This window comes from Agromyces sp. Leaf222, assembly GCF_001421565.1.
Classification (GTDB): Bacteria; Actinomycetota; Actinomycetes; order Actinomycetales; family Microbacteriaceae; genus Agromyces.
In genome coordinates this window covers 1,938,907-2,167,080 of the sequence record NZ_LMKQ01000001.1, presented here as the reverse complement: position 1 = coordinate 2,167,080, position 228,174 = coordinate 1,938,907, and the positions used below count along the sequence as shown (strand labels likewise).

210 protein-coding genes, 10 tRNA genes, 2 pseudogenes and 1 riboswitch (2 of these 223 cut by a window edge) are annotated in these 228,174 nt (G+C 69.9%); of the genes and pseudogenes, 76 read left to right on the top strand and 146 right to left on the bottom strand.

Annotated elements, in window-relative coordinates; genetic code table 11:
• Positions 1 to 487 carry the final stretch of a glucose-1-phosphate adenylyltransferase gene (gene glgC / locus ASE68_RS09585; RefSeq protein ID WP_055857773.1) on the top strand. It extends 764 nt beyond the left edge of the window, so 487 of the gene's 1,251 nt are visible here — the last part of the coding sequence; the start codon falls outside the window, past its left edge; the stop codon is at positions 485 to 487.
• Positions 484 to 1,149 (top strand): phosphoserine phosphatase SerB, encoded by a 666-nt coding sequence (gene serB / locus ASE68_RS09580; protein WP_055857772.1) that lies wholly within the window; start codon positions 484 to 486, stop codon positions 1,147 to 1,149. Before glgC ends, serB begins: the two co-directional genes overlap by 4 nt.
• A gap of 82 nt (positions 1,150 to 1,231) precedes the next feature.
• On the opposite strand, the gene ASE68_RS09575 is transcribed toward serB, so the two are convergent.
• The gene (locus ASE68_RS09575) at positions 1,232 to 1,942 is read right to left on the bottom strand and encodes a beta-ketoacyl-ACP reductase (protein ID WP_055857770.1); all 711 of its coding nucleotides are present in this window, start codon (positions 1,940 to 1,942) and stop codon (positions 1,232 to 1,234) included.
• Between the two features lie 212 nt (positions 1,943 to 2,154).
• Between ASE68_RS09575 and ASE68_RS19855 the strand changes: the two genes are divergently transcribed.
• The 3 genes from ASE68_RS19855 to ASE68_RS09560 are packed head-to-tail and all read left to right on the top strand — an operon-like array spanning position 2,155 to position 3,625.
• Positions 2,155 to 2,550 (top strand): DUF3099 domain-containing protein, encoded by a 396-nt coding sequence (locus tag ASE68_RS19855; RefSeq protein WP_082462147.1) that lies wholly within the window; start codon positions 2,155 to 2,157, stop codon positions 2,548 to 2,550.
• Entirely contained in the window at positions 2,547 to 2,786 is a 240-nt protein-coding gene (locus ASE68_RS09565) for a hypothetical protein (RefSeq protein WP_055857768.1), read from the top strand. Before ASE68_RS19855 ends, ASE68_RS09565 begins: the two co-directional genes overlap by 4 nt.
• Positions 2,783 to 3,625 carry an SURF1 family protein gene (locus tag ASE68_RS09560; protein ID WP_055857766.1) on the top strand — a complete coding sequence of 281 codons (843 nt, stop codon included), beginning with the start codon at positions 2,783 to 2,785 and terminating at the stop codon, positions 3,623 to 3,625. Before ASE68_RS09565 ends, ASE68_RS09560 begins: the two co-directional genes overlap by 4 nt.
• A gap of 10 nt (positions 3,626 to 3,635) precedes the next feature.
• On the opposite strand, the gene ASE68_RS09555 is transcribed toward ASE68_RS09560, so the two are convergent.
• Positions 3,636 to 5,234: an ABC-F family ATP-binding cassette domain-containing protein gene (locus ASE68_RS09555; RefSeq protein ID WP_055857763.1), complete on the bottom strand. Its 1,599-nt coding sequence runs from the start codon at positions 5,232 to 5,234 to the stop codon at positions 3,636 to 3,638.
• A gap of 116 nt (positions 5,235 to 5,350) precedes the next feature.
• On the opposite strand from ASE68_RS09555, the gene ASE68_RS09550 reads away from it, so the two are divergent.
• Positions 5,351 to 6,487: a winged helix DNA-binding domain-containing protein gene (locus tag ASE68_RS09550; RefSeq protein WP_055857762.1), complete on the top strand. Its 1,137-nt coding sequence runs from the start codon at positions 5,351 to 5,353 to the stop codon at positions 6,485 to 6,487.
• A gap of 84 nt (positions 6,488 to 6,571) precedes the next feature.
• Here the strand turns inward: ASE68_RS09550 and ASE68_RS09545 are convergent, their stop codons facing one another.
• Positions 6,572 to 7,135 (bottom strand): YceI family protein, encoded by a 564-nt coding sequence (locus tag ASE68_RS09545; RefSeq protein ID WP_055857760.1) that lies wholly within the window; start codon positions 7,133 to 7,135, stop codon positions 6,572 to 6,574.
• 83 nt (positions 7,136 to 7,218) lie between these two features.
• A complete protein-coding gene (locus tag ASE68_RS09540; protein WP_055857758.1) occupies positions 7,219 to 8,388 on the bottom strand; it encodes a glycoside hydrolase family 3 N-terminal domain-containing protein in 1,170 nt (389 codons plus the stop codon).
• Between the two features lie 79 nt (positions 8,389 to 8,467).
• Between ASE68_RS09540 and ASE68_RS20530 the strand changes: the two genes are divergently transcribed.
• The 3 genes from ASE68_RS20530 to ASE68_RS09525 are packed head-to-tail and all read left to right on the top strand — an operon-like array spanning position 8,468 to position 10,956.
• On the top strand, positions 8,468 to 9,616 hold the full coding sequence (locus ASE68_RS20530) for a hypothetical protein (RefSeq protein WP_200921689.1): 1,149 nt from the start codon (positions 8,468 to 8,470) through the stop codon (positions 9,614 to 9,616).
• 6 nt (positions 9,617 to 9,622) lie between these two features.
• On the top strand, positions 9,623 to 10,459 hold the full coding sequence (locus tag ASE68_RS09530) for an oxygenase MpaB family protein (protein ID WP_055857752.1): 837 nt from the start codon (positions 9,623 to 9,625) through the stop codon (positions 10,457 to 10,459).
• Positions 10,459 to 10,956 (top strand): Lrp/AsnC family transcriptional regulator, encoded by a 498-nt coding sequence (locus ASE68_RS09525; protein ID WP_055857749.1) that lies wholly within the window; start codon positions 10,459 to 10,461, stop codon positions 10,954 to 10,956. The genes ASE68_RS09530 and ASE68_RS09525 overlap by 1 nt, the downstream gene beginning before the upstream one ends.
• 60 nt (positions 10,957 to 11,016) lie before the next feature.
• Here the strand turns inward: ASE68_RS09525 and ASE68_RS09520 are convergent, their stop codons facing one another.
• The 3 genes from ASE68_RS09520 to ASE68_RS09510 all read right to left on the bottom strand — a co-directional run bounded on the left by ASE68_RS09520 (position 11,017) and on the right by ASE68_RS09510 (position 12,934).
• Positions 11,017 to 11,532, bottom strand: coding sequence for a hypothetical protein (locus ASE68_RS09520; protein WP_055857747.1), 516 nt, complete (start codon positions 11,530 to 11,532; stop codon positions 11,017 to 11,019).
• A 91-nt stretch (positions 11,533 to 11,623) separates the two neighbouring features.
• Complete coding sequence (locus ASE68_RS09515) at positions 11,624 to 12,262, bottom strand: TMEM175 family protein (protein ID WP_055857745.1); 639 nt, start codon at positions 12,260 to 12,262, stop codon at positions 11,624 to 11,626.
• Positions 12,263 to 12,520: 258 nt separating this feature from the next.
• Positions 12,521 to 12,934 (bottom strand): hypothetical protein, encoded by a 414-nt coding sequence (locus ASE68_RS09510; RefSeq protein ID WP_055857743.1) that lies wholly within the window; start codon positions 12,932 to 12,934, stop codon positions 12,521 to 12,523.
• A gap of 142 nt (positions 12,935 to 13,076) precedes the next feature.
• Between ASE68_RS09510 and ASE68_RS09505 the strand changes: the two genes are divergently transcribed.
• A complete protein-coding gene (locus ASE68_RS09505; protein ID WP_055857741.1) occupies positions 13,077 to 13,778 on the top strand; it encodes a hypothetical protein in 702 nt (233 codons plus the stop codon).
• Positions 13,779 to 14,242: 464 nt separating this feature from the next.
• Here ASE68_RS09505 and ASE68_RS20200 read toward each other — a convergent pair whose 3' ends face one another.
• From ASE68_RS20200 to ASE68_RS09495, 3 genes are read right to left on the bottom strand one after another with little or no spacing between them, the layout of a single operon-like run.
• Entirely contained in the window at positions 14,243 to 14,881 is a 639-nt protein-coding gene (locus ASE68_RS20200) for a hypothetical protein (RefSeq protein WP_157421596.1), read from the bottom strand.
• On the bottom strand, positions 14,878 to 16,179 hold the full coding sequence (locus tag ASE68_RS19850) for an ATP-binding protein (RefSeq protein ID WP_162238262.1): 1,302 nt from the start codon (positions 16,177 to 16,179) through the stop codon (positions 14,878 to 14,880). The genes ASE68_RS20200 and ASE68_RS19850 overlap by 4 nt, the downstream gene beginning before the upstream one ends.
• Complete coding sequence (locus ASE68_RS09495; protein ID WP_055857738.1) at positions 16,172 to 16,405, bottom strand: type I restriction-modification system subunit M N-terminal domain-containing protein; 234 nt, start codon at positions 16,403 to 16,405, stop codon at positions 16,172 to 16,174. The genes ASE68_RS19850 and ASE68_RS09495 overlap by 8 nt, the downstream gene beginning before the upstream one ends.
• A gap of 297 nt (positions 16,406 to 16,702) precedes the next feature.
• Here ASE68_RS09495 and ASE68_RS09490 point away from each other — a divergent pair, with 297 nt between their 5' ends.
• From ASE68_RS09490 to ASE68_RS09480, 3 genes are all read left to right on the top strand, one after another.
• Positions 16,703 to 17,263, top strand: coding sequence for a hypothetical protein (locus ASE68_RS09490; protein WP_157421595.1), 561 nt, complete (start codon positions 16,703 to 16,705; stop codon positions 17,261 to 17,263).
• Positions 17,264 to 17,298: 35 nt separating this feature from the next.
• The gene (locus ASE68_RS09485) at positions 17,299 to 17,697 is read left to right on the top strand and encodes a hypothetical protein (protein WP_055857734.1); all 399 of its coding nucleotides are present in this window, start codon (positions 17,299 to 17,301) and stop codon (positions 17,695 to 17,697) included.
• 115 nt (positions 17,698 to 17,812) lie between these two features.
• Positions 17,813 to 18,457 carry an SHOCT domain-containing protein gene (locus tag ASE68_RS09480; RefSeq protein WP_055857732.1) on the top strand — a complete coding sequence of 215 codons (645 nt, stop codon included), beginning with the start codon at positions 17,813 to 17,815 and terminating at the stop codon, positions 18,455 to 18,457.
• Between the two features lie 269 nt (positions 18,458 to 18,726).
• Here the strand turns inward: ASE68_RS09480 and ASE68_RS09475 are convergent, their stop codons facing one another.
• The 11 genes from ASE68_RS09475 to rplU form a co-directional block, all read right to left on the bottom strand.
• Positions 18,727 to 18,954: an AlpA family transcriptional regulator gene (locus ASE68_RS09475; RefSeq protein WP_082462145.1), complete on the bottom strand. Its 228-nt coding sequence runs from the start codon at positions 18,952 to 18,954 to the stop codon at positions 18,727 to 18,729.
• A 176-nt stretch (positions 18,955 to 19,130) separates the two neighbouring features.
• Positions 19,131 to 19,206 (bottom strand) — tRNA-Ala (locus ASE68_RS09470).
• Between the two features lie 123 nt (positions 19,207 to 19,329).
• A complete protein-coding gene (rsfS, locus tag ASE68_RS09465) occupies positions 19,330 to 19,698 on the bottom strand; it encodes a ribosome silencing factor (RefSeq protein WP_055857730.1) in 369 nt (122 codons plus the stop codon).
• A gap of 65 nt (positions 19,699 to 19,763) precedes the next feature.
• Positions 19,764 to 20,969, bottom strand: a complete 1,206-nt coding sequence (locus ASE68_RS20195) for a hypothetical protein (protein ID WP_157421594.1) — start codon at positions 20,967 to 20,969, stop codon at positions 19,764 to 19,766.
• Positions 20,966 to 21,568: a nicotinate-nucleotide adenylyltransferase gene (gene nadD / locus ASE68_RS09455; protein ID WP_157421593.1), complete on the bottom strand. Its 603-nt coding sequence runs from the start codon at positions 21,566 to 21,568 to the stop codon at positions 20,966 to 20,968. The genes ASE68_RS20195 and nadD overlap by 4 nt, the downstream gene beginning before the upstream one ends.
• A gap of 16 nt (positions 21,569 to 21,584) precedes the next feature.
• The gene (locus ASE68_RS09450; protein ID WP_055857724.1) at positions 21,585 to 21,806 is read right to left on the bottom strand and encodes a hypothetical protein; all 222 of its coding nucleotides are present in this window, start codon (positions 21,804 to 21,806) and stop codon (positions 21,585 to 21,587) included.
• Positions 21,807 to 21,869: 63 nt separating this feature from the next.
• Positions 21,870 to 23,138 carry a glutamate-5-semialdehyde dehydrogenase gene (locus tag ASE68_RS09445; protein ID WP_055857722.1) on the bottom strand — a complete coding sequence of 423 codons (1,269 nt, stop codon included), beginning with the start codon at positions 23,136 to 23,138 and terminating at the stop codon, positions 21,870 to 21,872.
• 9 nt (positions 23,139 to 23,147) lie between these two features.
• On the bottom strand, positions 23,148 to 23,966 hold the full coding sequence (gene proB / locus ASE68_RS09440) for a glutamate 5-kinase (protein ID WP_055857719.1): 819 nt from the start codon (positions 23,964 to 23,966) through the stop codon (positions 23,148 to 23,150).
• The gene (gene obgE / locus ASE68_RS09435) at positions 23,963 to 25,525 is read right to left on the bottom strand and encodes a GTPase ObgE (RefSeq protein ID WP_055857718.1); all 1,563 of its coding nucleotides are present in this window, start codon (positions 25,523 to 25,525) and stop codon (positions 23,963 to 23,965) included. The genes proB and obgE overlap by 4 nt, the downstream gene beginning before the upstream one ends.
• A gap of 70 nt (positions 25,526 to 25,595) precedes the next feature.
• Positions 25,596 to 25,853 (bottom strand): 50S ribosomal protein L27, encoded by a 258-nt coding sequence (gene rpmA / locus ASE68_RS09430; protein ID WP_055857715.1) that lies wholly within the window; start codon positions 25,851 to 25,853, stop codon positions 25,596 to 25,598.
• 28 nt (positions 25,854 to 25,881) lie between these two features.
• Positions 25,882 to 26,190, bottom strand: coding sequence for a 50S ribosomal protein L21 (rplU, locus tag ASE68_RS09425; protein WP_074401007.1), 309 nt, complete (start codon positions 26,188 to 26,190; stop codon positions 25,882 to 25,884).
• A 231-nt stretch (positions 26,191 to 26,421) separates the two neighbouring features.
• Here rplU and ASE68_RS09420 point away from each other — a divergent pair, with 231 nt between their 5' ends.
• The gene (locus tag ASE68_RS09420; RefSeq protein ID WP_055857711.1) at positions 26,422 to 26,712 is read left to right on the top strand and encodes a DUF4031 domain-containing protein; all 291 of its coding nucleotides are present in this window, start codon (positions 26,422 to 26,424) and stop codon (positions 26,710 to 26,712) included.
• Between the two features lie 32 nt (positions 26,713 to 26,744).
• Here the strand turns inward: ASE68_RS09420 and ASE68_RS09415 are convergent, their stop codons facing one another.
• Complete coding sequence (locus tag ASE68_RS09415; protein ID WP_055857709.1) at positions 26,745 to 29,549, bottom strand: ribonuclease E/G; 2,805 nt, start codon at positions 29,547 to 29,549, stop codon at positions 26,745 to 26,747.
• A gap of 275 nt (positions 29,550 to 29,824) precedes the next feature.
• Between ASE68_RS09415 and ASE68_RS09410 the strand changes: the two genes are divergently transcribed.
• Complete coding sequence (locus ASE68_RS09410) at positions 29,825 to 30,451, top strand: vitamin K epoxide reductase family protein (RefSeq protein WP_055857707.1); 627 nt, start codon at positions 29,825 to 29,827, stop codon at positions 30,449 to 30,451.
• A 159-nt stretch (positions 30,452 to 30,610) separates the two neighbouring features.
• Here the strand turns inward: ASE68_RS09410 and ndk are convergent, their stop codons facing one another.
• The 5 genes from ndk to ASE68_RS09385 form a co-directional block, all read right to left on the bottom strand.
• On the bottom strand, positions 30,611 to 31,033 hold the full coding sequence (gene ndk / locus ASE68_RS09405) for a nucleoside-diphosphate kinase (protein ID WP_055857705.1): 423 nt from the start codon (positions 31,031 to 31,033) through the stop codon (positions 30,611 to 30,613).
• Entirely contained in the window at positions 31,030 to 31,497 is a 468-nt protein-coding gene (locus ASE68_RS09400; RefSeq protein WP_055857703.1) for a DUF4233 domain-containing protein, read from the bottom strand. Before ASE68_RS09400 ends, ndk begins: the two co-directional genes overlap by 4 nt.
• The gene (locus tag ASE68_RS09395) at positions 31,494 to 32,960 is read right to left on the bottom strand and encodes a folylpolyglutamate synthase/dihydrofolate synthase family protein (protein ID WP_082462143.1); all 1,467 of its coding nucleotides are present in this window, start codon (positions 32,958 to 32,960) and stop codon (positions 31,494 to 31,496) included. Before ASE68_RS09395 ends, ASE68_RS09400 begins: the two co-directional genes overlap by 4 nt.
• Entirely contained in the window at positions 32,957 to 36,265 is a 3,309-nt protein-coding gene (ileS, locus tag ASE68_RS09390; protein WP_055857701.1) for an isoleucine--tRNA ligase, read from the bottom strand. The genes ASE68_RS09395 and ileS overlap by 4 nt, the downstream gene beginning before the upstream one ends.
• Positions 36,266 to 36,541: 276 nt before the next feature.
• Positions 36,542 to 37,201: a TetR/AcrR family transcriptional regulator gene (locus ASE68_RS09385; RefSeq protein ID WP_055857699.1), complete on the bottom strand. Its 660-nt coding sequence runs from the start codon at positions 37,199 to 37,201 to the stop codon at positions 36,542 to 36,544.
• A gap of 90 nt (positions 37,202 to 37,291) precedes the next feature.
• Here ASE68_RS09385 and ASE68_RS09380 point away from each other — a divergent pair, with 90 nt between their 5' ends.
• From ASE68_RS09380 to ASE68_RS09350, 7 genes are all read left to right on the top strand, one after another.
• Positions 37,292 to 38,944, top strand: a complete 1,653-nt coding sequence (locus tag ASE68_RS09380; RefSeq protein ID WP_055857697.1) for an ABC transporter substrate-binding protein — start codon at positions 37,292 to 37,294, stop codon at positions 38,942 to 38,944.
• A 4-nt stretch (positions 38,945 to 38,948) separates the two neighbouring features.
• Positions 38,949 to 39,902: an ABC transporter permease gene (locus ASE68_RS09375; protein WP_055857695.1), complete on the top strand. Its 954-nt coding sequence runs from the start codon at positions 38,949 to 38,951 to the stop codon at positions 39,900 to 39,902.
• Positions 39,899 to 40,753 (top strand): ABC transporter permease, encoded by an 855-nt coding sequence (locus ASE68_RS09370; protein WP_055857693.1) that lies wholly within the window; start codon positions 39,899 to 39,901, stop codon positions 40,751 to 40,753. Before ASE68_RS09375 ends, ASE68_RS09370 begins: the two co-directional genes overlap by 4 nt.
• The gene (locus ASE68_RS09365; RefSeq protein ID WP_055857691.1) at positions 40,750 to 42,468 is read left to right on the top strand and encodes an ABC transporter ATP-binding protein; all 1,719 of its coding nucleotides are present in this window, start codon (positions 40,750 to 40,752) and stop codon (positions 42,466 to 42,468) included. Before ASE68_RS09370 ends, ASE68_RS09365 begins: the two co-directional genes overlap by 4 nt.
• A gap of 67 nt (positions 42,469 to 42,535) precedes the next feature.
• Complete coding sequence (gene valS / locus ASE68_RS09360; RefSeq protein ID WP_055857690.1) at positions 42,536 to 45,118, top strand: valine--tRNA ligase; 2,583 nt, start codon at positions 42,536 to 42,538, stop codon at positions 45,116 to 45,118.
• 8 nt (positions 45,119 to 45,126) lie between these two features.
• Complete coding sequence (locus ASE68_RS09355; RefSeq protein WP_055857689.1) at positions 45,127 to 45,573, top strand: GNAT family N-acetyltransferase; 447 nt, start codon at positions 45,127 to 45,129, stop codon at positions 45,571 to 45,573.
• On the top strand, positions 45,573 to 45,803 hold the full coding sequence (locus tag ASE68_RS09350; protein ID WP_055857688.1) for a hypothetical protein: 231 nt from the start codon (positions 45,573 to 45,575) through the stop codon (positions 45,801 to 45,803). Before ASE68_RS09355 ends, ASE68_RS09350 begins: the two co-directional genes overlap by 1 nt.
• A 72-nt stretch (positions 45,804 to 45,875) precedes the next feature.
• Here the strand turns inward: ASE68_RS09350 and ASE68_RS09345 are convergent, their stop codons facing one another.
• On the bottom strand, positions 45,876 to 46,706 hold the full coding sequence (locus tag ASE68_RS09345; protein ID WP_055857687.1) for a methyltransferase domain-containing protein: 831 nt from the start codon (positions 46,704 to 46,706) through the stop codon (positions 45,876 to 45,878).
• 30 nt (positions 46,707 to 46,736) lie between these two features.
• Here ASE68_RS09345 and ASE68_RS09340 point away from each other — a divergent pair, with 30 nt between their 5' ends.
• On the top strand, positions 46,737 to 48,791 hold the full coding sequence (locus ASE68_RS09340; protein ID WP_055857686.1) for a M3 family metallopeptidase: 2,055 nt from the start codon (positions 46,737 to 46,739) through the stop codon (positions 48,789 to 48,791).
• Positions 48,792 to 48,926: 135 nt separating this feature from the next.
• On the opposite strand, the gene ASE68_RS09335 is transcribed toward ASE68_RS09340, so the two are convergent.
• Genes ASE68_RS09335 through sufB form a run of 5 tightly spaced genes read right to left on the bottom strand, consistent with a single transcriptional unit; the run spans position 48,927 to position 53,024 of the window.
• Positions 48,927 to 49,256 (bottom strand): metal-sulfur cluster assembly factor, encoded by a 330-nt coding sequence (locus ASE68_RS09335; RefSeq protein ID WP_055857683.1) that lies wholly within the window; start codon positions 49,254 to 49,256, stop codon positions 48,927 to 48,929.
• A 19-nt stretch (positions 49,257 to 49,275) separates the two neighbouring features.
• Complete coding sequence (gene sufC / locus ASE68_RS09330) at positions 49,276 to 50,043, bottom strand: Fe-S cluster assembly ATPase SufC (protein ID WP_055857681.1); 768 nt, start codon at positions 50,041 to 50,043, stop codon at positions 49,276 to 49,278.
• Between the two features lie 50 nt (positions 50,044 to 50,093).
• Entirely contained in the window at positions 50,094 to 50,420 is a 327-nt protein-coding gene (locus tag ASE68_RS09325) for a non-heme iron oxygenase ferredoxin subunit (protein WP_055857679.1), read from the bottom strand.
• A gap of 1 nt (position 50,421) precedes the next feature.
• Positions 50,422 to 51,591, bottom strand: coding sequence for a Fe-S cluster assembly protein SufD (gene sufD / locus ASE68_RS09320; RefSeq protein WP_235480810.1), 1,170 nt, complete (start codon positions 51,589 to 51,591; stop codon positions 50,422 to 50,424).
• A 14-nt stretch (positions 51,592 to 51,605) separates the two neighbouring features.
• Positions 51,606 to 53,024 (bottom strand): Fe-S cluster assembly protein SufB, encoded by a 1,419-nt coding sequence (gene sufB, locus ASE68_RS09315; RefSeq protein ID WP_055857678.1) that lies wholly within the window; start codon positions 53,022 to 53,024, stop codon positions 51,606 to 51,608.
• A gap of 252 nt (positions 53,025 to 53,276) precedes the next feature.
• Here sufB and ASE68_RS09310 point away from each other — a divergent pair, with 252 nt between their 5' ends.
• Both ASE68_RS09310 and ASE68_RS09305 read left to right on the top strand, forming a co-directional pair.
• The gene (locus tag ASE68_RS09310; RefSeq protein WP_055857676.1) at positions 53,277 to 54,215 is read left to right on the top strand and encodes a heme A synthase; all 939 of its coding nucleotides are present in this window, start codon (positions 53,277 to 53,279) and stop codon (positions 54,213 to 54,215) included.
• Positions 54,215 to 54,820, top strand: a complete 606-nt coding sequence (locus tag ASE68_RS09305) for a gamma carbonic anhydrase family protein (RefSeq protein WP_055857674.1) — start codon at positions 54,215 to 54,217, stop codon at positions 54,818 to 54,820. Before ASE68_RS09310 ends, ASE68_RS09305 begins: the two co-directional genes overlap by 1 nt.
• A 96-nt stretch (positions 54,821 to 54,916) precedes the next feature.
• Here the strand turns inward: ASE68_RS09305 and ASE68_RS09300 are convergent, their stop codons facing one another.
• A complete protein-coding gene (locus ASE68_RS09300) occupies positions 54,917 to 55,837 on the bottom strand; it encodes a heme o synthase (protein ID WP_055857672.1) in 921 nt (306 codons plus the stop codon).
• A 329-nt stretch (positions 55,838 to 56,166) separates the two neighbouring features.
• On the opposite strand from ASE68_RS09300, the gene tkt reads away from it, so the two are divergent.
• The 6 genes from tkt to pgl are packed head-to-tail and all read left to right on the top strand — an operon-like array spanning position 56,167 to position 64,282.
• Positions 56,167 to 58,260 (top strand): transketolase, encoded by a 2,094-nt coding sequence (tkt, locus tag ASE68_RS09295; protein ID WP_055857670.1) that lies wholly within the window; start codon positions 56,167 to 56,169, stop codon positions 58,258 to 58,260.
• Between the two features lie 27 nt (positions 58,261 to 58,287).
• A complete protein-coding gene (gene tal, locus ASE68_RS09290) occupies positions 58,288 to 59,400 on the top strand; it encodes a transaldolase (RefSeq protein ID WP_055857668.1) in 1,113 nt (370 codons plus the stop codon).
• Complete coding sequence (locus ASE68_RS09285) at positions 59,397 to 61,001, top strand: glucose-6-phosphate isomerase (RefSeq protein ID WP_055857666.1); 1,605 nt, start codon at positions 59,397 to 59,399, stop codon at positions 60,999 to 61,001. Before tal ends, ASE68_RS09285 begins: the two co-directional genes overlap by 4 nt.
• Before the next feature lie 16 nt (positions 61,002 to 61,017).
• Positions 61,018 to 62,559, top strand: a complete 1,542-nt coding sequence (gene zwf, locus ASE68_RS09280) for a glucose-6-phosphate dehydrogenase (RefSeq protein WP_055857665.1) — start codon at positions 61,018 to 61,020, stop codon at positions 62,557 to 62,559.
• Positions 62,556 to 63,515, top strand: coding sequence for a glucose-6-phosphate dehydrogenase assembly protein OpcA (locus ASE68_RS09275; RefSeq protein ID WP_055857662.1), 960 nt, complete (start codon positions 62,556 to 62,558; stop codon positions 63,513 to 63,515). The genes zwf and ASE68_RS09275 overlap by 4 nt, the downstream gene beginning before the upstream one ends.
• Positions 63,512 to 64,282, top strand: a complete 771-nt coding sequence (gene pgl, locus ASE68_RS09270) for a 6-phosphogluconolactonase (RefSeq protein WP_055857660.1) — start codon at positions 63,512 to 63,514, stop codon at positions 64,280 to 64,282. The genes ASE68_RS09275 and pgl overlap by 4 nt, the downstream gene beginning before the upstream one ends.
• 92 nt (positions 64,283 to 64,374) lie before the next feature.
• Here pgl and ASE68_RS09265 read toward each other — a convergent pair whose 3' ends face one another.
• The 15 genes from ASE68_RS09265 to ASE68_RS20525 all read right to left on the bottom strand — a co-directional run bounded on the left by ASE68_RS09265 (position 64,375) and on the right by ASE68_RS20525 (position 82,903).
• Positions 64,375 to 64,740, bottom strand: coding sequence for an RNA polymerase-binding protein RbpA (locus tag ASE68_RS09265; RefSeq protein WP_055857659.1), 366 nt, complete (start codon positions 64,738 to 64,740; stop codon positions 64,375 to 64,377).
• A 4-nt stretch (positions 64,741 to 64,744) separates the two neighbouring features.
• The gene (secG, locus tag ASE68_RS09260; RefSeq protein WP_055857657.1) at positions 64,745 to 64,996 is read right to left on the bottom strand and encodes a preprotein translocase subunit SecG; all 252 of its coding nucleotides are present in this window, start codon (positions 64,994 to 64,996) and stop codon (positions 64,745 to 64,747) included.
• A gap of 107 nt (positions 64,997 to 65,103) precedes the next feature.
• Positions 65,104 to 65,892 (bottom strand): triose-phosphate isomerase, encoded by a 789-nt coding sequence (tpiA, locus tag ASE68_RS09255; protein ID WP_055857655.1) that lies wholly within the window; start codon positions 65,890 to 65,892, stop codon positions 65,104 to 65,106.
• Positions 65,886 to 67,097: a phosphoglycerate kinase gene (gene pgk, locus ASE68_RS09250; protein WP_055857653.1), complete on the bottom strand. Its 1,212-nt coding sequence runs from the start codon at positions 67,095 to 67,097 to the stop codon at positions 65,886 to 65,888. The genes tpiA and pgk overlap by 7 nt, the downstream gene beginning before the upstream one ends.
• 11 nt (positions 67,098 to 67,108) lie before the next feature.
• Positions 67,109 to 68,113 carry a type I glyceraldehyde-3-phosphate dehydrogenase gene (gap, locus tag ASE68_RS09245; RefSeq protein ID WP_055857651.1) on the bottom strand — a complete coding sequence of 335 codons (1,005 nt, stop codon included), beginning with the start codon at positions 68,111 to 68,113 and terminating at the stop codon, positions 67,109 to 67,111.
• 94 nt (positions 68,114 to 68,207) lie between these two features.
• Positions 68,208 to 68,834: a superoxide dismutase gene (locus ASE68_RS09240; protein WP_055857648.1), complete on the bottom strand. Its 627-nt coding sequence runs from the start codon at positions 68,832 to 68,834 to the stop codon at positions 68,208 to 68,210.
• A gap of 179 nt (positions 68,835 to 69,013) precedes the next feature.
• Positions 69,014 to 69,994 (bottom strand): DNA-binding protein WhiA, encoded by a 981-nt coding sequence (gene whiA / locus ASE68_RS09235; RefSeq protein ID WP_055857646.1) that lies wholly within the window; start codon positions 69,992 to 69,994, stop codon positions 69,014 to 69,016.
• Positions 69,995 to 70,061: 67 nt separating this feature from the next.
• The gene (rapZ, locus tag ASE68_RS09230) at positions 70,062 to 70,934 is read right to left on the bottom strand and encodes an RNase adapter RapZ (protein WP_055857644.1); all 873 of its coding nucleotides are present in this window, start codon (positions 70,932 to 70,934) and stop codon (positions 70,062 to 70,064) included.
• A 36-nt stretch (positions 70,935 to 70,970) separates the two neighbouring features.
• The gene (uvrC, locus tag ASE68_RS09225) at positions 70,971 to 72,875 is read right to left on the bottom strand and encodes an excinuclease ABC subunit UvrC (protein WP_055857642.1); all 1,905 of its coding nucleotides are present in this window, start codon (positions 72,873 to 72,875) and stop codon (positions 70,971 to 70,973) included.
• Positions 72,876 to 72,877: 2 nt separating this feature from the next.
• Positions 72,878 to 75,832 carry an excinuclease ABC subunit UvrA gene (gene uvrA / locus ASE68_RS09220; RefSeq protein ID WP_157421591.1) on the bottom strand — a complete coding sequence of 985 codons (2,955 nt, stop codon included), beginning with the start codon at positions 75,830 to 75,832 and terminating at the stop codon, positions 72,878 to 72,880.
• 9 nt (positions 75,833 to 75,841) lie between these two features.
• Entirely contained in the window at positions 75,842 to 77,908 is a 2,067-nt protein-coding gene (gene uvrB, locus ASE68_RS09215) for an excinuclease ABC subunit UvrB (protein WP_055857637.1), read from the bottom strand.
• Positions 77,909 to 77,987: 79 nt separating this feature from the next.
• Positions 77,988 to 78,605, bottom strand: coding sequence for a dephospho-CoA kinase (gene coaE, locus ASE68_RS09210; protein WP_055857635.1), 618 nt, complete (start codon positions 78,603 to 78,605; stop codon positions 77,988 to 77,990).
• 121 nt (positions 78,606 to 78,726) lie between these two features.
• Positions 78,727 to 80,175, bottom strand: a complete 1,449-nt coding sequence (gene rpsA / locus ASE68_RS09205; protein WP_055857633.1) for a 30S ribosomal protein S1 — start codon at positions 80,173 to 80,175, stop codon at positions 78,727 to 78,729.
• A gap of 162 nt (positions 80,176 to 80,337) precedes the next feature.
• Positions 80,338 to 82,005, bottom strand: a complete 1,668-nt coding sequence (locus ASE68_RS09200; protein ID WP_055857632.1) for a DUF885 domain-containing protein — start codon at positions 82,003 to 82,005, stop codon at positions 80,338 to 80,340.
• A gap of 109 nt (positions 82,006 to 82,114) precedes the next feature.
• A complete protein-coding gene (locus ASE68_RS20525; RefSeq protein ID WP_200921762.1) occupies positions 82,115 to 82,903 on the bottom strand; it encodes a DNA polymerase in 789 nt (262 codons plus the stop codon).
• An 80-nt stretch (positions 82,904 to 82,983) separates the two neighbouring features.
• Between ASE68_RS20525 and ASE68_RS20185 the strand changes: the two are divergent.
• Positions 82,984 to 83,067: pseudogene (locus tag ASE68_RS20185) on the top strand.
• 988 nt (positions 83,068 to 84,055) lie between these two features.
• Here ASE68_RS20185 and ASE68_RS20885 read toward each other — a convergent pair.
• Positions 84,056 to 84,772, bottom strand: a pseudogene (locus tag ASE68_RS20885) (5'-3' exonuclease H3TH domain-containing protein); the annotation flags it as partial.
• 130 nt (positions 84,773 to 84,902) lie between these two features.
• Complete coding sequence (locus ASE68_RS09190) at positions 84,903 to 85,508, bottom strand: ANTAR domain-containing response regulator (protein ID WP_055857627.1); 606 nt, start codon at positions 85,506 to 85,508, stop codon at positions 84,903 to 84,905.
• 36 nt (positions 85,509 to 85,544) lie between these two features.
• Here ASE68_RS09190 and ASE68_RS09185 point away from each other — a divergent pair.
• A tRNA-Leu gene (locus ASE68_RS09185) sits at positions 85,545 to 85,630 on the top strand.
• 26 nt (positions 85,631 to 85,656) lie between these two features.
• Here the strand turns inward: ASE68_RS09185 and ASE68_RS09180 are convergent.
• The 44 genes from ASE68_RS09180 to ASE68_RS08965 all read right to left on the bottom strand — a co-directional run bounded on the left by ASE68_RS09180 (position 85,657) and on the right by ASE68_RS08965 (position 134,382).
• Positions 85,657 to 86,574 (bottom strand): alpha/beta fold hydrolase, encoded by a 918-nt coding sequence (locus ASE68_RS09180; RefSeq protein WP_200921740.1) that lies wholly within the window; start codon positions 86,572 to 86,574, stop codon positions 85,657 to 85,659.
• Positions 86,575 to 86,752: 178 nt separating this feature from the next.
• On the bottom strand, positions 86,753 to 88,168 hold the full coding sequence (pyk, locus tag ASE68_RS09175) for a pyruvate kinase (RefSeq protein WP_055857625.1): 1,416 nt from the start codon (positions 88,166 to 88,168) through the stop codon (positions 86,753 to 86,755).
• A 76-nt stretch (positions 88,169 to 88,244) separates the two neighbouring features.
• Positions 88,245 to 89,702, bottom strand: a complete 1,458-nt coding sequence (locus ASE68_RS09170; RefSeq protein ID WP_055857623.1) for a glutamate synthase subunit beta — start codon at positions 89,700 to 89,702, stop codon at positions 88,245 to 88,247.
• Positions 89,695 to 94,221: a glutamate synthase large subunit gene (gene gltB, locus ASE68_RS09165; RefSeq protein WP_082462141.1), complete on the bottom strand. Its 4,527-nt coding sequence runs from the start codon at positions 94,219 to 94,221 to the stop codon at positions 89,695 to 89,697. Before gltB ends, ASE68_RS09170 begins: the two co-directional genes overlap by 8 nt.
• Positions 94,222 to 94,382: 161 nt before the next feature.
• Positions 94,383 to 95,381 (bottom strand): prolipoprotein diacylglyceryl transferase, encoded by a 999-nt coding sequence (gene lgt, locus ASE68_RS09160; RefSeq protein WP_055857619.1) that lies wholly within the window; start codon positions 95,379 to 95,381, stop codon positions 94,383 to 94,385.
• 56 nt (positions 95,382 to 95,437) lie between these two features.
• On the bottom strand, positions 95,438 to 96,223 hold the full coding sequence (gene trpA, locus ASE68_RS09155; RefSeq protein WP_055857616.1) for a tryptophan synthase subunit alpha: 786 nt from the start codon (positions 96,221 to 96,223) through the stop codon (positions 95,438 to 95,440).
• On the bottom strand, positions 96,220 to 97,428 hold the full coding sequence (trpB, locus tag ASE68_RS09150) for a tryptophan synthase subunit beta (RefSeq protein ID WP_055857614.1): 1,209 nt from the start codon (positions 97,426 to 97,428) through the stop codon (positions 96,220 to 96,222). The genes trpA and trpB overlap by 4 nt, the downstream gene beginning before the upstream one ends.
• 1 nt (position 97,429) lies before the next feature.
• Positions 97,430 to 98,200 (bottom strand): indole-3-glycerol phosphate synthase TrpC, encoded by a 771-nt coding sequence (gene trpC / locus ASE68_RS09145; RefSeq protein WP_055857612.1) that lies wholly within the window; start codon positions 98,198 to 98,200, stop codon positions 97,430 to 97,432.
• Between the two features lie 3 nt (positions 98,201 to 98,203).
• Complete coding sequence (locus ASE68_RS09140; RefSeq protein WP_055857610.1) at positions 98,204 to 98,434, bottom strand: DUF6704 family protein; 231 nt, start codon at positions 98,432 to 98,434, stop codon at positions 98,204 to 98,206.
• Between the two features lie 34 nt (positions 98,435 to 98,468).
• Complete coding sequence (locus ASE68_RS09135; protein ID WP_055857608.1) at positions 98,469 to 99,323, bottom strand: Trp biosynthesis-associated membrane protein; 855 nt, start codon at positions 99,321 to 99,323, stop codon at positions 98,469 to 98,471.
• Complete coding sequence (locus ASE68_RS09130; RefSeq protein ID WP_055857606.1) at positions 99,320 to 100,846, bottom strand: anthranilate synthase component I; 1,527 nt, start codon at positions 100,844 to 100,846, stop codon at positions 99,320 to 99,322. The genes ASE68_RS09135 and ASE68_RS09130 overlap by 4 nt, the downstream gene beginning before the upstream one ends.
• A 14-nt stretch (positions 100,847 to 100,860) precedes the next feature.
• A complete protein-coding gene (gene hisI, locus ASE68_RS09125; protein ID WP_055857604.1) occupies positions 100,861 to 101,226 on the bottom strand; it encodes a phosphoribosyl-AMP cyclohydrolase in 366 nt (121 codons plus the stop codon).
• Positions 101,223 to 101,984 (bottom strand): imidazole glycerol phosphate synthase subunit HisF, encoded by a 762-nt coding sequence (gene hisF / locus ASE68_RS09120; protein WP_055857602.1) that lies wholly within the window; start codon positions 101,982 to 101,984, stop codon positions 101,223 to 101,225. The genes hisI and hisF overlap by 4 nt, the downstream gene beginning before the upstream one ends.
• A 7-nt stretch (positions 101,985 to 101,991) precedes the next feature.
• Positions 101,992 to 102,831: an ATP phosphoribosyltransferase gene (hisG, locus tag ASE68_RS09115; RefSeq protein ID WP_055857600.1), complete on the bottom strand. Its 840-nt coding sequence runs from the start codon at positions 102,829 to 102,831 to the stop codon at positions 101,992 to 101,994.
• 62 nt (positions 102,832 to 102,893) lie between these two features.
• Positions 102,894 to 103,157, bottom strand: a complete 264-nt coding sequence (locus tag ASE68_RS09110; RefSeq protein ID WP_055857598.1) for a phosphoribosyl-ATP diphosphatase — start codon at positions 103,155 to 103,157, stop codon at positions 102,894 to 102,896.
• A complete protein-coding gene (gene rpe, locus ASE68_RS09105) occupies positions 103,154 to 103,849 on the bottom strand; it encodes a ribulose-phosphate 3-epimerase (RefSeq protein WP_055857596.1) in 696 nt (231 codons plus the stop codon). Before rpe ends, ASE68_RS09110 begins: the two co-directional genes overlap by 4 nt.
• Positions 103,850 to 103,916: 67 nt before the next feature.
• Positions 103,917 to 105,371: a transcription antitermination factor NusB gene (locus ASE68_RS09100; RefSeq protein ID WP_082462140.1), complete on the bottom strand. Its 1,455-nt coding sequence runs from the start codon at positions 105,369 to 105,371 to the stop codon at positions 103,917 to 103,919.
• Positions 105,368 to 106,303, bottom strand: coding sequence for a methionyl-tRNA formyltransferase (gene fmt, locus ASE68_RS09095; protein ID WP_055857594.1), 936 nt, complete (start codon positions 106,301 to 106,303; stop codon positions 105,368 to 105,370). Before fmt ends, ASE68_RS09100 begins: the two co-directional genes overlap by 4 nt.
• A 71-nt stretch (positions 106,304 to 106,374) precedes the next feature.
• Positions 106,375 to 108,330, bottom strand: coding sequence for a hypothetical protein (locus ASE68_RS09090; RefSeq protein ID WP_055857592.1), 1,956 nt, complete (start codon positions 108,328 to 108,330; stop codon positions 106,375 to 106,377).
• 1 nt (position 108,331) lies between these two features.
• Complete coding sequence (metK, locus tag ASE68_RS09085) at positions 108,332 to 109,525, bottom strand: methionine adenosyltransferase (protein ID WP_055857590.1); 1,194 nt, start codon at positions 109,523 to 109,525, stop codon at positions 108,332 to 108,334.
• Positions 109,526 to 109,587: 62 nt separating this feature from the next.
• Positions 109,588 to 110,853: a bifunctional phosphopantothenoylcysteine decarboxylase/phosphopantothenate--cysteine ligase CoaBC gene (gene coaBC / locus ASE68_RS09080; RefSeq protein ID WP_055857588.1), complete on the bottom strand. Its 1,266-nt coding sequence runs from the start codon at positions 110,851 to 110,853 to the stop codon at positions 109,588 to 109,590.
• Between the two features lie 10 nt (positions 110,854 to 110,863).
• The gene (gene rpoZ, locus ASE68_RS09075) at positions 110,864 to 111,121 is read right to left on the bottom strand and encodes a DNA-directed RNA polymerase subunit omega (RefSeq protein WP_055857586.1); all 258 of its coding nucleotides are present in this window, start codon (positions 111,119 to 111,121) and stop codon (positions 110,864 to 110,866) included.
• A gap of 65 nt (positions 111,122 to 111,186) precedes the next feature.
• Positions 111,187 to 112,104: a guanylate kinase gene (gene gmk, locus ASE68_RS09070; protein ID WP_235480807.1), complete on the bottom strand. Its 918-nt coding sequence runs from the start codon at positions 112,102 to 112,104 to the stop codon at positions 111,187 to 111,189.
• Positions 112,097 to 112,975 carry an orotidine-5'-phosphate decarboxylase gene (gene pyrF, locus ASE68_RS09065; RefSeq protein WP_055857582.1) on the bottom strand — a complete coding sequence of 293 codons (879 nt, stop codon included), beginning with the start codon at positions 112,973 to 112,975 and terminating at the stop codon, positions 112,097 to 112,099. Before pyrF ends, gmk begins: the two co-directional genes overlap by 8 nt.
• Positions 112,972 to 116,259 carry a carbamoyl-phosphate synthase large subunit gene (carB, locus tag ASE68_RS09060; protein ID WP_055857580.1) on the bottom strand — a complete coding sequence of 1,096 codons (3,288 nt, stop codon included), beginning with the start codon at positions 116,257 to 116,259 and terminating at the stop codon, positions 112,972 to 112,974. Before carB ends, pyrF begins: the two co-directional genes overlap by 4 nt.
• Entirely contained in the window at positions 116,259 to 117,416 is a 1,158-nt protein-coding gene (carA, locus tag ASE68_RS09055) for a glutamine-hydrolyzing carbamoyl-phosphate synthase small subunit (RefSeq protein WP_200921688.1), read from the bottom strand. Before carA ends, carB begins: the two co-directional genes overlap by 1 nt.
• Complete coding sequence (locus ASE68_RS09050) at positions 117,409 to 117,966, bottom strand: hypothetical protein (RefSeq protein ID WP_055857577.1); 558 nt, start codon at positions 117,964 to 117,966, stop codon at positions 117,409 to 117,411. The genes carA and ASE68_RS09050 overlap by 8 nt, the downstream gene beginning before the upstream one ends.
• Positions 117,959 to 119,299 carry a dihydroorotase gene (locus ASE68_RS09045; protein WP_055857575.1) on the bottom strand — a complete coding sequence of 447 codons (1,341 nt, stop codon included), beginning with the start codon at positions 119,297 to 119,299 and terminating at the stop codon, positions 117,959 to 117,961. The genes ASE68_RS09050 and ASE68_RS09045 overlap by 8 nt, the downstream gene beginning before the upstream one ends.
• Positions 119,296 to 120,249 carry an aspartate carbamoyltransferase catalytic subunit gene (locus tag ASE68_RS09040; RefSeq protein ID WP_055857573.1) on the bottom strand — a complete coding sequence of 318 codons (954 nt, stop codon included), beginning with the start codon at positions 120,247 to 120,249 and terminating at the stop codon, positions 119,296 to 119,298. The genes ASE68_RS09045 and ASE68_RS09040 overlap by 4 nt, the downstream gene beginning before the upstream one ends.
• Entirely contained in the window at positions 120,246 to 120,794 is a 549-nt protein-coding gene (gene pyrR / locus ASE68_RS09035; RefSeq protein WP_055857571.1) for a bifunctional pyr operon transcriptional regulator/uracil phosphoribosyltransferase PyrR, read from the bottom strand. Before pyrR ends, ASE68_RS09040 begins: the two co-directional genes overlap by 4 nt.
• Before the next feature lie 142 nt (positions 120,795 to 120,936).
• Positions 120,937 to 121,449: a DoxX family membrane protein gene (locus ASE68_RS09030; protein WP_055857569.1), complete on the bottom strand. Its 513-nt coding sequence runs from the start codon at positions 121,447 to 121,449 to the stop codon at positions 120,937 to 120,939.
• 272 nt (positions 121,450 to 121,721) lie between these two features.
• Positions 121,722 to 122,135 carry a transcription antitermination factor NusB gene (gene nusB, locus ASE68_RS09025; protein ID WP_055857567.1) on the bottom strand — a complete coding sequence of 138 codons (414 nt, stop codon included), beginning with the start codon at positions 122,133 to 122,135 and terminating at the stop codon, positions 121,722 to 121,724.
• A complete protein-coding gene (efp, locus tag ASE68_RS09020) occupies positions 122,135 to 122,698 on the bottom strand; it encodes an elongation factor P (RefSeq protein ID WP_055857565.1) in 564 nt (187 codons plus the stop codon). Before efp ends, nusB begins: the two co-directional genes overlap by 1 nt.
• Before the next feature lie 75 nt (positions 122,699 to 122,773).
• Positions 122,774 to 123,214, bottom strand: a complete 441-nt coding sequence (aroQ, locus tag ASE68_RS09015) for a type II 3-dehydroquinate dehydratase (RefSeq protein WP_055857563.1) — start codon at positions 123,212 to 123,214, stop codon at positions 122,774 to 122,776.
• Positions 123,215 to 123,287: 73 nt separating this feature from the next.
• The gene (gene aroB, locus ASE68_RS09010; protein ID WP_055857561.1) at positions 123,288 to 124,373 is read right to left on the bottom strand and encodes a 3-dehydroquinate synthase; all 1,086 of its coding nucleotides are present in this window, start codon (positions 124,371 to 124,373) and stop codon (positions 123,288 to 123,290) included.
• Positions 124,370 to 124,909: a shikimate kinase gene (locus ASE68_RS09005; RefSeq protein WP_055857559.1), complete on the bottom strand. Its 540-nt coding sequence runs from the start codon at positions 124,907 to 124,909 to the stop codon at positions 124,370 to 124,372. Before ASE68_RS09005 ends, aroB begins: the two co-directional genes overlap by 4 nt.
• The gene (gene aroC / locus ASE68_RS09000) at positions 124,887 to 126,107 is read right to left on the bottom strand and encodes a chorismate synthase (RefSeq protein WP_055857558.1); all 1,221 of its coding nucleotides are present in this window, start codon (positions 126,105 to 126,107) and stop codon (positions 124,887 to 124,889) included. Before aroC ends, ASE68_RS09005 begins: the two co-directional genes overlap by 23 nt.
• A 24-nt stretch (positions 126,108 to 126,131) precedes the next feature.
• The gene (locus tag ASE68_RS08995) at positions 126,132 to 126,971 is read right to left on the bottom strand and encodes a shikimate dehydrogenase (protein WP_055857556.1); all 840 of its coding nucleotides are present in this window, start codon (positions 126,969 to 126,971) and stop codon (positions 126,132 to 126,134) included.
• Entirely contained in the window at positions 126,964 to 128,490 is a 1,527-nt protein-coding gene (mltG, locus tag ASE68_RS08990) for an endolytic transglycosylase MltG (RefSeq protein ID WP_235480806.1), read from the bottom strand. The genes ASE68_RS08995 and mltG overlap by 8 nt, the downstream gene beginning before the upstream one ends.
• Positions 128,487 to 128,963, bottom strand: coding sequence for a Holliday junction resolvase RuvX (ruvX, locus tag ASE68_RS08985; RefSeq protein WP_055857554.1), 477 nt, complete (start codon positions 128,961 to 128,963; stop codon positions 128,487 to 128,489). The genes mltG and ruvX overlap by 4 nt, the downstream gene beginning before the upstream one ends.
• A 4-nt stretch (positions 128,964 to 128,967) precedes the next feature.
• Positions 128,968 to 131,625: an alanine--tRNA ligase gene (gene alaS, locus ASE68_RS08980; RefSeq protein ID WP_055857552.1), complete on the bottom strand. Its 2,658-nt coding sequence runs from the start codon at positions 131,623 to 131,625 to the stop codon at positions 128,968 to 128,970.
• A gap of 62 nt (positions 131,626 to 131,687) precedes the next feature.
• Complete coding sequence (locus tag ASE68_RS08975) at positions 131,688 to 131,885, bottom strand: hypothetical protein (RefSeq protein ID WP_055857550.1); 198 nt, start codon at positions 131,883 to 131,885, stop codon at positions 131,688 to 131,690.
• 180 nt (positions 131,886 to 132,065) lie between these two features.
• Complete coding sequence (rpsD, locus tag ASE68_RS08970) at positions 132,066 to 132,689, bottom strand: 30S ribosomal protein S4 (RefSeq protein WP_055857549.1); 624 nt, start codon at positions 132,687 to 132,689, stop codon at positions 132,066 to 132,068.
• A 199-nt stretch (positions 132,690 to 132,888) separates the two neighbouring features.
• On the bottom strand, positions 132,889 to 134,382 hold the full coding sequence (locus ASE68_RS08965) for a replication-associated recombination protein A (RefSeq protein WP_082462139.1): 1,494 nt from the start codon (positions 134,380 to 134,382) through the stop codon (positions 132,889 to 132,891).
• A gap of 133 nt (positions 134,383 to 134,515) precedes the next feature.
• On the opposite strand from ASE68_RS08965, the gene ASE68_RS08960 reads away from it, so the two are divergent.
• From ASE68_RS08960 to ASE68_RS08950, 3 genes are all read left to right on the top strand, one after another.
• Complete coding sequence (locus tag ASE68_RS08960) at positions 134,516 to 135,307, top strand: peptidylprolyl isomerase (protein ID WP_055857547.1); 792 nt, start codon at positions 134,516 to 134,518, stop codon at positions 135,305 to 135,307.
• 91 nt (positions 135,308 to 135,398) lie between these two features.
• A complete protein-coding gene (locus ASE68_RS08955; RefSeq protein ID WP_055861051.1) occupies positions 135,399 to 136,631 on the top strand; it encodes a DUF349 domain-containing protein in 1,233 nt (410 codons plus the stop codon).
• A 222-nt stretch (positions 136,632 to 136,853) separates the two neighbouring features.
• Positions 136,854 to 137,456, top strand: a complete 603-nt coding sequence (locus ASE68_RS08950; protein ID WP_055857545.1) for a hypothetical protein — start codon at positions 136,854 to 136,856, stop codon at positions 137,454 to 137,456.
• Positions 137,457 to 137,496: 40 nt separating this feature from the next.
• On the opposite strand, the gene ASE68_RS08945 is transcribed toward ASE68_RS08950, so the two are convergent.
• From ASE68_RS08945 to pdxS, 11 genes are all read right to left on the bottom strand, one after another.
• Positions 137,497 to 139,755 carry a bifunctional (p)ppGpp synthetase/guanosine-3',5'-bis(diphosphate) 3'-pyrophosphohydrolase gene (locus tag ASE68_RS08945; RefSeq protein WP_055857544.1) on the bottom strand — a complete coding sequence of 753 codons (2,259 nt, stop codon included), beginning with the start codon at positions 139,753 to 139,755 and terminating at the stop codon, positions 137,497 to 137,499.
• A gap of 71 nt (positions 139,756 to 139,826) precedes the next feature.
• Positions 139,827 to 140,846 carry a protein translocase subunit SecF gene (gene secF / locus ASE68_RS08940; RefSeq protein ID WP_055857542.1) on the bottom strand — a complete coding sequence of 340 codons (1,020 nt, stop codon included), beginning with the start codon at positions 140,844 to 140,846 and terminating at the stop codon, positions 139,827 to 139,829.
• Positions 140,846 to 142,579, bottom strand: coding sequence for a protein translocase subunit SecD (gene secD, locus ASE68_RS08935; RefSeq protein ID WP_055857540.1), 1,734 nt, complete (start codon positions 142,577 to 142,579; stop codon positions 140,846 to 140,848). The genes secF and secD overlap by 1 nt, the downstream gene beginning before the upstream one ends.
• Positions 142,580 to 142,644: 65 nt before the next feature.
• Positions 142,645 to 143,013, bottom strand: coding sequence for a preprotein translocase subunit YajC (gene yajC, locus ASE68_RS08930; RefSeq protein WP_235480805.1), 369 nt, complete (start codon positions 143,011 to 143,013; stop codon positions 142,645 to 142,647).
• A gap of 99 nt (positions 143,014 to 143,112) precedes the next feature.
• A complete protein-coding gene (ruvB, locus tag ASE68_RS08925) occupies positions 143,113 to 144,153 on the bottom strand; it encodes a Holliday junction branch migration DNA helicase RuvB (protein ID WP_055857534.1) in 1,041 nt (346 codons plus the stop codon).
• The gene (gene ruvA / locus ASE68_RS08920; RefSeq protein WP_055857533.1) at positions 144,150 to 144,773 is read right to left on the bottom strand and encodes a Holliday junction branch migration protein RuvA; all 624 of its coding nucleotides are present in this window, start codon (positions 144,771 to 144,773) and stop codon (positions 144,150 to 144,152) included. Before ruvA ends, ruvB begins: the two co-directional genes overlap by 4 nt.
• Positions 144,770 to 145,381: a crossover junction endodeoxyribonuclease RuvC gene (gene ruvC, locus ASE68_RS08915; RefSeq protein WP_200921686.1), complete on the bottom strand. Its 612-nt coding sequence runs from the start codon at positions 145,379 to 145,381 to the stop codon at positions 144,770 to 144,772. Before ruvC ends, ruvA begins: the two co-directional genes overlap by 4 nt.
• A gap of 10 nt (positions 145,382 to 145,391) precedes the next feature.
• Positions 145,392 to 146,153 carry a YebC/PmpR family DNA-binding transcriptional regulator gene (locus ASE68_RS08910; RefSeq protein ID WP_055857529.1) on the bottom strand — a complete coding sequence of 254 codons (762 nt, stop codon included), beginning with the start codon at positions 146,151 to 146,153 and terminating at the stop codon, positions 145,392 to 145,394.
• 129 nt (positions 146,154 to 146,282) lie between these two features.
• The gene (locus ASE68_RS08905) at positions 146,283 to 146,831 is read right to left on the bottom strand and encodes a DUF1697 domain-containing protein (protein WP_055857526.1); all 549 of its coding nucleotides are present in this window, start codon (positions 146,829 to 146,831) and stop codon (positions 146,283 to 146,285) included.
• Between the two features lie 94 nt (positions 146,832 to 146,925).
• Positions 146,926 to 147,576, bottom strand: a complete 651-nt coding sequence (gene pdxT, locus ASE68_RS08900; RefSeq protein WP_055857524.1) for a pyridoxal 5'-phosphate synthase glutaminase subunit PdxT — start codon at positions 147,574 to 147,576, stop codon at positions 146,926 to 146,928.
• Entirely contained in the window at positions 147,573 to 148,463 is an 891-nt protein-coding gene (pdxS, locus tag ASE68_RS08895; RefSeq protein WP_055857522.1) for a pyridoxal 5'-phosphate synthase lyase subunit PdxS, read from the bottom strand. Before pdxS ends, pdxT begins: the two co-directional genes overlap by 4 nt.
• Before the next feature lie 122 nt (positions 148,464 to 148,585).
• On the opposite strand from pdxS, the gene ASE68_RS08890 reads away from it, so the two are divergent.
• Positions 148,586 to 149,956 (top strand): aminotransferase class I/II-fold pyridoxal phosphate-dependent enzyme, encoded by a 1,371-nt coding sequence (locus tag ASE68_RS08890; protein ID WP_055857520.1) that lies wholly within the window; start codon positions 148,586 to 148,588, stop codon positions 149,954 to 149,956.
• 7 nt (positions 149,957 to 149,963) lie between these two features.
• A complete protein-coding gene (gene pdxY, locus ASE68_RS08885) occupies positions 149,964 to 150,815 on the top strand; it encodes a pyridoxal kinase PdxY (RefSeq protein WP_055857519.1) in 852 nt (283 codons plus the stop codon).
• Between the two features lie 77 nt (positions 150,816 to 150,892).
• On the opposite strand, the gene ASE68_RS08880 is transcribed toward pdxY, so the two are convergent.
• Entirely contained in the window at positions 150,893 to 151,477 is a 585-nt protein-coding gene (locus ASE68_RS08880; protein ID WP_055857517.1) for an HIT domain-containing protein, read from the bottom strand.
• Positions 151,474 to 153,417 (bottom strand): threonine--tRNA ligase, encoded by a 1,944-nt coding sequence (gene thrS / locus ASE68_RS08875; protein ID WP_235480804.1) that lies wholly within the window; start codon positions 153,415 to 153,417, stop codon positions 151,474 to 151,476. Before thrS ends, ASE68_RS08880 begins: the two co-directional genes overlap by 4 nt.
• Before the next feature lie 344 nt (positions 153,418 to 153,761).
• Between thrS and ASE68_RS08870 the strand changes: the two genes are divergently transcribed.
• A complete protein-coding gene (locus tag ASE68_RS08870; RefSeq protein WP_055857514.1) occupies positions 153,762 to 155,840 on the top strand; it encodes a glycosyl hydrolase family 28-related protein in 2,079 nt (692 codons plus the stop codon).
• A gap of 54 nt (positions 155,841 to 155,894) precedes the next feature.
• On the opposite strand, the gene ASE68_RS08865 is transcribed toward ASE68_RS08870, so the two are convergent.
• The 3 genes from ASE68_RS08865 to ASE68_RS08855 all read right to left on the bottom strand — a co-directional run bounded on the left by ASE68_RS08865 (position 155,895) and on the right by ASE68_RS08855 (position 156,197).
• Positions 155,895 to 155,969: transfer RNA gene (locus tag ASE68_RS08865), tRNA-Val, on the bottom strand.
• Positions 155,970 to 155,993: 24 nt separating this feature from the next.
• Positions 155,994 to 156,067, bottom strand: a tRNA-Cys gene (locus ASE68_RS08860).
• A 58-nt stretch (positions 156,068 to 156,125) separates the two neighbouring features.
• Positions 156,126 to 156,197, bottom strand: a tRNA-Gly gene (locus ASE68_RS08855).
• Between the two features lie 272 nt (positions 156,198 to 156,469).
• Between ASE68_RS08855 and ASE68_RS08850 the strand changes: the two genes are divergently transcribed.
• Positions 156,470 to 156,542 (top strand) — tRNA-Val (locus ASE68_RS08850).
• Positions 156,543 to 156,714: 172 nt separating this feature from the next.
• On the opposite strand, the gene ASE68_RS08845 is transcribed toward ASE68_RS08850, so the two are convergent.
• The 3 genes from ASE68_RS08845 to zapE form a co-directional block, all read right to left on the bottom strand.
• Positions 156,715 to 157,275: a type II toxin-antitoxin system PemK/MazF family toxin gene (locus tag ASE68_RS08845; protein ID WP_235480803.1), complete on the bottom strand. Its 561-nt coding sequence runs from the start codon at positions 157,273 to 157,275 to the stop codon at positions 156,715 to 156,717.
• Between the two features lie 43 nt (positions 157,276 to 157,318).
• Positions 157,319 to 158,581: an ammonium transporter gene (locus ASE68_RS08840; protein WP_055857511.1), complete on the bottom strand. Its 1,263-nt coding sequence runs from the start codon at positions 158,579 to 158,581 to the stop codon at positions 157,319 to 157,321.
• A gap of 176 nt (positions 158,582 to 158,757) precedes the next feature.
• On the bottom strand, positions 158,758 to 159,813 hold the full coding sequence (gene zapE, locus ASE68_RS08835) for a cell division protein ZapE (RefSeq protein ID WP_055857509.1): 1,056 nt from the start codon (positions 159,811 to 159,813) through the stop codon (positions 158,758 to 158,760).
• A 144-nt stretch (positions 159,814 to 159,957) separates the two neighbouring features.
• Between zapE and ASE68_RS08830 the strand changes: the two genes are divergently transcribed.
• Together ASE68_RS08830 and ASE68_RS08825 are read left to right on the top strand one after the other, a co-directional pair.
• The gene (locus ASE68_RS08830; RefSeq protein WP_055857507.1) at positions 159,958 to 160,857 is read left to right on the top strand and encodes a sulfurtransferase; all 900 of its coding nucleotides are present in this window, start codon (positions 159,958 to 159,960) and stop codon (positions 160,855 to 160,857) included.
• Between the two features lie 139 nt (positions 160,858 to 160,996).
• Complete coding sequence (locus tag ASE68_RS08825; RefSeq protein WP_055861045.1) at positions 160,997 to 161,434, top strand: SufE family protein; 438 nt, start codon at positions 160,997 to 160,999, stop codon at positions 161,432 to 161,434.
• Here the strand turns inward: ASE68_RS08825 and ASE68_RS08820 are convergent.
• Positions 161,400 to 162,608 (bottom strand): S9 family peptidase, encoded by a 1,209-nt coding sequence (locus ASE68_RS08820; protein ID WP_162238261.1) that lies wholly within the window; start codon positions 162,606 to 162,608, stop codon positions 161,400 to 161,402. The two genes, ASE68_RS08825 and ASE68_RS08820, sit on opposite strands and share 35 nt — an antisense overlap.
• A 93-nt stretch (positions 162,609 to 162,701) precedes the next feature.
• On the opposite strand from ASE68_RS08820, the gene ASE68_RS08815 reads away from it, so the two are divergent.
• From ASE68_RS08815 to ASE68_RS08800, 4 genes are all read left to right on the top strand, one after another.
• Entirely contained in the window at positions 162,702 to 163,298 is a 597-nt protein-coding gene (locus ASE68_RS08815; RefSeq protein WP_055857502.1) for a DUF3000 domain-containing protein, read from the top strand.
• A 7-nt stretch (positions 163,299 to 163,305) separates the two neighbouring features.
• Positions 163,306 to 164,487: a ribonuclease D gene (locus ASE68_RS08810; protein ID WP_369800071.1), complete on the top strand. Its 1,182-nt coding sequence runs from the start codon at positions 163,306 to 163,308 to the stop codon at positions 164,485 to 164,487.
• A gap of 76 nt (positions 164,488 to 164,563) precedes the next feature.
• Complete coding sequence (locus ASE68_RS08805) at positions 164,564 to 165,772, top strand: acetyl-CoA C-acyltransferase (protein WP_055857499.1); 1,209 nt, start codon at positions 164,564 to 164,566, stop codon at positions 165,770 to 165,772.
• Positions 165,769 to 167,910, top strand: coding sequence for a 3-hydroxyacyl-CoA dehydrogenase NAD-binding domain-containing protein (locus ASE68_RS08800; protein WP_055857497.1), 2,142 nt, complete (start codon positions 165,769 to 165,771; stop codon positions 167,908 to 167,910). The genes ASE68_RS08805 and ASE68_RS08800 overlap by 4 nt, the downstream gene beginning before the upstream one ends.
• 91 nt (positions 167,911 to 168,001) lie before the next feature.
• Here the strand turns inward: ASE68_RS08800 and dxs are convergent, their stop codons facing one another.
• Positions 168,002 to 169,945 carry a 1-deoxy-D-xylulose-5-phosphate synthase gene (dxs, locus tag ASE68_RS08795; protein WP_055861041.1) on the bottom strand — a complete coding sequence of 648 codons (1,944 nt, stop codon included), beginning with the start codon at positions 169,943 to 169,945 and terminating at the stop codon, positions 168,002 to 168,004.
• Positions 169,946 to 170,179: 234 nt separating this feature from the next.
• Between dxs and ASE68_RS08790 the strand changes: the two genes are divergently transcribed.
• Positions 170,180 to 170,527 (top strand): LysR family transcriptional regulator, encoded by a 348-nt coding sequence (locus ASE68_RS08790; protein ID WP_055857495.1) that lies wholly within the window; start codon positions 170,180 to 170,182, stop codon positions 170,525 to 170,527.
• Positions 170,528 to 170,688: 161 nt separating this feature from the next.
• On the opposite strand, the gene acnA is transcribed toward ASE68_RS08790, so the two are convergent.
• The 4 genes from acnA to dut all read right to left on the bottom strand — a co-directional run bounded on the left by acnA (position 170,689) and on the right by dut (position 175,513).
• Complete coding sequence (gene acnA, locus ASE68_RS08785) at positions 170,689 to 173,499, bottom strand: aconitate hydratase AcnA (protein ID WP_055857493.1); 2,811 nt, start codon at positions 173,497 to 173,499, stop codon at positions 170,689 to 170,691.
• Between the two features lie 156 nt (positions 173,500 to 173,655).
• On the bottom strand, positions 173,656 to 174,435 hold the full coding sequence (locus ASE68_RS08780) for a DUF3159 domain-containing protein (RefSeq protein ID WP_055857491.1): 780 nt from the start codon (positions 174,433 to 174,435) through the stop codon (positions 173,656 to 173,658).
• Positions 174,436 to 174,437: 2 nt separating this feature from the next.
• On the bottom strand, positions 174,438 to 175,058 hold the full coding sequence (locus ASE68_RS08775) for a DUF3710 domain-containing protein (protein ID WP_055857489.1): 621 nt from the start codon (positions 175,056 to 175,058) through the stop codon (positions 174,438 to 174,440).
• Positions 175,055 to 175,513, bottom strand: a complete 459-nt coding sequence (gene dut, locus ASE68_RS08770; protein ID WP_055857487.1) for a dUTP diphosphatase — start codon at positions 175,511 to 175,513, stop codon at positions 175,055 to 175,057. Before dut ends, ASE68_RS08775 begins: the two co-directional genes overlap by 4 nt.
• Positions 175,514 to 175,551: 38 nt before the next feature.
• On the opposite strand from dut, the gene ASE68_RS08765 reads away from it, so the two are divergent.
• Complete coding sequence (locus ASE68_RS08765) at positions 175,552 to 176,016, top strand: DUF3093 domain-containing protein (RefSeq protein ID WP_055857484.1); 465 nt, start codon at positions 175,552 to 175,554, stop codon at positions 176,014 to 176,016.
• On the opposite strand, the gene ASE68_RS08760 is transcribed toward ASE68_RS08765, so the two are convergent.
• A complete protein-coding gene (locus tag ASE68_RS08760) occupies positions 176,013 to 176,306 on the bottom strand; it encodes a DUF4193 domain-containing protein (protein ID WP_055857482.1) in 294 nt (97 codons plus the stop codon). The two genes, ASE68_RS08765 and ASE68_RS08760, sit on opposite strands and share 4 nt — an antisense overlap.
• A 193-nt stretch (positions 176,307 to 176,499) precedes the next feature.
• Between ASE68_RS08760 and sepH the strand changes: the two genes are divergently transcribed.
• Complete coding sequence (sepH, locus tag ASE68_RS08755) at positions 176,500 to 177,576, top strand: septation protein SepH (protein WP_055857480.1); 1,077 nt, start codon at positions 176,500 to 176,502, stop codon at positions 177,574 to 177,576.
• A gap of 53 nt (positions 177,577 to 177,629) precedes the next feature.
• Here sepH and ASE68_RS08750 read toward each other — a convergent pair whose 3' ends face one another.
• The 7 genes from ASE68_RS08750 to ASE68_RS08720 form a co-directional block, all read right to left on the bottom strand.
• Positions 177,630 to 178,784 carry a benzoate/H(+) symporter BenE family transporter gene (locus ASE68_RS08750; RefSeq protein WP_055857478.1) on the bottom strand — a complete coding sequence of 385 codons (1,155 nt, stop codon included), beginning with the start codon at positions 178,782 to 178,784 and terminating at the stop codon, positions 177,630 to 177,632.
• 12 nt (positions 178,785 to 178,796) lie between these two features.
• Positions 178,797 to 180,074 carry an ATP-dependent Clp protease ATP-binding subunit ClpX gene (gene clpX, locus ASE68_RS08745; protein ID WP_055857476.1) on the bottom strand — a complete coding sequence of 426 codons (1,278 nt, stop codon included), beginning with the start codon at positions 180,072 to 180,074 and terminating at the stop codon, positions 178,797 to 178,799.
• Positions 180,075 to 180,279: 205 nt separating this feature from the next.
• Positions 180,280 to 180,948 carry an ATP-dependent Clp protease proteolytic subunit gene (locus tag ASE68_RS08740; protein WP_055857474.1) on the bottom strand — a complete coding sequence of 223 codons (669 nt, stop codon included), beginning with the start codon at positions 180,946 to 180,948 and terminating at the stop codon, positions 180,280 to 180,282.
• Positions 180,949 to 180,974: 26 nt separating this feature from the next.
• Positions 180,975 to 181,595, bottom strand: coding sequence for an ATP-dependent Clp protease proteolytic subunit (locus ASE68_RS08735; protein WP_255353515.1), 621 nt, complete (start codon positions 181,593 to 181,595; stop codon positions 180,975 to 180,977).
• A gap of 141 nt (positions 181,596 to 181,736) precedes the next feature.
• On the bottom strand, positions 181,737 to 182,222 hold the full coding sequence (locus ASE68_RS08730) for a tetratricopeptide repeat protein (RefSeq protein WP_055857470.1): 486 nt from the start codon (positions 182,220 to 182,222) through the stop codon (positions 181,737 to 181,739).
• A gap of 71 nt (positions 182,223 to 182,293) precedes the next feature.
• Positions 182,294 to 183,772 (bottom strand): trigger factor, encoded by a 1,479-nt coding sequence (gene tig / locus ASE68_RS08725; protein ID WP_055857468.1) that lies wholly within the window; start codon positions 183,770 to 183,772, stop codon positions 182,294 to 182,296.
• 50 nt (positions 183,773 to 183,822) lie between these two features.
• Positions 183,823 to 183,897 (bottom strand) — tRNA-Pro (locus ASE68_RS08720).
• Positions 183,898 to 184,076: 179 nt separating this feature from the next.
• On the opposite strand from ASE68_RS08720, the gene ASE68_RS08715 reads away from it, so the two are divergent.
• The 4 genes from ASE68_RS08715 (at position 184,077) to ASE68_RS08700 (ending at position 186,750) form a co-directional block, all read left to right on the top strand.
• Positions 184,077 to 184,150, top strand: a tRNA-Gly gene (locus ASE68_RS08715).
• Positions 184,151 to 184,343: 193 nt separating this feature from the next.
• Positions 184,344 to 185,345: a hypothetical protein gene (locus ASE68_RS08710; protein WP_200921685.1), complete on the top strand. Its 1,002-nt coding sequence runs from the start codon at positions 184,344 to 184,346 to the stop codon at positions 185,343 to 185,345.
• Positions 185,346 to 185,486: 141 nt separating this feature from the next.
• Entirely contained in the window at positions 185,487 to 185,975 is a 489-nt protein-coding gene (locus tag ASE68_RS08705) for a Dps family protein (RefSeq protein ID WP_055857466.1), read from the top strand.
• 70 nt (positions 185,976 to 186,045) lie between these two features.
• Positions 186,046 to 186,750, top strand: coding sequence for a hypothetical protein (locus ASE68_RS08700; RefSeq protein WP_082462135.1), 705 nt, complete (start codon positions 186,046 to 186,048; stop codon positions 186,748 to 186,750).
• Between the two features lie 38 nt (positions 186,751 to 186,788).
• Here the strand turns inward: ASE68_RS08700 and ASE68_RS08695 are convergent, their stop codons facing one another.
• The 7 genes from ASE68_RS08695 to ASE68_RS08665 all read right to left on the bottom strand — a co-directional run bounded on the left by ASE68_RS08695 (position 186,789) and on the right by ASE68_RS08665 (position 194,672).
• The gene (locus tag ASE68_RS08695) at positions 186,789 to 187,451 is read right to left on the bottom strand and encodes a response regulator transcription factor (protein ID WP_055857464.1); all 663 of its coding nucleotides are present in this window, start codon (positions 187,449 to 187,451) and stop codon (positions 186,789 to 186,791) included.
• Between the two features lie 59 nt (positions 187,452 to 187,510).
• Positions 187,511 to 188,920, bottom strand: coding sequence for a sensor histidine kinase (locus ASE68_RS08690; RefSeq protein ID WP_082462134.1), 1,410 nt, complete (start codon positions 188,918 to 188,920; stop codon positions 187,511 to 187,513).
• On the bottom strand, positions 188,910 to 190,442 hold the full coding sequence (locus ASE68_RS08685; RefSeq protein WP_055857462.1) for a multicopper oxidase family protein: 1,533 nt from the start codon (positions 190,440 to 190,442) through the stop codon (positions 188,910 to 188,912). The genes ASE68_RS08690 and ASE68_RS08685 overlap by 11 nt, the downstream gene beginning before the upstream one ends.
• Positions 190,443 to 190,597: 155 nt before the next feature.
• Positions 190,598 to 192,157 (bottom strand): amidohydrolase, encoded by a 1,560-nt coding sequence (locus ASE68_RS08680; protein ID WP_235480802.1) that lies wholly within the window; start codon positions 192,155 to 192,157, stop codon positions 190,598 to 190,600.
• Positions 192,136 to 193,140: an Fpg/Nei family DNA glycosylase gene (locus ASE68_RS08675; RefSeq protein ID WP_055857460.1), complete on the bottom strand. Its 1,005-nt coding sequence runs from the start codon at positions 193,138 to 193,140 to the stop codon at positions 192,136 to 192,138. Before ASE68_RS08675 ends, ASE68_RS08680 begins: the two co-directional genes overlap by 22 nt.
• A gap of 8 nt (positions 193,141 to 193,148) precedes the next feature.
• The gene (locus tag ASE68_RS08670) at positions 193,149 to 193,655 is read right to left on the bottom strand and encodes a ribose-5-phosphate isomerase (protein WP_055857459.1); all 507 of its coding nucleotides are present in this window, start codon (positions 193,653 to 193,655) and stop codon (positions 193,149 to 193,151) included.
• Between the two features lie 9 nt (positions 193,656 to 193,664).
• A complete protein-coding gene (locus ASE68_RS08665) occupies positions 193,665 to 194,672 on the bottom strand; it encodes a DUF2332 domain-containing protein (protein WP_055857457.1) in 1,008 nt (335 codons plus the stop codon).
• A gap of 108 nt (positions 194,673 to 194,780) precedes the next feature.
• On the opposite strand from ASE68_RS08665, the gene ASE68_RS08660 reads away from it, so the two are divergent.
• From ASE68_RS08660 to ASE68_RS08610, 11 genes are all read left to right on the top strand, one after another.
• Complete coding sequence (locus tag ASE68_RS08660) at positions 194,781 to 196,265, top strand: SDR family NAD(P)-dependent oxidoreductase (protein WP_055857455.1); 1,485 nt, start codon at positions 194,781 to 194,783, stop codon at positions 196,263 to 196,265.
• An 81-nt stretch (positions 196,266 to 196,346) separates the two neighbouring features.
• Positions 196,347 to 197,222, top strand: coding sequence for a hypothetical protein (locus tag ASE68_RS08655; RefSeq protein ID WP_055857452.1), 876 nt, complete (start codon positions 196,347 to 196,349; stop codon positions 197,220 to 197,222).
• A 156-nt stretch (positions 197,223 to 197,378) separates the two neighbouring features.
• Positions 197,379 to 199,928, top strand: coding sequence for an aminopeptidase N (gene pepN, locus ASE68_RS08650; protein ID WP_055857450.1), 2,550 nt, complete (start codon positions 197,379 to 197,381; stop codon positions 199,926 to 199,928).
• A 108-nt stretch (positions 199,929 to 200,036) separates the two neighbouring features.
• On the top strand, positions 200,037 to 200,948 hold the full coding sequence (locus ASE68_RS08645) for an ABC transporter ATP-binding protein (RefSeq protein ID WP_055857446.1): 912 nt from the start codon (positions 200,037 to 200,039) through the stop codon (positions 200,946 to 200,948).
• Positions 200,945 to 201,799, top strand: a complete 855-nt coding sequence (locus ASE68_RS08640) for an ABC transporter permease subunit (RefSeq protein WP_055857444.1) — start codon at positions 200,945 to 200,947, stop codon at positions 201,797 to 201,799. Before ASE68_RS08645 ends, ASE68_RS08640 begins: the two co-directional genes overlap by 4 nt.
• Before the next feature lie 10 nt (positions 201,800 to 201,809).
• Positions 201,810 to 203,108, top strand: a complete 1,299-nt coding sequence (locus tag ASE68_RS08635) for a sensor histidine kinase (protein ID WP_082462133.1) — start codon at positions 201,810 to 201,812, stop codon at positions 203,106 to 203,108.
• Entirely contained in the window at positions 203,105 to 203,788 is a 684-nt protein-coding gene (locus ASE68_RS08630) for a response regulator transcription factor (protein WP_055857442.1), read from the top strand. The genes ASE68_RS08635 and ASE68_RS08630 overlap by 4 nt, the downstream gene beginning before the upstream one ends.
• A 48-nt stretch (positions 203,789 to 203,836) precedes the next feature.
• Positions 203,837 to 206,407 carry an aminopeptidase N gene (gene pepN, locus ASE68_RS08625; RefSeq protein ID WP_055857440.1) on the top strand — a complete coding sequence of 857 codons (2,571 nt, stop codon included), beginning with the start codon at positions 203,837 to 203,839 and terminating at the stop codon, positions 206,405 to 206,407.
• Positions 206,408 to 206,494: 87 nt separating this feature from the next.
• A complete protein-coding gene (locus tag ASE68_RS08620; protein WP_082462132.1) occupies positions 206,495 to 207,577 on the top strand; it encodes a mechanosensitive ion channel family protein in 1,083 nt (360 codons plus the stop codon).
• A gap of 65 nt (positions 207,578 to 207,642) precedes the next feature.
• Entirely contained in the window at positions 207,643 to 208,050 is a 408-nt protein-coding gene (locus tag ASE68_RS08615; RefSeq protein WP_055861026.1) for a globin, read from the top strand.
• A 51-nt stretch (positions 208,051 to 208,101) separates the two neighbouring features.
• Positions 208,102 to 209,769: an FAD-binding dehydrogenase gene (locus ASE68_RS08610; RefSeq protein ID WP_055857437.1), complete on the top strand. Its 1,668-nt coding sequence runs from the start codon at positions 208,102 to 208,104 to the stop codon at positions 209,767 to 209,769.
• A gap of 112 nt (positions 209,770 to 209,881) precedes the next feature.
• Here the strand turns inward: ASE68_RS08610 and ASE68_RS08605 are convergent, their stop codons facing one another.
• The gene (locus tag ASE68_RS08605; RefSeq protein WP_055857434.1) at positions 209,882 to 210,562 is read right to left on the bottom strand and encodes a hypothetical protein; all 681 of its coding nucleotides are present in this window, start codon (positions 210,560 to 210,562) and stop codon (positions 209,882 to 209,884) included.
• A 92-nt stretch (positions 210,563 to 210,654) separates the two neighbouring features.
• Between ASE68_RS08605 and ASE68_RS08600 the strand changes: the two genes are divergently transcribed.
• The 3 genes from ASE68_RS08600 (at position 210,655) to ASE68_RS08590 (ending at position 212,742) form a co-directional block, all read left to right on the top strand.
• Complete coding sequence (locus tag ASE68_RS08600; RefSeq protein WP_055857431.1) at positions 210,655 to 211,527, top strand: acyl-CoA thioesterase II; 873 nt, start codon at positions 210,655 to 210,657, stop codon at positions 211,525 to 211,527.
• 143 nt (positions 211,528 to 211,670) lie between these two features.
• A complete protein-coding gene (locus tag ASE68_RS08595; protein ID WP_055857427.1) occupies positions 211,671 to 212,168 on the top strand; it encodes a Rieske (2Fe-2S) protein in 498 nt (165 codons plus the stop codon).
• 1 nt (position 212,169) lies between these two features.
• Positions 212,170 to 212,742: a hypothetical protein gene (locus tag ASE68_RS08590; RefSeq protein WP_055857425.1), complete on the top strand. Its 573-nt coding sequence runs from the start codon at positions 212,170 to 212,172 to the stop codon at positions 212,740 to 212,742.
• An 81-nt stretch (positions 212,743 to 212,823) separates the two neighbouring features.
• Here the strand turns inward: ASE68_RS08590 and ASE68_RS08585 are convergent, their stop codons facing one another.
• The 4 genes from ASE68_RS08585 to ssb all read right to left on the bottom strand — a co-directional run bounded on the left by ASE68_RS08585 (position 212,824) and on the right by ssb (position 216,128).
• Positions 212,824 to 213,300 (bottom strand): thioesterase family protein, encoded by a 477-nt coding sequence (locus ASE68_RS08585; RefSeq protein ID WP_055857422.1) that lies wholly within the window; start codon positions 213,298 to 213,300, stop codon positions 212,824 to 212,826.
• Between the two features lies 1 nt (position 213,301).
• Entirely contained in the window at positions 213,302 to 214,984 is a 1,683-nt protein-coding gene (gene ettA, locus ASE68_RS08580) for an energy-dependent translational throttle protein EttA (RefSeq protein ID WP_055857418.1), read from the bottom strand.
• Positions 214,985 to 214,989: 5 nt separating this feature from the next.
• Positions 214,990 to 215,472, bottom strand: a complete 483-nt coding sequence (locus tag ASE68_RS08575; RefSeq protein WP_055857416.1) for a hypothetical protein — start codon at positions 215,470 to 215,472, stop codon at positions 214,990 to 214,992.
• A gap of 71 nt (positions 215,473 to 215,543) precedes the next feature.
• On the bottom strand, positions 215,544 to 216,128 hold the full coding sequence (gene ssb, locus ASE68_RS08570) for a single-stranded DNA-binding protein (RefSeq protein WP_055857413.1): 585 nt from the start codon (positions 216,126 to 216,128) through the stop codon (positions 215,544 to 215,546).
• A gap of 261 nt (positions 216,129 to 216,389) precedes the next feature.
• Between ssb and ASE68_RS08565 the strand changes: the two genes are divergently transcribed.
• Both ASE68_RS08565 and ASE68_RS08560 read left to right on the top strand, forming a co-directional pair.
• Complete coding sequence (locus tag ASE68_RS08565; RefSeq protein ID WP_055857410.1) at positions 216,390 to 217,397, top strand: aldo/keto reductase; 1,008 nt, start codon at positions 216,390 to 216,392, stop codon at positions 217,395 to 217,397.
• Positions 217,398 to 217,512: 115 nt separating this feature from the next.
• A complete protein-coding gene (locus ASE68_RS08560) occupies positions 217,513 to 218,187 on the top strand; it encodes a hypothetical protein (RefSeq protein ID WP_055857407.1) in 675 nt (224 codons plus the stop codon).
• A 121-nt stretch (positions 218,188 to 218,308) separates the two neighbouring features.
• Here ASE68_RS08560 and nadE read toward each other — a convergent pair whose 3' ends face one another.
• Positions 218,309 to 219,130 carry an ammonia-dependent NAD(+) synthetase gene (gene nadE, locus ASE68_RS08555; protein ID WP_055857404.1) on the bottom strand — a complete coding sequence of 274 codons (822 nt, stop codon included), beginning with the start codon at positions 219,128 to 219,130 and terminating at the stop codon, positions 218,309 to 218,311.
• A 181-nt stretch (positions 219,131 to 219,311) separates the two neighbouring features.
• Here nadE and ASE68_RS08550 point away from each other — a divergent pair, with 181 nt between their 5' ends.
• The 7 genes from ASE68_RS08550 to ASE68_RS08520 all read left to right on the top strand — a co-directional run bounded on the left by ASE68_RS08550 (position 219,312) and on the right by ASE68_RS08520 (position 224,075).
• Positions 219,312 to 220,529: a cation:proton antiporter gene (locus tag ASE68_RS08550; protein WP_055857402.1), complete on the top strand. Its 1,218-nt coding sequence runs from the start codon at positions 219,312 to 219,314 to the stop codon at positions 220,527 to 220,529.
• Positions 220,530 to 220,560: 31 nt separating this feature from the next.
• Positions 220,561 to 220,633 (top strand) — tRNA-Arg (locus ASE68_RS08545).
• A gap of 77 nt (positions 220,634 to 220,710) precedes the next feature.
• Entirely contained in the window at positions 220,711 to 221,331 is a 621-nt protein-coding gene (gene orn / locus ASE68_RS08540; protein WP_055857399.1) for an oligoribonuclease, read from the top strand.
• A 42-nt stretch (positions 221,332 to 221,373) separates the two neighbouring features.
• Positions 221,374 to 221,449: transfer RNA gene (locus tag ASE68_RS08535), tRNA-His, on the top strand.
• Positions 221,450 to 221,605: 156 nt separating this feature from the next.
• On the top strand, positions 221,606 to 222,379 hold the full coding sequence (locus tag ASE68_RS08530; protein WP_055861023.1) for an acyltransferase: 774 nt from the start codon (positions 221,606 to 221,608) through the stop codon (positions 222,377 to 222,379).
• 67 nt (positions 222,380 to 222,446) lie between these two features.
• Complete coding sequence (locus tag ASE68_RS08525) at positions 222,447 to 222,794, top strand: metallopeptidase family protein (RefSeq protein WP_055857397.1); 348 nt, start codon at positions 222,447 to 222,449, stop codon at positions 222,792 to 222,794.
• A gap of 24 nt (positions 222,795 to 222,818) precedes the next feature.
• Complete coding sequence (locus tag ASE68_RS08520) at positions 222,819 to 224,075, top strand: hypothetical protein (RefSeq protein WP_082462130.1); 1,257 nt, start codon at positions 222,819 to 222,821, stop codon at positions 224,073 to 224,075.
• A gap of 46 nt (positions 224,076 to 224,121) precedes the next feature.
• Here the strand turns inward: ASE68_RS08520 and ASE68_RS08515 are convergent, their stop codons facing one another.
• The 5 genes from ASE68_RS08515 to ASE68_RS08495 form a co-directional block, all read right to left on the bottom strand.
• A complete protein-coding gene (locus tag ASE68_RS08515) occupies positions 224,122 to 224,700 on the bottom strand; it encodes a hypothetical protein (RefSeq protein WP_055857390.1) in 579 nt (192 codons plus the stop codon).
• Entirely contained in the window at positions 224,684 to 225,463 is a 780-nt protein-coding gene (locus tag ASE68_RS08510; protein ID WP_055857386.1) for an energy-coupling factor transporter transmembrane protein EcfT, read from the bottom strand. Before ASE68_RS08510 ends, ASE68_RS08515 begins: the two co-directional genes overlap by 17 nt.
• Positions 225,460 to 226,908 carry an ABC transporter ATP-binding protein gene (locus ASE68_RS08505; protein WP_082462129.1) on the bottom strand — a complete coding sequence of 483 codons (1,449 nt, stop codon included), beginning with the start codon at positions 226,906 to 226,908 and terminating at the stop codon, positions 225,460 to 225,462. Before ASE68_RS08505 ends, ASE68_RS08510 begins: the two co-directional genes overlap by 4 nt.
• An 89-nt stretch (positions 226,909 to 226,997) precedes the next feature.
• The gene (locus ASE68_RS08500) at positions 226,998 to 227,642 is read right to left on the bottom strand and encodes an ECF transporter S component (RefSeq protein WP_055857385.1); all 645 of its coding nucleotides are present in this window, start codon (positions 227,640 to 227,642) and stop codon (positions 226,998 to 227,000) included.
• A 37-nt stretch (positions 227,643 to 227,679) separates the two neighbouring features.
• A riboswitch (TPP riboswitch) is annotated at positions 227,680 to 227,791 on the bottom strand.
• Between the two features lie 81 nt (positions 227,792 to 227,872).
• Positions 227,873 to 228,174, bottom strand: the 3' portion of a protein-coding gene (locus ASE68_RS08495; protein WP_055861019.1) for a hypothetical protein. Its footprint extends 43 nt past the window's final position; 302 of the gene's 345 nt are visible here — the last part of the coding sequence; its start codon lies beyond the right edge, outside the window — the gene reads right to left on this strand; the stop codon is at positions 227,873 to 227,875.

Below are 228,174 nucleotides of genomic sequence, written 5' to 3'. Positions count from 1 at the left end.
CCGCGACCGCTACTACTGGCGCGATGTGGGAACCATCGATTCGTTCTTCGAGGCCCACCAGGACCTCATCTCGGTGATGCCGATCTTCAACCTGTACAACCGGGAGTGGCCGATCTTCAGCCAGCAGCTGAACTCCCCGCCCGCCAAGTTCACCCGCGACGCGCGCGGAACCCTCGGCACGGTGATCGACTCGATCGTGTCGCTCGGCTCCGTGATCTCCGGCGCGCACGTCGAGCGCAGCGTGCTCGGGCCGTGGGCGGTGGTGGGCTCCGGCGCGCACGTCGCCGACTCGATCCTGTTCGACCGGGCGCGCATCGACGCCGGTGCGACCGTGCAGCGGGCGATCCTCGACAAGGAGGTCGTCGTCGAGGCGGGCGCGCGCATCGGCGTCGACCGCGCCGAAGACCTCGCGCGCGGGTTCATCGTCACCGACAGCGGCATCACGGTCGTCGGCAAGGGTTCACGGGTGCGGGCGGGCGGCGCGTGAGCGCAGGCGCACCGGGCCGCCTCGGCGGCCCGCTCGTCGTGCTCGACGCCGACTCCACCCTCATCCGCGAGGAGGCCATCGAACTGCTCGCCGAGGCGGCGGGCAGCCTCACCCTCGTCGCCGAGGTCACCGAACGCGCGATGCGGGGCGAGCTCGACTTCGCCGCGAGCCTGCGCGAACGCGTCGCCACCCTCGCGGGGCTCGGCGAAGACGACCTCGCGCTGGCACGCACGCGCATGACCCCGACGCCGGGCGTGCAGGAGCTCATCGACGGCGTGCACGCCGCCGGCGGCGTCGTCGGCGTCGTCTCCGGCGGGTTCCACGAGTTGCTCGATCCCCTCGCCGAGCGTCTCGGCCTCGACTTCTGCCGCGCCAACCGGCTCGAGGTCGACGGCGACGGTCGGCTCACCGGTCGGGTCGACGGAGCGATCATCGACGCCGAGGCCAAGGCCGTCGCACTCGAGGAGTGGGCGGCCGCGGCATCCGTGCCCCTGAGGTACACCGTCGCGGTGGGTGACGGCGCGAACGATCTGCGCATGCTCGCGAAGGCGGGGCTGGGTGTGGCGTTCTGCGCCAAGCCGGTGGTGCGCGCTCAGGCCGATGTGGCGATCACGACGCCCGATCTCGGGCAGGTGCTCGCCCTGCTCGGCCTGCGCGGCTGACGGCCCGCACGGCTGAACCTGAAGGCCGCGGTCACCCGTTCGGGTGCGCCGCGGCCTTCATCGTGCTGGAGGTCGAAGGCGGTCAGTGCCCCATGCCGAGGCCGCCGTCGACGGGGATCACCGCACCCGAGATGTAGCCCGCGTCGTCGCCCGCGAGCCAGGCGACGACCCGTGCGACCTCGTCGGGCGAGGCGAACCGGCCGAGCGGGATGTTCTTCTTGTACTCGGCCTGCTGCGCCTCGGGCAGTTCATCGGTCATGTCGGTCTCGATGAACCCGGGAGCGACCACGTTCGCCGTGATGTTGCGGGCGCCGAGCTCGCGCGTGAGCGAACGGGCCATGCCGACGAGCGCCGCCTTCGACGCCGAGTAGTTGATCTGGCCGGGCGAGCCGTAGAGGCCGACCACGCTCGAGATGAAGACGACCCGGCCGAAGCGGCCCTTGAGCATGCCCTTCGACGCGCGCTTGACCACGCGGAACGCGCCGGTCAGGTTCGTGTCGATGACGCTCGTGAAGTCCTCTTCGCTCATGCGCAGCAACAGCGTGTCGCGGGTGATGCCGGCATTGGCGACGACGACCTCGACCGGGCCGAGTGCGGCCTCGACCTCGTCGAAGGCGCGGTCGACGGATGCCGCGTCGGTGACGTCGGCACGCACCGTCAGCGTTCCTTCGGGGCCATCGCCCGAGCGGGCCGTGACGGCGACGCGGTGTCCTTGTGCGACGAACTCGCGCGCGATGGCGAACCCGATGCCGCGGTTTCCGCCGGTGACGAGGACGGTGCGGGGCGTGGTCATGCGGTGACTCCATTCACGGGGGATCTGCGGTCTCGAGGCGAGCCCGTCTCAGCATAGTGAGCACCGCATGCCGCGCCCGGATCGAGCGCATGCCGGCCCGCGACATCCGCTCGTCCGGTACCCGGGTCATGCGGCATCCGAGGGCCGCCGCCGGGCGCCGGGAGACGTAGGCTTGAGGCAGAGGAGCGCCGCACCGAACTGCGACGACGTTGATGAAGCAGCAATCGATCACGAGCCTGCCGCTCTCCCCCGAGGCGGAGCGGCGCTCGCGCATGATCAAGTACTCGATCGCCATGGCGATCAGGCTGCTCTGCATCTTCGCGATGCTGTTCGTGCAGGGTTGGTGGCTGGTCGTCTGCGCCGTCGGCGCGATCGTGCTGCCGTACATCGCGGTCGTCCTCGCGAACGTCAGCGGGCCCGGTCTCGGTGGAGCCGTCGAGCGACCAGGCACGATCGTGCCCGTGTCCGGCGCAGGTTCCGCGACCGGTTCTCCCACCCCAGACCCTGCTGCTCCGGCGGGTTCGGCGGGCGACGCGCCGCGCGCTGAGACGAACGCCGACGGTTCCGAGCGGATGCCGCGCGGCGACGACGATCGGAACGCCGCATGATCGGCGGCATGCAGCCCGACGGCGCGGTCTGCTCGCGCGCGTCGTGCCACGAGGCCGCGGCCTGGCGCATCGACTGGCAGAACCCCCGCATCCACACGGGTGACCGGTGGAAGACCTGGCTCGCGTGCGAGGAGCACGTCGGCTACCTGCGCGGGTTCCTCGAGACACGGTCGTTCCCGGTTCGCGTCGAGGCCTTCGCGGGCGAGCTCGACGAGGCGGCCGAGGTCGATTCGTGAGCGACTGGTCTTTCCTGAGATCACGACGCTGGGCCGGCTACCTCGCCCTCGTCGTCGTGTTCGCGATCGTCTGCTGCGCGCTCGGCATGTGGCAGTTCGCCCGCCGCGCCGAGGCGCGCGCCGAGATCGCCCGCATCGACGCGAACTACGATGCCCAGGCGATCCCGGTGGCCGACGCACTCCCCGAGCTCGACGGGTTCGATGTCGACCAGCGCTGGCAGGTCGTCGCCCTGTCGGGCGAGTACCTCGCCGACGAGGAGGTCGTCGTGCGCAACCGCCCGGGTCAGGGCGGCAGCGGATTCGAGGTGCTGACGCCCATGCTCCTCGTCGACGGCACCGTGTTCGTTGTCGATCGCGGATGGGTCGCCCAGGACTCAGACGGACGCCCGAGCGAGTACGCGGCTCCCCCGTCGGGTCGGGTCGACGTCGAGGCGCGCCTGAAGGCGGGCGAGGGCCAGATCAACGGCCGCACCTCGGCCGGCGACGAGTTCGCCACCATCGACCTCGACGAACTCGCCGGCCGCCTCGACGAGCCGACCTATACCGGTGCGTACGGGCTGCTCGTGGAGTCCGGGGCGGATGCCGCCGAGCCGCCGATCGCGGCGACCCGACCCCTGCGCGACGAGGGCCCGCACCTGTCGTACGCGCTCCAGTGGTTCGTGTTCGCCATCATGGGGTTCATCGGGCTCGCCTGGGCGGCGAACCGGGAGCGCAAGGCCCTCGCCGAGGCATCCGGAGTGCCCATGGACCACAAGCGGCCGGTGCAGCGCCAGGTGAACCGCACGCAGCGCCGGGACTCTGACGCCGATCTCGAGGACGGCGTGCTCGACCGGCGGTAGCGCCGGACGGTCAAGCCAGCTCGATGAGCTCCTGGTAGTCGGCGCTCCAGTGGTCTTCGGTGCCGTCGGGCATGATGAGCACCCGCTCGGGGTTCAGAGCCTCGACGGCTCCGGGGTCGTGCGAGACGAGCACGACGGAGCCCTCGTAGTGCGCGAGCGCGTCGAGGATCTCGGCGCGGCTCGCGGGGTCGAGGTTGTTCGTCGGCTCGTCGAGGAGCAACACGTTCGCGCCTGACACGACGATCATCGCGAGTGCCAGTCGCGTCTTCTCGCCACCGGAGAGCACGCCGGCTGCCTTGTGCACGTCGTCGCCCGTGAACAGGAACGAGCCGAGCACCTTTCGCGCCTCGGTCTCGGTGAGGTTCGGCGACGAGCTCACCATGTTCTCGAGCACGCTGCGCTTGACGTCGATGGTCTCGTGCTCCTGGGCGTAGTAGCCCACTCGCAGGCCGTGCCCCGGTTCGACCGTGCCGGTGTCGGGCTTGTCGACACCCGCGAGGATGCGGAGCAGGGTGGTCTTGCCCGCACCGTTGAACCCGATGATGACGACCTTCGAGCCGCGGTCGATCGCGAGGTCGACGGCGGTGAAGATCTCGAGCGAGCCGTAGCTCTTCGACAGGTCGCTCGCGGTGATGGGCGTGCGGCCGCAGGGCGCGGGCGTCGGGAACCGGAGCTTGGCCACCCGGTCGACGGCGCGCACCTCGTCGAGGCCGGCGAGGAGCTTCTCTGCACGCGCGACCATCTGGTGCGCGGCCGCGGCCTTGGACGCCTTCGCGCCGAAGCGTGCGGCCTGCATCTGCAGGACGCCGGCCTTCTTCTCGGCGTTGGCGCGCTCCTTCTTGCGGCGCTCCTCGTCGGCGGCGCGCTGGCGCTGGTAGTGCTTCCAGCCCATGTTGTAGATGTCGATGATCGAGCGGTTCGCGTCGAGGTAGAACACGCGGTTCACGACCTCGTCGACGAGCACGACATCGTGCGAGATCACGATGACGCCGCCCTTGTAGCCCTTCAGGAACTCGCGGAGCCAGACGACCGAGTCGGCGTCGAGGTGGTTCGTGGGCTCGTCGAGGATCATCGTGCCGGCGTCGGAGAACAGGATGCGCGCGAGCTCGATGCGACGGCGCTGGCCGCCCGAGAGCGTCTTCAGCGGCTGGTCGAGGATGCGATCGGGGAGGTTGAGGTTCGAGGCGATCGACGCCGCCTCGGCCTCGGCCGCGTACCCGCCGAGCGCGTTGAAGCGGTCGGTGAGGTTGCCGTACTTCTTCATCGCCTTCTCGGCGACGATGGGGTCGGCGCTGCCCATGTCGATCGACGCCTGATGCATGTCGAGCACGATCGAGCCCAGGCCGCGCGCGTCGAGGATGCGCGTGCGGGCGAGCATCTCGGGGTCGCCGGAGCGAGGGTCCTGCGGGAGGTAGCCGATCTCGCCGGAGCGGTCGATGCGGCCGTCGGTGGGGAGCGTCTCGCCCGCGAGGGTCTTGGTGAGCGTCGTCTTGCCGGCGCCGTTGCGGCCGACGAGGCCGATCTTGTCGCCGTCGGAAACGCGGAAGTTCACGTGCTCCATCAGGACGCGTGCGCCGACGCGGATCTCGAGATCGTGAACGGCGAGCACAGGAAGCCTCCGGCAGGTGTGGGGGTGGGATCGTGCCGACGTGGCACAGCCGCCCAGTCTATCGTCCGTCGGGCGCGCTCGGCGCCGATGTCGGCGGGGCGCGGCAGACTCGCAGCATGACGACGGATGTCTCGAGCGACCCCGCGACCCTCGCATTGCGGTCCGCACGACTGGCCGCCCAGGGGCTCGGCCGCGGCCTCGCGACGCCCCGCGACGTGGTCGAGCGGCTCGTGTGCGTGCAGGCGCAGGACCTCGCGGCGGCGAAGTGGGTGCTCGGCGCGCGGGTGCCGGGTTCGCATGAGACCACGATCGACGCCGCCATCGACGACCGGTCGCTGCTGCGATCGTGGCCGATGCGCGGCACGCTGCATTTCGTCGCACCCGAGATGCTCAGGCCGATCCTCGGCCTGACGTCCGGGCGGCTCATGCAGCGCGCGGCGAAGAACCATCGCGACGAGGGCATCGACGACGCGGTGCACGGCGCGGCACGAGCGATCGCGGTCCGCGAACTCGAGGGCGGCCGGTCGGCGTCGCGCGACGAGCTGCAGGCCGCATGGGAGGCCGCCGGCATCCCCATCACGGGCCAGCGCGGCTATCACCTCATCTGGCGCCTGGCGATCGAGGGCGTGCTGTGCTGCGGACCGATCGACACGCGTGCGCGGCAGCGGTTCGTGCTGCTCGACGAGTGGTCCCCTGCGCGTTCGAGCGATCCCGATGACCCCGACGAGACGCTCGCCAGACTCTTCGTCGGGTACGCGAGGGGGCACGGCCCGGTCACCGTGCACGACTTCGCCTGGTGGACGGGACTGACGGTGACGCAGGCGCGCACGGCGGTCGCCGCCGCGGGCGATGCCGTCGTCGCCTTCTCCGGCGATCGCCACGTCGTCGCCGAGTCCGCGCCGGAGTCCGAACCCCAGCCCGCGACCGGCGGGCCGAGCCGGCACGTGCTCGCGCCGTTCGACGAGTACTTCCTCGGGTACCCCGACCGCACCGCGTTCTGCTCCGCCGAAGACGGCCTGCGTGTGGTGCCCGGCAAGAACGGCCTGTTCCTGCCGATCCTCGTGGCCGACGGCGAGGTCGTCGGCACCTGGCGCCGCTCCCCCGAGCGGCGCGGCGCCACGGCCGTCGAGGTCTCGCCGTTCGGCGCTGGGTTCGAGCTCGCCGAGTTCATGCCGGCGTTCGGCCGCTGGGCCGACTTCTGGTCGACCTCGCTCGGCGAGGTGACCGTGCCTGGAGCCTTCGAGAAGGGGTGATGCGCTTCTGGAGGCGACGCAGCGGCCGCGGAGACGACGCAGGGCGGCCGCCGAAGCGACCGCCCTCCATCGAAGTGGAACGACTTACTGCTGCAGTGCCGCCTGCAGCTCGAGCGTGATGGTGACCTTGTCGCCGAGCAGCACGCCGCCGGTCTCGAGGGCCGCGTTGTAGAGCAGGCCGAAGTCCTCGCGGTTGATCACGGTCTTCGCGGTGGCGCCGGCCTTGTAGTTGCCGTAGGGGTCGCCGCCGAAGCCGCCGAACTCGAAGTCGAAGGTGACGGGCTTGGTGATGCCGCGGATGGTCAGGTCCCCGTCCACCTTGAAGTCGCCGCCATCGAGGCGAACGCCGGTCGAGACGAAGTCGATCGTGGGGTGGGTCTCGGCCTCGAAGAAGTCGCCGGTGCGGAGGTGCGCGTCGCGGTTCGGCTCGTTGGTGTTGACGGAGGCGACCTCGGCCGATGCCGTGACGCTGGAGTCGAGCGGGTTCTCGGTCGTCACGAAGGTGGCGTCGAAACGCTCGAACTTGCCCTTGACCTTGCTGATCATGATGTGGCGGATGCTGAACGCGACCTCACTGTGGGTCGGGTCGATGACCCAGGTTCCTGCGCGGTAGCCGGGGATCTCGGTGCCGATGGCGGTGTTCGTCATGTGGTTCTCCGTATTCGATGTCGACGTGGCATGCGCGCCACATATCAATGCGAACGCATGTAATTGGTGGGGTATTCCGTGTTTCAGGAAACTTTCTCGACGAGGTCGCGTCGGAGCGTGAGCACTCGCTCGACCGCATCGTCGAGCCTCGCCTGAGGAATGCGCCCCGACGACACCGCTGCGGCGATCGCACCCACGAGGCCGTCGACCGAGATTCCCGCGTCGGCCGGATCGGCCGGCAGCACGTAGAGCAGCAGATCCGCGCCGGAGGCGACAGCGCGGACCGCATTCTCGTTCGGGTCCGCGTACTCGGGCAGCCCGTTGTCGCCGAGCATGAGCATGTCGTCGGTCACGACGACGCCGTCGAATCCGAGTTCGTCGCGCAGGATCCGGTGCCATTCGGGCGAGAGCGAGGCCGGCAGCGCATCGACGGCCGGGTACGCGAGATGCCCGGTCATCACGAGTTCCGCGCCGGCATCGATGCCGTCCTGGAACGGGATCGCCGGACCGGCGCGCCACTCGTCGATCGTGAGCGGGGCGCTCGGTACGCTCGAGTGGGAGTCGCCCGGCGCCGCCCCGTGCCCTGGGAAGTGCTTCAGGGTGCTGAACACGGTGCCCTGCTCGCCGGTGACGGCCGCCGCGACCCGCTCGCCGGCGGCGATCGGGTCGGTGCCGAGCACGCGCGACGCGATGAACGAGTCGGGGTCGGCCGTGACATCCGCCACGATGCCGAAGTTCACGTTCAGTCCCGACGCCGCGAGCGTGGCCGCGCGTGCCGAGAAGGCGTCGGTCGTCGCGGCCGGCGGCTCGGCGCGCAGCGTCTCCGCCCCCGGCGCCGCATCCCAGGGCAACCGTTGCACGTCACCGCCCTCCTCGTCGATCGCGACGAGCGCCGGGAGCTCGGCGTCGACCTGCGCGCCGCCGACGAGCGCACGCAGCTCCTCGGGGTTGGCGGGAACGTTGTCGCCCATGAGGATGAGCCCGGAGGCGCCCTGCTCGAGGTAGGCGCGGAGGGGCGCGGGGTCGACGCCCGGCGCGTGCAGCATGAGCAGTGAGGCGGCCTTCTGCTCGACGCTCATCTGCGCCATCCGCGATTCGACGAAGGCCGCGACCGGGTCGACGGGCGTCGGAGTCGGGGTCGCCGAGGGGCTCGCGCTCGGCTTCGGCGCCGCCACCGGCGCCGCCCCGGAGCACCCGGAGAGGAGCGAGATCGCGAGCACGGCCGCGGTGCCGAGGAGGAGCCGAGTGCGCATCCGACCGAGTCTACGCTGCGTGTCCACCCGCAGCCCGCGCGGTCGCTGGGTAGACTCGCCGGGCTCGAAGGGGGTGTTCGTGCGCAGGTTCAGGGGCTTCATCGTGGCGGTGCTCGTCATCGCCGCCGTCCTCGCGCCCGCCGGTGTCGCGAACGCCGAGGACTACCCGACGTGGGACGAGGTCGAGGCCGCGAAGGCGAAGGTCGGGGCGAGCGAGGCAGAGGCCACCCGCATCACGGCCTTCGTCGACGAGCTCGAGGCCGAGGCGGGCCGGCTCGGCGATGCCGCCGTGACCGCCGCCGCCGAATCGGCGCTCGCCGAGCAGGCGCGGGCGGATGCCGCGGCGCGGGCGTCGACCCTCGCCGAACAGGCCGCGGCCGCCGAAGCCGAGGCCGAGGCCGCGACCGCCGCCCTCGGCCGAGCGGGCGCCGTGCTGGCGCGCACCGGCGGAGCGGACATCGGACTGCGATTGCTGCTGAACGGCGACGCCTCCGCGCGCCTGCTGATGGGCCTCTCACGTGCGGCGCAGCTGACCAACGTGATCGGCGGAGTGGCCGCGCGAGCGGAGACCGCAGAGGCCGATGCCGCCTCCGTTCGCGACCAGGCCGATCGCGCAGAGGCCGAGCGCACGAGACTCGCGGCCGAGGCCGTCGAGGCTGCAGCCGCGGCCGAAGCGGCTCACGAGGCGGCCCAGGCCCGCGTGGCCGAGCAGCAATCGGCGCTCGACACGCTCTACGCCCAGCTCGCCAGCCTCCGCGACCGATCCGTCGAGGTCGAACGCCGCTTCCGCATCGGCGAACAGGAGGCTCGTGAGCGCGCAGCTCGCGAGGCTGCGGCCGCTGCAGCCGCAGAGGCCGCCGCAGCGGAAGCAGGCTCCGAGGGCGACGGATTCACCGCCGCTCCCCCGCCGGGCGTCGTCGTCGACACCGGGGGCGCTCAGGCGTACGCCGCCGCCGCGGTGGCGAGGTACGGCTGGGGCGACGGGCAGTACCAATGCCTGTACTCGCTCTGGATGCGCGAATCCAGCTGGCGGGCCGATGCCTACAATGCGTCGAGCGGCGCCTACGGGATCCCCCAGTCGCTTCCCGGCAGCAAGATGGCCGCCGCCGGTGCCGACTGGCGCACGAACGCCGCCACCCAGATCGAGTGGGGCCTGTCGTACATCTCGTCGCGCTACGGCAGTCCGTGCGCCGCATGGGCCCACTCAGAGGCCGTGAACTGGTACTGATGGGACATGGACGCCCACGATGAACACGCGGTGTTCCGCGCCCACGGTGCGGAGGCCGTCCTGCTGCTCGGCGGCGGCGCGGCGATCCTCCTGCAGCTGGCCGATCCCCGGGTCGCCCGTGGCGTCGCCAGGCACAGCGACTTCGCCTCGCGTCCGCTCGATCGGCTGATCGGCACGCTCGACTACGTCTACGCCGTCGGGTTCGGCGACGACGAGATCGCCGCAGCCGCGGTGCGCCGGGTCAACGCGCGCCACGCGCCGGTTCGGGGTGGCGCCGCCCGAACCGAGGGGGCGACCGACGATACGGATGCCGCGTACAGCGCGTTCGACGCCGACGCGCAGCGGTGGGTGGCCTCGACGCTCCTCGCGGTGGCCCTCGACATCCACGAGCGCGTGTACGGCCGGCTTCGCACGACGGATGCCGATGCCATCGTCCGCGGGTACGCGCCGCTCGGGTTCCGGCTGCAGGGCACCCGCGAAGGATGGCCCGAGACTCGGGCGGAGTTCGACACGTGGTGGAACGCCCGCCTCGAGACGCTGCGCGTCACCGATGAGGCCCGTCACGTCGCACGCACGCTGCTCTCGACATCCGATGCCCTGCGCGGCCTCTCGATGCTGCTGCCCCCGGTACGGCTCGTGACCGCCGAGTTGCTGACGCCCGCGCTCCGGGAGGCCTACGGGTTCCGATGGACCCCGCGCGCCCGTCGGGTCGCCCGCGCCTGGCTCGCCGGGGTCGCCGCCGTCTGGCCATGGCTGCCGCGCCTCGTGCGGCATGCCCCCATGCGGGTCTCGCTGCATCGGGCCCGTCGCCGGTACGCTGAGCGTGAGCACCGAGGACGATGATGACCGAGCATGCGGCACACCATGGCGAGGCGATCGACAGCATCGATCGCCGAATCGTCGCGGAGCTGAGCCGCGACGGCCGGCTGTCGGTGCGAACCCTGGCCGAACGGGTGCACATCTCGCGAACGGCAGCGCACAACCGGGTGCAGCACCTCGTCGAACGCGGCGTCATCACGGGCTTCGGCGCGCAGATCGACCGCACGTCGATCGGCCTTCGCATCTCGGCCCTCGTCGTCGTGCGCATCGCGCCCGGAACCGATTGGGAGTCCGTCGCCGCGCGCCTCGCCGAACTGCCCTTCGTCGAGAAGGTGCAGGCGGTCTCGGGCGACATCGACCTGATGCTGACGGTCAGCGCGCCCGATCACGAGCAGCTGAGCCAGGCGATCCTGCGTGACATCCACGTGATGCCCGGCGTGCTCTCGACGAGGTCGCACCTGATCCTCGCCGAGTTCGACGGGCGGCCTCCGGCGCAGTCGCTCGACATCTGGCGCTCGTAGGTCGCCTGCCGCCCTCCGCGTTCGCTCTTCGTGTCGCCGTCGGTCAGCGACCGCAGCCGATCAGAAGAACTCGTCGGGCGTGCCGGCGGCTCGTTCGACGTCGCTCGTGCTGACTCCGGCGCCCTTCAGCTTCGAGACGGCGACGCGGAGGCCGGACTCCATCTGGGCGGCCCAGGCGTCGGATTCGTGTGCGCTCGCCTCGGCGGCGCGGGCACGCGCCTCGGCGGTGACCGCGGCGTTGCGTGCATCGGCGACCTGCCTGAGTGCGAGTGAGATGCCGTAGTAGGCGGCGACCATCGTCGCGATCGGCGCGGCGATGACGGCCAGCGCACTGATCGCCGCACCGGTCGGGCTGAAGGCGATGAGCAGCGCGAACGCGAGGAACAGCGCCGCGATCGCGGCCAGCACGACGAGCATGAAGCGCAGGTCGCGACTCCAGGAGCGACGCTCGGGATCGGCGGGAACGGCGTCGGGCTCGACGACCTCGTCGGGCTCCGCCGACTCGACCGCTTCGGGGGCGTGACCTCCGAGCGGGTCCTCCTGGCCGTAGATCGGACGAGTGTTCGCGTCGCTCATGCTCTCCCCTGCTCCCCTGCGTAGTCCAACACCCAATTGTGTGCCCCGCCCCTAGGGGGGTCAAGGAACCGCGCCGTGCAGCGGCATCCGCTCACGGGGCTGATTTCCCGGCTCCACGAAGCGCAGGGAACAGGCGCACGGCCAGACCGGACACGATCGGCGCGGCGAAGAGCAGCAGCACCCACAACATGCCGACCACGGGCACGAGGTACGCGAGCACGCCCGCGACGACGAGCACGACGAGGACGCCGACCGAGCGGCTGAGGTCGATCTCGTCGAGCGCGCCCTCGACGAGCAACTCCGGATGCCGACGCAGCTCCAGGTCCATGAGGAGCATCGCCCCCGTGGTGACGAACATCGTGCCGATGTAGAGCGCATCGAAACTGCCGTTCGCGACGGTTGGCGACGAGACCGCGTTCGCCGCGAACGGGAGGAAGACGATGCTCGCCAGCCAGAGCATGTTGCACCAGATGAGCTCGATCGAGTAGTCCCGCACGTACTCGAACACCCGGTGGTGGATCAGCCAGAACCGCCCGATCACCGCGAAGGTGACGATGAACGCCACGAACGCACCGAGGTTCTCGCCGGCGAAGGTGGCGAAGGACTCGTCGTCGAGCTCACCCGCGAGGTCGACCAGCGGCAGGATCAGCAGCGTGATCGCGATCGCGACCGTCGCATCCGAGAAGTTCACGAGGCGGTCGAGGCCACGCTCCGTCCGTGCGCGTTCCATGCACCCCCGCCTTCCCGGCGGCGCCGCCGCCTGCCGTCGGTGCCGATTCTGCCGTGCTCGGGCGTCCGCGGGAAGCGGCACGCCCGGCTCGGCGGCGCGCGTGCCGAGTGAGCTGGCTGAATCGAGCGGTGCTGTGCTGTTCTGAGCCGAGTGCAGGTACGGCGAACGGCTAGGTTTGCCGGATGAACGACCGACGAACGCCGAATCTGCCCGCCGCCATCGCGCTGTGCGCCCTGCTGGTCGTGGGCCTGGTCGTGCTCATCGTCTTCTTCGGCTGGATCGCGCCGACCCTGGGGCCGTGACGCGATCGGGATGGGCGCCAGCGGGCGGTGCGATGTCGGCCTGTGCACGGTCCGCCGCTGCGGCTGCTCGCCATCCGACGACCGCTGTGAAGATCGCGAGTGCGGTCGCGATCACCGCGAGCACGCTGAGCAGGGCGATGCCGAACCATGCGGGAGCCCTACCGCCACTGCGGCCGGACCCGGTGCCGACGAGGGCGTTCGGGTCGCCGCCGGTACGGACGTGGATCCAGATCGCACCCGCCATGAGGAGGAGGCCGACGACGAGGACGATCGCCGCGCCGAGGATGGACTGGGCTCGCGTCGGCGCGCGCGGCCGTCGCGGCGCCTCGGGGTTCGCGTCTGTCGTCATCTCGCCGTCTGCCTCCTGCACGACGACTCCATGAGCGATTCCGCGCGTGTGACGTCGATCCAGTCTCACACGGCTCGGGCGTCGGCCGTGCGCGGGCATCCGCCGCGGCGTGCAAGACGCTGCAGCTCTGCCAAGCTGGCCTGATCGGATGTCTGGGGGAAACGTGAATCTCGAGCAGGTGCGCGCAGCCATCGCCGAGGAGCAGCTCGTCGGCCACAACCTGCACGACGCGCATGATCCCCGCGAGGACGAGGTGGGTGTTCGGCTGGTCCCCGAGGGGCTGGTCGTCTTCTCGAACGACGAACGTGCAGTGCCGATGTCCGAGCGACTCTTCGTCGACGACGACGAGGCCGCCTACGACGAGTTCATGACCCGACTGCGCGCGCTGAACCGATTGCGACGACGCCAGGCCGAGCGACGCCGGGCTGCGCGGTCGGCAGCGGAGGCCGACCCCCGCCGGATGGGCAGACCCGGCCGCTTCGTGCACGTCCAAGGCCCGCTCGCAGCAGCGCAGGAGGTCATCGCCTCGACCTTCTCGGCCGCCGGCTTCCGACGTGTGAGTTCCGGCACGGAACGGGTCGAGCTGGTCTACGGCAGCGGCGTACGCGAATGGGCGGCCACGGTGCTCCCGACCGAAGCCTTCGCCGCGACCAGGCGGTGGGGATGGGCCGCACGCGTCACCATCGTCGTGGTGCAGCAGGACGCGCGACGCGCGATCCGGGTCGAAGGCAGTGCCTTCTCGGATGCGCGTCACACGGTCGGGCTCTTCGTGGAGACCCTCGACCAGGCCGTGGATGCGCTGGCGAACGCCGGGTTCGATCCCTCGGCCTCGGTGCTGACGGATGGAGCCGCCGCGAGCCGTTGAGCGCCCGCTCCGCTGCTCCGGGCTTGGCGTATTGCGCCGAACCGCGCAGCGGTGGCTTCGTGTCGGCGGCCGGAACTCCGTGAAACACGAATGGCGGGCACTCGAAAGTGCCGGCCATTCGTGACGAGATGGTGGATCTGAGGGGACTCGAACCCCTGACCCCCTGCCAGTGTCGCTACTCGGCTTGAGCGCACCTGTTTGGTTGTGGATGCCAGTAATTATAGGGGCAGGACGGGAATCAAGCCGCGCGGTAGGGGCCGATGATTGCCGTCAGTTGGAGGTGTCTGCGGATGAAAACAGACCCAAAAGAGCCCCGGATTCTGAAATCGTGCGATGGTTGGCCGGGCACCTCCCACCGTGTTGTTACCGGTGGCCCATCGGCCGCCAATCTCTGGCCTTCCGAGGGGGTTCGTGTTCGTGGTCACGCCCGAGCAACTTACACACTTTGCTCAGAGGCAAGTGATTCAGTGCTCGGGGCCCAGCCCTTCGGCTTCTCTTACCGCCCTCAGCAGCAGCGCGAGATCCGCCGGACTCAACGCTTCTGAGATCCGCTGCATCGTCCAGGCATCATGCTCTTTTCGCCAGGATGTGAGGAGACCCGGATCATCAAGCTCAAAGAGTTCAATGGTGCTCTTGCCCTTGGTGCTGAGTCCCTCAGGCGGCTCCGGGACAGTTTCCTCGCTCATGAAGCCGCCTTGAATATGCGTCAACACGGCGTCCAGATATGGGTGAACGATACGAAACGTCGATCCTTCGTATGTCGCGCCTTCCGCCAATACCGTATCCGCCGCCTTTTTAAGCGATGTGTTACATGCATTGCACGCCCCCAGGAGGTTCAGGGCTTCAAACGTCCACTGGGAGTACTTGGCTTTGTGAGCGAAGTGATCCAAAGAAAGTGTGCGCCGAGCACCCAAAGTCCCCAGTGGCAACCGGCAATAGGCGCACCTCTCCCCTTGATTGCTCAGCACCCAATCGCGCAGTGCCGCCTTGAACGTCTTGATCGCATTCGCTTGAGAGTCCCATGTCCTCAAGGTGCCGGCGGCATCTTGAAGTTCTGAAGCCGCCAGACGAAGCGCGGCAGGCGGCCTCTGGAGCCCGATCACCGGTCTGCCGCCAGTCGACTTGAGACTCTCGACAGGACCAAGTTGATGTTTTCGGTGTTGGGGTCTGCCAGCGCGCGCAGTCGGTTGTATGCGCCTTCGATCCTTCGTGGCTCTCCAACTGATCTGGATAGAAAGTGCATCAATATTGCAAGATCGTTGTGGACCTCTTGGTTCCCGCTCACGCGAGCCCCAAACACTCGGTAGAGGATAGTTTCCACGGAACGCCCGTAATACGGCTCGTCGAACTCGTCAAAAAGTCCCCAATGCTCACTGGGCACCAGGACGTCGGTGCCGTCCGCAACCACATGCGGTGAGTGAGTTGCAATGAAGAAATGACTACCGAAGTCGGACGGAATCGTCTCTTCCAGAAGTGGCACGAACGCTGACTGCCACGTCGGGTGGAGGCCTGACTCGGGTTCGTCGATCAAGACCAGACTGTCGGGCTCAATGTGCGCGGCGAGACGAGCAATCAGCGAAAGCAGGAGAAGCTGTCCAGCGCTCATCTCATCGAGTGTTCGGAATCGGTTTGGAGTGCGGAACATGACCTCGACATTGAGAAGGCTAGCCCGCTGGGCAAGCTGGACTAGATCGCTCACAGCCAGATCGAAATCGCGTGCGATGCCAGCAATTTCGCCCAATGAATCTCCGACATCGAGAAATGAATCGAGACGAGATACTTCGCTCTGGGGCGGAAGGGAGTTCGCGTAGTCCAGTAGGCGTAGAAACAAGAAGTCCGCGTCTGAACCTGACGCTAGGTATCGCTCATGTCGCGAACCGAGAGCCCTCGGGAGGGAACGATTGAACTTCTCTCTTGCAGACAATGTGTCGCGGACACGACCACGAAAGAAGACCACCGTTGCTTGGTGGACGTTTAGCAGCGCGAGTACGGGTTCTAGCATCGGCCCACGACGGCGGTCCGCGAGACACTGAGCCATCGAGATTGTGGTCGCTCTCGTCAATGAACCCGTCGACGAAAAGTTTGTACTCTGCCGCAGCCCGAGATATCGATAGGTCGGGCTCTTTGATGAGAACGGGAACGTGTCCACGGCCATGTTCGTTAGTGCCAGGATCCTGGACGGTACGTTCCTGTCTAACCAATCGGCTGGTCCGAACATGCTGGCTTCCGGCGCCTTCGTATGATCCTCCATGATGCTGCGAAGTAGCTTGCTCTTGCCACTACCGTTTGCACCGATGATGACCGTGTAGCGATTGGTTGCCTTGCGATCGCGCGGGTCTTTCGCTTGAGACGAAAGTTCGAAACCAAGTTCACCCGCCTGATGGCGAGTGAGTCTAAACAACAGACCTCCCCGTGATCTCGGAATGAACGTGTACTGCGGCGACTCTATTAAGCGTCTCTGGCTGACCCGAGGCCGCCTCAAGCACCTGCGCCTTCGTGCTCGCGAGCACCGCATCAAGCCGGCGTAGCACGGTGAACGGCAGCACTACCGACCCGTACTCGGAGGGCTTGAACAGGCCGCGAAGGGATTCGGCGATGTTCCAGATGAAGGAGACGTGGTTCACCACAGGTAGGGCACTCCTGGTCGGGTCGATGCTGACGCGCGACGAAGAATGCGCCGCTGCTGTTCATCATTCCGCACCGATGGACGTTAGGCGGGGAGGCAATGACACCAGAACTGGGGTCAGGCGAGAACAGTCAGGCGACTTCCTTCCGCCGGCCGGGCCGGGAAGATGAGACCCGTGCCGCGCCCGACTCCCCTTCTCGCACTCCTCACCGTCGTTGTTCTGCTCCTCCTCGCGGGATGCAGCAGTTATGACTCGAGCTCGCACCCATCAACCCAATCCGAGGTGAGCTGCGACGAGATGCTCGACGCACTCGTTGCCCATGAGCGCACGGGATCGTCGACCGATGTGAACGACGAGTACGCGTGGATGAGCGAGAACTGCGGTGAGACGTTCGAGATTCTCACTGAGTACGTCTCGATGAAGAGCTCGGCCGAGAGCTTCGGAGTAGATTCGTGCGCCAGCCACGAGGAGTACATCTCCATGGATGCCATCAGGCTCCTGTACGAAGACGGGCTGTGCTCAGGCACCGCCGATGCTGCGGCTCGCGCTCCCGACGCTCCGGCTGTTCAGCAGCCAGGCGGCGGCATCGCCTGGAATGAAGCCGGCGACTACGCCGGAACAACCCAGCGCGTCTGCGGGCCGCTTGCTGGCGGCGGCAACGACTACGACGACGTCTTCCTCAACCTCGGGCGCGACTATCCCGACCCCGAACGATTCCAGATCGTCATCTGGGACATCGGCGGTCTCGAGCCCATCGACGGCGGGAGGACGCTCTGCACTAAGGGCCTCATCACTCTCTACAACGGGGTCGCACAGATCGAGCTCTACGACCCGAGCGTGATCGAGATCTACGGGTAGTGTCGACAATTCTCGATGGGCGGTAATCTCAACGGATGTTCTACGGCCCGAACCACGCCCACGTCCAGGCGTTCATTGACTCCGTTCCAACGCTGATTCAGGCCGACTGGGAGGCCGCCGTCAGATTCATGACCTTCAACATTGTCAATCTCGAGAACGCGCTCGATGAGGCAACGATGGTGGTCGTCTTGGCGCTCCGTGCCCCTGCTTTCGATCAGGCTTTGACCTCTGCGAAGGCGTCGGCGATTCCTGCCATCGATGGGCTCTCGTGGTACAGCCCGGACGAGAGCTCGACAAAGTTCCTTAAGCAGAACGTGCTGGAAGCACTCGGGGCTCTCGTGGTCCTGCAGCCCGACAACTTCGAAAAGTTGCTCCCTCGGTTCATGCCATTCCGACACACGACGGCCGTCCTGCCGGTCAATTGGGGCGGGTAATCGACCTACGCCGACGCCGGCCATCGCGAACATCTGTCGCCTTCAGTGATGGCTGCTTCAGTTCCGGAACCCCCAATCGGCAGGCCACGTCCGCAGGCAACGCTAGAGTCTGCGCATGGGCTCTTTCGGTAGCGTCATGGGCGGCGCGTATCTCAACTCATCAGTCGCTACCGCGACGTTCGGAAGCGATCTCGTCGTCCAGACGGGATTCAAGGGCCGAAAGCTCACCGCCGAGACCATTCAGGCGTGGGCCGAGATTCCGATCGAAGCAAAAGACGGAGCCTTCAGCGCGATCGGCAAGGCCGCCGCTGGAGTGGCCCTACCGGGCAGGTTCGGAAAGGCTGCATCGGCGGCCGTTGGCGCCGCGTTCGATTCGAGAAAGCCTGACCACCACGTTCGCATTGACTGGCTCGACGGCAAGCAGTCCTTGATCAAGCTTCCCGACGCACTCTTCACGCACTTCGCGCTCGTTCTTGCAGCCCATAAGGTCGCTGTTCCCGAAGCGTCGGTCTCGGTTGAGGCTGTTCCCATGGAAGCAACGCCGTCGCTCGCCGACAAAGCCTTCGACCTCGTGTCAGGGATCGTGCAGGATCGCTTCCCGTCCAGGACACAGATCGAGTCCAGCTCGGCGGCGAACGTCGCTGTCCCGCAGGGAGACGTGACTGATCAACTGCACAAGCTCGCTTCCCTGCGTGATGCAGGAATCCTCTCTGATGAAGAATTCGCCGCGAAGAAGGCTGAATTGCTCGCACGGCTTTGAACGCGCGTGACAGCACACTGCCTGAGGAGTTCTGAACGTGCCTCTGACCTTGGGACCGCTTCTCGTCGACGCAGGAATTGACCCCACGCAGGCGCTCGTGATCAGGCACGCATCGTGCGGGAGCACGAGGACAGCGGACTGGCTGGTATCCACGCTGACTCCACAGACGCAGAGATCCTCGAGTACACCCGCAACCAGTCCGCGGAGACGTCGCGATTCCCTGCTTCACCTCCGAGCGTCTGGGTTGTCTTCATTCGCGAAGGTGGCGATCAGGCACGGCCCGTCCTGGCCTGTAGCCAGGCCTCAACGTTCTCGCGTCGGAACCGCAGGTGCTTACCGAGCTTGGTGGCCCTCGGGCCGGTGCCGTCGAGACGCCAGTGGTAGATCGTCTCTTTGGATAGCTGCAGGTACTGCGCCAGCTCGTCGACGCTCAGGTAGTCCCCGAGCTCGTCGACGAACCGGGATGCCGGAATGATGGGATGCGTTGATGTGCTCATACTGGCTAGGAGTGCGCATCAGGCCGGAGTGCTTGCTGCCTGGGGAATTCGCATGTGGATGTTCTGTGGATGCCTGCCTCCGAAAATGAAGACAGCCCCAAAACAGCCCCATCGGCCAATTCAGGCCGTTCAAACGAAAAAACCCCTGACAAATCTTGCGATTCATCAGGGGTTCTTGGTGGATCTGAGGGGACTCGAACCCCTGACCCCCTGCATGCCATGCAGGTGCGCTACCAGCTGCGCCACAGACCCGTTTCAGTTCTCGCTATTCAGCTTCACTGACTCGTTCTCACCGTGTTTCAGGCGATGGTTTGAGCTTACACCAGCCCCCGGCCCCAAATGAAATTGAGGGATGCTCGGCCGGGGACGGCTGCCTCAGCCGGCGAGCAGGGGCGCCACCGGCACCGCCGGGCAGTCGAGCCAGAGGCGCTCGAGACCGTAGTAGAGGCGGTCTTCGGGGTGGAAAACGTGCACGACGAGGTCGCCGAAGTCGAGCAGGATCCAACGACCCGTGCTGTGTCCCTCTCGGCGGAGCGTCGAGACGCCGGCCTCGCGCAGGGTGTCCTCGATCTCGTCGGCGATCGCGATGACGTTGCGCTCGGAGTTTCCGTTCACGAGGAGGAACACGTCGGTGAACGGCAGCGGCCCGGAGACGTCGAGCGCGACGAGGTCGTCACCGCCCTTGGAATCCGCCGCGCGCGCTGCGCGGGCGAGGGCGTCGAGTGCCTGGTCGGATGCGGTCATTCGCTCATTTCCGGTCGGTGTTGCGGGTATCGAAGTCTGCGGGTGTGGATCTGCGGCTGCCGAGATCAGAAGAGCCCGGTCAGGGCGCCGATGACGAGGGTGCCCACGACGCCGAGTGCCAGAACGCCGGCCGTCACTGCGAGCACCAGCGGCACGTTCATGCCCTCCTTCGAGGGCGGGGCGACGACGGCCTTGCTCGCGCTCTGCGTGCTGATGGCCCGGGTCGCGGCGACCGGGGCGCCGACGCCGGCGCCGTCTTCGACCTGGTCGAAGAGTCGGTCGACCTCGGACGAGTCGATCTGGCTCGGGTGAACGCCGGTCGCGCCGTAGCTGCGCGGGAGGTCGATCGATCCGGTGACGATGACCTCGCCGTTGCCGTTGTTCGCGAGCGGTGCCGGGATGCCGGCGTGATCGGGAAGCGACGGAAGGATGAGCGCGTTCGTCGTCGTCGGCACGCCGCGGCCGACGCCGCCGCGCGAGAGCATCTGGTCGAACGGCTGCGCCTGGTCGACCGGCGCATCGAGCTGCGCGGTCCAGTGACCGACCGGCTTGGGTGCGATGGCCGGCTGCTCGGCGAGTGCGGCAGCCTCGGCCTGATGCGGAAGGGGCTGGCGCGTGGGCGGCTCGGACGTCGGCGCCTGCGGCGATGCGGGTGCCGGCGCCAGCGGGAAGCTCTGCGGTGCAGGGGTCGGAGCGAACGCGGCGGGCGCACGCGGTGCGTCCATCGCCGAAGCACCCGCGATCTCCTGGTCGAGGTCGTCGAACTCCTCGCCGTCGGCGGGAGCGTCGGAGTCGAGCATCGCGCGCAGTTCGCGTCGCGTGAGCGTGCGCTCGGGAGTCGCGCTCTGACGCGCGGCCGGGGCCGGGGCCTGCGGCTGTATGGGCTGCGCGGCGGGAGCGCCACCAGGGTACGGCGTGGGCGCGGCAGCCGGCGACACGGGCGGAACGGCCGGAGCCGGGGCGAATGCCGCCGGCGGGGAGGCGGGCTGAGGCGCAGAGGTCGGGAACACCGGTGCCGGCTGCGGTGCCGCACCGTACGGTGCGCCTTGCACAGGACCCGCGGCGCCTGCGGCCGAAGCGGGAGCGCTGTAGACGGGAACCGGTGCCGGAGCGGGAGCCGGGGTCACGGGAATCGCAGGAGCCTGCGGGACGGGTGAAGCCTGGGGCTGAGGCGCGGCATTCGGGGTCGACGAAGGGGCGACCTGCTCCTGCAGGCGTTCGCGCTCGCGCATCTCGCGGCGCGTCAGCTGTGGTTCCTGCGACGACGTCATGCGACACTCCGATAGAGATGGTGCTTGGAGATGTACTGGACGACCCCATCGGGCACCAAGTACCACACCGGGAAACCCCGGCGCACCCTTTCCCGGCAGTCGGTCGACGATATCGCCAGAGCCGGGACTTCGAGCAAGCTTACGTCTTGCTCTGGCAATCCGCTAACGGAGAGCACATGTCCCGGCCGACTCACAGCCACGAAATGTGCGAGATCCCACAACTCCGCGACATCCTTCCAGGAGAGGATCTGCGCGATCGCGTCGGCACCGGTGATGAAGTAGAGATCGGCATCGGCGCGCTCACGACGGAGGTCGCGCAGGGTGTCGATCGTGAACGTCGGCTTCGCGCGATCGATGTCGACTCGACTCACCGTGAACCGCGGATTCGAGGCCGTCGCGATGACGGTCATGAGGTAACGGTGCTCGGCCTGCGTGACGTTCGACTTGTAGCTCGGCTGGCCGGTCGGCACGAAGACGACCTCGTCGAGGTCGAGCGACTGCGCGACCTCGCTCGCTGCGACGAGGTGACCATGGTGGATGGGATCGAACGTTCCGCCCATCACGCCGACTCGCGGTCGGCGCTGCTCACCTCCGGTCACGGTGCGCAGACCTCGCTCAGTGTCCGCCGTGCTCTTCGGCGCCGTGACGTGCGGCGTACGCCTCGGCCTTCGCGCGGTGGCGGTTGGCGACGTCGCGATACGACGCGGTCACGAATGCGAGCGCCGCGAAGATGATCAGCGCGATGAGGCCGTAGGCCCAGCTCTCGATCGGCAGCTCGCGTGCGTGGACTGACTCGGACGTGAGGATGCCGGTCAGCACCGTGCTCGTGACGCTCATTCGTGTTCCTTTCGAAGCCTGCTGTGTTGCTCGTGCCAGTCTAGCGAGGTCGCGTCGGCGAGGTCACGCTCGCACGTGGCCCGCGCCGCGCACGATCCACTTGGTGCTCGTGAGCTCCGGCAGGCCCATCGGTCCGCGCGCGTGCAGCTTCTGCGTGGAGATGCCGACCTCCGCGCCGAAGCCGAACTCGGCACCGTCGGTGAAGCGGGTCGACGCGTTGACCATGACGGCCGCGGAGTCGACCTCGTTGAGGAACCGCTCGGCGTTCGAGAGGTCGTTCGTGACGATCGACTCGGTGTGCTTCGTCGAGAAGCGTCGGATGTGCTCGAGGGCCTCGTCGAGCGAGTCGACGACGGCCACGGAGATGTCGAGGCTCATGTGCTCGGTCGCGAAGTCCTCATCGGTGACGGGCAGCGCATCGGGTCGGATCGCGCGGGTGCGCTCGTCGGCGTGGATCGTGACGCCCGCGTCGGTCAACCGGGCGAGCACAGCCGGCAGCAGCCGCTCCGCGGCATCCTGATGCACCAGCAGGGTCTCGAGGGCGTTGCAGACGCTCGGACGCTGCACCTTCGCGTTGTGCACGAGCTCGATCGCCCACTGCTCGGGTGCCGACGCGTCGAGGAACATGTGCACGACGCCCGCGCCGGTCTCGATGACGGGCACGCGCGCCTCGTCGACGACGGCGCGGATGAGTCCCGCACTCCCCCGCGGGATGAGCACGTCGACGTACTCGCGCGCCTGCATGAGGTGCCGCGCGCCCGCACGACCGAAGTCGTCGACGGTCTGCACGGCTTCGGCCGGCAGCCCGACGGCGTCGAGGGCGCCGCGCAGCACGTCGACCAGCACCCGGTTGGTCTGCTCGGCGGCCGTGCCCCCGCGAAGCACGACGGCGTTGCCGCTCTTCAGCGCGAGCACGGCGATGTCGATCGTGACGTTCGGCCGCGCCTCGTAGATCGCACCGACCACGCCCAGCGGCACGCGCACCTGATCGATGCGGACGCCGCTCGGAAGGGTGCGCCCGGTGAGCGTCTCGCCGACGGGATCGGTGAGGCCGATGACGTCGAGCACGGCATCGGCGAGGGCGTCGATGCGAGCGACGTCGAGCTCGAGGCGGTCGAGGAGGCCCGTGCTCAGCCCGGCGACACGGCCGGCCTCGAGGTCGAGCGCATTCGCCGCGATCACGTCGCCCGCCCGGTCGCGAAGGTCGGATGCGATGCGCTCGAGCGCGGCATCCTTCTCGGCGGTCGTCGCGCGCGCGAGGCGGTACGACGCCTCTTTCGCGGCGGCGAGCCGGGCGTCGATCACGGACGTGTCGAGGTCGGGCTGCTCCATGGCCTCAGCCTAGGCGAGCGGTGCCGGCGTGTCGGCCGTGTGACGTTCGGGGGCGGCGTCGAACCAGGTGCCGATCTGGGCTCCGCTGAGCGCCTCGGCGACGAGGGGCGTCGCGGTGATCAGCACGGCAGCTCCGGCCGCTGCGGCGATGCGCGCTGCCGAGACCTTCGTCTCGGCTCCCCCGGTGCCGACGCCCGCGCGTCCGGCCGAGCCGATCTCGACTCCGGCGAGCTCATCGCCGAACGGCACATGGGCGATGCGCTCGGCACCATCGAGGTGCGGCGGCTTCGTGTACAACGCGTCGACGTCGGAGAGCAGCACCAGGAGATCTGCACCGATCAACTCGGCGACGAGTGCCGCGAGGCGGTCGTTGTCGCCGAAACGGATCTCGTGCGTGGCGACGGTGTCGTTCTCGTTGACGATCGGGAGGACGCGCAGCGTCAGCAGTCGATCCATCGCACGCTGCGCGTTCGAGCGCGGCGTGGGGTTCTCGAGGTCGCCGGCGGTCAGCAGAACCTGGCCGGCGAGGATCCCGAAGCGGTCGAGGCTCGTCTGGTACCGCCACATCAGCACGTTCTGTCCGACTGCGGCCGCCGCCTGTTGGGTCGCGAGATCGTCGGGCCGCCCGTCGAGGGCGAGGAACGGGAGCGCGGTCGCGATCGCTCCGGAGGAGACCAGGATGATCTCGGTGCCCCGGCCGTGGACGGCCGCGAGTGCGTCGACGAGCGGGCCGATCTGTGCGGAGTTCTCGCCGCTGATCGAGGAGGACCCGACCTTGACGACGATGCGCTTCGCGCCGACGATGTCGTCGCGGCCACGCACGGTCATCGCTCGCCCTCGGCCTCCGACGGTGCGGTCGCCGGGGCGTCCTCCGTGTCGGGTTCGTCGCCGGCCCAGAGGCCGGCCTCGCGCTCGCGGTCGAGCTCGGCGCGAGCCTCGGCCTTGGCGTCCATGCGCTCGTGGTAGTCGCTCCGACGCTCGGCGCGCGTCGCACGACGGTTCTCGTCGAGGCGCACATCCGTGCCTCGCGGTGCGGTGATGAGCTCGGCGGTCGAGGTCAGCGTGGGCTCCCAGTCGAAGACGACGCCGGTGCCGGGGCCGATCACGACCGTCGAGCCGGCGACCGCACCCGCACGCACGAGGGCGTCTTCGACGCCGAGGCGCGCGAGGCGGTCGGCGAGGAAGCCGACGGCCTCGTCGTTCGTGAAGTCGGTCTGCTGCACCCAGCGCTCGGGCTTGCCGCCCAGCACCCGGTAGATGGTGCCGTAGCTGCCGCCTTCGGGCTTGACGACGTAGTCGACCTCGTTGACGGGCTTCGGTCGCATGACGATGCGCGGGCCGTCGACGACGGCTGCCGCCGCGGCGGCCTTGCGCTCTTCATCGACGAGCGAGCCGAGGGCGAAGCCGAGCTGGCGGAGGCCCTCGTGGCTGACCGTCGAGATCTCGAACACCGTGAATCCACGGGCCTCGAAGTCTGGCTTGACGAGCTCGGCCAAGTCGCGTGCCTCGGGCACGTCGATCTTGTTGAGGGCGACGAGCTGCGGACGCTCGAGGAGCGGAGTCTGGCCCTCGGGCACCGGGTAGGCGGCGAGCTCCGCCAGGATGACGTCGAGGTCGCTGAGCGGGTCGCGGCCGGGCTCGAGCGTCGCACAGTCGATGACGTGCAGCAGCGCCGAGCAGCGCTCGACGTGGCGCAGGAACTCGAGCCCCAGGCCCTTGCCCTCGCTCGCGCCCTCGATGAGTCCGGGTACGTCGGCCACGGTGAAGCGGTGGTCGCCCGCCTCGACGACGCCGAGGTTCGGGTGCAGCGTCGTGAAGGGGTAGTCGGCGATCTTCGGCCGCGCCGCCGACATCGCGGCGATGAGGCTGGACTTGCCGGCCGACGGGAACCCGACGAGCGCGACATCCGCGATGGACTTCAGCTCGAGCTTGACCTCGCCCTCGTAGCCGAGGGTGCCGAGCAGCGCGAAGCCGGGGGCCTTGCGCTTGTTCGTCGCCAGCGATGCGTTGCCGAGGCCGCCCTGCCCGCCGGGCGCCACGACGAAGCGCATGCCCGGCTCGGTGAGGTCGATCAGCTCGGAGCCGTCGGCGTCCTTGACGACCGTGCCGACCGGCACCGGGAGCTCGAGCGGCTCGCCCGCCGCACCCGCGCGGTGGTCGCCCATTCCGGGCTGGCCGTTGCCGCTGGAGCGGTGCGGACGGCCGTGGTAGGCGAGCAGGGTGGTGACCTGCGGGTCGGCGACGAGGGTGATGTCGCCACCGCCACCGCCGTTGCCGCCGTCGGGCCCTGCGAGCGGCTTGAACTTCTCCCGGCGAACCGAGACGCATCCGTTGCCGCCATGTCCGGCGCGCACGAACAGCGTCACCTCATCGACGAAGCTGACCATGCGACGTGCCTTTCTCTAGAAACACGTGAGGGCGAGCCGAAGCCCGCCCTCACGAAAACCTGTCGGTCGACTATTCGCCGGCCGCCACGATGTTGACCACCTTGCGGCCGCCCTTGGTGCCGAACTGCACCGAGCCTGCCTCGAGTGCGAACAGCGTGTCGTCGCCACCGCGACCGACACCCGCACCCGGGTGGAAGTGGGTGCCGCGCTGACGAACGAGGATCTCGCCCGCGCTGACGACCTGACCGCCGAAGCGCTTCACGCCGAGGCGCTGCGCGTTCGAGTCACGACCGTTGCGAGTGGAGCTCGCTCCCTTTTTGTGTGCCATGTCTGATTCTCCTTGCGAGCCGCTGCTGCTACTTGATGCCGGTGACCTTGACGCGCGTGAGCTCCTGACGGTGGCCCTGGCGCTTCTTGTAGCCGGTCTTGTTCTTGAACTTCTGGATCACGATCTTCGGGCCGCGGAGGTCGTTGAGAACCTCGGCCGTGACCGTGACCTTTGCAAGCGACTTGGCGTCGGAGGTGATGTTCTCGCCGTCGACGAGGAGCACCGCGGCGAGCTGGACGTTGCCGTCCTTGTCTGCCTTGATGCGGTCCATCGTCACGATGGTGCCAACTTCGACCTTCTCCTGCCGACCGCCGGCGCGCACTACTGCGTAAACCACTACTCGTACCTATCTCTGGGGAACCACGGGGGTTCCGGCTGTCTGATGGGGTGTCACTGCGCGGGACCCCAGCGGGAAGGAGGGTCATGCCAGAAAACGTTGCAGTCGAACTGCATGGGGGCGCACCGTGATAAGCGGCGGCACCAACGGTCGAGTTTACCGGATGGATGCGACTCGGTCAAACGAGCGGCCACCGGCGCGTCGCGCGTGGGCCCGCCTAGGATCTTCTGCATGACCGTGCTCATCGACACGCCGCTCTGGCCGAAGCACGGAACGGTGTGGGCGCACCTGGTGAGCGACGAGTCGATCGCCGAGCTCAGGGCGTTCGCCGATTCGGCCGGACTGCCGACCCGCGCCTTCGACCTCGATCACTACGACGTTCCCGTCGAGCGGTTCGACGAGCTCGTCGCCGCGGGAGCGCAGCCCGTGGAGCCCCGCGAACTCGTGCGGCGACTGGCCGCGAGCGGGCTGCGCGTGACGCCCCGTGAACGACGTGAACGACGACGGGCCCAGGCCGACTGAGGTCGACCCGGACCCGTTCGTTCGCATCGGACTCAGCCGGCTGCGGGCTCGTCGCCCTCGTGGACGCTGGCACCGGAGCCGTCGCCGCGCGTGATGACCGGCGCGCCGCCCGTAGGCGAGAGCGCCGCGGTCGAGACGCGACGACTGCGCGAGCGGCCCTCACCGGCCTTCTTGGGGGCCGGCAGTGCGTCGAGCACCGAGTCGAGCAGGTCGGCGGTGTCGGCGGCCGGCTCGGGGCGCGTGCGCGGAGCGGCGACCACCGGCAGGTCGAGGATCGCGGCGACGGCGGCTGCGGGCGCCGACTCGGCGGCCGGGTGGCCGGCGTCGGGCGTCGTGGTCTCGGGCGCGGAAGGTGCGACCTCGTGGGCCGCGGCATCCGGTGCCGACTCGTCGTTCGTGGCCTGCGGGGCGGATGCCTCGGATGCCGCAACGGCGGTCTGCTCGCGCGATGCGCGTCGACCACGTCCACGACGTCGGCCCTGACGGCCGCCGCTCGCGGACTCCTCGCCCGACTTCGACTCGCCCGACGTGGAATCGGACGTCGTCGATGCGGCGGACTCGCCGGCGGATGCCGGCGCGTCGCCCTCGTGGTGCTCGGCGTGCGGAATCGTCGAGGCCGCGATCTGCGCGAGGGCGTGCTTGACGTCTTCGGTGATGGCGTGCGTGCCGGTGTGCGCCTTGGGCTCGGACGGCGTCGACGGCTGGCCGCCGCCGTTGCCGGCGCTGCTGCCGCCGCCCGAGTTCGGCGTGTTGCCGCGACCGCCGCGGCGCCGTTCGGGCTGCTGCTGCTGCGGGGCGCCGGTGCCGCGGTGCTTGAAGACCGGTTCGTGGTGCACGACGATGCCGCGTCCCGCGCAGACCTCGCAGGGCTCGCTGAACGTCTCGAGCAGGCCGAGCCCCAGCTTCTTGCGGGTCATCTGCACGAGTCCGAGCGAGGTGACCTCGGCGACCTGGTGCTTCGTGCGGTCGCGCGACAGGCACTCGATGAGTCGACGCAGCACGAGGTCGCGGTTGGACTCGAGCACCATGTCGATGAAGTCGACGACGATGATGCCGCCGATGTCGCGCAGGCGCAGCTGGCGCACGATCTCCTCGGCAGCCTCGAGGTTGTTCTTCGTGACCGTCTCTTCGAGGTTTCCGCCCGAGCCGACGAACTTGCCCGTGTTGACGTCGACGACGGTCATCGCCTCGGTGCGGTCGATGACGAGGGACCCGCCTGAGGGCAGCCAGACCTTGCGGTCGAGCGCCTTCTCGATCTGCTCGCTGATGCGGAACGAGTCGAACGAATCGCGGTCGCCCTCGTAGGCCTCGACGCGCTCGAGGAGGTCGGGTGCGACCGCGCGAAGGTAGCGCTCGATCGTGCCGCGCGCCTCATCGCCCTCGATGATCATCTTCTGGAAGTCCTCGTTGAAGACGTCGCGGACGATCTTGATGAGCAGGTCGGGCTCGGAGTGCAGCAGCGAGGGCGCCTGGGCCTTCTCGAGCTGGGCCGAGATGTCGGCCCACTGCGCGAGCAGGCGGTTGACGTCGAGGGTCAGCTGCTCCTCGGTGGCGCCCTCGGCGGCGGTGCGCACGATCACGCCCTGGTTCTCGGGCAGCACCTCCTTGAGGATCTTCTTCAGGCGGGCACGCTCGGTGTCGGGGAGCTTGCGGCTGATGCCGTTCATCGATCCGTTCGGCACGTACACGAGGTAGCGGCCGGGCAGCGAGATCTGGCTCGTCAGCCGGGCGCCCTTGTGGCCGACCGGGTCCTTGGTGACCTGCACGAGCACGCGGTCGCCGGGCTTGAGCGCCAGCTCGATGCGGCGGGGCTGGTTCTTCTCGCCGTTCTCGGCAGCGGCGTCCCAGTCGACCTCGCCCGAGTACAGCACGGCGTTGCGGCCGCGGCCGATGTCGACGAACGCGGCCTCCATGCTCGGCAGCACGTTCTGCACGCGGCCGAGGTAGACGTTGCCGATGAGCGACGCGTCCTGGTTGCGGGCGACGTAGTGCTCGACCAGCACGCCGTCTTCGAGCACGCCGATCTGGATGCGGCCGCTCTTCTCGCGAACGATCATCGAACGGTCGACGGACTCGCGGCGGGCGAGGAACTCGGACTCGGTGATGATCGTGCGGCGGCGGCCGGCGTCACGGCCGTCGCGCCGGCGCTGCTTCTTCGCCTCGAGCCGGGTCGAGCCCTTGACGCGCTGCGGCTCGGTGATGAGCTCGGGCTCGCGCGGCGTGCGCACCTTGACGACCGTGTTGGCCGGCTGGTCGCCGGAGGAACGAGGCTCCTCGCCGGTGCGCCGACGGGTGCGGCGGCGCACGCTCGAACCCTCGTCGTCGTGGTCGGCCCCGGAGAGGTCGCTGCGGTCGCCGCGGTCGCCGCGCTCCGCCCGGTCGGGGCGATCGCCGCGCTCGGGCCGCTCCGGACGATCGCTCGTCACGAGCACCGGCGGCGCGTGGAAGATCAGCGACGTCGTCGTGAGGTTCGCCGGGATCGGCGAGGCCGCCGGAGCCGGCGTTTCGACCGCGTCGTCGGCCGCGGAATCGGCCTGGGATGCGTCGGCCGTGCCGCTCTCGTCGCCCGTGTCGGTCGCGACGGCCGAGTCGGCGTCGACGCCGGATGCGACGTGCCGGCCCGCGTGGTGCTCGGAGGCGGCGCCAGGCGAGGGAGCCTCTGGGGCCTCCTCGACCGTCACGCTCGCCTCGTCGACCTCGGGGGCCGCGACCTGCGTCTCGGCCGCCGGCTGGGCGCCGCGACCACGGCCGCGTCGACCGCCGAACAGGCCACCGCGCCGTTTGGGCGCGCCCTTCGGATCGGGTCGGTTCGTCTGGTGCTCGTTGCCTTCCACCATCTCTGGTGCACTCCTACACCGGTCGGGACGGCCGCGCCATCCCTTCCGTACTCTCTCGTGCGGCCCCGCGTCGTACGCGGAACCGTCAATTCTCGTCACCGGCGACCGGCAGGTTTGCCTTGTCGCCACGTCTTGCGGTGCGTCTCACCGCTCAATCGGATGCGCGGCATCCGGGAAGTTCGTCTGTCGCCGTTTCCGGGCCGGGCCCGGTCGACTTCCTCGATTATCGCACGACCGGCGACGAACCGTCCGATTCGCCGTGTCAGAATCGAGACATGTCGGATGCCCCCGCTCCCCCGAAGCCCATCGGGCTGGCCATCAGCCTCATCGTGCTCGGAGCTTTCGGGCTCCTCGCGGCATGGGAACTGTCGCTCGAGAAGGTGCTGACCCTCGCGGATCCGGGGCACATCCCGAACTGCAACGTCGGCGTGCTGGTCGGCTGCAGCACGAACCTCGCATCGTGGCAGGGCTCGGTGTTCGGGTTCCCGAATCCCTTCGTGGGCATGATGGCCTGGCCCGTGGTGATCACGATCGGCGTGGCGCTGCTGGCGGGCGCGACGTTCTCGCGCTGGTTCTGGATCGGCTTCAACATCGGCGTCGCCGGCGCCCTGGTCTTCGTGGGCTGGCTGATCTTCCAGAGCGTCTACGTGCTCGACGTGCTCTGCCCCTGGTGCATGCTCACCTGGGTCGTGACGATTCCGACGTTCTGGCTTGTGACGCTGCACAACCTTCGTTCGGGGCATATTCCCGCATCGGCACGTGTGCAGCGGCTCGCCGCGGGCTGGTACGGCTGGATCCCCGTGATCACGGTCGTCTGCTACGCCGTCGTCATCCTCCTGGCCCAGGCCCAGATGAACGCCATCCCGCGCGTCATCATCGACCTGCAGAACTTCTGGCGCTGAGCCGACCGACGGAGTCCGACCGACTGGGCGCGACTCACGGGCCTCCGCTGATGCTGCGCTGGGCCCGCCTGAACGACGGATGCCGCGTCGACGCGAACTGCGTCGGCGCGGCATCCGTCGTTCACCGCCCGTCGACCGGGCGTGCGGAACCGGCTCGGGTCAGGCGAACCAGAGCGCCAGCTCGCGCTCGGCGGACTCGACCGAGTCGGAGCCGTGCACGAGGTTCTGCTGCACCTTGAGGCCCCAGTCGCGGCCGAAGTCGCCGCGGATCGTGCCGGGCGCGGCCGTGGTCGGGTCGGTCGTGCCGGCGAGCGAACGGAATCCCTCGATCACGCGGTTGCCTGCGACGCGGATCGCGACGACCGGGCCGGACTCCATGAACTCGACGAGCGGCTCGTAGAACGGCTTGCCCTCGTGCTCGGCGTAGTGCTTCGCGAGGAGCTCGCGGTCGGCCTGCACGAGGCGGATGTCGACGAGCGAGTACCCCTTGGCCTCGATGCGCCGCAGGATCTCGCCGGTCAGGTTGCGGGCGACGCCGTCGGGCTTGACGAGGACGAGGGTCTCTTCGATTGCGCTGGTCATTCGTGTTCCTGTTCTGTTCGGGAGGCGACCACTGCGGCCGCCTTCTCTCGGTCGATGCGTTCGCCGACGATCATGCAGTAGGTCCAGATGCCGCCGAAGAGTGCTCCGATGAAGAACATCCCGGGGTTCAGGAAGCCGGCGAGGAGGATGAGCGCCTGCACGACCCAGCCGAGCAGGTACGCCCAGCGGTGCCGCAGCAGGCCGATCGTGGCGATCATGAGCACGATGACCACGCCGCCGGCGACGAGCGGGGCCCAGCGCGGCAGTCCGAACGCGCCGCCGTCGTCTGGCGTGAGGCCCCAGATCACGAGGGCCGCGAGGAACACCACGAGCAGCTCGAACCCGAGCACGATCGAGGCGAGGCTGGCGCGCACCGACCGGGGGGCGGATGCCGCGGCGGCCGCCCGCGGTTCTGCTGCAGGATCGTCATCGGGGGCAGCGGGGCCGAGGGGCAGGTCGCTCATCGCGCGTTCCATCCGCGGTCGGCGGCGATGGCGATCGCGTCGCCGACGAGCACGACGGATCCGGTGACGACGACGGCGCGCTTCTCGCCCTCGGTCGCCCAGTCGCGGGCCTCGTCGAGGGCGTCGTCGAGCCGTTCGATGACGGTGACCCGATCGGCTCCGACCCTCGTCGCGACGATGCCGGCGACGCGGTCGGTGTCGGCGGCGCGGTCGGAACCGGGGTTCGTGACGATGAACCGGGCATCGAGCCCGGCGAGCACGTCGACGATGCCGGTCGCGTCCTTGTCGGCGAGGACGCCGAGCACGATCACGACCTCGTCGAAGTCGAAGGCCTCGCCGAGCGAGGCCACGAGCGACCCGGCGCCGTGGGGGTTGTGCGCGGCGTCGACGATCACGGTCGGTCCCGACCCCACGATCTGCAGCCGGCCGGGCGAGGTGACGGCTCCGAGCCCCGTCTCGACGACCTCGTCGGCGAGCCGCACGCTGCCGCTGCCGATGAAGGCCTCGACGGCGGCGACCGCGACGGCGGCGTTCTGGGCCTGGTGGCTGCCGAAGAGCGGGAGGGCGATGTCGTGGTACGAACCCGCGAGCCCGCGGATCGAGACGAGCTGCCCGCCGACGGCGACGGTCGTGGAGATGACCGCGAACGCGTCGTCTTCGACGGCGAGCGTCGACTCGGTGAGGTCGGCGGCGTTCTCGAGCACCTTCAGCACGTCGTCCTGCTGGCGCGCGGACACGACGGACGCCGACGGCTTGATGATGCCCGACTTCGTGCGCGCGATCTCGACGACGTCGTTGCCGAGCCGGCTCTGGTGGTCGAGGTCGATGGGCGTGATGACGGCGACCTGGCCGTCGGCGACGTTCGTGGAGTCCCACTCGCCGCCCATGCCGACCTCGAGCACCATGACGTCGACGGGCGCGTCGGCGAAGCACGCGAAGGCGAGCACCGTGAAGGTCTCGAAGAAGGTCAGCGGCGATTCGCCCGCGCCCTCGAGCTCGGCGTCGACGATCGCGATGAACGGCTCGATCTCCTCCCAGTTGCGCGCGAGCACCTCATCGCGCACCGACTCGCCGTCGATGCGGATGCGCTCGGTGAACCGTTCGAGGTGCGGGCTCGTGAGGAGACCGGTGCGGAGCCCTGAGGCGCGCAGCAGGCTCTCGATCATGCGGCTCGTCGAGGTCTTGCCGTTCGTGCCGGTGAGATGGATCACGGGCGCCGAGCGGTGCGGATCGCCGAGCAGCTCGACGGCGCGTCTCGTGGGCTCGAGGCGCGGACGCGGCGCGCCCTCGCCGACGCGCTCGAGGAGTGCCGCGTAGACGGCGTCGGCCGCGTCGCGCGCGTCGGCGTCGAATTCCTCGACGCCGCCGAACTCGCCGTCGTCGCCGAGCGACTCCGGGTGCTCGGCCGAATCCGCGGCGGCGCCCTCCTCGGGCTCGGGGATCTGGTCGGGTGCGTCGGTCATGCCTGCTCCAATCCGATGGCCGCCTTCGTGCCGCCGGCCAGGGGCGTGAGCCCACCGGCCGCGGTGTCGTCGAGTTCGACGAGCGCGAGCGACACGGCGAGGGTCTCGCCCGTGATGAGGTCGCGGTGGGTCTCCGCGGCCGTGAGCGAGGCGGCGTCGAGCGTCAGCGTCAGCGCGATGCGATCGCCGACCTCGAGCCCGGCGCCCTTTCGGGCCTCCTGCACGGCCCGCACGAGGTCGCGCGCGATGCCTTCGGCCTCGAGCTCGGGCGTGGTCGCGGTGTCGAGGATCGCGAAGCCGCCGTCGACGAGCAGCGCGAGGGCGCGCGAACCCTCGCCGGCTCCCCCGGCCTCGAGCACGAGGTCGTACTCGCCGGGCTCGAGCGCGATGCCGCCCGCGACGACCGCCTCGCCGTCGAGGCTCCAGTCGCCCGAGCGGGCCGCCTGGATCGCCTGCTGCACGGTCTTGCCGAGGCGCGGACCCGCGGCACGGGCGTTGACGCTGAGCCGCTTGGTCACGCCGTAGGCCTCGGCGCTCGAGGCGTCGAGCTCGACGAGCGAGACCGCCTTGACGTTGAGCTCGTCGCGCAGGATCGCCTCGAAGGGCGCCAGCGCCGCGGCATCCGTCGTCACGACCGTGAGTGCCGCGAGCGGAAGCCGCACGCGGCGACCGGCCTGCTTGCGGAGCGCGAGCACCGAGCCGCTGATCTCGCGCACCGCGTCCATGGCGGCCACGAGGGCGTCGTCGGCCGGGAACTGCGAGGCCTCCGGCCAGTCGGTCAGGTGCACGCTGCGACCGCCCGTGAGCCCGCGCCACACCTGCTCGCTCGTGAGCGGCAGCAGGGGCGCGGCGAGGCGCGTGAACGTCTCGAGCACCGTGTACAGCGTGTCGAACGCCTCGCTCGAGGCGGCGCCGTCGGCCGCGCCGGCCCAGAAGCGGTCGCGCGATCGGCGCACGTACCAGTTCGTGAGCACGTCGGCGAAGTCGCGGAGCTTCGCGGAGGCGAGCGTCGAGTCGAGGCGGTCGAGGTCGGCGGTCACGTCGGCGACGAGGTCGCGCAGCTTCGCGAAGAGGTACCGGTCGAGCACGTCGGTCGAATCGGTGCGGGCGGATGCCTCGTAGCCGCCGTCGCGCGCCGTGTTGGCGTAGAGCGAGAAGAAGTACCAGGTGCTCCAGAGCGGCAGCATGACCTGGCGGACGCCCTCGCGGATGCCCTCCTCGGTGACGATGAGGTTGCCGCCGCGCAGCACCGGGCTCGACATCAGGAACCAGCGCATCGCGTCGGAGCCGTCGCGGTCGAAGACCTCGGAGACGTCGGGGTAGTTGCGCAGCGACTTGGACATCTTCTGCCCGTCGCTGCCGAGCACGATGCCGTGGCTGATGACGTTCTTGTACGCGGGGCGGTCGAACAGCGCGGTGGAGAGCACGTGCATCACGTAGAACCATCCGCGGGTCTGCCCGATGTACTCGACGATGAAGTCGGCGGGGTGGTGCGTGTCGAACCAGTCGCGGTTCTCGAACGGGTAGTGCACCTGCGCGAACGGCATCGAGCCGGAGTCGAACCAGACGTCGAGCACGTCGGGGATGCGGCGCATCGTCGAACGGCCCGTTGGGTCGTCGGGGTTCGGCCGCGTGAGGTCGTCGATGTACGGCCGGTGCAGGTCGGGCTCCCCCGCCGCGTTCAGCGGCAGGCGCCCGAAGTCGCGCTCGATCTCCTCGAGCGAGCCGTAGACGTCGACGCGCGGGTACTCGGGGTCGTCGCTCTTCCAGACGGGGATCGGCGAGCCGAAGTAGCGGTTGCGGCTGACCGACCAGTCGCGCGCGCCGGCGACCCACTTGCCGAACTGGCCGTCCTTCACGTTCTCGGGCACCCAGGTGATCTCCTGGTTGAGCTCGCCCATGCGGTCGCGGAACTCCGGCACCCGGATGAACCAGCTCGAGACGGCCTTGTAGATCAGCGGGTTGCGGCAGCGCCAGCAGTGCGGGTACGAGTGCTCGTAGCTCGCCTGGCGCAGCAGCCGGCCCTCGGCCTTCAGCAGCTGCGTGAGGGGCTTGTTCGCGTCGCTCCACAGCTCGCCCGCGACATCCGTCACCTCGGCCTTGAAGCGGCCGCCCTCGTCGAGCGAGAGGATGACCGGGATGCCGGCGGCTTCGCCGATCTTCTGGTCCTCTTCACCGTAGGCGGGCGCCTGGTGCACGATGCCGGTGCCGTCTTCGGTGGTGACGTAGTCGGCGACGAGGATCTGCCAGGCGTTCTGCAGGCCGTACTCGGCGACGTCGGCGTAGTAGTCGAAGAGGCGGTCGTAGGTGACGCCCTCGAGTTCGGCGCCGCGAACGGTGCGCGAGACCGCCGCACGTGCGTCGTCGGCCGACTCGTAGCCGAGGTCCTTCGCGTAGCCTCCGAGCAGGTCGGCGGCGATCAGGTACTCGGCTCCGAGGACCTCGGTGTCGGATGCCGCGTCACCCGACTTCTCTCGCAGCACCGTCGCGTCGGGCGTGCCGTTCGGGCCGGCGGGGACGACGGCGTACTCGATGTCGGGTCCGACCGCGAGGGCGAAGTTCGTCGGGAGGGTCCACGGCGTGGTCGTCCAGGCGAGGGCGCGCACGGCGGTGAGGCCGAGCGACTCGGCCTTGGCGCCGGTGAGCGGGAAGGTCACCGTGACCGTCTGGTCCTGGCGCATCTTGTAGACGTCGTCGTCCATGCGGAGCTCGTGGTTGGACAGCGGGGTCTGGTCGCGCCAGCAGTAGGGCAGCACGCGGTGGCCCTCGTAGGCGAGGCCCTTCTCGTGCAGCTGCTTGAACGCCCAGATCACGGATTCCATGTAGGTCGTGTCGAGCGTCTTGTAGTCGTTCTCGAAGTCGACCCAGCGCGCGGAGCGCGTGACGTACTCCTGCCACTCCTTGGTGTAGCGCAGCACCGCCGAGCGCGCGGCCTCGTTGAAGGCCGCGATGCCCATCTCCTCGATCTGCACCTTGTCGGTGATGCCGAGCTGGCGCTCGGCCTCGAGCTCGGCCGGCAGGCCGTGGGTGTCCCAGCCGAAGCGGCGGTGCACCTGCTTGCCGCGCATGGTCTGGAAGCGCGGGAAGACGTCTTTCGCATAGCCGGTGAGGAGGTGGCCGTAGTGCGGCAGGCCGTTGGCGAAGGGCGGGCCGTCGTAGAAGACCCACTCGGGCGAGCCCTCGCGCTGGTCGATGGAGGCCTGGAAGGTGCCGTCGGCGTTCCAGTACGCGAGCACGTCGCGCTCGCCTGCGGGGAAGTCGGGCGACGAGGCGACGCCGTTCTCGTCGGGGGTACGCGGGTACACGCGGGCTCCTTGGGTGACGGATGCTTCCACGAGGACGCCGTCTGCTCGTCGAGCCTCCGCCGCGGTACCACCTCGCTTGTCGCGCGACCGGAGTCGCACGACCTCTCTGAACGGCTGTGACGGGCCGACCCGTTCGGCTCTAGTGACGATCGGCGGCCGTGGCATCCGTTCGCGTTCTTCCGAAGACTCCCCGGTGATGGCCGGATCGATGTCGTTGCCTCGATTGTACGCGTCATCCTGGCGAACACGGTGTCGCCGGCGCGAGGCGTTGCGAGCTCAGGCCGCCGGCTCGGCGTCGAGCGTCGGCGCGAAGCCGCGGCACACAGGTGCGATCGCACGGCCGACGTCGGCGGCGAGGTCGCCCCGCTCGACGCCGGCGAGCGCCCAGGCGCCGGCTGCCGTCGCGGCGGCGGCGGTCACGGCGTTCGCGGCGACCCCGATGATCGTCGGGTCCACCCGAGCGCCGACGCGCGCGACCAGGAACCCGGCGAGCGCGTGGGCGACCGCGAGGAACCGGCTGAGTCCGGCGGCGAGGAACTCGTCGTACGTCGCCATCGGCTCGCGCTGGCTGAGGGCGATGGGCACGGCTCCGTGCGGATGCCGCGTGGCGAGCGCGGTGACGGCGTGCTCCAGCGCGGCCGTCGGGCCGAGCCCTTCGGGCGTCGCCTCGAGGATGCCGGGCAGCGCCGCGATCGTGTCGTCGACGTCGAGCCAGAGCAGGTCGGACTTCGCGGCGAAGTAGTTGAAGAACGTGTTGCGGCCGACACCGGCCCGCTGCGCGATCTGGTCGATCGTCGTGCCTGCGTAGCCCTGCTCGAGGAACAGCTCGCTCGCGGCGTCTTCGAGGGTGCGGCGCGACGAGGCGCGCGGACGGCCGCCCCGCGATCGCGGCGCCTCGGTTCGGGCGCTCGTGCCGCGGTCGTCGGAATCCGTCATAGACTCATTATGGACTCAGTACCGAAACCGGTCGTCCGCTCCCCCGAAGCATCCATCCCCCGCCGCATCACCCAGAGGAGTCACGTCCGCATGACGTCGCGTCGCATCATCCGCACCCTGCCCATCGCCGCGCTCGCGGCGGCGGGCGCGCTCGTGCTCGCCGGCTGCACGCCGTCGGGTGCGCCGCCGGAGGCATCCGGCGATCCCGTCGCCGGCGGCACCCTGGTCTACGCCTCGGGCGACGGCGAGCCCAGCTGCCTCGACCCGCACGTCGGGGGCAACTACCCGCAGGCACTCATCGCCGGGCAGTTCCTCGAGTCGCTGGTGTCGCTCGACGAGTCCGGCGAGGCCATCCCGTGGCTCGCGACCGAGTGGACGACGAGCGACGACGGCCTGACCTGGGAGTTCACGCTGCGCGACGACGTCGAGTTCACCGACGGCACGCCCTTCGACGCCGAGGCCGTGAAGGTGAACGTCGAGCACCTGAAGGACCCCGACACCCAGTCCTCGACCGGCTACCTCGCCCTCGGCAAGGTCGACTCGGTCGAGGTCGTGAGCGACACGGTCGCGCGGTTCCACCTGAGCACCCCCGACAGCGCCCTGCTCGAGTCGCTCACCCAGCCGTGGAACGCCATCGAGTCGCCCGCCGGCATCGCCCGCGGCATGGAGGAGAACTGCCTCGCCCCGATCGGCACCGGGCCGTTCATCGTCGACGAGTGGGTTCCGCAGGACCACGTCTCGCTCGTGCGCAACGACGACTACACCACGGGCCCGGCCGATCGGGCCCACGACGGCGCCGCCTACCTCGACGGCATCGAGTGGCGGTTCATCCCCGACTCGGCATCGCGGTACGCGGCGTTGCAGGCCGGCGAGGTCGACATCATCGACAACGCCCAGCCCGACACCCTCGACCAGGCCGAGAAGTCCGGAACGCTCGTCGAGATCGACGCGCCCCGCCCCGGCGCCTCGAACCGCATCGAGCTGAACTCCGGGCAGGCGCCGTTCGACGACGTGCGCGTTCGCGAGGCGTTCATCCGCGCCGCCGACGTGAACGACGGCATCGACGCACTGTTCTTCGGCACCGCCGAGCGTTCGTACTCGGTGCTCTCCAGCGTCGAGCCGCTCGCGTACTCCGACGACTCGCTCTTCGGCACCGACCTCGACGAGGCGAACGCACTGCTCGACGAGGCCGGCTGGACCGACCGCGACGACCGAGGCATCCGCGTGAAGGACGGGGTTCCCCTGACCGTGCGCTTCCCCGTCTCGACGAACCAGTCGATCCCCGCCGAGCAGTCGCTCTTCGAGCAGATCCAGGCGAACACGAAGGAGGCCGGCTTCGACGTGCAACTCGAGCCGCTCGATCTCTCGGGCTGGTACGGCGCCCTGTTCACCCACGAGTACGAGGCCGTGAGCGCTCCGTACACGAAGGTCGGCCCCGACGTGCTGCGGATCCTCTACCACTCCGACTCCATCACGCCGGCGCCGAGCGGGTACTTCGCCAACCTCGCCCAGCTCGACGACCCCGAGCTCGACGCACTGCTCACCGAGGCGGCATCCGAGTCCGACCCCGACGCGCGCGCGGCGCTCTACGAGCAGGCGCAGCAGATCATCCTCGGCGGGTTCTACGCCCTGCCGCTCTACGACCAGCAGAACCACTTCCTGCACTCGCCGAAGCTGCAGGGCGTGCGCGCGATGCCGACCGTGTCGACGCCGACCTTCGCCGACGCCTGGCTGGCAGACTGAGCGGATGCCACGAACCCGAACGCTCCGGCGGGTCGCACTGCGACTCGCCGGAGCGGTGTTCGTGCTCTGGGCGGTCGCGACCCTCACCTTCTTCGCGGTGCACCTCGTGCCGGGCGACCCGGCCCAGGCGATCCTCGGCGGCCCCGGATCGCAGGCCTCCCAAGAGGCGCTCGACCGCGTGCGCGCCGACTACGGGCTCGATCAGCCGCTCGCGGCGCAGTACCTCGCGATGCTCACCCGACTCGCCTCGGGCGACCTCGGCGACTCGTACGCGCTGAAGACGCCGGTCGCCGACCTCATCGCCGGCCAGTTGCTCGGCACGCTGACCCTCGCGCTGCTGGCGCTCGTCGTCGCGTGGGTGCTCGCGATCGGCCTCGCCCTGTGGTCGACCTCGGCCGGGCGCATCGGGCGGGCGATCGCCGCCGGCATCGAGTTGACCGCGGCCGCACTCCCCCACTTCTGGCTCGCGACCGTGCTCATCGCCGTGTTCTCGACATCGCTCGGCTGGCTGCCGCCGGTCGCGAACGACTCCGCCTCCGGTCTCGTGCTCCCGGTGCTCACCCTCGCGGTACCGCTCGCCGGGTTCCTCGCCCAGCTCATGCGCGAGCAGATGCTCGAGGCGCTCGAGCAGCCGTTCACGACCTCGGCGCTCGCGCGCGGGGAGACCACGGCCGGCATCCGCCTGCGCCACGCCCTCCGTCACGCCGCCCTGCCCGCCGTCAACCTCTCGGGCTGGGCGATCGGCTACCTCATCTCGGGGGCGGTGGTCGTCGAGACGATCTTCGCCAGGCCCGGTCTCGGCCGCACCCTGCTGCGCGCGACCGAACTGCGCGACGTGCCCGTGGTCATCGGCGTCGTGCTCGTGGTCGCACTCGTCTACGTCGCCATGACCGTGCTGACCGATCTCGTCTCGCGGGCCGTCGACCCGCGCATCGCCCTCGAGGAGCGTGGCGCATGAGCGACCTCGAACTCTCCAACCGCGCCGTTCAGGGCCGTGCCCTCCCCCGGCCGCCGCGCGTCGGCACGATCGCCGCCCTCGCCTTCGTCGCGTTCCTCGCGGTCGCCACCGTCGCGCCCTGGCTCCTGCAGACCGCCGACCCGCTCGCGATCGCACCGCGCGACGCGTTCGAACCCCCGTCGGCCGCGCACTGGTTCGGCACCGACGAGTCGGGCCGCGACGTCTACAGCCGCGTGATCGAGGGCACGGCGACGTCACTGCTCATCGGCGTCAGCGCCACTGCCATCGGACTGGCGCTCGGCCTGCTGCTCGGCGCCCTCGCCGGCCTCGGCGGGAGGGTGCTCGACTTCGTCGTGGGCCGCGTGAACGAGGTGCTGTTCGCCTTTCCCGGCATCCTGCTGGCCCTGCTCATCATCGTGCTGTGGGGTCCGGGGCCGGTCACCGCGACCATCGCCGTCGGACTCTCGACGGCACCCGGGTACGCGCGCATCATCCGCGGCGAACTCGTGACCGTGCGGTCGTCGGGCTACGTCGAGGCGGCGCGCGTGCTCGGGCACGGCCGGTCGCGCATCCTGGCCCAGCACATCCTGCCGAACGCGCTCGCGCCCATCGTCGTGCTCGCCACGCTCGGCATCGGACAGGCGGTCGTCTGGGCCTCGGCACTCAGCTACCTGGGCCTCGGGGCCCAGCCGCCCGCGCCCGAATGGGGCGCCATGCTGGCCGCCGGACGCACCTACATCACGACCGCCTGGTGGCTCACGGTGTTCCCCGGCCTGATGATCGTGCTCACGACGATCACGACGACCGTGCTCGGCCGCGCCCTCGCGGCCAGGGACGGAGCCCGCCGATGACCGCCTCCGTGCTCGAGGTGCGCAACCTCTCGGTGGCGTTCGGCGCAGGCCGCGATGCCCGCGAGGTCGTTCGCGGCGTCGACCTCGCCGTCGAGGCCGGAACCTGCGTCGCCATCGTCGGCGAGTCCGGATCGGGCAAGAGCGTCACGGCGAGGGCGCTGCTGGGGCTGGCCGGTTCCGGTGCGCTCGTCAGGGCCGACCGTCTCGTCGTCGCCGGAGCCGATCGCCGCGGCGCGAGCGAGCGGGAGTGGCGCCGCACGCGAGGGGTCGGTGCCGGGCTCGTGCTGCAGGACGCCCTCGTCTCCCTCGATCCGCTCCGCACCATCGGCCGCGAGATCGGCGACCCGCTCCGCATCCATCGGCGGATGTCGCACGCGGCCGCCCGGGCCAGGGCGATCGAGCTGCTCGAACTCGTCGGCATGCCGCATCCGACGCTCACCGTCGACCGGCGCTCGGGCGAGCTCTCCGGCGGCATGCGCCAGCGGGCGCTGATCGCCTCCGCTCTCGCGCTCGACCCGCCGCTGCTCATCGCCGACGAGCCGACGACCGCGCTCGACGTCGGCGTGCAGGCCCGCGTGCTCGACCTGCTCGACGCGGCTCGCGCCCGCGGCACGGGCATCCTGCTCATCAGCCACGACCTGGCCGTCGTCTCCCGCATCGCCGACACGGTGGTCGTGCTCGACGGCGGCGCGGTCGTCGAGCACGGGCCGACGGCCGAGATCCTCGGTTCGCCGCAGCATCCGATCACCCGCGCCCTCATCGAGGCCGTGCCGACCGAGGTGCCGAGAGGGGTGCGGCTCGTCGCCCGAGACTCGTCGGTCGAGCCGCCGACGATCGCGCCGGAACGCGGTCCCGCCTCGGCCGATGCGCACGCGACCGTCTCCACGCCCACGGCGGCGACCGTATCCGCGTCAGCCACTCTGCCGACGCCGGTGGCGGCGCTCGAGGGCCTCGGCCTCTCGAAGTCGTTCCGAGCCGGTGCGGGCATCACCCAGGCGGTGCAGGATGTCTCGTTCCGCGTGGAGCGGGGCCGCACGCTCGGCCTCGTCGGCGAGTCGGGGTCGGGCAAGACCACCCTCGCCCGCCTCGCGCTCGGACTCACCGCTCCCGATGCGGGAGAGGTCCTCCTCGCCGGGCAGCCGTGGTCGCCGCTCCCCGAGCGCGAGCGCGAGTCGCGCCGCGCACGCATCGGCGCCGTCTACCAGGACGCGTTCGGCTCGTTCGATCCCCGCTGGAGCGTGGGGCGCATCCTCCGAGACGCCCTCGCCGCCGGCCGGCAGGAGGCGTCGGATGCCGCGGTCGCAGCCCTGCTCGACCAGGTGCACGTTCCGGCGGACGTCGCGACGCGGCATCCGCTCGCCCTCTCGGGCGGCCAACGCCAGCGCGTGGCGATCGCCCGCGCCCTCGCCGGATCCCCCGACGTGCTCGTCTGCGACGAGCCCGTCTCGGCGCTCGATGCGACCGTGCAGGCGCGCGTGCTCGATCTCTTCGACGAGCTCCAGCGCGAGCACGGCCTCGCGATGCTCTTCATCTCGCACGATCTCGGCGTGATCCGCCACATGAGCGACACGGTCGCGGTCATGCGCAACGGGCGCATCGTCGAGCACGGCGACGCCGAACGGGTGTTCTCCGCGCCCGAGCACGAGATCACCGCGGCGCTCATCAGGGATTCGCCCCGCATCGTGCGACGCGGCGGCCCGGCCGCGTTCCGCTAGGCTTGAGAGTCGCACATTCAGGCACCTCACCATTGACTCGGTGCCGCCGATATCGAACCGGAGCATCATGACCGACACGTCGCGCATTCCCGACAAGCCCGCCCTCGAAGGGCTCGAGACGAACTGGGCGGATGCGTGGGAGCGCGACGGGGTCTACGACTTCCCCCGCGCAGAGGCGACCCGCGAGACGATCTACTCGATCGACACGCCCCCGCCGACGGCCTCCGGCTCGCTGCACATCGGCCACGTGTTCTCGTACACGCACACCGACGTCATGGCGCGCTTCCAGCGCATGCGCGGCCGCAAGGTGTTCTACCCGATGGGCTGGGACGACAACGGCCTGCCCACCGAGCGCCGCGTGCAGAACTACTACGGCGTGCGCTGCGACCCGACGCTGCCCTACGAGGCCGACTTCGTGCCGCCCTTCGAGGGCGGCGACGGCAAGTCGACCAAGGCGGCAGATCAGAAGCCCATCAGCCGTCGCAACTTCATCGAGCTGTGCGAGCGCCTCACCGTCGAAGACGAGAAGCAGTTCGAGGCGCTCTGGCGCACGCTCGGCCTCTCGGTCGACTGGAAGCAGAGCTACCGCACCATCGCCGACGAGGCGATCTTCACCTCGCAGCTCGCCTTCGTGCGCAACGTCGAGCGAGGCGAGGCCTACCAGGCGCTCGCGCCCACCCTGTGGGACGTCACGTTCCGCACGGCCGTCGCCCAGGCCGAGCTCGAGGACCGCGAGCAGCCCGGCCACTACCACCGCGTCTCGTTCCACCGCCCCGATGGCGGCACGATCGAGATCGAGACGAGCCGCCCCGAGCTCATCGCCGCCTGCGTCGCATTGGTCGCGCACCCCGACGACGAGCGCTACCAGCCGCTGTTCGGCACCACGGTCACGAGCCCCGTCTTCGGCGTCGAGGTGCCCGTGCTCGCGCACCACCTCGCCCAGAAGGACAAGGGCACGGGCATCGCCATGATCTGCACCTTCGGCGACGTCACCGACGTCGTCTGGTGGCGCGAGCTCGACCTGCCGAACCGCGCGATCGTCGGCTTCGACGGCCGCATCATCGCCGACGCGCCCGAGGCCATCACGAGCGAGGCCGGCCGTGCTGCGTTCGCCGAGATCGCCGGCAAGACGGCCTTCTCGGCCAAGGCGGCCGTCGTCGACCTGCTGCGCGCCTCCGGCGACCTGCTGGGCGAGCCGAAGGCGATCACCCACCCGGTGAAGTTCTTCGAGAAGGGCGACCGCCCGCTCGAGATCGTCTCGACGCGCCAGTGGTACATCAGCAACGGCGCCCGCGACGCCGGACTCAAGGAGCGCCTGCTCGAGCACGGCCGCGGCATCGACTGGCACCCCGACTTCATGCGCGTGCGCTACGAGAACTGGGTCGGCGGGCTCTCGGGCGACTGGCTCGTGTCCCGCCAGCGCTTCTTCGGCGTGCCGATCCCCGTCTGGTACCCCCTCGACGAGGCCGGCGACCCGAAGTTCGACGAGCCCATCGTCGCCACGCGCGACATCCTCCCCGTCGACCCGTCGTCGGCGCCCGCCCCCGGCTTCGACGAGGCCCAGCGCGGCGTGCCCGGCGGATTCATCGGCGAGCACGACGTCATGGACACGTGGGCGACCTCGTCGCTCACTCCGCAGCTCGCGGGCGGCTGGGAGCGCGACCCCGAGCTCTTCGACCTCGTCTACCCGTACTCGCTCCGCCCGCAGGGCCAGGACATCATCCGCACCTGGTTGTTCAGCTCCACGCTGCGGGCCGAACTCGAGCACGGCACGGCGCCCTGGACGAATGCGGCGATCTCCGGCTTCATCGTCGATCCCGACCGCAAGAAGATGTCGAAGTCCAAGGGCAACGTCGTGACCCCTGCCGGCCTGCTCGAGCAGCACGGCTCCGACGCCGTGCGGTACTGGGCCGCCTCGTCGCGCCTCGGCACCGACGCGTCGTTCGACCCGCAGAACCCGACGCAGGTCAAGATCGGCCGCCGCCTCGCCATCAAGGTGCTGAACGCGGCGAAGTTCATCCTCGGCTTCGAGGGCGCCGCTGATGCCGCGGTCACCGAGCCCGTCGACCGCAGCATGCTCGCCGAGCTCGCCGAGGTCGTGGCGAAGGCGACGAAGTCGCTCGAGGCCTACGACCACGCCCGAGCCCTCGAACTGTCCGAGACGTTCTTCTGGACGTTCTGCGACGACTACCTCGAGCTCGTCAAGGAGCGCGCCTACGGTGAGCCGAGCGCCGAGCAGGCCTCGGCCGTCGCGGCCCTCAAGACCGCACTCGCGGTGCTGCTCCGGCTGTTCGCGCCGGTGATCCCGTTCGCGACCGAAGAGGTCTGGAGCTGGTCCAACTCCGGCTCGGTGCACCACGCAGCCTGGCCGACGGTCGACGAGCTCGCTGCACGCGGCGAGGCCGGCACCGAGCTGCTCGTCATCTCGAGCCTCGCGCTCACCGGCATCCGTCGTGCGAAGACCTCTGCGAAGGCATCGCAGAAGACACCCGTGACCCGTGCGGTGATCGCCGCACCCGCAGCGACCGTGGCACTGCTCACGGCCGTCGCATCGGACCTGCGTGCGGTGGGGCGCATCGCAGAACTCGAGTTCGTCGAAGCCGACGAGTTCGAGGTCCGGGACATCGAACTCGAAACGCCGGAGGCATAGGGGGCCACATGACACACGAGATCCGACTCGCAGCCGAAGACGACTTCTTCGGCTGGCTGCCGCTGTTCGAGGCGTACTGCCGGTTCTACGAGACCGAGCTCGACGACGCCAAGGCGCTCATCGTCTGGAACTGGATCAGCGACGAGCACGACCCGTTGCAGGCCGCGCTCGCGGTCGACGACGAGGGCAAGCCGGTCGGGCTCGCGCACTTCAGGGTCGTGCCCGACAGCCTCGCGGCGACCAAGGCCATGCACCTCGACGATCTCTACGTCGACGAGGAGGCCCGCGGTGCCGGCCTCGGCCGTGCGCTCATCGAGTTCGTGCACGCGCGCGCGGCCGAGGTCGGCGCGGGCGGGGTCTCGTGGATCACCGCGGCCGACAACGCCGTCGCGCAGCGCGTCTACGACGAGCTCGCGACCCGCACCACCTGGGTCACCTACGAGATGTCCGCCTGATGCAGCTCGGCACGCGTTGGGCGCTCGGCGCGCAGCCTCCGGCCTCGGTGCCGGCCGAACTGCGCGAACAGATCGTCGCAGTCGAGACCCTGCGAGCGAACGCAGCGGGCCACTGGACCCTCACCTGGCTCGAGGGTCGGCCGATCGCCGAGCTCGACGACGGCACCAGGGTCACGCTCGCCGGCGTGATCGAGCCGACGGCCGAGAGCGACGTCGAAGACGAGTGGTGACGGCGCGCGCCGCCGAGCTCGAGCAGAGGAACGCTCGGCCCGGCGACGCGCTCGGCCCGCTCGCGCGTGCATTCAGCCGCGCGCGATGATCTCCGCGTGCGGCATGAGCATCCACCCGTCGGCATCGGCCGCCCACGCGAGCCAGCCGTCGGCGATGCGCCGCAGCTCCGCCGCGTTCGAGTGACCGGACTCGATCGCGTGCACCGCGAACTGCGACTCGGTCGCCCGCGACGCCCATGACTGCCCCCACCATTCGCGTTCGGCATCCGAGGCGAACACCCAGACGGAGCCCGACGCGGTCACGTCGGTGAATCCGGCGTCGCGCACCCATGCCTTGAGACGCCGCCCGGCGTCGGGTTCGCCCCCGTTCCATGCGTGCACCGCATGGTAGAGCTCCAACCATCTCGTGAGCGCATCGCTGGCGGGCGCGGTGAGCACGCCACCGTAGTCGACGTCGCGCACCGCGAGCACGCCGCCCGGCCGCAGTACCCGACGCAGTTCGCGCAGCGCGTCGACGGGGTGCTGCAGGTGCTGCAGGGTCTGATGGGCGTGCACGACGTCGAACGTGTCGTCGTCGAAGTCGAGCGCATACGCGTCACCGACGCGGAACTCGACATTGCCGACGGCCGAGCTCGCCGCGAGTCCATTCGCCTGGGCGACGATCTCGCTGGAGGCGTCGACGCCGATCACGCGACCGGGGCTCACCCGGCGGGCGAGATCGACGGTGATCGTGCCCGGCCCGCTGCCGAGGTCGAGGATATCGAGCCCCTCTCGCAGGTGCGGCACGAGGTACGCCGCGGAGTTCTCGACCGTGCGCCAGGTGTGCGAGCGCAGGACGCTCTCGTGATGGCCGTGCGTGTAGACGTCTCTGTGGCCCGCGTGGTGCGGTGTGGTGGCGGTCATCCTTCGACTCTAGGCCGATAGGGTCGGCGGATGGATGTCGTGACGAACCCGCTCCTCGAGCCGAGCCCGCTCCCCTACGGCCTGCCCTTGTTCGCCCTCATCCGCCACGATCACTACCCCGAGGCGCTCGAGGCGACGATGGCCGAGCAGCGTGCCGCGGTCGAGGCGATCGCGGGCGACCTCGACGAGCCGACGTTCGCCAACACGATGCTGGCGCTCGAACGATCCGGCCTCGCACTCGACCACGTGCTCGCGGTGTTCGAGAACGCGAGTTCCGCTGACACCGACGCCGAGATCGAGGCGATCGACGCGCGCTTCGCCCCGCTGCTCGCAGCCCACCGCGACGCGATCCTGCTCGACCAGCGCCTCTTCGCCCGGGTGCGATCGCTCTACGATCGGCTCGACGAACTCGACCTCGCGTCCGATGAGCAGTACCTCGTCGAGCGGGCGCACCACGACGCGGTGCTCGCCGGCGCCGCACTCGACGAACCCGGTCGGGTCCGTCTGGGCGAGCTCAACCAACGGCTGTCGGTGCTCACGACCTCGTTCCAACAGCACCTGCTCGCCGACACGAACGACCTCGCCCTGCACCTCGCCGACCGCGAGGACATCGCCGGACTCGATGAGGGTGGTGCATCGGCCGCTCGAGAGGCCGCGGCATCCCGAGGCCTCGACGGATGGCTGCTGACGCTCGTACTGCCGACCGGGCAGCCGGCGCTCGCGACGTTGTCGAACCCCGCGACCCGCGAAGCGCTGCTCGCCGCCTCGCGCGCTCGGGGATGCCGCGGGGGCGAGCACGACACCCGATCGACCCTGCTCGAGATCGTCGGGCTACGCGCCGAACGCGCAGCGCTGCTCGGGTTCGCGTCGCACGCCGCGGCCGTCACGGCCGGACAGACGGCCGGCTCCCCCGAAGCGGTCGCCGACCTGCTCGCCGAGCTCACGGCGCCGGCGATGCGCAACGTCGAGCGGGAACGCGAACAGCTCGCCGCTGCGGCGGCGTCGACCGGATCGCGCGAGATCGCGGCATCCGACTGGGCGTTCCTCGCCGACCGCAGCGCCGCGGAACCCGACGCCCTCGACCCCGCGGAGGTGCGGCAATACCTCGAGTTCGAGCGTGTGCTCGTCGACGGCGTCTTCCACGCGGCGACCCTGCTGTACGGACTCAGGTTCCATGCGCGGCCCGACCTCATCGGGTACCACCCCGACACCCGCGTCTACGAGGTGTTCGAGCACGACGGCGAACCCGTCGGCCTGTACCTCCTCGATGCGTACACACGCGACTCCAAGCGGGGCGGAGCGTGGATGAGTTCGCTCCTCGAACAGTCCGGCCTGACGGGCCGACTGCCGGTCGTCGTCAACAACCTGAACATCCCGAAGCCCGCACCGGGCGAGCCGACGCTGCTCACCTTCGACGAAGCCGGCACGCTCTTCCACGAGTTCGGTCACGCGCTGCACGGCCTGCTCGCCCGCGTCCGGTTTCCCTCGCAGGCGGGCACCCGCGTGTTCCGCGACTTCGTCGAGCTGCCGAGCCAGGTGAACGAGCTCTGGCTGCTGCGCCCCGAGGTCATGGCGAGCTTCGCCGTGCACCACGGGACGGGCGAACGGATGCCGCAGCACTTCCAGGATCGCCTTCGCGAGACCGCCGGCATCGAGTCGGGCTTCTCGACCGCCGAGTACCTCGCCGCCGCCGCGCTCGACCAGGCCTGGCACCGCGTCCCAGCGGGATCGAGTGCCGACCCGTCCGACCTCGACGCCGTCGCGGCATTCGAGCATGAGGCGCTCGAGGTCGTCGGGCTCTCGCATCCGCTCGTGCCGCCCCGCTACGCGAGCACCTACTTCGCCCACGTCTTCGCCGGCGGGTACGACGCGGGCTACTACTCGTACATCTGGAGCGAGGTGCCCGGCGCCGACATCATGGCGTGGTTCGAAGCCAACGGCGGCGCCACTCGCGCGAACGGCGACCGCTTCCGTCGCGAGATCCTGGGCCCCGGCGGTTCGCGGGACCCGCGCGATTCGATCCGGGCGCTGCTCGGCCGCGAGGCGTCGATCGAGCCGCTCCTCGCACGCCGTGGCCTCGGCTGACCGAGCCTCGGCCGACTCGTCCATCGAGGCCGACACGAGCGCGTCGGCCGAGACGAGCGCTTCGCGAAGGCCGGAAACGGCGGATGCCCCGTGCAGACGTGCTGCACGGGGCATCCCTCGTTCGTGGTGGAGCGCTCAGATCGCGAACCCGAGGGCGCGCATCATGTCGCGCCCGTCGTCGGTGATGCGCTCGGGGCCCCACGGCGGCATCCACACCCAGTTGATGCGGAATGCCTCGACGACCCCGTCGAGCGCCTCTGCGGTCTGCTCCTCGAGCACGTCGGTGAGCGGGCAGCCGGCGCTCGTGAGCGTCATGTGGATGATGAGCGCGTTGTTCTCGTCGTCCCATCCGAGGTCGTAGATGAGGCCGAGATCGACGACGTTGACGCCCAACTCGGGGTCGACGACGTCCTTCAACGCCTCTTCGACCTCGTCGTAGCGCTCAGGTGCGAGTGAGGTGGCCATGATCGGATTCTACTCGTGCCTACTCGGCTGCCGACTCGGCGACCTGGTAGCGGTCGTAGCCCTCTGCTTCGAGTCGGTCGGCGAGCTCGGGTCCGCCCTGCTCGGCGATGCGGCCGGCGACGAACACGTGCACGAAGTCGGGCTTGATGTACCGGAGGATGCGCGTGTAGTGCGTGATGAGCAGCACACCGAGGCCCGTGTTCGCCTTGGCACGATTGACGCCCTCGGACACGATCTTCAGTGCATCGACGTCGAGGCCGGAGTCGGTCTCGTCGAGCACCGCGAACTTCGGCTTGAGCAGCTCGAGCTGGAGGATCTCGTTGCGCTTCTTCTCGCCGCCCGAGAAGCCCTCGTTGACGTTGCGCTCGGCGAAGGCCGAGTCCATCTTGAGGTTCTTCATCGACTCGCGCACGTCCTTGACCCACGTGCGCACCGAGGGTGCCTCGCCGTCGATCGCGGTCTTTGCGGTACGGAGGAAGTTGGTGACGGTGACGCCGGGAATCTCGACGGGATACTGCATGGCCAGGAAGATGCCCACGCGCGCACGCTCGTCGACGGACATCTCGAGCACGTTCTCGCCGTCGAGGAGGATCTCGCCCTCGACGACGGAGTACTTCGGGTGGCCGGCGATCGTGTAGGCGAGCGTCGACTTGCCGGAGCCGTTCGGGCCCATGATGGCGTGGATCTCGCCCTCGTTGATGACCAGGTCGACGCCGCGGAGGATCTCGCGGGTTCCCTGATCGGTCTCGACGTTGACGTGCAGGTTCTTGATCTCGAGCACGGACATGGTGATGGGGGTTCTCTTTCGATTGTCGGCCGCGCGGGCCGGAAACTGATTCAGACGGCCAGGGTGACCGCGGGGTCGATGTGCACGTCGCCGTCGGTGATCTGCACCTGGTAGACGGGCACGGGTTCGTAGGCGGGCAGCGTGAGCGGCTTGCCGGTCTTCAGCGAGAACTTCGAACCGTGGGCCCAGCACTCCAAGGTGTCGTCCTCGACGAAGCCCTCGGAGAGGGAGATGTCGCCGTGGGTGCACACGTCGCCGATGGCGAACACGTCACCCGCGGAGTCCTTGACGACCGCGATCGGCAGGCCTTCGAGCACGAAGCGCGAGGCCTCGTTCTCGACGAGGTCGGCGATCGAGCAGACACGAACGGATGCCACGTCAGCGACCTTCCAGTTCGGCCTCGATCGCCGCCGTGAGGCGGGCTTCGAGGTCGGCGGAGCCGATCTTCTGCACGATGTCGGTCAGGAACCCGCGCACGACGAGGCGACGCGCCTCGTCTTCGCGGATGCCGCGCGCCATGAGGTAGAAGAGCTGCTCGTCGTCGAAGCGGCCGGTGGCACTCGCGTGCCCCGCGCCCTCGATGTCGCCGGTCTCGATCTCGAGGTTCGGCACGGAATCGGCGCGGGTGCCCTCGGTGAGCACCAGGTTGCGATTCTGCTCGTAGCTGTCGGTGCCGACCGCGGCGTTGCCGATGAGCACGTCGCCGATCCAGACGGTGCGTGCGCCGGCGCCCTGCAGCGCGCCCTTGTAGGTCACGCGGCTCTTCGTGTGCGGCGCATCGTGGTGCACGAAGACCTGCTGCTCGAGGTGCTGGCCGGCGTCGGCGAAGTACAGGCCGAGCGACTCGATGTCGGCGCCCTGCTCGGCGAGGTGGGTCGACGGGTTCACCCGCACGACCTTGCCGCCGAGGGAGACGACGATGTGCTTCAGGAACGAGTCGCGGCCGAGGCGGGCGAACTGGCTCGAGAGGTGAACGGCCTCGTCGCTCCACTCCTGCAGCGAGACGACGGTGAGGGAGGCTCCGTCGCCGACGATGATCTCGACGTTCTCGCTCAGACGAGCATCGCCCGTGCCGGCGAGCACGATGAAGCCGCGGCTGTTCGGTGCGGCCTCGATGACGGTGTGCGCGGCGCGCGGCGTATCGCCGAGTCCGGTGCGGGTCACGAAGGCGACCTTCTCGTCTTCGCCGGTGACCGAGACGAGGAGCGCCTCGCCGAAGTTCGTCCAGGCGTTCGCGCTCGCGCGATCCTCGGGCGTGCCCGCCGCGCCGATGCGTGCATCGTCGCGCGGGATGGACGAGACGGCGACGCCCGCGACATCCGTCGTCTCGATCGGCAGGGGCGATCCGTCGAGCTCACCGCTGGTGAGGTCGGCGAAGGCGGCGACCGGGGAGAGCTTCCACTCGTGCTCCCGGCCGTTCACGGGCGCGAAGTCGTCGACGTTCACCGAGCGGAACCGCTCGGAGCGCGTCTGCACGGGCACGAACGCGCCGTCGGAGTGGGCGACGAGGCCGTGCTGCCCTGCCGTGGGCATGGCTGTGCTGGTCATCTGGGCGGTCACTGCTAGCCCACCGATCCTTCCATGCCCATCTCGATGAGCTTGTTGAGTTCCATCGCGTATTCCATGGGGAGCTCGCGGGCGATCGGCTCGATGAAGCCGCGCACGATCATCGACATGGCCTCGGTCTCGTCGATGCCACGGCTCATCAGGTAGAAGAGCTGCTCCTCGCTGACCTTCGAGACGGTCGCCTCGTGCCCGAGCTTCACGTCGTCGACGCGGATGTCGATGGCCGGATACGTGTCGGACCGCGAGATCGTGTCGACCAGGAGCGCGTCGCACACGACGCTGTTCGCCGAGTGGTGCGCGTTCGCGTCGATGCGGACCTCGCCGCGGTAGCCGGCTCGGCCTCCGCCGCGCGCGATCGACTTCGAGACGATCGACGACTGCGTGTACGGCGCCATGTGGATCATCTTCGCGCCGGCGTCCTGGTGCTGGCCGGGGCCCGCGAACGCGACCGAGAGCGTCTCGCCCTTGGCGTGCTCGCCCATGAGGAAGATCGACGGGTACTTCATGGTGACCTTGGAGCCGATGTTGCCGTCGACCCACTCCATGGTGGCGCCCTCGGCGGCGGTGGCCCGCTTGGTGACGAGGTTGTAGACGTTGTTCGACCAGTTCTGGATCGTCGTGTAGCGAACGCGGGCGTTCTTCTTGACGATGATCTCCACGACGGCCGAGTGCAGCGAGTCGGACTTGTAGATCGGCGCCGTGCAGCCCTCGATGTAGTGCACGTAGCTGCCCTCGTCGGCGATGATCAGCGTGCGCTCGAACTGGCCCATGTTCTCGGTGTTGATGCGGAAGTAGGCCTGCAGCGGGATCTCGACGTGGACGCCCGGCGGCACGTAGACGAACGAGCCGCCCGACCACACGGCCGTGTTCAGCGCAGCGAACTTGTTGTCGCCGGCCGGGATCACGGTGCCGAAGTACTCCTCGAAGAACTCGGGGTGCTCCTTCAGCGCGGTGTCGGTGTCCATGAAGATGACACCCTGGCGCTCGAGCTCCTCGTTGATCTGGTGGTAGACCACCTCGGACTCGTACTGCGCGGCGACGCCGGCGACGAGGCGCTGGCGCTCGGCCTCGGGGATGCCGAGCTTCTCGTAGGTGTTCTTGATGTCGTCGGGCAGGTCTTCCCAGGTCTGGGCCTGCTTCTCGGTCGAGCGCACGAAGTACTTGATGTTGTCGAAGTCGATCTCGGAGAGATCGGCGCCCCACGTGGGCATCGGCTTGCGCTCGAAGAGCTGCAGGGCGCGCTGGCGTCGCTGCAGCATCCATTCGGGCTCCGCCTTCAACGCGGAGATGTCGGCGACGACCTCCGGCGAGATGCCGCGTCGGGCGGAAGCCCCCGCGGCGTCGGAGTCGGCCCAGCCGAACTCGTACGTGCCGAGTCCTTCCAGTTCCGGGCGATCGATCAGTACGTCCGTCATGCTCTCCCTCTTCTCCTCCCGTGCAACCGGCTATCAGGCCGGCCCATCGCCTCTCGTGAGTCGAGGCGCTCGTGGAGATGGTGATGATGTGCGGGTGGCGTCAATGCAAACCTAAGATGGTCGGGTACCGCATCGCGCGTTCTCTCGCGCGCCTCGCGGCATTCCCCAACCACCCAAGTCTATAGGGTCGCGCCGCGCACTGGTCCGTACTCCCAGTGGCGTCACAGGCCGGCCCGGAGCAGGACTCCCAGCGTGAACCGCTTCACCGCGTGGCTCCCCCAGCACGTCGACCGCCGCATCCGCTTCTTCGCGTGGCTCTCGTTCATCGCGCAGACCACGATCATCGCGACGGGCGGTGCGGTGCGGCTCACGGGTTCCGGCCTCGGATGCCCCACCTGGCCGACGTGCACGCCCGGGTCGCTCGTGCCGACCGAAGAGCTGAGCTACCACTCGCTGATCGAGTTCGGCAACCGCCTCATGACGGGCGTCGTCGGCATCGTCGCGCTGATCCTCTTCATCCTCGTGTGGCGCATCCGCGCCGAACGACGCGACCTGTTCACGCTGTCCTTCATCGTTGGCGTCGGCATCGTCGCCCAGGCGCTCGTCGGCGGCATCACCGTCTGGACCGGCCTCAACCCGTTCATCGTCGGGTTCCACTACGTCTCGTCGCTGCTGCTCGTCTGCGTCATGGCGGCGTTCCTCGTGCGCATGAACGGCGAGCCCGGGCCCCGCGAGCGGGCGGTCCCCGCGTGGTACGCCGGCCTCACCCATGCCACGAGCGCGGTCCTCGCGATCTCGATCGTGTTCGGCATCCTGACCACCGGCGCGGGCCCACACTCCGGAGATGCCGCCGCAGGCCGCAACGGCTTCGATGCCGAGGTCCTCGAGCACATCCACGCCTGGCCGGGCTACGCGGTGTTCGCGCTCACGCTCGCGCTCGTGATCGGCGCCTGGTCGCTGAAACTGCCCACGCTCCGCTGGTCGCTCGTGCTGCTCGGCGTCGAGCTCGTGCAGATCGCCGTCGGCCTGTACCAGGCGCGCAACGGCCTGCCGCCGCTCGCCGTCGGCATCCACATGGTGCTCGCCGCCCTGACCGCGGCGGCCATGACCGTCGTGATCCTGCACCTCAAGCGCCCGAGTGCGACGGATGCCGCGGCGGCCGTCGCGCCCGTCGAGGCGGCCGCGCGCTGATGCTCGTCCGTCATCGCGGCCGCGACCCGTTCATCTCACCCGCGGCCACGGTGGCGCCGGGGGCGATCATCTCTGGCGACGTCGTCGTCGACGCGGGTGCGCGCATCATGCACGGCGCCGTGCTCACCGCCGAGGACGGCCGGGTGCGCGTCGGTGCCGAGAGCGTCGTGCTCGAGCACGCGGTGGTTCGCGGGCGGGCCGGACACCCCGCGATCATCGGCTCGCACGTCATGATCGGTCCGCACGCCCACGTCAACGGGGCCGAGATCGGCGACGGCGCCTTCATCGCGACCGGTGCGGCCGTGTTCCCCGGTGCGGTCGTCGGCGCCGGCGCCGAGGTGCGCGTGAACGGCGTCGTCCAGGTGAACACGACGCTCGAGCCGGGCGCGGTGGTGCCCATCGGCTGGATCGCGGTCGGCACGCCCGCGCAGCTGTTCGCCCCCGAACGCCACGACGAGATCTGGGCCGTGCAGCGGCCCCTCGACTTCCCTGGCACGGTCTACGGCGTCGACCGCACCGCGGGCATGGACGAGATCCTCCGACGGCAGTCGGCGTTCTACGCGGCCCATGACGACGACGTGGTCATCGTCGACGACGACGCCTGACGCGGCATCCGATCGGCGAGATCAGGTCGACGCGACATCCGCTCGAAGATCGAGGTCGAGATGGAGGTCGACCAGATCAGATCAGACCGGGCCGGATCAGAACGGCAGCAGCGGATCGATGCCGACGGCGAGGAACACCAGCGTCAGGTAGGCGATCGAGCCATGGAAGACGCGCATCGGCGAGACCTGCACGTGGCGGATCGCGAGGTTGTACAGGCGGTGCGTCTCGTAGATGAACCACACGCCCGTGACGAGCGCGACGCTCGAGTAGAGCAGGCCCATGCCGGCCACGGGGATGAGCAGCAGCGAGCACGCCACGGTCGCCCAGGCGTAGAGGATGACCTGCAGGCCGACCTGGGCGCGACCGCGCACGACCGCGAGCATCGGCACGCCGGCGGCCGCGTAGTCGTCCTTGTACTTCATCGAGAGCGGCCAGTAGTGCGGCGGCGTCCAGAGGAAGATGATGAGGAACAGGATGAACGGCGGCCAGCTCAGGTCGCCCGTGACCGCGGCCCAGCCGATGAGCACCGGCATGCAGCCGGCGATGCCGCCCCACACGATGTTCTGCGCCGTGCGGCGCTTGAGGATCAGGCTGTAGAAGACGACGTACAGCAGGATCGCGGCGAGCGAGAGCGCCGCGGCGACCCAGTTCGTGAAGATGCCGAGCCACACGATCGACGCGATGCCCAGTCCGTAGGCGAAGACGAGCGCCTCGCGGTCGGACAGCTCGCCCGTGACGAGCGGGCGACCCTGGGTGCGCTTCATGACGCGGTCGATGTCGCGGTCGATGTAGCAGTTGAACGCGCCGGCCGATCCGGCGCTCATCGCGCCGCCGATCAGGGTCGCGACCATGAGCCAGAGGCTCGGCAGGCCGTTCTGGGCCAGGATCATCGTCGGCGCGGTGACCACGAGCAGCAGCTCGATCACGCGCGGCTTCGTGAGTGCCAGGTACGCCGAGAGCTTGCGCTTCAGGGTCGACTCGGTCGTCGCTTGCCGCGTCTCAACTGCTGCCTGCATCGCTCCTCTTCCGCGCGGGCGCGACGAACACGACGCGGCCCACACGGCATTCTATGTCATCCGGCGTCATCGGTATCCGCGACCGCGCCCCGGCGGTTTCCCCGGATGAGGCGACCTCACACGATGATCTCGGGTCCGTGAACCCACTGTCACGTCCGCGAAACTGAGCCTTTCCATATACTTTGAGCATGCGGGCCTCCCCGCGTTGTTCACGACCCACACACTCCGAGAGTGTGCTCGTGCGCGCGGGCTGGCAACGTCGCCGCAGCGATTTCCCTGGCTGACCGAGAAACTCGGGGCCGCTCACCATCGGAAGGAACACTCCACTCGTGACTCACCTGAACTGGGAGACCATCGACGATCGCGCTGTCGACACCGCACGGATCCTGGCGGCCGACGCCGTCGAGAAGGTCGGCAACGGCCACCCCGGCACGGCCATGAGCCTCGCTCCGGCCGCGTACCTGCTGTTCCAGAAGGTCATGCGCCGCGACCCCGCCGACCACCAGTGGCTCGGCCGCGACCGCTTCATCCTCTCGGCGGGCCACAGCTCGCTCACCCAGTACGTGCAGCTCTACCTGGCCGGCGACGGCCTCGAGCTCGACGACCTCAAGTCGCTGCGCACCTGGGGCTCGAAGACCCCCGGACACCCCGAGTACGGCCACACCGACGGCGTCGAGATCACCACGGGCCCGCTCGGGCAGGGTCTCGCCTCTGCCGTCGGCTTCGCCTACGCCTCACGCTTCGAGCGCGGCCTGTTCGACCCGGATGCCGCGGCGGGCACGAGCCCGTTCGACCACCACGTGTACGTGATCGCTGGCGACGGCGACCTGCAGGAGGGCATCACGAGCGAGGCGTCCTCGCTCGCCGGGCACCAGCAGCTCGGCAACCTCGTCGTGATCTACGACTCCAACCAGATCTCGATCGAGGACGACACGAACATCGCCTTCACCGAGAATGTGGCCGAGCGCTACGCGGCCTACGGATGGCACGTGCAGACCGTCGACTGGAAGAAGACCGGCCAGTACGTCGAAGACGTCGCCGAGCTGCACGCCGCGATCGAGGCCGCGAAGGGCGAGACCTCGAAGCCGTCGATCATCATCCTGAAGACGATCATCGGCTGGCCGTCGCCCGGCAAGCAGAACTCGGGCAAGATCCACGGCTCGGCGCTCGGCGCCTCCGAGCTCGCCGCGACGAAGGAGGTGCTCGGCTTCGACCCCGAGGCGACCTTCGTCGTCGCCGAAGACGTCATCGAGCACACCCGCGGTGCGCACGAGCGCGGCGCCGCGGCCAAGGCCGAGTGGCAGGTGTCGTTCGACGCATGGGCCGCCGCGAACCCCGAGCGCAAGCAGCTCCTCGACCGGCTCGAGGCCGGCGAACTGCCAGAGGGCATCGCCGACGCGCTGCCCGCGTTCGAGGGCGGCACCGAGGTGTCCACCCGTGCCGCGAGCGGCAAGGTCATCAACGCCCTGGCCGCGCAGCTCCCCGAGTTCTGGGGCGGCTCCGCCGACCTCGCCGAGTCGAACCTCACGACGATCAACGGCGCCGCCTCGTTCATCCCGGCCGAGTGGTCGACGCACGAGTTCTCGGGCAACCCGTACGGCCGCGTGCTGCACTTCGGCATCCGCGAGCACGCCATGGGCGCCATCGTCAACGGCATCGTCCTGCACGGCAAGACGCGTCCGTTCGGCGGCACGTTCCTGATCTTCAGCGACTACATGCGCCCCGCAGTGCGCCTCGCGGCGCTCATGAAGGTGCCCTCGATCTTCGTCTGGACCCACGACTCGGTCGCGCTCGGCGAAGACGGCCCGACGCACCAGCCGATCGAGCAGCTCGCGACGCTCCGCGCGATCCCCGGGTTCACGGTCGTGCGCCCGGCCGACGCGAACGAGACGGCCGCCGCCTGGCTCGAGATCCTCACGCGCCGCGACGCCCCCGTCGGCATCGCGCTGACCCGCCAGAACATCCCCGTGTTCGCACGCGGCGAGGGCGAGGCATCCGGCGACGCGCTCGCCTCCACCGACGGCGTCGCGAAGGGCGCGTACGTGCTCGCCGATGCCGCCTCGGGCACGCCCGACGTGATCCTCATCGCGACCGGCTCCGAGGTGCAGCTCGCCGTCGCGGCGCGCGAGCAGCTCGCCGCCGACGGCATCCAGGCGCGCGTCGTCTCGGCGCCGAGCCTCGAGTGGTTCGAGGAGCAGGATGCCGCGTACCGCGAGTCCGTGCTTCCGGCCGCCGTCACCGCGCGTGTCTCGGTCGAGGCCGGCATCGCGCTCAGCTGGGGCCGCTACGTCGGCGACCGCGGTCGCAGCGTGTCCATCGAGCACTTCGGCGCATCCGCCGACTACAAGACGCTCTTCCGGGAGTTCGGCATCACGACCGAAGCCGTCGTCGCCGCCGCCAAGGAATCGCTCGCGTCGGCCTGACGCGAACACGAAGGAGATCCGAGAACCATGAGCACCACCACCCCCACCGCCGAACTCTCCGCAGCCGGCGTCAGCATCTGGCTCGACGACCTGTCGCGCGAGCGCATCGCCTCCGGAGGCCTCGAGAAGCTGATCGCCGAGCGCGACGTCGTCGGCGTCACCACGAACCCGACGATCTTCGCCGGGGCGCTCACGAACGGCGCCGCGTACGCGGACCAGGTCGCAGCCCTGGCCGCCGCCGGAGCCGACGTCGACACCGCCGTGTTCGAGATCACGACCGACGACGTGCGGGCGGCATCCGACATCTTCCGCCCGGTCTACGACGCGAGCAAGGGCTATGACGGCCGTGTGTCGATCGAGGTCGCCCCCGACCTCGCGCACGACACCGACGGCACCATCGCCTCGGCGAAGGCGCTCTGGGCCAAGGTCGACCGCCCCAACGCCATGATCAAGATCCCGGCGACCGTCGAGGGCCTCGCCGCCATCACGGCCGCGATCGGCGCGGGCATCAGCGTGAACGTGACGCTGATCTTCAGCCTCGACCGCTACCGCGCCGTCATCGCGGCCTACCTCGCGGGCCTCGAGATCGCGAAGGAGGCCGGCATCGACCTCTCGACCATCCACTCGGTGGCATCGTTCTTCGTGTCGCGCGTCGACACCGAGATCGACAAGCGCCTCGAGGCGATCGGCACCGACGAGGCGCTCGCCCTCAAGTCCAAGGCCGGCGTGGCCAACGCCCAGCTCGCCTACGAGCTGTTCGAGCAGGAGTTCGGCGGCGAGCGTGCCACCGCGCTCCTCGAGGCCGGCGCGAACCGCCAGCGCCCGCTGTGGGCGTCGACGGGCGTCAAGGACCCGGCGCTGCCCGACACGCTCTACGTGACCGGACTCGTCGCGCAGGGCGTCGTGAACACCATGCCCGAGAAGACCCTCGAGGCCACCTTCGACCACGGCGTGATCGAGGGCGACAGCATCACCGGCGCCTACGCATCCGCCGCCGAGGTGCTCGACGCCCTCGCCGCGGTCGGCGTCTCCTACGACGACGTGACGGCACTCCTCGAGCGCGAGGGCGTCGAGAAGTTCATCGTCTCGTGGCACGAGCTGCTCGACACGGTCCGGGGCGCGCTGGAGTCGGCGCGATGAGCTTCCGCATCGCCGTCAGCGGCGCCGCCGCCGAGGCCGTCCGGTCGACCGTCCCCGGCCTCGTGACCGAGCTGCTCGCGAGCGGCATCACCGCCCAGGACGGCTCGCTCTGGGGCCCCGCCGCCGAAGAGGAGTCGTCGAAGCGTCTCGGGTGGACCGAGGCCGTCGCCATCTCCCGTCCGCTGGTGCCCGAGATCGAGGCACTGCGCGCGCAGCTCCACGCCGAGGGCGTCCGTCACATCGTGCTCGCGGGCATGGGCGGCTCCTCGCTCGCGCCCGAGGTCATCACGCGCACCGCCGGCGTCGAGCTGACCGTGCTCGACTCCACCGAGCCCGGCCAGGTTCGCGCGGCACTCGCCGACCGCCTCGCGGAGTCGGCGCTCGTCGTCTCGTCGAAGTCCGGATCGACCGTCGAGACCGACAGCCAGCGTCGCGTGTACGAGCAGGCCTTCACCGAGGCCGGCATCGACCCCGTCAGCCGCATCGTGATCGTGACCGACCCCGGTTCGCCCCTCGACGAGTCGGCGCGTGCCGCGGGCTACCGCGTGTTCAACGCCGACCCGAACGTCGGCGGGCGCTACTCCGCGCTCACCGCGTTCGGCCTCGTGCCGTCCGGACTCGCGGGCGTCGACATCGCCGAGATCCTCGACGAGGCCGAGAGCATCGAGCTCGCACTCGCCGTCGACTCCCCCGAGAACCCCGGACTCGTGCTCGGTGCGGCCATCGCCGCCACGACGCCGCGCCGCGACAAGCTCGCGATCGTCGCCGACGGCACGCACATCGTCGGGTTCGCCGACTGGGCCGAGCAGCTGATCGCCGAGTCGACGGGCAAGGAGGGCACCGGCATCCTGCCCGTCGTCCTCGAGACGGGCGCTCCCGAGCTCTCCGGCGATCTCGCCGACCTCCAGGTCGTGCGCGTCGTCGGCGACGCCGGCCTCGAGCAGCTCGTCGACGACGGCACCGACGAGATCCGCGTCTCCGGCACGCTCGGCGCGCAGCTCCTCGTCTGGGAGTACGCCACCGCCGTCGCCGGTCGCCTCCTCGGCATCAACCCCTTCGACCAGCCCGACGTCGAGTCCGCGAAGATCGCCGCTCGCGGCCTGCTCGACGCACGCCCCGAGCCCACGCCCGCGGCGTTCGTCGCCGCCGGCATCGAGGTGCGCGGCACGCCCGAGGTCATCGGCGCGTCGAGCGACCTCGAGTCCGCGATCGAGGTGCTGCTCGAGGAGCTGCCCGAGAACGGCTACCTCTCGGTGCAGGCCTACGTCGACCGCGTCGCGCACCCCGAGCTCGAAGAGCTCCGGGCACGCCTCGCCGCACGCGCCGGCCGTCCGGTCACCTTCGGATGGGGCCCCCGCTTCCTGCACTCGACCGGCCAGTTCCACAAGGGCGGCCCCGCCGTCGGCGTGTTCCTCCAGGTCACCCAGGCGGTCGCAGAGGACCTCTCGATCCCCGAGCGCCCGTTCACCTTCGGCCAGCTCATCGCCGCACAGGCGTCGGGTGACTCGAGCGTGCTGGCCGACCACGGTCGCCCGGTGCTCACGCTCACCCTCACCGATCCTGCGACGAACGTCGCGGCGCTCTTCGACGCCATCGGCTGATCCAGGAAGGGTCCACATGCCTCCGGCAACCATCTCCGCCGCGCACAACCCGCTGCGGTCCCCGAAGGACTACCGGCTCAATCGCATCGCCGGTCCTTCGAGCCTCATCATCTTCGGCGTGACGGGCGACCTGTCGCGCAAGAAGCTGATGCCGGCCGTGTACGACCTCGCCAACCGAGGCCTGCTCCCTCCCGGATTCGCGCTCGTGGGCTTCGCCCGCCGCGACTGGCAGGACCAGGACTTCGAGAAGGTCGTGCACGACTCGGTGCGGCAGTACGCCCGCACCGAGTTCCGTGAAGACGTCTGGAAGCAGCTCGCCCGAGGCATCCGCTTCGTCCAGGGCGACTTCGACGACGACGCCGCGTTCGACCGCCTCCGCGGCGTCGTCGCCGACCTCGACGCCGAGCGCGGAACGATGGGCAACCACGCGTTCTACCTCTCGATCCCGCCGAAGTCGTTCCCGCTCGTGACGGAGCAGCTCAAGCGCTCCGGCCTCACCGAGCAGAAGGACGGCCAGTGGCGCCGCGTCGTCATCGAGAAGCCGTTCGGCTCCGACCTGAAGACGGCGCGCGAGCTGAACGACGTCGTGGCCTCGGTCTTCCCGCCCGACTCGGTGTTCCGCATCGACCACTACCTGGGCAAGGAGACCGTTCAGAACATCCTCGCCCTGCGCTTCGCGAACCAGCTCTACGAGCCCATCTGGAATGCGAACTACGTCGACCACGTGCAGATCACCATGGCCGAGGACATCGGCGTCGGTGGTCGTGCGGGGTACTACGACGGCATCGGCGCGGCGCGCGACGTCATCCAGAACCACCTGTTGCAGCTCCTCGCGCTCACCGCGATGGAGGAGCCGATCTCCTTCGAGGCCGCCGACCTGCGCGCCGAGAAGGAGAAGATCCTCGCGGCAGTACGGCTGCCAGAGGATCTCGCGACCGGCACCGCCCGCGGCCAGTACGCGGGCGGTTGGCAGGGCGGCGAGGAGGTCATCGGCTTCCTCGACGAAGACGGCATGAACCCCGAGTCGCTCACCGAGACGTACGCGGCCATGAAGCTGACCATCGGCACCCGCCGTTGGGCCGGCGTGCCGTTCTACCTGCGCGCAGGCAAGCGCCTGGGGCGCCGTGTGACCGAGATCGCGGTCGTCTTCAAGCGCGCGCCGCAGCAGCTGTTCGCCGACAGCCAGACCTCGCAGCTCGGCGAGAACGCCCTCGTGATCCGCGTTCAGCCCGACGAGGGCGTGACGATCCGATTCGGCTCGAAGGTCCCTGGCGCCGGCATGCAGGTGCGCGACGTGACCATGGACTTCGGCTACGGCCACGCCTTCACCGAGGCGAGCCCCGAGGCGTACGAGCGGCTCATCCTCGACGTGCTGCTCGGCGACCCGCCGCTGTTCCCCCGTCAGGAGGAGGTCGAGCTCTCCTGGAAGATCCTCGACCCGATCGAGGAGTTCTGGTCCACGCAGGGCCAACCCGAGCAGTACCGCCCCGGCACGTGGGGTCCGGCATCCGCCGACGCCCTGCTCGCCCGCGACGGACGAACCTGGAGGCGCCCGTGATCGTCGACCTGCCCGACACCACCACCAGCAAGGTCTCGAAGTCGCTCGTCAAGATCCGCGAGGAGAACGGCGTCGTCGCGCTCGGACGCGTGCTGACCCTCGTCATCGCCACGACGCCCGGCGTCGAAGAGGAGGCGATCGAGGCGGCGAACGACGCCTCGCGCGAGCACCCGATGCGCGTCATCGTGGTCTCGGTCGACCCCGATGAGGCCGACGGCGTCGAGCCGCGCCTCGACGCGGAGATCCGAGTCGGCGGCGATGCCGGTGCGAGCGAGGTCATCGTGCTGCGCGCGCACGGCCCCGTCGCCCACGACGAGGAGAGCCTCGTCATGGCGCTGCTGCTGCCCGACGCCCCCGTCGTGACCTGGTGGCCGGGTGCGGCCCCCGCGGTGCCGGGCACGTCGCCGCTCGGTCGCATCGCCCAGCGTCGCATCACGGATGCCTCGAGCCAGCCCGACCCGCAGGCGGCGCTCCGCGCCCTCGTCGACAGCTACACGCCGGGCGACGCCGACTTCGCGTGGACGCGTCTCACGCTGTGGCGTGCGCAGCTCGCGGCGGTGCTCGACCAGCCGCCGCACGCACCGGTGACCAAGGTGCACGTGACGGGCGCGGTCGACTCTCCGTCGACGACGCTCCTGGCCGCCTGGCTGCACCTGCAGCTCGACGCGCCGACGAGCTACGTGCTGACGGATGTCTCGGAGGGGTCGCACGGCATCCACGGCGTCACGCTCGAGCGCGAGACCGGGGCCATCGAGCTCATCCGCGACGTGCCCGGCGTGGCGACGCTCCGTCAGCCCGGCCAGCCGCTGCACGACGTGGCGCTGCCGCGTCGCACGCTCCGCGACTGCCTCGCCGACGAGCTTCGCCGACTCGACCCCGATGAGCTGTACGGTGAGGTCATCAGGAGCGGCCTCGCGCTGCTCAGCGAACCGTCGGCCGAGGGAGCCACCGCATGACGAATGAACGCCGAGTCCTGGTGCACCCCGACAAGGGTTCGCTGGCCAGTTCGGTGGCGGCGCGGTTCATCACGAAGATGCTCGACATCCTCGACGACCAGCCGATCGCGCACGTCGTGCTGACCGGTGGGTCGATGGCCGGTGCGGTGCTCGAATCGATCGCCTCCTCCCCCGCCCGCACGAGCATCGACTGGGCGCGCGTGCACTTCTGGTGGGGCGACGAGCGGTGGGTTCCCGCAGGGAGTGAGGAACGCAACGACTGGATCGCCGATCGGGCCCTGCTCGACGACCTCGACCTGCCCGAAGAGAACGTGCACCGCTTCCCGGCATCCGACGCGGGCCTGACGCTCGACGAGGCGGCGGTCTCGTTCGCGGGCGAGCTCGCCGAGCACGGCGTCGACGGAGCAGAGGCGCCGGCGTTCGACATCACGTTCCTCGGCGTGGGGCCCGACGGCCACATCGCGTCGTTGTTCCCGCACCGGTCGGGCATCCAGGTCACCGATCGATCGGTCATCGCCGTTCGCAACTCCCCCAAGCCGCCGCCCGAGCGCCTCAGTCTCACGAGACCGGTGATCAACGCGTCGCAGCGCATCTGGTTCGTGCTGTCCGGGGCCGACAAGGCCTCGGCGCTCGGCTTGGCGCTCGCGGGTGCCAGCCGCGACGAGGTGCCCGTGGCGGGCATCAAGGGCCGTCGCCGCACCGTGTTCTTCGTGGACTCGGATGCCGCCGCCGAGGTTCCCGAGGGCCTCATCGCGCGCGACTACTGACGCCGAGAGCGTACGAAGAAGGGGCGAGCCGTTCGGCTCGCCCCTTCTTCATGTCTGCTCGGCGATCGCGATCGCAACCCTCGCGGCGTCGGCTACGCCTTGGGCGTCTGCCCGCGACGCGCGCGGAGCTGCGTCAATGCCTCTTCGAGGAGCGCGGCGGCTTCTTCGTCGCTGCGACGCTCCTTCACGTAGGCGAGGTGCGTCTTGTACGGCTCGAGCTTGGAGACCGAAGGCGGGTTCTCCTTGTCACGGCCTGCCGGCAGCCCGGTGGACGGGCTGTCGATGGTCTCGGGGATCTCCTCTTCGGGCAGGCTCGCCGCGAAGTAGCGGACGGTCTCGTTGCCCTGGGCGTCCCAGTAGCTCACGGCGACGCGGTCGGCGTGGAAGCCGCGGTCCTGTTCGCCCATGGGGCCTGCACCGACCCGCGATCCGCGGATGGCGCTGTTTCCGGAAGCCATGCGCTCAGATTCCCGAGTCGAACTTCGTGATCAGGCCGAGGATGACGATGCACGTCACCCAGACGAGGCCCAGGATCACGGTGATGCGATTGAGGTTGCGCTCGGCAACACCCGATGCACCGAGGCTTGAGGTGACGCCGCCGCCGAACATGTCGGACAGACCGCCACCGCGGCCCTTGTGCAGCAGGATGAGCAGCGTCAGCAGGAGGCTCGTGATACCGAGCAGGACCTGCAGGACGACCTGGAGAATCTCCACGGTGAACCTTTCCGGGCACGACAAGGGGGTCTGTGCCGATATACGAGTATAGCGGGACGGAAAGCGCGGGGCCGGAGACACGCGTCTCCGGCCCCGCGCCGCCTGAATCAGGCTCCGACGTGCTTCTTGAAGCGGACGATGCTCGAGAACTCGTCGATGTCGAGGCTCGCGCCGCCGACGAGCGCGCCGTCGACGTTCGGCTCCCGGAGGAACGAGGCGATGTTCGCCGCCTTGACCGAGCCGCCGTAGAGCACGCGCGTGGCGCCGGCGACGTCGTCGCCGAAGAGTTCGCGCAGCACTCCGCGGAGCGCCTCGCAGACCTGCTCGGCCTGCTGCGGCGTCGCCGCCTGGCCGGATCCGATGGCCCAGACGGGCTCGTACGCGATGACGAGGCCCTTCGCGCCCTCGACGTTCTCGAGGGCGGCGCGGAGTTGCGCCACCGGCACGGCGCTCGGGCCGTGCTCCTCGAGGTCTTCGGCGGTCTCGCCGACGCAGAGCACCGGCACGATGCCGTGGCGGTGAGCCGCGAGCACCTTCGCGTTGACGTCCGCATCGGTCTCGCCGTGCAGTGTGCGACGCTCGGAGTGGCCGATGATCACGTACGCGCACTCGAGCTTCGCGAGGAACGCGCCGGAGACCTCACCCGTGTAGGCGCCCGAGTCGTGGGCCGAGACATCCTGAGCGCCATAGGCGATCGGCAGGTTGTCGGCCGCGATGAGCGTCTGCACCGAGCGGATGTCGGTGAACGGCGGGAAGACCGCGACCTCGGCATCGGCCGGGTCGTGCTTCGCGTCCTTCAGCGACCACGCGAGCTTCTGCGTGAACGCGACCGCCTGCAGGTGATCGAGGTTCATCTTCCAGTTGCCTGCGATGAACGGGGTGCGCTTGCCTACCATCCGAGGACCTCCAGTCCGGGGAGCTTCTTGCCCTCGAGGAACTCGAGGCTCGCGCCGCCGCCCGTCGAGATGTGACCGAACTGGTCGTCCGAGAATCCGAGCTGGCGGACCGCGGCTGCCGAGTCGCCGCCGCCGACGACGCTGAGACCGTCGACCTCGGTGAGCGCCTGCGCGACGGCACGAGTGCCGCCCGCGAAGGGTGCGAGCTCGAACACGCCCATCGGGCCGTTCCAGAACACCGTCTTCGACGAGCGGATGTGCTCGGCGAAGGCGGCGGCCGTCTCGGGTCCGATGTCGAGGCCGAGGCCGGATGCGCCGAACGGCGTCTCCTCGATGGCATCGGCGGGAGCGACCACGTGCTCCGCCTCGCCCGAGAACGACGCGGCGACGACGACATCCGTCGGCAGCACGATGTCGACGCCGCGCTCGGCGGCCTCGGCGAGGTAGCCCTTCACGGTCTCGATCTGGTCGGCCTCCAGCAGGCTGGAGCCGACCTTGTGGCCCTGGGCCGCGAGGAAGGTGAAGAGCATGCCGCCGCCGATGAGCAGCGTGTCGACCCGCGGCAGCAGGTGCGCGATCACGCCGAGCTTGTCGGACACCTTCGAGCCGCCGAGCACGACCGCGTACGGACGCTCGGGGTTCTCGGTGAGGCGGTCGAGCACGTCGAGCTCGGCGGCGATGAGCAGGCCGGCCGCACTCGGGCGGAGCTCTTCGAGTTCGAAGACGCTCGCCTGCTTGCGGTGCACCACGCCGAATCCGTCGGAGACGACGGAATCGGCGAACGCCGCCAGCTCGCCGGCGAATGCGGTGCGCTCGGCTTCGTTCTTCGAGGTCTCCCCCGGGTTGAACCGCAGGTTCTCGAGCACGAGGATCTCGCCGTCGGCGAGGGCCTCCACCTTGGCCGTGGCGTCGTCGCCGACCGTGTCGGTCGCGAACGCGACGGGCACGTCGACGAGTTCGCCGAGGCGGGCGGCGACCGGCGCGAGGCTGTACTTCGCGTCGGGGGCGCCCTCAGGGCGGCCGAGGTGGGAGACGACGATCACGCGCGCCCCTTGGTCGGTCAGCGCGGTGAGTGTCGGCAGCGACGCCCGAACGCGACCGTCGTCCGTGATGACCCCGTCCTTGAGAGGAACGTTGAGGTCACAACGGACGACGATGCGCGAACCGGCGAGCGAACCGAGGCTATCGATCGTTCGCAGTGTCACGATGACGCGATTCAGAGACGTTCGGCGACGTACTCGGTCAGGTCGACGAGACGGTTGGAGTAGCCCCACTCGTTGTCGTACCAGCTCGAGAGCTTCACCTGGTTGCCGATGACGCGCACGAGCCCGGCGTCGAAGATCGACGAGTGCGGGTCGGTCACGATGTCGCTCGACACGATGTCGTCTTCGGTGTACTTGAGGATGCCCTTCAGGGGGCCCTCGGCCGCAGCCTTGTAGGCGGCCTTGACCTCATCGACCGTGACCGGGGTCTTGGTGGTGACCGTGAGGTCGGTGATCGAGCCGGTGGGCACCGGCACGCGCAGCGCGAAGCCGTCGAGCTTGCCGACGAGCTCGGGCAGCACGAGGCCGATGGCCTTGGCCGCACCGGTCGACGTGGGGACGATGTTGATCGCCGCTGCGCGAGCACGACGGAGGTCGCTGTGCGGGCCGTCCTGCAGGTTCTGGTCGGCCGTGTAGGCGTGCACCGTGGTCATGAGGCCGTGCTCGATGCCGAAGGTGTCGTTGAACACCTTGGCGAGCGGCGCGAGGCAGTTCGTGGTGCACGACGCGTTCGAGATGATGTGGTGCTTCTCGGGGTCGTACTCGTGCTCGTTGACGCCGATGACGAACGTGGCGTCCTCGTCGGTCGCGGGGGCCGAGATGAGCACCTTCTTGGCGCCGGCCTCGATGTGCTTGCGGGCGGCGGCGGCCTTGGTGAAGAAGCCGGTCGACTCGATGACGATGTCGACGCCGAGCTCGCCCCAGGGCAGGTTGGCGGGGTCGCGCTCCGCGAAGGCCTTGATCGCGGTGCCGTTGACGATGATGTTGTTCTCGTCGTAGTCGACCGTCGCGTCCAGGCGACCCGTGATCGAGTCGTACTTCAGCAGGTGTGCGAGCGTCTTGTTGTCGGTGAGGTCGTTGACCGCGACGATCTCGAGATCTGCTCCCTGGGCGAGGGCAGCACGGAAATAGTTGCGGCCGATGCGGCCGAAGCCGTTGATGCCGATCTTTACAGACACGGATCTCTCCTGAATTGACGGTGCGCGAGCGCGCGGGTTTTTGGAATGATCGGACGGCGGTGTCCCCGGACGATGCCCGAGGACACCGTCACGATTACGACAGTAGCAGCAGCCCTGAGGTCTTCTCGTTTGCTGCCGCGAAGCGCTTCTGCACGTTGTCCCAGTCGGCGATCGTCCAGAACGCCTTGACGTAGTCGGCGCGCACATTGCGGTAGTCGAGGTAGTAGGCGTGCTCCCACACGTCCAGCATGAGCAGCGGCACGATACCGGCGGGCAGGTTGCCCTGCTGGTCGAAGAACTGCACGATGATCAGGCGCTGGCCGAGCGAGTCCCAGGCGAGCACCGCCCATCCGGAGCCCTGCACGCCGAGCGCGGTCGCGGTGAAGTGCGCCTGGAAGGCGTCGAACGAACCGAACTGGTCGTCGATGGCCGCCGCGAGCTCACCGGTGGGCTTGTCGCCGCCGTTCGGCGAGAGATTGGTCCAGAAGATCGAGTGGTTGATGTGACCGCCGAGGTTGAACGAGAGGTCCTTCTCGAGCTTGTTCACGTTGGCGAGGTTGCCCGTCTCGCGCGCCTCGGCGAGCTGCGCGAGGGCGGTGTTCGCACCCGTCACGTACGCCTGGTGATGCTTCGAGTGGTGCAGCTCCATGATGGTGCCACTGATCGCCGGCTCGAGCGCCGAGTAGTCGTAGGCGAGATCGGGGAGGGTGTAGTCAGCCATTGCTTCTCCTTGTCAGATGCCGGGCGTTCCGGGCCTCTGCCCGGTGTTCCGCGGCTGCGCATTCGAGTCTATGCCCGCTGCCGGGCACGCCGGGCCGGGGTTGACGTTCGATGACACGAGGCGCAGGGGTCGACGAAGCGACGGATGCCGCGGCATCCGTCGCTTCGATCAAGGTCGGTCTAGACGTCGTCGAGGTCGGCCGGCAGGCTCGCCTCGGTGCCCGGCACCCCGAGCGCGGCGGCACGGTTGTCGGCCATGGCCAGCAGGCGGCGGATGCGGCCCGCGACGGCGTCCTTCGTCATGGGCGGGTCGGCGTGGTGACCGAGCTCGTCGAGGCTCGACTCGCGGTGCGCGAGTCGCAGTTCGCCGGCGTACTTCAGGTGCTGCGGGATGTCGTCGCCGAGCAGCTCCATCGCCCGCTCGACGCGCGCGCACGCCGCGACGGCGGCCTGAGCCGACCGGCGGAGGTTCGCGTCGTCGAAGTTCACGAGCCGGTTCGCGGTCGCACGCACCTCGCGACGCTGCCGCAGTTCCTCCCAGTTGCGCACGGTGCCGCTCGCGCCCATGAGCGAGAGCATGGCGCTGATGGCCTCGCCGTCGCGGATGACGACGCGGTGCACGCCGCGCACCTCGCGCGCCTTCGCCGAGATGCCGAGTCGCCCGGCGGCGCCGACGAGGGCCATCGCCGTCTCGTTGCCGGGGCAGGTGATCTCGAGCGCGGCCGACCGGCCCGGATCGGTGAGGCTGCCGTGCGCGAGGAACGCCCCGCGCCACACGGCCGCGACCTCGTCGCGCGACCCGGTCGTGAGCTTGTTCGGCAGTCCGCGAACCGGCCGGCGACGCGCGTCGAGCAGGCCGGTCTGGCGTGCGAGCGTCTCACCGCCATCGAGCACCCGGAGCAGGAACTGGTTCGAACGGCGGATGCCGGAGGGCGCGATCACCGAGACATCCGGTCGCACACCATAGAGCTCCCCCAGGTCGCGCGTGACGCGCTTCGCGGTCGTCGGGGAATCGAGCTCGGCCTCGATCGCGATACGACCCGAGATGATGTGCAGGCCGCCGGCGAACCGCAGCACCGAGGCCAGCTCGGCCGCCCGGACGCTCGTCTTCGAGACGTCGACGCGGGCCAGTTCTTCTTTCACATCCGCGGTCAATGCCACCTCGTGATCCTTCCTTTGGGTGGATGCGCGGGAATGGCACCCCGCGCGTCATGGACAGTTCGAACGCTCACTCGCGCCCGAGGTCGCGGTGCCGCACGCTGACCGCGAGGTCGGGGAACTCGGCGAGGCGCGACGCGAGCTCGCGGACCATCGCCACCGAGCGGTGCTTGCCGCCGGTGCAGCCGACCGCGATCGTCGCGTGGCCCTTGTTCTCGCGCTGATAGCCGCTCAGCACGGGCTCGAGCGCCTTGACGTAGGCGTCGACGAACTCCTGCGCCCCCGGTTGCCTCAGGACGTAGTCGGACACGGCCGGATCTTCGCCCGTGAGATTGCGGAGCTCGCCGATCCAGAACGGGTTCGGCAGGAACCGCGCGTCGGCGACGAGGTCGGCGTCGGTCGGCAGCCCGTACTTGAAGCCGAAGCTGAGCAGTGTCACGCGGACGCCGGCTCTGCCGGCCTCGGCGAAGGTGTCGGTGATCAAGTTCGCGAGCTGATGGATGTTGAGCTCGGACGTGTCGACCACGAGGTCGGCCGCCTCGCGGAGCTCGGCGAGGCGCGAGCGCTCGGCTCCGATTCCGTCGAGCAGCGTGCCGTTGCCCTGCAGCGGGTGCGGGCGCCGGACGGCCTCGAAACGACGCACGAGCACCGTATCGGTCGCGTCGAGGAACACCACGCGCACGTTCACCCCGGTGCGGAGCGCCTGGATGATCTCGCGGAGCTCGGCGAAGAAGTCACGGCCGCGGATGTCGACCACCGCGGCGATGCGCGGCAGCGACGCGCCGGCCCGCTCGACGAGTTCGACCAACGGCCGGAGCATCTGCGGTGGCAGGTTGTCGACCACGTACCAGCCGAGATCCTCGAGGGCGTTGCCGACGGTCGAACGACCGGCCCCCGACATCCCGGTGACGATGAGCATCTCCTGCTCGACCTCGGTTGCCATCGCCTCGGTTCCCCTTCCCGCACGTCGAGAACCAGCCTAGCGGGGTTGGGCTGCGGCACCGGTTCGAAGCTCCTCGTGCACGACGGCCGCGAGCGTCGGCCCGAACCCGTCGACGCTGCCGATCTCGTCGACGGATGCCGCGCGCAGGCGCTTCACCGATCCGAAGTGCCGCAGCAGCGTCTTGATGCGGGTGGGGCCGAGGCCCGGGATCTCGGCGAGCACCGATGAGATGTCGCGCTTGCGGCGCTGCCGCTGGTGCGTGATCGCGAACCGGTGCGCCTCGTCGCGGACGCGCTGGAACAGGAACAGCGCATCGCTGTTGCGCGGCAGGATCACCGGGTAGTCGGCGTCGGGGGTCCAGATCTCCTCGAGGCGCTTCGCGATGCCGCAGAGGTAGATGCCCTCGACGCCGGACTCCGCGAGCGCCCGTGCGGCGGCCTCGACCTGCGGCTCCCCGCCGTCGACCACGAGGAGGTTGGGCCGGTACGAGAACTTCGAGCGACGCGTGCCGTCGACGACCTCCGCTGCTGCGGGGTCGTCGGCCGCAGGCTCCCCGGCCGGCGCCGCAAGATACGCGAGCCTCCGGGTCAGCACCTGGTGGATCGAATCGGTGTCGTCGGTCGACTCGGGGATCGTGAACCGCCGGTACTCGTCTTTTCGGGGCAGGCCGTCTTCGAAGACGACCATGGAGGCGACGATGTTCGTGCCGCTCAGGTGCGACACGTCGAAGCACTCGATGCGCAGCGGGGCATCCGCCATGCCGAGCGCCTCCTGGATGTCTTCGAGCGCCCGGGAACGCGTCGTGAAATCGGCGCTCCGTCGGGTCTTGTAGAGCATGAGCGACTGCTTCGCGTTCTGCGTCGCGGTCGCGAGCAGCGCTGCCTTGTCGCCGCGCTGCGCGGCGCGCAGCCGCACCTTTCGGCCGGCCCGCTCGGTGAGCCAGGTCTCGAGCGCCGGGGCGTCGTCGGGCAGCTCTGGCACGACGACCTCGCGCGGCGGAGCGAGCTGGCCGCCGTAGGCGTTCTGCACGACGGAGTCGACGAGGTCGCCGATGGGCACGTCGAGCTCCTTGTCGACGGTCCACGAGTGCACACCGCGCACCCGACCCCCGCGCACGACGAAGATCTGCACCGCTGCAGCGAGTTCGTCGTGGTCGATTCCGAACACGTCGACATCGACGTCGTCGCGGAGCACGACCGCACTCTTCTCGAAGAACTCGGTGGCCGCCTGAAGCTGGTCGCGCCTGCGAGCCGCGGTCTCGTACTCGAACGATGCGGATGCCTCGAGCATCTGCTGCGAGAGTTCGTCGACGATGCGGCGATCCTGGTTCGTCATGAACGAGACGAACCGTTCGACGTTCGCCCGGTGCTCCTCGATGCCGACCTGCCCCGAACACGGCCCGAAGCACCGACCGATCTGCCCGGCGAAGCACGGTCGGCCGGTGGCCATCGCCCGGCGATAGTCGGAGTCCTTGCAGGTGCGGATCGGGAACAGCTTCAGCAGGAGCTCGAGCGTCTCGTTGACCGCCCAGACCTTCGGGTACGGACCGAAGTACCGGGCTCCGGGGATGCCGCTGCGGCGCGTGACGATCGCGCGAGGCGCCTCATCGGCGAGCGTCACCGCGAGGTAGGGGTACGACTTGTCGTCTCGGTACTTGACGTTGAACGGCGGATCGAACTCCTTGATCCACGTGTACTCGAGCTGCAGCGCCTCGACGTCGTTGCCGACGACGGTCCATTCGACCGAGGTCGCCGTGGTCACCATGCGCCGCGTGCGCTCGTGAAGCGTTCGGAGCGGCGCGAAGTAGTTCGAGAGCCGGGCGCGCAGGTTCTTGGCCTTGCCGACGTAGAGCACCCGACGGTCGTCGTCGCGGAACCGGTAGACGCCGGGCGCCGTCGGGATCTCCCCCGCCTTCGGGCGGTAGGCGAGCTCGTCGCTCATGGTCAGCTGGCGACTTCGACGCCCGCTCGCGCGACGTCGAAGATCTCGCGCAGGAAGTACCCCGTGTGGCTCTCGGACACGGCGGCGACCTGCTCGGGCGTGCCGGTGGCGACGATCTGACCGCCGCCCGAGCCGCCCTCAGGGCCGAGGTCGATGATCCAGTCGGCCGACTTGATCACGTCGAGGCTGTGCTCGATGACGATCACCGTGTTGCCCTTGTCGACGAGCTTGCCGAGCACCTTCAGGAGCTTGCGCACGTCTTCGAAGTGCAGGCCGGTGGTCGGCTCGTCGAGCACGTAGACGCTGCGCCCGTTGGAGCGGCGCTGCAGTTCGGTCGCGAGCTTGACGCGCTGGGCCTCGCCGCCCGAGAGCGTCGTGGCGCTCTGACCGAGCTGCACGTAGCCGAGGCCGACGTCGACGAGGGTCTTGAGGTAGCGGTGGATCGCCGAGATCGGCTCGAAGAACTCGGCCGCCTCGCTGATCGGCATCTGGAGCACTTCGGCGATGTTCTTGCCCTTGTAGTGCACCTGCAGGGTCTCGCGGTTGTAGCGCTGGCCGCCGCAGACCTCGCACGCCACGTACACGTCCGGCAGGAAGTTCATCTCGATCTTGATCGTGCCGTCGCCGGAGCACGCCTCGCATCGGCCGCCCTTGACGTTGAAGCTGAACCGACCCGGCAGGTAGCCGCGCGCCTTCGCCTCGTTGGTCTCGGAGAACAGGGTGCGGACGCGATCGAAGACGCCCGTGTAGGTCGCGGGGTTCGAACGCGGGGTGCGACCGATCGGCGCCTGATCGACGTGCACGACCTTGTCGAGCTGGTCGAGACCCGTGACGCGACGGTGCCTGCCCGGCAGCTTGCGCGCACCGTTCAGGCGGTTGGCGAGCACGCGGTACAGGATGTCGTTGACGAGCGAGGACTTGCCCGACCCGCTCACGCCGGTCACCGCGGTGAACACGCCGAGCGGGAAGTCCACGTCGACGCCGCGGAGGTTGTTCGCCTCGGCGCCCTGCACCGAGATCATGCGCTCGGCATCGATCGGCCTGCGCCGTTCGGGGATCGGGATCTCCTTGCGGCCGGAGAGGTAGTCGCCGGTCAGCGAGCGGGTGTTCTTCAGCAGGTCGCCGTAGCTGCCCGAGTGCACGACGGTGCCGCCGTTGACGCCTGCTCCCGGGCCGATGTCGACGATCCAGTCGGCGGTGCGGATCGTGTCTTCGTCGTGCTCGACCACGATGAGCGTGTTGCCCAGGTCGCGCAATGCCACGAGCGTGTCGATGAGGCGCCGGTTGTCGCGCTGATGCAGGCCGATGCTCGGCTCGTCGAGCACGTAGAGCACGCCCGTGAGGCCTGAGCCGATCTGCGTCGCGAGCCGGATGCGCTGCGCCTCGCCGCCCGAGAGCGTCGCCGCCGCCCTCGAGAGGTCGAGGTAGCTGAGCCCGACGCGGATCAGGAAGTCGAGCCGCAGCTTGATCTCGCGCAGCACCTGCGCGGCGATGGCCTGCTCGCGATCGGTGAGCTCGAGGCGGTCCATGAACGAGCGGGCATCGGTGAGGCTCAGGAGCCCGACATCTGCGATGCTCGCGTCGTGGATGAGCACGGAGAGCACCTCTGGCTTGAGTCGCTTGCCCTTGCAGACCGGACACGGCACCTCGCGCAGGTACTCGGACCAGCGGACGCGTTGCGCGTCGGTCTCGGCCTGCAGGTACTGGCGTTCGATGTACGGCACGACGCCCTCGAAGCCGGAGGTGTAGCTCATCTCGCGGCCGTATCGGTTGCGCCACTTCACCTTGACCTCGAAGTTGTCGCCCCGCAGCACGGCATCGCGGGCGGCCTCGTCGAGGTTCTCCCACGGGGTGTCGAGCGAGAACCCGAGGTCGCGCGAGAGGCCGACGAGGAGCTTCTCGTAGTAGTTGTAGAGGCTCTTGCCCTGTGAGGTCCAGGGGATGATCACGCCTTCGGCGATGCTGAGCGACGGATCGCCGAGCAGCAGCTGCTCGTCGACCGCCATGCGCGTACCGAGGCCGGAGCACTCGGGGCAGGCCCCGAACGGCGCGTTGAACGAGAAGGTCCGCGGCTCGATCTCGGTCAGCTGGATCGGGTGCTGGTTCGGGCACGAGAGCTTCTCGGAGAACATGTCCCAGGCTTCTGGCCCGGTCTTGTCGACGTAGTTGATCTGCACCAGGCCATCGGTCAGGCGCAACGCGGTCTCGAGGGAGTCCGTCAGGCGCCCGAGCACGTCGGGCCCGGCGACGAGCCGGTCGACGACCACCGAGATGTCGTGCTTGACCTGCTTCTTCAGCTTCGGCGGCTCGTCGAGGCGGATGAGCTCGCCATCGACCACGGCACGCGAGTAACCGCCGGCGGCCAGTTCGCGGAAGAGGTCGACGAACTCGCCCTTCTTCTGGGATACGACCGGGCTGAGCACCTGGAAGCGAACGCCGTGGTCGAGCTGCATGAGTTGATCGGCGATCTGCTGCACCGTCTGGCGCTGGATGGGCTCACCGCACACCGGGCAGTGCGGCACGCCGATGCGCGCCCACAGCAGTCGCATGTAGTCGTAGATCTCGGTGATCGTGCCGACCGTCGAGCGCGGGTTGCGGTTCGTCGACTTCTGATCGATCGAGACGGCCGGGCTGAGGCCCTCGATGAAATCGACGTCTGGGCGATCGACCTGGCCGAGGAACTGCCTCGCGTAGGCCGAGAGCGACTCGACGTAGCGGCGCTGGCCCTCGGCGAAGATCGTGTCGAACGCGAGCGACGACTTGCCGGAACCCGAGAGGCCGGTGAAGACCACCATCGCATCGCGTGGGATCTCGACGTCGACGTCTCGGAGGTTGTGTACGCGGGCACCGCGGACACTCAGGTGCGAATGGGCATCGAGACGTGAAACAGGCACTCTACGAGTGTAGGCAGACCCACCGACACGAACGCCGTGAGCGCACGCGCTCTGAGCGAACATATGTTCGATTCAGTCGAGATGTCCGGCCTTCTCCATCTGCCGGAGCTCTCGCTTCAGCTCGGAGACCTCATCGCGGAGGCGCGCGGCGAGCTCGAACTTGAGCTCGCCGGCCGCGACGAGCATCTGGTCGTTCAGGTCGCGGATGAGCTCTTCGAGATCGTTCGCGCCCTCGGCGGCGATGCCCTGACGGCGGAGGTTCGGCACTGGGGCCTTCTTGCGCGAGTCGCGACCCGCGAGCAACGCCGCGGTGTCGGCCTCCTCACGCGCGAGCAGTTGCGTGATGTCGGCGATGCGCTTGCGCAGGGGCTGCGGGTCGATGCCGTTGACCCGGTTGTACTCGATCTGGCGCTCGCGGCGCCGATCGGTCTCGTCGATCGCGGCGTTCATCGAGTCGGTGAGGACGTCGGCGTACATGTGCACTTCGCCCGAGACGTTTCGCGCGGCGCGGCCGATCGTCTGGATCAACGACGTGGAGGATCTCAGGAAGCCCTCCTTGTCGGCGTCGAGGATCGCCACGAGCGACACCTCGGGAAGGTCGAGTCCCTCTCGCAGCAGGTTGATGCCGACGAGCACGTCGTAGACGCCGGCGCGCAGCTCGGTCAGCAGTTCGACGCGGCGGAGCGTGTCGACATCCGAGTGCAGGTAGCGCACGCGAACCCCGGCTTCGGTGAGGTAGTCGGTGAGCTCCTCGGCCATGCGCTTCGTCAGCGTCGTGACGAGCACGCGCTCGTCGCGGTCGGCGCGGACCTTGATCTCCTCGAGGAGGTCGTCGATCTGTCCCTTCGAGGGCTTCACGACGATCTGCGGGTCGACGAGGCCGGTCGGACGGATGATCTGCTCGACCACGCCGTCGGCGATGCCCATCTCGTACCGGCCGGGGGTCGCCGAGAGGTACACGGCCTGGCCGACGCGGTTCTTGAACTCGTTCCACTTGAGCGGTCGGTTGTCGAGGGCGCTGGGAAGCCGGAATCCGTGCTCGACGAGGGTTCGCTTGCGCGACGAGTCGCCCTCGTACATCGCACCGATCTGCGGAACCGTCACGTGCGACTCGTCGATCACGACGAGGAAGTCGTCGGCGAAGTAGTCGAGGAGGCAATGGGGGGCCTCCCCCGGTGCGCGCCCGTCGATGTGCCGCGAGTAGTTCTCGATGCCGGAGCAGAAGCCGATCTGCTCCATCATCTCGAGGTCGAAGGTCGTGCGCATGCGCAGTCGCTGCGCCTCGAGGAGCTTGCCCTCGCGCTCGAGCTCGGCCAGCCGCTCTTCGAGCTCGATGCGGATCGTGCCGATGGCCCGCTGCATGACGTCGGTGCTCGCGACGTAGTGCGACCCGGGGAACACGGGCACCACGTCGAGCTTCGCGACCACCTGGCCGGTCAACGGATGCAGGCTGTACAGCGCCTCGATCTCATCGCCGAACATCTCGATGCGGATGGCGAGCTCCTCGTACACCGGGATGATCTCGATCGTGTCGCCGCGCACCCGGAACGTGCCGCGCGAGAACTCGACGTCGTTGCGCTGGTACTGCATCGAGACGAACTTGCGGATGAGCCAGTCGCGGTCGACCTGCTGGCCGACCTGCAGCGGCATCATCGCCTTCAGGTACTCCTCGGGGGTGCCGAGGCCGTAGATGCAGGAGACGGTCGACACGACGACCACGTCGCGCCGGCTCAGCAGCGAGTTCGTGGTCGAGTGCCGCAGCCGCTCGACCTCGGCGTTGACCGAGGAGTCCTTCTCGATGAAGGTATCGGTCTGGGGCACGTAGGCCTCGGGCTGGTAGTAGTCGTAGTACGAGACGAAGTACTCGATCGCGTTGTTCGGCATGAGCTCGCGGAACTCGTTCGCCAACTGCGCGGCGAGGGTCTTGTTGTGTGCGAGGACGAGCGTCGGCCGCTGCACCTGCTCGATGAGCCAGGCCGTGGTGGCGGACTTGCCGGTGCCGGTGGCGCCGAGCAGCACGACATCGGTCTCACCTGCGTTGATGCGCCCTGCGAGTTCGGCGATCGCGGCCGGCTGATCGCCGCTCGGCACGTACTCGCTGACGACCTCGAACGGACGGACTGATCGGGTGGCCTGCATGCCTTCAAGTCTAGGTTCGACCTCCGACACGACGGCCGGTTCAGCGGAGATCAGCAGCGCACCGGCAGCGCCGCTCAGATCACTTGGAGCGGGCGGCGCGCTCGTCGAGGATGCGGAACCAGAGCTCGTCGGTCTGGCTCATCGTGTGCGCGAGCGTGCCGTCGGTGTCGATCACGACATCGGCGACGGCGAGGCGCTCGGTGTTGGCGACCTGCGCGTCGACCCTGGCCTCCGCCTGCATGGGATCGAGGCCGCGATCCTCGACCAGCCGCTTCAACTGCGTCCGGCGGGGCGCGCTCGTCACGACGATCAGGTCGAAGGGATGGTCGACGGATGCCTCGACGAGCAGTGGGACGTCGTAGACCACGACGGCATCGGGGTCGGCGGCCTCGGCCTTCGCGAAGACCTTCGCGGAGAGCTCGCGCACCGCGGGATGCACGATCGCGTTGAGCGCTGCCCTGGCCTCGTCGTCGTTGAACACCAGCTCTCCGAGCTTCGCACGGTCGAGCGTGCCGTCGGGTCGCAGCACTCCGCTGCCGAACCGATCGACGATCGCCGCGATGCCGGGAGTGCCGGGCTCGACGACGCGTCTTGCCAGCTGGTCGGCGTCGACGTGCACGGCACCGTGCTCGTAGAGTCGCCTGGCGACCGTGGACTTTCCTGAGGCGATGCCGCCGGTGAGACCGATCAGATACACGGCTCCACTCTAGCGAGGCGGAGCAGGGTGCGGTGCGCGGGCGCCGGCGGTGCGGGGGGGGGAAAACGCCGGAAGGCCGGCCCCCGAGGGGACCGGCCTTCCGAGTGCGGAACGATCCGAACTAGTTGCTGGACAGCTTCTCGCGCAGCGCAGCGAGCGAAGCGTCGTCGGCGAGGGTACCCGCGCCGGCCGTCTCGCTCGAGTACGAAGCGGTGCCCGCACCGAACGAGTCGTCGGAAGCAGCAGCAACGGCCGCCGAGGCGACCTGCTTCTTGTGCGCTTCCCAACGCTCCTGAGCGGCAGCGTAGTCCTGCTCCCACTTCTCGCGCTGGGCCTCGAAGCCTTCGCGCCACTCGTTGGTCTCGGGGTCGAAGCCCTCCGGGTACTTGTAGTTGCCCTGCTCGTCGTACTCCGTGAGCATGCCGTAGAGCGCCGGGTCGAACTCGGTGCCCTCGGGGTCGACGCCCTCGTTCGCCTGCTTCAGCGAGAGCGAGATGCGGCGACGCTCGAGGTCGATGTCGATGACCTTGACGAAGACCTCTTCGCCGACCGACACGACCTGCTCTGCGAGCTCGACGTGCTTGCCGGACAGCTCCGAGATGTGCACGAGGCCCTCGATGCCGTCTGCGACGCGAACGAACGCACCGAACGGAACGAGCTTGGTGACCTTACCCGGTGCGACCTGGCCGATCGCGTGGGTACGGGCGAACACCTGCCACGGGTCCTCCTGCGTCGCCTTGAGCGACAGCGAGACGCGCTCGCGGTCGAGCTCGACGGAGAGCACCTCGACGGTGACCTCCTGGCCGACCTCGACGACCTCGCTGGCGTGCTCGATGTGCTTCCACGAGAGCTCGGAGACGTGCACGAGACCGTCGACGCCACCGAGGTCGACGAACGCACCGAAGTTGACGATCGACGAGATGACACCCTTGCGGATCTGGCCCGGGTGCAGGTTGGCGAGGAAGGTCGAACGCGACTCGGACTGCGTCTGCTCGAGAAGCGCGCGGCGCGAGAGCACGACGTTGTTGCGGTTCTTGTCGAGCTCGAGGATCTTCGCCTCGATCTCCTGGCCGAGGTACGGCGTGAGGTCGCGCACGCGGCGGAGCTCGATGAGCGACGCCGGGAGGAAGCCACGGAGACCGATGTCGACGATCAGGCCGCCCTTGACGACCTCGATGACCGTACCGGTCACGACGCCATCGGCTTCCTTGATCTTCTCCACGTCGCCCCATGCGCGCTCGTACTGCGCACGCTTCTTCGACAGGATGAGGCGGCCTTCCTTGTCCTCCTTCTGGAGAACGAGCGCCTCGACGGTGTCGCCGACGCCGACGACCTCGCTGGGGTCGACATCATGCTTGATGGAAAGCTCACGCGAGGGGATGACACCCTCGGTCTTGTAGCCGACGTCGAGGAGGACCTCGTCGCGGTCGATCTTCACGACGGTACCCTCGATGAGGTCGCCGTCGTTGAAGAACTTCAAAGTCTTCTCGACCGCGGCGAGGAAATCGTCAGCAGATCCGATGTCGTTGATAGCGACCTGCTTGGGTGCCTTGGTCGTTGCGGTTGTCATGTAGTGAATGCTCCGTAAAGGACAGAATCGAGCCCATCGCGCGGGAGAGCGTTGTGTTGGTTCCGCGATGGGCATGCGGACAGGATCGTCACAGAAGTGACAATCCATCCTAGCGGACTCGGAGCGGGCACGGCAAGCCGGGCGCCTCGCACCGCTGCACGTTCAGCCGAGCAGGCTCCTGCGCAGCGTGTCGAGCCCGACTCCCCCGAGGTCGAGCGCACGGCGGTGGAACTCCTTGATGTCGAACTCCGCGCCCTCGCGTCGCTTCGCGTCGTCGCGCAGCTGCTCCCAGATGCGCTGGCCGACCTTGTACGACGGAGCCTGACCCGGCCACCCCAGGTAGCGGTTGACCTCGAAGTCCACGAAGCCCTGGTTCATGTTCACGTTCGCCCCGAGGAACTCGAACGCGTAGTCGCCGGTCCAGACGCCCTCGCCGTCGGGGCGCTGCTTGCCGAGGTGCACGCCGATGTCGAGCACCACGCGGGCCGCACGCATGCGCTGCCCGTCGAGCATGCCGAGCCGGTCGGCCGGGTCGTCGAGGTAGCCGAGGTCCTGCATGAGTCGCTCGGCGTAGAGCGCCCACCCTTCGGCATGACCCGAGGAACCGGCGAGTTGGCGACGCCAGGTGTTCAGCTTCGCGCGGTTCACGACCGCCTGGCCGATCTGCAGGTGATGCCCCGGAACGCCCTCGTGGTACACGGTCGTGAGCTCGCGCCACGTGTCGAACTCGGTCACGCCCTCTGGCACCGACCACCACATGCGCCCGGGACGGCTGAAGTCGTCGCTCGGACCGGTGTAGTAGATGCCGCCGGACTGGGTCGGCGCGATCATGCACTCGAGCGTGCGGATCTGTTGCGGGATGTCGAACTGGGTCGCGCCGAGCTCGGCCACCGCCCGATCGCTGACCTCCTGCATCCATCGCTGCAGCGCCTCGGTGCCCTGGAGCTTCCGGCTCACGTCGCCGTCGAGGAACGCGATCGCCTCGGCGACGGATGCCCCGGGCACGATCTCCCCGGCGACCGCCTCCTGCTCGGCGACCATGCGTGCGAGTTCCTCGATGCCCCACTCGTAGGTCTCGTCGAGATCGATGACGGCACCGAGGAAGTGCCGCGACTGCAGCTCGTAGATCTCCCGGCCGACCGCGTCGGCCTCGCCTGCTGCGGGCAGGAGGTCGTGCTCGAGAAATGTCGCGAGCCGCCCGTACGCCGCACCCGCGCCGCCTGCTCGAACGTCGAGATCGGCTCGAAGCGTGGCCGGCAGGCTCTCGGGCGCCGACCGCACGAACTCGGCGAAGAAGCCGTCGGCGGCTTCGAGCTTCCGTGCCTGCACGGCCACCTCGCGCACCTGGCGCTTCGCGGGAACGGTGCCGCGCTCGATGCCGAGCCGAAGGGTCCGGATGTAGCCGTCGACCGCCGCCGGGAGGGCGTCGAGACGCGTGGAGACCGTGGCCCAGTCGTCGGTGTCGTCGGTCGACATCAGGTCGAAGACCTCGCGCAGGTCCTGCGCCGGGCTCGCGATGACGTTGAGGTCGCGCAACGGCAGGCCGGCCTCGTGCGCCTCGACGTCGAGCGCGAGCTCGGATCGGAGATCGGTGAGCGTGACGGTGTCGACATCGTCGACGGGTGTCGCGGCATCGAGCTGCGCGATCGTGCGGCGCTTGGCCTCGAGCACGCGGTCGAGACCCTCGGGCGAGTAGTCGCCGAACCGGGCGTCGGCCTCCCTGCGCCCGATGTAGGTGCCGAGTGTCGGGCTCAGTTCGACGATGGTGTCGACCCAGTCCTCGGCGATCCGATCGATCTCGGTGGGGGTGCGCTGCTCGCTCGATGCCATGACTCCGAGCCTATGACACGGCGCGCGAGCGCACCGGATCACCGACGAACGCCGCGCCCACCGCCTTGGGGTGCGGCGCGCCGACGAGGCGTCCGCACGTCGCACCCGATCAGTGCGCCGCGTGCTCCCAGTCGCGCCCGCGTCCGACCGAGACGTCGAGCGGCACGAGCAGGTCGGCCGCCGTGGCCATGCGGTCGCGCACGACCGTCTCGAGCGTCTCGGACTCGCCGTCGGCGACCTCGAAGATGAGCTCGTCGTGCACCGTGAGCAGCATGCGGCTCGACATGCCGCGCGCGGCGAGCTCGGCCTCGACCGTGGTCATGGCGATCTTCATGATGTCGGCCGCCGAACCCTGGATCGGCGAGTTGAGCGCCGCGCGCTCCGCATTCTCGCGGTGCACGCGGTTCGGGCTCGTCAGGTCGGGGAACGGACGGCGACGACCGAAGATCGTCTCGGTGTACCCGTCGATGCGCGCCTGCTCGACGACGCCGCGCAGGTAGTCGCGCACCGCGCCGAACCGCTCGAAGTACTCCTTCATGAGCTGGGTCGCCTCGGCACGATCGATGCGGAGCTGCTTCGAGAGCCCGAACGCACTGAGCCCGTAGGCCAGGCCGTACGACATCGCCTTCACCTTCGTGCGCATCAGCGGCGTGACGTCGGTCGGGTCGACCGAGAAGACGCGCGCGCCGACGAACCGGTGCAGGTCTTCACCGGCGTTGAACGCCTCGATGAGGCCGGGGTCGCCGGAGAGGTGCGCCATGATGCGCATCTCGATCTGCGAGTAGTCGGCCGTCATCAGCTCGACGTAGTCGTCGCCGTGCCGGAACGCCTTGCGGATGCGCCTGCCGTCTTCGGTGCGCGTCGGGATGTTCTGCAGGTTCGGGTCGTTCGAGGACATGCGGCCCGTCGCTGCGCCGATCTGGCCGTACGAGGTGTGGATGCGGCCGTCGGCGGCGATCGACTTGTCGAGCGATTCGACGATCTGGCGGAGCTTGGTCGCATCGCGGTGCTCGAGCAGGAACCCGAGGAACGGGTGCGGGTTCGACTCCTGCAGGTCGGCCAAGGCGCTCGCATCGGTCGTGTAGCCGGTCTTCGTTGCGCGCGTCTTCGGCATGGCGAGCTGGTCGAAGAGCACCTCCTGGAGCTGCTTCGGCGAGCCGAGGTTCACCTCGCGGCCGATCTCGGCGTACGCGGCGGCGGCGAGGGCGGCCGCACGGTCGCCGAGCTCCGACGAGAGCGCCGACAGCTCGCCGTGATCGACGGTGACGCCGCGCAGTTCCATGGCCGCGAGCACCGGCACGAGCGGCATCTCGACCTCGGCGAGCAGCACGCGGGTGTTCTCGGGCAGCGCCCGCAGGATCACGGGTGCCAGGCGCAGGGTGTACCAGGCGAACTCGGGTGCTCCGGCGTCGGATCCCTCTTCTGGCACCAGGAGCGAGGGGTCGGCCTGCGGAAGGGTCTCGCCGAGGTGCACGTCGACGAGGTCGGCGAGGGAGCGCTCGGTGAGGTTCGGGCGGAGCAGCCAGCCGGCCACGAGCGTGTCGAGCACGAGCCCGTCGACCTCGAGGCCCGACCGGGAAGCGGCCTTCACCTGACCCTTCGCGTCGGTCATGACCTTGGGCGACGCACTCGCCAGCCATCGGTCGAAGGGTGCCACGGCCTCGTCGCCGGCGCGCCACGACAGGCGCACGCTCTCGGTCGAGGTCGCGATGCCCGCACCGATGACCACGCCGTCGAGCACGTCGAGGCTGAGGCCGAGGCCCGCAGGTTCGGCCGCGGCCGCACGTTCGAGCCAGTCGGCCAGCGCGTCGCCCGTGAGCGCCTGCGAAGCGGGAGCCTGCGGTGCGGCGACGCCGGGCGTCTCCGACTCGGCGGGGCCCGCGCCCGCCCCGGCGACGGCGGCGGGCGCATCGACGAGCTTCGCGAGGCGTTCGAGCAGCGTGCGGAACTCGAGTCGCTCGAACAGCGGTCGCACCTCGTCGAGCACGATCGGCTTCGCCTCGAGGGAATCGAGCTCGACGTCGAGCTCGACATCGGTCACCAGCCGGTTCAGACGGCGGTTGCGCACCGCGTTCTCGCGCTGGTCGCGCAGGTTCTGGCCGACGACGCCCTTGATCTCGTCGGCGTGCTCGAGGATGCCGTCGAGATCGCCGTACAGGCCGAGCCACTTCACGGCGGTCTTCTCGCCGACCTTCGAGATGCCGATCAGGTTGTCGCTGGATTCGCCGACGAGGGCCGCGACATCGGGGTACTGCTCGGGCCGGATGCCGTAGCGCTCGGTGACCGCCGCGGGGTCGTAGCGCTTGAGCTGCGAGACGCCCTGGGTGTTCGGGTAGAGCAGGGTGACGTCGTCGTTCACGAGCTGGATCGTGTCGCGGTCGCCCGAGACGAGGAGCACCCGATAGCCGTCGGCGCGACCGCGCGCCGCGAGCGTCGCGAGGATGTCGTCGGCCTCGAAGTCCTCCTTCTCGAGGGTCGTGATGCCCATGGCCTGCAGCGCCTCTTGGAGCAGCGGCACCTGGCCCTTGAACTCGACCGGCGTCTCACCGCGGGTGCCCTTGTACTCGGGGTACTCGCGGGTGCGGAAGGAGGCTCGCGACATGTCGAACGCGACCGCGAGGTGCGTCGGGTTCTCGTTCGCGAGCAGCAGGAGCAGCATCGAGAGGAACCCGTGGATGGCGTTCGTGTGCTGCCCGTCGCGCGTGGTGAAGCTGTCGACCGGCAGTGCGTAGAACGCCCGGAATGCCAACGAGTGGCCGTCGATCACGAGAAGGGTGGGCTTGTCTGCGTCTGGCACCCGCCAAGCCTACAAGCGGCCACCGACAGCGAATCACCCCGAGACGACGGATGCCGCGACGAGGCGTCTCGTCGCGGCATCCGTCGTGCGTGCGGGTGGTCTACTTCTTCGCGGCCAACTGTTCGATGATGGCCTGCGAGACGTCCTTCATGGTGAGGCGGCGGTCCATCGAGGCCTTCTGGATCCACCGGAATGCCTCGGGCTCGGTGAGGCCCATCTTCTCGTTGAGCAAGCCCTTGGCCCGGTCGACGAGCTTGCGCGTCTCGAAGCGCTCGACGAGGTCGCCGACCTCGGCCTCGAGTGCGATGATCTGGGCGTACCGGGCGAGGGCGATCTCGATGGCCGGCAGCAGGTCGTTCGGGGTGAACGGCTTGACGACGTAGGCGAGGGCTCCCGCCTCACTCGCCCGCTCGACGAGCTCCTTCTGGCTGAACGCCGTGAGCAGCACCACCGGGGCGATGTGGCCCTTCGAGAGGCGCTCGGCCGCCGAGATGCCGTCGAGCTGGGGCATCTTCACGTCCATGATGACGAGGTCGGGGCGGAGCTCGGTGGCGAGCTGGACCGCAGTCTCGCCGTCACCGGCCTCACCGACGACCTCGAAGCCGTTGTCGCGGAGGATCTCGACGATGTCGAGTCGGATCAGCGACTCGTCCTCTGCCACGACGACGCGGCGAGGGGCCGACTGGGTCTGTTCCGTGTCTGTCACGGAGGAAAGCCTACGGTATTCTGAGCGAGGCCTCTGGCCGGTGTGGCGGAATGGCAGACGCGGAGCACTCAAAATGCTTTGCCCGAAAGGGCGTGTGGGTTCGACCCCCACCACCGGCACCATCGCATCGCGTTCTCGCGATGCGCGATCAATCGGAACGCGCGGGCGGATGCTGCGATCCGCGGTGGATCTCGTACAGGCGGGCATGGCCGGGCGAGTCGGGGTCGTCGACGATCGGTCGATCGGCCATGAACAGCCTGATCATGTGGGCGAGCTCGCCCGAGTGGCTGAAGTTGATCGCGTGCGCGGCGCCCTCGATCTTGGCGATGAGCACTCGGTTGTCGGTCTGGCTTGCGACCTCCTGCACGCGATCGGCGCCGGGCATCAGTGGATCCCGGTCGCCGAGCACCGCCAGGGTGGGGATGTGCAGCGCGAGCATGCGCTCCAGCGATGGGTACCGCGTGAGCGCCTTGAACATGCGCACGGTGCTCGGAACGCCGAAGCGGAGGTAGTCCGGTGTCACGACGCGCATCAGCCCCGGCGGCTCGCGGGTGCCGTCACGGCTGATCTGCCCCATCGCGCGCCGGAGCGGCTGGTTGAAGACACCGCCCGCCGGCGAGACGAGCACCGCCCGTTCGATGCGATCGGGGTGGAGATGCGCGAACTCGCAGATCACCGGGCATCCCATGGAATTGCCGACCAGCGTCACGCGCTCGATGCCGCGATCGTCGAGGAACCTCGCGGCCGCATGCGCGAGGTCGGGCACGTCGAGGGATGACGCGGCCTTGCCGCTCCGCCCGAATCCCGGCAGGTCGGGCACGAGCGTGTGGAAGTCGTCGGCGAGCCGTTCGGCGGTCGGCAGGAGGTAGCGCCCCGAGAGCCCGAACCCGTGTACGTGCATCATCGCCGGCACGCCCGACGGCGGCTCGGGCGATTCGCGGTAGAAGACGTCGACGCCGTCGACGACCGTCCAACGCTCAGCGAGCGTGGTCGTCGAGCGCTTCGGCCCGCGCCGCGCGCTCCGCTGGTTCAGGGCTCCCCCGGCCTCATCGGCCCCCGCCGGCATCCGGTCCCGCATGAGGAGAGTTTCGCACGTCGGCACCGTGCTGCGCACCCTTCGGGCTTCGCAGCGCGCGTCGCCGGCACGGTGCCTCCGACATCGGATGCCGCGGAGGGGCGATGACCGCGGGAACGACGACGGCCCGGTCGCTCCGTGAGGAGCGCCGGGCCGACGATGGGACGTGCTAGAGCACCTCGCCGACGACGTGCACGCGCACGTCGTTCGTGGTGCCGGGGATTCCGGGAGGGGAGCCGGAGATGATGACGACCTTCTCGCCCTTGGCCGCTCGGCCGGTGCGTCCGAGCGCCTCGTCGACCTGGCCGACCATCTGGTCGGTGTGGGTGACGCGCTCGACGACGAAGGACTCGACGCCCCAGTTCAGCGCCATGCGGCGACGGATCGCGGGGTCGGGCGTGAACGCGAGGATCGGGATGTCGGAGCGCAGGCGCGACATGCGACGAACCGTCTCGCCCGATTCGGTGAACACGCAGAGGTACTTCGCCTCGACGAAGTCGGCGACCTCGACGGCGGCGAGCGTGATCGCACCGGCCTGGGTGCGCGGCTTCGTGCCGAGCGGCGCGATGCGCTCGAGGCCGTGCTTCTCGGTCGACTCGACGATGCGGGCCATCGTCTGCACCGTGATGACGGGGTACTCCCCCACGCTCGTCTCGCCCGAGAGCATGACCGCGTCGGCACCGTCGAGGATCGCGTTCGCGACGTCGGAGGTCTCGGCGCGCGTGGGCACGGGGCTGTGGATCATCGACTCGAGCATCTGCGTCGCGACGATGACCGGCTTCGCCAGACGACGCGCGATCTCGACGGCACGCTTCTGCACGATCGGCACGGCCTCGAGCGGCAGCTCGACGCCCAGGTCGCCACGGGCGACCATGATCGCGTCGAACGCCTCGGTGATCTCCTCGAGGGCGTCGACGGCCTGCGGCTTCTCGATCTTCGCGACGACCGGAACACGGCGTCCGACCTCGTCCATGATCTCGTGCACGCGCTCGATGTCGGCCGCGTTGCGCACGAACGAGAGCGCGATGAGGTCGGCGCCGAGCTCGAGGCCCCACCGCAGGTCGGCCTCGTCCTTGTCGGAGAGCGCGGGCACGTTCACCGCGACGCCCGGCAGGTTGATGCCCTTGTTGTTCGAGACGGGGCCCGCGACGATGACCTTCGTGGTGACCACGACGCCATCGGTCTCGACGACCTCGACGCGCACCTTGCCGTCGTCGATGAGGAGGAAGTCACCGGCCTTCACGTCTTGGGGCAGGCCCTTGAACGTGGTGCCAACGAGCTCCTTCGTGCCGACCACGTCTTCGGTCGTGATCTTGAAGATGTCGCCCTCGGCGAGGTCGTGCGGGCCGTCGGCGAACTTGCCGAGGCGGATCTTGGGACCCTGCAGGTCGACCAGCACCGCGACGGCCTTGCCGCTGTCGTTCGCGGCCTTCCGCACGTTCTGGTAGACGCCCTCGTGCACGTCGTAGCTGCCGTGGCTGAGGTTCATCCGCGCGACGTCGACGCCCGCATCGATGATCGCCCGGATCTGCTCGTAGCTCGATGTCGCCGGCCCGAGGGTGGCGACGATCTTCGCTCGTCTCATGTGGTTGTGCTCCAAGCTGTCTCCGCGCCTGCGCGCGGGGTTGTTTTTCGGGTGACGCGCCGTCGACGCGTCGTGGTCAGATGGCGAACGCGCGAGCGGTCGCCGGCACAGGACTCGGCAGGTCGGTCTTGCCTTCAAGGTACCGGTCGACGGCGGATGCCGCAGCCCGCCCCTCGGCGATCGCCCACACGATGAGCGACTGCCCGCGCCCGGCGTCGCCGGCCACGTACACGCCGGGAAGCGAGGTCGCGTAGTCGGCTCCGCGGGCGAAGTTGCCGCGCGCGTCGGCGGGCAGTTCGAGCTGATCGTCGGTCATCTCGGTCTCGGGCCCGGTGAATCCGAGGGCGAGCAGCACGAGGTCGGCGGGGAGCTCGCGCTCGGTGCCGGCCTTGGGCACGCGGCGCCCGTCGACGAACTCGGTCTCGGCGATGCGGATCGCCCGCAGCTCGCCGTTCTCGTTCGAGACGAACTCGACGGTCGAGGCGAGGTACTGTCGCTCGCCGCCCTCTTCGTGCGCACTCTGCATCTCGAACACGGTCGGATGCATCGGCCACGGCTGGTGGTCGGGCCGGGACTCGCCCGGCTGCTTGCCGATGGCGAGGTTCGTCACCGAGAGCGCGCCCTGGCGGTGCGCGGTGCCGATGCAGTCGGCACCGGTGTCGCCGCCGCCGAGCACGATGACGTGCTTTCCCTCTGCGGTGATCTGGTCGTAGACCTGGTCGCCGGCGACTGCACGGTTCGACTGCGTGAGGTACTCCATGGCGAAGTGCACGCCCGGGAGGTCTCGGCCGGGGATGGGGAGGTCGCGCGGCACCATCGCACCCGTGGCGACCACGACGGCGTCGTAGCGCTCGCGGAGCTGCGTCCACGTGATGTCCACGCCGATGTCGACGCCCGCACGGAAGCGGGTGCCCTCGGCGGTCATCTGCGCGATGCGCAGGTCGATGTGCTTCTTCTCCATCTTGAAGTCGGGGATGCCGTAGCGCAGCAGGCCGCCGATGCGGTCGTCGCGCTCGTACACCGCGACCGTGTGCCCTGCGCGAGTCAGCTGCTGCGCGGCGGCGAGTCCGGCCGGGCCGGAGCCGACGACCGCGACGGTCTTGCCCGTGAGGCGCCCCGGGGGCTGGGGCTGCACCCAGCCGCTGCCGAACGCCTGATCGATGATCGAGACCTCGACCTGCTTGATGGTGACGGCGGGCTGGTTGATGCCCAGCACGCAGGAAGACTCGCAGGGAGCCGGGCACAGCCGCCCCGTGAACTCCGGGAAGTTGTTCGTTGCGTGCAGGCGCTCGACGGCCGCGCGGCCCTCGCCGCGGTACATCAGGTCGTTCCACTCGGGGATCAGGTTGCCGAGGGGGCAGCCCTGATGGCAGAACGGGATGCCGCAGTCCATGCAACGGCCGGCCTGACGACGCAACTGGGCGGGGTCGCCCTGCTCGTAGACCTCCTTGAAGTCCATGATGCGCACCGGCACGGGACGCCGCTTGGGCAGCTCGCGCTCGGTGACCTTCAGAAAGCCCTTCGGGTCAGCCACCCGTCACCTCCAGGATACGAGTCCAGACCACGTCGCCGTCGGGGTCGAGCCCCTCGTCGACCGCGCTCTGGCGGGTGCGGAGCACTGCGGCGTAGTCTCGCGGCAGCACCTTGGTGAAGCGCTCGAACGCAGCATCGCCTGCTTCGAGCAGGTCGGCGGCCACGGTCGAGTCGGTGTTGGCGACATGCTGCTCGAGCAGGTCGCGGACGATCTCGCGATCGGCGCTGCCGAGCGGATGCAGCTCGAGCTCGCCGGTCTTCAGCGACTCGATGTTGACGCGCTCGGAGCGGAGGTCGAGCACGTACGCCGTGCCGCCGGACATGCCGGCGCCGAGGTTGCGCCCCGTGTCGCCCAGGATCAGGGCGAGGCCGCCGGTCATGTACTCGAGCGCGTGGTCGCCCACGCCCTCGACCACCGCGGTCGCGCCGGAGTTGCGCACGAGGAACCGCTCGCCGACGATGCCGCGAATGAACATGCTGCCGCGGGTGGCGCCGTAGCCGATCACGTTGCCGGCGATCACGTTGCGCTCGGCGGCGAAGCTGCTGTCGCGGGCCGGACGCACGATGATCTGCCCGCCGGAGAGACCCTTGCCGACGTAGTCGTTCGAGTCGCCCTCGAGGCGGAGCGTGATGCCGCTCGGCAGGAACGCGCCGAGGCTCTGCCCGGCGGAGCCGGTGAGCGTGACGTCGATCGATCCGGTCGGCAGGCCGTGCTCGCCGTGGCGGACCGTGACCTCGTGGCCGAGCATCGTTCCCACCGCGCGCTCGGTGTTCTTCACGGGCAGTGCGATCTCGACGGTCGCGCCGGCTTCGAGCGCGTCGGCACTGCGGCGGATCAGCTCGTTGTCGAAGTGCTTCTCGAGCTCGTGGTCCTGCGACCGGAGGTTGCGACGGGGGTCGGAGTCCGAGAAGTCCGGTCCGACGAGCACGGGCGTCAGGTCGAGGCCGGACGCCTTCCAGTGATCGACCGCACGGTCGATGTCGAGCAGCTCACGACGACCGACGATCTCGTCGATCGAGCGGTACCCGAGTTCGGCGAGGTACTCGCGCACCTCCTGGGCGATGAACTCGAAGAAGTTCACGACGAACTCCGGCTTGCCCGTGAACCGCTTGCGCAGCTCGGGGTTCTGGGTGGCGACGCCGACCGGGCAGGTGTCGAGGTGGCAGACGCGCATCATGACGCAGCCCTGCACGACCAGCGGAGCCGTGGCGAAGCCGAACTCCTCTGCGCCGAGCAGTGCGCCGATGATCACGTCGCGCCCGGTCTTCAGCTGGCCGTCGACCTGCACGACCACGCGATCGCGCATGGCGTTCAGCATCAGCGTCTGCTGGGTCTCGGCCAGGCCGAGCTCCCACGGCGTGCCGGCATGCTTCAGCGAGTTGAGCGGGCTCGCGCCCGTTCCGCCGTCGTGGCCGGACACGAGGATGACGTCGGCCAGCGCCTTGGCGGTGCCGGCGGCGACCGCGCCGATGCCCGACTGGCTCACGAGCTTGACGTGCACTCGCGCCTCGGGGTTCGCACGCTTCAGGTCGAAGATGAGCTGCTTGAGGTCTTCGATCGAGTAGATGTCGTGGTGCGGGGGCGGCGAGATGAGGCCGACTCCCGCGGTTGCGTGACGCGTTCGGGCCACCCAGGGGTAGACCTTGGTCGGGGGCAGCTGGCCGCCCTCGCCGGGCTTCGCACCCTGTGCGAGCTTGATCTGGATGTCGTCGGCGTGCGTCAGGTACATGCTCGTGACGCCGAACCGACCGGAGGCGACCTGCTTGATCGCACTGCGGCGCTCGGGGTCGAGGAGGCGGTCGACGTCTTCCCCGCCCTCGCCGGTGTTCGACTTCGCGCCGATGCGGTTCATCGCGATCGCGAGCGACTCGTGCGCCTCCTTGGAGATCGAGCCGTAGCTCATCGCTCCCGTCGAGAAGCGCTTCACGATGGACTCGACCGATTCGACCTCGTCGATCGGCACCGCAGGACGCGTTCCGTTGCGGAGCGCGAACAGGCCACGGAGGGTCATCAGCTCTTCGGCCTGCGAGTCGACGAGCGACGTGTACTCGCGGAAGACGTCGTAGCGACGGTTGCGGGTCGAGTGCTGCAGCCGGAAGACCGTCTCGGGGTTGAAGAGGTGCGGCGATCCGTCGCGGCGCCACTGGTACTCGCCGCCGGTCGACAGCCGCTCGTGCGCGCGCACCGCGGCGTCTTCGGGGTAGGCCGCCCGATGGCGTGCGAGGTTCTCGGCCGCCACGACGTCGATGCCGACGCCGCCCAGCTTCGAGACCGTGCCCGTGAAGTACTCGGCGATGAAGTCCTGTGCGAGGCCGACAGCCTCGAAGGCCTGCGCACCGGCGTACGACGAGATGGTCGAGATGCCCATCTTGGACATGATCTTCAGCACGCCCTTGCCGAGCGCGTAGATGACGTTGCGAACGGCCTTCTCGGGCGTGACGCCCGTGATGACGCCGGCACGCACGAGGTCCTCGCAGGTCTCCATGGCGAGGTACGGGTTGACGGCGGATGCGCCGAACCCGACGAGCAGCGCCACGTGGTGCACCTCGCGAACGTCGCCGGCCTCGACCACGAGGCCGACCTCCATGCGCGTCTCGGAGCGGATCAGGTGGTGGTGCACGGCCGAGAGCATGAGCAGCGACGGGATCGGCGCGAGTTCGGCCGTCGAGTCGCGGTCGCTCAGCACGACGAAGCGCGCGCCGTCGGCGATCGCCTGGTCGGCCTCGACGCACAGCTCGTCGAGGCGCGCACGCATCGCCTCGGGGCCGTCGTCGACTCGGTAGAGGCCCTTGAGCGTCTTCGTGGTGCGCGATCCGCCGTCGCGGGGATCGATGTGCACGATCTTCGCGAGCTCGTCGTTGTCGATCACCGGGAAGTCGAGCGAGACCTGGCGGGCGTGGTCTGGCCCCTGCGCGAGCAGGTTGTGCTCGGGGCCGAGCGACGTGCCGAGCGAGGTGACGACCGCCTCGCGGATCGAGTCGAGCGGCGGGTTCGTGACCTGCGCGAACTGCTGCGTGAAGTAGTCGAAGAGCAGCCGCGGGCGCTGCGACAGCACCGCGACCGGCGTGTCCGAGCCCATGGCGCCGAGCGGTTCGGCACCTGTGCGCGCCATCGGCGCGAGCAGGATCTTCACCTCTTCCTCGGTGTAGCCGAATGTTCGCTGCCGGCGGTTGACGGATGCCGGCGGGTGCACGATGTGCTCGCGCTCGGGCAACTCCGCCAGGCGGATGCGGCCGGTGTCGAGCCAGTCGCCCCATGGTGCGGATGCCGCGAGGTCGGCCTTGATCTCGTCGTCCTCGATGAGGCGACCGGCTTCGGTGTCGACGAGGAACATGCGGCCGGGCTGCAGGCGACCCTTGCGCACGACCTTCGAGGACGCCACCTCGAGCACGCCGATCTCGCTGGCGAGCACGACGAGGCCGTCATCGGTGACGACGTAACGGCCGGGGCGGAGCCCGTTTCGGTCGAGCGTGGCACCGACGAGCGAGCCGTCGGTGAAGACGATCGCGGCGGGGCCGTCCCACGGCTCCATGAGCATGGAGTGGTATTCGTAGAACGCGCGGCGCTCGGGCGAGATCTCGGTCTGGTTCTCCCAGGCCTCGGGAACCATCATCATGATGGCGTGCGGGAGGCTGCGGCCGGCGAGCGTGAGCAGCTCCACGACCTCGTCGAACGAGGCGGAGTCGCTCGCACCCGGCGTCACGATCGGCAGGATCGGGTCGAGGTCGCCGAGCAGCTCGGACTCGAGCTGCGACTGGCGCGCCCGCATCCAGTTGCGGTTGCCCTGGATCGTGTTGATCTCGCCGTTGTGCGCGATCATGCGGAACGGCTGCGCGAGCGGCCACGACGGGAAGGTGTTCGTCGAGTACCGCGAGTGCACGAGCGCGAGCTTCGAGGCGAACCGCTCGTCGGAGAGGTCGGGGTAGAACGGCTCGAGCTGCAGCGTCGTGACCATGCCCTTGTAGACCATGGTGCGGCTCGACAGCGACATGAAGTAGAGCTCGAGTTCGCGCTCGGCGCGCTTGCGAAGGCGGAAGGCGAGACGGTCGAGCGCGATGCCCGAGAGTCGACGGCCCTGCTCGTCGGCCGAGGCCGACTGCACGAAGAGCTGGTGCACGGCTGGCATCGCCGCGCGGGCGAGCGTGCCGAGTTCTTCGGGGCGCACGGGCACCTCGCGCCAGGCGATGATGTCGAGGCCCTCGGACACGGCGATGGCGCGCAGGCCCTGCTTGATCTTCGAGCGCAGGCTCGGGTCGATCGGCAGGAAGGCGTTGCCGACGGCGTACGAGCCCTCAGCCGGCAGCTCGACGTCGACGACGGCGCGCAGGAACGCGTCGGGGATCTGCGTGATGATGCCGGCGCCGTCGCCGGTGCCGGCGTCGGAGCCGATGGCGCCGCGGTGCTCGAGGTGGCGCAGCGCCTCGAGCGCGGTCGCGATGATGTCATGCCCGGCGGTGCCGCGGAGCGTCGCGACCATCGCGAGCCCGCAGGCGTCTTTCTCGGCGGCGGGGTCGTACATGCCCTGGGCTGCGGGGATCGAACCGAACCTCGCGAAGGGTGGAGTGAGCGACACGTGTGACCGTCCTCATCTACTAGGTGGCAGCGGGGGACGACGTCGGCCCAGCGGAGAGAGTGGCGACGCTAGGTGCGGCGTCGCTTCGGAGAACGAGGCTGAAGGGCCTAGGGGGTGGTGGACCTGTGCGTGCTTGTGGCCGCGGTCTCGCCCTCGATGTTCTCACTCTCGACCTCGTTGTCGAGAGAGTCGGAGTCGGACTCAGTTTCGTCCGAGTCTAGCGCAGCGTCGGGCCCCTTCCATTCACGGCCGGGAACGTAGGGGGTGACCTCCGAACCGGTGTGACGGCGGTGCTGCACGATGAGCAGGATCACGCCGACGAGGATCGCGGCGAACGACGCCCAGACGTTGACCCGGATACCGAGGAACATCTCGCTCGGGTCGAGGCGGATCGACTCGAGGAACGATCGGCCGAGCCCGTACCAGATGAGGTACACGGCGAAGGCGCGGCCCCAGCGCATGTTGAACGCGCGCTCGAGCAGCAGGATCGCGACCACGCCGGCGATGTTCCAGATGATCTCGTACAGGAACGTCGGGTGGAACAGCGTGCCCTCGGCGAGGCCGGCGGGGAACGCCGCGTTGTCGGAGGAGATCTCGAGGCCCCAGGGCAGGTCGGTGGGTGCGCCGAAGAGCTCGTGGTTGAACCAGTTGCCGAGTCGGCCGGCGGCCTGCGCGAGCAGGAGTCCGGGGGCGAGGGCGTCGGCGAACGAGAGGAAGCGGATGCCGGTGAAGCGGCAGCCGATGAGCACACCGACCGCGCCGCCGATGAGGGCGCCGTAGATGGCGTTGCCGCCCTCCCAGATGTTCCAGATGGCGCCGGGTTCGAAGGGGTTCCAGACGTTCGCGCCCTCGAAGAAGTAGTCGCTGGGGTGCGTGAGGACATGGTAGAACCGGGCGCCGATGATGCCCAGCGGCACGGCCCAGAGGGCGATGTCGAGCACGACGCCGGGCTCGGCCCCGCGCTTGGTCAGCCGGCGCGAGGTGACGATCACGGCCAGGATGATGCCCACGAGAATGCAGATCGCGTACATGTGGATCGTGAACGGACCGACCTGGAACGACTGCCATTCGGGGGACGGGCTCGGGATGCTCAGCGGTGCGATCACGCGGACTGCTGCCTTTCGTCTGGGGCTTCGGCCACTCGGGCCTCAGTCAGCGTACTTCACTCGGAACGCGTGCCGCGCGCGAGGTCGGCGGCCAGCGCCCCTGCGGCAGCGACACCGCCGTCTGCCAGCGCCTTGACCAGCGCGGAGCCGACGATCGCGCCCTGCGCGTACGCGAGCACCTCGGCGACCTGGGCGGCCGTCGAGATGCCGACGCCGACGCAGCTGGCCTCGGCCCCGGCGTCGTCGAGACGGCCGACGAGGGTTCGCGCCGCCGCGTCGACGTCGGCGCGGGCACCCGTGATGCCCATGGTCGAGACGGCGTAGACGAATCCGCGGCTCGCCTCGACGGTGGCGGCGAGCCGGACGTCGGTGGAGGTCGGCGCCGCGAGGAACACCCGGTCGAGCCCGGTGCGCTCGGATGCGGCGATCCAGTCGGCACCCTCGTCGGGGATGAGGTCGGGCGTGATGAGCCCGGCTCCCCCGGCCGCCGCGAGGTCGTCGGCGAACCGGTCGACGCCGTACTGCACGACGGGGTTCCAGTAGGTCATCAGCAGCACCGGGGCATCCACCCGTTCGGTGACGCGTCGTACGGCCTCGAAGCCGTGCGAGAGCTTGAAGCCGTTGGCCAACGCCTGCTGCGTCGCCGCCTGGATGACGGGCCCGTCCATGACGGGATCCGAGTAGGGCAGGCCCAGCTCGAGCACGTCGACGCCGTTCTCGACGAGCGCCACCGCCGCCTCGACGCTCTCGTCGAGCGTGGGGAACCCGACCGGCAGGTAGCCGATGAGGGCACCGTTCGCCTCGTCGTTGCGGCGCCGGATGACGGGGGCGACCGTTCTCACTTGGCGTCCTCCTGGTCGTAGAGCTCGAAGTACTTCGCCGCGGTGTCCATGTCCTTGTCGCCGCGCCCCGAGAGGTTGACGAGGATCGTGGCCTCCGGTCCGAGCTCGAGGCCGAGCTGGAGCGCGCCGGCGAGGGCGTGCGCGGACTCGATCGCGGGGATGATGCCCTCGGTGCGCGTGAGCAGGCGCAGCGCCTGCATGGCCGCGTCGTCGGTCACCGGTCGGTACTCGGCACGGCCGATCGCCGAGAGCCACGAGTGCTCGGGGCCGACGCCCGGGTAGTCGAGGCCGGCGGAGATCGAGTGCGACTCGATCGTCTGGCCGTCTTCGTCTTGCAGCATGTAGCTGCGGGCGCCGTGGAGGACGCCGGGGCGGCCCTTGCTGATCGTCGCGGCGTGGCGTGGCGTCTCGACGCCTTCTCCGCCGGCCTCGAACCCGTAGATCTTCACCTCGGCGTCGTCGAGGAACGCGTGGAACAGGCCGATGGCGTTCGAGCCGCCGCCGACGCACGCGACGACCGCCGTGGGCAGCGCGCCCGTGAGATCGAGCACCTGCTGACGCGCCTCCTCGCCGATGATCTTCTGGAAGTCGCGCACCATCTCGGGGAACGGGTGCGGCCCCGCGACGGTGCCGAAGATGTAGTTGGTGGTCTCGACGTTCGTGACCCAGTCGCGCATGGCGTCGTTGATCGCGTCTTTCAGGGTGCGCGAGCCGGTCTTCACGGCGATGACCTCGGCGCCGAGCAGGCGCATGCGGGCGACGTTGAGCGCCTGGCGCTCGGTGTCCACCTCGCCCATGTAGATGGTGCACTCGAGGTCGAAGAGCGCCGCCGCCGTCGCCGTGGCGACGCCGTGCTGGCCTGCGCCGGTCTCGGCGATGACGCGTGACTTGCCGATGCGCTTCGTGAGCAGCGCCTGGCCGAGCACGTTGTTGATCTTGTGCGAGCCCGTGTGGTTGAGGTCTTCACGCTTCAGGATGATGCGCGCACCACCGGCGTGCTTCGCGAAGCGCGGCACCTCGGTGATGATCGACGGGCGCCCCGTGTAGCTGCGCCCGAGCTCCGCGAGTTCCTCGGCGAACGTCGGATCGAGCTTCGCGAGGTCGTATGCCTCGCCGAGCTGGTCGAGGGCGGCGATCAGGGACTCGGGCACGAAGCGCCCACCGAACTCGCCGAAGTACGGACCGGTCTGCGCTCTGAGCGCCATGTCACACCGCCAGGAATGCTGAGAGGTTGGCCATCGGGTCGCCCGTGACGAGCGCCTCGCCCACGAGGACGGCGTCGGCGCCGGACGCGCGGTAGTGCGCGACATCCGCCGCGGAGAGCACCGCGGACTCGGCGACGCGGATGGCATCTGAGGGGAATCGGTCAGCGAGCCGGCCGAAGAGGTCGCGATCGAGCTCGAACGTCGAGAGATCGCGGGCGTTGACGCCGATCAGGCGCGCACCGAGGGCCTTCGCCCGCTCGAGCTCGTCGGCGGAATGCGTCTCGACGAGCGCCGTCATGCCGAGCGAGCCGATGAGCTCGTGGAGCTCGTGGAGCGTGGCGTCGTCGAGGGCCGCTACGATCAGCAGCACCAGGTCCGCACCGGCCGCGCGCGCCTCGAAAACCTGGTAGGGCGTGGCGATGAAGTCCTTGCGCAGCACGGGGATCGCCACCGCCGCGCGGACGTTCTCGAGGTCTTCGAGCGACCCCTTGAACTTGCGCCCCTCGGTGAGCACGCTGATGGCGCTCGCGCCGCCGAGTTCGTAGGTGCGGGCGAGTTCGGCGGGATCGTCGATGCTCGCGAGCGCGCCGCGCGACGGGCTCGCCCGCTTGATCTCGGCGATGACCTTCACGTGCTCGGCGGGCCGGAGAGCCAGCAGGGCGTCGAGCGCCGGGGCGCGATCGAGTGCGGCGCGCTCGACGACGTCGAGCGGCCTGGATTCACGGCGTGCGAGTGCGTCGGCGACCGAGTTCGCCGTCAGGTCGGCGAGCACGCGTCAGTGGGCCTTCGCGGCGACCTTGTCGCCCCCGACGCCGTAGCCGGCGCGGGCGAGCAGCCAGCCGACGAGCAGGCCGATGAGCACGATGCCCGCCGAGGCCCAGACGAGCCACACGATCTCGAACCAGAAGGCGAACGTGCCGACGGTGAAGCCGACGAGCATGATGATGACGGCGATCCACGCCGCGGGCGAGTGTCCGTGGCCGGGGTCTGCGGTCTCAGTGCTCATGTTGCTCCTTCGTGCTGGGGGTTTCGCCGCAAGTCTAGCGGCTGGGTTCGGTGGGGCTCTCACGCCCGTCGCGGGCCGCGTCATCTTCGCGGGCCGGCCCGCCTGCGCCTGCCGGGGTGCCTGCGGCGGCGTCGTCGACGGCGTCGGCGCCGGAGTCGGCGGAGGTCTCGCCGGGCGCGCCGGCATCGTCGTCGGTGGGGTCGTCGCCTCGGCTCAGCTCGTCCCACGCGTCGACGGCGCGGTCGGAGGCACGTCGACGGGCGTCGGTCTCGGGCAGCGCGCGCTCGTCGCCCCCAGCCGCGACGACGGTGGCGGCAGCGGCGTCGGAAACGCCATCCGCATCGCCGACGTCCACGGCGCCGGCGTCAGCCAGACGTGTCGTCGAGTAGCGCCGCGACGAGCCGGGCCAGCGCCCTCCGGTCACGAGCGCCGCGATGCCGGCGAGCACGACGAGCACGCCGCCCACGACTGCGACCCACGGCCACGCGGTCGCGTCGACGGAGGCCACGAGCGAGGCCGTCGGTCCGGAACCCGCGACGCCCGTGGCATCCGTCACCGCCGGCGCCACCGCCCGCACCGGGTCTCCGATGGCGATCGAGCTCGCCAGCACGATCGAGCCCCCGAGCAGCACCTGGATCACGGCGAGCACCACGCGGATGAACGGGCCCGCGATCGCGAGCGCCGCGACGAGCGCGAGCCCGGCGAGTCCGAGCGCCGCGAGGGCCGGCGAGGCGATGCCGCCGCCGACCTCGATCGGGTCGCCTCCGCCCTGGGTCACCGGATCGACGATGCGGAGCTCGAACCAGGTCTGGCTCCAGGAGAGCAGCGCCAGCCCGGCACCGACGAGGGCGAGGAGGAGGGTGAGCGACTTCAGCCGCGAGCCGCTCACGGAATGCTCCGCAGGGCGTTCGCGATCGCGACCGCCCGCAACGGCGCCGCCGCCTTGTTGCGCGACTCCTCGAACTCCGATTCGGCGACCGAGTCGGCGACGAGTCCGGCACCGGCCTGAACCCGCGCGACTCCCCCGCTGATGGTGGCCGTGCGGATCGCGATCGCCAGGTCGGCGTCGCCGCCGAAGCCGAAGTAGCCGACGACGCCGCCGTAGAGGCCGCGCTGGGCCGGCTCGAGCTCGTCGATGATCTCGAGCGCTCGGGGCTTCGGGGCGCCCGACAGCGTGCCGGCGGGGAACGCCGCGCGGAACACGTCGACGGCGTTCGCGTTCGGCGCGAGATCGCCCTCGACCGAGGAGACGAGGTGCATGATGTGGCTGAAGCGCTCGACGCGCATGAACTCGGTGACCTCGACGGAGCCGGCGCGGCAGACCTTCGCGAGGTCGTTGCGCGCGAGGTCGACGAGCATCAGGTGCTCGGCCTGCTCCTTCGGATCGGCGATGAGCTCGGCCTCGAACTCGGCATCGGCCTCTGGCGTCGCGCCGCGCGGCTTGGATCCGGCGATCGGGTGCGTGAACACGCGCCCCTGCTGCACCTTCACGAGCGCCTCGGGCGACGAGCCCACGATGTGGATCGGCTCGCCCGCGGCATCCGACACGTGCACGAAGTACATGTACGGGCTCGGGTTCAGCGTGCGGAGCACCCGGTAGACGTCGAGCGGGTCGGCCGTGACCTCCTGCTCGAAGCGCTGCGAGATGACCACCTGGAAGACGTCGCCCTCGCGGATGTACTCGCGCGAGCGCTCGACCGCGTCGAGGAAGTCGGCCTGCTCGGTGCGATGCGTGGGGGTCGCCGCGACGTCGAGGTCGATGGTCGCGAGGTGGGCCTCTGACGGTCGCGAGAGGTCGCGCTGCATGCGGTCGAGTCGCTCCTGCGCCCCGACCCACATCTCGTCGGGCTCGTCGACCCCGTCGTTCAGCACGGATGCCACGAGCTGCACGGTGCCGGTGCGGTGGTCGATGACCGCGAGCTCGGCGACGAAGCAGAACGCCTGGCCGGGCATGTCGAAATCGGCCGGCGGGCGGTTCGGCAGGTGCTCGATCTGGCGGATCGCCTCCCACCCGATGAATCCGACGAGGCCGCCCGTGAGCGGCGCCGCGCCCGGCACGTCGTCGGAGCGCCAGCGCTCGTAGAGCGACTCGAGGGCGGCGAGCGGTTCGAGGCTCGCGGCGTCGCCGAGCGCGCGGCCGGCGTCGAGCCCGAGGCCGTGGTCGTTCCACCGCACACCGCCTTCGTGCTCGGTGAGCACGCCGTACGACGAGACCCCGACGAACGAGTAGCGCGACCAGATGCCGCCCTGCTCGGCCGACTCGAGCAGGAAGGTGCCCGGCCGGTCGCGTGCGAGCTTGCGATAGATGCCGACCGGCGTCTCGCCGTCGGCGAAGAGCTCCCGCACGACGGGCACGACGCGGCGACCGGGCAGGAGCGCAGTGAACTCGTCGAACGTGGTGGTGGCTGGCACGCGGGGACTCCTCGTCAGTCGGCGGGCGGGAAGCCCTGGACGACCTCGAGCGGGTCGCCGATGAAACAGGTCCGGGTTCCGGTGTGGCAGGCGACGCCGACCTGCTCGACGGTCACGAGGAGCGTGTCCGCGTCGCAGTCGAGCGCGGCGGCGCGCACGTACTGGGCGTGGCCCGACGTGTCGCCCTTGCGCCAGTACTCCTGCCGCGACCGCGACCAGAACGTGACGCGCCCCTCGGTGAGGGTTCGCCGCATGGCCTCGCGGTCCATCCAGCCGAGCATGAGCACCTCGCCGGTGCCCTCCTGCTGGATCACGGCAGGCAGCAGGCCGTCGCCGTTGAACGTCGCGCGGTCGAGGGCGCTCTGCACCAGGTCGGTCATCGCACGACCCTCCCGTCTGCCGCGAGAGCGGCCTTCACCTCGCCGATGGTCAGCTCGGCATTGTGGAACACGGATGCCGCGAGCACCGCATCGGCGCCCACCGCGACGGCCGGTGCGAAGTGCTCGACCGCGCCGGCACCGCCGGAGGCGATCACGGGCACGCTCGACAGCTCGTGCATGAGGGCGACGAGCTCGAGGTCGAAGCCCGCCTTCGTGCCGTCGGCGTCGATCGAGTTCACGAGCAGCTCGCCCGCGCCGAGTTCGATGGCCGTTCGCGCCCACTCGAGCGCGTCGAGGTCGGTCTCGGTGCGCCCGCCGTGGGTCGTGACCACGAACCCCGACGCGGTGCGCTCCGAGCGCTTCACGTCGAGCGAGAGCACGAGCACCTGCGCGCCGAAGCGGTCGGCGATCTCGCCGATGAGGGCGGGGCGTGCGATCGCGGCGCTGTTGACCCCCACCTTGTCGGCGCCGTGGCCGAGCAGGCGGGCGACGTCGTCGTTCGAGCGGATGCCGCCGCCGACCGTGAGCGGGATGAACACCTGTTCGGCGACCCGTTGCACCATGTCGTAGGTGGTCGAGCGGTCGTCGACGGTCGCCGTGACATCGAGGAACGTCAGTTCGTCGGCCCCTTGCTCGCCGTAGCGGGCCGCGAGCTCGACGGGGTCTCCGGCGTCGCGGAGGTTCTCGAAGTTGACGCCCTTGACGACGCGGCCGGCGGCCACGTCGAGGCACGGGATCACGCGGATCGCGAGCGTCATGCCCGGCTCACAACCGCGCGGCGTGGATCGCGCTCACGAGGATCGCGCGTGCGCCGATCGCATAGAGCTCGTCCATGACCTGGTTCATGTCGGTGCGCGGGATCATGACCCGCACGGCGACCCACTCGGGGTCGTGCAGCGGCGAGACGGTCGGCGACTCGAAGCCGGGCGCCGCGGCGGTCGCGCGCTCGAGGTGCGCCACGGGCACGTCGTAGTCGAGCAGCACGTACTGACGCGCGACCAGCACGCCCTGCAGGCGTCGGAGGAGGGTGTCGGCACCGGCCTTGTCGACGCCCGAGCCGATGAGCACGGCCTCGGAGTCGAGGATCACGGGACCGAAGATCTCGAGGCCGGCCTGTCGGAGGGTGGACCCGGTCGACACGACGTCGGCGACCGCGTCGGCGACGCCGAGGCGCACGGCCGACTCGACCGCGCCGTCGAGCTTCACGAGCTTCGACGTGACGCCGTGGCCGGCGAGGAAGCCGCCGACGAGCCCGGGGTAGCTCGTCGCGACCCTGACGCCCTGCAGGTCGGAGAGCTCGGTGAAGGCGCCCGCCGGTCCGGCGAACCGGAACGTGGAGTCGCCGAACCCGAGCGGGGCGATCTCGGAGGCGTCGGAGCCGGAGTCGAGCAGGAGGTCTCGACCCGTGATGCCGACGTCGAGCGCGCCCGAGCCGACGTAGGTCGCGATGTCACGCGGACGCAGGTAGAAGAACTCGACCCCGTTGCGGGGGTCGGCGGTGTGCAGGTCGCGCGGGTCGCGGCGACCGGTGTACCCGGCCTCCCACAGCATCTGCGCGGCGGTCTCTGACAGCGAGCCCTTGTTGGGCACGGCGATTCGAAGCATGTTCTGGCCTTCTTGTGCGGGATGCACGATCGTGTCGACGGGTCTGACGGGTCGGAGCGCGATCAGAGATGTCGGTACACGTCGGCGGGCGAGAGCCCCTTCGCGAGCATCAGCACCTGCAGGTGGTAGAGCAGCTGCGAGATCTCCTCGGCAGCCTCGTCGTCGGTCTGGTACTCGGCGGCCATCCACACCTCGGCCGCTTCCTCGACGATCTTCTTTCCGATGGCGTGCACGCCTGCATCGAGCTCGCGCACGGTGCCGGAACCCTCAGGACGGGTGCGGGCCTTCTCGCTGAGCTCGACGAAGAGTTCGTCGAATGTCTTCACGCCTTCAGACTACCGGTGCCCGGCAATGCCCCATGCCGATGTGTCGCCGCGAGGTCGCGGAGCGCCGCGATGCGCTCGGCGGGGACCTCGGCCCCGAACACCGCCGAGCCGGCGACGAACGTGTCGGCTCCTGCCTCGGCGGCGATGCCGATCGTGTCGAGCGAGATGCCGCCGTCGACCTGGAGCCACACGTCGAGTCCGGCTGCGCGCACGGCGTCGGCCACCCGACTCAGCTTCGGCATCGTCTCATGCATGAAGGACTGGCCGCCGAATCCGGGCTCGACGGTCATGATGAGCACCTGGTCGAATTCGGGCAGCAGGTCGAGGAAGGGTTCGGCATCCGTTCCGGGCTTCAGGGCGATGCCCGCGCGCGCGCCGATCTCGCGCAGCCGACGCGCGAGCCGCACCGGCTCATCGGTCGCCTCGGCGTGGAAGGTGACCGAGTAGGCGCCGAGTTCGGCGTAGCCCGGAGCCCATCGGTCGACATCCGAGATCATGAGGTGCACGTCGAGCGGGATCGGACTGACGTCCTGCAGGCGACCGACCATCTGCGGGCCGAACGTGAGGTTCGGCACGAAGTGGTTGTCCATGACGTCGACGTGCACGAGGTCGGCGCTCGCGATGCGCGCGAGCTCGGACTCGAGGTTCACGAAGTCGGCAGCGAGGATGCTCGGGTTGATCCGCGTCGTCATGCTGCCAGCCTATCGATGCCCCGCCCGAGGGTTCGGTCGGCTCGATGGCGCCGGCCGGCGACCGGGCTCACGATGCGATGCGGCGCACGAGGGCGATGAACATCGCGTCGGTGCCGTGCCGGTGCGGCCAGAGCTGCACCGTCGCGGCATCCGATGCCAGGTCGAGCGGATGTCGCGACACGGCCTGCACGACCGCGGCCGTGTCGAGCTGCTCGGCCGCGCCGCCCCAGCGACTGAGCGCCGCGCCCAGCGAACCGTGGGTCTCGGCGGTGTGCGGCGAGCACGTGACGTAGGCCAGGATGCCGCCGGGGGCGAGCGCCGCGAACGCCGCGTCGAGCAGCTCGCCCTGCAGCAGCGTGAGCTCGGCGACGTCTTGGGGGCGCTTGCGCCACCGCGCCTCAGGCCGGCGCCGGAGCGCGCCGAGGCCGGTGCACGGCGCGTCGAGCAGGATCCGGTCGAAGCCGCCGTCGGCACCGAACGCCGCAGGGTCGAGCTCACGGCCGTCGCCGACGCGCACCTCGACCTCGAGCGGCACGCCGGCGATCGCCGAGCGCACGAGGTCGGCCCTCACCGGCACCACCTCGTTGGCGGAGAGCACGGCGCCGCCGGTGAGCGCCTCGGCGGCGAGCACGGCGGTCTTGCCGCCGGGGCCCGAGCAGAGGTCGAGCCACCGCTCCCCCGCACGCACCGGCACGGCCCGGCTGAGCGCGAGGGCCGCGAGCTGCGAGCCCTCGTCCTGCACGCGGATGCGCCCGCCCGCGGCCTCGATGACGGCGATCGGGTCGCTCGCGGTCGCGCCGATCGGCGAGTAGAGGTCGGGCGCGAGCCCGTCGACCCCGAGTTCGTCGGCCGCGTCGACGAGGCCGGGCAGCAGTGCGAGGTTCACGCGCGGCGACGAGTTGTCGGCCTGCAGCAGCGCCTCGAGCTCGTCGCCGCGCCCCTCGTGCTCGAGCGCCGAACGGAGCGCGCGGACGACCCACACCGGGTGGCTCTCGAGACGCGCGAGGCGTTCGTCTTCGCTCGGAGCGGCCTCGGCGACGAGCTCGCGCCACGCCTCGACGTCGGTGCGCGAGACCGTGCGGAGCACCGCGTTGACGAACCCGGACGCCTTGGGTGCGACGGTGCGCACGAGGTCGACCTGCTCGTTGACGGCCGCGTGCGTCGGCACCCGCGTCGCGAGCAGCTGGTGCACGCCCAGGCGCAGCACGTTCAGCACGGCCGGATCGATCGCGTCGGCCGGACGGTCGGCGGCGAGCTCGATCACGCGGTCGTAGGTGCCCTGCCGACGCAGGGTGCCGTAGGTCAGCTCGGTCGCGAGGGCGGCGTCGGCATGGCTGAGCTTCGCCCTGCGGATGCGCGTCGGAAGCAGCAGGTTGGCGTACGCCTCGTCGACGCGCACCGCTTCGAGCACCTCGAACGCGACCCGGCGTGCTGGCGAGATGCGCGCCGGCTGGGGGGCATCCGGTCGACGGCCCCCTCGCCGCGGAGCGCCTCCTCGGGCCCCACCACGCTGCTCGCTCATTCGGCCACCACCCCGTCCCGTCCGGCACCGCGCCACCAGTCGGCGGCCGCCATGCCCGTGCGGCCCGCAGGCTGCACACGTCGTACCTCGAGCGGCGCATCGGCCGTTCCGACGAGCAGGCGTCGCCCGCTCGCCGCCAGCTCCCCCGGGCCGAGACGCGGCTCGTCGGCGCCCGCATCGACGGACGCGAGCTCGAGCACCTTCACCCGCTGGCCCTCGACCGTGGTCCAGGCGCCGGGCTCGGGGGTGACGCCGCGGTAGCGCGCGAGCACCTCGGCCGCGGGCACGGCCCAGTCGAGTCGCGCGTCGTCGATGCCGAGCTTCGGGGCGAACGATGCGGCTCCCTTCTGAGGGACGGCCTTCGCCGACCCGTCGGCGAGGCCGTCGACGACCCCCTCGAGCAGCTCGGCCCCCGAGACGGCGAGTTCGTCGAGCAGGCTGCCCGCCGTGTCCTGCGCCACGATCGGCCGTCGCAGCTCGGCGAACACGTCTCCGGCGTCGAGCTCGGACACGAGCTGGAACACCGCCGCACCCGTCTCGGACTCCCCCGCGATCAGCGCGTGCTGCACCGGTGCGGCGCCACGCCATGCGGGCAGCAGCGAGAAGTGCAGGTTGATCCAACCGTGCGCCGGCATCGAGAGCAGGGGCTCGCGCACGAGCCCGCCATAGGCGACGATGACCCCGAGATCGGGGCCGGATGCCGCGATGCGCGCCGTGGCATCGGCATCGAGCCGGGCCGCCTCGATGATCGGGAGTCCGAGCCGCTCGGCCGCCTGGGCCACGGCCGACGGCGTCAGCACGCGCTTGCGCCCGAGCGGCGCAGCCGGACGCGTGACCACCGCCACGATCTCATGGCCGCTCGCGGCGAGCCGTTCGAGCGAGGGGACGGCGGCCGCCGGGGTACCGGCGAAGACGAGTCGGAGCTTCTGCACACTCCATTGTCGCCGACGACCGGGTCGACGCCGGATCCGACGTCGTCGTCGGGGTCGGGGCGGAACGCGATTCAGGGCACCTCGGGGTCGTCGAACCGCACCCGGAGCACGGCGGGCCTCCGAACCGGACGGCCGGCGACGGGCCTGCGACGCTCGGTCGCGACCCGGATCATCTCGGAACGCAACTCGTTTGCCACTCGCGCCCCCGAACCGTAGTCGAACCGCACGAGGGCCCGCACGAGGCCGTCATCGACAGGGACCGGTCCGAGCACATCGACGCCGACGGCGGCCTCGGCCGCCGTGATCGCCGCCGCCACGTTCGCCGCCGACGCGGTGACGCTCGCCACCCGCACCGCGGGCGGGAACCGCAGCGCCCGCCGCGACGCGAGTTCGGCGCCGGCCCAGTCGGCCTGCCGCCACGTCGTCAACGCGGTCGCGAGCGCACCGCCGACGCCGACCAGGAACACCGGCGAGCCCGGAGCCACGAGCGCCGCCGCGTTCGACCACCACCGCAGGCAGTCCTCGGCCACCCGGAGGGACTCGCGGAGCAGCATGCGTTCGCCGTCGAGCAGCAGCACGGCGCGATAGCCGCCGTCGGCGATCGGCTCGGCACCCCTCGTCGCGACCACCAGGGCGGGCTCGCCGCCGACGCGCAGCACGGGCTTCTCGCCGTCGGAGAGCACCACCCTCGTGTTCGGGAACGCCCGGCCCAACTCGTCGGCCGTTCGACTGGCCCCGATCGTGACCGCACGCAGGCGGGTGCCCTCGCACGTCGGGCACGCCCAGCCCGTCGCCGCGGTGCCGCAGAGCACGCATCTCGCCGCCCCACCCGAGCGCGGGATCGCGAGCCCGCCGCCGCACGCGGCGCACCTGGCCGGCTCTCGGCAGCGGTCGCACGCCAGCTGCGGCGTGTTGCCCGGGCGCGCCACCTGCACCAGCACCGGGCCCGACTGCACCGCCTCCTGCGCCTGGCGCCACGCCGCGGTGGGGATGCGCGCCGAGGTCGTCTCGGGCGTGTGCTGATGCTCGGTCGCGATCACCCGTGGCCGTGCGTGGCGCTCGGCCGGAACCTCGTGCATCCAGCCGATCTCGACGAGCCGCGCCACCTCGACGCTCGGCGAGTGCGAGAGCACGAGCATGGCCGCCCCGGACTGCTCCTGACGGATCAGCGCGGCGTCCCTCGGGTGCACGCCGGGCGACAGCGGCTCGTTCATGAGCGAGTCGCCGTCGTCCCACAGCGCGATGAGCCCGAGCCGACTCGCCGGTGCGTACACCGTCGACCGATTGCCGATGATCACGCGCGCCGCATCGCCCGTCGCGTCGAGGAACGCCCGGAACCTGACGCCGCCGGCCTGCCTGGCGTCGGTGCGCAGCACGCGTCGCGCATCGACCGTGGCCGCGAGGGCCGCCTCGAGCTGATCCTGGTCGCGGTAGTCGGGCACCACGAGCAGGCTCGACCGATCGGAGGCGAGCGCGTGGGCCGCGGCCTGCGCCATCGTCAACGCCCAGGCGCCGACCCAGACCCCCGAGGAGAGGCGAACCGGGCGAGGATCGGCGGCCAGCGACATCCGCTCGCCCGCCGCGATGCCGGTCTCGACGCGGCCCGATGGAGCGCCGTGCACGGGAGCCACGTCGACGGGGAGCTCACCCGTGTCCGGCGCCGCCGCAGACCAGGCGCGCTCGACGCGCACGTACCGGGACGGCACCGCGAGTCGCAGCACGTCGCTCGCATTGCCCGCCGCGCGATCGGCGGCAGCACGGGCGAGCGTCCAGACCTCGGGGGTCAGCAGCGGCACCTCGGAGACGACGTCTTCGAGGTCGCTGAGCCGCCCCTCGAACTCGCTCGTCTCGGCGAGCTCGACCAGCCAGCCGTTCGCGATGCGCCCGCCGGACCGCAGCGGCGCGCGCACGCGCACCCCGGGTCGCGCCTGGTCGCGCAGTCGCTCGGGAACCCGGTAGTCGAAGAGCTGGTCGAGCTGCGGAAGCGGGGAGTCGAGCAGCACCCTGGCGACGGAGCCGCCCGCCACGTCAGAGCCCGGCGGTGGCGCGCAGGTCGTCGACGCGGTCGAGACGCTCCCACGTGAAGTCGGGGAGTTCGCGCCCGAAGTGCCCGTAGGCGGCGGTCTGGGCGTAGATCGGCCGCAGCAGGTCGAGATCGCGGATGATCGCCGCAGGGCGGAGGTCGAACACCTCGCGGATCGCGGCGATGATGCGCTCTTCCGGCACCTGGGCCGTGCCGAACGTCTCGACGTAGAGGCCCACCGGCGCTGCCTTGCCGATCGCGTACGCGATCTGGACCTCGAGCCGGTCGGCGAGGCCGGCCGCGACCGCGTTCTTCGCGACCCATCGCATGGCGTAGGCCGCGGAGCGGTCGACCTTCGAGGGGTCCTTGCCGCTGAACGCGCCGCCGCCGTGCCGGCTGGCACCGCCGTAGGTGTCGATGATGATCTTGCGGCCGGTCAGCCCGGCGTCGCCCTGCGGGCCGCCGATCTCGAACCGCCCGGTCGGGTTGATGAGGACGTTGAGCTCTGGGCGCGCGAGATCGACGGTGTCGAGCACGGGCTTGATCACGAGCTCCTCGACCTCGGCGCGGAGCTGCTCGGTCGAGACCTTCGGCGAATGCTGGGTCGAGAGCACGACCGTCTCGATGGTGCGGGGCACCTGCCCGTCGTAGCCGACCGTGACCTGGGTCTTGCCGTCGGGGCGCAGGTAGTCGAGCTCGCCGCCCTTGCGCACCTCGGTGAGCCGTTCGGCGAGGCGGTGCGCGATCCAGATCGGCACCGGCATGAGCTGCGGCGTCTCGCGCGTGGCGTAGCCGAACATGATGCCCTGATCGCCGGCCCCCTGCTTGTCGAGGAGGTCTTCGCTCGAGCGCTCGCGCGACTCGAACGCGTCGTCGACACCCTGCGCGATGTCGGGCGACTGGCCGCCGATCGAGACGGACACGCCGCACGAGCGGCCGTCGAACCAGACGTCGGAGGAGTTGTAGCCGATCGAGGTGACCCGCTCGCGCACGATCGCCGGGATCTCGACGTACCCCGAGGTGGTGACCTCGCCTGCGACGTGCACCAAGCCGGTCGTCACGAGCGTCTCGACCGCGACCCGGCTGTGCGGGTCGACCGTCAGCAGCGCGTCGAGGATGGAGTCCGAGATCTGGTCGCAGATCTTGTCGGGGTGCCCCTCGGTGACCGACTCGGAGGTGAACAGTCGAAGCTGGCTCATGGTCGCGGTTCTACTTTCGTCGGTGATGCGTGTGCGGCTCGGGCGTCGGCGGGATCCCGGCGTCAGCCGGACGGATCCGACCGCTCAGGCCCGTCGCTCGAACCCGGTGCTCGGTCGTGCAGCTGCGGCACTGCGACATCGAGGATCTCGTGCGCCACTGACATCTTGCTGCCGACGGCACGCGCGAGGACACCTTCATTGCCGAGGATGACGACGCGGTTGTCGTCTCGGGCGAAGCCCTCGGTCCAGCCGACGCGATTGACCACGAGCAGGTCGGCGCCCTTCGCCTCGAGCTTGGCCGCGCCGAGCGCGAGCAGTCGGTCGTCGTCGGCCTCGGTCTCTGCCGCGAACCCCACGAGCAGCGTGCCATCATGGGGCGCATGTCCGAGCCCGGCGAGGATGTCGGGGTTGCGCACGAGCTCGAGGGTGAGCCCGTCGTCGCCCGGCTGCTTCTTGATCTTCGACTCGCTGACCTCGGCGGGACGGTAGTCGGCGACCGCGGCCGCCATGACCACCAGGTCGGCGCCCTGTGCGGCCTCGGTCACTGCAGCCTGCAGCTCGAGGGTCGTCGAGACCGGGCGGATGTCGCAACCGCCGGGCGCGGCGACCTCGAGGTTCGCGGCGATCAGCGTCACCCGAGCACCCCTGGCGCGCGCCGCCTCGGCGATCGCGACGCCCTGCTTGCCGCTGGAACGGTTGCCCAGGAAGCGCACGGGATCGAGCGGCTCGCGCGTGCCGCCCGCCGTCACGACCACGTGGCGACCGGCGAGATCACCGCGCGCCTCGGGAGCGGCAGCCGCGACCCTGGCCAGTGCGGCCGCGACGATGACGTCGGGCTCCTCCATGCGACCTGGTCCGCTGTCGGTGCCGGTGAGCTGGCCGACCGCGGGACCGATGATCGTGATGCCGCGCTCGCGCAGCGTCACCACGTTGGCGACCGTCGCCGCATTGCGCCACATCTCGGTGTGCATCGCGGGAGCGATGACGATCGGCGCCTCACTCGCGAGCACCGTGTTGCCGAGGAGGTCGTCGGCGAGTCCCGCCGCGAGCTTGGCGATGGTGTTCGCCGTCGCCGGGGCGATCACGATGAGGTCGGCCGCCTGGCCGATCGCCACGTGGCGCACCTCGGCGACACCCTCGTAGAGGTCGGTGTGCACCGGGTTGCGCGAGATCGCCTCGAGCGTCGGTCGCCCCACGAAGCGGAGCGCGCCGTCGGTCGGCACCACGTGCACGTCATGCCCGGCGAGCACGAGGGCCCGCACGACGCCGACCGCCTTGTACGCCGCGATGCCGCCCGTGATGCCGACGACGATGTTGAGCCGCGACATCCGCTCGTGCTTACTCGCCGAGGGGGCGGAGCACCAGCTTGTCTTCGTTGATCTCGTGCATCGCCACCGAGAGGGGCTTGTCGTCGATCGACGAGTCGACCAGCGGGCCGACGTTGTCGAACAGGCTGCCCTCGTGCAGGTCGGCGTAGTAGTCGTTGATCTGACGCGCGCGCTTGGAGGCGAAGATCACGAGCTGGTACTTGGAATCGACCTTCGACAGCAGGTCGTCGATGGGCGGGTCGATGATGCCGGACAGCTTCTCAGCCATGGAGATACTCCTTCGAAACGAACATGCGCACCTCGCGTGCGCCGGAAAATCGTGACCCGGGCAGCTCAACGCCGCCCTGAACGGGGCCTCATCAAGTCTACGACCTTTTGCGCAGCCTCGGGCACGTCGTGATTGACGACCTGGTGATCGAACTCGTCGACGGCCGCGAGCTCGACCTTCGCGGTCTCGAGACGGCGCTGCTGCTCGGCCGGCGATTCGGTGCCGCGACCGACGAGCCGGCGCACCAGTTCGTCCCACGTGGGCGGGAGCAGGAACACGAGCGTCGCCTCGGGCATCGCACGGCGAACCGAGCGTGCGCCCTGGATGTCGATCTCGAGCAGCACGCTGTCGCCGGCGGCGATGGCCTGCTCGACCGGGCCGCGCGGCGTGCCGTAGCGGTACGCGTTGTGCACGGTCGCCCACTCGAGCAGGTCGCCCGCCTCGACCATGCGGTCGAACTCGGCATCGTCGACGAAGAAGTAGCTCTCCCCCTCGACCTCGCCCGGTCGCGGCGCGCGCGTGGTCGCCGACACCGACAGCCTGACCTCGGGATGGTGGCGGCGGATGTACGAGGCGACCGTGCCCTTGCCCACGGCCGTCGGACCGGCCAGCACGACGAGTCGATCGCCGGTGCCGCCGTGGGAGGCGACCCAGCCCGCGACGAACTCGCGGAGCCGTCGGCGCTGCAGGCGGCCGAGGCCGCCGAGGCGCTTCGCCGTCGAGATCTCGAGGTCCTCGAGGATCCGGGCGCACTTGGTCACGCCGATCGCCGGGATCGACGTCAGGAACTCGGTGACCCGCAGGCGGCCCTCAGCAGAGTCGGGCTCGGCGAACGCGACGCGGAGCACGTCGAGCGGACTGCGCGAGCCGGCCGCGATCTCGGACTTCACGCCCGCCCGCGCGCGCCGGGCTGCGACGGCGGCACGGGACGCCGCGACGCGGTCGACCTCGGGTGGCGTGGATCTCGTGTTCTGCTCAGGCACCGGCGGCCCCATACTCGTCGGCGCGCCGGGCGATCGCGTCACCCAGCCCGTCTGGGCCGGCCGAGAGCAGCGACCGGGACTCGTTCGCGATGACGCCGGCGGCGTAGCCGCCGAAGCGCACGCGCAGGTCGCCGGGCTCGGCGCCCTGATGTCCGAATCCGGGGGCGAGCACCGGAAGCCCGGGTCGCGGCGGTTCGATATCGGTCGGGACGCCGGCCGCCTTGAGGTCGGTCGTCGCGCCGAACACGACGCCGATGGAGCCGAACGGGTTCGACGCGGCATCCGCTCGACCCTGGTTCCATCCGATGACGCCCTGCGTGATCGCGCCGGCCACCGTGTGCCCTGCGCGACTCGACTGCTGCAGCACGGCGCGCTGGATCGCCGCCGCCTCGGGGTTGGACGTCGCGGCGAGCACGAACAGGCCCTTGCCCGCCGCCTCGGCCGCGGCCATGACCTGCTCGATCGAACCGAGCCCCTGGTAGGCGCTGATCGTCATCGCGTCGGCCTCGAGGCTGGAGCCGCGCCGGAGCCACGACTCGCCGTACGCCTCGACCGTCGAGCCGATGTCGCCGCGCTTGACGTCGGCGATCACGAGCAGTCCCGCCTCGCGCGCCTCGGCCAGCAGCCGCTCGAGCACCGCGTAACCCGCGGCCCCGTGGCGCTCGAAGAACGCGATCTGCGGCTTCAGGATGCCGACGCGATCGGCCGCGGCCTCGATGACCCGCAGGCCGAATTCGCGAAGGCCCTCGGCCGAGTCGGGCTGCCCCCACCGCTCGAGGAGCGAGGCGTGGGGATCGAGCCCGACGCAGAGACGGCCGTATGCGGCGAAGACCGATGCCAGGCGTTCGCCGAAGGGAATCAGGTCGCTCATGCCGACGCACCGCGACGAATCGCGTACTCCTGCAGACTGGTCACCTCGAACGCCTCGCCGCCCGCATCGATCGATGCGACGGCGGCCGACAGCTCGGCGATGGTCGTGAACAGCGGCACGTCGGCCGAGACGGCCGCCGCGCGGATCTCGTAGCCGTCGGCACGGGCCGAGCGACCGCTCGGCGTGTTCACGACGACATCGACCTCGCCGCGGTGGATCAACTCGACCACCGAGACGGCGTCGTCGGAGGACTTGTCGCTGTACTTCAGCACCTCGCGCGCGGCGATGCCGTTGCGACGCAGCACCTCGGCCGTGCCCTCGGTCGCGGCGATCTCGAAGCCAAGCTGCTGCAGGCGCAGGATAGGCAGGATGATCGAACGCTTGTCGCGGTCGGAGACCGAGACGAACACCGTGCCGCCCGTCGGCATGCCGCCGTACGCGGCCAGCTGGCTCTTGGCGAAGGCCCGCGGGAAGTCGCGGTCGATGCCCATGACCTCACCCGTCGAACGCATCTCGGGGCCGAGCACCGAGTCGACGATGAGGCCCTCCTTGGTGCGGAAGCGGTGGAACGGCAGCACGGCCTCCTTGACCGCGACGGGCGCGTCGAGCGGCACGCGCGAACCGTCGACGGCGGGCAGCATGCCCTCGGCGATGAGCTCGGCGACGGTGGCGCCGACCATGATGCGCGATGCGGCCTTGGCCAGCGGGATGCCGAGCGCCTTCGAGACGAACGGAACCGTGCGGCTCGCGCGCGGGTTCGCCTCGAGCACGTAGAGCACCCCGGCGCCGATCGCGAACTGCACGTTGAGCAGGCCCTTCACGCCGATGCCCTCGGCGATCGAGCGCGTGGCCACGCGCACCCGGTCGATCTCGGCACGACCGAGCGTGACGGGCGGCAGCGTGCAGCTGGAGTCGCCGGAGTGGATGCCGGCCTCCTCGATGTGCTCCATGACGCCGCCGATGTAGAGGTCGGTGCCGTCGTACAGCGCGTCGACGTCGATCTCGATCGCGTCGTCGAGGAAGCGGTCGACGAGCAGCGGATGCGTCGGGCCGACGATGCCCTGACCCTCGATGCGCGCGAAGTAGTCGGCGAGCGAGGGCGTGTCGTAGATGATCTCCATGCCGCGGCCGCCGAGCACGTAGCTCGGGCGCACGAGCACGGGGTAGCCGATCTCCTCGGCCACCTGCACGGCGCCGTTGAGCTCGATCGCGGTGCCGTTGCGCGGCGCGAGCAGGCCGGCCGACTCGAGGATGCCGGCGAACAGGCCGCGCTCCTCGGCGAGGTCGATCGCGTCGGGGGTCGTGCCGAGGATCGGCACGCTGGCCGCCTCGAGGCCCTTGGCGAGGCCGAGCGCGGTCTGTCCGCCGAGCTGCACCACGACGCCGACGAGTTCGCCCGACTGGGATTCGGCATGGATGACCTCGAGCACGTCTTCGAGCGTGAGCGGCTCGAAGTAGAGCCGGTCGCTCGTGTCGTAGTCGGTCGAGACCGTCTCGGGGTTGCAGTTGATCATGATCGTCTCGAAGCCGGCATCCGACAATGCGAACGAGGCGTGCACGCAGGAGTAGTCGAACTCGACGCCCTGGCCGATGCGGTTGGGGCCGGAGCCGAGGATCACGACCTTGCGGCGATCCGACGGCACGACCTCGGTCTCGAAGTCGTAGCTCGAGTAGTGGTACGGCGTGAGCGCCGGGAACTCCCCCGCGCACGTGTCGACGGTCTTGAAGACCGGGCGGATGCCGAGGATGTGCCGCACCTCGCGGGCGTCGGCCTCGCCGAAGCCGCGGAGCTGGCCGATCTGGGCGTCGGAGAACCCGTGGTCCTTCGCGAGGAGCAGCAGGTCGGTGTCGAGGTTCTCGGCCGCGGCGACCTGCTCGGCCACCTCGTTGATGAGCACGATCTGGTCGAGGAACCACGGGTCGATCTTCGTCGCCTCGAAGGCCTGCTCGATCGACGCGCCCTTGCGGAGCGCCTGCTGCACGAGCACGATGCGGCCGTCGGTCGGGGTGCGCGACTCCTCGAGCAGCTCCTCGGCCGTGCGGGCCTCCTCGCCCCAGTGGAACGACGAGCCGCGCTTCTCGAGCGAACGCAGCGCCTTCTGCAGCGCGGTCGCGTAGTTGCGGCCGATGGCCATGGCCTCGCCCACGGACTTCATGGTCGTCGTGAGGGTGGGGTCGGCGGCCGGGAACTTCTCGAACGCGAACCGGGGCACCTTGACGACGACGTAGTCGAGCGTCGGCTCGAAGCTCGCCGGCGTCACCTTGGTGATGTCGTTCGGGATCTCGTCGAGGCGGTAGCCGATCGCGAGCTTCGCGGCGATCTTCGCGATCGGGAAGCCGGTGGCCTTCGACGCGAGCGCCGACGAGCGCGACACGCGCGGGTTCATCTCGATGACGATGATGCGGCCGTCGGCGGGGTCGATCGCGAACTGGATGTTGCAGCCGCCCGTGTCGACGCCCACCCGGCGGATGATGTCGATGCCGATGTCGCGGAGCTTCTGGTACTCGCGGTCGGTCAGCGTCAGCGCGGGCGCGACGGTGATGGAGTCGCCCGTGTGCACGCCGACCGGGTCGACGTTCTCGATCGAGCAGACGACGACCGTGTTGTCGGCCGTGTCGCGCATGAGCTCGAGCTCGTACTCCTTCCAGCCTAGGATCGACTCCTCGAGGAGCACCTCGGTCGTGGGCGAGTCGTGCAGGCCCTGCGTGACGATGCGCACGAGCTCTTCCTCGGTGTAGGCGAAGCCGGAGCCGAGGCCGCCCATCGTGAACGACGGGCGCACGACGAGCGGGTAGCCGAGGTCTTCGGCGAACACCTTCGCGTCTTCGAGGGTCTTCGCCACGTGCGAACGTGCGACGCCGGCACCGGCCTCGATGACGAGGTCCTTGAAGAGCTGGCGGTCCTCGCCCTTGCGGATGGCCTCGACCTTCGCGCCGATGAGCTCGACGCCGTGCTTCTCGAGGATGCCCGCCTCGTGCAGGGCGATCGCGGCGTTCAGGGCCGTCTGGCCGCCGAGCGTCGGCAGCACTGCATCGGGCCGCTCCTTGATGATGATCGACTCGATGATCTCGGGGGTGATCGGCTCGATGTACGTCGCGTCGGCGAAGTCGGGATCGGTCATGATCGTGGCCGGGTTCGGGTTCACGAGGATGACGCGCACCCCCTCGGCCCGCAGAACGCGGCACGCCTGGGTGCCCGAGTAGTCGAACTCGGCCGCCTGTCCGATGACGATCGGACCGGATCCGATGACGAGGACGCTGTTGATGTCGTCGCGCTTGGGCATCAGGCCTGGTTCTCCTTGCTCGCGATGACCATGTCGCGGAACCGGTCGAAGAGATAGTTGGCGTCGTGCGGGCCGGCCGCGGACTCCGGGTGGTACTGCACCGAGAAGGCTGGGATGTCGAGGCAGTTGAGGCCCTCGACGACGTTGTCGTTGAGGTCGACGTGGCTGACCTCGACGCGGCCGAAGCCCTCGCTGGACTCGCTGACCCGGTCGATCGGGGCGTCGACGGCGAAGCCGTGGTTGTGCGCGGTGATCTCGACGCGGCCGGTGGCCTTGTCGACCACGGGCTGGTTGATGCCGCGGTGGCCGAACGGCAGCTTGTAGGTGCCGTAGCCGAGCGCGCGACCGAGGAGCTGGTTGCCGAAGCAGATGCCGAAATACGGCACGCCGGCCCGGAGCGCGCTGCGGAGGATCTCGACATGTCGATCGGATGCCGCGGGGTCGCCGGGCCCGTTCGAGAAGAACAGGGCGTCGGGCGCGAGTGCGAGCACCTCTTCGGCGGTGACCGACTGCGGGAGGACGTTCACGTCGAAGCCGCGCTCGGCGAGGAAGTTCAGGGTCGAGGTCTTCACGCCGAGGTCGAGCACGGCGACCGTGCCGACGCGCTCGCCGGTGGCCGGAAGCTGGTACGGCTCGGTCGTCGAGACGTCGCCCGAGAGGTTCCGGCCGCTCATTTCGGCGGCCGTCTGCACGAGCTCGAGCTGCTCGCCGTGGGTGAGCGCGAACGCGTCGCCCGAGAAGATGCCGGAGCGCATGGCGCCGGCCGAGCGCAGGTGCCGGGTCAGGGCGCGCGTGTCGATGCCGCTGATGCCGACGACGCCGGAGGAGGCGAGGTCGTCGTCGAGGCTCCGCTGCGAGCGGAAGTTCGACACGACGCGTGACGGGTCGCGCACGATGAAGCCGGAGACCCAGATGCGGGCGGACTCCATGTCCTCGTCGTTCATGCCGGTGTTGCCGATGTGCGGCGCCGTCATCATGACGATCTGGCCCGCGTACGACGGGTCGGTCAGGGTCTCCTGGTAGCCGGTCATGCCGGTCGAGAAGACGGCTTCGCCGAGGGTGCGTCCGCGGGCGCCGTAGGCCCGGCCCTCGTAGCGGGTGCCGTCCTCGAGCACGAGCACGGCCGGCTCGTGCGGGCGGGTGGTGGTCTCAGTCATCCGAGGCCTCGCTCTCATGGTGGGGCTGCATCACGGTGCGTGCTGCAGCGATGTCGTTGACGGCGACGATGATCCGCGCCGAGTCGCCCTGGTGCCGGGCTCTGAGGTAGGAGTCGACGTAGGGTGCGACCTGCTCGGGCTCTGCGTCGTGGAGATCGACGATCCAGCTGAGCGCGACGAGGCCGCCGGGCTCGACTCCGCGATCGATCGCGTAGGTGGCCTCCCCCGCCGACACGACGCGTGCCGCGGGCAGGAACGAGGGCTGCTCGCCGGCGATGCGGAGCACGACGCCCTCGGGGAACACCTCGACTCGCCCGGAGCCGCGGAACGCGAGGCCCTGCACGGCGAGCCGCTCGAGCGGCGAGCCGATCGGCGTCGTCGCCACATAGAGCACCTCGGTCTCGAGGAGCGCCTTGCCCTCCAGCGCGGGCAGCGGGTAGGCCGACAGCGTCGCGTCGCGTCGCTCGCGGCGACGCCACGCGCGGTAGGCGAGCCAGAGCAGGCCGCCCACGACGACGAGCGCGACGAGGGCGCCGATCCACTTATCCACGCGCGCCTCCCGTGTTGGTCGCGGCCCGGGCGACCTCGTCGGCGGGCTGCACGATGCCGTCGAGCAGCGTCGCGTAGCCCGCGTGGAAGGTCGCGATGACGCGCCCCGGCAGCGTGCGTCCGAGGTACGGCGAGTTGATGCTGCGCCCGGCGAGGCGGTCGAGCGCGAACTCGGATGCCGCAGACGGGTCGTAGAGCGTCACCTCGGGCGCCGCGCCCGCCACGATGCCCTCGCCCTGTCCGGCCAGGCGCCCGATGCGGGCGGGGGTCGAGGAGAGCACCCGAGCGACGTCGGACCAGTCGAGCAGGCCGTTCTCGACGGCCGCGGCGTGCACGACCGAGAGGGCGGACTCGAGGCCGACCATGCCGTTCGCCGCGGCATCCCACTCGCTCTGCTTGGCCTCGATGGGGTGCGGTGCATGGTCGGTCGCAACGATGTCGATCGTGCCGTCGGCGAGGGCGGCGCGCAGCGCCTCGACGTCTTCGGCACGGCGGAGCGGCGGGTTGACCTTGTACCGCGGGTCGTAGCCGGCGACGAGGTCTTCGGTGAGCAGCAGGTGGTGCGGCGTGACCTCGGCGGTCACGTCGATGCCGCGGGCCTTGGCCCACCGGATGACTTCGACCGAACCGGCAGTCGACACGTGGCACACGTGCAGGCGGCTGTCCACGTGCTCGGCGAGCAGCACGTCGCGCGCGATGATCGACTCCTCGGCCACGGCGGGCCAGCCGGCGAGGCCGAGCTCGCCCGAGAGGGCTCCCTCGTTCATCTGCGCGCCCTGCGTGAGGCGGGGCTCCTGCGCATGCTGGGCGACGACGCCGTCGAACGCCTTGACGTACTCGAGGGCGCGGCGCATGAGCAGGGGGTCGAAGACGCAGAACCCGTCGTCGCTGAAGACGCGCACTGCGGCGCGCGAGCGGGCCATCGCCCCGAGCTCGGCGAGCTGCTCGCCCTTGAGCCCGACGGTGACGGCGCCGATCGGCTGCACCGTGGCGTAGCCGGCCGCGGTGCCGAGGCTCGCGACCTGCTCGACGACGCCCGCCGTGTCGGCCACGGGCGAGGTGTTCGCCATCGCGAAGACCGCGGTGAAGCCGCCGGCCGCAGCTGCCTGCGTGCCCGTGAGCACGGTCTCGCTCTGCTCGTAGCCCGGCTCGCGCAGGTGGGTGTGCAGGTCGACCAGACCCGGCAGTGCGATCAGGCCCGCGGCGTCGACGACCGTCGCGCCCGCGGCATCCGAGATGCGACCGACGTCGCTGATGCGACCGTCGGCGATGCGGATGTCGGCGCGCTCGCCCGATGCGAGCGTCGCACCCGTGATGAGGAACGACTCGGTCATCGCACGTCACCTCGCTCGCCCGAAAGCAGCAGATACAGGGCGGCCATTCTCACTGATACTCCGTTCGCGACCTGCTCCCTGACCGTGGACTGCGCTGAGTCCGCCGCGAGGGCGGAGATCTCCAGCCCTCGGTTCATCGGCCCGGGATGCATGACCATCGTAGTCGTGGGCAACTGGGAGAACCTGGCATCGTCCAGTCCCCAGGTTCGTGCGTATTCGCGGCTGTTCGGGAAGAACGAGCCGTGCATGCGCTCCGCCTGGATGCGGAGCATCATGACCACGTCGGGCTTCGTCGCGAGCGCCTCGTCGAGGTCGAAGACGACGGATGCCGGCCAGCCGGCGGTGTCGACGGGCACGAGCGTGGGCGGCGCGACGAGCGTGACCTCGGCGCCGAGCGTCGCGAGCAGCCACACGTTCGACCGGGCGACGCGGGAGTGCAGGATGTCGCCGACGATCACGACGTGCACGCCGTCGAGGCCCTTGCCGCGGCTGGCGGCGCCGTGCAGGCGGCTGCGCATCGTGAACGCGTCGAGCAGGGCCTGGGTGGGGTGCTCGTGCGTGCCGTCGCCGGCGTTGACGACGCCGGCGTCGATCCATCCGCTGGTGGCGAGGGTGTACGGCGCGCCGGATGCGGGGTGGCGGATGACGACGCCGTCGGCGCCCATCGCCTGCAGGGTCTGCGCGGTGTCCTTCAGGCTCTCGCCCTTGGAGACGCTCGAGCCCTTGGCGCTGAAGTTGATGACGTCGGCCGAGAGGCGCTTCGCCGCGGCCTCGAACGAGATGCGGGTGCGCGTGGAGTCCTCGAAGAAGAGATTGACCACGGTCTTGCCGCGCAGCGTCGGGAGCTTCTTCACCTCGCGGTGCTGCACGGCCGCCATGTCCTCGGCGATGTCGAGCAGGGCGATCGCCTCCTCGCGCGCGAGCGAGCGGGTGCTGAGCAGGTGCCTCATTCGGCTCCCCCCTCGATCGTGACGTGGTCGTCGCCGCCGTCGACCTCGGCGAGGCGCACGTTGATGCGCTCGCTGGCGGCGCTCGGCAGGTTCTTGCCCACGAAGTCCGCCCGGATCGGGAACTCGCGGTGGCCGCGGTCGACGAGCACGGCGAGGCGCACGGCGCGCGGGCGGCCGAGATCGCTCAGCGCATCGAAGGCCGAGCGGATGGTGCGACCCGAGTAGAGCACGTCGTCGACGAGCACCACCGTGCGGCCGTCGATGCCGCCGGGCGGCAGCTCGGTCGGAGCGGGCATGCGGATGCCGCTGCGCGACAGGTCGTCGCGGTACATGGTCACGTCGAGCGACCCGGCCAACTGCACCGGGGCCGTGGGCTCGATGCGCTGGATGAGTTCGGCGATGCGACGGGCCAGAACGGTGCCGCGCGTCGGAATGCCGAGGATGACGAGATGCTCCGCGCCGCGATCGGACTCGAGGATCTCATGAGCGATGCGGGTCAGCGCCCGCGAAATGTCAGCGTGATTGAGCACTGTGCGCGCCATCAGACCGACTCCCTTCTCCGCCTCACGGGACGGCCTTAAAGGTTGTCAACTCCTCGAGCCTATCAGCCGCCTGATCAGGCTCGTTGCACGCAGAGGGGCCGCACCGGATCGGTCCGGCCCCTCTGGATGCGGTGGGCGGGAGCGATCACCGGCGGATCGGGCGCTTGAGCGCGGTCGCGGCGACGACCATCGCCGCGGTGACGAGCACCAGGTCCTTCAGGATGTACTGCGCGGTGAGCGTCGGGCCGGCGGCGGTGAACAGCTCGGCGTTGAAGAAGACGAGCGGCGAGAAGATGCCGACGAACGTGCCGGCGAGGGCGATGAGCCCGATCCGCACGAAGACGCCCGTGACGAGCGTGAGCCCGACGAACACCTCGAGCGTCGCGGTGATCGCGAGCGCCGCGTATCCGTCGATGACGCCGAACGAGAGCACGTTCCAGGTGCGCGAGACGAGCCCCTCGACCGGGCTGACGCCCGGCAGGTACTTGAGTGCACCGAAGACGAGGAACACCAGGCCGAGACTGACCCGCAGGGCCGGCACCGAGGTGCGTGAGAGGAAGCGCTGGACGACGGCCTGCGCGGCCTCGGCGCGATCGAGGATCGTGTCGAGGGAGGCGGCGGTCGAGGTGCGACCGCTCACGAGGGTGGTGCTGGACATGCGAGGAGTTCCTTCCGGGGAGATGAGCCGCGGACGATCGTCCGGGCGGCCGCTCGGGGCGACGTCGCCAATCTCATCGCGGACCGGTGCTCCGCACGTCGGGGCCTCCGCTGAACCCTGCTCGGTGGGATCGCTGAACGTTCCTCCGGGCCTGCACCCCCGCCGTATGGACGATCCCACGTGCGCGGGTGAACGCGAGCGTGCTCATCGGCGCACGCGAAAAGGCGCACGAGCATCGAATGCTCGTGCGCCCTCGCGTGGAACCGGTGCGGTCAGCCCTTCGAGTGCGAGATCGCCGCGAGCAGGCCGTTCACGAAGCCGGCCGAGTCGTCGGTCGACAGCACGGTGGCGGCCTCGACCGCCTCGGAGATCGCCACGGGGTCGGGCACCTGGTCGTTGTAGAGGATCTCCCACGCGCCGATGCGCAGCAGGGCGCGGTCGACGGCGGGCATGCGCTCGAGGGTCCAGCCGCGCGAGTGCGTGGTGATGAGCTCGTCGATCTCCTCGCGGTGGTCGACGATGCCGTCGACGATCTCGCGTGCGTAGAGCCACGACGCCTGCCGCTCGGGCTCGCTGACGGCGCGCTCGGCCTCGGTCACGAGCAACTGCTCGACCGGCACCTGCCGCATGTCGGCGGAGTAGAGCAGGTCGAGGGCGCGCTTGCGCGCCTTCGTTCGGGAGCTCACTAGTCGTTCACGCGCCCGAGGTAGGAGCCGTCGCGGGTGTCGACCTTGACCCTGGTGCCGGTCTCGAGGAACAGCGGGACCTGGATCTCGTAGCCGGTCTGCACCGTGGCGGGCTTCGTGCCACCGGTCGAGCGGTCGCCCTGCAGGCCGGGCTCGGTGTACGTGATCTCGAGCACGACGGATGCCGGAAGCTCGACGTAGAGCGGGTTGCCGTTGTTCAGGGCGATCGTGACGGCCTGGTTCTCGAGCATGAAGTTGGCGGCGTCGCCGACGACGGTGCCGGGAACGGTGATCTGGTCGTAGTCGGAGGTGTCCATGAACACGTAGCCGTCGCCATCGGCGTAGAGGTAGCTGAAGTCGCGACGGTCGACGTTCTCGATCTCGATCTTGGCGCCCGCGTTGTACGTGCGGTCGACGACCTTGCCCGACACGACGTTCTTGAGCTTGGTGCGCACGAAAGCGCCGCCCTTGCCCGGCTTGACGTGCTGGAACTCGATGACGCTCCAGAGCTGGCCGTCGATGGAGAGGACGACGCCGTTCTTGATGTCAGCGGTGCTTGCCATGAAGATGATTCCGTTCGATTCGAGGAAAGTTTCGGGCGCACGACGAAGGTGTGCGACTGATCGAGTGTAGTCGACTCACCCGAGCGAACGCAGAACCGCCTGCACCGCGAGGTGGTACGAGTCGGGGCCGAAGCCGGCGATCACGCCCGTCGCCACGCCCGAGATCACGCTCGTGTGCCGGAACGTCTCGCGGGAATGCGGGTTCGAGAGGTGCACCTCGACCAGCGGCACGCCGGCCTGCTTGAGTTGCGCCGCGGCATCCCTCAGCGCGTAGCTGTAATGCGTGAACGCCGCGGGATTCAGCACGACCGGCAGACGACGGTCGACGGCCTCGTGGATCCAGCCGATGAGCTCGGCCTCGTCATCGGACTGCCGGAAGTCGACCTCGACCCCGTCGGGAACGGATGCCGCGAGCCCCGCTCCGATCTCCTCGAGCGTCTCGCTGCCGTACACCTCGGGTTCGCGAGTGCCGAGCCGGCCGAGGTTCGGGCCGTTCAGCACGAGGATCGTCGTCATGCCCGAAAGCCTATCGGCGCGGCATCCGCCGACCTGACGAGGCGTCGCGCCGAGACACTCCGCTCGACTCGGCTCAGGAGCCGATCTCTTGATACGCGGCGAAGAGCAGCGACTGGTCGGGCGCCTGCATGACGGTGGGCTTCGCGAGGTCGTCGAGCACGATGAAGCGCAACTGGCCGCCGCGCGACTTCTTGTCGCGCTGCATCGTCGCGAGGAGCGTCGGCCAGCGCCCGGCGGGGTAGCTCGTCGGCAGGCCGAGCAGCTCGAGGATGCTGCGGTGGCGATCCGCGACCTCGTCGGAGAGCCGGCCGGACAGTCGCCCGAGCTCGGCCGCGAACGCCATGCCCACCGAGATCGCGGCGCCGTGCCGCCACTGGTAGCGCTCCGCATGCTCGACGGCGTGTCCGAGCGTGTGCCCGTAGTTCAGGATCTCGCGGAGGCCCTGCTCGGTGAGGTCCTCGGAGACGACGTCGGCCTTCATCTGGATCGCCAGCTCGACGACCCGACGGAACTGCGGCGTGGTCGGATCGGTCGCCGCATCGGGGTCCGCCTCGATCGTGTCGAGGATCTCGGGGTACCGGATGAACCCCGCCTTCACGATCTCGGCGAAGCCCGCGAGGATCTCGTTGCGCGGCAGCGTGTCGAGCAGGTCGAGGTCGCAGAGCACCGCAGCCGGCGGGTGGAACGCGCCGACGAGGTTCTTGCCCTCGTTCGTGTTGATGCCGGTCTTGCCGCCGACCGCGGCGTCGACCATGCCGAGCACCGTCGTCGGCACCTGCACGACCCGCACGCCGCGCAGCCAGGTCGCCGCCACGAACCCGGCGAGGTCGGTGACCGCACCGCCGCCGATGCCGACGACCGCGTCGCTGCGCGTGAAGTCCGCCTGCCCGAGCACCTGCCAGCAGAACGCGGCGACCTCGATGCGCTTGCCGGCCTCGGCGTCGGGGATCTCGGCGAGCAGCACCTCGAAGCGGTCGGAGAGCGACTCGCGCAACGCCGCGGCACGGGCGCCGAGCGTCGACGGATGCACGACCAGCACCTTGCGAACGGCGGGGCCGAGCGCGTCGCCGAGGTCGGCGAGCACGCCGTTGCCGATGACGACGTCGTAGCCGCCCTCTCCCCCGACGCGGATGCTCGTGCTTGGCGCGGCTGCGGTCATCGTGTTCCTCCGAAGCGCTCGGTGATCTGTTCGACGATCCGTGCGACCGAGCGGCGCGACGTGTCGATCTCGAGGTCGGCGAGTGAGGCGTACACCGGCTCGCGCTCGAGCTGGATCTCGTTCCACCTCGTCAGCCCGCCCTCGGCGAGCAGGGGGCGGTTGCCGCCGGCCAGGCGCACGGCGACCGCCTCTGCGGTCACCACGAGTCGCACGACGGCGAGCTCCGCGAGGTCGGCCTGCGTGTCGGGGTGCAGCACGGCTCCGCCGCCGAGCGACACGATCGCCTGCTCGGTCAGGGCCTCCGCCACGACCTCGCGCTCGACCACTCGGAAGCCGGGCTCGCCGTCTCTGGCGAAGATCGCGTCGATCGGGCCGTGGCGCTCCTCGATGCGGGTGTCGGTGTCGATGAACGGCACGCCGACGGATGCCGCGAGCCGGGCTCCGACGCGCGACTTGCCAGCCCCCATCGGGCCGATGAGCACGAGCGGGAGCTGCAGGATCGGCGCGGACTCGTCAGGCACGGGTCGGAGCGGCATCCGCCGACGCGACCTCGGTGCGGAGCGCGTCGGGGATCGCCGCGAGGTAGGACTCGAGGTTTCGGCGCGTCTCGCCGACGGAGTCGCCGCCGAACTTCTCGAGCACGGCGTTCGCGAGCGTCAAGGCGACCATCGCCTCGGCGACGACGCCGGCCGCTGGAACGGCGCAGACATCCGATCGCTGGTGGTGCGCAGCGGCGGCCTCGCCGGTGGCGATGTCGACCGTCGGCAGGGCGTGCGGAATCGTCGCGATCGGCTTCATGCCGGCTCGCACGCGGAGCACGGTGCCCGTGGACATGCCGCCCTCGGTGCCGCCCGCGCGATCGCTCGAGCGCACGATGCGGCCGTCGGCGAGGTGGAGCTCGTCGTGGGCGGCCGAACCGCGACGGCGCGTGGTCTCGAACCCGTCGCCGACCTCGACGCCCTTGATCGCCTGGATGCCCATGAGCGCCGCGGCGAGCTGCGAGTCGAGCCTGCGGTCCCAGTGCACGTGCGAGCCGAGGCCCGGGGGCACACCGTAGGCGAGCACCTCGACGACGCCGCCGAGCGTGTCGCCGTCCTTGTGGGCCGCGTCGACCTCGGCGACCATGAGCGCCGAGGTCTCGGCGTCGAAGCAGCGCAGCGGGTCGGCGTCGAGCGCGTCGACGTCGCCCGGCAACGGCAGCGGCCGCCCCTCGGGAACGCGCACGGGCCCGATGGCGATCGTGTGGGCGACGAGCTCGATGCCGAGCTCGGACAGGAAGCTCCGGGCGATCGCGCCGAGCGCGACGCGTGCGGCCGTCTCGCGGGCGCTGGCCCGCTCGAGCACCGGCCGGGCCTCGTCGAAGTCGTACTTCTGCATGCCGACGAGATCGGCGTGACCGGGGCGGGGGCGGGTGAGCGCTGCTCCGCGACCGCGGCCGAGGCGTGCCGGGTCGATCGGCTCGGGGCTCATCACCTCCTGCCACTTGGGCCATTCGGTGTTGCCGACGCGCACGGCGACCGGGCTGCCGAGGCTGAGGCCGTGGCGCACACCGCCAGAGATGGCGAGCTCGTCCTGCTCGAACTTCATGCGCGCTCCGCGGCCGTAGCCGAGTTTGCGGCGCGCGAGATCGGCACGGATGTCATCGAGTGAAACGGGGATACCGGCGGGAAGACCCTCGAGGATCGCGACCAACTCTGGGCCGTGCGATTCTCCGGCAGTGAGCCAACGGAGCATGCCGTCTATCCTTCCACAGCCGCGTCAGAGCGATTCGCGCATGACGGCGAGCACGTCGGCCTCGTCGGGCAGCGGCACGGTCGGGTCGCCGCCGACGAAGACGCGCACCTGCAGCAGGGCCTGGTGCAGCAGCATGCCGCTGCCGTCGATGACGCGCCCGCCCGCCGCGATCCATTGCGAGGCGAGCGGCGTCGGCCACGGCGCGTAGGCGACGTCGAGCAGCAGCGCTCCCCCGACGAGATCTTCGGATGCCGCGACGCCGGCGTCCGTGCCGCCCGGCAGCGTGCTGACGACCACGTCGACCGCCTCGGTCGCGGCGGCCGTCGCGAGGTCGGCGATGTGCGCCGGCGTGACGCGGATGCCGACCGACCGGCCGAGCTCGACGAGCACGTCGCCGGCCTCGGGCCGTCGCAGCAGCAGGTGCACGTGGGCGACGCCGAGCTCGGCGAGTGCCACGAGAGCGGATGCCGCGGTGGCACCGCCTCCGAGCACGATCGCCGTTCGTGCCCGCTCGACGCCCGCGTCGGCGAGCGAGCGCACGATGCCGCCGACATCCGTGTTGAAGCCGAGCCGGCGACCGTCGTCGAACAAGACGGTGTTCGCCGCGCCCGTGAGCCGTGCGACGGCATCGATCTCGTCGAGCACCGGGATGACGTCGTACTTGAGCGGCATCGTGAGCGAGAGTCCCCGCCACGAGGCGTCGCGGCTGGTCACGAACTCGCCGACGCCGGCGCCGTCGACCTCGATGCGGTCGTACGACCAGTCGAGGCCGAGGCGATGGTACGCCGCGAGATGGAGACCGGGGCTCTTGGAGTGGGTGATCGGCTTGCCGAGCACGGCGAGGCGGGTGCGGGCGTCACTCACAGTAGGCCGCATTCTCCTCGCTCGCGGCACACCACTCCTGCAGTTGGGCGACGGCCGCATCGTGCTCCTCGACCGTGGTGGAGAACACCGTCTCGCCGGTCGCGAGATTCACCGGCACGAAGAACAACCAGGTGCCCTCGGCTGGGTGGATGGCCGCGTTGATCGCCACGTCGCCCGGATTGCCGATCGGCCCGATGGGCAGGCCGGGATTCGCATACGTGTTGTAGAGGTTGCTCGCGTCGGCGCGTTCCTCGTCGGTGGTCCAGACGGTGTGCATGTTGCCGGTGCCGTAGGCGACCGTCGCGTCGGACTGGAGGTTGATGCCCTGGTCGAGCCGGTTCTGGAAGACCCGGGCGATCTTCGGGAAGTCGTCGGTGTTCGACCCGGCTTCCCGCTGGACGATCGAGGCGAGGATGACGGTCTTCCACCGGTCGGCGGGAGCGACCCCCGCTTCGTCGAGCGCCTGGAACTGTCGGTCGACGAGGGTCTTCAGGACACCATGCGCATCGATTCCCGGATCGAGCGTGTAGGTCGCCGGGAACAGGAAACCCTCGAGCGTCGTGGCCTCAGCAGGGAGCCCGTACGACTGCGGCGACTCGGCCGCAGCGGCCTGCAGGTCCTCGAGCGGGATCCCTGTGCCTTCGGAGGCCGCGACGAGCACGTCGGGCAGCGCGGTGCCCTCGGGGATCACGAACGTGTTCTCGAGCTTGTTCGCCGGATCGGTCAGGGCGTCGAGCGCCGCCTGCGAACTCATCTGGCTCGCCAACTGGTAGGCGCCGGGCTGGAATTCCGGCTCCGGGCTCTGCGCGAGCAGCAGGTCGTAGAAGGCGTCGTACGAGGCGACGACGTCCTGTGCCGCGAGGTTCTCGGCGATGCTCGCGCCCGTGTCGCCCTCGTGGATCATGAAGACGACCTCGCCGGTGCCGGCGCCCTCGTAGTCTTCAGCGGGCGTGAAGTAGTCGATCGCGGCCGTGATCGGCCCCTGCAGGAAGAACGCCGCCCCGGCGACGAGCCCGGCGACGATGAGCAGTCCGATGAGGCAGCCCCATGGGCCACGGCGCTTTCGCTTCGGTTCGTGGTATTCGTCGTAGGCGATCGCGCGCCGGTCGACCCGCGTCGCGACGAACGGATCGACGGGGGCCTCGGCCGGAGGCGGCGCACCCGCCGGCGATGCCGCGGCGGCGGCGGCCGGCTGCACGAGGCGCTCGAACGGCTCGGCCTGCGAGGCGGGCACCGATGGCGATGCGAGCGGTTCCGGCGGCGACGCCGCAGCGCGCTCCGCCTGCTCCGCCTCGGCCTGCTGGCGCTGCTCGAGCTCGCGGAGCTCGCGACGCGTCATCGGCTGCGCCGCGTCGCCGGCAGCAGGTGCCGCGTCGGCGGCCGCCGGCTGCGGCGGATTCTGTGCGGCGGCCGCTCGGCGCGCGGCATCCGCCTGGGCCTCACCGTTGAGCAGCGCATGCCAGTCGGTGGCTGCGCGTGGGGGGGTGGGGTCTCGGCGCTCTGGGGGGAGCTGAGTCACAGGGTGGAGGGCCCTTCGTCGGGGTCGAGCGGGCGCCCCGGCGGGTTGCCCGAAGCGCGCTCGCTGTCGAGTGCGTGTTGCAGAATGATAACGGCCGCGACCTGGTCGACGACCGGACGCTGCGTGCGAGTCGAGCGACCCGAGGCGCGGAGCGCCTGCTGGGCGCTCACCGTCGAGAGCCGCTCATCGACGAGGCGCACCGCTGCGCCGAGGTCGGCGAGGCGCTGCGCGAAGGCGACGGCGTCGTCGGTCGAGGGCGTCGCCGCCCCCGACATCGAGAGCGGATGCCCGACGATCAACTCGAACGCGGAGTACTCCTCGGCGAGCTCGAGCACGCGCCGGATGTCGGCATCGCCGTCGGCGGCCCTGGGAACCGTCTCGATCGGCACGGCGAGCAGCCCGCCGGCGTCGCTGCGGGCGACGCCGATGCGGGCGCGACCGACATCGACGCCGAGACGGGCCCCGGAACGCATCGGGTCAGCCCGCGAACGCGCGGCGCACCGCGTCGAGTGCCGCGGGGATCGCCGAGAGGTCGCTGCCGCCGCCCTGGGCGAGGTCGGGCTTGCCGCCGCCACCGCCGCCGAGCACGCCGGCCATCGTCTTCGCGAGCGCGCCGGCGTTCGCGCCGACCTCGCGTGCCGCGGGCGAGGTCGCGACGATCGCCACCGGACGTCCGCCGACCTCGGCGGTCAGGGCGACGACGGATGCCGCGTCGCCGAGCCTGCCCCGCACAGCGGTCGCGAGCGAGCGGAGCTCGTCACCCGATCCGAGCGAGCCGACGGTCTCGGCGACGAGGAGCACGTCACCCGTGCGCACCGCATTCGCCGCGAGAGCCGGAACCCGGTCGGTGAGCGCCTTGGCCTCGAACTGGGCGATGCGCTTCTCGGCGGACTTCAGGTTCGCGACGAGGTCGCCGATGCGCTCGACGAGCTGGTCGGGGCGCGTCTTCAGGTTCGAACTGAGCTCGGAGACGAGGGCGCGCTCCGACGCGAAGCGTCGGAACGCGTCGAGGCCGACGAGGGACTCGACGCGACGGTTCGACGCGCCCACCGAGGACTCGCCGATGATGTTGATCATGCCGATCTCGGCGCTGGAGCGCACATGCGTTCCGGCGCAGAGTTCGCGAGACCATGGGCCGCCGATGTCGACCACGCGCACGACGTCGCCGTACTTCTCGCCGAAGAGCGCCATCGCGCCGAGGGCCTTCGCCTCGTCGAGCGGGAGCTCGCGCGTCACGACCTCGAGGTTGTCGCGCACCGCGTTGTTCGAGATCTCCTCGATCTCGGTGCGCGTCTCGGGCGACAGGGCCTGGTTCCAGCCGTAGTCGAGGCGGAGGTAGCCGGCCTTGTTGAAGGAGCCGGACTGGTGCGCGTTCGGGCCGAGCACCTCGCGGAGCGCGGCATGCACGAGGTGGGTGCCGGAGTGCGCCTGCGTCGCGCCGCGGCGATACTGCTCGTCGACGACGGAGGTCGCAGGCACGCCGACGCCCACCTCGCCCGAGAGCACCTTCACGGTGTGGCTGATGAGGCCCTTGACGGGCTTCTGCACGTCGAGCACCTGGAGTTCGAAGCCGTCGCCCACGATGCGCCCCTGGTCGGGCGCCTGGCCGCCGGACTCCGCGTAGAGCGAGGTCTCCGCGAGGATCACCTCTGCGGTCTGGCCGGCGACGGCCGCCGCGACGGGGTGGCCGTCGACGAGGATGCCGAGCACGCTCGACTCGGTGAGGAGTTCGGTGTAGCCCGTGAAGACCGTCTCGCCCTTCGCGCGGAAGTCGGCGTACACCGACAGGTCGGCGAGCACCTTCTTCTTCGACTTCGCGTCGGCCTTCGCACGCGTGCGCTGGGCGGTCATGAGTTCGTCGAAGGCGACGCGGTCGACCGCGAGGCCCGCCTCGTCGGCCATCTCGAGCGTCAGCTCGATCGGGAAGCCGTACGTGTCGTGCAGCAGGAACGCCGTGTTGCCGGCGAGCTCGCCCTTGCCGCTGGCCTTCGTCTCGCCGACGGCGCCGTCGAGAATCGTCGTGCCCGCTGCGAGCGTGCGCAGGAACGTCTCCTCCTCGCCGAGGGCCAACTGCTCGATGTGCGCGTAGTCGCGCTCGACCTCGGGGTACGCGGCCTTCATGGCGTCGCGCGACGCCGCGAACAGCTCGCGGAACGTCGTGCCCTCGACCCCGAGCAGGCGCATCGCGCGGATGCTGCGGCGCAGGAGGCGACGCAGGATGTACCCGCGCCCCTCGTTCGACGGGGCGACGCCGTCGCTCATGAGCATGAGGGCGGAGCGCACGTGGTCGGCGATGACGCGCATGCGCACGTCGTCGTCGTGGTTCGCGCCGTACGCGCGCCCCGACAGCTCGGCCGCGCGATCGAGCACCGGCCGTACCTGGTCGATCTCGTACATGTTCTCGACGCCCTGCTTGATGAAGGCGACGCGCTCGAGGCCCATGCCGGTGTCGATGTTCTTCTTCGGCAGTTCCTTCACGATGCGGAAGTCGGTCTTCGACGTCACGTCATCGATGAGGTACTGCATGAAGACGAGGTTCCAGATCTCGACGTAGCGGTCGTCATCGGTCGCCGGACCGCCGTCGATGCCGTACGCGGGACCGCGGTCGAAGAAGATCTCGGAGCAGGGGCCGGCCGGGCCCGGCTGGCCGGTGTGCCAGTAGTTGGTGTCCTTGCCGAGGCGCTGGATGCGCTCGTCGGGCAGCCCGGCGACCTTCTTCCAGAGTTCGATCGCCTCGTCGTCGTCTTCGTACACCGTCACCCAGAGGTCTTCGGGCCTGAACCCGTAGCCGCCGTCGTCCTCAGCGGAGGTGAGCAGTTCCCACGCCATCGAGATGGCGCCTTCCTTGAAGTAGTCGCCGAACGAGAAGTTGCCGTTCATCTGGAAGAACGTGCCGTGGCGCGGCGTCTTGCCGACCTCTTCGATGTCGTTCGTGCGGATGCACTTCTGCACGCTCGTGGCGCGCGGATACGGCGCGGGCACGATTCCCGTGAGGTACGGCACGAACGGCACCATGCCGGCGACCGTGAAGAGCAGCGTCGGGTCGTCGGAGACGAGTGAGGCGGACGGCACGACGGTGTGTCCGCGGCGTGCGAAGAAGTCCAGCCAGCGCTGGCGGATGTCTGCGGTCTGCATGGTTCCGTTCTGGATTCTGCTGCCGGAGTCGCCCCCGGGTGGAAGGAAGGGAAGGCCGCGGCTCAGTCGACGAGGTCGTCGACCGCGGACCTGAGTTCGGCCTCGCGCTCGTGGTAGCCGTCGGCGACGGCGCGCCCGAAGGCCTTGGCCTTGGCGTCGACCGAGGAGAAGAATTCGCGGCCCTGCGAGGTCTGGTTCACCTGGTGCGCGGCCACGAATCCGGCGATGATCCCGACCGCGAACCACAGAATGCTCTTCACGAAAGTGCTCCCTCAGCGTGTGTTGTCGTGCCGACGGGTCTGGGGCGTTCGAACAGCCCGGCATGCCGCCGCGTCTTCGTCACCAGTCTAGTGGCGGGTCCGGATGCCGCGGGCCGACGCCCGGAGACGACGCAGGGGCCGCGGAGAGAACTCCGCGACCCCTGCCCGACGAACGCTGGATCAGCGAGCGGCGTAGTACTCGACGACGAGCTGCACTTCACAGGTCACGGGGACCTCGGCGCGCTTCGGACGGCGAACGAGCGTCGCCTGGAGCTTGTCGAGCTCGACCTCGAGGTAGCCCGGGGTCTTGGGGAGCACGTCGACGTGACCGCCGGCGGCGGCGACCTGGAACGGCTCGGTGCCCTCGCTGCGTGCCTTGACGTGGATGAGCTGGCCCGGCTTCACGCGGAAGGAGGGGCGGTCGACGAGCTGGCCGTCGACGAGGATGTGACGGTGCACGACGAACTGGCGCGCCTGCGTGATGGTGCGGGCGAAGCCGGCGCGGAGCACGAGGGCGTCGAGACGCATCTCGAGCAGCTCGACCAGGTTCTCACCGGTCTGGCCCGCGGTGCGCTTGGCCTCGACGTAGGCGATCTTCAGCTGCTTCTCGCGGATGCCGTACTGGGCGCGCAGACGCTGCTTCTCGCGCAGACGAACGGCGTAGTCGCTGTCCTGCTTGCGCTTGGTGCGACCGTGCTCGCCGGGAGCATAGGGGCGCTTCTCCATGTAGCGCGCGGCCTTCGGGGTCAGGGCGACACCGAGGGCGCGGGAGAGGCGGGTCTTGCTACGTGACTGGTTCGACACGAATGTCCTTTCGGAAGAATCTCAAGTGAAATCGCGGCGCGAACGTGCGCCGGAAACTGTGTCAGAGGGATTCGCCAAGGGTGGATCGGCTACAGATCGCACCCGTTCGCCGGTGATTCCCTCGCAGCCGCGCTCGAGAATCAGGCTTCAGGCCAGCGACCATCGTACCACGACGGCCGCCGCGGGCTGTCGTCGATGACTAGCGCCCCTTCGACGCCCCGCGCACGATGCGGCGGAGCTTCGCCAGGCGCGACGACACCTCGCGCTCGTTGCCGTGCTCGGTCGGCTCGTAGTACACCGCGCCCCGCAGCGAGTCGGGAAGGTACTCCTGCCCCACCACGCCGATCGGGTCGTCGTGCGGATAGACGTAGCCCTTGCCGTGCCCGAGCCGCTTCGCCCCGGGGTAGTGCGCATCGCGCAGGTGCTTGGGCACCCGCCCGGCCTTGCCCGCGCGGACATCCGCGATGGCCTTGTCGATGCCGAGGTAGGCCGCATTCGACTTCGGCGCCGTCGCGAGGTGCACGACCGCCTGCGCGAGCGGGATGCGCCCCTCCGGCATGCCGATGAACTGCACCGCATCGGCGGCCGCGACCGCCACGCCGAGCGCCGTAGGATCGGCCAGGCCGATGTCCTCGGAGGCGAGCACGATGATGCGACGGGCGATGAACCTGGCGTCCTCTCCGGCCTCGATCATGCGTGCGAGGTAGTGCAGCGCGGCGTCGACGTCGCTGCCACGCACCGACTTGATGAACGCGCTGATGACGTCGTAGTGCTCGTCGCCGTTGCGGTCGTATCGCAGCAGCGCCCGGTCGACGGCACGGGCCACGAGTTCGGCCGTGATGACCGCACGCGGCCCGACCGCGACATCCGACCCCTGGCCGTCGGCGCCGTCAGCGCGGTCGTCGGCGCTGTCGTCGGTCGTGTCGGCCGGCACGTCGCCCTCGTGTGCGTCAACGCTGCTCGCCGGCTCGGCACCTGCTGCGGCATCGGCTGCGCTTCGGGCGTCTGCGAGCACCCCCGCCGCGGCGACGGCCGCCGCCTCGAGCGCGGTGAGGGCACGCCGCGCGTCGCCTGAGGCGAGCCGCACGATCGCCGCGCGGGCCTCGGGTTCGAGGTCGACGGCGCCGGAGAGCCCCCGTGGATCGGCGACGGCGCGATCGACGAGCACGCCGAGGTCGTCGTCGGAGAGGAGCTCGAGGGTCAGCAGCAGCGAACGCGAGAGCAGCGGCGAGATGACCGAGAACGAAGGGTTCTCGGTCGTGGCGGCCACGAGGATCACCCAGCCGTTCTCGACGCCTGGCAGCAGGGCGTCCTGCTGGGCCTTGGTGAAGCGGTGGATCTCGTCGAGGAACAGCACCGTCGAGACGCCGTAGAGGTCGCGGCTCGCCCGCGCCTCCTCCATGACCTGGCGCACGTCGCGCACGCCCGCGCTGACGGCCGAGAGTTCGACGAACTTGCGCCCCGAGGATCGCGCGATCGCCTGTGCCAGCGTGGTCTTGCCGGTGCCGGGCGGACCCCAGAGGATCACGGAGACCGACCCGGACTCCCCCGTTCGATCACCCGCGAGGGCGACGAGCGGCGACCCGGGAGAGAGCAGATGACGCTGCCCCGCGACCTCGTCGAGACTCGTCGGGCGCATGCGAACGGCCAGCGGGGTCGCGCCGGAGCGCAGGCCCTGCGCGGTGTTCACCATGCGTTCCAGCGTAGCCGCGGCATCCGACACCCGAGACGGACGCCGACGCGGCGACCCGACGGCGCGGACGATTGGTGCCGGAACCCGCGCTTGCGTAGAGTCTGCTCGCAGGAGTCCCCCCGAAGGAGCATGCGTGGTATCCAACGACCGTCAGGCGCGCGAGGAACGAGCGCGACTTCGCACCTACCAGGCACGACAGCGGGTGCATGAGGGCAAGATCCGTCGTCGCACGCGCGACAACGTGATCGCCGCCGTCGCACTCGTCGTGGTGCTCGCACTCGCGACCGCGGCCCAGCTGTTCTTCTTCAACGGCGGTCCAGGCACGCCCGAGCCCGTCGCGAGCCCCGAGGCGACCACCGCTCCCCCGACCGATGCCGCGGGCCAGAACACGGGCGACGTGCCCTCGTCCGACATCGCCGAGGGTCGCACGTGGACCGGAACCCTCACGCTGAACGACATCCCGCTCGGCATAGAGCTCGACGGCGCCGCAGCGCCGCAGGCGGTCTCGAGCGAGATCAGCCTGATCCAGTCCGGATTCTACGACGGCGTCTCGTGCCATCGCCTCACGACCGACGGCATCTTCGTGCTGCAGTGCGGCGACCCGAACGGCGACGGCTCCGGCGGCCCCGGCTACAGCTACGGCCCGATCGAGAACGATCCCGCCGACGGCGTCTACCCGGCGGGCACGATCGCCATGGCCAGGCAGGGCGGCAACGCCTACAGCCAGGGCAGCCAGTTCTTCATCGTCTACGGCGACACGACCCTCCCCTCCGAAGACGGCGTCGGCGGGTACACCGTGATCGGCAAGGTCACGAGCGGGCTCGACCAGCTCACCGCCGGTGTGGTCGACGCGGGTGTCGTCGACGGCGCCACCGATGGCGCGCCGGTCGTTCCGGTCGCGATCACATCCGTGACCGTCGAGTGACCTGCGCCCGCACCCCCGCCCGGTGGTGCAATAGGGTTGGAACCGTCAATGCCGCCCGATGGGCGGCTTCAGAGCACGACAGGGTGAGGCCGTGACCGATTCAGCACAACAGCCGTGGGGACGCGTCGATGAGACGGGCACCGTCTTCGTTCGCACGAACGACGGTGAGCGCGAAGTCGGGCAGTACCCCGACGCCACGCCAGAAGAGGCGCTCGCCTACTTCGAGCGCAAGTACGCAGACCTCGCGGGCCAGGTGACCCTCCTCGAGCAGCGCGCGCGACGCGGTGCTCCCGCGGCGGATGTCGCGAAGGCGGTCGAGACGCTCAAGACCTCCGTCGCCGCGGCTCATGCCGTCGGCGATCTCGAGGCACTCGCGAAGCGGCTCGAGGCGCTCTCCGGCACCACCAAGGAGCTGACCGAGCAGCAGCAGGCCGAGGCGAAGGCCGCGCTGGCCGACGCCCTCGCCGAGCGCGCGCGCATCGTCGAGCAGGCAGAGACGCTCGCCGCTCAAGACCCCGCGAAGACGCAGTGGAAGCAGACCAGCGCCGAGCTCGACGCCCTGTTCGCCGCATGGCAGCGCCATCAGCAGGACGGCCCCCGCCTTCCGAAGAACGACGCCAACGACCTGTGGAAGCGGTTCCGCGCCGCACGCTCGACGATCGAGACGCACCGCAAGGCGTTCTTCGCCGACCTCGATGCCTCGCACCGCGACGTGCGCACGCGCAAGCAGCGCCTGATCGAGCGCGCCGAGGCCCTTGCGCCGCGCGGCGCAGACGGCATCGGCGACTACCGCCTGCTGCTCGACGAGTGGAAGCAGGCCGGCCGGGCCGGCAAGAAGCTCGACGACGCGCTCTGGGCGAAGTTCAAGGCCGCCGGCGACGTGCTCTTCGGCGCCAAGGCCGAGATCGACGCACGCGACGACGAGGAGTACCAGGCGAACCTCACGGCCAAGCTGGCCCTGCTCGACGACGCCGACAAGATCCTCGGCGAGAAGGACCCCAAGCAGGCTCGTGCCGCCCTCAACAAGGTGCAGCGCGAATGGGACGAGATCGGTCGTGTCCCCCGCGATCAGGTCCGCCCCGTCGAAGATCGCCTCCGCAAGGTCGAGAACCACGTGCGCTCACTCGAAGATGAGCGGTGGGAGCGTGAAGACCCCGAGAAGAAGGCCCGCTCCGAGGGCATGCTCGGCCAGCTGCACGACGCGATCGCGAAGCTCGAGGCGGATCTCGCCGCCGCAGAGGCCGCTGGCGATGCCCGCGCCACCGCCGAGGCCCGAGAGGCGCTCGAGGCGCGGCGCGCCTGGCTGAAGGCCGTCGGAGGCTGATCGACTCCACGATTCGTGATGGCCCTCGGCCGTGACACCTGCGGGTGTCGTTGCCGGGGGCCATCGTCGTCTCCGGCTCGGCGTCGGCCGCGTTCTCGGCTCGCGACGTTCACGAACCGGGCGGGCTTGCAGGCGTCCTCGGAGATGCGCCGGCATCCCGAGTTCTCCACAATCGGGCCCGCGCCCTGAATCGGCGCCACCGCTGACGCGATCATGGGGAGCATGGCGAAACTCTCCTCCGTGCTCGGTACCGATGACTTCTCGATCGCCGAGCTCTGCGCCGCCAGGATCGACGGCGACCTCGTCGCGATCGCCGGAGCCTGGGCCCCGATCGACGAACCCGACGTACCGGCGTTCCGCGCCCTCGTCGTCGCGCACAGCGCCCCGCGGGCACTCGTCATCGAACGGATGTCGGCCGCCTGGGTGCACGGGGCACGCGTTGCGCCACCGCGCACTGCCCAGTTCTGCGTTCCGATCGACGCGCGCATCTCGATGATCGCCGATCCGGCGCTCACGGTTCGCGAGGTCCGCATCGACGACTCCGAGGTGGTCTCGTTCGACGGCGTCAGGTGCACCTCACTCGTACGAACCTCGTTCGACCTGCTGCGCGACACCTCCGTGACCGATGACGAGACGGTCGAGGTGGTGGCCTCATTGCTCGACGAACACCATGCACTCGAGCGGGCGGTTCGCCTGAAGCTCGAAGCAACGTCCCGGTTGCCGCACAAGGCACGCGCATCCGCAAGGCTCGACCGCGCGGCGGTTGTCTGCGGGCGCCGACCTGCGTCGCGGGCGAGTCGGGACGGCCAACACGGCCCGGCATGAACCGATGAGCCAGGCGCCCGACGCGCGGATGTCTCGGAGCTCAGCCGTCGCTGACGCGGTAGACGTCGTAGACCGCATCGATGCGGCGAACCGCATTGAGCACCCGGTCGAGGTGGGTGGTGTCGCCCATCTCGAAGACGAAGCGACTGAGCGCCAACCGGTCGGTCGACGTGGACACGCTCGCCGAGAGGATGTTCACGTGATGCTCCGAGAGCACTCGCGTCACGTCGGAGAGGAGCCCGGCACGATCGAGCGCCTCGATCTGGATCTGCACGAGGAACACGCTCTTCGAGCTCGGCGCCCATTCGACGTCGATCATGCGTTCGGGCTCGCGCATGAGCGACTGCACGTTGTGGCACGTCGACTGGTGCACCGAGACGCCCGACCCGCGCGTGATGAAGCCCACAATGGCATCGCCGGGCACCGGGGTGCAGCATCTGGCGAGCTTCACGAGGATGTCGGGAGCGCCACGCACGAGCACGCCGGAGTCCGAGTGCCGCTGCGCGGTGCGCGAGCGCGTGGGGATCGGGAGCTCGGGTTCATCGCCCTCTTGGGCATCGCGAACCAGTGCGACGACCTTCTCGAGCACGGATTGCGTCGAAACGTGGCCCTCGCCCACCGCGGCGTACAGCGCCGAGACGTCGTCGTAGCGGAGTTGCGCGGCCACCTCGGCGAAGGAGTCCTGGCTCATCAGCTTCTGCAGCGGCAGGTTCTGCTTGCGCATGGCCCTGGCGATCGCGTCGCGCCCCTGCTCGATGGCCTCGTCGCGTCGTTCCTTCGTGAACCACTGACGGATCTTGTTCCGCGCGCGGGGGCTCTTGACGAAGCCGAGCCAGTCCTGGCTCGGACCGGAGTCGGGGTTCTTCGAGGTGAAGACCTCGACGACGTCGCCGCTCGCGAGCGTGCTCTCGAGCGGAACGAGACGTCCGTTGACCTTGGCGCCCATCGTGCGATGCCCGACCTCGGTGTGCACGGCGTACGCGAAGTCGACGGGCGTCGCGCCCGATGGGAGCCCGATCACGCGCCCCTTCGGCGTGAAGACGTAGACCTCCTTCGCACCGATCTCGTATCGCAGCGAGTCGAGGAACTCCCCAGGGTCGGCGGTCTCGGCCTGCCAGTCGGAGATGTGCGCGAGCCACGCCATGTCGGTCTCGTTCGCGCTCGTGCTCGCGGAGTCGGTGCGGCTGCCGGTGGCCATCCGCTCCTTGTACTTCCAGTGCGCCGCGACGCCGTACTCGGCACGCTGGTGCATGTCGTGCGTTCGGATCTGGATCTCGACCGGCCGGCCCTTCGGCCCGATGACGGTCGTGTGCAGCGACTGGTAGAGGTTGAACTTCGGCGTCGCGATGTAGTCCTTGAAGCGACCGGGCACCGGGGTCCACCGGGCGTGGATCGAGCCGAGCACGGCGTAGCAGTCGCGAACGGAGTTCACGAGCACCCGGATGCCGACCAGGTCGTAGATCTCGTCGAAGTCACGGCCTCGCACGATCATCTTCTGGTAGATCGAGTAGTACTGCTTGGGCCGGCCCGCCACCTTGCCGCGGATGCGAGCGCTCTTGAGGTCGTCGTTCACGAGGTCGATGACCTGCTGCACGAACTCCTCGCGCTGGGGCGTGCGCTGCTTGACGAGGCTCTCGATCTCGGCGTAGAGCTTCGGGTAGAGCACCGCGAACGAGAGGTCTTCGAGTTCCCACTTGATCGTCTGGATCCCCAGTCGGTGCGCGAGCGGCGCGTAGATCTCGAGCGTCTCGGTTGCCTTGCGGGTCGCGGATGCCGCAGGCACGAAGCCCCAGGTGCGCGCGTTGTGCAGACGGTCGGCGAGTTTGATGATGAGTACGCGGATGTCCTTGGACATCGCGACGATCATCTTGCGGACGGTCTCGGCCTGCGTCGAGTCCCCGTACTTGACCTTGTCGAGCTTGGTGACGCCATCGACGAGCATCGCGATCTCGTCGCCGAAATCGGCACGGACCTGGTCGAGCGTGTACGCCGTGTCTTCGACGGTGTCGTGCAGGAGCGCGGCGGCGACCGTCTTCGAGCCGATGCCGAGATCCGCGAGGATCTGCGCCACCGCGACGGGATGCGTGATGTACGGCTCGCCGCTCTTGCGCTTCTGCCCCTCGTGCGCGCGCTCCGCGACCGTGTACGCCCGTTCGACGAGCGCGAGATCGGCCTTCGGATGGTGCATGCGCACCGTGCGGAGCAGCGTGTCGACTGCGCCCGAGGGCGTGGCCTTCGAGAAGATGCGCGGCACGAGCCGACGCAGCGATGCGGTCGAGTTGACCCCAGTCTCAGTCATGCGCACACCTCCGGAACTCAATTATCGTCGCTCCGGAGGCATGCACATGCCGATCTCGCCGAGGGCGGACATCACGCGTTCGCGGGCTCCGCCTCTGAACCGGCCGTTTCGCCGGCCCGTTCGCGATCCTTGAGGACCTTCTGGTCGTGCCGGCGGATCACCGGCTCGCTCTCGCGCAACTGCGAGTAGAGCGGAGCGGCGAGGAACACCGTCGACCAGGTGCCGACGAGGATGCCGATGAGCAGCGCGAGCGAGATGTCGCGCAGCGTGTCGGCGCCGAGCGCGCCTGCACCGATGAAGAGAATCGAGGCCACTGGCAGGGCCGCGACGACGCTCGTGTTGATGGAGCGCACGAGGGTCTGATTCACCGCGAGGTTGACCGACTCGGCGAACGTGCGACGCGACTCGCTGCCGTCCTGCTCGGTGTTCTCACGGATCTTGTCGAAGACCACGACCGTGTCGTACAGCGAGTAGCTGAGGATCGTGAGGATACCGATGGTCGCCGCCGGGCTGATCTCGAAGCCGACGGCCGCGTAGAGGCCGACGGTGACCACGAGGTCGGCGATGAGCGCGAGGATCGCCGCGAGCGACATCTTCCAGGTACGGAAGTAGATCGCCATGATGATGCCCGCGAGCAACAGGAACGCGCCGAGACCGACGAGCGCCTGCCTGGTGACATCCGCTCCCCAGCTCGGGCCGATGAACGACGACGTCACCTCGGACTCGGGCACGTCGTAGGCCTCGGCCAGGGCCTTGCTCACCGCGAGGGAGTCGGCCTGTTCGAGCTGGTCGGTCTGCACGCGGATGCCGTCTGCGCCGACCACCTGCACGATCGTCGTCGCCTCGGGCACCACTTCGGCGACGGCCTCTTGGGCGATCTCGGGATCGGGGTTCGCGACATCCGCGATCTGGAACTGCGAACCACCGCGGAACTCGATGCTGAACTGCACGCCGCGAACCGCGGGCACCAGGATCGAGAGCACGATCAGCACCGCGGCGATGATGTACCACTTCTTGCGGCCGCCGACGAAGTTGAACGAGCGCTTGCCCGTGTAGAGGTCGTTACCGAATGTGGTCAGACGGCTCGCCATCAGGACTCCTTGCCTTCACTCGAACCTGCGCCCGACGTCGCGTGCGCCTTGCGCTCCGCGATGGTCTGACGTCGCTGTGCTTCCTTCGAACTGGACGCCACCTTGCCCGCGGGCACGGCGACCGGCTTGCGGAACTCCGCGCGACCTCGGTAGACGGCGCCGAGGGCGGTCGGGTCGAGGCCCGACCACGGGTTGCCGCTCGAGAAGAACTTCGTCTGCGCGAGCAGCTGCAGCATCGGGTGGGTGAACAGGATCACCACGACGACGTCGATGATCGTCGTCAGACCGAGGGTGTAGGCGAAGCCCTTGACGCTGCCGACCGCGAGCACGAAGAGCACGACCGCCGCGAGGAGGTTCACGCCCTTCGATGCGAGCACCGTGCGGAACGCGCGCTTCCATCCGGCCTCGACGGCGCCAACGAGGGGGCGGCCGTCGCGGAGCTCGTCACGCACGCGCTCGAAGTACACGATGAACGAGTCCGCCGTGAATCCGATCGCGACGATCAGACCCGCGATACCGGCCAGCGAGAGACGGTATCCCTCGCGCCACGACAGGATCGTGATCATCAGGTAGGTGATGACACCGGCGATCACGAGCGACGCGATCGTGACCGAGCCGAGCGCCCGGTATTGGAACAGCGTGTAGATCACGACGAGGATCAGGCCGATGAGGCCCGCGAGCAGACCCGCCTGCAGCTGCGATGAACCCAGCGTCGGCGAGATCGTCTCTGAGGACTGCACGCTGAAGCTCAGCGGCAGCGCGCCGAACTTGAGCTGGTCGGCGAGGGCCTTCGAGGACTCCTGCGTGAAGCTGCCGGTGATCTGCGGGCGACCGTCGGTGATCGCGCCGTTCATCGACGGGGCGGTGAGCACCGCTCCGTCGAGCACGAACGCGAACTGGTCGCGCGGGGTCTGGCCCGAGAGGCCGAAGAGCCGCGTGCTGACCGACGCGAAGTCCTTCGTGCCCTGATCGTCGAACTGGATGTTGACGGCCCACGTTCCGGTGCTCGCACCGGTCTGGGTCTGCACCTGGCCGTTGGTCGCGTCGACGATGTTCTCGCCGCTCGCCTCGACCGGGCCGAGCAGGTACTTGACGGTGCGGCTCTGGTCGCAGGTGACGAGGGGCTCGTCTGCAGGTGCGACGTTCGTCGCGGCATCGTCGAGCGTCGAGCAGTCGAAGGTGTCGAACTCCTCTTGCAACGCGGGGGTCACCCACGCCGGGTCGCTGCCGTCGGTCGGAACCGCGGTCGGCGTCGACGAGAGCTCCTCGGCAGGATCGGTCGCCGCCGGGTCGTCGGTCGGGCTGATCTGCTGGTTCGTCGCGGCGTCGGACAGCAGCACCGCACGGAGCTCGAGCTTCGCCGACGACTCGATGCGCGCACGCGTCTGGTCGTCGAGCTCACCCGGGATGCGAACGACGACGTTCGACCCCTCGGTGTTGATCTCGGGCTCGGCGACGCCCGAGGCGTCGACGCGCTGGCGGATGATCGCCACCGCCTGGTCGAGCTGCTCTTGCGTCGCGGTCTGGCCGCTCTCGAGCTGAGGCTCGAGGATGATCTGCGTGCCGCCCTCGAGGTCGAGCGCGAGCTTGGGCGTCCAGGAACCACCGCCCCAGATGACGCCGGCAGCGTTGATGGCGAAGAGGCCGACGATGATGACACCGAGCCAGGTGAGCGATCGCCAAGCCTTGCGAACGGACGCCGGACGCGACGACCGCTTGGAGGGTGCAGCCACAGGTTCTGCTTTCTTTGCAGGAGCCCACGCCGAATCGACGTGGGCCGTTCCTCGGAAGGTGGGGGTTAGTCGTCCGACTTCTTGACGTCGGGAGTCGTGTCGCCGGGGGTCTCGGTGGTGTGCGCCTCGTCGCGCTCACCGAACTCGGGCTCGCGCTCGAGCGCTTCGGGAGCCGCGGTCTCGTCGTCGGTGACGGCGGGCTCGACCACGCGCGCGACGGTCTGGCGGTGCACGGTCAGGACCGTGCCGGGCGAGACCTCGAGCTGCACCTGGTTCTCTTCTTCGTCGATCGAGACGATGGTGCCGTAGACGCCGAAGTTCGTCATGACGCGTGCGCCGGGCTGGACCTTCGACTGCAGCTTCTGCGCTTCGGCCTGACGCTTGCGCGAGTTGCGGAACATGAAGAAGATCAGCACCGCCAGGACGGCGAGCATGATGATAGTGAACGGATCGAGCGTCATGAGGGGGTAGGACCTTCCGGAGTGCGGCGTACCGCACGAAGTCGACGGCGGCGAGGACGAAGCCTCATTGGATTATAGGTCATCGATCGGAAGCGCCGTGCCGCCCTGCGAGAGGCCGAAATGCCGCCATGCCTCGGGGGTGGCGACACGGCCGCGAGGGGTGCGCGTGATCAGGCCGATGCGCACCAGGAAGGGTTCGACGACCGCCTCGATGGTCTCGGACTCCTCGCCGACCGACACCGCGAGGGTGTTCAAGCCGACGGGCCCGCCGCCGAACCTCGTGAGGATCGTCTGCATGACCGCTCGGTCGAGCCGATCGAGTCCGAGGGCGTCGACGTCGTAGAGGTCGAGCGCCGCCTCGACGGTGGCGAGGTCGGCGCGGCCGGTGTGCACGAGCGCGTAGTCGCGGACGCGTCGAAGCAGCCGGTTCGCGATTCGGGGCGTGCCCCGGCAGCGGCCGGAGATCTCGACGAGCGCATCGTGGTCGACGTCGAGCCCGAGCATGGGGGCGGCGCGCGCGAGGACCTGTTCGAGCTCGGCGTCGTCGTAGAACTCGAGGTGAGCCGTGAAGCCGAAGCGGTCGCGCAGCGGGTTCGGGAGCAGGCCCGCCCGCGTCGTGGCTCCGACGAGGGTGAACGGCGAGAGGTCGAGCGGCACGGAGGTCGCGCCGGCGCCCTTGCCGACCATGATGTCGATGCGGAAGTCCTCCATGGCGAGGTAGAGCATCTCTTCGGCGGAGCGGGCCATGCGGTGGATCTCGTCGATGAAGAGCACCTCGCCCGGAACCAGCGAGCTGAGGATCGCGGCCAGGTCGCCGGCGTGCTGGATCGCGGGGCCGCTCGACATGCGCAGCGGCCGACCGCTCTCGTGGGCGACGATCATGGCGAGCGTCGTCTTGCCGAGCCCGGGAGGGCCGGCCAGGAGGATGTGGTCGGGCGTGCGCTGCTGCAGCGTCGCCGCGGTGAGCAGCAGCTGCAGTTGCCCGCGCACGCGAGTCTGGCCGACGAACTCGGCGAGACTGCGTGGACGAAGTGCGCCCTCGAAGGCCAGCTCTGCCTCGGAGGCGAGCACGGGGTCGGTGAGGTCGACGTCGCCGCCGACGGCGTCGCTCATCGCGACCGCCCGACGGTCTGCGCCGGGCCGAGCCGGGCGAGCGAGAGGCGGAGCACGGCCGGGATCGAGGCCGCGTCGGCGGCAGAGGCCTCGGCCATCACCTCGTCGACGGCCTCGACGGCCGCACGTTCGGTCCACCCGAGACCGGTGAGCGCCGCCAGCACGCTGTCGACCACACCTCGCGACGCCCCCGCCACGACGGGCACGTCGACGGCGTTCGGCGCGACGAGCTTGCCCGCCAGCGAGACGGTGATGAGCTTCGCGGTCTTCGGGCCGATGCCCGTGACCTTGCGGAACGCGGCATCGTCGTCGGCGGCGATGGCCGTGGCGACCTGCGACGGCGACAACGCCGAGAGCACGCCGAGCGCAGAACGCGGACCCACGCCGGTGACCCCGATGAGCAGTTCGAACACGTCGAGCTCGTCACGCGTGCCGAATCCGAACAGCGTCAGCGCGTCTTCGCGGACGATGAGCGTCGTGTGCACGAACAGCTCGTGACCGACGCGAGCCTCGAGCGCGAGCGCGGGCGTCGTGTTCACGTGCATGCCGACTCCGCCGACGTCGATCACGAGCGAGGTACCGGCAGCGACGAGCACTGGCCCGCGGAGGGAGGAGATCACTCCTTCACCCTACGGGCCGCCCCCGACACGGCGGCGGAGCGCTCGGCGGCGAGCCATGCGCGTTGCGCGGGCGTGAGGGCGCTGCGCGCCGCGGCATCCGGATCGGCTGCGTCGATGACGGCGGCACCCTGGAGCCCGCCGGTACGCCACGCGTGACAGATCGCCAGCGCGAGTGCGTCGGCGGCATCGGCGGGCTTCGGCACGGCGTCGAGGCCGAGGATCCGGGCGACCATGGCTCCGACCTGCGCCTTGTCGGCGCGCCCGTAGCCCGTGATCGCTGCCTTCACCTCGCTCGGGGTGTGCAGCGCCACCGGCAGTCGGCGCCGCGCGGCGAGCAGCATCGCCACGCCGGAGATCTGGGCCGTGCCCATGATGGTCGACACGTCGCTCCGGGCGAACACGCGCTCGAGTGCCACCGCCTGCGGGCGATGCTCGTCGAGGATCGCCTCGAGTCCTTCGGCGATGCGCACGAGCCGGTTGGGCGTGTCGAGGTCGGCGGGCGTGCGCAGCACGACGACGTCGACGAGGCGAGCCGTGCGGTTGGGCTCGACATCGACCACGCCCACTCCGCATCTGGTGAGCCCCGGGTCGATGCCGAGCACCCGCACGGCGATCGGCCTACTCCTCCGACTCGAGCTCGGCCTGGACCTCGGCCGAGAGGTCGAAGTTGCTGTAGATGTTCTGCACGTCGTCGCTGTCTTCGAGCGCGTCGATGAGGCGGAACACCTTGCGAGCGGTCTCGGCGTCGATCTCGACCTTGAGCGACGGCACGAACGCCGCGTCGGCCGAGTCGTAGTCGATGCCGGCCTCCTGCAGCGCGGTGCGGGCAGCGACCATGTCGGATGCCTCGGTGATGACCTCGAAGGTCTCGCCCTCGTCGGTGACCTCTTCGGCGCCCGCGTCGAGCACCGCGCCGAGCACGTCGTCTTCGGTCAGGCCGTCGGACTTGGCCACGACGATGACGCCCTTGCGTGCGAAGTTGTAGGCGACGGAACCGGGGTCGGCCATGGTGCCGCCGTTGCGGCTCATGAGCGTGCGCACCTCGGCGGCGGCACGGTTCTTGTTGTCGGTGAGGCACTCGACGAGCAGGGCGACGCCGTTGGGGCCGTAGCCCTCGTACATGATCGTCGCGTAGTCGATGGACTCACCGGTGAGTCCTGCGCCGCGCTTGATGGCCCGATCGATGTTGTCGTTGGGCACCGAGGTCTTCTTCGCCTTCTGCACGGCGTCGACGAGCGTCGGGTTGCCCGAGAGGTCGGCCCCGCCCATCTTGGCGGCGACCTCGATGTTCTTGATGAGCTTCGCGAACGACTTGGCACGGCGCGAGTCGATGATCGCCTTCTTGTGCTTGGTCGTCGCCCACTTGGAATGCCCGGACATGCGTCTCCTGAATCGAATCCTCCGCGACCGATGCGTTCCGGTTCGCGCCACACCATTCTAGGTCAGGGCACGTTCGGGCCGGGTTCAGGCCGGGCCGCGTCGACGCAGGGCGCCCACGCGCGGCTCGGGTCAGGCGAGCAGCTTGGCGAGCGTCCGCAGATTGCGGTTGGTGGTGCTCGGCTTGTACCTGGCCTTCGCGGTGAGCTTCGAGAACGCGCTGTCGACGCCGCGTTCGCGCCGATTGTGCCAGTAGAGCACGCCGTCGCCCTCGCGCACGAGGTCATCGGCCTCGTCGAGGTCGACAGAAGCCGACGCCAACTCGGCCAGGTGGGCGGCATCCGACCCGAAGAGCACGTACGGATGCCAGCCCTCGCGTTCGGCGTCGAACGGGAACGCCTCGACGACGCGCGCGAGTTCGGCGCGGGTCAGGAGCACGATCCAGGCCTCGTACCCGAATCGTTCGCCGAGCGACCGCTCGATGCGGCGCTTCAGACCGGCGGATGCCCCGGCGTCGCCGTCATCACCGGAGGAGCCCTGCTCGAACGCGACGTTGCCGCTCGCGAGCACCGTTCGCACCGATGCGAACCCCATCTCTTCGAAGAGGGCCTTGAGCTCGGCGGACTTCACGGTGATGCCGCCGACGTTCACCCCTCGCAGCAGCGCGATGTACTCGGTCACGTGGTCGAGGCTAGTCCCGGCCGACGACACGGGCCACGGCACGCACCGATGACCTGGGCGATCGACCGGCGGGATGCCGCGGCATCCGCTCGCGTCAGACCGCCTCGATGCGCGCCCGGACCCTGCCGAGGAAGTACTCGTGGAAGCGGTGCTCCCCCGTGATCTCGGGGTGGAAGCTCGTGCCGATCAGGTTGCCCTGCTCGACGGCCACGACGCGACCGTCGGCGAGCGACGCGAGCGGCGTCGCCGCCGGGCCGACGGACTCGACCACCGGGCCGCGGATGAACACCGCGTGCACGGGCTCCCCGCCGAGCGCCGGAACGTGGAGGTCGGTCTCGAACGACTGGTTCTGCGAGCCGAACGCATTGCGGCGCACCTCGACGTCGAGCCCTCCGAGCGACTCCTGCCCGGCGATCGCGTCGAGCACGGTGTCGGCGAGCATGATGAGCCCTGCGCAGGTGCCGTAGACCGGCAGGCCGCCCGCGATCGCCGCACGCAGCGGCTGCTGCAGACCGAAGAGGCGCGAGAGCTTGTCCATGACGCTGGACTCGCCGCCGGGGATCACCAGGCCGTCGATCGCCTCGAGCTCCGCTGGACGACGCACGAGCGAGACGCGCGCGCCGAGGCCGGCGAGCACCCTCGCGTGCTCGCGGAAGTCGCCCTGCAGGGCGAGCACCCCGACGCGGGGGCCGGCCGAGGCCGAATCCCCCGCGTCGAGCGACTCGCTTCGGAGGTTCGTCGTCACCAGCCGCGCTCGGAGAGGCGGTGCGGTGCGGCGAGGTCGGCGACGTTGATGCCGACCATGGCCTCGCCCAGGCCGCGTGAGACCTCGGCGATGACCGACGGGTCGTCGTAGAAGGCGGTCGCCTTGACGACGGCCGCGGCGCGCGCCTCGGGGTTGCCCGACTTGAAGATGCCGGAGCCCACGAAGACGCCGTCGGCGCCGAGCTGCATCATCATCGCGGCATCCGCGGGGGTGGCCACGCCGCCGGCCACGAAGAGCACGACGGGGAGCTTGCCGGTCTCCGCGACCTCGAGCACGAGCTCGTAGGGCGCCTGGAGCTCCTTCGCGGCGACGTAGAGCTCGTCCTTCGTCATCGAGCGGAGCACGTTGATCTCGGAGGAGATCTTGCGGATGTGCTTGGTCGCCTCGGAGACGTCGCCGGTGCCGGCCTCGCCCTTCGAGCGGATCATGGCAGCACCCTCGTTGATGCGGCGCAGGGCCTCACCGAGGTTCGTGGCACCGCAGACGAAGGGAGTGTTGAACGCCCACTTGTCGATGTGGTTCACGTAGTCGGCGGGCGAGAGCACCTCGGACTCGTCGATGTAGTCGACGTCGAGGGCCTGCAGCACCTGCGCCTCGACGAAGTGGCCGATGCGGGCCTTCGCCATGACGGGGATCGACACCTCGGCGATGATCGCGTCGATGAGGTCGGGGTCGCTCATGCGGGCGACGCCGCCCTGGGAGCGGATGTCGGCGGGCACACGCTCGAGGGCCATGACGGCGACGGCGCCGGCGTCTTCTGCGATGCGGGCCTGCTCGGGGGTGACGACGTCCATGATGACGCCGCCCTTCAGCATCTCGGCGAGGCCGCGCTTCACGCGGCTCGAGCCCGTCTCGGATACGGTCACTGGGGAATCCTTTCGGACGTGCGCGGGGACATGCGCAGCGCTTCAGACAAAGAGAATGTTTGTCCTAGGCCAAACGGTAGCATGGGTGCGAGAAGGCCGCACACGACAGGAAGGACGGTGACATGACCGTCGAGATCCAGGGAAGCTCCGCAGCCGAGATCGCCGACAGCCTGCGCACGCTCATCGAGCGCGGCGCGCTCCGACCCGGCGACGCGCTGCCTCCCGTCCGCACCCTGGCCGAGCAGCTCGGCGTCAATCGCAACACGGCCGTCTCCGCGTACCGGCAGCTGACGAACGCCGGCGTCGTGATCACCCTGGGCCGAGGCGGCACCCGAGTTGCGGGCGCCTCCCCCGTGGCTCAGGAGGGCTTCGCCGCCGACACGGCGCTGCGCGACATCGGCACGGGCAACCCCGACGCCTCCTTGATCCCCGATCCGTCGGTCGCGCTCGCGAGCATCGCCCGCCGACCCGTGCTGTACGGCGAGCCCGTCATCGACCCCGGCCTCGAGCAGTGGGCCCACGCGTGGATCGCCGCCGACCTCCCCGAGTCCACCCCCATGCGCATCACCGTCACCAGTGGCGCCGCCGACGCCGTCGAACGGCTGCTCGCCCAGGCGCTCACACGCGACGACGCCGTCGCCCTCGAGGACCCGTGCTTCCTCACGAGCATCCACACGGTGCGCGTGGCGGGCTACCGTCCGGTTCCCGTCCCCGTCGATGACGAGGGCATGACCGTCGAGGGCCTCCGTACCGCGCTCGAGCAGGGGGTTCGCGCCGTCATCTGCACGCCGCGCGCGCAGAACCCGACGGGCGCGAGCCTCTCGGCGCAGCGTGCGGCCGACCTGCGGGCCGTGCTCGCCGAGCATCCCTACGTCCTCGTCATCGAGGACGACCACTACTCGCTGCTCTCTCGCCGCCAGCACCATTCGCTCATCGGCAGTGGCCACCGACGTTGGGCCCTCGTGCGCTCCGTGTCGAAGTTCCTCGGCCCCGACATGTGCCTGGCCGTCACCGCTTCGGATCCCGAGACGGCCGACCGGCTCGCGATGCGCCTCACCCCCGGCACGACCTGGGTGAGCCACCTCCTGCAGCGGCTCGTGCATGCGCTCGCGACCGACCCCGAGGTGCAAGCGGGCATCGAGCACGCCGGCGAGCACTACGCCGACCGCAACATCGCGTTCGCCGACCGACTCACGGCTGAGGGCGTCCCCACCACTCCCGGCGACGGACTCAACGTCTGGGTCCCGCTCGGAGCTCCCGCCCGCGCGGTCTCCGAACAGCTCATGCGCCGCGGATGGCTCGTCCGCCCCGGTGACGAGTTCGCCCTGGGCGACCGCGCGCCGTCCGAGCACCTGCGGCTCACCGTGCACGACCTCGACGACGCCGACCAGGCGAAACTCGCCGCGGACCTCGGCGCCTCGGTGCGTGCCGTGCACACCGGGCGCGGGCGGCACCCGCTCACGGGCCGCCCGGCGGCTCCCGAAGTGCGATGATCGAACGGTGAAGATTCTCTCGATCCAGTCGGCGGTGGCGTACGGCCACGTCGGCAACTCCGCCGCCGTCTTCCCGCTCCAGCGCATCGGCGTCGAGGTGCTGCCGGTCTACACCGTCAACTTCTCCAACCACACGGGCTACGGCGCGTGGCGGGGTCCGATGATCAGCCCCGACGACGTGCGCGAGGTCATCAGCGGCATCGAGGACCGCGGCGCCTTCCCGCAGGTCGACGCCGTGCTCTCGGGCTACCAGGGCGGCGAGGGCATCGCCGACGTCATCCTCGATGCCGTCGCACGCGTCAAGGCCGCCAATCCCGATGCGCTCTACGCCTGCGACCCGGTCATGGGCAATGCGAAGTCCGGATGCTTCGTGGCACCGGCCATCCCGATCCTCCTCCGCGATCGCGTGGTGCCCGCCGCCGACCTGATCACCCCGAACCAGTTCGAGCTCGGATTCCTCACCGACACCCAGCCCGACACGCTCGAGTCCACGCTCGCCTCCGTCGACCTCGTGCGCGCAACGGGCCCCTCGATCGTGCTCGTCACGAGCGTCGAACGCCCCGACCGCGACGCGGGCACGATCGAGATGCTCGCGGTCGACGACTCGGGCGCATGGATCGTGCAGACCCCCCTGCTGCCCATGAAGGCCAACGGTTCCGGCGATGTCAGCGCGGCGCTCTTCACGGCGCACTACCTCCGCACGCGCGATGCCGCCGACGCCCTCGCGCGCACGACGTCGAGCGTGTTCGACCTGCTCGAGCGCACCCACGAGTCGGGTGAGCGCGAGCTGCAGCTCGTCGAGTCGCAGGAGGCCTACGCCCACCCGCGCATGCAGTTCACGGTGACGCAGGTTCGCTGACCCGCGTCATCCGCCCGGTCGTCACGATCGAGCGGATGTCGCGCGCCGGCGCCGTGCGACGAGTCGCCCGCTCGCCCCTACGCGATCGACGCAGGCCATGCCTCGGCGATCGCCACGCGCACGTCGCCGAGCAGCTGGGGAAGCGCCTTGGTGCGCGCGATGATCGGGAAGAAGTTCGCGTCGGACGCCCAGCGCGGCACGACGTGCTGGTGCAGGTGCTCGTCGACGCCGGCGCCGGCCACCGCGCCCTGGTTCATGCCGATGTTGAACCCGTCGCAGCGCGACACCTCGCGGAGCACGCGCATGCCAACCTGGGTGAGCTCGCCGATCTCGGCGACCTCCTCTGGCGTGGCCTGATCGTAGGTCGCGATGTGGCGGTAGGGGCACACGAGCAGGTGGCCGGAGTTGTACGGGAACAGGTTCAGCAGCACGTATGCGGAGCGACCGCGGTGCACGATGAGCCCGTCGGCGTCGGACTTCTCAGGTGCCGCGCAGAACGGGCACGCAGCGCGCATGGCGTCGGCTCCGGCATTGATGTAGGCCATGCGGTGCGGCGTCCAGAGTCGCTGGAACGCATCGGGCACGCCCGGGAGGGTCGCCGCATCGACGAGCCCCTTGACTGCGTCATCCGCAGGTTGGGGGCTCGCCGTGCGGTCGGTCACGCGAGGTCCTCGGCCGTGTTCACGAGCTTGCGACCGGAGATCGCGTCGAGGATGAGCGCGATCGCGTCATCGACGGGCACGCCGTTGGTCTGCGTGCCGTCGCGGAAGCGGAACGACACGGTGCCGCCGGAGCGGTCCTGCTCGCCGGCGATGAGCTGCAGCGGCACCTTCTGGGTGGTGTGCGTGCGGATCTTCTTCTGCATGCGGTCGTCGGAGTGGTCGACCTCGGCGCGGACGCCCTGAGCACGGAGCTTCGCGATGATCTCGTCGAGGTACTCGGAGAACTGCTCGGCCACCGGGATGCCGACGACCTGCACCGGCGCGAGCCACACGGGGAACGCGCCGGCGTAGTGCTCGAGGAGGATCGCGAAGAAGCGCTCGATCGAGCCGAACAGGGCGCGGTGGATCATGATCGGCCGGTGCTTCTCGCCGTCGGACCCGGTGTACTCGAGCCCGAAGCGCTCGGGCAGGTTCGGGTCGACCTGCACGGTCGAGAGCTGCCAGGTGCGGCCGATCGCGTCGCGGGTCTTCAGGTCGATCTTCGGACCGTAGAACGCGGCCTCGCCAGGAACCTCGGTGAGCTTCAGCCCGCTCGCGAGCGCCACGTTGCGCAGCGCGTTCGTGGAGTACTCCCAGAACTCGTCGGAGCCGATCCACTTCGACTTCTCGTCGTCGCGCATCGACAGCTCGAGCTCGAAGTCCTCGAGGCCGAAGTCGCGCAGCATCGAGACGACGAACTCGAGCACCCTGGTCGTCTCGGCCTCGAGCTGCTCGGGGGTCACGAACAGGTGCGAGTCGTCTTGAGTGAAGCCGCGCACCCTGGTCAGGCCGTGCAGCGCGCCGGAGAGCTCATTGCGGTAGACGGTGCCGTTCTCGGCGAGCCGCATCGGCAGGTCGCGGTAGCTGCGCCCGCGCTCCTTGTAGATGAGGATGTGCATCGGGCAGTTCATGGGCTTCAGGTAGTAGTCCTGGCCCTGCTTCGTGATGTTGCCCTCGGCGTCGCGCTCCTCGTCCATCACGATGGGCGGGAACATGCCGTCCTTGTAGGTGACGAGGTGGTTCGAGGTGAGGAAGAGGTCTTCCTTCGAGATGTGCGGCGTGTAGACGTAGGTGTAGCCGCCCTCGATGTGGCGGCGGCGTGCGTGCTGCTCCATCTCGCCGCGGATCACGCCGCCCTTGGGGTGCCAGACCGACAGGCCGGAGCCGATCTCGTCGGGGAACGAGAACAGGTCGAGGTCCTTGCCGAGCTTGCGGTGGTCGCGCTTGGCCGCCTCCTCGAGGCGGTGCTGGTAGGCGCGCAGCTCGTCTTTGGTGGGCCACGCGGTGCCGTAGATGCGCTGGAGCTGCGGGTTCTTCTCGCTGCCGCGCCAGTACGCTCCGGCGACGCGCTGCAGCGCCCAGCCGTTGCCGATCATGCGGGTGTTCGGCAGGTGCGGGCCGCGGCAGAGGTCCTTCCAGGCGACCTCGCCGGTCTTCGGGTCGACGTTGTCGTAGATGGTGAGCTCGCCGGCGCCGACCTCGACGGACTCGTGGTCGTCGCCGGTGCCCTTGCCGTGCCCGCCGGACCCCTTGAGCCCGATGAGCTCGAGCTTGTACGGCTCGTTCGCGAGCTCGGCCCGAGCCTCGTCGTCGGTCACGACCCGGCGCACGAAGCGCTGGCCGGAGCGGACGATGCGGCTCATCTCCTTCTCGAGCGCCTTGAGGTCGTCGGTGCTGAATGCCTCGGCGACGTCGAAGTCGTAGTAGAACCCGTCGGTGACGGGCGGACCGATGCCGAGCTTCGCCTCGGGATTCACCGACTGCACGGCCTGCGCGAGCACATGCGCGGCGGAGTGGCGGAGGATCGAGAGCCCGTCGGGCGAGTCGATCGTGACGGGCTCGACCTGGTCGGCATCCGTCACCGTGGTGGCCAGATCCTTGAGCTCTCCGTTGACGCGCATCGCGACAACGGATCGATCGGTGAAGAGCTCGAAACCGTCGACCACTGTGAACCACTCCCTGTGCGTTGAGATGAACCCTTCAACTGTAGTCGCGCACCGGCGATCGGTTGGCCCCGGCCGGCGTCCGTCGCGCCGCCGACGGCTGCTTGCGCCGACTCTTGCATCGATCGGGTCGGCAACCGGGTCGGCTTGCACCGTCTTGCGCTCCTGAACGAAAGAACTCGACATTTCCTCGACAATCACCGATGCCGCCTTGTGAGCGGCGAACGCGCGGCCGTACATTCGGCTCACGCGACGGGATCGCACCCGTCGCCCGACGTACCCACACGAGAGGAATCGAGTCGATGAGGACCCGAGACAGTTCCGAAGCCGTGCATCCGCTCCGACGATCGCACGCCCCGACACTGCGGCGCACGACCTCGTTCGTCGCGATCGCCGCGCTCGCGGTCGGCGCCGCCGTGACCGGCCCGCTCGCGGCATCCGCCGCCCAGCCGGCACCGGCGCCGGTCGTGACCCGTGCCGCGGTCGACCCGGCCCTCGTGCAGGGGCGCGGCGCCGACGTGCCCTTCCTCGAGCAGGAGGCCGAGAACGCGAAGACGACCGGCACCGTGATCGGCCCCGGCCGCGACGCGTACACGCTGCCGGCTGAGGCCTCGGGGCGCCGTGCGGTGCAGCTCGATCCGGGTGAGTACGTCGAGTTCACGCTTCCCGCCGCCGCGAACGCGATCACGGTGCGGTACAGCATCCCCGACTCCCCCGATGGCGGCGGCATCGAGGCGCCGCTCTCGGTCTCGGTGAACGGCGGTCGCGCGCAGACCATGACGCTCACCTCGAAGTACTCCTGGCTCTACAACCAGTACCCGTTCACGAACGACCCGGACTCCGACCTCCTGCACCCCGACTGGTGGATCACCGAGTGCGGGTGCGTACCCGGGGCCGGCTACGAGGTCGCCAAGCCGTTCCGCCCGATGCACTTCTACGACGAGCAGCGGATGCTGCTGGGCAAGACGTATCGTGCCGGCGACGTCGTGCGCCTCACCGCTCCGAAGAACTCCCCGGCGACGCTCACGACGATCGACCTCCTCGACTCGGAGCGCGTCGCGGCACCGCATGTGCGGATCAAGGCGGCGAACGTGCTGCTCTTCGGCGCCGACCCCTTCGGCAAGCGCGACGCCGCCGGCGCGTTCGATCGTGCCATCGCGTTCGCGAAGGCGCACCGGCTGCCGGTGTACGTGCCACCGGGCGTCTACTCGGTCAGTCGGCACATCATCGTCGACGACGTCACGATCGAGGGCGCCGGCAACTGGTACACAATCATCCGAGGCCGGGAGGTCGCGCTCGATCCGCCGGCGCCCGACGGCTCGGTGCACACCGGCGTCGGCTTCTACGGCAAGGATGCCGCGGCCGGGGGCAGCTCGAACGTGCACCTCTCGGGCTTCGCGATCGAAGGCGACGTGCGCGAGCGCATCGACACCGACCAGGTGAACGGCATCGGCGGATCGCTGAGCTCCTCGAGCATCCGCGGACTGCATATCCGGCACACGAAGGTGGGCATGTGGTTCGACGGCCCGATGCACGACCTCGTGATCGAGGACAACATCATCGTCGACCAGATCGCCGACGCACTGAACTTCCACACCGGCGTGACCGACTCGACCGTCTCGAACACGTTCGTGCGCAACACGGGCGACGATGGACTCGCCATGTGGTCGGAGCACGTCGCGAACGCGGGCAACGCGTTCGAGCACAACACCGTGCAGTCGCCCTCTCTCGCCAACGGCATCGCGATCTACGGCGGTGCCGACACGACCGTCTCGAACAACCTCGTCGCCGACCCCGTGCGCGAGGGCAGCGGCATCCACGCCGGATCCCGATTCGGAGCGGAGCCGTTCACCGGCGCGCTCTCGATCACCGACAACACGACCGTGCGCGCCGGAACGTTCGAGCTGAACTGGAACATCGGCCTCGGCGCGATCTGGTTCTACGCGCTCGACCGCTCGATCGACCAGGCCGACATCGTCGTGAGCGGCGACCACTTCCTCGACAACACCTACAGCGCGATGATGCTCGTCACCGAGTGGGGCGTGAAGGACGTCTATCGCATCGATGGCGTGCAGTTGCGCGACATCCGCATCGATGGCACCGGAACCAATGTCATCAGTGCACGAACGGCGGGCTCCGCGAGCTTCGAGAACGTGGATGTGCGCGGCGTCGGGCTCTGGGGCGTCAACAACTGCGGCGCGTTCAACTGGGACTGGGCGAACGGCTCGGAGTTCTCGCTCACCGATCTCGGCGGGAACGACGGCGTCGACGCGAACGAGTACCACCCGGGCACCCCGTGGCTCGCGCCCTACCTGCCCAACCTGATCACGTGCAACGACCGGCCACCGGTCACCGCTCCCCCGGCGCCGTCACCGTGGTGACCGGAACGCCGAAATGAAGAACGGCCCCGGCTCTCAGAGCCGGGGCCGTTCTGTTGGTGGGCGATACTGGGATCGAACCAGTGACCTCTTCCGTGTCAGGGAAGCGCGCTACCGCTGCGCCAATCGCCCAAAGCTGCGAACATGTTCACAGCTTGGAGGTGGATACGGGATTCGAACCCGTGTATACGGCTTTGCAGGCCGCTGCCTCGCCTCTCGGCCAATCCACCGTGTATGGGTTCTCCACCAAAAGAACAGGATCTATGCTTGCGCTCAGATCCTGATCAGAGCGGATGACGAGATTCGAACTCGCGACCCTCACCTTGGCAAGGTGATGCGCTACCACTGCGCCACATCCGCGTTGCTTTGCATTTCTGCGTGCAGAGAGACTCTAACTGATACCCGGATCGATTCACAAACTGAGCGCTGTTCACCCGACGTTCAGCCCGGTCGCAGGCGGAATTCAGGCTTGCAACCCGGGCGTGTCGGGCACCTGGAGCGTTCATCTCGGTCGCCTTCGCCACCCCTCGCGCAGAGGTCGACACGCCACGGATCGCTCGATGTGCAATTGCGCGCATTCGTCGCTAGTATCGAATCCGCGCGGTCACCCCGGTGAGCCGCGCATCCCACATGGGCGATTGGCGCAGCTGGTAGCGCGCTTCCTTCACACGGAAGAGGTCGTCGGTTCGAGCCCGGCATCGCCCACGAACGCCCCCACTCCACTGGGGGCGTTCTTCGTTTAAGCCGCGCACCACGTGCTGAACGAAGCGGGCCCGACGATGTCGCGCCGACCCGGCTTCGTTGCCGATCGACGGATGCCGGAGCAAGCCCCTGGGGGCTCTCGGCCTTCAGGCATGCCGGCGCCCTCTCGATCGGGTCAGCGCCAGCCGTAGCGTGCGCTGAGTGCCTCGGCGACCTTCAGGTAGCGCTTCGCGTCGAGCGACGCCGCCTCGCGCCGCATGCCGGCCGTGTGCACCCGGAACACCCGGTCGATGTTCGCCCAGCTCGGACGGCCCGCTGGATCCCACGCGCCCGCACCGAGTGCGACGAAGTCCCGGGAGCCGTCGTGCGCCTTGCTGGTCAGCTGCACCGCCAGGAAGGCCTCGGCGCCCGATGCCGCGACCACGACGACCGGGCGGTCCTTGCCGCGGCCGTCGCGCTCCTCGTACGGCACCCAGGTCCAGACGATCTCGCCGGGATCCGGCTGCCCGTCTGGAGACGGCGAGTAGGCCAGCCGGACCTTGCGGAGACGGCGCGGATCGACCTCGACGGTGGCCGAGGCCCCGGTCTGCCCCGGTGAGAGCAGACCCGTCGAGACGGACGCGCGCCCCGCGGCATCCGTCGACCTCGAACCGTTGCGCGACGCGCCGCCCGATGCGCCGAACATGCTGCGGAACGCACGACGAAGGGCGGTGAGGAAGCGGCCGGTGTCAGTCACACCCGCACACTACCCCACCGCCCTCGCGGTGATTCAGAGGTTCCTAGACGGTCTCGAGCTTGTACGCGTCCTCGCCGTGGACGGCGGTGTCGACGCCCGCCAGCTCGTCCTCGTTCGTGATGCGGAAGCCCATCGTCTTCTGGATGACCCAGCCGATCGCGAAGGCGAGCACGAACGAGTAGATCAGCACGGTGAAGGCGGCGATGGCCTGGACCATGAGCTGCGTCGGGTCACCGCTGTAGATGAGGCCGGTGTTGTTGGCGAAGAAGCCGAGGTACAGCGTTCCGATGAGGCCGCCGACGAGGTGGATGCCCACGACGTCGAGCGAGTCGTCGAAGCCGAACTTGAACTTCAGGTCGATCGCCAGGGCGCAGACGGCGCCCGCGATGAGGCCGAGCACGATCGCCCAGCCCGGGGTCAGCGAGGCGCACGCTGGGGTGATCGCGACGAGACCCGCGACGGCACCGGATGCCGCGCCGACCGAGGTCGGCTTGCCGTCCCTGATCTTCTCGACGATGAGCCAGGCGAGCAGCGCAGCGGCCGGAGCGGCGAGCGTGTTGACCCAGGCGAGCGCTGCGGTGCCGTCGGCGGCGAGCTCCGAGCCGGAGTTGAAGCCGAACCAGCCGAACCACAGGAGGCCGGCGCCGAGGAGCACGAACGGCGGGTTGTGGGGAACGTGCGCACCCTTCGAGAAGCCGACGCGCTTGCCGAGCACGAGTGCCAGGGCGAGCGCCGCAGCACCGGCGTTGATGTGCACCGCGGTGCCACCGGCGAAGTCGATGACGCCGACGCCGAAGGCCTCCTGCATGCCGTACGTGGTCCAGCCGCCATAGGCGAACGAGCCGTCGTCGGCGAGACCGAAGTTGAAGACCCAGCTCGCGACCGGGAAGTAGACGACGGTCGCCCAGATGGCCGCGAAGATCATCCATGCGCCGAACTTCGCGCGGTCGGCGATGGCGCCCGAGATGAGCGCGACCGTGATGATCGCGAAGGTCGCCTGGAAGGCCACGAATGCGAGCGGCGGGAATGCGGCGTCCTCGGGGACCTCGAGCAGGCTCGTGAGGCCGATGGCGGACCAGTCGATGGACCACGGGGCCACGAGTCCCTCGGAACCGGGGAACGCGATCGCGTAACCGTAGAGCACCCACAGCACGCCGATGAGGCCGATCGCGCCGAAGCTCATCATCATCATGCTGATGACGCTCTTCGCCTTGACGAGACCGCCGTAGAAGAAAGCGAGTCCCGGCGTCATGAGCAGCACCAATGCCGCCATGATCAACAGGAACGCGGTGTTGCCTTGATCCATCTCGAACCTCTCTCGGGGAAAACAGGCCGGGGAACCTGTGTCGCCAAGTTTCACGAGAGGACGTTTCGTGCGGGACCGTGTTCTGTTTCGCGAGTGTTACGTACTGCGCACCAACGTAAACAGCGCGTTTCGCGGCACCATCCAACCGATGGGAAACACCGCTGAAACAGCCGTGATCACTCGTGCGGGGGCAGCTCGCCGGTCGTCAGCGCGATCATGCGGCTCATCGCCCTGAGGTACTTCTTGCGGTACCCGCCGGCCATCATGTCGTCATCGAACACCCGGTCGAGCGCGAGCCCGCTCGCGACGATCGGCACCTCGGCGTCGTACACGCGGTCGATGAAGGCCACGAGGCGCAGCGCCGCGTTCTGGTCGGACAGCTCGTGCACGCCGCTCAGCGCGATGATCTCGACGCCGTCGAGGAGCTTCACGTACTTCGACGGATGCACGGTCGCGAGATGGGCGATGAGCGCGTCGAACGAGTCGAGGGAGACGCGGTGCCCTCGCTCGACGAGCGCATTCGCCTTGGCGGCGACATCCGCTTCGGAATCGAGCGTCGTGGAACGGCCCTGGGTGTCGCGACGACGGTAGTCGAGCCCGTCGATGCGGAGGGTCTCGAAGTTCGACGAGAGCGCCTGGATCTCGCGCAGGAAGTCGGCCGCGGCGAAGCGCCCCTCGCCGAGCGCGTTCGGAGGCGTGTTGCTCGTGGCCGCGACGCGGGTTCCGCTCGCCATGAGCTCCCCCAGGAACCGGGTCATGAGCATCGTGTCGCCCGGGTCGTCGAGCTCGAACTCGTCGATGCAGATGAGCTTGGCGCCGCGCAGCAGTTCGACCGCCTGCGCATAGCCGAGCGCTCCGACGAGCGCGGTGTACTCGATGAAGGTGCCGAAGTACTTCGGACCGTGCGCGACGTGCCAGAGCGACGCGAGCAGGTGCGTCTTGCCGACGCCGAACCCGCCGTCGAGATAGACGCCGGGCAGCTCGATGCGTGCAGGTCGCTTGCGCGAGAAGAAGCCGCCGGGGCGCTGCGCCGCGCGCCACGCGCCCGCGAACTGGTTGAGCCGGTCGAGCGCCGCCTGCTGCGACTCGAAGTTCGCGTCGGGCCGGTAGGACTCGAACGACGCGTGCGCGAACTGCGGCGGCGGCACGAGCTCCGACGCGATCTCGGCGCCCGAGATCGACGGATTCCGCTCGACGAGACGGATGAGGGCCTGGCTCGATGCCGTGGTCATTGCGTGAATGGCTCCAGTGTTGCCCCGGATGACCGGAGTGCGCTCTTCGACGGGCACGCCGCGTAGATTCGACGTGGATCAGGTCAACAGCCTAGACCGCCAGCCCCGCGCCCCCGTCCGACCGGACGACCACAGGAGGTACAGATGTCCGCCGAGCTCGATGCATCCGCGAAGTTCGCCGAGTACGCCCACCCCGAGCGGCTCGTGTCGACGCAATGGCTCGCCGAACACCTGGGCGAACCGGGTCTCGTCGTGGTCGAGTCCGACGAGGACGTGCTGCTGTACGAGACCGGGCACATCCCCGGCGCGGTCAAGGTCGACTGGCATACCGAGCTCAACGATCCCGTGGTTCGCGACTACCTCGACGGCGAGCAGTTCGCCGCGCTGCTCGGCTCGAAGGGCATCGCCCGCGACTCGACCGTCGTGATCTACGGCGACAAGAACAACTGGTGGGCCGCATACGCCCTCTGGGTCTTCACCCTCTTCGGTCACGACGACGTCAGGCTCCTCGACGGCGGCCGCGACCTCTGGATCGCCGAGGGCCGCGACCTCACGACCGAGCGCACGGCCGTGACGCCCGTCGAGTACCCGGTCGTCGAGCGATCCGACGTCGAGGTCCGCGCCTTCAAGGAGGACGTGCTCGCCCACTTCGGCAGCCCTCTCATCGACGTCCGCTCCCCCGAGGAGTACTCGGGTGAGCGCACGAGCGCCCCGGCCTACCCAGAAGAGGGCGCCCTCCGTGCCGGTCACATCCCGACCGCGGCATCCGTGCCGTGGGCCAGGGCCGCCGCCGGCGACGGCACCTTCAAAGAGCGCGCAGCGCTCGACGCCATCTACCGCGACGAGGTCGGCCTCCAGGACGGCGACGAGGTCATCGCCTACTGCCGCATCGGCGAGCGTTCGAGCCACACCTGGTTCGTCCTGACGCATCTGCTCGGCTTCGAGAACGTGCGCAACTACGACGGCTCGTGGACCGAGTGGGGCAGCGCAGTGCGGGTGCCGATCGCGACGGGCGCCGATCGGGGCGAGGCGCCCGCGCACTGATCGGCGCGACCTCCGCCTGCTCGGCCCGACCGCCCGTTCGGCGCACGGCCTCCGAACGGGCGCGACGAGCCGTCCGTGAGACCTGCTTGCCACCGCGCTGCGGCGTGACCCGAGGCGGCGTGATGGGAGAATGGACGAGATGGATGCCACGGCCCTGCCCCCGCGTCTCGCCGAGACCCGCGACGACTTTCTCGCGCTCGAGGTTCGAGACCGCCTGCAACTGCTGCTCGAGTTCTCGAACGAGCTGCCGGCGCTGCCCGAACGATACGCCGATCACCCCGACCTCCTCGAGCGCGTGCTCGAGTGCCAGTCGCCGGTGTTCATCTTCGTCGAGGTCGTCGACGGGCACGCGCACCTGCACGCCACCGCGCCGGCGGAGTCGCCGACGACGCGCGGGTTCGCGTCGATCCTCGTGCAGGGCATCGACGGCCTGAGCGTCGACGAGGTGCTGTCGATCCCCGACGACTACCCGCAGACGCTCGGCCTCGGCCAGGCGGTCTCGCCGCTGCGCGTGCGCGGCATGACCGGAATGCTGGCGCGCATCAAGCGCCAGGTGCGGTCTCGATCGGCCGAGTAGCCGCAGCGACCTCCGAGAGCCAGCCGCGCACCAGTCCCGACCACCGCTCGGGGTCGTGGTTCCACAACTTCGTGTGGCGTGCGTCGGTGAACTCCTCGAACCTGATGAGATCGGGCCTGGCCGCCGCGAGGCGGCGGGATCCGTCGATCGGCACGAACCCGTCATCGACGCTGTGCATGAGGAGCATCGGCACGGCGAACTCGTCGGCGCGGGCGACCGGATCCAGGTCCTCGACGGCGACCGGTGCCGCCAGGCCGGTGAGCCCACCGCTCCACGGCTCGCCGAGCACATGCGCGACCACGTCGCCGAGGCCCGTCGGCATGCCGAGCGCCCGCCCCTGGAATCTGAGGATGTCGACCCAGTCGATCGCCGGCGAATCGAGGATCACACCCACCAGGCGCTCGCGCACCTCGCTCGAGCGCAGCACGGCCTGCAGCACGATCGACCCGCCCATCGACCAGCCCATGAGCACGATGCGCCGGGCGCCGTGGTCGGTCGCGAATCGAACGGCGGCCTCGACATCCGCCCACTCGGTGCCGCCGAGACCGTACCGACGGTCGACGCTCTCTGGCGCCTCGCCGTCATTGCGGTAGCTGATGAGGAGCGTGCTCCAACCGGCATCCGTGATCGGCTCGATGCCGCGCAGCCCCTCGTGACGCTTCGCACCGCGCCCGTGGACCTGGATCACCCAGTCGTCGCCGCCCCGCTCAGCAGGCACGAGCCATGCGGGCGCCGGACCGAGGGCGGTCGGAACGATCACGTCCTCGTAGGGCCGGTCGAACTCCCATGGGCCGATGCGCACCCACCCGCTCATGCGGCCGTGGGTGGCGCGGTCGAGCCGGCCGAAGTCCACGGCTTCGATGCGACGGCGAACCACGCGTCCGTCGTCGTCGATGACGTCGCCGAGTCGGGCGTGGCCGGCGTCCTTGTCGAACCAGAAGCCATAGGTGCCGCGCATTCGGGTCTCGTTCGACGCGGCGAGACCGATGGTGCCGCTCGCGAGGTCGACGCCGATGATGCGCTCGTCGCCGCGCTTGGCGGGCTCGGGCGTCACGACGCGCCTCGCGAAGACGATCGTGAGCACCGCCGTGACCACCGCCAACCCGGTCGCCGTCGCGGCGACCAGCCCGATGGCCGCACCGATCACCGTCGTCGCCCTCGAACCTCGAGCCATCGCCACCCTCCCGCCGATGCCGTTGCGATGCGCGTGTCGTCGGGGGCGGCGTGCCGCCGCTGCGCACCCCATCGGAGACTCTAGTCTGCACTCGTGCCCGACTCCTCGACGCATCTCCCCCCAGAGTTCGAGGCCGCACTCGCCTCGCTGCGTGCGGCCTCTCCCCGTGCCGAGCTGCGCGTGCAGGAGATCCCTGCGCCCGGTTCGCTCGCCCCCTTCGCCGTCGCCCTGTCTGCGGATGTCTCACCGGCGCCCGATGGCCACGGCGACGACTCCGACCTCGGCACCGGACGCCTCGTGCTGCTGTACGACCCCATGGAACCCGAGGCATGGGGCGGACCGTTCCGCATCGTGTGCTTCGCCCAGGCTCCGCTCGAGACCGACATCGGGCTCGACCCGTTCCTCGCCGACGTCGCGTGGTCGTGGCTCGTCGACGCCCTCGATGCGAGGGGCGCCTCCTACATCTCCGCATCCGGAACCGCGACGAAGATCCTCTCCACCGGGTTCGGCGAACTCGCCCGCCAGGGCGACGGCGCCCAGATCGAGCTCAGGGCCTCCTGGACCCCGCTCGACGCGGAGATCGGCCCGCATGTGGAAGGCTGGAGCGAACTGTTGTGTATGTTGGCAGGCCTGCCGCCCCGCTCCGAAGGGGTGACCGCGCTGCCAAGACGGAGGACGAAACGTGGATGAATTGCGGGTGATCGAGACACCCGCCGAGTACGACGAGGCGGTCCGTCGTCTCCTCGACGGCGAAGGTCCGGTCGCCGTCGATGCGGAGCGGGCGAGCGGTTTCAAGTACTCGCAGCGCGCCTACCTCATCCAGATGCATCGCCGCGGCTCGGGAACCTTCCTGTTCGACCCGCCGCAGATCCCCGACTTCTCGTCACTGCAATCGGCCATCGTCGACGCCGAATGGGTGCTGCACGCGGCCAGCCAGGACCTCGCCTGCCTCCGCGAGGTCGGCCTCGACCCCTCGCTCATCTTCGACACCGAACTCGCGGCCCGCCTGCTCGGCATGCCGCGCGTGGGTCTCGCCGCCGTCGTCGAGGACCTGCTCGGCGTGCACCTCGCCAAGGAGCACTCGGCGGCCGACTGGTCGACGCGGCCGCTCCCCCAGTCCTGGCTCACGTACGCGGCCCTCGACGTCGACCTCCTCGTCGACGTGCGCGACGGCCTCGTGCAGCGCCTCGCCGAGGCGGGCAAGACCGAACTCGCCGCCGAGGAGTTCGAGGCGGTGCGCACGCGCGAACCGAAGGCGCCGAGCCCTGAGCCGTGGCGTCGGCTCTCGGGCATCCACGCGATCCGATCGCCCCGCAACCTCGCGGTCGCTCGAGAGCTCTGGCTCGCGCGTGACGCCTACGCATCGGAGTCGGATGTCGCGCCGGGCCGCCTGATCCCGGATGCCTCGATCCTCGCCGTGACGAAGGATCCCCCGCGCACCCGCAAGGGCCTCGCCGACCTCCGCGCGTTCACCGGGCGCGCGAGCCGCACCGAGCTGGATCGCTGGTGGGCCGCCGTCGAGCGCGGGTTGACGAGCGAGGAGCTGCCGGCGACGCGCGTGCCGAACGACGCACCGCCGCCCCCGCGAGCCTGGGCCATGCGCAACCCGGAGGCCGACGCCAGGCTCCGCCTCGCGAAGGCCGCCGTCGGCGAGGTCGCCGAGGAGATGACCATGCCGGTCGAGAACCTCCTCACCCCCGATCACCTCCGCCGGCTGGCGTGGACACCGCCGGCGGAATCCGACGCGGAATCGATCGGATCGGCACTCGAGGCGATCGGCGCCCGCCCCTGGCAGGTTGCGGCAACAGCACAGAAGATCGCCCTCGCCTTTGTGGAGGCTTCACAAGCGGTCGAGGACGCCGAGAAGCCCGCTTCGTAGGAACCGCCAAGCGATTCAAGGCTCCCAGCACCACTTCGTAGGATCGAAGCAATCCAGATCGAAAGTGAGCTGCAGCGTGGCACATCAAGCTGATGTCGTCTTCGTCGACGGGGTTCGGACCCCGTTCGGCAAAGCCGGTGAAAAGGGCATGTATTGGAACACTCGGGCCGATGACCTCGTCGTGAAGGCGATCGTCGGACTCCTCGAGCGCAACCCCGAGGTGCCGAAGGACCGCATCGACGACGTGGCCATCGCCGCGACGACCCAGACCGGAGACCAGGGCCTCACGCTCGGGCGCACCGCCGCGATCCTCGCGGGCCTCCCGAAGACCGTTCCCGGGTTCTCGATCGACCGCATGTGCGCCGGCGCGATGACCGCCGCCGCGATGGTGTCCGGCTCGATCGGGTTCGGCATGTACGACTTCGCCATCGCCGGCGGCGTCGAGCACATGGGCCACCACCCGATGGGCTCCGGCGTCGACCCGAACCCGCGCTTCCTGAGCGAGCGCCTCGTCGGCGAGGACGCCCTCGTCATGGGCGCGACGGCCGAGCGGATCCACGACCGCTTCCCGCAGCTGACGAAGGAGCGCAGCGACCGCTTCGCCCTCGCCAGCCAGCAGAAGACCGCGGCGGCCTACGCCGCCGGCAAGATCCAGCAGGATCTCGTCTCGGTCGCGATCCGCACCGAGCAGGGCTGGGGCCTCGCCACGCACGACGAGGTCATGCGCCCCGAGACGACCCTCGAGGGCCTCGCCGCACTGAAGACCCCGTTCCGTCCCCACGGCCGCGTCACGGCGGGCAACGCGTCCGGACTCAACGACGGCGCGACCGCCGCGCTGCTCGCTTCGGGCAGTGCTGCCAAGGAGTTCGGCCTCGCCCCGAAGATGAAGCTCGTGAGCTACGCATTCGCAGGCGTCGACCCCGAGATCATGGGCATCGGGCCGATCCCGGCCACCGAGAAGGCGCTCCGCAAGGCCGGCCTGACCATCGAGGACATCGACCTGTTCGAGATGAACGAGGCGTTCGCCGTGCAGGTGCTCTCCTTCATGGACCACTACGGCATCGACGACGAGGACCCCCGTATCAACCCCTGGGGCGGTGCGATCGCGGTCGGACACCCGCTCGCGTCATCCGGAGTCCGCCTGATGAACCAGCTCGCGAGCCAGTTCGCCGAGCGCCCCGAGCTCCGCTACGGCATCACGAGCATGTGCGTGGGCCTCGGCCAGGGCGGCACGATGATCTGGGAGAACCCGAACTTCGACAAGAAGGCGAAGAAGCGCGCATGACCGACTACTCGACCATCGACTTCGACTCGCTCGTCGCCCTCGCGGGCGACGACGAGGTCGTCACCCACTCGTACGTGCGCGACATCCGTCTCGCCTCGGGCAAGACCCTCGCGCTCGTGACCCTCGACAACGGGCGCGACCACACGCGGCCCAACACGCTCGGCGCGGCATCGCTGCTCGAGTACGCCGCGGTGCTCGACGCGCTCAAGGCGCGCGCGGCGGCCGGCGAGATCGACGCGGTCGCCGTCACGGGCAAGCCGTTCATCCTCGCCGCGGGCGCCGACCTCTCGAAGGTCGCCGAGATCCCCGACAAGGAGACCGCGAAGAAGTTCGTGCAGCTCGGGCACCACGCGCTCGCGAAGCTCTCGGGACTCGGCGTGCCCTCGTTCGCGTTCACGAACGGACTCGCGCTCGGCGGCGGCCTCGAGATCGGCCTGCACGCCGACTACCGCACCGTCGACGCGTCCGCTCCCGCCCTTGCGCTGCCCGAGGTCTTCCTCGGCCTCATCCCCGGATGGGGCGGCGCGACGATCCTGCCGAACCTCATCGGCATCGAGAACGCCCTCAAGGTCATCATCGAGAACCCGCTGAAGCAGAACCGCACGCTCAAGGCCCAGGACGCCTTCGACCTCGGCATCGCCGACGCGATCTTCCCCGCCGTGAACTACCTCGAGGACTCGCTGAAGTGGGCCGACGGCGTGATCAACGGCACCATCAAGGTCAAGCGGGCGAACGAGCCGGGCAAGCTCGAGCGCCTCGCCAAGTGGGACATCGCCATCAAGATCGCCCGCGACACCCTCGCGAAGCGCATCGGCACCGTGCCCCAGGCTCCGTACGCCGCGCTCGACCTCATGAAGGCGGCGAAGAGCGGTACCCGTGCCGAAGGCTTCCAGCGCGAAGACGAGGTGCTCTCCGAGCTCATCGCCGGCGACCAGCTGCAGGCGTCGATCTACTCGTTCAACCTCGTGCAGAAGCGCACGAAGCGCCCCGCCGGCGCCCCCGACAAGGCCATCGCCAAGAAGGTCAGCAAGGTCGGCGTGCTCGGAGCCGGCTACATGGCGAGCCAGCTCGCGCTGCTCTTCGTACGCCGCCTGCGCGTGCCGGTCGTCATCACCGACATCGACCAGGAGCGCGTCGACAAGGGCGTCGCCTACATCGCCGGCGAGATCGACACCCTGCTCGGCAAGGGCCGCATCTCCCCCGACGAGGCCAACCGGCTCAAGGCGCTCGTCACCGGTACGACCGACAAGGCCGACTTCGCCGACTGCGACTGGGTGATCGAGGCCGTCTTCGAGGAGCTCGCGATCAAGCAGGCCGTCTTCGCCGAGGTGGAGCAGTTCATCTCGCCCGAGGCCGTGCTCGCCACGAACACGTCGTCGCTCTCGGTCGAGCAGATCGGCGCGAACCTCGCCCACCCCGAGCGGCTCGTCGGCTTCCACTTCTTCACGCCCGTCGCGCTGATGCCGCTGATCGAGGTCGTCAAGACCTCGCACACCGACGAGGCCACGCTCTCGACCGCCATGGTCACGGCGAAGAACCTGAAGAAGAACGCCGTCATCACGGCCGACACCCCCGGCTTCGTGGTCAACCGTCTGCTGGCGGTGCTCCTCGGCGAGGCGATGAAGGCCGTCGACGAGGGCACGTCGTTCGAGACCGTCGACAAGGCGATCGCCCCGCTCGGCCTTCCCATGGCACCGTCGGCACTGCTCGACCTCGTGGGTCTGAAGGTCGGCGCGCACGTGCTCGATACGCACCACGCCGCGTTCCCCGACCGGTTCTACCGCAGTGAGAACCTGCACAAGCTCGCCGAGTACGGCACGCTGCTCGAGAAGGACGACAAGGGCAAGGTCAAGGGCTTCGACAAGGGCGCGCTCAAGATCGTCGCCGGCGGCAGCAACCCGCGCAGCGCCGAGGAGATCCTCGTCGCGCTGGAAGACGGCCTCGCCCGCGAGGTCAAGCTCATGCTCGACGACTCCGTGGTCGCCGCACCCGAGGACATCGACCTCTGCATGATCCTCGGCGCCGGGTTCCCGTTCCAGATGGGCGGTGTCACGCCGTACCTCGACCGCGTCGGCGCCTCCGAGCGGGTCTTCGGCGGTACGTTCCACAACCCGCCCGTGCGCGGCGTGGGCGCGTAGCCGACCAGCACCACCTCGAAGAAGGGGCCGGATCCGCAGTGCGGATCCGGCCCCTTCTCGCGTCTCGTGCGCGCCTCGGCTGTGGCGGGTGTCAGCGGTCTCGGGCGACGATCGGGCTCGCACCCGTGTCGCTCGAGACGCCGCGCGCGTGCGGCAGCTTCGACCCCAGCACCATGCCCATGACGTCGCGGGCGATGTGCTGCGGCGTCAACTGCGTGCGTTCGAGGATCTGCGCGCGGGAGGCGTGGTCGAGGAACTCGTCGGGCAGGCCGACCTCGGTCACCGCCGTGTCGACGCCGGCCTCGCGCAGGTCCTGGCGGATGCGAGTTCCGATGCCGCCGACGCGGATGCCGTCTTCGATGCACACGACGAGCCGGTGCTCCGCAGACATGCTCACCACGCTGCGCGGAACGGGCACGACCCAGCGAGGGTCGACCACCGTCGCACCGATGCCCTGTGCGGCGAGGCGTTCGGCGACCTCGAGCCCGGTGCCGGCCATCGGCCCGACCGTCACGATGAGCACGTCCTTGCTCGCGCTCTCGCGCAGCACGTCGACCCCGTCGTCGGTGCGGCGCACCGCGTCGTAGAACTCGCCGACGCTGCCCTTCGGGAAGCGCAGGGCGGTCGGGCCGTCGTCGACGGCCACGGCCTCGGCGAGTTCCTCTTCGAGCCGAGCGGCGTCGCGCGGCGCGGCGAGCCTGATGCCCGGCACCACCTGGAGGATCGCGAGATCCCAGACGCCGTGGTGACTCGGGCCATCGGGGCCAGTGACGCCCGCGCGATCGAGCACGAAGGTGACGCCGGCCTTGTGCAGCGCGACATCCATGAGCACCTGGTCGAACGCGCGGTTCACGAACGTCGCATAGATCGCGACGACCGGATGCATGCCGCCGAAGGCGAGACCGGCAGCGGATGCCGCGGCGTGCTGCTCGGCGATGCCCACGTCGATGACCCGCTCGGGGAACCGCTCGGCCATCTTGTGCAGGCCGGTCGGGCGCAGCATCGCCGCGGTGATGCCGACGATGCGCTCGTTCTCGGCGGCGAGCTCGACGAGCTTGTCGCCGAAGACGCTGGTCCAGCTCGCCTTGCCACTCGTCTCGAGCGACTCGCCGGTCTCGGGGTCGATCTGCCCGACGGCGTGGAACTGGTCGGCGACGTCCTTCAGCGCCGGCTCGTAGCCACGCCCCTTCTCGGTGATGGCATGCACGATGACCGGCGCGCCGTAGTTCTTGGCCTGCTCGAACGCCTCGATCATCGCCGACACGTCGTGGCCGTGCACCGGCCCGATGTACTTGATGTCGAGGTTGGAGTAGAGGGCCTCATTGTTCGAGAAGCGTGCGAGGAACCCGTGGGTGCCGCCGCGGACGCCGCGGTAGATGGCTCGGCCGGGGCCGCCCAGACGATTGAACGCCCGCTGGCTCGTGAGGTAGAGGTTGCGGTAGCTGCGCCGCGTGCGCACGCCGTTGAGGAACCGCGCCATGCCGCCGATGGTCGGCGCGTACGAGCGTCCGTTGTCGTTGACGACGATGACCAGACGACGGTTGTTGTCGTCGCTGATGTTGTTCAGCGCCTCCCACGTCATTCCGCCGGTGAGCGCGCCGTCGCCCACGACGGCCACCACGAACCGGTCGTTCTGACCCGTCATCGAGAACGCCCTCGAGATGCCGTCTGCCCAGGACAGCGAGCTGGACGCATGCGAGCTCTCGACGATGTCGTGCTCGGACTCCGACCGCTGCGGGTAGCCGGCGAGGCCGCCCTCCTGGCGGAGGGTCGAGAAATCCTGACGACCGGTCAGGAGCTTGTGCACGTACGACTGGTGGCCCGTGTCGAAGACGATCGCATCACGCGGCGAATCGAACACCTTGTGCATGGCGATCGTCAGCTCGACGACCCCGAGGTTCGGGCCGAGGTGTCCGCCGGTCTTGGCGACGTTGCGCACCAGGTACTCGCGGATCTCGGCGGCCAGCTGCTCGAGCTGATCCTTCGAGAGAGCGTCGAGGTCGCGAGGACCTCCGATCGACTCCAGAAGGGACATCGAGACCACCTTTCGCTTCTGCATCGGACGGACCGGCGCATCACGTCATTCTACGCGGTCGGCCCTCGGGCAGCCCGACGCCGCGACACCGAACGGGGCCATGACGAACCCGATCGGACCTCGCATCGGATTCGGCGCGAACGAGAGACGACGGCCGCTCGGATCGAGAATCGCGAGCCGCCGTCGTACTGTTGAGACGGCTGCGGAACGCGCGGCCGAACGAGAGGCTCGCACATGGACACCGCACTGCTCCGCCACTACGTCGTCGTGGCGACCGAGCTGCACCTGGGCCGAGCCGCGGCATCGCTCGGCGTGCCTCGGGCGACCCTCAGGACATCCCTCGCCGATGTGCAGCGCGCCGTCGGCGCGGTGCTGCTCGAGCGCGACGACGACGAGATCACGCTCACCGAGGCCGGCACCATGTTTCTGGCGACCGCTCGATCGGAGCTCGCCGTGATCGACGCGGCGAACGCACCCCCGAAGCCCAAGGCCGGCGGCAAGGCGAAGGCGTCGAAGGGCAAGGGGCGGGCTCCCAAGGTCAAGGGCCAGCCGCTGCCGTACAAGAAGCGCCAGTCGCGCTGAGCCGAGACCGGGTCCGGCATCCGGGCATCGGTCAGGCGGATCATCGCGGGTGCGTCGGATGTCTCGCTCGCCCCACCTGGCCGAGCGCACCCGACGACGAACGCCCGCTCCCCCGCCCCCGAAGGTTCTGGGCGGAGAAGCGGGCGTCAGGTCGTGCAGGCTCAGACGAGCGAACGCAGCACGTACTGCAGGATGCCGCCGTTGCGGTAGTAGTCGGCTTCGCCCGGGGTGTCGATGCGCACGACCGCGTCGAACTCGACGGTCTGCTTGCCCGCGGGCGACTGCTCGCTCGGGGCGGCGACGACGTGCACCGTCTTCGGGGTGACACCCTCGTTCAGCTGCTCGAGACCCGAGATCGAGACGACCTCGGTGCCGTCGAGGCCGAGCGACGCCCAGCTCTCGCCTGCCGGGAACTGCAGCGGCACGACGCCCATGCCGATGAGGTTCGAGCGGTGGATCCGCTCGAAGCTCTCGGTGATGACGGCCTTGACGCCGAGGAGGCTCGTGCCCTTGGCTGCCCAGTCGCGCGAGGAGCCGGAACCGTACTCCTTGCCGCCGAAGATGACGAGCGGGGTGCCCTGAGCCTGGTAGTTCTGGCTCGCGTCGTAGATGAACGACTGAGGCGCGTCGGCCTGCGTGAAGTCGCGGGTGTAGCCGCCCTCGACACCGTCGAGGAGCTGGTTCTTCAGGCGGATGTTCGCGAACGTGCCGCGGATCATGACCTCGTGGTTGCCGCGGCGCGAGCCGTAGGAGTTGAAGTCCTTGCGCTCGACACCGTGCTCGGCGAGGTACCGTCCGGCAGGGCTGTCGGCCTTGATGTTACCGGCGGGCGAGATGTGGTCGGTCGTGACCGAGTCACCGAGCTTGGCGAGCACGCGCGCACCGACGATGTCGGCGACGGGGGTCGTCTCCATCGTCATGCCGTCGAAGTACGGGGGCTTGCGCACGTAGGTCGACGCCTCGTTCCACTCGAACGTGGAGCCGGTGGGGGTGTCGAGTCCTCGCCAGCGCTCGTCGCCCTCGAACACGCTCGCGTACTGCGTGACGAACATGTCGGTGTCGATCGAGGTGTCGATCGTGCGCTGCACCTCGGCGGCGTCGGGCCAGATGTCCTTCAGGAACACGTCGTTGCCGTCGTGGTCGGTGCCGAGCGCGTCGGCCTCGAAGTCGAAGTTCATCGACCCGGCGAGGGCGTACGCGATCACGAGCGGCGGGCTCGCGAGGTAGTTCATCTTTACGTCGGGGTTGATGCGACCCTCGAAGTTGCGGTTGCCGGAGAGTACCGCGGTGACGGCGAGGTCGGAGTCGTTGACCGCGGCCGAGATCTCGTCGAGCAGCGGGCCGGAGTTGCCGATGCAGGTCGTGCACCCGTAGCCGACCGTGTAGAAGCCGAGCGCCTCGAGGTCGTCGGTCAGGCCGGCCTTCTCGTAGTAGTCGGTGACGACCTTGGAGCCCGGCGCGAGGGTGGTCTTGACCCACGGCTTGGCCTTGAGGCCCTTCTTCGCCGCGTTGCGGGCGAGCAGGCCGGCGGCCAGCATGACCGACGGGTTCGACGTGTTCGTGCACGAGGTGATGGCCGCGATCGCGACGGCTCCGTGGTCGAGCACGAAGTTCTCGCCCGAGGCGAGCGTGACGTCGGTCGGCTTCGACACCGTCGCCGGTGCGTGGCTCCGGTGGGTGTGCAGGTGGTGCGAGTACTCGTCTTCGGGCGAGTTGCCGGGAGCATCGGATGCCGGGAACGACTCGGATCCCTCGAGGTCGACGAGGTCGTGCTCGACCGTCGCGTAATCGAGCAGGGCGCTCTCGAACGCCGACTTCGAATCGGAGAGCTCGATGCGGTCCTGCGGGCGCTTCGGACCGGCGATCGACGGCACGACCGTCGAGAGGTCGAGCTCCATGTACTCGCTGAAGACGGGCTCGTTGTCGGCGTCGTGCCAGAGCTTCTGGACCTTCGCGTACGCCTCGACGAGGGCGAGCTGCTGCTCGCTGCGACCGGTGAGCCGCAGGTAGTCGATGGTGACGTCGTCGATCGGGAACATCGCGGCGGTGGACCCGAACTCGGGGCTCATGTTGCCGATGGTCGCGCGGTTCGCGAGCGGCACGGATGCCACGCCCTCGCCGTAGAACTCGACGAACTTGCCGACGACGCCGCGCTTGCGGAGCATGTCGGTGATCGTGAGCACGACATCGGTCGCGGTCACGCCGGTGGGAATGGCGCCGGAGAGCTTGAAGCCGACGACCTTGGGGATGAGCATCGACACGGGCTGGCCGAGCATGGCCGCCTCGGCCTCGATGCCGCCGACGCCCCAGCCGAGCACGCCCAGGCCGTTGACCATGGTCGTGTGCGAGTCGGTGCCGACGCACGTGTCGGGGTAGGCCCGGAGCACGCCGTCGACGGTGCGGTCGTAGATGACCTTCGCGAGGTGCTCGATGTTCACCTGGTGCACGATGCCGGTGCCCGGCGGGACGACCTTGAAGTCGTCGAACGCGGTCTGACCCCAGCGGAGGAACTGGTAGCGCTCGCCGTTGCGCTCGTACTCGATCTCGACGTTGCGCTCGAGCGCGTTCTCGGTGCCGAAGAGGTCGGCGATGACCGAGTGGTCGATGACCATCTCGGCGGGCGAGAGCGGGTTGATCTTGTTCGGGTCGCCGCCGAGGGCGACCACGGCCTCGCGCATGGTCGCGAGGTCGACGATGCAGGGCACGCCGGTGAAGTCCTGCATGACCACGCGCGCGGGCGTGAACTGGATCTCGGTGTCGGGCTCGGCCGTGGGAACCCACGAGCCGAGTGCCTCGATCTGCTGCTTCGTCACGTTCGCACCGTCTTCGGTGCGGAGCAGGTTCTCGAGGAGAACCTTGAGGCTGAACGGAAGCTTCTCGTGGCCGGGCACCGTGTCGAGACGGAAGATCTCGTAGGATTCCTCGCCGACGCGGAGCGTGTCCTTCGCCCCGAAACTGTTCACTGCAGACACGATGTCCTCTCCTTCACGGATGCCGCGCGAACGACGCGCAACACTCCATCATCTCCGTCGAACATGGGGCTGTTCCAGCAAGGGTAACCTAAGCGCCACCGTGCCCGACAGGCTCCGCACGACCGCGGAATTTATCTCGACGTCGAGATAACTGTATCACTCGGCAGAGCGCGCCGACGACGGGTAGACGGCGCGCACCACGAGCCAGGAGAAGACGAGGACGAGCGCGTAGAGCGGCACGCCCATGAGCAGGCGGGAGACGCCGAGCGCCGCGACGTTGTCGACGAAGTAGAGCGGCACCTGCACCACGAGGCGAGCCGTGAAGAGCCCGATCCAGACGATGGTGAGGAACTGCGCGGCCCGCATCTTGCGACGATCCTCGCGCCACGCGGTTCCGTCGCCCATGAGGAAGCCGACGATGATGCCGATGGCCGGCCAGCGCACGAGCAGCGAGATGAGCAGGGCGACCGCGTAGGCCGCGTTGGTGAAGAACCCGAGCACGTAGTTGTCGCGCGCGTCGCCCGACCACAGCGAGAGCGCAGCCGAGGCGAGCACGCCGATGAGGCCTGCGATCGCCTGCGTCGGCTGCCCCTTCGTCGCGAGCCTGACGATCGTGAACACGACGGCGAGGCCGACGGATGCCGCGAGAGCCGGCACGAGCGCGGCCTGCGTGGTCCACCCGGAGAGGCTCGTGAGCACGGCGTAGGTGACGAGGAAGACCAGGCCGGGCAGCAGGGCCTCGAGCACGCCTCGGACGCCGCCGATCGCCTTCAGGAGGTCGCCGCCGCTGAGCTTCTCGTCGCGCGCGAGCGCGCCGAGGCCGCTGCGCTCGGCGGCTGCGGCCATCTGACGTGCGAACTCGCCAGAGGCCGCGTCGTCGGCCGCGGCATCCGCTCGCCCGTCGTCGCCGGACGGCTTCGAGTCGGGTTCGGCCATCGTCACGCGGTCGGCGCGCCGGCCGAAGTGCTCGGCATGCGGAGCGGGATCAGGTCGCGAGGGGGCATGGGCGTCGAACCGCGCACGACCACGATCGAGCGGAAGAGGTCCTCGACCTTCGCCGCCGCGGTCGGGTCGACCGCGGCCTCGCCGGCGATGACGCCGCGGAGGAACCACCGGGGTCCGTCGACGCCGATGAAGCGAGCGAGCCGCTGGTGGCCGGTCTGGCCCTCGGCCGCGGCGACCGGGATCTGCGCCAGGACCTCGGGGCCGAAGGTTCCCTCGCGCACGGTCGTGGTGCCGCCCTGGCGGGCGATCTGATCGGCGATCTGCGCGCGGATCTCGTGCCAGAGCCCGCTGTTGCGGGGAGCCGCGAACGGCTGCACCTGCAGGGTCGAGTTCGCGTAATCGAGGCCGATCGCCACGACGCGCTTGGTGCCCTCCTCGACCTCGAGGCGCACGTGCAGCCCCTCGCGAGGCAGCACCTTCAGTCCGCCGAGGTCGACGTACGGACGGACCGGGTTCGCCTCCGCCTCGTCGAACGGGCCGGCGGACGCTCGGTCGTCTGGTGCGGACTTGGGGTGGTCGACGGGGACTTCGTCGACGTTCTCGATATCGCTCACGCGTTCTCTCCTGACTTGTGCTCCCCGAAACCGGTGGAGCCGAATCCCCCCTCGCCTCGCTGGCTCCCGGGGAGCCGCTCGACTGCGACGAACCTCGCACGGCTCACCGGCATGACGATGAGCTGGGCGATGCGGTCGCCCACCTCGATCGCGTGCGGCTCACTCGTGTCGGTGTTCAACAACGCGACCTTGATCTCGCCGCGGTACCCCGCGTCGACCGTGCCCGGCGCGTTCACGATCGTGATGCCGTGCTTGAAGGCGAGGCCCGAGCGCGGAACCACGAAGCCGACGTAGCCGTCGGGCAGGGCGATCGCGACGCCGGTGCCGACGGTCGCCCGCTCACCGGGCTCGAGCACGATCGCCTCGGAGGCATGCAGGTCGGCTCCGGCATCGCCGGCGTGGGCGTAGGCGGGAACACGGTCTGCGGTGATGAGCACCTCGACGGAATCGGTCACCGTTCGAGGGTAGTGCAGAAGTCTGATCGAATAGAGCCATGCCCGTGTATCGCGAACGCCTCTGGCCGACCCCGTGGATCTACATCGCCACCCTGCTCCTCGTGCCGGCGAGCATCCTCGTGCTCGCACCGGTCTCGATGCCGGCCGGCATCATCACGGGCATCGTGCTCTACGGTGCGTGCATCGGCGTGTTGTCGGTGACCTCACCCCTGATCGAGATCTCCGACGGCGTGCTGCGGGCGGGTCGCGCCGAGATCCCGCTGAGCCAGACCGGGCATGCCGTCGCTGCGTACGACGAACGTGCGCGGGTCGAGACCGGAACGGGACTCGACGCCAGGGCCTTCCTCGTGATCCGGGGATGGGTGAAGCCCGTCGTGCGGATCCCCATCGAGGACCCGGCGGACCCCGTGCCCTACTGGCTCGTGTCGAGCCGCGAGGCAAATGAATTGGCCGCCGCGATCAATGGATCGCGACGGCCAGAGCACGGGGAGAGCGCCGACTAGGCAGCGCACTCCTGGCAGATCGGTCCGAGCTTTGACTCGTGATCGATCTGCGAGCGATGCTTCACCAGGAAGCAGTTCACGCATGTGAACTCGTCCGCCTGCGGCGGCAGCACGACGACGTCGAGTTCGACGTCCGAGAGGTCGGCACCGGGCAGGTCGAAACCACCGGGGTTGTCGGCGTCTTCGACGTCGACCACACCGGACATCTTGTCAGGCACGCGCTCCTTGAGGGCCTCGATCGACTCGGAGTCGTCCTCGGTCTTCCGTGGTGCGTCGTAATCCGTTGCCATTCCCATCCATTTCGTTCAGCGCCGAAGATTCGGCGGCCATAGTCTGCATCAAATCGCAGCCATTGGCAAACCATTCAGGCTGGTCTACCATTTGCTCCCTCTCAACTTCCGGCGCGCCCGGGGTATTCCCAGAATCGCCGTGATCGACATGGCATCCTTGGGCGGAGACAGAAGCACGGAAGGGCTTGTCGAGATGCAGGAACTCAAAGTAATCGGAGTCGAGAACGGCGCGCTGCTGGCCGCATCCGACGATGGCGCACGATTCCGGATCGAGATCGACGAAGTACTGCAGTCTCGGATCCGCCAGGCGCAGCCCGAGGTGCACACCGGACCGAAACCGTCACCGCGCGAGATCCAGGCCCTGGTGCGCTCCGGCCTCTCGGCCGAAGAGGTCGCCCAGGTGACCGGCGCGTCGGTCGACTACGTGCGGCGCTTCGAGGGCCCGGTCGTGGCCGAACGCGAGCACATGGTGACGAGCGCGCTCGCCGTGCCCGTGCACGCGGTCATCGAACAGGACTCCGACGAGCCCGTCACGTTCGGGCTCGCGATCCGCGATCGCCTCGCCAAGCTGGGTGCGCTCGGCGAACGCTGGGCGAGCTGGAAGGACGAGGAACGGGGCTGGATCGTCAAGCTCGAGTTCACGGCCGACAGCATCGACCACGACGCCCGCTGGGGCTTCGAGCCGCGCAAGCAGTCGCTGCAGCCGCTGAACTCCGAGGCCACCACGCTCTCGCAGCAGGGCGAGCTGAAGGGCGGGCTCATGCCGCGCCTGCGAGCAGTCGGTCCCGACAACGAGGACTCCCGCTTCGACAGCGGCGCCTTCACGTTCGAAGAGCCCGACGTCAACCCGCTCGACACCGCACCCCACCTCGAGCCGCTCCCCTACGCTCGTTCGACCACGTCGGTTTCGAGCCCTGCCGTGTCGCGCGCGGCGATCAAGCGCGCCGATGAGCCGACGCAGGCACTCGGCGAGACGGCCGACCTGCTCGAGGCGCTGCGTCGCCGCCGAGGCGAGCGCGAGGCGGCGAGCACCGATGCCGACCTGCAGCCCGAACTGCCGCTGCCCATCGATCCGCCGTCACCCCCGCAGGCTTCCAGTGACGACGAACTGCCCGACGAGCGTCAGTCGAGTCCGGCCCGCTCGATCTGGGGCAGCAAGGCGACGACGGGTTCGACGAGCGCGCCGCGGAATTCGAAGAAGGGTCGCGCCTCGATGCCGAGCTGGGACGAGATCGTCTTCGGCGCGCGCACCGACGACGACCTCGCCTGACGCCTCCGCAACGGCGGACGCCGCTGCTCACCCTGCGGCGCAGTTCCAGGGTTTCACACACGAACGCGGCGAGGCCGCAGCCACACGAGCAGCACGCCTCCGACGAGCAGTCCCCAGAACGCCGAGCCGATGCCGGCCACGGCGACGCCTGACGCCGTCACGAGGAACGTGCCGATCGCCGCGATGCGCGAGTCGACGCCCTCGAGTGCGCTCGTGACCGAAGCCACCAGGGCGCCGAGCAAGGCGAGCCCGGCGACCGCGGTGATGATGATCGGCGGCGACGCCTGCACGATCGCCGCCGCGAGTCCGGCGGCCGCGCCGAGCACGAGGTAGGAGCCGCCCGCCGACACCGTGGCGATCCAGCGCTTCGCGGGATCGGGGTTCGACTCCGGGCCGGCCATGATCGCCGCCGTGATCGCGGCCAGGTTGATGGCATGGCCGCCGAAGACGGCCGCGCCCATGCTCGCGGCGCCGGAGGTCACGAGCACCGGCCGAGGAGGAGCTTCGTAGCCGAAGGTCGACATCACGGCGAACCCGGGAACGTTCTGGCCGGCCATGGTGACGACGAACAGCGGCAGCCCGAGGCTCACGATCACCGCGGGATCGAAGACGGGGGCCACCACCTCGAGCGCGGGCATCACCGTGGGGGCATCGAGCACCGACGGCCCAGCGATGATGCCGATGCCGACGACCGCGACGGCCATGGCCGCAGGCACCGCCCACCGCGGCGCCAGGCGCGCCAGAAGCAGCCAGACGAGCACCATGGGCACCGCGATCGCGGGCTGCTCCACGGTCGCCGTGACGGGCGCCAGGCAGATCGGGAACAGGATGCCGGCGAGCATCGCGCTCGCGAGCGGTTTCGGGATCGACGTGATGAGCCGGCCGAATGCCGGCCAGAGTCCGGCGACGACGATGAGCGCGCCGCAGACGAGGAACGCGCCGATCGCCGCGCCGAACTGCTGCGTGGTCGTGGACGCCGAGACGAGCAGGGCCGCCCCCGGCGTCGACCAGGCGAACGAGACCGGCATCCGGAGCACGATCGGCAGCACGATGCAGGTGAGGCCGGTGGCGATGCACAGGGCGAAGAGCCCGGATGCCGCCTGCGAATCGGTCGCGCCCACCGCGCCGAACCCGGCGATGACCAGCGCGAACGAGCTAGCGAAGCCCGTGATGGCGGCGATGACCCCCGCGACGACCGTGTGGAAGATGGCCGTGCCGGGTTAGGCGGACTTCTCGGCGCGACGCGTCTTGTGCGGCACGATCGTCGGTGCCGCGTTGTCGAGCACTGCGGCCTTGGTCACGACGACCCGGGCGACGCCCGTGGAGGACGGCACCTCGAACATGATCGGCCCGAGCACCTCCTCCATGATCGCGCGGAGCCCTCGTGCGCCGGTCTGGCGGAGCACGGCGAGGTCGGCGATCGCCTGGAGGGCGGCCTCCTCGAAGTCGAGCTGCACCCCGTCGATCTCGAACATGCGCTGGTACTGCTTGACGAGGGCGTTCTTCGGCACGGTCAGGATCTCCATGAGCGCCTCGCGATCGAGCGGCGTCACCGTGGCGACCACGGGAAGGCGGCCGATGAACTCGGGGATCAGGCCGAACTTGTGGAGGTCTTCGGGAAGCACCTCGCTGAACAGCTGCGCATCGCTCTCTTTGTTGTGGAGCGGAGCGCCGAACCCGATGCCGCGCTTGCCGGCCCGCGACGAGATGATGCTCTCGAGTCCGGAGAACGCGCCGGCGACGATGAACAGCACGTTCGTCGTGTCGATCTGGATGAACTCCTGATGTGGATGCTTGCGCCCGCCCTGCGGCGGTACGGAGGCGACGGTGCCCTCGAGGATCTTGAGCAGGGCCTGCTGCACGCCCTCGCCCGAGACGTCGCGGGTGATCGACGGATTCTCGGCCTTGCGGGCGATCTTGTCGACCTCGTCGATGTAGATGATGCCGGTCTCGGCACGCTTGACGTCGTAGTCTGCGGCCTGGATCAGCTTCAGCAGGATGTTCTCGACGTCTTCGCCGACGTAGCCGGCCTCGGTCAGCGCCGTGGCGTCGGCGACCGCGAACGGTACGTTCAACTGCTTCGCGAGCGTCTGCGCGAGATAGGTCTTGCCGCAGCCCGTCGGACCGATGAGCAGGATGTTCGACTTGGCGATCTCGACATCGTCGTGCGCGCGGTCGGCGGTGGTCAACGTCGCCTTGGCCCGCACACGCTTGTAGTGGTTGTAGACCGCGACGGCGAGTGCCTTCTTCGCGGCCTCCTGGCCGATGACGTACTCCTCGAGGAATCCGAAGATCTCCTTCGGCTTGGGGAGCTCGAACTCCCCCGCCTCGGTCTCACCGGACTCGGCGAGCCGCTCCTCGATGATCTCGTTGCAGAGCTCGACGCACTCGTCGCAGATGTAGACGCCGGGACCGGCGATCAACTGCTGAACCTGCTTCTGGCTCTTTCCGCAGAACGAGCACTTGAGCAGATCGGCGCTCTCCCCGATGCGTGCCATCGAACCCTCCCTGTCGACGAGTCTGTTCCGAGCCTAGCCCGAGATCAACGCCCGACGGCCAGACGCGCCCGGAATGATCGTGCCGACGTTTCGCGCGGGGCGAACGGGCAGCCCGGTTTCATCGGAACCGCTTCACCGCCCACGCGAAGATGCCCCGGCGAATCCGCCGGGGCATCGTTCTCGGCGCGGTGTCAGCGCGACGGGATCAGCGCGTGATCGCCGGCAGCGCCTTGCGCGAGGTGAGCACCTGGTCGATGAGACCGTACTCGAACGCCTCCTGCGCGGACAGGATCTTGTCGCGATCGATGTCGCTGTTCACCTGCTCGGGGGTGCGGTTCGAGTGACGCGAGAGCGTCTCTTCGAGCCACGTGCGCATGCGCAGGATCTCGGCGGCCTGGATCTCGATGTCGGACGCCTGGCCGTGGCCGGCCTCGCCCATGGCGGGCTGGTGGATCAGCACGCGGGCGTTCGGCAGCGCGAGGCGCTTGCCGGGGGTGCCTGCGGCGGCCAGCACGGCGGCGGCGGACGCGGCCTGACCGAGCACGACGGTCATGACCTCGGGCCGGATGTACTGCATCGTGTCGTAGATCGCCGTCATGGCCGTGAACGAGCCACCGGGCGAGTTGATGTACATGATGATGTCGCGGTCGGGATCCATCGACTCGAGCACCAGCAGCTGCGCCATGATGTCGTCGGCCGACGCGTCGTCGACCTGCACGCCGAGGAAGATGATGCGGTCCTCGAAGAGCTTGGCGTAGGGGTCCTGGCGCTTGTAGCCGTAGGCCGTGCGCTCCTCGAAGCTCGGCAGGATGTAGCGCGACCCGGGAGCCTGCACGCCGTTGAAGGCGGTGCCACCGAAAGCGGGGATGTTCATTCGCTCGTTCTCTCTTCTCTCGATGCCTACGCCTGGGTTCCGCCGCCGCCGGCGACGTCGAGGGCCGACTCGCGGATGTGGTCGACGAATCCGTACTCGAGCGCCTCCTGCGCGGTGAACCAGCGGTCGCGGTCGCCGTCGGCGTTGATCTGCTCGACGGACTTGCCCGTCTGTGCGGCGGTGATCTCCGCGAGGCGGTTCTTCATCGAGACGATGAGCTGCGCCTGCGTCTGGATGTCGCTCGAGGTGCCGCCGAAGCCGCCGTGCGGCTGGTGCAGGAGCACTCGGGCGTTCGGCGTGATGTACCGCTTGCCCTTGGTGCCCGCCGTGAGGAGCAGCTGCCCCATCGAGGCGGCCATGCCGATGCCGACGGTGACGATGTCGTTCGGCACGAACTGCATGGTGTCGTAGATCGCCATGCCGGCCGTGATCGACCCGCCGGGCGAGTTGACGTAGAGGTAGATGTCCTTCTTCGGGTCTTCGGCGGCCAGGAGCAGCAGCTTGGCTGCGATCTCGTTGGCGTTCTCGTCACGCACCTCGGATCCGAGCCAGATGATGCGGTCCTTCAGCAGTCGATCGAAAACTCCGGTGCCGGGTGTCGCTTCGGCCATGTGTCGCTCCTTCTGCGTTGTCGCGTTGTGTCGAATCTATCCGGTGCAACACGCGCGAACGCGGCTGTTCGCCCTCGGCGGATGCCGCGTCGCGCCGGGTTCGCCCACAGCGGATCGGTGGGCGTCGACGAGCACGGATGCCCGGTCTGTTCACGGTCGCCCGCGGCATCCGACCACTCAGTCGAGCAGTTCGCGCGCGTAGTTCGTCACCGACCGGGTGTAGCGCCGCAGGTGCGGTGCGAGTGCGAGCAGGGCGACGGATGCCGCGCGCTCGGCCTCGCCCGACGTGACGAGGGCGAGCGCGAGGAACGCGGCGACCTCGTCGCGATACGGGGCCTCTGCGTGGTCGCGCAGTTCGCCTTCGAGCAGGTCGAGGGCTCGGGCGTTGTCTCCGAGGTTGCGGATGCTGCTCGCCATCTGGATGACGGCCTGCGGGCGGTTCTCGTCGTCGAGGCCGAGCCGGAGCGCGCGCTCGTAGAGCGGTACCGCCTCGTCCGGGCGACCGGCGGAGTCGCGCGCTCCCGCGCGCTCGAGCACGGCCTGCGCGTCGTCGTCGCCCCGCTCCGCCGCGATCGCGTCGATGCGCGCGATCAGCTCGTCGTCGACGAGCCTGCCCGACGTGTCGTTCCAGATGGCGTCGATGCGCTGCTGCCAGTCGTCCATGGTTCCTCCTGCGAGAACGACGCAGGGCCAGACGTCGAGACGTCTGGCCCTGCGGTGATCGAACGCTCGAATTACTCGGCGTCGGCCTTCTTCGGCGCGCGCTTGCGAGCCGGCTTCTTCTCTGCCGCGGCGTCTTCGGCCGGAGCCTCGGCCTCGGCTGCGGCCTTCTTCGTGGCGCGCTTCTTGGGGGCCGGAGCCTCTTCGGCGGCCGGAGCCTCGTCGGCAGCCGGCGCCTCCTCGGCGACGGGAGCCTCGTCGGCAGCCTCGTCGTCGGCGACCGCGGTGAACTCGGAGAGGTCGACGGGCTTGCCCGCGGCATCCGACACCTTCGCCTTGCCGAGCGCGATCGCGAGCGCCTTGTTGCGCGCGACCTCGCCGACCATGGCGGGGATCTGGCCCTGCTGGCTCAGGATCTGCACGAACTCGTTGGGGTCCATGCCGTACTGCGCGGCGCCCTGCACGAGGTACTGCGTGAGCTCCTCCTGGCTGACCTTGACCTGCTCGGCCTCGGCGATCGCGTCGAGCACGATCTGCGTCTTGAAGGACTTGGTGCTCGCCTCGGTGACCTCGGCGCGGTGCTCGTCGTCTTCGAGGCGGTTCTCGCCCTCGAGGTGACGGTGCACCTCGTCTTCGATGACGCTGTCGGCGACGGGGACCTCGACGAGCTCGAGGAGCTTGTCGACGAGGAGGTCGCGGGCCTGCGAGCCCTGGCCGAAGGACTTGTTGCGGGCGACCTGCTCGGTCAGGCTCGCGGTCAGCTCGTCGAGCGTGTCGAACTCGCTGGCGATCTGCGCGAAGTCGTCGTCGGCGGCGGGGAGCTCGCGCTCCTTGACGGCGCCGACGGTCACGGTGATCTCGGCGGTCTGGCCCTCGTGCTCGCCGCCGAGCAGCTTGGACGCGAACGTGGTGGTCTCACCGGCGGTGAGCGAGTCGAGCGCCTCGTCGATGCCCTCGAGCAGCTCGCCGGAGCCGAGCTCGTAGGAGATGCCGTTGGCGGTGTCGACCTCGACGCCCTCGATCGTGGCGACCAGGTCGAGCGTCACGAAGTCGCCCTTCGCGGCGGGACGATCGACGGTGGCGAGCGTGCCGAAACGGGTGCGGAGACGCTCGAGCTCTTCGGTGACCTCGTCGTCGCCGACCTCGACCGAGTCGACGGTGATCTCGAGGCCGTCGTAGGCGGGCAGCTCGATCTCGGGGCGCACGTCGACCTCGATGGCGAGGAGGAGGTCGCCCGAGAAGTCCTTGTCGCTGGGCCACTCGACGATGTCGGCCTCGGGGCGGCCGAGCGGGCGGAGCTCGTGCTCGGCGACCGCGGCGCGGAAGAAGCCGTCGAGGCCCTCGTTCACGGCGTGCTCGAGCACGGCGCCCTTGCCGACGCGCTGGTCGATGATGGGCGGCGGCACCTTGCCCTTGCGGAAGCCGGGCACGTTGACCTGCTCGGCGATGTGCTCGTACGCGTGGGCGATGCTGGGCTTCAGCTCCTCGGGCGTCACCGAGATGGTGAGCTTGGCGCGAGTGGGGCTCAGCTTCTCAACCGAAGTGGTCGGCATGTGAAGATCTCTCCTGTTTGGTGGAAGTTCGTGTCGAGTCTCACGACCCGTCGGGGCGACAGGATTCGAACCTGCGACCTCCCGCTCCCAAAGCGGGCGCTCTAGCCAAGCTGAGCTACGCCCCGAGTCGTTGACGCAACTCGTCTGCCCACACGCCGAGGCACGCCGAAACGGCACGAAGACGGGTGGACCCCCGAAAGTCTACTGCACGAGCGGGCCCTGAACCTGCGCGCGTCGACGACCACGGTGAACGGTCGAGCACTCAAGATGCATTACGATGATCGAGTGCCCGAAATCGGGTCACGGGGATGTAGCTCAATGGTAGAGCCTCAGTCTTCCAAACTGATCACGCGGGTTCGATTCCCGTCATCCCCTCCATACGACGCCCTGCCGATGCACCTCCGGCAGGGCGTTCGTCGTTCCCGGCGCCGAACGGCGGCACGATCGCCACGCCGGTTGCGGGGGTTCTCCCCCGCTTCCCACGGGGGCGGACCGGCTGACGGCCCGCCGCGCCCGTTCGTACGTTCTCCCCGTGCCCGAGATTCCGGGCGAATCGTCACGGGGAGACGCCATGTCCGTCGAAGTCCGCTCCACCGCAGAAGACCGCCGGCCGCAGCCGGCCCACGGCTCGGAGCCGCAGCGCATCCGCTGGCACCGGCCGCTCATGGCCCTCGCGGCGGCCAGCGCGCTCGTGAGCGTGGCATCCGTCGTCGGACTCGTGTTCGACCAGCGTGAGCTCGTCGGTGCGCCGATCTGGGCGAAGGCCCTCAAGTTCGGCGTCTCGATCCTGATCTACGCGGTCACCTGGGCGTGGCTCATCGGGCAGCTCACGAGGTTCCGCCGCACGGCGTGGTGGGCCGGGACCGTCATCTCGGTCACGCTGCTCGCCGAGCTCGCGATCATCACGCTGCAGGTCGTGCGCGGGCACCGCAGCCACTACAACAACGCGAACCCGCTCGACGAGGCGCTCTGGTCGATCATGGGGACGGCGATCATGGTGCTGTGGCTCGCGACCCTCGTCGCGGCGGTCCTGCTCTGGTTCACCCCTGGCGCCGACCGGGCGCGCACGCTCGCGATCCGCCTCGGGTCGACGATCAGCCTCGTTGGCCTCGGCCTCGGGTTCCTCATGACCATGCCGACGGAGGCGCAGCTCGCGTCCGGCGGCGACATCATCGGTGCGCACACCGTCGGCGCGGGCGACGGCGGCCCCGGCCTGCCGGTGCTGGGCTGGTCGACCGAGCACGGCGACCTCCGGATCCCGCACTTCGTGGGCATGCACGCGCTGCAGCTCATTCCGCTCGCCCTCCTGCTCATCGAGCTCGCGTCGCGCCGGGTCGTCGCGTTCCGCAGCGTTCGCACGCGCATCGGTCTCGTGTGGACGGTCGCCGCGGTCTGGGCTGCGGTCGTCGCGCTGGTGACCTGGCAGGCGCTCAGGGGCCAGTCGATCGTCGCGCCCGATGCGCTCACCGTCTGGGCGGCCGTGCTCATCGTCGTCGGCGGGCTCGCCGGAATCGGCCTGAGCCTCGCGTCCGGTCGGCACCGGGCCATCGAGCCCGCCGAACAGCAGAGGTGACGAGGGGCGGATGCCGCGGCATCCGCTCTGGGCGAACAGGAATGCCAGATCAGCCCAGCCTTCCCTTCCTTGAAATACCTGACAGGACGCGTAGCGTTGCATCTGACAGACGAACGACACGCTTCAGGAGAGGTGGACCAGATGACCGACATCCAGACCACACCGCAGACGGGTTCCACGGCCGACGTCGCCGCCGGGGCCGCACAGTTCCTCACGCCCGTCGTGCACGAGCTCATCGCCCTCGCCGTGAACGGCAAGCAGGCGCACTGGCATGTGCGCGGCGCCAACTTCATCGCCGTACACGAGTTGCTCGACTCGGTCGTCGACCACGCCCAGGAGTGGTCGGACACCGCCGCCGAGCGCGTCGTCGCCCTCGGCCTGCCGATCGACGGACGCCTCGCGACCGTTGCGCAGAAGAGCGCCGGCGCGAACCCCAAGCTCGGGTTCCTGCCCTACGAAGAGGCCATCGCCGACGTCGTCGCGCAGATCGACGTCGTCACGCAGCGCGTGAACGCCGCCATCGAGGGCCTCGCCGAGCTCGACCCGGCCAGCCAGGACGTCGTGATCGAGATCCGTCGCGGCCTCGACAAGGACCGCTGGTTCCTCTCCTCGCACGTCGCCGTCGCCTAGGTGTAGTTCGCGAGGACGCGCAGCCGACGCGACGCTGGCGGCCTGACGGGCCCGGGTGCAGAATGCCGCTATGACGGCCGACGCACCCGGGCCCGTTCCGTCGTCGGTGCCACCTGCCGATGCGCCGCTCACCGACGCGCAGAAGTCGTTGCGCGCGCAGATGCTGGCCACCGAGCACTGGAGCCTGCTCGCGTCGCGCAGCACGACGCAGAGCGAGGTGCTCACCCGCATCGCGATCTTCCTCACGCTCGTCTCGGCGGGGCTCGTGACGCTCGGCGTGCTCGGCAACGCGACCGGGTTCCGCGGCTGGTTCGGGCTCGCGGCCATCGGGGTGCTGGTGCTCCTCGTGCTGCTCGGGATCATCACGCAGATCCGCGTGTTCAACACCGCCACCGAGGACCTCGCCTACGTGCTCGCGATGAACCGGCTGCGCGGCGCCTACGTCGACCTCGACCCCGGCATCGAGCCGTACCTCCTGATGGGCACGACCGATGATGCGCCCGGCATCCATCGCACGTACTTCCCGTTCGCGACGCGCGACCGCTCGCAGGTCTTCGCGAGCTCGATGATGGTGATGCTGGTCGTCAACACCGCCATCGGCGGGCTGCTGGTCGGCGCCCTCGTGTACGCGACGACGCGCTCGGCCGGCTGGGCACTCGCCGTCGGCGCGGTCCTGGCCGGGGTCGCCTTCGTGCTCTGGATGAGGTGGGGATACCGCAGCTACACGCACATCCTCCGCGTGCACGTCCCGCTGCGGCGCTCGCCCGACGCCTGAGCCATGGCACCCGACGCTCGGCCGGCGACGCCCGACGCCTAGCGCTGCAGCCAGGCCAGCACCGCGAGCACGCGGCGGTGGTCGGTGCCGGAGTCCTCGAGAGCGAGCTTCTGGAAGATCGAGGTGACGTTCTTCTCGACGGCGCCGACGCCGATGAAGAGCTGCTTCGCGATGCCCGCGTTCGTGCGCCCCTCGGCCATGAGCGCCATGACCTCGCGCTCGCGCGGCGTGAGCGACGCGAGCGGGTCGCCGCGTCGCGCGAGCAGTTCGCGCACGACCTGCGGATCGAGCACCGTGCCGCCCTGGCTCACGCGTTCGACGGCGTCCTGCAGTTCGTCGAGCGAGGCGACCCGGTCCTTCAGCAGGTAGCCCATTCCGCCCTCGCCCGACGAGAGGAGCTCGTTGGCGTACGTGCCCTCGACGTACTGGCTGAGCAGCAGCACGCCGACCCGCGGCATCCGCCGGCGGATCTCGATCGCCGCACGCACGCCCTCGTCGCGGAAGGTCGGCGGCATGCGCACGTCGAGCACCGCGACATCGGGGGCTGCACGCTCGAGGTCGTCGAGCAGGGTGTCCGCGTCGCCGTAGGCGGCCACCGTCTCGAAACCGGCCTCGCCGAACAGGCGCACGAGGCCCTCGCGCAGCAGCACGGAGTCTTCAGCGAGCACGATGCGGAGCGGGCGCGGCGCCGGGTCGGTCATGCGCCAACCCTATCGAGGCCGCCGTTCGCCGCGCGGCGGCGGACGGCGGCCACGACGGCTCAGGGACGGTCGGATGCCGCGAGCGCCACGTACGGGATGTGCGCGCCGATCGAGGTCGGCCCGCCGACCGGGCTGTCGACCACGAGCACCCCGTCGAGCCCGCGCACGCGCTCGTCGAGCCCGGCGAGCCCGTGCCCGGGCACCGCGGATGCGCCGCCGCGCCCGTTGTCGGTGACCCAGAGGTCGATCCAGCGCCCGGTCGCGCCGGTGTCGCGCGTGCTCACGCGCAGGCGGAGTCCGCTCGCCTCGGCGTGTTTCACCGCATTCGTGAGCAGCTCGGCCGCCACGAAGTAGACGTTGCGCTCGATCGAGGCGGGGAGCGCGGCATCCGTCGGCAGTTCGAGCTCGACCGTCACGGGGATGACGCTGCGGGCAGCGAGCGACTCGAGCGCGACCGCGAGTCCGCGATCCTGCAGGATCGGCGGCGCGAAGCCGCGCGAGAGGGCGCGCAGCTCGTCGAGCGTCTCACGGGCCTGCTCGCGGGCCTCGCCGAGCATGTCGCGCGCGGCCTCGGGGTCGCGCTCGAGGGCGCGCTCGATGCTCGCGAGGTCCATCTGCAGGCGCACGAGCCGCTGCTGCGGCCCGTCGTGGATGTCGCGCTCGAGGCGTCGGAGCGACGCGTCCTCGGCCTGCACCGCCGCGCCCCGCGACGCGGAGAGCCTCGTGACCTCGGCTTCGAGCATCTCGCTGCGCCAGGCTCCGAGCAGGCCCTTGGCGATGACGTGGTGCAGGGCGGTGAGGCCCCGGAACACGAACGGGAGGGTCCCGAGGAAGATCAGCCCGACGATGAACTCGAACACCGTCTCGCCCATCGAGGGCTCGATCGTGAAGGCGTTCTTCGGGAAGAGGTAGTCGAGCACGACGTCGTGCAGCCAGAAGTCGCGGTCGTACTCGGGGATGAAGCCGCGCCACATCCAGCTCGTCGTGCCGCCGACGGCGCCGGCGACCCACGTGATCGTGAGGCTCCAGGTCACGACGCTCACGATCGGATTGATGATGAGCGTGTGCAGCAGGTACAGCCAGTAGTGCCCGTCGACGAATGGGGCGAAGACCGACCGCCAGAAGCCGCTCTCACGTCCGTCGCGGTTCCAGACCGGCTGCGCGATCGGCGGTCGGCCGGCCCAGTGCAGCCGAACGAGCTCGAGCACGCCGAACCCTCGCGCCGTGCCGAGCGCGGCGACGACGAGGAAGATGCCGAAGACGAGCGCGATGGTGCCGATGCCCGTGAAGAACAGGGTCGAGACGACCACGAGCCCCAAGATCGCGATCGGCATCGTGAGGATGAGGAACCCGAGTTCGCGCGGCACGCCCGCCCAGAGCCGCCAGTAGCTGCGACGGCGGGGCGCGGCATCCGTCGTTCCGACCTCGCTCGTGGCGGCCGGATCGGCGGGAATGGTCTCAGTGCTCATGGTGGGTTCCTTCGCTCATCGTCGCACGCTGACCGGGCTCGACGACGGCGAACTGGCCCATCATGCCCTGATCCTCGTGCCACAGCAGGTGGCAGTGGTACATGTACGGCGTGCCCGGGTCGGCGTAGTCGTCGAAGCGCATGAGCAGTTCGTACGTGGTCTCGGGTTCGGTGAAGATCGTGTCCTTCCAGCCCGCGAGCTCCGGCGGCGGCGCCTCGCCGTCGATCGACGCGATGCGGAACTGCACGTCGTGCACGTGGAAGCTGTGCGGCACGGCATTCGAGTTCTCGACGACCCAGCGTTCCAGGGTGCCGACCGTGACGGTCTCGTCGATGCGGCCCATGTCCATGGCCTCGCCGTTGATCTCGAAGCTGTCGCCGAGCTCGAAGGTGCGGGTGGTCGCGACGTCGGCCTCGTCGAAGTCGGTGATCTCGGCGAGCTTCGAAGCGACGGATGCCGCGGGCGCGAGTTCGTCGGCAGCGCGCACCTCGAGCACGTCGAACGCGTCGGCTCCCCCGTTCATCGAGGCGACGACCGGTTCGAGCCCGGCGGTCTCCGCCGTCATGCGGGACTGCAGCACGACCCGTTCGCCCGGGGCGACGCGCAGCAGCACCTCGGCGCGCTCGCCGGGCGAGAGCCGAACGTGGTCGAGCGCGACGGATGCCTCGAGCAGGCCCCCGTCGGTCGCGATCAGCTCGACGGGTCGCGCGTCGCTCCAGGTGAACGCGTAGGTGCGCGCGGGTGACGCGTTCAGCAGCCGGAGTCGCACGAGCTCGGTCCCGACCTCGAGGAAGGGGCCACGCGTCCCGTTGACCAGGAGCTCGTCGCCCAGCCCGCCCGCGTAGCCGCGCTGCGCGTCCTCGCGCACGCCATCGGCCGAGAACCCGGCGTCCTGCACGATCACCGGGATGTCGTCGACGCCGTACGCGCCGGGCAGGCCGAGCGCGCGCTCGGCCTCGTCGTGCAGCAGGAACATGCCCGCGAGGCCCTTCGTCACGTGCGACTCGGTCTCGCCGTGGGGATGCGGGTGGTACCAGAGGGTCGCCGCCGGCTGGTCGACGACCCACTCGGGCGAGAACGAGCCGCCGGGCTCGATCATCTGGTGCGGGCCGCCGTCCATCGCCGCCGGCAGGTGCATGCCGTGCCAATGCACGGTCGTGGCCTCGTCGAGCGAGTTCGTGACGTCGACGCGCACGCGCTCGCCGCGGTCGGCGACGAGCGTGGGGCCCAGGAACGAGCCGTTGAAGCCCCAGGTCGCGCTCGTGGCGCCCGGGGCGAACTCGGTGCTGCCCGCCTGCGCGTCGAGTGCGAACACCCGCGTGCCGTCGGCGTCGAGGTGCGACTCGGCGAGCGGCGGGATCGCGAGCGGTGCGTCGAAGTCGACCTCGCCGGTCGTGTCGACCGGGCCGGGGGCGACGATGCCGCATCCGGCGAACGAGAGCGCGACGAGGCCGCCCGCGGCCAGCGCGGCGATGGCGCTGCCGATCGTGACAGCGGGTCTGCGGAGTCGGGTCTGGAGCATGCCTCCAGCCTCGCGAGCGGCGATCGGCCGGCCCAGCCGGCGGACGCCCGAACCGCGAGGGGGGTTTTCCCCCGTTGCTCGCTCGAGCGATGAGATCGAGGGCTCGAGACGCTCCGCTCCTCGCCTCCGCTCCTCGCCTCCGCTCCTCGCCTCCGCTAGCCGACCGACGGCGTCGAGTGGGTGAACCGACCGGCCAGCAGGGTCGCCGAGACCGGCATCGTGCGCAGTTCGTCGACCGTGGCCGAGAGCGGGTCGCGTTCGAGCACCGCGAGATCGGCCGCCATGCCCTCGCGCACGGTATCGCCCGCGCCGTTCGTCGATGCCGCGAGGGCGACCCGAGCGGCGATGGCCTGCTCGGGGTGCCATGGGTCGCGGCCGTCGCGCGTGCGACCCACCGCGGCGGCGATCGCGACCCACGGGTCGAGCGGTGCCACCGGAGCATCCGAGCCGAGCGCGAGCTCGACGCCGGCCGTGGCGAGCTCGGCGAGCATGAACGCGCGGTCGGTGCGACCCGCCCAGTAGCGTTCGGCGACGTCGCGGTCGTCCATCGCGTGCTCGGGCTGCACGCTCGCGACGACGCCGAGCGCGGCGAAGCGCGCGACGTCCTCGTGGCGGAGCAGCTGCGCGTGCTCGATCGAGCCGCGGCATCCCACACGCTCGAACGCGTCGAGCACGCGCGCGTTCGCCTGGTCGCCGATCGCGTGCACGGCCGGCGTGAGGTCGGCCTGCGACGCGCGACGCATGAGCGGCACGAGCTCGTCGAACGGCACCGTCGCGAGTCCGTATGGGTGCTCGTGCGCGTCGAGTCCGGGATACGGGTCGAAGCACCAGGCCGTTCGGGTGTTCAGCGAACCGTCGGTGATGACCTTGTAGCCGCCAACCGTCACGAGGCCGCCGGTGCCCTCGATCGCGTCGCCCGTGCGCAGGCCCTCGGCGATCGCACGATCGAGGTGCTGCGTGTAGACGCCGAACGACACCCGGAGCGAGCGGATGCCGCGGGCGGCCCGCCTGGCCCAGTCGTCGCGGTTCCATCGCATCTCGTAGTCGGTGATGCCGACGACGCCGCGCGCCGCGGCGCGTTCGGCCGCGTCGCCGACCCAGGCGTCGAGCACGTCGTCGGCGATGTCGTCGAGCTCGCGCACGAGTGCGAAGCAGTCGTCTTCACGCAGCACGCCCGACGTGCCGGCCGTCTCGAGCACGCCGTGGCGCCTGGCCGCGGCCGAGTTCAGCCAGCACGCATGCAGGTCGGCCGAGACGAGCACGACGGGCACGTCACCCGAGACCGCGTCGAGCACGGCCAGCGTGGGGGCATCGGCCCAGAGCCCGTCGCGGTAGCCGAAGCCGATGACCTCGCCCGCTCCCGACGCGACGGCCGCGTCGACGGATGCCGCGACCAGCGCCGCGACCTCGGCCGCCGACCCGGCATCCGCGAGGTCGAGCCGGCGTGACACCATCGCCCACTGCGACGCGTGCACGTGGCGATCGTGCAGGCCCGGGACCACGAACCGTCCGTCGAGGTGGACCCGACGAACGGCGGCACCGTCGTCGGCACGTCGCTCGGGCATGCCGCCGGACGGCCGGATCGACGCGACCCGTCCGTCGACGACGTGCAGGTCGACGGGCCCGGGCGAGCCGGGCAGACGTGCACCGGAGAGGAGCAGCGGCGCAGCGGCATCCGGCACCTGCACGCTCGTCACGCCTGGCACCTCGGGCACCAGTAGAGCTTGCGGGCACCCATCTCCTCGAGCACGATGTTCGTGCCGCACACGCGGCACGGCTGACCCTCGCGCTTGTAGACCCAGTGGCGGTCGTCTCGACTCGCCATCGCGGCACGGTAGGCCTCGGGGTCGAGGTCGTCCATGGTCATCATCTGGCCGGTCTCGACGCCGATCGCGAGCAGCTTCGCCCAGTCCCGCCAGAGGTCGCGGACGAGCGCTTCGGGAACGAGCCGGCCCGGGGTGTGCGGGTTCAGGCGCGCGCGGAACAGGAGTTCGGCGCGATAGACGTTGCCGATGCCGGCGACGACGTTCTGGTCCATGAGCAGCAGGCCGATGGGCGTCGGCTTTCGGCGCACGACGCTCGTGAACCGCTCCTCGGCGTCGGGCCCGGGGTCGAGCAGCGGGTCGGGCCCGAGCTTCGCGACGATCGCCTCCACCTGGGCCGGGTCGAGTACCTCGCACGCGGTCGGCCCGCGCAGGTCGGCGCACACCGACTCGGTCAGCAGGCGCACGCGCACCTGGCCGATCGGCTCGGGCGGGAACGTCTCGAGACGCGCGCCCTCCTTCTCGGACTCGGACATGCGCAGACGCGTGCGGCGGGGTGCCCCGATCGAGGTGAGCGAGTTCTCGCCGGCGGAGTCGAACACCACGGCGTCGGGGTTGTCCCGATCGAGGAACGTGCCGCGCTGGTTCGTCTGCCCCATGCGGCCGTTCGCCGACGCGATCGTGGCGTCCATGAGGATGTCGCCCGCGAAGTCCCACGCGCCGTACATGCCGAGGTGCACGCGCAGCCACCGGTCGCCCTCGAACCCGAGGAACATCTGCTTGCCGACCGCGCGCGCATCGGTCACCCGGCGGCCGTCGAGGTCGGCGGCGCCCTGCACGAAGCGGCCCTGCGGGCTCGAGGCGCGCACGACGTGCCCGACGAAGTTTCGCTCGAACTGCCGGGTGATGCGGTGGACGGAATGCCCCTCGGGCACGCGGCGCCCTACGCCTCGGTCGCGGCGGGGCGGTTCACGCCCTTGCCGGCGATGTCGCCAGTGGTCTCGTACTCGGCGAGCTGCGCGATGCGGCGGGCGTGACGCTCGTCGCCCGAGAAGGGCTCGGCGATGAACGCGTCGATGTAGCGGATCGCCTCTTCTACCGTGTGCTGGCGGGCGCCGATCGAGATGACGTTCGCGTCGTTGTGCTGGCGGGAGAGGATCGCCGTGTCCATGCTCCACACGAGGGCGGCCCGGATGCCGCGCACCTTGTTGGCGGCGATCTGCTCGCCGTTGCCCGACCCGCCGAAGACGATGCCGAGCGCGTGCACGCCCGCCGACTGGTCGGCGGCCACGGCGAGCGCCGCGTTGATGCAGAACGCCGGGTAGTCGTCGAGGGCGTCGTATTCGGTGGGGCCGTGGTCGAGCACCTCGTGACCGGCGTTGGTCAGGTGGTCGACGAGCGTACGGCTGAACTCGAGGCCGGCGTGATCGGTCGCGATGTGGATGCGCATGCGCCAAGTCTAGGGATTCGGCACCCACGTGAGCGCACGCCCGTGGGGCTGCGCCCAGGCGACCTGGACGCCGTCGAGGGCGAGCACGAGATCGCTGCGCTCGTTGGGCACGTCGTCGCGCACCCGGATGCCGCGGAGCACGTTCCGGCCCTCGCAGGAGAGCCAGTGGCCGGGCAGTCCCCGCACCAGCCTGGTGAAGCGCTCGCGTCCTGGTTCGTCGAGGTACATGAGCACCGCCGTGTGGAACACGACGAGAGTGGCCTCCCGCGTGGCGGCTGCGGCGAGCGCGGCCAGCTGTTCGTTGAGGTCCCCGCCGACGAGCCGGGGCGGGTCCGCCGCGGCGATCTCGGCTGCGGCGCGGAGGCGGGCCCGCCGGTCGTCGTGCTCGGGCCAGACGAGAGCGTCGAGCCAGTCGACATCCGCTCGCGAGCGCACGTCGAGCGGGTTGAGGTCGATGCCGGCGCGCCAGACGATCTCGGGCATGCTCGTCGACACGGGCGGGGGTGTCGTGCCCCTGATCGCGCAGTCGAGCACGACCGGACTCGGGCCGTCGGCGGGGTCGAGGTGTGCGGTGCCGGCGAGGGCTTGCCCGGTGTACCGGTAGCTGTACCGATCGGGGTAGAGGCAGAGTCCGGCGGAGGCGCCGACCTCGAGCAGGGCGATGGGGCCTTCGATGCCGGCGAGCACCGGCAGGTGCAGGGCGCAGCGTGCGGCCTCGTTCGTCTGCGTCGCGTGCGTCATCGCGACCTCGCGCACGGCGTTCCAGTGCCCAGCGAGCCATGCGGCGAATTCCGCGTACGGGCCGGGCTCCGCTCCGACCAGGCGCGCGGCCGAGAAGACGAGGTTGGGCTGCCGCTTGGGCGCGGGCAGCTCGTCGATGAGCGCCTGCACCGCGGCATCCGTCGCCACCCCTGCGGCCCAGGCCTCGTACGTGGCGGACATGCCGTCGGCCTCGACCTCGGCGAAGACGCGGTATCGCTCGGCCGTTGCGGCGGACGCGTCGGTGCTGGTGCTCATGCGGTCACGCTACTCCGGCGGATGTCACGGCAGCCCGGTCGCGTGCGCCATCCGGTGCCGGCCGCGACTCTCAGGCGATCGTCGGCCGACACGCCGTAGAATTCGCGGATGCCCTCCGCCGCCCCCGCCTCCGTCAGCGCGCCGACGATCGACCCCGCCGACCTCGAGACGACGCTCCGCGTGCTGGCGACGCTCAGCGAGCTCGATCAGGACGACCCCGACTTCGAGACCGTGCGCCATGCGACGGCGAAGATGTTCAAGGCGGTCAAGGTCGCGCGTCGCCTCGAGAAGCGTCGCGTCATCCAGGACGCCGACCGTGCCGTCATCGCGGCGACGGCGACCGGGGCGCCGACCCGCATCGACGACGAGACCCGCGGCGCCGACCTCGTGAGCGGCACCGATGCCCGAACGGCCGGCGAGCTGCAGGTGGCGCGCCCCTGTTACATCTGCAAGCAGCGGTACACGCTCGTCGATGCCTTCTACCACCAGCTCTGCCCGACGTGCGCGGCGATGAGCCACGCCAAGCGCGACGCGCGCACCGACCTCACCGGCAAGCGGGCGCTGCTCACGGGCGGTCGGGCGAAGATCGGCATGTACATCGCGCTGCGCCTGCTGCGCGACGGCGCGCACACCACGATCACGACCCGGTTCCCGCGCGACGCGGCTCGGCGGTTCGCCGCGATGCCCGACGCCGCCGACTGGCTGCACCGCCTGAAGATCGTCGGCATCGACCTGCGCGACCCCGCCCAGGTCATCGCGCTCGCCGACGACGTCGCCGCGCAGGGCTCCCTCGACATCCTCATCAACAACGCGGCGCAGACGGTGCGCCGCTCCCCCGGCTCGTACTCGCCGCTCGTCGAGGCGGAGTCGTCTCCCCTGCCCGACGGGCCGATGCCCGAGCTCGTCAGCTTCGGGCACACGAACGACGCGCACCCGCTCGCCCTCGCGGACTCGGTGTCGAGCCATCCGGTGCTCTCGTCGGGCCTGTTCGCCGGCACGATGACCGCCGACGACCTCACCGCACTCGCGCTCGCCCCCGGCTCGAGCTCGCTCGCTCGGCTGGCCGACCGCACCGCGATCGACGCCGGCGGGCTCGTTCCCGACCTCCACCACGAGAACAGCTGGAGCGCGGTCGTGCAAGACGTCGATCCGCTCGAGATGCTCGAGGTGCAGCTCTGCAACACGACGGCGCCGTTCATCCTGGTGAGCCGCCTCCGCCCGTCGCTGGCCGCGTCGCCCGCCCGCCGTACCTATGTCGTCAACGTCTCGGCGATGGAGGGCGTGTTCAGCCGCGGGTACAAGGGCCCAGGGCACCCGCACACGAACATGGCGAAGGCCGCGATGAACATGCTCACGCGCACGAGCGCGAAGGAGATGCTCGCCGACGGCATCCTCATGACGAGCGTCGACACCGGCTGGATCACCGACGAGCGCCCGCACCCCACCAAGGTGCGCCTCGCCGAGGAGGGCTTCCACGCCCCGCTCGACCTCGTCGACGGCGCCGCCCGGGTGTACGACCCGATCGTGCGCGGCGAGGCCGGCGAAGACGTGACCGGCGTGTTCCTGAAGGACTACTCGCGCGCCGACTGGTGAGCCCGGCCCCCTCGCTGGGGACGGCGGGCGACGGCCTCCCGCCAGTATGCTCACGGGCATCGGCGAGGGAGGCGAGGCGCCATGCTGCTCATGGTCGCGTGCGGCGCACTGCTCGCCATCGGCGTCGTGCTCGCCGTGCGCTGGTCGGGCGAGCGGCTGCGACCGCCGCAACGGCCCGTCGCACTCGCGGCACGGCCCGCCGCGACATCCGACCGTGGCCGATGGATGCCGCGGCACGCCGCCGGCCTGAGGCTCTACCTCTGGTGGGCGACCGTGTTCACGGGCATCGGCACGCTCTCGGGCCTGCTGATCACGGGCGCCGGCGGACGCCTCGTCATGCGCCTGCTCGCCGCGACCACGCCGGAGGCCGCAGGTCGCAGCACCGAGGCGCAGGCGATCGTCGGCGAGATCTCGCCGCAGGGAACCCTGGCGTACCTGGTCTTCGGCGCACTGCCCTTCGCCTTCGCGTCGGCGGCGCTGTACCTGCTCGTCGCGCCGTGGCTGCCGCGCGGCCGGTGGGGCGGGCCGGTGTTCGGACTGCTCATCCTCGTCGTCGTCTCGCCGTTCGTCGACCCCCTGCGGCAGGCCAACGTCGACTTCGACGTCGTCGGACCGGGCTGGCTCTCGGTGCTGGCGTTCGCAGCACTCTCGATCCTGCAGGGCGCGTTCCTCGCGGCGGTCGCGGGACGCCTCTCGCGGAGCCTCCAGCTCATCTCGCGGGAGCGGTGGGCCGAGCCGCTCGCCCCGTTGCTCGCCGCGGTCGTGCTGCTCCCGATCGGCGTGGTGCTCGCCGCGGGCGCCGTCATCGCGTTCCTCGCGCCGAGGGTGCTCCCGTGGTTCCTCGACCTCCGCGCCTCGCGACGCGGCGTGCTCGTCGGACGCGTGCTCCTGGGGCTCGGCGTGCTCGCGGCGCTGCCGGCCTTCGTGAGCGCGGTGTTCTCGATCGTGCAGCGCTGACCCCGACCCGAGCGCACGACGCCGCGGCGCGGCATCCGCTCGCTCGGAGCCCTTCGACGAACCCGAATCGGCCGTGCCGGGCATCTGGCGCGACGGCTAGGCTGGATCGCGTTGCCCGCGGCCACGAGCCGCGCAGATATCCGCGAAGGAGCCCACGTGCCTGGAGAGAACCTCACCCGATCCGAAGCCGAGGAGCGCGCGGCGCTCGTCACCGTGCACGACTACGACGTCGTGCTCGACGTGACCACCGGCCCCGAGGTCTTCAAGACGACGACCACGGTGCGGTTCGACGCCACCGAAGGCGCCTCGACCTTCATCGACGCCATCACCGCGGCCGTGCACCGCGTCAGCCTCAACGGCGTCGAGCTCGACCCCTCCGAGGTCAGCGACGGCGTGCGCATCCAGCTGCCGAACCTCGCCGCGCAGAACGAGCTCGTCGTCGAGGCCGACGGCCGCTACATGAACACGGGCGAGGGCCTGCACCGCTTCGTCGACCCCGTCGACGGCGAGGTGTACCTCTACACCCAGTTCGAGGTGCCCGACTCGCGGCGCATGTTCGCCGTGTTCGAGCAGCCCGACCTGAAGGCGGCGTTCCGGTTCACGGTCACCGCGCCCGCGCACTGGGAGGTCGTGTCGAACTCGGCCACGCCCGAGCCCGTCGACGCGCACGAGGGTGCGAAGACGTGGGCGTTCGAGCCCACCCAGCGCATCTCGAGCTACATCACCGCCCTCATCGCCGGCCCCTACGCGGTCGTGCGCGACGAGCTCACGAGCTCCGACGGCCGCGTCATCCCGCTCGGCGTGTTCAGCCGCAAGAGCCTGTCGCAGTACCTCGACGCCGACTACGTCTTCGAGAAGACGAAGCAGGGCTTCGAGTACTTCGAGGCGAAGTTCGACATCGCCTACCCGTTCCCGAAGTACGACCAGCTCTTCGTGCCCGAGTACAACGCGGGCGCGATGGAGAACGCGGGTGCCGTCACCTTCACCGAGGCGTACGTGTTCCGCTCGAAGGTCACCGACGCCATCCGCGAGCGTCGCGTCGTCACGATCCTGCACGAGCTCGCCCACATGTGGTTCGGCGACCTCGTGACCATGAAGTGGTGGAACGACCTGTGGCTGAACGAGTCGTTCGCCGAGTGGGCGTCGACCATCGCCACCGCAGAGGCCACCGAGTGGACCGAGGCCTGGACCACGTTCAACTCCATGGAGAAGAGCTGGGCCTACCGCCAGGACCAGCTGCCCTCGACCCACCCGATCGTGGCGACCATCAACGACCTCGAAGACGTGCTCGTCAACTTCGACGGCATCACGTACGCCAAGGGCGGCTCGGTGCTGAAGCAGCTCGTCGCCTGGGTCGGCATCGACGCCTTCTTCGCGGGCGTCTCGGCGTACTTCAAGAAGCACCAGTGGGGCAACACGACCCTCGCCGACCTGCTCGTCGAGCTCGAGGCAGCCAGCGGGCGAGACCTCTCCGAGTGGTCGAAGCTGTGGCTCGAGACCTCGGGCGTCAACACGCTGCGCCCCGAGATCGAGACCGATGCCGAGGGCCGGATCACGGCGTTCACGGTGCTGCAGTCGGCGCCAGCCGACTACCCCACGATCCGCCCGCACCGCCTCGCGATCGGCTTCTACAACCTCGTCGACGGCAAGCTCGTGCGCGACCACCGCGTCGAACTCGACGTCGACGGCGAGCGCACCGAGGTCGCCGAGCTCGTCGGCCTCTCGCGCCCCGCGCTCGTGCTGCTGAACGACGACGACCTCGCCTACGCGAAGATCCGCCTCGACGACGCCTCGCACGGCGTCGCACTCGCCAACCTCAGCGAGATCGAGGACCCGCTGGCCCGCGCCCTCGTCTGGAGCTCGGTGTGGGACGCCACGCGCGACGGCGAGACGCGCGCGAGCGACTACCTCGCCCTCGTGCTCGGCAACATCGCGAGCGAGACCGAGTCGACCACCCTGCGCATCGTGCTCGCCAACGCGGCGCTCGCCGCAGGCGCGTACACGGCGCCCGACCGGCAGGACGACGCCCTCCGCGCCGTCGCCGACGGCTTCTGGCGCCTCGCACAGGAGGCGACGGCCGGCAGCGACGCGCAGTTCCAGTTCACGACGAACTTCGCCGGCATCGCCGAGCACGGCTCCCACGTCGACGAGCTCGCGGCACTCTTCTCGGGCGACCTGCAGCTCGACGGCCTCGAGATCGACGCCGACCTCGGATGGCGCCTGCTCATCGCGCTCGTCGCCGCGGGCCGCGCCGGCGACGCCGAGATCGACGCGCGACTCGCCGACGACAACACGGCCACCGGCCAGCAGTCGGCCGCCCACGCACGAGCGGCGATCCAGACCGTCGACGGCAAGGAGCGCGCCTGGTCGTCGCTCGTCGACGTCGACACCGCGACGAACACGATCGTGCGCGAGTCGGCCGCCGGGTTCGTGCGCACCACCGATCCGGCCCTGCTCGAGTCGTTCGTCGAGCGGTACTTCGCGATGCTCGAGCCCGTCTGGGAGTCCCGCAGCTATGCGATCGCCGAGAAGCTCGTCGACGGCCTGTACCCCTCGCCGCTCGCGAACCGGGGGCTCGCCGACGCGAGCCGTGCGTGGCTCGACGCGCACCCCGACGTGCCGGCCCTGCGCCGCCTCGTCATCGAGCGCCTCGCCGGCGTCGACCGCGCCCTCGTGGCGCAGGAGCGCGACGCGCAGCAGGCCTGACAGCCGATCCGGGGCGGGGCGACGTGGTACCGCGGTACCACCTCGCCCCGCCCCGGACCATTCGCGAGGCGGATGTGCGGCCCTCCGCCGATCCGTAACGTTGCAGGCATGATCACGGCAGAAGGGCTCGTCAAGCGCTACGGCGCGAAGACCGCCGTCAACGACATCAGTTTCACCGTCCGGCCAGGACAGGTCACCGGATTCCTCGGACCCAACGGCGCCGGCAAGTCCACCACGATGCGCATGATCGTCGGGCTCGACCGACCGAGTGCCGGCAGCGTGAGCGTCAACGGCAAGCCGTACGCGGCGCATCGAGCCCCGCTCCACGAGGTGGGCGCACTGCTCGACGCGAAGGCCGTGCACACCGGCCGCAGCGCCTACAACCACCTGCTCGCGATGGCGGCCACGCACGGCATCGGCGCGAGCCGGGTGCGCGAGGTCATCGAGCTCACCGGCCTCGAGTCCGTCGCCCGCAAGCGCGTCGGCGGATTCTCGCTCGGCATGGGCCAGCGACTCGGCATCGCCGCTGCGATGCTCGGAGACCCGGCGACGCTCATCCTCGACGAACCGGTCAACGGCCTCGACCCCGAGGGCGTGCTGTGGGTGCGCCAGTTCGTGCGCCACCTCGCATCCGAGGGCCGCACGATCTTCCTCTCCTCGCACCTCATGAGCGAGATGGCGCTCACGGCCGACCACCTCATCGTGCTCGGACGCGGCGAGATCATCGCCGACGCACCGGTCGCCGACATCATCGCCGGCGGCACGCGAGCGCGGGTGCTCGTGCGCTCACCGCACGCCTCGCAGCTCGCCGAGCTGCTCGCCGCCCCCGAGATCGCAGTGATCCGCTCGGAGGCGGGCGTGCTCGAGGTGACCGGCCTCCCGGCATCCGGCATCGGCGACCTCGCCGCACAGCACGGACTCGCCATCCACGAACTCACCCCGCTCAGCGCGTCGCTCGAGGAGGCCTACATGGCCCTGACCTCCGACGCCGTCGAATACCGTACGGAGGCCGTCCGATGACCGCCATCACCGCACAGCAGGCGCACCCCTCGCAGCGCACCCGCCCCACCTCGCTGACCTTCGCCGGCGTGCTCCGCTCCGAGTGGATCAAGCTCCGCAGCCTCCGCTCGACCACGTGGTCGTACCTCATCGTGATCGCGATCTCCCTCGGCATGGCGCTCATCATGTCGCTGAGCATGGTCGGCGGCATGGGCGGCGGGCTCGACGTCGGCGCGGCACCGGCCGACCAGCAGGCGCAGCTCGTGCTGCAGGCCTCGGTGTTCGGCGTCTACTTCGGCCAGCTCGTCGCCGGCGTGCTCGGCGTGCTCGTGATCAGCGGCGAGTACACCACGGGCATGATCCGCTCGACGCTCACGGCCGTGCCCAAGCGGCTCCCGGCGCTCGCGGCCAAGGCCGTCGTGCTGTTCGTCGCGACGTTCGTGGTCGGCCTCGTCGCCAACCTGCTGGCCTTCGCGGTCTCGTCGGCGGTGTTCGCCGGCAGCGACGTCTCCGCGAGCCTGACCGACCCGGCCGTGTTCCTGCCGCTGCTCGGCGGCGCGCTCTACCTCGCGCTCGTGTCGGTCTTCGCGCTCGGCGTGGGCACGATGCTCCGCAGCAGTGCCGGCGGCATCGCGGCAGTGCTCGGGCTCATCCTGCTGCTGCCGACGGTGCTCGCGATGATCCCCGCCGAGTGGGCCCAGGACCTGGTTCCGTACCTGCTCTCGAGCGCCGGCATGAACATGTTCACGTCGACGACCGCGGGCCCGTCCGGCGACGCCCTCGGCGTGTGGCTGAACCTGCTGATCGTGCTCGGCTGGGTCGCGGCATCCGTCGTCGGCGCCGCCGCGCTGCTGAAGCGACGGGACGCGTAGAGTCCCGTACATGTCGGACGCATCCTTCTCCCCCGGCTACCCGGCTTCGGTGGTCGGGGGAGAACTGCGTCTGCCCAAGCCGCCCGGGGTGGTGCGCCAGTTCTGGGCGCGGCATCCGTGGCTCACCGACTCGCTGATCGCGGCCCTCTACGTCGTGCCGACGTTCATCGGCTCGCTCGTGCTCGGGTTCGGCCCGACGCCGCCGCCGCTCTGGATCACGATCGCGCAGCTCGTCGCCATCGCCGTCGCCGGCGCCGCGATCCTGCTCTTCCGCCGGCGCCGCCCCTGGCTGCTCCTGGTGGTCTCGTGGAGCGTCTGCCTCGTGGTGTACCCGTTCGGGTCGACCGATGTGTTTCCGATGCTGCTCGGGCTCTACGCGCTGGCCGTCTACGGCTCCACCCGTTCCGCGTGGATCGGGTTCGGCGGTTCGGTCGTCGTGGCGACGGCATCGTCGTACATCGCGGTCTGGGCGCACGCCGACGACACCGTCGCGCCGTTCGGCGCCGACGCACCGGCATCCGCGACGCAGTTCACGGTGCTGCTGCTGATCGCGACGCTCATCGGCGTGACCGTCGGCAACCGACGTCGCTATCTGAACGCCCTGATCGCGAGGGCACACGACCTCGCCCGCGAACGCGACCAGCAGGCGCGCCTCGCGACGGCGGTCGAACGCTCGAGGATCGCCCGCGAGATGCACGACATCGTCTCCCACGGCCTCACGGTCATGGTGACCCTGGCCGACGGCTCCTCGGCGATCGCCGGCCGCGATCCCGATCGGGCCGCCGAGGCGATGCGGCTCGTCGCCGAGACCGGTCGATCCGCCCTCGCCGACATGCGGCGCATGCTCGGGGTGCTCTCCGAGCCCGCCGTGACCTCCGAAGAACTGGCGCCGCAGCCGGGTGCTGCCGCGATCCCGGCGCTCGTCGAGCGCTTCCGTTCGGCCGGCCTCCCGGTGCAGCTGACCACCGCGGGTCCGCCGATCGAGGACCCCAACCTGCAGCTCACGGTCTACCGGATCGTGCAGGAGGGCCTCACGAACGCGCTCCGGCACGCCGCGACGGCGCATGCGGTGGAGGTCCGTGTCGCGCACGTCGATGCCGTGGTGCACGTCGACGTCGTCGACGACGCGACCGCCGCCTCGAACCCCGAGGTCGCGAGCGGCGGTCACGGCCTCGTCGGCATGCGCGAACGCGTGGCGCTGTACGGGGGCACGCTCGAGGCCGGTCCCCGCTCCATCCGCGGCTGGCGGCTGCACGCCGAGCTCAGCTCCCGCGACGAGGGCGCCGAACCCGAGGAGGAGCGCCCATGAGCACCGCCGGCCGGCCCATCCGAGTCGCCATCGCCGACGACCAGGCGCTCGTGCGCACCGGCCTCCGCATGGTGCTCGAGGCCGAACCCGACCTCGTCGTCGTCGGCGAGGCGAACGACGGAGGCAGCGCGATCGACCTGGTCGCCGCCCTCGACGTCGACGTCATGCTCATGGACGTGCGGATGCCGGGGGTCGACGGCATCGCGGCGACCGAGGCGATCGTGGCGGGCGGCCGACCCACCCGGGTGCTCGTGCTGACCACGTTCGACCTCGACGAGTACGCCTTCGCGGCGATCCGCGCCGGCGCGAGCGGATTCCTGCTGAAGGACTCGCGCCCGGTCGAGCTGGCGGGTGCGATCCGAACGGTGCACGCGGGCGAGGCCGCGCTCGCACCCCGGGTCACGCGCCGCATGATCGAGCTGTTCGGCGCCGAGCTGCCCCGCCCGGCGGCCGCCGAGGCGCCCGGGCTGTCGTCGCTGACCGCCCGCGAGCACGAGATCCTCATCGCCATCGCAGAGGGCCGGAGCAACACCGAGATCGCGGCCGACTTCGTGCTCTCGGAGTCGACCGTGAAGACGCACGTCGGACGCGTGCTCCTCAAGCTCGACGCCCGCGACCGCGTGCAGCTGGTGATCTACGCGTACGAGCACGGCCTGCTCCCCCGTGCCGGCTCGGCCTGACTCAGTAGGCTGGGCTGGCCCGTCAACGACCACTCGGAGGCCACGCCCATGCCCGCTGCCGATCTCACCCGTATCGAAGCCGAGGAGCGCGCGGCGATCATCGCCGACGTCTCGTACGAGGTCGAGCTCGACCTCACCGGCGACGAGACGTTCGCGTCGACGACGGTCGTGCGGTTCGCCGCGGTGCCGGGCTCCGCGACGTTCATCGAGGCGACGACGCGCGAGGTGCACGCGATCACGTTGAACGGGCGCACGATCGACCCGGCCGCGGCATCCGATGGCGGGCGCATCAGGCTCGACGGGCTCGCAGCCGCGAACGAGCTCCGTGTCGTGAGCACGTGCGCGTACACGAACACGGGCGAGGGCCTGCACCGCTTCGTCGACCCCGTCGACGACGCCGTCTACCTCTACACCGAGTTCGCCGTCGCCGAGGCGAACCGGGTCTACGCGGTGTTCGACCAGCCCGACCTGAAGGCCGCGGTGCGGTTCACGATCACGGCACCGTCGCACTGGGTCGTGCTGAGCAACGCGCCGACGCCCGCGCCCGTCGCATCGTCGTCGACGACGGATGCCGCGGTCTGGGCGTTCGAGACCGGCCCGGTGATCTCCAGCTACATCGTCGCGATCGTCGCCGGCGCCTACGCCCACTGGCACGGCAGCGCGACGAGCGCCGACGGCCGCGACATCCCGCTCGGGGTCTTCACCCGGGCATCGCTCGCGCAGCATGCCGAGCCCGACGTGATGTTCGACACCGTCCAGGCGGGCCTCGCGTTCTACGAGCGGGCGTTCGGCGTGCCGTACCCGTTCGGCAAGTACGACCAGATCTTCGTGCCCGAGTACAACTGGGGCGCCATGGAGAACGTCGGCGCCGTCACGTTCAACGAGAACTACCTGTTCCGGTCGCGGGTCTCCGACGCACGACGCGAGCAGCGCGCCATCGTCATCCTGCACGAGCTCTCGCACATGTGGTTCGGCGACTCGGTCACCATGCGCTGGTGGAACGACCTGTGGCTGAACGAGTCGTTCGCCACGTGGGCCTCGACGCTCGCGACCTCGCAGGTCACCGAGTTCACGGGCGTCTGGGCGACCTTCGCGAGCGACGAGAAGACGTACGCCGCCGAGCAGGATCAGCTGCCGTCGACGCATCCGATCGTCGCCCCCATCGAATCGCTCGCCGATGTCGAGGTCAACTTCGACGCGATCACCTACGACAAGGGCGCCTCAGTGCTGAAGCAGCTCGTCGCCTGGGTCGGGCTCGAGGCGTTCCAGCAGGGCGTCGGCGCGTACCTGCGTGCCAACGCCGACGGCAACGCGACACTCCGCGACCTGCTCGACGAGCTCGAGCGCGCGAGCGGCCGCGACCTCACCCGCTGGTCCGAGCTCTGGCTCGAGACCGCGGGCGTCAACACGCTCCGCCCGGTGCTCGAGACCGACGAATCCGGCACGATCACCTCGGCCGTCATCGAGCAGACGGCGGCCGACGCGCACCCGACCCTTCGTCCGCATCGGGTGGCACTGGGCTGCTACTCGGGCGACCCCTCCACCCCGCTCGTGCGCAGCCACCGCTTCGAGATCGACGTCGACGGCGTGTCGACTCCAGTGCCCGAGCTCGTGGGACTCCCCCGCCCCGACTTGCTGCTCGTGAACGACGACGACCTCACCTACGCGAAGGTGCGGCTCGACGATGCGTCGTTCGCGACGGCCGTCGATCGCCTGAGCGACGTCGGCGACCCGGTCGCCCGCGCCGTGATCCTCGGATCCGCGTGGGACGCCGTGCGCGACGCCGAGTTCGCGGCGACCGACTTCGTGCGGCTCGTGCTCGGCAGCGTCGGCCACGAGAGCCAGTCCTCGGCGCGCGGCCTCGCCCTCACCCGCCTCGAGACGGCGCTCTCGCGCTACCTCGCCGACGAGCACCGCGAACGCGTCGCGTCGGAGGCCGGCGATGCCGTGTGGGCCCTCGCCGAACTCGCCGAGCCCGCGTCCGACGCCCAGCTGCAGTTCGTGAAGGCGTTCACGCAGCTCGCGAGTTCCGCGGCTCATGCCGACGTGCTCGGCAGCCTGCTCGACGGCTCCATCAAGCTCGACGGCCTCGACGTCGACCTCGACCTGCGCTGGGAGATCGTGATCTCGCGCGCGGCGCTCGTCGCGGCATCCGACGACGTGATCGACGACGAGATCGCCGCGGCGCTCGCCCTCGACGACACGGCCAAGGGGCGGCGACTCGCAGAGACGGCTCGCGCGGCACGACCCGACCAGGCGGTGAAGGATGCCGCGTGGCAACGGGTGGCCACCGACGCCGCGATCTCGAACGACCTCGCACGGGCGCTCGCCGACGGCTGGCGTCGCACCTCGTCGCCGGCCCTGCTCGGCTCGACGCTGACGCAGTACTTCGCGATCCTGCAGGCCGTCTGGGCCGGGCGCAGCTTCACGATGGCCTCGCTCATCGTGAAGCGGCTGTTCCCGGCGCCGCTCGTCACCGACGAGGTCGCGGATGCCGCGCGCAGCTGGCTCGCCGCGAATCCCACGCCCGCTCCGCTGCACCGGCTCGTCTCCGAGCAGCTCGACGAACTGGAGCGTGCGCTGCGGGCGCGCGGCCGCGACGCGGACGCGCTCGGCTGACTCCCAAACGGGTCTCAGTAGACTCGCTTCGATGTTGGATCCGACGCCGACCCCTACCCGAACCGACCCGCGAGCGGAGGCGACCGCATGACCGATGTCTGGACGACCTTCATCGAGTGGTGGAACGTCACCTGGCCTGACTTCCTCGGGAACGTGATCGAGGTCGTGGTGATCGTCTCCATCGCCCTCCTCGTGCGATGGGTGCTGCTCAGCGTGATCGACCGGGTCGTCGACCAGATCGTCACCGGGGTCAAGCGCAAGCAGGACGTCACCGACACTCAGGCGCTGCAGGCCTCGCCGCTCGCCGCCGTCCGCGTGGTGCAGCGCACCCGCACGCTGGGTTCCGTCTTCCGCAACGTCATCAACGTCACGCTCTTCATCATCACGACACTGCTCGTGGTGAACGCCATCAGTGCCGACGTCCTCGGCTCGTTCGCCCTGCTGTCGGCCGCGATCGGCGCCGGACTCGGTTTCGGCGCGCAGAACATCGTGAAGGACGTGCTCAACGGTCTCTTCATGGTCGTCGAGGACCAGCTGGGCGTCGGCGACGTCGTCGACCTCGGGCCCGCGACCGGCATCGTCGAGGAGGTGCAGATCCGCATCACGAAGGTGCGCGACGTCAACGGCACGCTGTGGTTCGTGCGCAATGGCGAGATCCTGCGCGTCGGCAACATGTCGCAGGGCTGGGCGCGCGTCATCGTCGACCTCGCGGTGCCCTACGACGCCGACATCGACGCCGTCGAGGCGCAACTGCTGAACACCGCGAGCGAGATGGCGCACGGGAGCAAGTGGCGATCGCGCGTACTGGAGCGTCCCGAGGTCTGGGGTCTCGAATCGATCTCCGACGACGCCATGGTGATCCGCGTCGTCATGAAGGTCCGCACCTCGTCGAAGGACGACATCGCGCGTGAACTCCGCATGCGGCTCAAGCACGCGGTCGACGAGATGGGTGTGAAGATGCCGAGCCTCAACTCGGTGGTGCTTGCGGGCTTCGACGGCGCGACCCGGGTGAAGGGTGCGAAGCCGCCGAAGACCGCCCCGAGTGCGGTCCTCACCAACGAGGCCGTGAAGGCATCCACGGCCAAGGCCAAGAAGGCCCAGCGCGCCAAGGCCGCACCGAAGCCGCCGAGCACCCCCACCGACCCGCCGACCCCCGGAGCGACCCCGTGACCGACGAACGATACGAGCCACCGGCATCCGTCCCCCTCTCCACCGTGCCGCCGGCCTCCGTCCCCCTGCGGGGCAGCGAGCACGGCTCTGCGCTCGGCGCCTCGTTCTACGAGACGGTGGGCGGGCGCCCGACGTTCGAACGCCTCGTGCACGAGTTCTACCGGGGCGTCGCCGACGACCCCGTGCTGCGCCCGATGTACCCCGAGGAGGACCTCGGCCCGGCCGAGGAGCGCCTCCTGCTGTTCCTCGAGCAGTACTGGGGCGGGCCCGGCACGTACAGCGAGCAGCGCGGTCACCCCAGGCTGCGCATGCGGCACGCAGGGTTCAAGGTGAACCCCGATGCGCGCGACCGCTGGCTGGCGCACATGCGCACCGCCGTCGATGCGCTCGAGCTTCCGCCACTCGCCGAGGAGACTCTGTGGGATTATCTTCAGCGTGCGGCGTTCGCGATGGTGAACACGTTCGAGGAGTGACCCGGCCCTCGGCGACCCGAGCCGCACGTGAGTGAGACGAAGGAGTCCCCTGTGCCCGCATCCCCCACCGCGCGCCCCGAACCCGCCGCGATCGTCGTCGGAGCGGGCCTGTCCGGCCTCGTGGCCGCCGCCGAGCTCGTCGATGCGGGCAAACGCGTGCTCATCGTCGACCAGGAGCCCGAGGCCAGCCTCGGGGGGCAGGCGCACTGGTCCTTCGGCGGCCTGTTCCTCATCGACTCGCCCGAGCAGCGTCGCATGGGCGTCAGGGACTCGCTCGACCTCGCCCGACAGGACTGGGACGGCACGGCCGGCTTCGACCGCGACGAAGACGAGTGGGGCCGCAAGTGGGCCGACGCGTATCTCGACTTCGCCGCCGGCGAGAAGCGCGCCTGGCTGCACCAGAAGGGCGTCCGGTTCTTCCCGATCGTCGGATGGGCCGAGCGCGGCGGTTACAACGCCATCGGCCACGGCAACTCGGTGCCGCGCTTCCACATCACGTGGGGCACCGGCCCCGGCGTGCTCGCGCCGTTCATCGCACGGGTGAAGGCCGGCGAGGCGGCCGGGCTCGTCGAGTTCAAGCATCGGCACCGCGTCGACGAGCTCATCGTCGAGGGCGGTGCGGTCGTCGGCGTGCGCGGTGCGATCCTGGCTCCGGATGCCGCGGGGCGAGGCGAGTCGAGCAACCGCGACGTCGTCGGCGAGTTCGACCTCCGAGCGCCGGCCGTGATCGTCGCCTCGGGCGGCATCGGCGGCAACCACGACCTCGTGCGCCAGGCGTGGCCCGAGCGCCTCGGCACCCCGCCCGAGCACATGCTCTCGGGAGTTCCCGCCCACGTCGACGGCCGCATGCTCGGCATCTCCGAGCAGGCCGGCGCGCGCCTCGTCAACGGCGACCGCATGTGGCACTACACCGAGGGCATCACGAACTGGGATCCGATCTGGCCCATGCACGGCATCCGCATCCTGCCCGGCCCGTCGTCGCTCTGGTTCGACGCGTCGGGCAAGCGGATGCCGGTGCCGCTGTTCCCCGGATTCGATACCCTCGGCACGCTCGAGCACATCCAGACGACCGGGCACGAGCACACCTGGTTCGTGCTGACGCAGAAGATCATCGAGAAGGAGTTCGCGCTCTCCGGCAGCGAGCAGAATCCCGATCTCACCGGCAAGGACTTCAAGCTGCTGGCCGAGCGGCTCGGCTCGGGGGCGACCGGCCCGGTCGAGGCGTTCAAGGAGCACGGCGCGGACTTCGTCGTGGCCGACACGCTCGACGAGCTGCTCGAGGGCATGCGCGCGCTCTCCCCCGAGGTCGAGCTCGACACCGCGAACGTCGAGCGCGAGATCGTCGCGCGCGACCGCGAGGTCGACAACGAGTTCTCGAAGGACCTGCAGCTGACCGCCGTGCGCGGGGCGCGCAAGTACCGCGGTGACAAGCTCATCCGCGTGGCGACGCCGCACCGCATCCTCGACCCGAAGGCCGGACCGCTGATCGCGGTGAAGCTGCACATCCTGACGCGCAAGAGCCTCGGCGGCATCCAGACGAACCTCGACGCGCAGGCGCTCGACGCCGAGGGCACGCCCGTGCCCGGGCTCTACGCGGTCGGCGAGGCGGCGGGCTTCGGCGGTGGCGGCGTGCACGGCTACCGGGCCCTCGAGGGCACGTTCCTCGGCGGATGCCTCTTCACGGGTCGCACGGCCGGGCGCGCGGTCGCTCGGGGCTGACCTCGCACCCGCCGGCGGCCGGCTCGCGCGCATGCGCGGGCCGGCCGCCGGCGATCGGGTCGTGCCGGCTGCCGTTGCGCGAACGACGACCGCTGCGGCGGTGCGGCTGCGGCTAGGCCTTGAGCGTCCAGGGCTTGCGGCGCACGAGCACGTGTCCGCGTCGCGAGCTGAGCCGGGTCCACGGGCCGGTCTCGAACAGGCGCACCTCGTCTTCGCCGAGGAACCCCAGGCTGAACGCCGCGAAGGCCGCCCCCGTCGGAATGTACTCGACGCCCTCGACGCCGCGACCCCACACCTCGGAGCGCACCCGCTGCACGAGCTGCTCGCCCGTGCCGGCCGGGATCGCCGCGGCGACCTCGTCGATGCCGGCGCGCGCCGCCGATTCGAGCGTCGCGGCATCCGTCTCGCCGAGGGCGCGCCAACCGCCGCGGGGCGGGGAGATGCCCGCCCACGTGACCGTGTTGACCTCGGGCGGGCGCGACATCGTGACCGGTCGCGACTCGTCGTCCTCGCCGAGATCGCCGCGCGCGCGCACGATGCGGTCCACGAGCGAGCGCATCGGCACGACCGAGTCGAAGTCTTCGGTGTCGACGAGCGAGAACGTGCGGAGGCCGAGGACCGTCGGGCTCTCGTCGAGGATGCCGCGGGGATACAGGATCGCCGTGTACACCGCGAGGATGCCGGAGCCGGCGATGAGTCGTACCGACCCGTCTTCGACCCGGCCCGCGCGTTGCAGGTAGGTGTGCAGGTCGCCGAGCGAGAGGCTGTCGGCAAGCGTGAATTGAGAGACCATCTGCTGTCTAAACTACCAATTGCGCGCCCGCCTGCGGTTCGAATGCACCCGTCGGATGTCGCGGCCCGCGTTCGAGCGACATCGGAGACATCATGAACGGACCCATCGACGGCCTGCTGAGCACCCTTCGACTCACGAACACGGGTGCTCGCACCACCGAGGACATCTTCACCGGACCGTCGCAGTGGATGCCGCTCGGCCGCGTCTTCGGCGGGCAGGTGCTCGCGCAGTCGCTCATCGCGGCCATGCACACCGTCGGCGAGGCGCGCGTGCTGCACTCGATGCACGGGTACTTCCTGCGCCCAGGCGACGTCGACCACCCGATCACGTTCTCGGTCGATCGCCTGCACGACGGCCGGTCATTCTCGACGCGCCGCACGCACGCCTACCAGAAGGGCGAGCCGATCCTCTCGCTCATCGCGTCGTTCCAGACCGAAGACGAGGGCGTCGAGCACCAGGTCGACATGCCGACCGATCTGCCCGACCCCGAGTCGCTGCCCTCGACGGCCGACCTCATCGGCCACCTCGACCACGCCATGGCGCAGTTCTGGGCCTCGGAGCGCGCCTTCGACGTGCGGCACATCCCGTCGCCGATCTACCTCAGCGTCGAGGGTGAGAAGGTGCCGCGCCAGGCCGTGTGGATGCGCGCGGTCGGCCGCCTGCCCGACGACCCGAAGCAGCATCGCGCGGCCCTCGCGTACGCCAGCGACTACTCGATCCTCGAGCCCGTGCTGCGCGCCCACGGGGTGCCGTGGGCGACCCCCGGCCTCCGGGTCGCGAGCCTCGACCACGCGATGTGGTGGCACCGCGACGCCCGGGTCGACGAGTGGCTGCTCTACGTGCAGGAGTCCCCGTCGGCGCAGGGCGGGCGCGGCCTCGCGATCGGCCGCATCTACACGCGCGAGGGCGTGCTCGTGGCCAGCGTCGCGCAAGAGGGCATGGTGCGGGCGCCAGGCGCGCACTGAGCCCGCGCGCGATCACCGCTCGCCGTCGCCCCCGCCGCGGATCCCCCGATCCCCTGCGTGGCGCCCCTCGCATACGACGCCGTTCCGTTCCACAATGGCTGGAGCGCGATGCTCGCGCGACGTGGAGCGAACGAGGAGACCTCATGGCGGATGTCACGCAACCTGCCCGACGCACGATCCTCACCCTCGGAGCGACCGGCGCCTTCGGCGGCGCGCTCGTGCTCGCGGGCTGCGCTCCCTCCTCGCCGCAGTCGCCGTCGACGACGCCGGCCGCACCGGAGTCGAGTGCACCCGAGGTCACGAACGAGCCGCCCGCCGAGTCGACCGGACCCGATGAGCCCGCCACCGGAGACGACGTCGCCGCCCTCGCCGACGTCCCGGTCGGCGGCAGCATCGACGCCACGATCGACGGCGGACCCGCGCTCGTGGCCCAGCCGACCGCAGGTCAGGTCGTCGCCTTCAGCGCGATCTGCACGCATCAGGGATGCGTCGTGGCCGCCGCCGGCGCGGAGTTCCACTGCCCGTGCCATGGCTCCCGCTTCGACGCGGCGACCGGCGAGGTGCTGAATGGACCCGCCATCGACCCGCTGAGCCCGATCGAGGTGGCGGTCTCGGGCGACCGCATCGTCGCGGCCTCCTGACATGGGCGACGTCGACTACGTCTTCCAGGGGCTGCCGCTGCACGTGCTGCTCGTGCATGCCGTGGTCATCGCGGTCCCGCTGGTCGCCGTCCTGCTCGTGGTGCTCGCCGCCTGGCCGGCGGCGCGGCGGGTGCTGTGGATCCCGGCGCTCGTCGCGGCCGCACTGCTGGTGCCGCTCGGCCTCGTGACGGTCGAGGCCGGTGAATGGCTCGAGGAGCGCGTGCCCGCGGCTCCCCTGATCCAGGCGCACACCTCCATCGGAGAGACCATCGTGCCGTGGCTGTGGGCGGTGCTCGGCGTCGCCGTGCTCGTCGCCGCCTGGCAGGTCGTCACCCTCGTCGCCCGACGTCGTTCCGCGTCTGCGGATGCAGCCGCGTCACCCCCCGCAGCGGGCGCTCCCATCGGCGCCTCGGTGGGCGTGAGTCGCACCGCGAACGTCATCGTCTCGATCGTGCTGACGTTCGTCGCGATCGGCGTCGCCGTCGGTGCGATCTGGACGGTCGTGTTGATCGGCGAGTCCGGCAGCCGCGCCGTGTGGGAGGGCTCGTTCAGCGAGACCCCGCTCGAGGACTGACCCGGCTCGCCGGCTCGCCCTGCCGACGGGTCGGAGCGTCGACCCGAACGGCGGGGTTCGCCGCCCTCGGCGCGCTCGCGGTCAGCGGCGGCGGAACTCGATGGGCGCCTCGAGATACGGCGTCCACGCATCGCGCTCGACCGAGGTGATGCGCCGCGGACGCTCGGACTCCGCGTCGACCAGCACGATCGTCGTCGCCGCGCGCGTGTGGAGCACCCTGGGCTCGACCCCGACGGGCGAGTACACCTCGTAGCAGACGTCGAGGCTGGCACCGCCGAGGGTGCCGATCCACAGTTCGATGTCGAGCGGCAGACGCTGATACGGGATCGGCGCGAGGTACTCGACCTCTTGACGGGCGATCAACGAGAGCGTGCTCGAACCGGGTGTGGCGTCGATAACCGCAGTCGATGCGCCGACCGCGTGCTCGGACGTCGATTCACTCACCCAGAACGCCTGGATGCGAGCCTCCTCGAGGAGGCTCAGCATCCGGGCGTTGTTGACGTGCCCGTATGCGTCGAGATCTCCCCAACGCAACGGAGTCGGCACGTGCAGGCGCATGTCAGTCGCGCGTGAGCTTGCGGTACGCCGAACGGTGGGGCTTCGCGGCGTCGGGGCCCAGGCGCTCGACCTTGTTGGCCTCGTAAGACTCGAAGTTGCCCTCGAACCAGTGCCAGTACGACGGGTTCTCCTCGGTGCCCTCGTACGCGAGGATGTGCGTCGCGATGCGGTCGAGGAACCACCGGTCGTGGGTGATGACCACGGCGCAGCCGGGGAACTCGAGCAGTGCGTTCTCGAGGCTCGACAGCGTCTCGACGTCGAGGTCGTTGGTGGGCTCGTCGAGGAGCAGCAGGTTGCCGCCCTGCTTGAGCGTGAGCGCGAGGTTGAGGCGGTTGCGCTCACCGCCCGACAGGATGCCGGCGCGCTTCTGCTGGTCTGGGCCCTTGAAGCCGAACGTCGACACGTAGGCGCGGCTCGGAACCTCGGTCCTGCCGACCTGGATGTAGTCGAGTCCGTCGGAGACGACCTCCCAGAGCGACTTGTTGGGGTCGATGCCGCCGCGCGACTGGTCGACGTAGGAGATCTTGACGGTCTCGCCGATCTTCACGTTGCCGGCGTCGCTCGGCTCGAGGCCGACGATCGTCTTGAACAGCGTGGTCTTGCCGACGCCGTTGGGGCCGATGATGCCGACGATGCCGTTGCGCGGGAGCGAGAAGCTCAGGCCGTCGATGAGCGTGCGGTCGCCGAACCCCTTCTTGAGGTTCTTGACCTCGAGCACGATGTCGCCGAGACGCGGACCCGCGGGGATCTGGATCTCCTCGAAGTCGAGCTTGCGCGTGCGCTCGGCCTCGGTCGCCATCTCCTCGTAGCGGGCGAGGCGGGCCTTGGACTTCGCCTGACGGCCCTTCGCGTTCGAGCGCACCCAGTCGAGTTCCTCGGCGAGGCGCTTCGCGAGCTTCGCGTCCTTCTTGCCCTGGACGGTGAGTCGTTCCTGCTTCTTCTCGAGGTAGGTCGAGTAGTTGCCCTCGTACGGGTAGAGGCGACCGCGGTCGACCTCGCAGATCCACTCGGCCACGTGGTCGAGGAAGTACCGGTCGTGGGTCACGGCGAGTACGGCGCCGGGGTACTTCGCGAGGTGCTGCTCGAGCCAGAGCACGCTCTCGGCGTCGAGGTGGTTGGTGGGTTCGTCGAGCAGCAGCAGGTCGGGCTTCTGCAGCAGCAGCTTGCAGAGCGCGACGCGACGCTTTTCACCGCCGGAGAGCACGGAGACCTGCTCGTCGCCCGGCGGGCAGCGCAGGGCGTCCATCGCCTGCTCGAGCTGCGAGTCGAGGTCCCACGCATCGGCGGCGTCGATCGCCTCCTGCAGCGTGCCCATCTCGGCGAGCAGTGCGTCGAAGTCGGCGTCGGGCTCGGCCATCGCGAGGGAGATCGCGTTGAAGCGATCGACCTTCTCCTTGATCGGGCCGACGCCCTCCTGCACGTTCTCGAGCACCGTCTTGGACTCGTCGAGGACGGGCTCCTGCATCAGGATGCCGACCGAGTAGCCGGGGGTGAGCTTCGCCTCGCCGTTGGAGGGCTGGTCGAGTCCGGCCATGATCTTGAGGATCGTGGACTTACCCGCACCGTTCGGGCCGACGACGCCGATCTTCGCCCCTGGGAGGAACGCCATCGTCACGTCGTCGAGAATGACCTTGTCGCCGACCGCCTTGCGGGCGCGCACCATCGAGTAAATGTAATCCGCCATATCGCCTACCAGTCTATGGGTCGTGTCTGCCCGATGAGACAGCCGCCGGTGCCGAGCCCGGGCTTGACGGCGCCGTGGTAGCCGCCCGACTTGGGGCCGTACTGCCCTACGAGGCACTCGTCGTTGAAGAGCACCGAGAACTGCACCGAATCGGCCGGTTCGCCGAGCGTCGTCTGATCGGAGGTGACCTGCATGGCCGCCCGGTCGAACCCGGCGGCCGTCAGCGCGTCGATGAAGTCGCGCCCGCCGGCGGCCGCGTTCGCCGCCACGACCTGCTGGTTGACCTGATCGAAGAACGGGAGGTTCTCGGCGGCCGGGAGGTCGGGGTGCAGCCCCACCGGCGCGGTCGTCGCCTCGCCGGTCGGCACCGGGCGAGCGGTCGAAGGGGACGGCGACGGCGACGGCGACCCCGTGCAGCCCGTCAGCACGGCCACGAACAACGCGGCCCCGGCGATCGCCAGGGCCGCGGAAGCGCTGTGCCGTGCCATCGTTCCCCCATCGGGATGCCCTCGAATGCATCCGAAGGCGATTCTAGGCGCAGCGCGCTGCTCGATGCCGGTCAGAACGGGAGCGCGACCGCCTCCTCGTCGACGCGCGCTCCGCGCTCGTCGGGGTCGACGGACGCGGGGCCGTCGCCGTCTCGGTCGGACTCGGGTTCGGACGCGAATGCGACCGCGGCCCGCGCCTCGGCGTCGGCCGCGGCGTCGGCTGGGTCGGCCGGCCACCCCTCGGCGGTGACGGACGAGGAGGCGCCGGTTGCGGCATCCGCACCGCCGGACGAGCCCGACGCGCGGGTCTTCGTCAGGGCGCTGGTGCCCCAGGTGAGGTCGTGCCCGACCGCCTCGGCGTCGATCTCGATCGCGGTTCCGGACTTCTCGCCGCTCTCCCATGCGCGCAGGCGCAGGCGGCCGGTCACGACGACGCGATCGCCGCGACGGATCGACACGGAGGCGTTCTTCGCGAGCTGGCGGAAGGTCGAGACGGTGTACCAGTTGGTGTCCCCGTCCTCCCACGTGCCCTTGACGCGGTCGAAGATGCGCCTGGTCGAGGCGAGGCGGAACGAGGTGATCGTGAGGCCCTGGCTCGTGGTGTGCACGCGCGGGTCGCTGCCCACGGCGCCGATCACGGTGATGTTGTCGGTCATGTCTGCTCCAATTCGGTGGTGCGGATGTCGGATGGCGGATGTCGGTGGCACGAGCGGCGTGGTGCGAGTGGTCGAGCGTGCCGGCCTGGGCCGGGCCGCGGCATCCGGTGCCTCGTGCCGTTTCAGGTCCGGATGCCGCGTGGCCCAACCCTCGCCGCTCGGCCGGGTGCACATGGCGGCCGATCCCGATCGGTGCGGACCGCACGCGCACATGGCCTCCGGGGAGGACGAGTCGTCGGCGGGCCCCAATAGAGTCGACCCATGAGCTATCAGGCAGACCCGGCACGTTACGAGTCCATGCAGTACAACCGAATCGGCCGCAGCGGGCTGAAGCTGCCCGCGCTCTCGCTCGGCCTCTGGCACAACTTCGGACACGACCGCCCGCTCGACACGCAGCGCGCCATCGTGCGTCGCGCATTCGACCTCGGCATCACGCACTTCGACCTCGCGAACAACTACGGTCCGCCCTACGGCAGCGCCGAGGAGAACTTCGGCCGCATCCTCGCCACCGACCTCGCGCCCTACCGCGACGAGATCATCGTCTCGTCGAAGGCCGGCTACGACATGTGGCCCGGCCCCTACGGCGACCACGGCTCGCGCAAGTACCTGCTCGCGTCGCTCGACCAGAGCCTCGGGCGCCTCGGCCTCGACTACGTCGACATCTTCTACTCGCACCGGCCCGACCCCGAGACCCCGATCGAGGAGACGATGGGCGCGCTCGTGAGCGCGGTCCGCCAGGGCAAGGCGCTCTACGTGGGCATCTCGAACTACTCGCCCGAGCAGACCGCGGCCGCAGCCGCAGCGCTGGCCGCCGAGGGTGTTCCGCTGCTGATCCACCAGCCGCGCTACTCGATGTTCGACCGGCACATCGAGGATGGGCTCTTCCCGGTGCTCGAAGAGGTCGGCGCGGCGAGCATCGTCTTCTCGCCGCTCGCACAGGGGTTGCTGACCGACCGCTACATCTCGGGCGAGGTGCCCGCGGACTCGCGAGCGGCCACCAGCCGGTTCCTCTCCCCCGATCGCATCAGCGCCGACTACCTCGAGCGCGTCCGAGGACTCGCCGAGATCGCCGACGGACGTGGGCAGAGCGTCGCCCAGCTCGCGCTGTCGTGGGTGCTCCGCCAGCCGCTCGTCGCGAGCGCGCTGATCGGCGCGTCGAGCGTCGCGCAGCTCGAGCAGAACGTCGCGACCCTCGAAGCCCCGGCCCTGACCGAAGACGAGATCGCGCGCATCGAGCCGTTCGCCGCACACGGCACCACCCTCGGCTGACCCGGCGCCATCCGACGGTGCGTCCGCGACGTCGAGGTCGATGTCGACGGGCGCACCATCGGGCGCGCCGGTGATGCTGCCGAGCGGATGCCTCGCGAGCCGTTAGCCTTCGCTCATGCAGTGGTGGAACGAATTCATCTCATGGCTCACCTCGAGCGAGGCGGAGTCGACCGTCTTCGCGGCCGCCGTGCTCTTCGTCGCGGTCGTGGTCGCGGCGTTGCTCGGCGCCTGGATCGCGACGAGCGCCGTCCGGCGCATCGTCGCGCAGCGCGACCGCGAACTCAAGACCGCGGCCATCGCGGCACTCGTCGATGCGGCGACCGAGGCCTCGGTCTGGAACTCGCTCACTCCGCAGGAGCAGGTGCTCGCCGACCGCACGGTCGGCCAGGCCGACATCCACGTTCGGCTCCTGCCGATCCGCGGTTCGGATGTCGCGGCGAACTGGGCGGCGCACCAGCTGCACGAGCTGAAGCGCGCTTCGGCGACCTTCGGCTACCAGCTCGACCCCGCGGTCGCCGAGTTCCGCGACCGGTTGCTCGACTGGCAGCGCCACCCGGCCCGGGCGCGCAAGCAGTTCCAGAACGACCTCGTGCGCTGGCGCGCGCAGCGTCAGGAGCCCGACCAGGCCGCGCTCGAGGAGCAGGACACCTGGGTCGCGGAGCAGCATCACGAGCGCTACCGCTCGGCCACCGAGATCTCCTCGCCCGCCGAGCCGGCACGAGACACCGCGCCGACTCCGACGCAGGCCGTCGCCCAGCCGACCCAGCCCCTCGACGACGCCCGCGCCTGAGCGCGGATCCCCTTCACGGCTGAGGCCCCACCCGCTCCGGGTGGGGCCCTCGGTCATCTCCGCGGCCGCATGGTCGCCAGGAGGGCGACGGCGGCGAACGTCGGCGACGGCGGCGACTGGCTCAGCGCCACCAGTCGTCGAACATCGAGACCGGCTCGGTGCGCTTGTGCCTGGTCTGCAGGTACCTCGCCTCGATGCGCTCGGCGACGTCGTCGGCGATCTCCTCGCCCTCGAGGAACGCATCGATGTCCGCGTACTCGAGGCCGAGGTTCGCCTCGTCGGCCTGGCCGGGCTCGCCGTCGAGCAGGTCGGCGGTGGGCGTCTTCAGGTACAGCCGATCGGGCGCCCCGAGGTACTGCAGCAGGGCGCGCCCCTGCCGCTTCGTCAGGCCGGTGAGCGGCAGCACGTCGGCACCGCCGTCGCCGAACTTCGTGAAGAACCCCGTGACCGCCTCGGCCGCATGGTCGGTGCCCACGACGAGCAGTCCGGCCTCGCCCGCGAGCGCGTACTGGGCGACCATGCGCATGCGCGCCTTCACGTTGCCCTTGCCGAAGTCGCTGATCGGCGCGCCCGCGGCATCCGAGAAGTCCGCTGCGAGCCCGTCGACGCCCTGACGGATGTTGAAGGTCACGACCTCCTGCGGCTCGATGAATTCGAGCGCGAGCGCGGCATCCGCCTCGTCGTGTTGGACGCCGTACGGAAGGCGGACGGCGATGAAGCGCGAGGGAAGGCCCTCGGCCACGAGTTCGTCGACGGCGACGCGGCACAGGCGGCCGGCGAGCGAGGAGTCCTGTCCTCCGGAGATGCCGAGCACGAGGCCGGCCGCGCCGGTCGTGCGCAGGTAGTCCTTGAGGAACTCGACCCGTGCCCGAACCTCCTCGGCGGGCTCGACGGACGGCTTGACGTTGAGTTCGGCGATGATGCTCGCCTGGAGGTCTCGCATGCGACGACGATACCGCCAGCGTGTTTCGATGACGCTACGCCGGAGGCCGCATGGTGGACGGCCCTCCAGAGTCGCGCGGTTCCCGGGCCGCGCGCCTGCCAGTGCCGAGCCGTTTGCACCTCCCGACACTTGGATAGCATCGGGCAGGGGTGCGCGCTCGCGCCCGTCCGAGGGGGTAGACGTGGAGATCTCGATCGGCACCATGGTGCTCATCCCGTTGGTGGCGGTCGCGGCGCCGCTGCTCGTGCGCGCCGTCGGCGTCTGGGTCGCCGTGCCGCTCGTCGTGTTCGAGATCGTCCTCGGCATCCTGCTCGGCCCCTCCGTCGCCGGGTGGATCGTCCCCGACGACTTCGTCAAGCTGCTCTCGGACCTCGGGCTCGCGATGCTCTTCTTCCTCGCGGGCAACGAGATCGACTTCCGGAGGATCCGCGGGCGGCCGCTCTCCCGCGCCGCGATCGGCTGGATCATCTCGCTCGCAGCCGGATTCGGCATCGCCGTGCTGCTGGCCCCCGACCTCCCCTCTGCCGCCTTCATCGGCATCGCGCTGACCTCGACGGCGCTCGGCACGGTCATGCCGATCCTCCGCGATGCTGGCGACCTGAAGACGCCGTTCGGCATCGGCGTCATCGCCCTCGGCGCCATCGGCGAGTTCGGGCCGCTCCTCGCGATCTCGCTCTTCCTCACCGGGCGAACACCGGTCCTCGCGGCGATCGTCCTGGTGGGGTTCGCGCTGGTCGCCGGCGTGGCGATCTATATGGCGGCCAAGGGCCACGGCGATCGCCTTCACGTGGTGATCACCGCGACGATGCACACGAGCGCCCAGTTCGGCGTGCGCCTCGTGGTGCTCGTGCTCGTCGCGCTGCTGGCGCTCAGCATCGTGCTCGACCTGGACATGCTCCTCGGCGCGTTCACCGCGGGCGTGCTCTTCCGGGTGCTCATCTCGGGCGCACCCGAATCCGACCGGAAGCTGCTGGAGACGAAGGTCGAGGCGCTCGGATACGGCTTCCTCGTTCCGGTGTTCTTCATCATGACGGGCGTGACCTTCGATCTCGAGGCGCTCGGCGACCCCGCGACGCTGGCCCTCGTGCCCCTGTTCGTGGTGCTGCTGCTCGTCGTGCGCGGCATCCCCTCGATCCTCGCCGCCCCCGTCGGGGCCGACCGCTGGACCGTCGCGGCGACCGCCCTGTTCGGCGCGACCGGCCTGCCGATCATCGTCGCCGTCACCGGCATCGGCATCGACACGGGCGACCTCGAGACCGGTGTCGCGGCGGCCCTCGTCGGGTCGGGCATGATCTCGGTGCTCCTGTTCCCCCTCATCGGCCTCGCGCTGAGGAAGCGGGCTTCGGATGCCACGGGCCGGCGCATCGACGACGACACCGAGGTGCCCGTCGAGGGCTAGCGGGCAGAAGCCCGGTAAGCTTGGCGAGCCGGCCCCCGTAGCTCAGCGGATAGAGCAGCAGCCTTCTAATCTGACGGTCGCAGGTTCGATTCCTGCCGGGGGCACCGAAGAACGGCGCCGGTGCGTGCCCGGCACGGTGCGACATCCGCCCGTGTCGGAGCGCACCGGTAGACTCGCGGTCATGGCAACAGCGAGCGACCGACTGGTCTGGATCGACTGCGAGATGACCGGCCTCGACCTCGAGGTCGACGAGCTCGTCGAGATCGCCGTCGTGATCACCGATTACGACCTCAACCCCGTCGACGAGGGCCTGGACATCGTGATCCGACCCGACGCGAGCGCACTCGAGAACATGGGCGACTTCGTCCGCAACATGCACACCGAGTCCGGCCTCATCGAGGAGATCCCCAACGGGGTCACCGTCGCCGACGCCGAGTACCAGGTGCTCGAGTACGTGCTCAAGCACGTCCCCGAAGAGCAGAAGGCGCCGCTCGCCGGCAACTCCATCGGCACCGACCGCGCGTTCCTCGCCAAGCAGATGCCACGCCTCGACGGGCACCTGCACTACCGCAACGTCGACGTCTCCTCGATCAAGGAGCTCGCTCGCCGGTGGTACCCACGCGCGTACTTCCAGTCGCCCGCGAAGAACGGCGGGCACCGCGCCCTCGCCGACATCCTCGAGTCGATCCGAGAGCTGCGCTACTACCGGCGCGCCGTCTTCGTCGCCGACCCCGGCCCCACGAGTGCCGAGCTCCACGACATCGCCGAGGCCGTCGTGAACGAGTTCGACGTAAAGGTGTAGTAAGCTCGTCGAGTTGCCTGATCGCATGTCGATCAGGTCATGGTGGGTATAGCTCAGTTGGTAGAGCGCCTGGTTGTGGTCCAGGAGGTCGCGGGTTCAAGCCCCGTTACTCACCCCAAAGTTTCTCTGCGCAGTGCTCGATCGGTCGTGTTCGCACGCCGCGCGACGCTACGCGAACCGCATCGCCCAGTGCCAGCCGCACGTGTCCGCCCAGTTCGATCCAGCGGGCGCTCCCCGCGACGCACACCACGCCCGCACCGATGAAGGTACCGACATGGCAAAGGTCTCGTCGCTCGAGCGCTACTCCGACGAGGCCGGCAACGTCATCGAGTACGAGGGCCCGGCGGTTCCCGTGAACATCGTGTTCACCGGTCGCGACAACACCGTACGCATCGCCTCCGATGCGCGGATCGGAACGCTCTCGATCCAGTTCGACTGCGACAACGGCGTGGCCTCGATCGCCTCCTCGAAGGGCGTGCCGGCCTTCTCCGCGAGAATCCGCGTCGGCCAGGACTCCCGCGTGCTCATCGGCGAGAACGTCTCGACCACCGAGCCCGTCGGCATCTCGGCGACCGAGGGCACGACGGTCGAGGTCGGCCGCGACACGATGATCGCGATCGGCGTGCAGTTACGGGCCGACGACGGACACCCGATCTTCGACGTGCGCACCGAACGGCGGGTCAACCTCTCGCGCAGCATCTCGATCGGCCCGCACGTCTGGCTCGCGACGAACGCGACCGTGCTCGGCGGCGTCACCGTCGGCTCCGGTGCCGTCATCGGCTTCGGCAGCATCGTGACGAAGGACGTGCCGAACAACTGCGTGGCGGTGGGCAACCCGGCCCGCGTCGTTCGACGCGACACGGCCTGGGAACGTCCCCATCTCTCGCTCGTCCGCCCGTTCTACAAGCCCGATGCCTCGACGGTCCCGCGCACCGCGTACTGGGCGCTCACCGAGGGCCCAGCGCCGAGGCCTCGCAACGTGTGGATCCGACGGCTCCGGCACCCTCGTCGCACGCTCGCAGCCGCCTGGGCCGCCCTGACTCGGTAGGCTGACGAGTCCGGGCGCCGCCCGTCCGCGGTTACCGCGTCACCCCACCAGCCGATCGGAGTCGTCCGTGCAACTCGATGCCGAAGCGTTCGAGGCGCTGGTGGTCGACGAGCTCGACGAGCTGCCCGACGAGATGATCGACGGCCTCGAGAACGTCGTGTTCGTGGTCGAGGACCGCCCCGAAGACGGCTCGCTCGACCTGCTGGGCCTCTACGACGGCTTCGCGCTCACCGAACGCGACCGCTACGGACTCGGCGAGATGCCCGACCGCATCATCCTGTACCGCGAACCGCTGCTCGCCATCTGCGACGACGAGGCCGAACTCCGCGATGAGATCCACGTCACCCTGGTGCACGAGATCGCGCATTTCTACGGCATCGACGACGACCGGCTGCACGAGTTGGGCTGGGCGTGACTCGGTCGCGGTTACGCTGATTCCATGAGTTCCCCCGCTCGCATGCTCGGCATCACCGTCGGCGCACTCGCGATCCTCGGCATCGGCGTCTACGCCCCTGCGATGCTCCTCGGGCCGCTTCCCGAGGTCACCGTGCGCACGGTCGCCGGCGCCGCCGCCCTGCCCGAATCGGCTCCGCTCGCCCTGCCCGAGGCCGGCGCGAGCGCGCTGGCCGTCATGGCCGACGACGGCACGGCGAGCGTGCTCGCGACCGCCGGCGACGGCGAGGCCGTCCCGATGGGCGGTGCGGCGAAGCTCGTGACGCTGCTGGCGACGCTCGACTCGCTCCCGTTGCCCGCTCCCGGCGAGGGCGAGGGCCCGAAGATCAAGATCGGCCCGGCCGACTACACCGACTACCTGCGCTACGAGTCCGAGGGCTCGCGCACGCTGCGGGTCTCCCCCGGCGACTCGTGGACGGAGCGCGACGTCGCGCGGGCGATCCTGCTCACGTCCAGCAACAACCACGCCGACACGCTCGCCCGGTGGGCGTTCGGATCCGTCGACGCCTACGTCGAGGGCGCCAACGCGTGGCTGGCCGATCAGGGCTTCAGCACGATGCACGTCGCCGATGCCACCGGCCTGTCGGGCGAGAACGTGGGCAGCGCCGAAGAGCTCGCGAAGCTCGCCGGCCTGGTGCTCGCCGACCCGAGCCTCGCCGCGATGCTCGAGCACCCGGACGAGGCCGTGTTGAGCGCGCACGCTGCGCCCGACCTCGTCGATCGCACGACCGGCGACGGCGTGCGCGAGATCACGCGCAGCTATACCGACCAGGCCGGGTTGTCGTCGGTCTTCAGCACCGAGGTCCGCGTCGACGGGTCCGATGCATCGCACCAGGTCATCGGCGTGATGATGCTGATGCCCGACTACGAGACGCTCGACCCCGCTATCGAGGCATCCGTCGCCTCCGTGACCGCGGCGGCCGCACCCGTGACCGTCATCGCCGAGGGCACGGCGTACGCGAAGGCCAGTTCGGCGTGGGGTGCCTCCTCCGACGTCGTCGCGACGGTGAGCCGTTCGGAGTCTCCCTGGGGTGCCTCGATCGGCGACGCGACCGTCGACGTCGAGCCGTTCACCACCTCGTCCGACGCGCGCGACATCGGCAGGGTGACCGTCTCGACGGGCGGCGACGCCGTGTCGTCGCCCCTGCGGCTGACGAAGGAGATCCGCGACCCCGGGCCGATCTGGCGGCTCACGCACCCGTTCCCGGTGATCGGCGCCTTCATCGAGGCCCAGGGCCGCTGACGGGTCGACTCGGTGCGCGACCGTGCGCGCCCTCTCGGGCCGGCCGTCAGCGCATCCGCACCCTGATCGTGGCTGCGGATGTCGCGCCCAGGCGCCGCTCGTACCTGCGCCACTGACCATCCCAGACGTCCCAGAACGGGTCGAACGCGCCGGCGTCCCTCGTGAGCGCGCGTTCGCGGCGCTCGGCGTCGGGCGCGTCGACCCGCACGCGAACGGCCGAGCGAACGTCCGGCGCGGTGCCGTGCGCGCCGCAGCCCTCGATCACGAGCGCGTTGCCCGGGCGGAGCGGAGTGACCACGGCGGGCCGGTCCGCCTCCCAGTCCCACCCCTGCGTGCGACCCGGGGTCGAGCGCAGCCACGGCCTGACGAGGCTGCGTTCGAGGCTCTGGACGGCCCGTTCGAGGCCGTACCACCCCGGGTACACGTCGTCGAGGCGAATGAGATCGGGCGCACGCCCCGGCCATGCGGCGACGATCAGATCGGCGAACGTCGACTTGCCCGCGCCACTGGGCCCGTCGATGAGCACGAGCGGTCGACGGATGCCGGTGACGGCCGCTCGCACGGCCTGCAGGGCCGCATCGGGCAGCCGGTGCCCCGCGCGGGCCGGATCACGACCAGACGACATTCCAGCTTCCCGTCGTGACGGCGATCGTCACCGACAGCGCCGCGACGAGGCATCCGACCGCGATCACCAGCCACTCGGTGCGCCCGAAGTGCGCGGGCCTGGCCCACGTGCGCTCGACCTCCGTGCCGAAGCCGCGGGCCTCCATCGCGGTCGCGAGGGTGCTGCCGCGGCGGATCGAGAGCACCAGCATCGCGAACGCCTGCCCGAGGAATCGGAGGAGCATCCCGCGATCGGCGATGCCGCGCGCTCGACGGGCGAGGTTCAGCGTGCGCCAGTCGTCGATCGAGGACCCGACCAGGCGGAGCGCGGCGAGGGCGCCGAGCACGAACCGGGCGGGCAGCCGCAGCGTCTGGGCGAGCCCGTCGGCGAAGTCGGTCGGGTCGATCGTGAGGAACAGCACCACCGCGGGCAGGGCGATCGCGATCACGCGGGCCGTCGTGGCGAGGCCGATCTGCACCGACCCCTCGGTCACGTGGATGAGCCCGAAGTCCCAGAGCGTCGCGCCCGACGGCGCACCGTAGAGCACCATGCTGAGCCCGGTCAGGGGCGCCGCGATCCACACGGGCAGTGTTCGGGGCGACCAGAGCAGTCCGCCGAGGCCGATGAGCGTGAACACGAGCAGCTCGCAGACGATCGCGACGGTCGCCGACACGACATCGAGGGTGAGGATCAGCACGATGCTGAGCGGCACGGTGGCCGCGACCTTCGCGACCGGGTTCACGGCGGCGAGGGGCAAGCCGGGTCGGATGCTCGCGATGCTCATCGGCCGGAACCTCCCCTGCGCTCGGCGACGCCCGCCGAGGTGGTCGCCGCCTGGGTCGAGGCACCCTGTTCGCGCGGGCGCAACTCGAACCGGTCGTCGGCGATCGCGTCGACGAAGACCTCGTCGTGCGTCACCGCGACGAGGGCCACGCCGTCGTCACGGAGGCCGACGAGCAGCTTCGAGAGCTCGCGCCAGGTCGCGGCATCCTGTCCGAAGGTGGGCTCGTCGAGCACGAGCACGCGGGGTCGCGTCGCGATCGCGGTGGCGACCGAGAGCCGTCGCTTCTCGCCCCCGCTGAGGGTGAACGGGTTCGCCCCGGCGAGATGGTCGAGCCGAAGCACGCCGAGCAGCTCGTCGGTGCGGGCCCGTCGCTCACCGGCGCCGAGTTTGAGGGCGCGCGGACCGACCTCGAGCTCGGCGCGCACCGAGCCCGTCAGGAACTGGTGCTCCGGGCTCTGGAACACGGTGCCGATGCGGGTGAGGAGGTCTCGCGAACGCCAGCGCCACGGTTCTGGGCGCAGGCCACGCGTCAGGAGTTCGGATGCCGCGAGGTCGCCGCCCTGGGGCTCGAGCAGGCCCGCGAGGGTCAGCGCCAGGGTCGACTTGCCGACGCCGTTCGGGCCGGCGATCGCCAGCACGCGCCCGGCGTCGACGGTCAGGTCGATGCCGAGCTGCACGGGAGCGCCGGCGGTGCGCCCGATGTCGAGCGCCGAAGCCTCGAGCAGCGGATGCCGCGGGCCGGCCGCCGCTGCGGGTGCACGCCACGGCACCTCGTCTGGCAGCCAGACGCCGGCCGTGCGGAGCTCGTCGGCACGCTCGGCGAGCACCTCGGACGGGCGACCGTCGGCGAGCACGCCGCCCGCCGCGCCGAGCACCACGACGCGGTCGACCACCGGAAGCCAGGTCGAGACCCGGTGCTCGACGACGACGAGCGTCGTGCCGGTGGCCGACGCGACCGCGGCGACGGCGTCGCGCACCTCGCGGACGCCCTCGGGGTCGAGGTTCGCGGTCGGCTCGTCGAGCAGGATCAGGCCCGGCCGCATGGCGAGCACGCCGGCGAGGGCGAGGCGCTGACGCTGGCCGCCCGAGAGCTCGGCCGTGGCGTGCCCGAGCGGGAGGTCGAGGCCGACGGCATCGAGCGCCGAGCGAACCCGCAGCCAGATCTCGTCGCGCGCGACCCCGAGGTTCTCGAGCCCGAATGCCACGTCGTCGCCGACGCGCGCCATGATCACCTGCGCGTCGGGGTCCTGCAGCACGAGCCCGGCCCGGCCGCGGATGGCGGCGGGATGCCGGCCGTCGACGAGCAGCTCGCCGAGCGTCTCCCCGTCGTCGTCGCCGCCGAGCACGCCGGCCATACCGTGCAGCAGCGTGGACTTGCCGGCCCCCGAGGCGCCGAGGAGCAGCACGCGTTCGCCTGGGCCGATCTCGAGGTCGAGGTGCTGCACGGCCGGGTGGCGCCGCCCTCCGTGACGCCATCCCCAGCCGCGTGCGCTGACGGAAGCGGCCGGTGGGCGCGAGTCGCCGTGCACGGCGGCTAGACCGTCCGCAGCTCACGCCCGGCGGCGAACCGGTCGAGCGCCCCAGCCCGTGCGAGTCCGCGAACCGCGAGCCAGGACAGGCCGCCGGCGATCACCGCGCCGCCGAGGACCGCGGAGATCGTGTAGATCGTCGAGAACAGCGGCGCAGCGCCGGCGTAGTAGAGCACGAGGTCGTTGATCGCCATCGCGAGCCCGGCACCCGCCCCCGCGAGGAGCGCGACCGGGAACCGCCAGTTGCGGTAGAGGAAGATCGCGAACACGAGCTCGGCGCCGAGCCCCTGCACGAGGCCCGCCTCGATGGTCAGCAGCCCACCCCACTGGCTCCCGATGAGCGCGGAGACCACGGCCGCGACGAGCTCGGTGTAGAGCGCGGCGCCGGGCTTGCGGATGATGAGCCCGCCCAGCACGCCGGCGATGACCCAGAGCGCCGCGGGAGCCGCCTGCAGTCCGGGGAGCAGCGCCTCGATCGGCGCGGAGATGGGCCCCCACACCACGCCCCAGGCCCAGAAGACGACGCCGACGGCGACGCCGATGACGCTCGCCACGACGATGTCGACGACGCGCCAGCGGAAGCGCGGCGACGACGAGACGGAGGACCCGGGTGCTGCGGTGGCTGCGGCCCGGTTGGTGGATGTGTGCACTGGCGTGCCCTTTCGTTCGAAGGAAAGCGGCACGGGATTGTTGAGATGTGGATGCCTCCCTGCGCTGGCATGATCCAGATCAGGTTCGACGGTCGAAGGTTGAGAACCTTCCTCTCAGCCCGGCTCACCGGACTCCCGTGTTCGTGCACCAGCGTACACGCAGGCGTCACCGTCGCTCGCGCACGAGCATCGCCGCTGCCCGCGAGTTCAGACCTCCGAGTGGGCTCGGCTCAGCGCTTGAGGGCGCGGATCACCGACTTCAACGCGTGCCCGACGACGAACACGAAGGGGGTCGCGACGAGCACGAGCCCGATGACGTTCGGCTCGAACCTCACCCGCCCGCCGCCGCCGACGTAGGCGCCGAGCGGAACCGAGAGCCCGCCTCCTGCGCCGCCGCTTCCGCTGCCGGTGAAGTTGGACGTGGCGTCGCCATTGCCGTTGCCCCCGCCGAACCCGTAGTAGCCGAGGGCGACGGGCACCACCTCGACGCCGTCGATCTCGATCTTGTCGCCGTAGGCGGTCTTCACTCCGA

Bases quoted from the DNA above. Each gene is read 5' to 3' on its own strand.
- ASE68_RS09575 (WP_055857770.1), bottom strand. From the start codon at position 1,942: ATGACCACGCCCCGCACCGTCCTCGTCACCGGCGGAAACCGCGGCATC.
- ASE68_RS19855 (WP_082462147.1), top strand. From the start codon at position 2,155: ATGAAGCAGCAATCGATCACGAGCCTGCCGCTCTCCCCCGAGGCGGAG.
- ASE68_RS09565 (WP_055857768.1), top strand. From the start codon at position 2,547: ATGATCGGCGGCATGCAGCCCGACGGCGCGGTCTGCTCGCGCGCGTCG.
- ASE68_RS09550 (WP_055857762.1), top strand. From the start codon at position 5,351: ATGACGACGGATGTCTCGAGCGACCCCGCGACCCTCGCATTGCGGTCC.
- ASE68_RS09545 (WP_055857760.1), bottom strand. From the start codon at position 7,135: ATGACGAACACCGCCATCGGCACCGAGATCCCCGGCTACCGCGCAGGA.
- ASE68_RS09540 (WP_055857758.1), bottom strand. From the start codon at position 8,388: ATGCGCACTCGGCTCCTCCTCGGCACCGCGGCCGTGCTCGCGATCTCG.
- ASE68_RS09530 (WP_055857752.1), top strand. From the start codon at position 9,623: ATGGACGCCCACGATGAACACGCGGTGTTCCGCGCCCACGGTGCGGAG.
- ASE68_RS09525 (WP_055857749.1), top strand. From the start codon at position 10,459: ATGACCGAGCATGCGGCACACCATGGCGAGGCGATCGACAGCATCGAT.
- ASE68_RS09520 (WP_055857747.1), bottom strand. From the start codon at position 11,532: ATGAGCGACGCGAACACTCGTCCGATCTACGGCCAGGAGGACCCGCTC.
- ASE68_RS09515 (WP_055857745.1), bottom strand. From the start codon at position 12,262: ATGGAACGCGCACGGACGGAGCGTGGCCTCGACCGCCTCGTGAACTTC.
- ASE68_RS09490 (WP_157421595.1), top strand. From the start codon at position 16,703: ATGCTCGACGCACTCGTTGCCCATGAGCGCACGGGATCGTCGACCGAT.
- ASE68_RS09485 (WP_055857734.1), top strand. From the start codon at position 17,299: ATGTTCTACGGCCCGAACCACGCCCACGTCCAGGCGTTCATTGACTCC.
- ASE68_RS09480 (WP_055857732.1), top strand. From the start codon at position 17,813: ATGGGCTCTTTCGGTAGCGTCATGGGCGGCGCGTATCTCAACTCATCA.
- ASE68_RS09475 (WP_082462145.1), bottom strand. From the start codon at position 18,954: ATGAGCACATCAACGCATCCCATCATTCCGGCATCCCGGTTCGTCGAC.
- rsfS (WP_055857730.1), bottom strand. From the start codon at position 19,698: ATGACCGCATCCGACCAGGCACTCGACGCCCTCGCCCGCGCAGCGCGC.
- ASE68_RS20195 (WP_157421594.1), bottom strand. From the start codon at position 20,969: ATGACGTCGTCGCAGGAACCACAGCTGACGCGCCGCGAGATGCGCGAG.
- ASE68_RS09450 (WP_055857724.1), bottom strand. From the start codon at position 21,806: ATGAGCGTCACGAGCACGGTGCTGACCGGCATCCTCACGTCCGAGTCA.
- ASE68_RS09445 (WP_055857722.1), bottom strand. From the start codon at position 23,138: ATGGAGCAGCCCGACCTCGACACGTCCGTGATCGACGCCCGGCTCGCC.
- proB (WP_055857719.1), bottom strand. From the start codon at position 23,966: ATGACCGTGCGTGGCCGCGACGACATCGTCGGCGCGAAGCGCATCGTC.
- obgE (WP_055857718.1), bottom strand. From the start codon at position 25,525: ATGGTCAGCTTCGTCGATGAGGTGACGCTGTTCGTGCGCGCCGGACAT.
- rpmA (WP_055857715.1), bottom strand. From the start codon at position 25,853: ATGGCACACAAAAAGGGAGCGAGCTCCACTCGCAACGGTCGTGACTCG.
- ASE68_RS09420 (WP_055857711.1), top strand. From the start codon at position 26,422: ATGACCGTGCTCATCGACACGCCGCTCTGGCCGAAGCACGGAACGGTG.
- ASE68_RS09415 (WP_055857709.1), bottom strand. From the start codon at position 29,549: ATGGTGGAAGGCAACGAGCACCAGACGAACCGACCCGATCCGAAGGGC.
- ASE68_RS09410 (WP_055857707.1), top strand. From the start codon at position 29,825: ATGTCGGATGCCCCCGCTCCCCCGAAGCCCATCGGGCTGGCCATCAGC.
- ndk (WP_055857705.1), bottom strand. From the start codon at position 31,033: ATGACCAGCGCAATCGAAGAGACCCTCGTCCTCGTCAAGCCCGACGGC.
- ASE68_RS09400 (WP_055857703.1), bottom strand. From the start codon at position 31,497: ATGAGCGACCTGCCCCTCGGCCCCGCTGCCCCCGATGACGATCCTGCA.
- ASE68_RS09395 (WP_082462143.1), bottom strand. From the start codon at position 32,960: ATGACCGACGCACCCGACCAGATCCCCGAGCCCGAGGAGGGCGCCGCC.
- ASE68_RS09385 (WP_055857699.1), bottom strand. From the start codon at position 37,201: ATGACGGATTCCGACGACCGCGGCACGAGCGCCCGAACCGAGGCGCCG.
- ASE68_RS09380 (WP_055857697.1), top strand. From the start codon at position 37,292: ATGACGTCGCGTCGCATCATCCGCACCCTGCCCATCGCCGCGCTCGCG.
- ASE68_RS09375 (WP_055857695.1), top strand. From the start codon at position 38,949: ATGCCACGAACCCGAACGCTCCGGCGGGTCGCACTGCGACTCGCCGGA.
- ASE68_RS09370 (WP_055857693.1), top strand. From the start codon at position 39,899: ATGAGCGACCTCGAACTCTCCAACCGCGCCGTTCAGGGCCGTGCCCTC.
- ASE68_RS09365 (WP_055857691.1), top strand. From the start codon at position 40,750: ATGACCGCCTCCGTGCTCGAGGTGCGCAACCTCTCGGTGGCGTTCGGC.
- valS (WP_055857690.1), top strand. From the start codon at position 42,536: ATGACCGACACGTCGCGCATTCCCGACAAGCCCGCCCTCGAAGGGCTC.
- ASE68_RS09355 (WP_055857689.1), top strand. From the start codon at position 45,127: ATGACACACGAGATCCGACTCGCAGCCGAAGACGACTTCTTCGGCTGG.
- ASE68_RS09350 (WP_055857688.1), top strand. From the start codon at position 45,573: ATGCAGCTCGGCACGCGTTGGGCGCTCGGCGCGCAGCCTCCGGCCTCG.
- ASE68_RS09345 (WP_055857687.1), bottom strand. From the start codon at position 46,706: ATGACCGCCACCACACCGCACCACGCGGGCCACAGAGACGTCTACACG.
- ASE68_RS09340 (WP_055857686.1), top strand. From the start codon at position 46,737: ATGGATGTCGTGACGAACCCGCTCCTCGAGCCGAGCCCGCTCCCCTAC.
- ASE68_RS09335 (WP_055857683.1), bottom strand. From the start codon at position 49,256: ATGGCCACCTCACTCGCACCTGAGCGCTACGACGAGGTCGAAGAGGCG.
- sufC (WP_055857681.1), bottom strand. From the start codon at position 50,043: ATGTCCGTGCTCGAGATCAAGAACCTGCACGTCAACGTCGAGACCGAT.
- sufD (WP_235480810.1), bottom strand. From the start codon at position 51,591: ATGACCAGCACAGCCATGCCCACGGCAGGGCAGCACGGCCTCGTCGCC.
- sufB (WP_055857678.1), bottom strand. From the start codon at position 53,024: ATGACGGACGTACTGATCGATCGCCCGGAACTGGAAGGACTCGGCACG.
- ASE68_RS09305 (WP_055857674.1), top strand. From the start codon at position 54,215: ATGCTCGTCCGTCATCGCGGCCGCGACCCGTTCATCTCACCCGCGGCC.
- ASE68_RS09300 (WP_055857672.1), bottom strand. From the start codon at position 55,837: ATGCAGGCAGCAGTTGAGACGCGGCAAGCGACGACCGAGTCGACCCTG.
- tal (WP_055857668.1), top strand. From the start codon at position 58,288: ATGAGCACCACCACCCCCACCGCCGAACTCTCCGCAGCCGGCGTCAGC.
- ASE68_RS09285 (WP_055857666.1), top strand. From the start codon at position 59,397: ATGAGCTTCCGCATCGCCGTCAGCGGCGCCGCCGCCGAGGCCGTCCGG.
- zwf (WP_055857665.1), top strand. From the start codon at position 61,018: ATGCCTCCGGCAACCATCTCCGCCGCGCACAACCCGCTGCGGTCCCCG.
- pgl (WP_055857660.1), top strand. From the start codon at position 63,512: ATGACGAATGAACGCCGAGTCCTGGTGCACCCCGACAAGGGTTCGCTG.
- ASE68_RS09265 (WP_055857659.1), bottom strand. From the start codon at position 64,740: ATGGCTTCCGGAAACAGCGCCATCCGCGGATCGCGGGTCGGTGCAGGC.
- tpiA (WP_055857655.1), bottom strand. From the start codon at position 65,892: ATGGTAGGCAAGCGCACCCCGTTCATCGCAGGCAACTGGAAGATGAAC.
- ASE68_RS09240 (WP_055857648.1), bottom strand. From the start codon at position 68,834: ATGGCTGACTACACCCTCCCCGATCTCGCCTACGACTACTCGGCGCTC.
- rapZ (WP_055857644.1), bottom strand. From the start codon at position 70,934: ATGGCAACCGAGGTCGAGCAGGAGATGCTCATCGTCACCGGGATGTCG.
- uvrC (WP_055857642.1), bottom strand. From the start codon at position 72,875: ATGAGCGACGAGCTCGCCTACCGCCCGAAGGCGGGGGAGATCCCGACG.
- uvrA (WP_157421591.1), bottom strand. From the start codon at position 75,832: ATGTTCGCTCAGAGCGCGTGCGCTCACGGCGTTCGTGTCGGTGGGTCT.
- uvrB (WP_055857637.1), bottom strand. From the start codon at position 77,908: ATGCAGGCCACCCGATCAGTCCGTCCGTTCGAGGTCGTCAGCGAGTAC.
- rpsA (WP_055857633.1), bottom strand. From the start codon at position 80,175: ATGACAACCGCAACGACCAAGGCACCCAAGCAGGTCGCTATCAACGAC.
- ASE68_RS09200 (WP_055857632.1), bottom strand. From the start codon at position 82,005: ATGGCATCGAGCGAGCAGCGCACCCCCACCGAGATCGATCGGATCGCC.
- ASE68_RS20525 (WP_200921762.1), bottom strand. From the start codon at position 82,903: ATGTCCTCGAACGACCCGAACCTGCAGAACATCCCGACGCGCACCGAA.
- ASE68_RS09180 (WP_200921740.1), bottom strand. From the start codon at position 86,574: ATGCCGGCGGGGGCCGATGAGGCCGGGGGAGCCCTGAACCAGCGGAGC.
- pyk (WP_055857625.1), bottom strand. From the start codon at position 88,168: ATGAGACGAGCGAAGATCGTCGCCACCCTCGGGCCGGCGACATCGAGC.
- gltB (WP_082462141.1), bottom strand. From the start codon at position 94,221: ATGTACGACCCCGCCGCCGAGAAAGACGCCTGCGGGCTCGCGATGGTC.
- trpB (WP_055857614.1), bottom strand. From the start codon at position 97,428: ATGGCGCTCAGAGCGCAGACCGGTCCGTACTTCGGCGAGTTCGGTGGG.
- ASE68_RS09140 (WP_055857610.1), bottom strand. From the start codon at position 98,434: ATGAGCACTGAGACCGCAGACCCCGGCCACGGACACTCGCCCGCGGCG.
- hisI (WP_055857604.1), bottom strand. From the start codon at position 101,226: ATGACCGACCTGGTGCAGAGCGCCCTCGACCGCGCGACGTTCAACGGC.
- hisF (WP_055857602.1), bottom strand. From the start codon at position 101,984: ATGACGCTCGCGATCCGCGTGATCCCGTGCCTCGACGTGGCCGCCGGC.
- hisG (WP_055857600.1), bottom strand. From the start codon at position 102,831: ATGCTTCGAATCGCCGTGCCCAACAAGGGCTCGCTGTCAGAGACCGCC.
- rpe (WP_055857596.1), bottom strand. From the start codon at position 103,849: ATGACGACGCGGATCAACCCGAGCATCCTCGCTGCCGACTTCGTGAAC.
- ASE68_RS09100 (WP_082462140.1), bottom strand. From the start codon at position 105,371: ATGAGCGAGCAGCGTGGTGGGGCCCGAGGAGGCGCTCCGCGGCGAGGG.
- metK (WP_055857590.1), bottom strand. From the start codon at position 109,525: ATGAGCCAGCTTCGACTGTTCACCTCCGAGTCGGTCACCGAGGGGCAC.
- coaBC (WP_055857588.1), bottom strand. From the start codon at position 110,853: ATGTCGCGGCTCAACATCGTCGTCGGCATCACGGGCGGCATCGCGGCG.
- rpoZ (WP_055857586.1), bottom strand. From the start codon at position 111,121: ATGGCTGAGAAGCTGTCCGGCATCATCGACCCGCCCATCGACGACCTG.
- pyrF (WP_055857582.1), bottom strand. From the start codon at position 112,975: ATGAGCGACCTGATTCCCTTCGGCGAACGCCTGGCATCGGTCTTCGCC.
- carB (WP_055857580.1), bottom strand. From the start codon at position 116,259: ATGCCCAAGCGCGACGACATCAACAGCGTCCTCGTCATCGGATCCGGT.
- carA (WP_200921688.1), bottom strand. From the start codon at position 117,416: ATGACTGAGACCACCACCCGCCCGCACGAGCCGGCCGTGCTCGTGCTC.
- ASE68_RS09045 (WP_055857575.1), bottom strand. From the start codon at position 119,299: ATGACCGAGTCGTTCCTCATCACGGGTGCGACGCTCGCATCGGGCGAG.
- ASE68_RS09040 (WP_055857573.1), bottom strand. From the start codon at position 120,249: ATGAGGCACCTGCTCAGCACCCGCTCGCTCGCGCGCGAGGAGGCGATC.
- ASE68_RS09030 (WP_055857569.1), bottom strand. From the start codon at position 121,449: ATGTCCAGCACCACCCTCGTGAGCGGTCGCACCTCGACCGCCGCCTCC.
- efp (WP_055857565.1), bottom strand. From the start codon at position 122,698: ATGGCAAGCACCGCTGACATCAAGAACGGCGTCGTCCTCTCCATCGAC.
- aroQ (WP_055857563.1), bottom strand. From the start codon at position 123,214: ATGACGACGATCCTCGTGCTGAACGGCCCGAACCTCGGCCGGCTCGGC.
- aroB (WP_055857561.1), bottom strand. From the start codon at position 124,373: ATGACCGCAGCCGCGCCAAGCACGAGCATCCGCGTCGGGGGAGAGGGC.
- ASE68_RS09005 (WP_055857559.1), bottom strand. From the start codon at position 124,909: ATGCCGCTCCGACCCGTGCCTGACGAGTCCGCGCCGATCCTGCAGCTC.
- aroC (WP_055857558.1), bottom strand. From the start codon at position 126,107: ATGCTCCGTTGGCTCACTGCCGGAGAATCGCACGGCCCAGAGTTGGTC.
- ruvX (WP_055857554.1), bottom strand. From the start codon at position 128,963: ATGCGTTCCGGGGCCCGTCTCGGCGTCGATGTCGGTCGCGCCCGCATC.
- alaS (WP_055857552.1), bottom strand. From the start codon at position 131,625: ATGCAGACCGCAGACATCCGCCAGCGCTGGCTGGACTTCTTCGCACGC.
- ASE68_RS08965 (WP_082462139.1), bottom strand. From the start codon at position 134,382: ATGGTGAACACCGCGCAGGGCCTGCGCTCCGGCGCGACCCCGCTGGCC.
- ASE68_RS08950 (WP_055857545.1), top strand. From the start codon at position 136,854: ATGGCGAAACTCTCCTCCGTGCTCGGTACCGATGACTTCTCGATCGCC.
- ASE68_RS08945 (WP_055857544.1), bottom strand. From the start codon at position 139,755: ATGACTGAGACTGGGGTCAACTCGACCGCATCGCTGCGTCGGCTCGTG.
- secF (WP_055857542.1), bottom strand. From the start codon at position 140,846: ATGGCGAGCCGTCTGACCACATTCGGTAACGACCTCTACACGGGCAAG.
- yajC (WP_235480805.1), bottom strand. From the start codon at position 143,013: ATGCTCGCCGTCCTGGCGGTGCTGATCTTCTTCATGTTCCGCAACTCG.
- ruvB (WP_055857534.1), bottom strand. From the start codon at position 144,153: ATGAGCGACGCCGTCGGCGGCGACGTCGACCTCACCGACCCCGTGCTC.
- ASE68_RS08910 (WP_055857529.1), bottom strand. From the start codon at position 146,153: ATGTCCGGGCATTCCAAGTGGGCGACGACCAAGCACAAGAAGGCGATC.
- ASE68_RS08890 (WP_055857520.1), top strand. From the start codon at position 148,586: ATGACCGTCGAGATCCAGGGAAGCTCCGCAGCCGAGATCGCCGACAGC.
- thrS (WP_235480804.1), bottom strand. From the start codon at position 153,417: ATGCGCGTCAACGGAGAGCTCAAGGATCTGGCCACCACGGTGACGGAT.
- ASE68_RS08870 (WP_055857514.1), top strand. From the start codon at position 153,762: ATGAGGACCCGAGACAGTTCCGAAGCCGTGCATCCGCTCCGACGATCG.
- ASE68_RS08840 (WP_055857511.1), bottom strand. From the start codon at position 158,581: ATGGATCAAGGCAACACCGCGTTCCTGTTGATCATGGCGGCATTGGTG.
- zapE (WP_055857509.1), bottom strand. From the start codon at position 159,813: ATGACCACGGCATCGAGCCAGGCCCTCATCCGTCTCGTCGAGCGGAAT.
- ASE68_RS08830 (WP_055857507.1), top strand. From the start codon at position 159,958: ATGTCCGCCGAGCTCGATGCATCCGCGAAGTTCGCCGAGTACGCCCAC.
- ASE68_RS08825 (WP_055861045.1), top strand. From the start codon at position 160,997: ATGGATGCCACGGCCCTGCCCCCGCGTCTCGCCGAGACCCGCGACGAC.
- ASE68_RS08820 (WP_162238261.1), bottom strand. From the start codon at position 162,608: ATGGCTCGAGGTTCGAGGGCGACGACGGTGATCGGTGCGGCCATCGGG.
- ASE68_RS08800 (WP_055857497.1), top strand. From the start codon at position 165,769: ATGACCGACTACTCGACCATCGACTTCGACTCGCTCGTCGCCCTCGCG.
- dxs (WP_055861041.1), bottom strand. From the start codon at position 169,945: ATGTCCCTTCTGGAGTCGATCGGAGGTCCTCGCGACCTCGACGCTCTC.
- ASE68_RS08790 (WP_055857495.1), top strand. From the start codon at position 170,180: ATGGACACCGCACTGCTCCGCCACTACGTCGTCGTGGCGACCGAGCTG.
- ASE68_RS08780 (WP_055857491.1), bottom strand. From the start codon at position 174,435: ATGGCCGAACCCGACTCGAAGCCGTCCGGCGACGACGGGCGAGCGGAT.
- ASE68_RS08765 (WP_055857484.1), top strand. From the start codon at position 175,552: ATGCCCGTGTATCGCGAACGCCTCTGGCCGACCCCGTGGATCTACATC.
- ASE68_RS08760 (WP_055857482.1), bottom strand. From the start codon at position 176,306: ATGGCAACGGATTACGACGCACCACGGAAGACCGAGGACGACTCCGAG.
- sepH (WP_055857480.1), top strand. From the start codon at position 176,500: ATGCAGGAACTCAAAGTAATCGGAGTCGAGAACGGCGCGCTGCTGGCC.
- clpX (WP_055857476.1), bottom strand. From the start codon at position 180,074: ATGGCACGCATCGGGGAGAGCGCCGATCTGCTCAAGTGCTCGTTCTGC.
- ASE68_RS08740 (WP_055857474.1), bottom strand. From the start codon at position 180,948: ATGAACATCCCCGCTTTCGGTGGCACCGCCTTCAACGGCGTGCAGGCT.
- ASE68_RS08730 (WP_055857470.1), bottom strand. From the start codon at position 182,222: ATGGACGACTGGCAGCAGCGCATCGACGCCATCTGGAACGACACGTCG.
- tig (WP_055857468.1), bottom strand. From the start codon at position 183,772: ATGCCGACCACTTCGGTTGAGAAGCTGAGCCCCACTCGCGCCAAGCTC.
- ASE68_RS08710 (WP_200921685.1), top strand. From the start codon at position 184,344: ATGTCCGTCGAAGTCCGCTCCACCGCAGAAGACCGCCGGCCGCAGCCG.
- ASE68_RS08705 (WP_055857466.1), top strand. From the start codon at position 185,487: ATGACCGACATCCAGACCACACCGCAGACGGGTTCCACGGCCGACGTC.
- ASE68_RS08700 (WP_082462135.1), top strand. From the start codon at position 186,046: ATGACGGCCGACGCACCCGGGCCCGTTCCGTCGTCGGTGCCACCTGCC.
- ASE68_RS08695 (WP_055857464.1), bottom strand. From the start codon at position 187,451: ATGACCGACCCGGCGCCGCGCCCGCTCCGCATCGTGCTCGCTGAAGAC.
- ASE68_RS08690 (WP_082462134.1), bottom strand. From the start codon at position 188,920: ATGAGCACTGAGACCATTCCCGCCGATCCGGCCGCCACGAGCGAGGTC.
- ASE68_RS08685 (WP_055857462.1), bottom strand. From the start codon at position 190,442: ATGCTCCAGACCCGACTCCGCAGACCCGCTGTCACGATCGGCAGCGCC.
- ASE68_RS08670 (WP_055857459.1), bottom strand. From the start codon at position 193,655: ATGCGCATCCACATCGCGACCGATCACGCCGGCCTCGAGTTCAGCCGT.
- ASE68_RS08665 (WP_055857457.1), bottom strand. From the start codon at position 194,672: ATGAGCACCAGCACCGACGCGTCCGCCGCAACGGCCGAGCGATACCGC.
- ASE68_RS08660 (WP_055857455.1), top strand. From the start codon at position 194,781: ATGCCCTCCGCCGCCCCCGCCTCCGTCAGCGCGCCGACGATCGACCCC.
- ASE68_RS08655 (WP_055857452.1), top strand. From the start codon at position 196,347: ATGCTGCTCATGGTCGCGTGCGGCGCACTGCTCGCCATCGGCGTCGTG.
- ASE68_RS08645 (WP_055857446.1), top strand. From the start codon at position 200,037: ATGATCACGGCAGAAGGGCTCGTCAAGCGCTACGGCGCGAAGACCGCC.
- ASE68_RS08640 (WP_055857444.1), top strand. From the start codon at position 200,945: ATGACCGCCATCACCGCACAGCAGGCGCACCCCTCGCAGCGCACCCGC.
- ASE68_RS08635 (WP_082462133.1), top strand. From the start codon at position 201,810: ATGTCGGACGCATCCTTCTCCCCCGGCTACCCGGCTTCGGTGGTCGGG.
- ASE68_RS08630 (WP_055857442.1), top strand. From the start codon at position 203,105: ATGAGCACCGCCGGCCGGCCCATCCGAGTCGCCATCGCCGACGACCAG.
- pepN (WP_055857440.1), top strand. From the start codon at position 203,837: ATGCCCGCTGCCGATCTCACCCGTATCGAAGCCGAGGAGCGCGCGGCG.
- ASE68_RS08620 (WP_082462132.1), top strand. From the start codon at position 206,495: ATGACCGATGTCTGGACGACCTTCATCGAGTGGTGGAACGTCACCTGG.
- ASE68_RS08605 (WP_055857434.1), bottom strand. From the start codon at position 210,562: ATGGTCTCTCAATTCACGCTTGCCGACAGCCTCTCGCTCGGCGACCTG.
- ASE68_RS08600 (WP_055857431.1), top strand. From the start codon at position 210,655: ATGAACGGACCCATCGACGGCCTGCTGAGCACCCTTCGACTCACGAAC.
- ASE68_RS08595 (WP_055857427.1), top strand. From the start codon at position 211,671: ATGGCGGATGTCACGCAACCTGCCCGACGCACGATCCTCACCCTCGGA.
- ASE68_RS08590 (WP_055857425.1), top strand. From the start codon at position 212,170: ATGGGCGACGTCGACTACGTCTTCCAGGGGCTGCCGCTGCACGTGCTG.
- ASE68_RS08585 (WP_055857422.1), bottom strand. From the start codon at position 213,300: ATGCGCCTGCACGTGCCGACTCCGTTGCGTTGGGGAGATCTCGACGCA.
- ettA (WP_055857418.1), bottom strand. From the start codon at position 214,984: ATGGCGGATTACATTTACTCGATGGTGCGCGCCCGCAAGGCGGTCGGC.
- ASE68_RS08575 (WP_055857416.1), bottom strand. From the start codon at position 215,472: ATGGCACGGCACAGCGCTTCCGCGGCCCTGGCGATCGCCGGGGCCGCG.
- ssb (WP_055857413.1), bottom strand. From the start codon at position 216,128: ATGACCGACAACATCACCGTGATCGGCGCCGTGGGCAGCGACCCGCGC.
- ASE68_RS08565 (WP_055857410.1), top strand. From the start codon at position 216,390: ATGAGCTATCAGGCAGACCCGGCACGTTACGAGTCCATGCAGTACAAC.
- ASE68_RS08560 (WP_055857407.1), top strand. From the start codon at position 217,513: ATGCAGTGGTGGAACGAATTCATCTCATGGCTCACCTCGAGCGAGGCG.
- nadE (WP_055857404.1), bottom strand. From the start codon at position 219,130: ATGCGAGACCTCCAGGCGAGCATCATCGCCGAACTCAACGTCAAGCCG.
- orn (WP_055857399.1), top strand. From the start codon at position 220,711: ATGGCAACAGCGAGCGACCGACTGGTCTGGATCGACTGCGAGATGACC.
- ASE68_RS08530 (WP_055861023.1), top strand. From the start codon at position 221,606: ATGGCAAAGGTCTCGTCGCTCGAGCGCTACTCCGACGAGGCCGGCAAC.
- ASE68_RS08520 (WP_082462130.1), top strand. From the start codon at position 222,819: ATGAGTTCCCCCGCTCGCATGCTCGGCATCACCGTCGGCGCACTCGCG.
- ASE68_RS08515 (WP_055857390.1), bottom strand. From the start codon at position 224,700: ATGTCGTCTGGTCGTGATCCGGCCCGCGCGGGGCACCGGCTGCCCGAT.
- ASE68_RS08510 (WP_055857386.1), bottom strand. From the start codon at position 225,463: ATGAGCATCGCGAGCATCCGACCCGGCTTGCCCCTCGCCGCCGTGAAC.